General features: G+C 68.4%; 236 protein-coding genes, 1 tRNA gene, 1 pseudogene and 2 riboswitches (1 of these 240 cut by a window edge). Of the genes and pseudogenes, 147 read left to right on the forward strand and 91 right to left on the reverse strand.

The features are described from left to right. Nucleotides 1-222: 222 nt before the first annotated feature. Nucleotides 223-984 (forward strand): adenylate/guanylate cyclase domain-containing protein, encoded by a 762-nt coding sequence (locus tag ACWF9G_RS04740; protein WP_379304532.1) that lies wholly within the window; start codon nt 223-225, stop codon nt 982-984. A gap of 129 nt (nt 985-1113) precedes the next feature. Here ACWF9G_RS04740 and ACWF9G_RS04745 read toward each other — a convergent pair whose 3' ends face one another. Beyond that, nucleotides 1114-1257, reverse strand: coding sequence for a hypothetical protein (locus ACWF9G_RS04745; protein WP_189027590.1), 144 nt, complete (start codon nt 1255-1257; stop codon nt 1114-1116). Nucleotides 1258-1342: 85 nt separating this feature from the next. On the opposite strand from ACWF9G_RS04745, the gene ACWF9G_RS04750 reads away from it, so the two are divergent. From ACWF9G_RS04750 to ACWF9G_RS04795, 10 genes are all read left to right on the forward strand, one after another. Continuing rightward, nucleotides 1343-3058 carry an acyclic terpene utilization AtuA family protein gene (locus ACWF9G_RS04750; protein WP_452513698.1) on the forward strand — a complete coding sequence of 572 codons (1716 nt, stop codon included), beginning with the start codon at nt 1343-1345 and terminating at the stop codon, nt 3056-3058. Between the two features lie 73 nt (nt 3059-3131). Beyond that, entirely contained in the window at nt 3132-4283 is a 1152-nt protein-coding gene (locus ACWF9G_RS04755) for an acyl-CoA dehydrogenase family protein (protein WP_452513700.1), read from the forward strand. Further along, on the forward strand, nt 4280-5878 hold the full coding sequence (locus tag ACWF9G_RS04760; RefSeq protein ID WP_452513702.1) for an acyl-CoA carboxylase subunit beta: 1599 nt from the start codon (nt 4280-4282) through the stop codon (nt 5876-5878). Before ACWF9G_RS04755 ends, ACWF9G_RS04760 begins: the two co-directional genes overlap by 4 nt. Nucleotides 5879-5886: 8 nt before the next feature. Beyond that, nucleotides 5887-7887 carry an acetyl/propionyl/methylcrotonyl-CoA carboxylase subunit alpha gene (locus tag ACWF9G_RS04765; RefSeq protein ID WP_452513704.1) on the forward strand — a complete coding sequence of 667 codons (2001 nt, stop codon included), beginning with the start codon at nt 5887-5889 and terminating at the stop codon, nt 7885-7887. Beyond that, on the forward strand, nt 7884-9044 hold the full coding sequence (locus ACWF9G_RS04770; RefSeq protein WP_379304240.1) for an acyl-CoA dehydrogenase family protein: 1161 nt from the start codon (nt 7884-7886) through the stop codon (nt 9042-9044). The genes ACWF9G_RS04765 and ACWF9G_RS04770 overlap by 4 nt, the downstream gene beginning before the upstream one ends. A 65-nt stretch (nt 9045-9109) precedes the next feature. After that, nucleotides 9110-9892, forward strand: coding sequence for an enoyl-CoA hydratase family protein (locus ACWF9G_RS04775; RefSeq protein ID WP_452513705.1), 783 nt, complete (start codon nt 9110-9112; stop codon nt 9890-9892). Nucleotides 9893-9896: 4 nt separating this feature from the next. Further along, complete coding sequence (locus tag ACWF9G_RS04780) at nt 9897-10505, forward strand: TetR/AcrR family transcriptional regulator (RefSeq protein ID WP_379304244.1); 609 nt, start codon at nt 9897-9899, stop codon at nt 10503-10505. A 75-nt stretch (nt 10506-10580) separates the two neighbouring features. Beyond that, nucleotides 10581-10787, forward strand: a complete 207-nt coding sequence (locus tag ACWF9G_RS04785; RefSeq protein WP_378845476.1) for a DUF2191 domain-containing protein — start codon at nt 10581-10583, stop codon at nt 10785-10787. After that, nucleotides 10778-11209, forward strand: coding sequence for a PIN domain-containing protein (locus tag ACWF9G_RS04790; protein ID WP_379304246.1), 432 nt, complete (start codon nt 10778-10780; stop codon nt 11207-11209). The genes ACWF9G_RS04785 and ACWF9G_RS04790 overlap by 10 nt, the downstream gene beginning before the upstream one ends. A gap of 66 nt (nt 11210-11275) precedes the next feature. Further along, nucleotides 11276-12055, forward strand: coding sequence for an SDR family oxidoreductase (locus ACWF9G_RS04795; protein ID WP_452513708.1), 780 nt, complete (start codon nt 11276-11278; stop codon nt 12053-12055). Nucleotides 12056-12203: 148 nt separating this feature from the next. Here ACWF9G_RS04795 and ACWF9G_RS04800 read toward each other — a convergent pair whose 3' ends face one another. Together ACWF9G_RS04800 and ACWF9G_RS04805 are read right to left on the reverse strand one after the other, a co-directional pair. Beyond that, nucleotides 12204-14360, reverse strand: coding sequence for a glycosyltransferase family 39 protein (locus ACWF9G_RS04800; RefSeq protein ID WP_452513709.1), 2157 nt, complete (start codon nt 14358-14360; stop codon nt 12204-12206). After that, nucleotides 14357-15727, reverse strand: a complete 1371-nt coding sequence (locus ACWF9G_RS04805; protein ID WP_452513711.1) for a glycosyltransferase — start codon at nt 15725-15727, stop codon at nt 14357-14359. The genes ACWF9G_RS04800 and ACWF9G_RS04805 overlap by 4 nt, the downstream gene beginning before the upstream one ends. Nucleotides 15728-15876: 149 nt before the next feature. On the opposite strand from ACWF9G_RS04805, the gene ACWF9G_RS04810 reads away from it, so the two are divergent. Continuing rightward, nucleotides 15877-16383 carry a DUF6790 family protein gene (locus ACWF9G_RS04810; protein ID WP_452513713.1) on the forward strand — a complete coding sequence of 169 codons (507 nt, stop codon included), beginning with the start codon at nt 15877-15879 and terminating at the stop codon, nt 16381-16383. A 9-nt stretch (nt 16384-16392) separates the two neighbouring features. Here the strand turns inward: ACWF9G_RS04810 and ACWF9G_RS04815 are convergent, their stop codons facing one another. After that, nucleotides 16393-17019 (reverse strand): class I SAM-dependent methyltransferase, encoded by a 627-nt coding sequence (locus ACWF9G_RS04815; RefSeq protein WP_452513715.1) that lies wholly within the window; start codon nt 17017-17019, stop codon nt 16393-16395. Between the two features lie 139 nt (nt 17020-17158). Between ACWF9G_RS04815 and ACWF9G_RS04820 the strand changes: the two genes are divergently transcribed. Further along, nucleotides 17159-17881, forward strand: coding sequence for a TetR/AcrR family transcriptional regulator (locus tag ACWF9G_RS04820; protein WP_379304258.1), 723 nt, complete (start codon nt 17159-17161; stop codon nt 17879-17881). Between the two features lie 120 nt (nt 17882-18001). On the opposite strand, the gene thiD is transcribed toward ACWF9G_RS04820, so the two are convergent. Continuing rightward, nucleotides 18002-18850 carry a bifunctional hydroxymethylpyrimidine kinase/phosphomethylpyrimidine kinase gene (thiD, locus tag ACWF9G_RS04825; protein WP_379304260.1) on the reverse strand — a complete coding sequence of 283 codons (849 nt, stop codon included), beginning with the start codon at nt 18848-18850 and terminating at the stop codon, nt 18002-18004. Nucleotides 18851-18927: 77 nt separating this feature from the next. Between thiD and ACWF9G_RS04830 the strand changes: the two genes are divergently transcribed. Continuing rightward, the gene (locus ACWF9G_RS04830; protein WP_452513718.1) at nt 18928-20076 is read left to right on the forward strand and encodes a GTP-binding protein; all 1149 of its coding nucleotides are present in this window, start codon (nt 18928-18930) and stop codon (nt 20074-20076) included. Nucleotides 20077-20180: 104 nt separating this feature from the next. Here the strand turns inward: ACWF9G_RS04830 and ACWF9G_RS04835 are convergent, their stop codons facing one another. Further along, nucleotides 20181-21326 carry an epoxide hydrolase family protein gene (locus tag ACWF9G_RS04835; RefSeq protein ID WP_452513720.1) on the reverse strand — a complete coding sequence of 382 codons (1146 nt, stop codon included), beginning with the start codon at nt 21324-21326 and terminating at the stop codon, nt 20181-20183. A gap of 89 nt (nt 21327-21415) precedes the next feature. Here ACWF9G_RS04835 and ACWF9G_RS04840 point away from each other — a divergent pair, with 89 nt between their 5' ends. The 10 genes from ACWF9G_RS04840 to ACWF9G_RS04885 all read left to right on the forward strand — a co-directional run bounded on the left by ACWF9G_RS04840 (nt 21416) and on the right by ACWF9G_RS04885 (nt 29272). After that, entirely contained in the window at nt 21416-22063 is a 648-nt protein-coding gene (locus ACWF9G_RS04840) for a TetR/AcrR family transcriptional regulator (RefSeq protein ID WP_379304266.1), read from the forward strand. Nucleotides 22064-22212: 149 nt separating this feature from the next. Continuing rightward, nucleotides 22213-22623 carry a VOC family protein gene (locus ACWF9G_RS04845; protein ID WP_379029497.1) on the forward strand — a complete coding sequence of 137 codons (411 nt, stop codon included), beginning with the start codon at nt 22213-22215 and terminating at the stop codon, nt 22621-22623. A gap of 57 nt (nt 22624-22680) precedes the next feature. Then, a complete protein-coding gene (locus tag ACWF9G_RS04850) occupies nt 22681-23487 on the forward strand; it encodes an ABC transporter permease (protein WP_452513723.1) in 807 nt (268 codons plus the stop codon). Between the two features lie 189 nt (nt 23488-23676). After that, complete coding sequence (locus ACWF9G_RS04855) at nt 23677-24429, forward strand: ABC transporter ATP-binding protein (protein ID WP_452513725.1); 753 nt, start codon at nt 23677-23679, stop codon at nt 24427-24429. A gap of 26 nt (nt 24430-24455) precedes the next feature. Continuing rightward, nucleotides 24456-25451, forward strand: coding sequence for an ABC transporter substrate-binding protein (locus ACWF9G_RS04860; protein ID WP_452513727.1), 996 nt, complete (start codon nt 24456-24458; stop codon nt 25449-25451). Nucleotides 25452-25607: 156 nt separating this feature from the next. After that, a complete protein-coding gene (locus ACWF9G_RS04865) occupies nt 25608-27128 on the forward strand; it encodes an MFS transporter (protein ID WP_379304276.1) in 1521 nt (506 codons plus the stop codon). A 158-nt stretch (nt 27129-27286) separates the two neighbouring features. Then, nucleotides 27287-27952, forward strand: coding sequence for an endonuclease domain-containing protein (locus ACWF9G_RS04870; protein ID WP_452513729.1), 666 nt, complete (start codon nt 27287-27289; stop codon nt 27950-27952). Between the two features lie 40 nt (nt 27953-27992). Then, nucleotides 27993-28424 carry an SRPBCC domain-containing protein gene (locus ACWF9G_RS04875; RefSeq protein ID WP_379304280.1) on the forward strand — a complete coding sequence of 144 codons (432 nt, stop codon included), beginning with the start codon at nt 27993-27995 and terminating at the stop codon, nt 28422-28424. Further along, a complete protein-coding gene (locus tag ACWF9G_RS04880; protein ID WP_379304282.1) occupies nt 28414-28743 on the forward strand; it encodes an ArsR/SmtB family transcription factor in 330 nt (109 codons plus the stop codon). The genes ACWF9G_RS04875 and ACWF9G_RS04880 overlap by 11 nt, the downstream gene beginning before the upstream one ends. Before the next feature lie 16 nt (nt 28744-28759). Continuing rightward, nucleotides 28760-29272 carry an SRPBCC family protein gene (locus ACWF9G_RS04885; protein WP_452513732.1) on the forward strand — a complete coding sequence of 171 codons (513 nt, stop codon included), beginning with the start codon at nt 28760-28762 and terminating at the stop codon, nt 29270-29272. On the opposite strand, the gene ACWF9G_RS04890 is transcribed toward ACWF9G_RS04885, so the two are convergent. The 11 genes from ACWF9G_RS04890 to ACWF9G_RS04940 all read right to left on the reverse strand — a co-directional run bounded on the left by ACWF9G_RS04890 (nt 29273) and on the right by ACWF9G_RS04940 (nt 40396). Then, a complete protein-coding gene (locus ACWF9G_RS04890) occupies nt 29273-30067 on the reverse strand; it encodes a thioesterase family protein (RefSeq protein ID WP_452513733.1) in 795 nt (264 codons plus the stop codon). 30 nt (nt 30068-30097) lie between these two features. Then, entirely contained in the window at nt 30098-30316 is a 219-nt protein-coding gene (locus ACWF9G_RS04895; RefSeq protein WP_452513735.1) for a hypothetical protein, read from the reverse strand. A 382-nt stretch (nt 30317-30698) separates the two neighbouring features. Further along, nucleotides 30699-30914, reverse strand: coding sequence for a hypothetical protein (locus tag ACWF9G_RS04900; protein WP_452513737.1), 216 nt, complete (start codon nt 30912-30914; stop codon nt 30699-30701). Between the two features lie 123 nt (nt 30915-31037). Continuing rightward, on the reverse strand, nt 31038-32687 hold the full coding sequence (gene thiC, locus ACWF9G_RS04905) for a phosphomethylpyrimidine synthase ThiC (protein WP_452513739.1): 1650 nt from the start codon (nt 32685-32687) through the stop codon (nt 31038-31040). A gap of 195 nt (nt 32688-32882) precedes the next feature. Beyond that, the gene (locus tag ACWF9G_RS04910) at nt 32883-35147 is read right to left on the reverse strand and encodes an MMPL family transporter (RefSeq protein ID WP_452513741.1); all 2265 of its coding nucleotides are present in this window, start codon (nt 35145-35147) and stop codon (nt 32883-32885) included. 138 nt (nt 35148-35285) lie between these two features. Next, nucleotides 35286-35477: a hypothetical protein gene (locus ACWF9G_RS04915; protein WP_379304294.1), complete on the reverse strand. Its 192-nt coding sequence runs from the start codon at nt 35475-35477 to the stop codon at nt 35286-35288. An 84-nt stretch (nt 35478-35561) separates the two neighbouring features. Continuing rightward, nucleotides 35562-36749: a fumarylacetoacetase gene (gene fahA, locus ACWF9G_RS04920; RefSeq protein ID WP_452513743.1), complete on the reverse strand. Its 1188-nt coding sequence runs from the start codon at nt 36747-36749 to the stop codon at nt 35562-35564. Then, entirely contained in the window at nt 36746-37948 is a 1203-nt protein-coding gene (locus ACWF9G_RS04925) for a cupin domain-containing protein (protein ID WP_452513745.1), read from the reverse strand. Before ACWF9G_RS04925 ends, fahA begins: the two co-directional genes overlap by 4 nt. A gap of 74 nt (nt 37949-38022) precedes the next feature. Then, nucleotides 38023-38838 (reverse strand): exodeoxyribonuclease III, encoded by an 816-nt coding sequence (locus tag ACWF9G_RS04930; protein WP_379304300.1) that lies wholly within the window; start codon nt 38836-38838, stop codon nt 38023-38025. 15 nt (nt 38839-38853) lie between these two features. Then, nucleotides 38854-39816, reverse strand: coding sequence for an N-acetylglutamate synthase, CG3035 family (locus ACWF9G_RS04935; protein WP_452513747.1), 963 nt, complete (start codon nt 39814-39816; stop codon nt 38854-38856). Beyond that, entirely contained in the window at nt 39806-40396 is a 591-nt protein-coding gene (locus tag ACWF9G_RS04940) for a peptide deformylase (protein ID WP_452513749.1), read from the reverse strand. Before ACWF9G_RS04940 ends, ACWF9G_RS04935 begins: the two co-directional genes overlap by 11 nt. Nucleotides 40397-40595: 199 nt before the next feature. Here ACWF9G_RS04940 and ACWF9G_RS04945 point away from each other — a divergent pair, with 199 nt between their 5' ends. From ACWF9G_RS04945 to ACWF9G_RS04965, 5 genes are all read left to right on the forward strand, one after another. Beyond that, nucleotides 40596-40886, forward strand: coding sequence for a DUF3263 domain-containing protein (locus tag ACWF9G_RS04945; RefSeq protein ID WP_452504981.1), 291 nt, complete (start codon nt 40596-40598; stop codon nt 40884-40886). A 42-nt stretch (nt 40887-40928) separates the two neighbouring features. Beyond that, entirely contained in the window at nt 40929-41531 is a 603-nt protein-coding gene (locus tag ACWF9G_RS04950) for a LytR C-terminal domain-containing protein (protein ID WP_452513751.1), read from the forward strand. 118 nt (nt 41532-41649) lie between these two features. Beyond that, on the forward strand, nt 41650-42345 hold the full coding sequence (gene sodC, locus ACWF9G_RS04955) for a superoxide dismutase[Cu-Zn] (protein WP_379304310.1): 696 nt from the start codon (nt 41650-41652) through the stop codon (nt 42343-42345). 10 nt (nt 42346-42355) lie between these two features. Then, a complete protein-coding gene (locus ACWF9G_RS04960) occupies nt 42356-43498 on the forward strand; it encodes a glutamate--cysteine ligase (protein WP_379304312.1) in 1143 nt (380 codons plus the stop codon). Between the two features lie 137 nt (nt 43499-43635). Further along, entirely contained in the window at nt 43636-44898 is a 1263-nt protein-coding gene (locus tag ACWF9G_RS04965; protein ID WP_379304534.1) for a phosphatase PAP2 family protein, read from the forward strand. On the opposite strand, the gene mnhG is transcribed toward ACWF9G_RS04965, so the two are convergent. From mnhG to ACWF9G_RS05010, 9 genes are all read right to left on the reverse strand, one after another. Further along, nucleotides 44895-45230, reverse strand: coding sequence for a monovalent cation/H(+) antiporter subunit G (gene mnhG, locus ACWF9G_RS04970; protein ID WP_379304314.1), 336 nt, complete (start codon nt 45228-45230; stop codon nt 44895-44897). The two genes, ACWF9G_RS04965 and mnhG, sit on opposite strands and share 4 nt — an antisense overlap. Continuing rightward, on the reverse strand, nt 45227-45487 hold the full coding sequence (locus ACWF9G_RS04975) for a monovalent cation/H+ antiporter complex subunit F (protein ID WP_379304316.1): 261 nt from the start codon (nt 45485-45487) through the stop codon (nt 45227-45229). The genes mnhG and ACWF9G_RS04975 overlap by 4 nt, the downstream gene beginning before the upstream one ends. Then, nucleotides 45484-46041: a Na+/H+ antiporter subunit E gene (locus ACWF9G_RS04980; protein WP_379304318.1), complete on the reverse strand. Its 558-nt coding sequence runs from the start codon at nt 46039-46041 to the stop codon at nt 45484-45486. Before ACWF9G_RS04980 ends, ACWF9G_RS04975 begins: the two co-directional genes overlap by 4 nt. Further along, a complete protein-coding gene (locus ACWF9G_RS04985; RefSeq protein WP_452513755.1) occupies nt 46038-47633 on the reverse strand; it encodes a Na+/H+ antiporter subunit D in 1596 nt (531 codons plus the stop codon). The genes ACWF9G_RS04980 and ACWF9G_RS04985 overlap by 4 nt, the downstream gene beginning before the upstream one ends. Then, on the reverse strand, nt 47630-48013 hold the full coding sequence (locus tag ACWF9G_RS04990; RefSeq protein ID WP_379304322.1) for a Na(+)/H(+) antiporter subunit C: 384 nt from the start codon (nt 48011-48013) through the stop codon (nt 47630-47632). Before ACWF9G_RS04990 ends, ACWF9G_RS04985 begins: the two co-directional genes overlap by 4 nt. Further along, nucleotides 48010-50796, reverse strand: a complete 2787-nt coding sequence (locus tag ACWF9G_RS04995) for a Na+/H+ antiporter subunit A (RefSeq protein WP_452513757.1) — start codon at nt 50794-50796, stop codon at nt 48010-48012. The genes ACWF9G_RS04990 and ACWF9G_RS04995 overlap by 4 nt, the downstream gene beginning before the upstream one ends. 113 nt (nt 50797-50909) lie before the next feature. Then, nucleotides 50910-52187: a hypothetical protein gene (locus ACWF9G_RS05000; protein WP_452513759.1), complete on the reverse strand. Its 1278-nt coding sequence runs from the start codon at nt 52185-52187 to the stop codon at nt 50910-50912. Between the two features lie 101 nt (nt 52188-52288). Continuing rightward, nucleotides 52289-53554, reverse strand: a complete 1266-nt coding sequence (locus ACWF9G_RS05005) for a hypothetical protein (RefSeq protein ID WP_452513760.1) — start codon at nt 53552-53554, stop codon at nt 52289-52291. Nucleotides 53555-53618: 64 nt separating this feature from the next. Continuing rightward, nucleotides 53619-55823, reverse strand: coding sequence for an AAA family ATPase (locus ACWF9G_RS05010; protein ID WP_452513762.1), 2205 nt, complete (start codon nt 55821-55823; stop codon nt 53619-53621). A 173-nt stretch (nt 55824-55996) separates the two neighbouring features. Here ACWF9G_RS05010 and ACWF9G_RS05015 point away from each other — a divergent pair, with 173 nt between their 5' ends. Next, nucleotides 55997-56371, forward strand: coding sequence for a hypothetical protein (locus ACWF9G_RS05015; protein ID WP_379304332.1), 375 nt, complete (start codon nt 55997-55999; stop codon nt 56369-56371). 69 nt (nt 56372-56440) lie between these two features. Here ACWF9G_RS05015 and ACWF9G_RS05020 read toward each other — a convergent pair whose 3' ends face one another. The 5 genes from ACWF9G_RS05020 to ACWF9G_RS05040 form a co-directional block, all read right to left on the reverse strand. After that, nucleotides 56441-56794, reverse strand: a complete 354-nt coding sequence (locus tag ACWF9G_RS05020; protein ID WP_452513764.1) for a UBP-type zinc finger domain-containing protein — start codon at nt 56792-56794, stop codon at nt 56441-56443. Beyond that, nucleotides 56794-58254 (reverse strand): ATP-binding protein, encoded by a 1461-nt coding sequence (locus tag ACWF9G_RS05025; RefSeq protein WP_379304336.1) that lies wholly within the window; start codon nt 58252-58254, stop codon nt 56794-56796. The genes ACWF9G_RS05020 and ACWF9G_RS05025 overlap by 1 nt, the downstream gene beginning before the upstream one ends. Before the next feature lie 8 nt (nt 58255-58262). Then, nucleotides 58263-59930: an FAD-dependent oxidoreductase gene (locus tag ACWF9G_RS05030; protein WP_452513767.1), complete on the reverse strand. Its 1668-nt coding sequence runs from the start codon at nt 59928-59930 to the stop codon at nt 58263-58265. 38 nt (nt 59931-59968) lie between these two features. After that, nucleotides 59969-60148 carry a hypothetical protein gene (locus ACWF9G_RS05035; RefSeq protein WP_379304340.1) on the reverse strand — a complete coding sequence of 60 codons (180 nt, stop codon included), beginning with the start codon at nt 60146-60148 and terminating at the stop codon, nt 59969-59971. 189 nt (nt 60149-60337) lie between these two features. Next, nucleotides 60338-61366 carry a beta-ketoacyl-ACP synthase III gene (locus ACWF9G_RS05040; protein ID WP_379304342.1) on the reverse strand — a complete coding sequence of 343 codons (1029 nt, stop codon included), beginning with the start codon at nt 61364-61366 and terminating at the stop codon, nt 60338-60340. A 236-nt stretch (nt 61367-61602) separates the two neighbouring features. On the opposite strand from ACWF9G_RS05040, the gene ACWF9G_RS05045 reads away from it, so the two are divergent. The 3 genes from ACWF9G_RS05045 (at nt 61603) to ACWF9G_RS05055 (ending at nt 63530) form a co-directional block, all read left to right on the forward strand. Then, the gene (locus tag ACWF9G_RS05045) at nt 61603-61875 is read left to right on the forward strand and encodes a GlsB/YeaQ/YmgE family stress response membrane protein (protein ID WP_379304344.1); all 273 of its coding nucleotides are present in this window, start codon (nt 61603-61605) and stop codon (nt 61873-61875) included. Nucleotides 61876-61950: 75 nt separating this feature from the next. Next, complete coding sequence (locus ACWF9G_RS05050) at nt 61951-62664, forward strand: phosphatidylserine decarboxylase (protein WP_189025222.1); 714 nt, start codon at nt 61951-61953, stop codon at nt 62662-62664. Then, nucleotides 62661-63530 (forward strand): CDP-alcohol phosphatidyltransferase family protein, encoded by an 870-nt coding sequence (locus ACWF9G_RS05055; protein WP_452513770.1) that lies wholly within the window; start codon nt 62661-62663, stop codon nt 63528-63530. The genes ACWF9G_RS05050 and ACWF9G_RS05055 overlap by 4 nt, the downstream gene beginning before the upstream one ends. Nucleotides 63531-63623: 93 nt before the next feature. Here the strand turns inward: ACWF9G_RS05055 and ACWF9G_RS05060 are convergent, their stop codons facing one another. Beyond that, nucleotides 63624-64811 carry a hypothetical protein gene (locus tag ACWF9G_RS05060; RefSeq protein WP_452513771.1) on the reverse strand — a complete coding sequence of 396 codons (1188 nt, stop codon included), beginning with the start codon at nt 64809-64811 and terminating at the stop codon, nt 63624-63626. A 123-nt stretch (nt 64812-64934) separates the two neighbouring features. Here ACWF9G_RS05060 and ACWF9G_RS05065 point away from each other — a divergent pair, with 123 nt between their 5' ends. Continuing rightward, entirely contained in the window at nt 64935-65666 is a 732-nt protein-coding gene (locus ACWF9G_RS05065; RefSeq protein ID WP_452513773.1) for a Clp protease N-terminal domain-containing protein, read from the forward strand. Between the two features lie 241 nt (nt 65667-65907). Next, a complete protein-coding gene (groL, locus tag ACWF9G_RS05070; RefSeq protein WP_379304354.1) occupies nt 65908-67533 on the forward strand; it encodes a chaperonin GroEL in 1626 nt (541 codons plus the stop codon). 156 nt (nt 67534-67689) lie between these two features. On the opposite strand, the gene ACWF9G_RS05075 is transcribed toward groL, so the two are convergent. Further along, nucleotides 67690-68490, reverse strand: a complete 801-nt coding sequence (locus ACWF9G_RS05075) for a DUF6585 family protein (protein ID WP_452513776.1) — start codon at nt 68488-68490, stop codon at nt 67690-67692. 108 nt (nt 68491-68598) lie between these two features. Beyond that, nucleotides 68599-69180, reverse strand: a complete 582-nt coding sequence (locus ACWF9G_RS05080; protein WP_452513778.1) for a TetR/AcrR family transcriptional regulator — start codon at nt 69178-69180, stop codon at nt 68599-68601. A gap of 87 nt (nt 69181-69267) precedes the next feature. Here ACWF9G_RS05080 and ACWF9G_RS05085 point away from each other — a divergent pair, with 87 nt between their 5' ends. After that, a complete protein-coding gene (locus ACWF9G_RS05085; protein ID WP_452513779.1) occupies nt 69268-70047 on the forward strand; it encodes an alpha/beta fold hydrolase in 780 nt (259 codons plus the stop codon). 1 nt (nt 70048) lies between these two features. On the opposite strand, the gene ACWF9G_RS05090 is transcribed toward ACWF9G_RS05085, so the two are convergent. Then, nucleotides 70049-71008 carry an SMP-30/gluconolactonase/LRE family protein gene (locus ACWF9G_RS05090; protein WP_452513780.1) on the reverse strand — a complete coding sequence of 320 codons (960 nt, stop codon included), beginning with the start codon at nt 71006-71008 and terminating at the stop codon, nt 70049-70051. Nucleotides 71009-71122: 114 nt separating this feature from the next. On the opposite strand from ACWF9G_RS05090, the gene ACWF9G_RS05095 reads away from it, so the two are divergent. Then, complete coding sequence (locus ACWF9G_RS05095) at nt 71123-71572, forward strand: MarR family winged helix-turn-helix transcriptional regulator (RefSeq protein WP_379304364.1); 450 nt, start codon at nt 71123-71125, stop codon at nt 71570-71572. Between the two features lie 57 nt (nt 71573-71629). Here ACWF9G_RS05095 and ACWF9G_RS05100 read toward each other — a convergent pair whose 3' ends face one another. Beyond that, complete coding sequence (locus ACWF9G_RS05100; RefSeq protein ID WP_379304366.1) at nt 71630-72085, reverse strand: SRPBCC family protein; 456 nt, start codon at nt 72083-72085, stop codon at nt 71630-71632. Nucleotides 72086-72229: 144 nt separating this feature from the next. Beyond that, a riboswitch (SAM riboswitch) is annotated at nt 72230-72347 on the forward strand. 14 nt (nt 72348-72361) lie between these two features. Here ACWF9G_RS05100 and ACWF9G_RS05105 point away from each other — a divergent pair. From ACWF9G_RS05105 to ACWF9G_RS05115, 3 genes are read left to right on the forward strand one after another with little or no spacing between them, the layout of a single operon-like run. Further along, on the forward strand, nt 72362-73138 hold the full coding sequence (locus ACWF9G_RS05105) for an AfsA-related hotdog domain-containing protein (protein WP_379304368.1): 777 nt from the start codon (nt 72362-72364) through the stop codon (nt 73136-73138). Further along, a complete protein-coding gene (locus ACWF9G_RS05110; protein ID WP_452513783.1) occupies nt 73135-73866 on the forward strand; it encodes an HAD family hydrolase in 732 nt (243 codons plus the stop codon). Before ACWF9G_RS05105 ends, ACWF9G_RS05110 begins: the two co-directional genes overlap by 4 nt. Then, entirely contained in the window at nt 73860-74702 is an 843-nt protein-coding gene (locus ACWF9G_RS05115) for a hypothetical protein (protein ID WP_452513785.1), read from the forward strand. Before ACWF9G_RS05110 ends, ACWF9G_RS05115 begins: the two co-directional genes overlap by 7 nt. A 24-nt stretch (nt 74703-74726) precedes the next feature. Here ACWF9G_RS05115 and ACWF9G_RS05120 read toward each other — a convergent pair whose 3' ends face one another. Continuing rightward, on the reverse strand, nt 74727-75629 hold the full coding sequence (locus ACWF9G_RS05120; RefSeq protein ID WP_452513787.1) for an ADP-ribosylglycohydrolase family protein: 903 nt from the start codon (nt 75627-75629) through the stop codon (nt 74727-74729). Nucleotides 75630-75688: 59 nt separating this feature from the next. Between ACWF9G_RS05120 and ACWF9G_RS05125 the strand changes: the two genes are divergently transcribed. After that, a tRNA-Glu gene (locus ACWF9G_RS05125) sits at nt 75689-75748 on the forward strand. 12 nt (nt 75749-75760) lie between these two features. On the opposite strand, the gene ACWF9G_RS05130 is transcribed toward ACWF9G_RS05125, so the two are convergent. The 5 genes from ACWF9G_RS05130 to ACWF9G_RS05150 all read right to left on the reverse strand — a co-directional run bounded on the left by ACWF9G_RS05130 (nt 75761) and on the right by ACWF9G_RS05150 (nt 79195). After that, nucleotides 75761-76600: a DUF4265 domain-containing protein gene (locus ACWF9G_RS05130; RefSeq protein WP_452513789.1), complete on the reverse strand. Its 840-nt coding sequence runs from the start codon at nt 76598-76600 to the stop codon at nt 75761-75763. 34 nt (nt 76601-76634) lie between these two features. Further along, nucleotides 76635-76967 (reverse strand): helix-turn-helix domain-containing protein, encoded by a 333-nt coding sequence (locus ACWF9G_RS05135; protein WP_452513791.1) that lies wholly within the window; start codon nt 76965-76967, stop codon nt 76635-76637. Then, nucleotides 76964-77335 (reverse strand): type II toxin-antitoxin system RelE/ParE family toxin, encoded by a 372-nt coding sequence (locus ACWF9G_RS05140; protein ID WP_379078057.1) that lies wholly within the window; start codon nt 77333-77335, stop codon nt 76964-76966. The genes ACWF9G_RS05135 and ACWF9G_RS05140 overlap by 4 nt, the downstream gene beginning before the upstream one ends. A gap of 80 nt (nt 77336-77415) precedes the next feature. Further along, nucleotides 77416-78591 carry an MFS transporter gene (locus tag ACWF9G_RS05145; protein WP_452513793.1) on the reverse strand — a complete coding sequence of 392 codons (1176 nt, stop codon included), beginning with the start codon at nt 78589-78591 and terminating at the stop codon, nt 77416-77418. Further along, nucleotides 78569-79195, reverse strand: coding sequence for an FMN-dependent NADH-azoreductase (locus ACWF9G_RS05150; RefSeq protein WP_452513795.1), 627 nt, complete (start codon nt 79193-79195; stop codon nt 78569-78571). Before ACWF9G_RS05150 ends, ACWF9G_RS05145 begins: the two co-directional genes overlap by 23 nt. A gap of 218 nt (nt 79196-79413) precedes the next feature. Further along, nucleotides 79414-79530, forward strand: a riboswitch (SAM riboswitch). A 41-nt stretch (nt 79531-79571) separates the two neighbouring features. Between ACWF9G_RS05150 and ACWF9G_RS05155 the strand changes: the two genes are divergently transcribed. From ACWF9G_RS05155 to ACWF9G_RS05195, 9 genes are all read left to right on the forward strand, one after another. Next, entirely contained in the window at nt 79572-80735 is a 1164-nt protein-coding gene (locus tag ACWF9G_RS05155; protein ID WP_379304387.1) for an ABC transporter substrate-binding protein, read from the forward strand. Then, nucleotides 80735-82570: an ABC transporter permease gene (locus ACWF9G_RS05160; protein WP_452513797.1), complete on the forward strand. Its 1836-nt coding sequence runs from the start codon at nt 80735-80737 to the stop codon at nt 82568-82570. The genes ACWF9G_RS05155 and ACWF9G_RS05160 overlap by 1 nt, the downstream gene beginning before the upstream one ends. Continuing rightward, nucleotides 82551-83453, forward strand: coding sequence for an ABC transporter ATP-binding protein (locus tag ACWF9G_RS05165; protein ID WP_452513798.1), 903 nt, complete (start codon nt 82551-82553; stop codon nt 83451-83453). Before ACWF9G_RS05160 ends, ACWF9G_RS05165 begins: the two co-directional genes overlap by 20 nt. Next, nucleotides 83443-84189 (forward strand): ABC transporter ATP-binding protein, encoded by a 747-nt coding sequence (locus tag ACWF9G_RS05170; RefSeq protein ID WP_379304393.1) that lies wholly within the window; start codon nt 83443-83445, stop codon nt 84187-84189. Before ACWF9G_RS05165 ends, ACWF9G_RS05170 begins: the two co-directional genes overlap by 11 nt. Further along, on the forward strand, nt 84186-85196 hold the full coding sequence (locus tag ACWF9G_RS05175) for an LLM class flavin-dependent oxidoreductase (protein ID WP_452513800.1): 1011 nt from the start codon (nt 84186-84188) through the stop codon (nt 85194-85196). Before ACWF9G_RS05170 ends, ACWF9G_RS05175 begins: the two co-directional genes overlap by 4 nt. Beyond that, nucleotides 85193-85663 (forward strand): hypothetical protein, encoded by a 471-nt coding sequence (locus ACWF9G_RS05180; protein WP_452513801.1) that lies wholly within the window; start codon nt 85193-85195, stop codon nt 85661-85663. Before ACWF9G_RS05175 ends, ACWF9G_RS05180 begins: the two co-directional genes overlap by 4 nt. Continuing rightward, on the forward strand, nt 85660-86265 hold the full coding sequence (locus ACWF9G_RS05185) for an alkylhydroperoxidase domain protein (RefSeq protein ID WP_452513803.1): 606 nt from the start codon (nt 85660-85662) through the stop codon (nt 86263-86265). Before ACWF9G_RS05180 ends, ACWF9G_RS05185 begins: the two co-directional genes overlap by 4 nt. A 333-nt stretch (nt 86266-86598) precedes the next feature. Further along, a complete protein-coding gene (locus ACWF9G_RS05190) occupies nt 86599-87231 on the forward strand; it encodes a TetR/AcrR family transcriptional regulator (RefSeq protein ID WP_229739626.1) in 633 nt (210 codons plus the stop codon). Next, nucleotides 87231-88100 carry an alpha/beta hydrolase family protein gene (locus ACWF9G_RS05195; protein WP_452513805.1) on the forward strand — a complete coding sequence of 290 codons (870 nt, stop codon included), beginning with the start codon at nt 87231-87233 and terminating at the stop codon, nt 88098-88100. The genes ACWF9G_RS05190 and ACWF9G_RS05195 overlap by 1 nt, the downstream gene beginning before the upstream one ends. 3 nt (nt 88101-88103) lie before the next feature. Here ACWF9G_RS05195 and ACWF9G_RS05200 read toward each other — a convergent pair whose 3' ends face one another. Further along, a complete protein-coding gene (locus ACWF9G_RS05200) occupies nt 88104-90164 on the reverse strand; it encodes a prolyl oligopeptidase family serine peptidase (RefSeq protein WP_452513807.1) in 2061 nt (686 codons plus the stop codon). A 52-nt stretch (nt 90165-90216) separates the two neighbouring features. After that, on the reverse strand, nt 90217-90747 hold the full coding sequence (locus ACWF9G_RS05205; RefSeq protein ID WP_452513809.1) for an AMIN-like domain-containing (lipo)protein: 531 nt from the start codon (nt 90745-90747) through the stop codon (nt 90217-90219). Nucleotides 90748-90885: 138 nt separating this feature from the next. Here ACWF9G_RS05205 and ACWF9G_RS05210 point away from each other — a divergent pair, with 138 nt between their 5' ends. Next, nucleotides 90886-91857, forward strand: coding sequence for a dipeptidase (locus ACWF9G_RS05210; protein WP_452513811.1), 972 nt, complete (start codon nt 90886-90888; stop codon nt 91855-91857). A 58-nt stretch (nt 91858-91915) separates the two neighbouring features. Here the strand turns inward: ACWF9G_RS05210 and ACWF9G_RS05215 are convergent, their stop codons facing one another. The 3 genes from ACWF9G_RS05215 to ACWF9G_RS05225 form a co-directional block, all read right to left on the reverse strand. Next, the gene (locus ACWF9G_RS05215; RefSeq protein WP_452513813.1) at nt 91916-92944 is read right to left on the reverse strand and encodes an NADP-dependent oxidoreductase; all 1029 of its coding nucleotides are present in this window, start codon (nt 92942-92944) and stop codon (nt 91916-91918) included. Between the two features lie 187 nt (nt 92945-93131). Beyond that, nucleotides 93132-94169, reverse strand: coding sequence for an AraC family transcriptional regulator (locus ACWF9G_RS05220; protein WP_379304411.1), 1038 nt, complete (start codon nt 94167-94169; stop codon nt 93132-93134). Between the two features lie 92 nt (nt 94170-94261). Then, on the reverse strand, nt 94262-94591 hold the full coding sequence (locus ACWF9G_RS05225; RefSeq protein ID WP_452513816.1) for a rhodanese-like domain-containing protein: 330 nt from the start codon (nt 94589-94591) through the stop codon (nt 94262-94264). Nucleotides 94592-94680: 89 nt separating this feature from the next. Between ACWF9G_RS05225 and ACWF9G_RS05230 the strand changes: the two genes are divergently transcribed. The 4 genes from ACWF9G_RS05230 (at nt 94681) to ACWF9G_RS05245 (ending at nt 98271) form a co-directional block, all read left to right on the forward strand. Further along, a complete protein-coding gene (locus ACWF9G_RS05230; protein WP_452513818.1) occupies nt 94681-95154 on the forward strand; it encodes a MarR family winged helix-turn-helix transcriptional regulator in 474 nt (157 codons plus the stop codon). Nucleotides 95155-95235: 81 nt separating this feature from the next. Further along, nucleotides 95236-96636, forward strand: coding sequence for a dihydrolipoyl dehydrogenase (gene lpdA, locus ACWF9G_RS05235; protein ID WP_379304417.1), 1401 nt, complete (start codon nt 95236-95238; stop codon nt 96634-96636). A gap of 244 nt (nt 96637-96880) precedes the next feature. Then, a complete protein-coding gene (locus ACWF9G_RS05240; RefSeq protein WP_452513820.1) occupies nt 96881-97435 on the forward strand; it encodes a L,D-transpeptidase in 555 nt (184 codons plus the stop codon). Between the two features lie 140 nt (nt 97436-97575). Continuing rightward, nucleotides 97576-98271, forward strand: a complete 696-nt coding sequence (locus ACWF9G_RS05245; RefSeq protein ID WP_452513821.1) for a polysaccharide deacetylase family protein — start codon at nt 97576-97578, stop codon at nt 98269-98271. A 1-nt stretch (nt 98272) separates the two neighbouring features. Here ACWF9G_RS05245 and ACWF9G_RS05250 read toward each other — a convergent pair whose 3' ends face one another. Continuing rightward, nucleotides 98273-98662 (reverse strand): winged helix-turn-helix transcriptional regulator, encoded by a 390-nt coding sequence (locus ACWF9G_RS05250; protein WP_452513823.1) that lies wholly within the window; start codon nt 98660-98662, stop codon nt 98273-98275. 98 nt (nt 98663-98760) lie between these two features. Here ACWF9G_RS05250 and ACWF9G_RS05255 point away from each other — a divergent pair, with 98 nt between their 5' ends. Both ACWF9G_RS05255 and ACWF9G_RS05260 read left to right on the forward strand, forming a co-directional pair. Next, nucleotides 98761-99609 (forward strand): NmrA family NAD(P)-binding protein, encoded by an 849-nt coding sequence (locus tag ACWF9G_RS05255; RefSeq protein ID WP_452513826.1) that lies wholly within the window; start codon nt 98761-98763, stop codon nt 99607-99609. Between the two features lie 104 nt (nt 99610-99713). Beyond that, nucleotides 99714-100037, forward strand: coding sequence for a DoxX family protein (locus tag ACWF9G_RS05260; RefSeq protein ID WP_452514018.1), 324 nt, complete (start codon nt 99714-99716; stop codon nt 100035-100037). On the opposite strand, the gene ACWF9G_RS05265 is transcribed toward ACWF9G_RS05260, so the two are convergent. Further along, on the reverse strand, nt 100038-100415 hold the full coding sequence (locus ACWF9G_RS05265; RefSeq protein ID WP_452513828.1) for a VOC family protein: 378 nt from the start codon (nt 100413-100415) through the stop codon (nt 100038-100040). 93 nt (nt 100416-100508) lie between these two features. Then, entirely contained in the window at nt 100509-101054 is a 546-nt protein-coding gene (locus ACWF9G_RS05270; protein WP_379304431.1) for a carboxymuconolactone decarboxylase family protein, read from the reverse strand. A 200-nt stretch (nt 101055-101254) separates the two neighbouring features. Here ACWF9G_RS05270 and ACWF9G_RS05275 point away from each other — a divergent pair, with 200 nt between their 5' ends. Then, nucleotides 101255-102145 carry an NERD domain-containing protein gene (locus ACWF9G_RS05275; RefSeq protein WP_452513830.1) on the forward strand — a complete coding sequence of 297 codons (891 nt, stop codon included), beginning with the start codon at nt 101255-101257 and terminating at the stop codon, nt 102143-102145. Nucleotides 102146-102148: 3 nt separating this feature from the next. Here the strand turns inward: ACWF9G_RS05275 and ACWF9G_RS05280 are convergent, their stop codons facing one another. The 6 genes from ACWF9G_RS05280 to urtA all read right to left on the reverse strand — a co-directional run bounded on the left by ACWF9G_RS05280 (nt 102149) and on the right by urtA (nt 107798). Next, the gene (locus ACWF9G_RS05280; protein WP_452513832.1) at nt 102149-102877 is read right to left on the reverse strand and encodes a GntR family transcriptional regulator; all 729 of its coding nucleotides are present in this window, start codon (nt 102875-102877) and stop codon (nt 102149-102151) included. Between the two features lie 14 nt (nt 102878-102891). Then, the gene (gene urtE / locus ACWF9G_RS05285) at nt 102892-103584 is read right to left on the reverse strand and encodes an urea ABC transporter ATP-binding subunit UrtE (RefSeq protein WP_379304437.1); all 693 of its coding nucleotides are present in this window, start codon (nt 103582-103584) and stop codon (nt 102892-102894) included. Next, nucleotides 103577-104389, reverse strand: a complete 813-nt coding sequence (urtD, locus tag ACWF9G_RS05290; RefSeq protein ID WP_452513834.1) for an urea ABC transporter ATP-binding protein UrtD — start codon at nt 104387-104389, stop codon at nt 103577-103579. Before urtD ends, urtE begins: the two co-directional genes overlap by 8 nt. Further along, nucleotides 104386-105519, reverse strand: a complete 1134-nt coding sequence (urtC, locus tag ACWF9G_RS05295; protein WP_452513836.1) for an urea ABC transporter permease subunit UrtC — start codon at nt 105517-105519, stop codon at nt 104386-104388. The genes urtD and urtC overlap by 4 nt, the downstream gene beginning before the upstream one ends. Nucleotides 105520-105592: 73 nt before the next feature. Further along, nucleotides 105593-106477 carry an urea ABC transporter permease subunit UrtB gene (urtB, locus tag ACWF9G_RS05300; protein ID WP_189025298.1) on the reverse strand — a complete coding sequence of 295 codons (885 nt, stop codon included), beginning with the start codon at nt 106475-106477 and terminating at the stop codon, nt 105593-105595. A gap of 70 nt (nt 106478-106547) precedes the next feature. Beyond that, on the reverse strand, nt 106548-107798 hold the full coding sequence (urtA, locus tag ACWF9G_RS05305) for an urea ABC transporter substrate-binding protein (RefSeq protein ID WP_379304445.1): 1251 nt from the start codon (nt 107796-107798) through the stop codon (nt 106548-106550). A gap of 286 nt (nt 107799-108084) precedes the next feature. On the opposite strand from urtA, the gene ACWF9G_RS05310 reads away from it, so the two are divergent. Beyond that, entirely contained in the window at nt 108085-109914 is a 1830-nt protein-coding gene (locus ACWF9G_RS05310) for an acyl-CoA dehydrogenase (RefSeq protein ID WP_452513839.1), read from the forward strand. 25 nt (nt 109915-109939) lie between these two features. Here the strand turns inward: ACWF9G_RS05310 and ACWF9G_RS05315 are convergent, their stop codons facing one another. Further along, a complete protein-coding gene (locus ACWF9G_RS05315) occupies nt 109940-110311 on the reverse strand; it encodes a hypothetical protein (protein WP_452513841.1) in 372 nt (123 codons plus the stop codon). Between the two features lie 237 nt (nt 110312-110548). On the opposite strand from ACWF9G_RS05315, the gene ACWF9G_RS05320 reads away from it, so the two are divergent. Together ACWF9G_RS05320 and ACWF9G_RS05325 are read left to right on the forward strand one after the other, a co-directional pair. Then, nucleotides 110549-110893: a hypothetical protein gene (locus tag ACWF9G_RS05320; protein WP_379304451.1), complete on the forward strand. Its 345-nt coding sequence runs from the start codon at nt 110549-110551 to the stop codon at nt 110891-110893. A gap of 19 nt (nt 110894-110912) precedes the next feature. Next, entirely contained in the window at nt 110913-111158 is a 246-nt protein-coding gene (locus ACWF9G_RS05325; protein WP_379304453.1) for a ribbon-helix-helix protein, CopG family, read from the forward strand. Nucleotides 111159-111173: 15 nt separating this feature from the next. Here the strand turns inward: ACWF9G_RS05325 and ramB are convergent, their stop codons facing one another. Further along, entirely contained in the window at nt 111174-112580 is a 1407-nt protein-coding gene (gene ramB / locus ACWF9G_RS05330) for an acetate metabolism transcriptional regulator RamB (protein WP_379304455.1), read from the reverse strand. Nucleotides 112581-112674: 94 nt separating this feature from the next. On the opposite strand from ramB, the gene ACWF9G_RS05335 reads away from it, so the two are divergent. The 5 genes from ACWF9G_RS05335 (at nt 112675) to ACWF9G_RS05355 (ending at nt 116836) form a co-directional block, all read left to right on the forward strand. Continuing rightward, nucleotides 112675-114192: an ATP-dependent DNA ligase gene (locus ACWF9G_RS05335; RefSeq protein WP_452513843.1), complete on the forward strand. Its 1518-nt coding sequence runs from the start codon at nt 112675-112677 to the stop codon at nt 114190-114192. Nucleotides 114193-114256: 64 nt separating this feature from the next. Then, on the forward strand, nt 114257-115432 hold the full coding sequence (locus ACWF9G_RS05340) for an inorganic phosphate transporter (protein ID WP_379304459.1): 1176 nt from the start codon (nt 114257-114259) through the stop codon (nt 115430-115432). 12 nt (nt 115433-115444) lie between these two features. Beyond that, nucleotides 115445-115726, forward strand: a complete 282-nt coding sequence (locus ACWF9G_RS05345; protein ID WP_379304461.1) for a hypothetical protein — start codon at nt 115445-115447, stop codon at nt 115724-115726. Between the two features lie 11 nt (nt 115727-115737). After that, complete coding sequence (locus ACWF9G_RS05350) at nt 115738-116079, forward strand: DUF3349 domain-containing protein (protein ID WP_379304463.1); 342 nt, start codon at nt 115738-115740, stop codon at nt 116077-116079. A 97-nt stretch (nt 116080-116176) separates the two neighbouring features. Next, the gene (locus ACWF9G_RS05355; RefSeq protein ID WP_379304465.1) at nt 116177-116836 is read left to right on the forward strand and encodes a TetR/AcrR family transcriptional regulator; all 660 of its coding nucleotides are present in this window, start codon (nt 116177-116179) and stop codon (nt 116834-116836) included. 58 nt (nt 116837-116894) lie between these two features. On the opposite strand, the gene ACWF9G_RS05360 is transcribed toward ACWF9G_RS05355, so the two are convergent. Beyond that, nucleotides 116895-117914, reverse strand: coding sequence for an alpha/beta hydrolase (locus tag ACWF9G_RS05360; RefSeq protein WP_379304467.1), 1020 nt, complete (start codon nt 117912-117914; stop codon nt 116895-116897). Between the two features lie 246 nt (nt 117915-118160). On the opposite strand from ACWF9G_RS05360, the gene ACWF9G_RS05365 reads away from it, so the two are divergent. The 4 genes from ACWF9G_RS05365 to ACWF9G_RS05380 all read left to right on the forward strand — a co-directional run bounded on the left by ACWF9G_RS05365 (nt 118161) and on the right by ACWF9G_RS05380 (nt 121646). Then, nucleotides 118161-118955, forward strand: a complete 795-nt coding sequence (locus ACWF9G_RS05365; RefSeq protein ID WP_452513846.1) for an ABC transporter ATP-binding protein — start codon at nt 118161-118163, stop codon at nt 118953-118955. Further along, complete coding sequence (locus tag ACWF9G_RS05370) at nt 118952-119713, forward strand: ABC transporter permease (RefSeq protein WP_452513848.1); 762 nt, start codon at nt 118952-118954, stop codon at nt 119711-119713. Before ACWF9G_RS05365 ends, ACWF9G_RS05370 begins: the two co-directional genes overlap by 4 nt. Continuing rightward, a complete protein-coding gene (locus ACWF9G_RS05375) occupies nt 119710-120513 on the forward strand; it encodes an ABC transporter permease (RefSeq protein WP_452513849.1) in 804 nt (267 codons plus the stop codon). Before ACWF9G_RS05370 ends, ACWF9G_RS05375 begins: the two co-directional genes overlap by 4 nt. 68 nt (nt 120514-120581) lie before the next feature. Continuing rightward, nucleotides 120582-121646 (forward strand): ABC transporter substrate-binding protein, encoded by a 1065-nt coding sequence (locus tag ACWF9G_RS05380; RefSeq protein ID WP_379304473.1) that lies wholly within the window; start codon nt 120582-120584, stop codon nt 121644-121646. Nucleotides 121647-121649: 3 nt separating this feature from the next. Here the strand turns inward: ACWF9G_RS05380 and ACWF9G_RS05385 are convergent, their stop codons facing one another. After that, nucleotides 121650-122666, reverse strand: a complete 1017-nt coding sequence (locus ACWF9G_RS05385; RefSeq protein WP_379304475.1) for an XdhC family protein — start codon at nt 122664-122666, stop codon at nt 121650-121652. Nucleotides 122667-122680: 14 nt separating this feature from the next. After that, complete coding sequence (locus ACWF9G_RS05390; protein WP_452513851.1) at nt 122681-123268, reverse strand: nucleotidyltransferase family protein; 588 nt, start codon at nt 123266-123268, stop codon at nt 122681-122683. A gap of 126 nt (nt 123269-123394) precedes the next feature. On the opposite strand from ACWF9G_RS05390, the gene uraD reads away from it, so the two are divergent. The 12 genes from uraD to ACWF9G_RS05450 all read left to right on the forward strand — a co-directional run bounded on the left by uraD (nt 123395) and on the right by ACWF9G_RS05450 (nt 136250). Further along, nucleotides 123395-123889: a 2-oxo-4-hydroxy-4-carboxy-5-ureidoimidazoline decarboxylase gene (uraD, locus tag ACWF9G_RS05395; protein ID WP_452513853.1), complete on the forward strand. Its 495-nt coding sequence runs from the start codon at nt 123395-123397 to the stop codon at nt 123887-123889. Next, nucleotides 123886-124203 carry a hydroxyisourate hydrolase gene (gene uraH / locus ACWF9G_RS05400; protein WP_189025351.1) on the forward strand — a complete coding sequence of 106 codons (318 nt, stop codon included), beginning with the start codon at nt 123886-123888 and terminating at the stop codon, nt 124201-124203. The genes uraD and uraH overlap by 4 nt, the downstream gene beginning before the upstream one ends. 7 nt (nt 124204-124210) lie before the next feature. Further along, a complete protein-coding gene (gene pucL, locus ACWF9G_RS05405) occupies nt 124211-125116 on the forward strand; it encodes a factor-independent urate hydroxylase (protein ID WP_452513855.1) in 906 nt (301 codons plus the stop codon). Continuing rightward, nucleotides 125104-126465: an 8-oxoguanine deaminase gene (locus ACWF9G_RS05410; RefSeq protein WP_379304485.1), complete on the forward strand. Its 1362-nt coding sequence runs from the start codon at nt 125104-125106 to the stop codon at nt 126463-126465. Before pucL ends, ACWF9G_RS05410 begins: the two co-directional genes overlap by 13 nt. Before the next feature lie 130 nt (nt 126466-126595). Further along, nucleotides 126596-127447, forward strand: a complete 852-nt coding sequence (locus ACWF9G_RS05415) for an FAD binding domain-containing protein (protein ID WP_452513857.1) — start codon at nt 126596-126598, stop codon at nt 127445-127447. 16 nt (nt 127448-127463) lie between these two features. Beyond that, nucleotides 127464-130628, forward strand: coding sequence for a molybdopterin-dependent oxidoreductase (locus ACWF9G_RS05420; RefSeq protein ID WP_452513859.1), 3165 nt, complete (start codon nt 127464-127466; stop codon nt 130626-130628). Beyond that, nucleotides 130625-131854: a DUF6986 family protein gene (locus tag ACWF9G_RS05425; RefSeq protein ID WP_452513861.1), complete on the forward strand. Its 1230-nt coding sequence runs from the start codon at nt 130625-130627 to the stop codon at nt 131852-131854. Before ACWF9G_RS05420 ends, ACWF9G_RS05425 begins: the two co-directional genes overlap by 4 nt. Before the next feature lie 55 nt (nt 131855-131909). After that, nucleotides 131910-132887 (forward strand): allantoicase, encoded by a 978-nt coding sequence (alc, locus tag ACWF9G_RS05430; protein ID WP_452513862.1) that lies wholly within the window; start codon nt 131910-131912, stop codon nt 132885-132887. After that, nucleotides 132884-133789, forward strand: a complete 906-nt coding sequence (puuE, locus tag ACWF9G_RS05435) for an allantoinase PuuE (RefSeq protein WP_452513864.1) — start codon at nt 132884-132886, stop codon at nt 133787-133789. Before alc ends, puuE begins: the two co-directional genes overlap by 4 nt. Nucleotides 133790-133985: 196 nt before the next feature. After that, nucleotides 133986-134855, forward strand: a complete 870-nt coding sequence (locus tag ACWF9G_RS05440; RefSeq protein WP_452513866.1) for an NAD(P)H-binding protein — start codon at nt 133986-133988, stop codon at nt 134853-134855. A 54-nt stretch (nt 134856-134909) separates the two neighbouring features. Continuing rightward, on the forward strand, nt 134910-135344 hold the full coding sequence (locus ACWF9G_RS05445) for a winged helix-turn-helix transcriptional regulator (protein ID WP_452513868.1): 435 nt from the start codon (nt 134910-134912) through the stop codon (nt 135342-135344). Nucleotides 135345-135434: 90 nt separating this feature from the next. Further along, nucleotides 135435-136250: an MBL fold metallo-hydrolase gene (locus ACWF9G_RS05450; RefSeq protein ID WP_452513869.1), complete on the forward strand. Its 816-nt coding sequence runs from the start codon at nt 135435-135437 to the stop codon at nt 136248-136250. Nucleotides 136251-136289: 39 nt separating this feature from the next. On the opposite strand, the gene ACWF9G_RS05455 is transcribed toward ACWF9G_RS05450, so the two are convergent. Further along, on the reverse strand, nt 136290-137438 hold the full coding sequence (locus ACWF9G_RS05455; protein WP_452513870.1) for an alpha/beta hydrolase: 1149 nt from the start codon (nt 137436-137438) through the stop codon (nt 136290-136292). Between the two features lie 475 nt (nt 137439-137913). On the opposite strand from ACWF9G_RS05455, the gene aceA reads away from it, so the two are divergent. The 3 genes from aceA (at nt 137914) to metE (ending at nt 142815) form a co-directional block, all read left to right on the forward strand. Continuing rightward, entirely contained in the window at nt 137914-139203 is a 1290-nt protein-coding gene (aceA, locus tag ACWF9G_RS05460) for an isocitrate lyase (RefSeq protein ID WP_379029185.1), read from the forward strand. 181 nt (nt 139204-139384) lie between these two features. Then, nucleotides 139385-140257, forward strand: coding sequence for a 3-hydroxybutyryl-CoA dehydrogenase (locus tag ACWF9G_RS05465; RefSeq protein ID WP_379029182.1), 873 nt, complete (start codon nt 139385-139387; stop codon nt 140255-140257). Between the two features lie 227 nt (nt 140258-140484). Further along, the gene (gene metE / locus ACWF9G_RS05470; RefSeq protein ID WP_452513873.1) at nt 140485-142815 is read left to right on the forward strand and encodes a 5-methyltetrahydropteroyltriglutamate--homocysteine S-methyltransferase; all 2331 of its coding nucleotides are present in this window, start codon (nt 140485-140487) and stop codon (nt 142813-142815) included. A 42-nt stretch (nt 142816-142857) separates the two neighbouring features. On the opposite strand, the gene ACWF9G_RS05475 is transcribed toward metE, so the two are convergent. Genes ACWF9G_RS05475 through ACWF9G_RS05485 form a run of 3 tightly spaced genes read right to left on the reverse strand, consistent with a single transcriptional unit; the run spans nt 142858 to nt 145891 of the window. After that, entirely contained in the window at nt 142858-143589 is a 732-nt protein-coding gene (locus ACWF9G_RS05475) for a ZIP family metal transporter (RefSeq protein WP_379304506.1), read from the reverse strand. Between the two features lie 8 nt (nt 143590-143597). Then, the gene (locus tag ACWF9G_RS05480; RefSeq protein ID WP_452513875.1) at nt 143598-144788 is read right to left on the reverse strand and encodes an AI-2E family transporter; all 1191 of its coding nucleotides are present in this window, start codon (nt 144786-144788) and stop codon (nt 143598-143600) included. Nucleotides 144789-144838: 50 nt separating this feature from the next. Beyond that, entirely contained in the window at nt 144839-145891 is a 1053-nt protein-coding gene (locus ACWF9G_RS05485) for an NAD(P)-dependent alcohol dehydrogenase (RefSeq protein WP_379304510.1), read from the reverse strand. A 111-nt stretch (nt 145892-146002) separates the two neighbouring features. On the opposite strand from ACWF9G_RS05485, the gene ACWF9G_RS05490 reads away from it, so the two are divergent. Then, nucleotides 146003-147094 carry a S1C family serine protease gene (locus ACWF9G_RS05490; protein WP_452513878.1) on the forward strand — a complete coding sequence of 364 codons (1092 nt, stop codon included), beginning with the start codon at nt 146003-146005 and terminating at the stop codon, nt 147092-147094. On the opposite strand, the gene ACWF9G_RS05495 is transcribed toward ACWF9G_RS05490, so the two are convergent. The 6 genes from ACWF9G_RS05495 to ACWF9G_RS05520 form a co-directional block, all read right to left on the reverse strand. After that, a complete protein-coding gene (locus ACWF9G_RS05495; protein WP_452513880.1) occupies nt 147095-147661 on the reverse strand; it encodes a vitamin K epoxide reductase family protein in 567 nt (188 codons plus the stop codon). Then, entirely contained in the window at nt 147658-148416 is a 759-nt protein-coding gene (locus tag ACWF9G_RS05500) for a DsbA family protein (protein ID WP_379304516.1), read from the reverse strand. Before ACWF9G_RS05500 ends, ACWF9G_RS05495 begins: the two co-directional genes overlap by 4 nt. 74 nt (nt 148417-148490) lie before the next feature. Continuing rightward, nucleotides 148491-149336 (reverse strand): PPK2 family polyphosphate kinase, encoded by an 846-nt coding sequence (locus tag ACWF9G_RS05505; RefSeq protein ID WP_452513882.1) that lies wholly within the window; start codon nt 149334-149336, stop codon nt 148491-148493. Between the two features lie 73 nt (nt 149337-149409). Further along, the gene (locus tag ACWF9G_RS05510; RefSeq protein ID WP_379304520.1) at nt 149410-150042 is read right to left on the reverse strand and encodes a class I SAM-dependent methyltransferase; all 633 of its coding nucleotides are present in this window, start codon (nt 150040-150042) and stop codon (nt 149410-149412) included. Next, nucleotides 150039-151283 carry a saccharopine dehydrogenase family protein gene (locus tag ACWF9G_RS05515; protein WP_452513885.1) on the reverse strand — a complete coding sequence of 415 codons (1245 nt, stop codon included), beginning with the start codon at nt 151281-151283 and terminating at the stop codon, nt 150039-150041. The genes ACWF9G_RS05510 and ACWF9G_RS05515 overlap by 4 nt, the downstream gene beginning before the upstream one ends. Nucleotides 151284-151293: 10 nt before the next feature. After that, a complete protein-coding gene (locus tag ACWF9G_RS05520) occupies nt 151294-152613 on the reverse strand; it encodes an ABC1 kinase family protein (RefSeq protein WP_379304524.1) in 1320 nt (439 codons plus the stop codon). On the opposite strand from ACWF9G_RS05520, the gene ACWF9G_RS05525 reads away from it, so the two are divergent. Next, complete coding sequence (locus tag ACWF9G_RS05525; RefSeq protein ID WP_379304526.1) at nt 152612-152761, forward strand: hypothetical protein; 150 nt, start codon at nt 152612-152614, stop codon at nt 152759-152761. The two genes, ACWF9G_RS05520 and ACWF9G_RS05525, sit on opposite strands and share 2 nt — an antisense overlap. Before the next feature lie 111 nt (nt 152762-152872). Here the strand turns inward: ACWF9G_RS05525 and ACWF9G_RS05530 are convergent, their stop codons facing one another. Then, nucleotides 152873-153559, reverse strand: a complete 687-nt coding sequence (locus tag ACWF9G_RS05530) for a TetR/AcrR family transcriptional regulator (RefSeq protein WP_379304538.1) — start codon at nt 153557-153559, stop codon at nt 152873-152875. 260 nt (nt 153560-153819) lie between these two features. Between ACWF9G_RS05530 and ACWF9G_RS05535 the strand changes: the two genes are divergently transcribed. From ACWF9G_RS05535 to purU, 6 genes are all read left to right on the forward strand, one after another. Next, nucleotides 153820-155151: a DUF445 domain-containing protein gene (locus ACWF9G_RS05535; protein ID WP_379304528.1), complete on the forward strand. Its 1332-nt coding sequence runs from the start codon at nt 153820-153822 to the stop codon at nt 155149-155151. A gap of 94 nt (nt 155152-155245) precedes the next feature. Then, entirely contained in the window at nt 155246-155692 is a 447-nt protein-coding gene (locus tag ACWF9G_RS05540; RefSeq protein WP_189025424.1) for a helix-turn-helix domain-containing protein, read from the forward strand. Beyond that, entirely contained in the window at nt 155692-156345 is a 654-nt protein-coding gene (locus tag ACWF9G_RS05545) for a heparin-binding hemagglutinin (protein WP_379304530.1), read from the forward strand. The genes ACWF9G_RS05540 and ACWF9G_RS05545 overlap by 1 nt, the downstream gene beginning before the upstream one ends. Nucleotides 156346-156478: 133 nt before the next feature. Next, nucleotides 156479-156772 carry a DUF2516 family protein gene (locus tag ACWF9G_RS05550; protein WP_378851759.1) on the forward strand — a complete coding sequence of 98 codons (294 nt, stop codon included), beginning with the start codon at nt 156479-156481 and terminating at the stop codon, nt 156770-156772. 90 nt (nt 156773-156862) lie between these two features. After that, complete coding sequence (locus tag ACWF9G_RS05555; RefSeq protein WP_379310237.1) at nt 156863-157915, forward strand: alpha/beta fold hydrolase; 1053 nt, start codon at nt 156863-156865, stop codon at nt 157913-157915. Between the two features lie 20 nt (nt 157916-157935). Beyond that, nucleotides 157936-158826: a formyltetrahydrofolate deformylase gene (purU, locus tag ACWF9G_RS05560; protein ID WP_379310236.1), complete on the forward strand. Its 891-nt coding sequence runs from the start codon at nt 157936-157938 to the stop codon at nt 158824-158826. A gap of 5 nt (nt 158827-158831) precedes the next feature. Here purU and ACWF9G_RS05565 read toward each other — a convergent pair whose 3' ends face one another. After that, nucleotides 158832-159359, reverse strand: coding sequence for a GNAT family N-acetyltransferase (locus ACWF9G_RS05565; protein WP_452513889.1), 528 nt, complete (start codon nt 159357-159359; stop codon nt 158832-158834). Nucleotides 159360-159481: 122 nt separating this feature from the next. On the opposite strand from ACWF9G_RS05565, the gene deoC reads away from it, so the two are divergent. Continuing rightward, nucleotides 159482-160153, forward strand: a complete 672-nt coding sequence (gene deoC / locus ACWF9G_RS05570) for a deoxyribose-phosphate aldolase (RefSeq protein WP_452513891.1) — start codon at nt 159482-159484, stop codon at nt 160151-160153. A gap of 1 nt (nt 160154) precedes the next feature. Here the strand turns inward: deoC and ACWF9G_RS05575 are convergent, their stop codons facing one another. Further along, nucleotides 160155-160889 carry an LmeA family phospholipid-binding protein gene (locus tag ACWF9G_RS05575; protein WP_379310233.1) on the reverse strand — a complete coding sequence of 245 codons (735 nt, stop codon included), beginning with the start codon at nt 160887-160889 and terminating at the stop codon, nt 160155-160157. 106 nt (nt 160890-160995) lie between these two features. On the opposite strand from ACWF9G_RS05575, the gene ACWF9G_RS05580 reads away from it, so the two are divergent. Further along, nucleotides 160996-161604 (forward strand): hypothetical protein, encoded by a 609-nt coding sequence (locus ACWF9G_RS05580; protein WP_379310232.1) that lies wholly within the window; start codon nt 160996-160998, stop codon nt 161602-161604. On the opposite strand, the gene ACWF9G_RS05585 is transcribed toward ACWF9G_RS05580, so the two are convergent. The 3 genes from ACWF9G_RS05585 to ACWF9G_RS05595 are packed head-to-tail and all read right to left on the reverse strand — an operon-like array spanning nt 161590 to nt 163449. Then, entirely contained in the window at nt 161590-162384 is a 795-nt protein-coding gene (locus ACWF9G_RS05585) for a class I SAM-dependent methyltransferase (protein WP_452514021.1), read from the reverse strand. The genes ACWF9G_RS05580 and ACWF9G_RS05585 overlap by 15 nt on opposite strands. A 2-nt stretch (nt 162385-162386) precedes the next feature. After that, nucleotides 162387-162911 carry a DUF2505 domain-containing protein gene (locus ACWF9G_RS05590; RefSeq protein ID WP_379310231.1) on the reverse strand — a complete coding sequence of 175 codons (525 nt, stop codon included), beginning with the start codon at nt 162909-162911 and terminating at the stop codon, nt 162387-162389. A gap of 52 nt (nt 162912-162963) precedes the next feature. Beyond that, a complete protein-coding gene (locus ACWF9G_RS05595; RefSeq protein ID WP_379310230.1) occupies nt 162964-163449 on the reverse strand; it encodes a DUF2505 domain-containing protein in 486 nt (161 codons plus the stop codon). 121 nt (nt 163450-163570) lie between these two features. On the opposite strand from ACWF9G_RS05595, the gene ACWF9G_RS05600 reads away from it, so the two are divergent. Both ACWF9G_RS05600 and ACWF9G_RS05605 read left to right on the forward strand, forming a co-directional pair. Further along, nucleotides 163571-164689 (forward strand): UDP-N-acetylmuramate dehydrogenase, encoded by a 1119-nt coding sequence (locus tag ACWF9G_RS05600; protein WP_452513894.1) that lies wholly within the window; start codon nt 163571-163573, stop codon nt 164687-164689. A 127-nt stretch (nt 164690-164816) separates the two neighbouring features. Further along, complete coding sequence (locus ACWF9G_RS05605; protein ID WP_452514023.1) at nt 164817-166016, forward strand: L,D-transpeptidase; 1200 nt, start codon at nt 164817-164819, stop codon at nt 166014-166016. Nucleotides 166017-166154: 138 nt separating this feature from the next. Here the strand turns inward: ACWF9G_RS05605 and ACWF9G_RS05610 are convergent, their stop codons facing one another. Next, nucleotides 166155-167513 (reverse strand): MFS transporter, encoded by a 1359-nt coding sequence (locus ACWF9G_RS05610; protein WP_452513895.1) that lies wholly within the window; start codon nt 167511-167513, stop codon nt 166155-166157. A 179-nt stretch (nt 167514-167692) separates the two neighbouring features. Between ACWF9G_RS05610 and ACWF9G_RS05615 the strand changes: the two genes are divergently transcribed. Both ACWF9G_RS05615 and ACWF9G_RS05620 read left to right on the forward strand, forming a co-directional pair. Continuing rightward, the gene (locus tag ACWF9G_RS05615; RefSeq protein ID WP_452513896.1) at nt 167693-168295 is read left to right on the forward strand and encodes an NADPH-dependent FMN reductase; all 603 of its coding nucleotides are present in this window, start codon (nt 167693-167695) and stop codon (nt 168293-168295) included. Beyond that, a complete protein-coding gene (locus ACWF9G_RS05620; protein ID WP_452513898.1) occupies nt 168292-169752 on the forward strand; it encodes a DHA2 family efflux MFS transporter permease subunit in 1461 nt (486 codons plus the stop codon). The genes ACWF9G_RS05615 and ACWF9G_RS05620 overlap by 4 nt, the downstream gene beginning before the upstream one ends. A gap of 7 nt (nt 169753-169759) precedes the next feature. Here the strand turns inward: ACWF9G_RS05620 and mscL are convergent, their stop codons facing one another. Both mscL and ACWF9G_RS05630 read right to left on the reverse strand, forming a co-directional pair. After that, complete coding sequence (mscL, locus tag ACWF9G_RS05625; RefSeq protein ID WP_379310224.1) at nt 169760-170218, reverse strand: large conductance mechanosensitive channel protein MscL; 459 nt, start codon at nt 170216-170218, stop codon at nt 169760-169762. A 198-nt stretch (nt 170219-170416) separates the two neighbouring features. Next, entirely contained in the window at nt 170417-171151 is a 735-nt protein-coding gene (locus ACWF9G_RS05630) for an SDR family NAD(P)-dependent oxidoreductase (RefSeq protein ID WP_452513900.1), read from the reverse strand. Between the two features lie 81 nt (nt 171152-171232). Between ACWF9G_RS05630 and ACWF9G_RS05635 the strand changes: the two genes are divergently transcribed. The 5 genes from ACWF9G_RS05635 (at nt 171233) to ACWF9G_RS05655 (ending at nt 176613) form a co-directional block, all read left to right on the forward strand. Next, nucleotides 171233-172057: an alpha/beta fold hydrolase gene (locus ACWF9G_RS05635; protein ID WP_452513901.1), complete on the forward strand. Its 825-nt coding sequence runs from the start codon at nt 171233-171235 to the stop codon at nt 172055-172057. A 115-nt stretch (nt 172058-172172) separates the two neighbouring features. Then, a complete protein-coding gene (locus ACWF9G_RS05640; protein ID WP_452513903.1) occupies nt 172173-173189 on the forward strand; it encodes an alpha/beta hydrolase in 1017 nt (338 codons plus the stop codon). 457 nt (nt 173190-173646) lie between these two features. Then, nucleotides 173647-174624 (forward strand): alpha/beta hydrolase, encoded by a 978-nt coding sequence (locus ACWF9G_RS05645; RefSeq protein ID WP_379310239.1) that lies wholly within the window; start codon nt 173647-173649, stop codon nt 174622-174624. A gap of 139 nt (nt 174625-174763) precedes the next feature. Further along, nucleotides 174764-176122 carry a D-inositol-3-phosphate glycosyltransferase gene (gene mshA / locus ACWF9G_RS05650; RefSeq protein ID WP_379310238.1) on the forward strand — a complete coding sequence of 453 codons (1359 nt, stop codon included), beginning with the start codon at nt 174764-174766 and terminating at the stop codon, nt 176120-176122. Beyond that, a complete protein-coding gene (locus ACWF9G_RS05655) occupies nt 176119-176613 on the forward strand; it encodes a type III secretion system chaperone family protein (protein ID WP_189025463.1) in 495 nt (164 codons plus the stop codon). The genes mshA and ACWF9G_RS05655 overlap by 4 nt, the downstream gene beginning before the upstream one ends. A gap of 39 nt (nt 176614-176652) precedes the next feature. Here the strand turns inward: ACWF9G_RS05655 and ACWF9G_RS05660 are convergent, their stop codons facing one another. Then, on the reverse strand, nt 176653-177828 hold the full coding sequence (locus ACWF9G_RS05660) for a lipase family protein (protein ID WP_379310220.1): 1176 nt from the start codon (nt 177826-177828) through the stop codon (nt 176653-176655). A 203-nt stretch (nt 177829-178031) separates the two neighbouring features. Between ACWF9G_RS05660 and ACWF9G_RS05665 the strand changes: the two genes are divergently transcribed. From ACWF9G_RS05665 to ACWF9G_RS05710, 10 genes are all read left to right on the forward strand, one after another. Next, nucleotides 178032-178922: an ROK family protein gene (locus ACWF9G_RS05665; RefSeq protein ID WP_452513905.1), complete on the forward strand. Its 891-nt coding sequence runs from the start codon at nt 178032-178034 to the stop codon at nt 178920-178922. Between the two features lie 70 nt (nt 178923-178992). Beyond that, nucleotides 178993-179730 carry a phosphoglyceromutase gene (locus tag ACWF9G_RS05670; protein WP_379029073.1) on the forward strand — a complete coding sequence of 246 codons (738 nt, stop codon included), beginning with the start codon at nt 178993-178995 and terminating at the stop codon, nt 179728-179730. Nucleotides 179731-179872: 142 nt separating this feature from the next. Beyond that, nucleotides 179873-180220, forward strand: a complete 348-nt coding sequence (locus ACWF9G_RS05675) for a DoxX family protein (RefSeq protein ID WP_452513907.1) — start codon at nt 179873-179875, stop codon at nt 180218-180220. A 156-nt stretch (nt 180221-180376) separates the two neighbouring features. Further along, the gene (locus ACWF9G_RS05680; RefSeq protein ID WP_452513908.1) at nt 180377-180688 is read left to right on the forward strand and encodes a hypothetical protein; all 312 of its coding nucleotides are present in this window, start codon (nt 180377-180379) and stop codon (nt 180686-180688) included. After that, a complete protein-coding gene (locus tag ACWF9G_RS05685) occupies nt 180688-182007 on the forward strand; it encodes a polymorphic toxin type 44 domain-containing protein (RefSeq protein ID WP_452513910.1) in 1320 nt (439 codons plus the stop codon). The genes ACWF9G_RS05680 and ACWF9G_RS05685 overlap by 1 nt, the downstream gene beginning before the upstream one ends. A 613-nt stretch (nt 182008-182620) precedes the next feature. After that, nucleotides 182621-182983 carry a hypothetical protein gene (locus tag ACWF9G_RS05690; RefSeq protein WP_452513912.1) on the forward strand — a complete coding sequence of 121 codons (363 nt, stop codon included), beginning with the start codon at nt 182621-182623 and terminating at the stop codon, nt 182981-182983. 1 nt (nt 182984) lies between these two features. Next, nucleotides 182985-183620: a DUF3558 domain-containing protein gene (locus ACWF9G_RS05695; RefSeq protein ID WP_452513914.1), complete on the forward strand. Its 636-nt coding sequence runs from the start codon at nt 182985-182987 to the stop codon at nt 183618-183620. A 2-nt stretch (nt 183621-183622) separates the two neighbouring features. Further along, entirely contained in the window at nt 183623-184984 is a 1362-nt protein-coding gene (locus ACWF9G_RS05700; protein WP_452513916.1) for a hypothetical protein, read from the forward strand. After that, entirely contained in the window at nt 184981-185685 is a 705-nt protein-coding gene (locus ACWF9G_RS05705; protein WP_452513918.1) for a hypothetical protein, read from the forward strand. Before ACWF9G_RS05700 ends, ACWF9G_RS05705 begins: the two co-directional genes overlap by 4 nt. A 158-nt stretch (nt 185686-185843) precedes the next feature. Next, a complete protein-coding gene (locus tag ACWF9G_RS05710) occupies nt 185844-186746 on the forward strand; it encodes a hypothetical protein (protein WP_452513920.1) in 903 nt (300 codons plus the stop codon). Between the two features lie 50 nt (nt 186747-186796). On the opposite strand, the gene ACWF9G_RS05715 is transcribed toward ACWF9G_RS05710, so the two are convergent. Continuing rightward, entirely contained in the window at nt 186797-187558 is a 762-nt protein-coding gene (locus ACWF9G_RS05715) for an NADPH-dependent F420 reductase (protein WP_452513922.1), read from the reverse strand. Between the two features lie 110 nt (nt 187559-187668). Between ACWF9G_RS05715 and ACWF9G_RS05720 the strand changes: the two genes are divergently transcribed. The 3 genes from ACWF9G_RS05720 to ACWF9G_RS05730 all read left to right on the forward strand — a co-directional run bounded on the left by ACWF9G_RS05720 (nt 187669) and on the right by ACWF9G_RS05730 (nt 190109). Beyond that, nucleotides 187669-188055, forward strand: a complete 387-nt coding sequence (locus ACWF9G_RS05720) for a winged helix-turn-helix transcriptional regulator (RefSeq protein WP_452513924.1) — start codon at nt 187669-187671, stop codon at nt 188053-188055. Nucleotides 188056-188184: 129 nt separating this feature from the next. Beyond that, complete coding sequence (locus ACWF9G_RS05725) at nt 188185-189423, forward strand: sensor histidine kinase (protein WP_452513926.1); 1239 nt, start codon at nt 188185-188187, stop codon at nt 189421-189423. Further along, nucleotides 189420-190109: a response regulator transcription factor gene (locus ACWF9G_RS05730; protein WP_019049472.1), complete on the forward strand. Its 690-nt coding sequence runs from the start codon at nt 189420-189422 to the stop codon at nt 190107-190109. Before ACWF9G_RS05725 ends, ACWF9G_RS05730 begins: the two co-directional genes overlap by 4 nt. A gap of 64 nt (nt 190110-190173) precedes the next feature. On the opposite strand, the gene ACWF9G_RS05735 is transcribed toward ACWF9G_RS05730, so the two are convergent. Beyond that, on the reverse strand, nt 190174-190503 hold the full coding sequence (locus ACWF9G_RS05735) for a hypothetical protein (RefSeq protein WP_452513927.1): 330 nt from the start codon (nt 190501-190503) through the stop codon (nt 190174-190176). A 70-nt stretch (nt 190504-190573) separates the two neighbouring features. After that, complete coding sequence (locus tag ACWF9G_RS05740) at nt 190574-191452, reverse strand: hypothetical protein (protein WP_379308989.1); 879 nt, start codon at nt 191450-191452, stop codon at nt 190574-190576. A 65-nt stretch (nt 191453-191517) separates the two neighbouring features. On the opposite strand from ACWF9G_RS05740, the gene ACWF9G_RS05745 reads away from it, so the two are divergent. The 9 genes and pseudogenes from ACWF9G_RS05745 to ACWF9G_RS05785 all read left to right on the forward strand — a co-directional run bounded on the left by ACWF9G_RS05745 (nt 191518) and on the right by ACWF9G_RS05785 (nt 200017). After that, complete coding sequence (locus tag ACWF9G_RS05745; RefSeq protein ID WP_379308988.1) at nt 191518-192501, forward strand: Ppx/GppA phosphatase family protein; 984 nt, start codon at nt 191518-191520, stop codon at nt 192499-192501. Nucleotides 192502-194114: 1613 nt separating this feature from the next. Beyond that, a pseudogene (locus ACWF9G_RS05750) lies at nt 194115-194363 on the forward strand (hypothetical protein); the annotation flags it as partial. Between the two features lie 15 nt (nt 194364-194378). Further along, complete coding sequence (locus tag ACWF9G_RS05755) at nt 194379-195245, forward strand: sugar phosphate isomerase/epimerase family protein (protein WP_452513928.1); 867 nt, start codon at nt 194379-194381, stop codon at nt 195243-195245. An 85-nt stretch (nt 195246-195330) separates the two neighbouring features. Beyond that, entirely contained in the window at nt 195331-196197 is an 867-nt protein-coding gene (locus tag ACWF9G_RS05760; protein WP_452513930.1) for a thioesterase family protein, read from the forward strand. A 28-nt stretch (nt 196198-196225) separates the two neighbouring features. After that, complete coding sequence (proC, locus tag ACWF9G_RS05765; RefSeq protein WP_452513932.1) at nt 196226-197044, forward strand: pyrroline-5-carboxylate reductase; 819 nt, start codon at nt 196226-196228, stop codon at nt 197042-197044. A 162-nt stretch (nt 197045-197206) separates the two neighbouring features. Beyond that, nucleotides 197207-197476, forward strand: a complete 270-nt coding sequence (locus tag ACWF9G_RS05770) for a helix-turn-helix domain-containing protein (RefSeq protein ID WP_229739639.1) — start codon at nt 197207-197209, stop codon at nt 197474-197476. Nucleotides 197477-197663: 187 nt separating this feature from the next. Continuing rightward, nucleotides 197664-197765, forward strand: coding sequence for a 30S ribosomal protein bS22 (locus ACWF9G_RS05775; protein WP_003402602.1), 102 nt, complete (start codon nt 197664-197666; stop codon nt 197763-197765). Between the two features lie 204 nt (nt 197766-197969). Next, on the forward strand, nt 197970-199004 hold the full coding sequence (locus ACWF9G_RS05780) for an NAD-dependent epimerase/dehydratase family protein (protein ID WP_452513934.1): 1035 nt from the start codon (nt 197970-197972) through the stop codon (nt 199002-199004). Then, the gene (locus ACWF9G_RS05785) at nt 199001-200017 is read left to right on the forward strand and encodes a lysophospholipid acyltransferase family protein (protein ID WP_452513936.1); all 1017 of its coding nucleotides are present in this window, start codon (nt 199001-199003) and stop codon (nt 200015-200017) included. The genes ACWF9G_RS05780 and ACWF9G_RS05785 overlap by 4 nt, the downstream gene beginning before the upstream one ends. Nucleotides 200018-200161: 144 nt before the next feature. Here ACWF9G_RS05785 and ACWF9G_RS05790 read toward each other — a convergent pair whose 3' ends face one another. Beyond that, complete coding sequence (locus ACWF9G_RS05790) at nt 200162-201169, reverse strand: HAD family hydrolase (protein WP_452513938.1); 1008 nt, start codon at nt 201167-201169, stop codon at nt 200162-200164. 106 nt (nt 201170-201275) lie between these two features. Here ACWF9G_RS05790 and ACWF9G_RS05795 point away from each other — a divergent pair, with 106 nt between their 5' ends. From ACWF9G_RS05795 to ACWF9G_RS05815, 5 genes are all read left to right on the forward strand, one after another. Beyond that, nucleotides 201276-201557 (forward strand): glutaredoxin family protein, encoded by a 282-nt coding sequence (locus tag ACWF9G_RS05795; protein WP_379029014.1) that lies wholly within the window; start codon nt 201276-201278, stop codon nt 201555-201557. Between the two features lie 204 nt (nt 201558-201761). Further along, complete coding sequence (locus ACWF9G_RS05800) at nt 201762-202631, forward strand: redox-sensing transcriptional repressor Rex (protein WP_379308981.1); 870 nt, start codon at nt 201762-201764, stop codon at nt 202629-202631. 76 nt (nt 202632-202707) lie between these two features. Continuing rightward, a complete protein-coding gene (locus ACWF9G_RS05805; protein ID WP_379308980.1) occupies nt 202708-204102 on the forward strand; it encodes a glutamyl-tRNA reductase in 1395 nt (464 codons plus the stop codon). Beyond that, complete coding sequence (gene hemC / locus ACWF9G_RS05810; RefSeq protein ID WP_379308979.1) at nt 204099-205169, forward strand: hydroxymethylbilane synthase; 1071 nt, start codon at nt 204099-204101, stop codon at nt 205167-205169. The genes ACWF9G_RS05805 and hemC overlap by 4 nt, the downstream gene beginning before the upstream one ends. Beyond that, entirely contained in the window at nt 205166-206737 is a 1572-nt protein-coding gene (locus tag ACWF9G_RS05815) for a bifunctional uroporphyrinogen-III C-methyltransferase/uroporphyrinogen-III synthase (protein ID WP_379308978.1), read from the forward strand. The genes hemC and ACWF9G_RS05815 overlap by 4 nt, the downstream gene beginning before the upstream one ends. 56 nt (nt 206738-206793) lie before the next feature. Here the strand turns inward: ACWF9G_RS05815 and ACWF9G_RS05820 are convergent, their stop codons facing one another. After that, nucleotides 206794-207075, reverse strand: coding sequence for a hypothetical protein (locus ACWF9G_RS05820; RefSeq protein ID WP_379308977.1), 282 nt, complete (start codon nt 207073-207075; stop codon nt 206794-206796). A gap of 223 nt (nt 207076-207298) precedes the next feature. Between ACWF9G_RS05820 and ACWF9G_RS05825 the strand changes: the two genes are divergently transcribed. From ACWF9G_RS05825 to ACWF9G_RS05850, 6 genes are all read left to right on the forward strand, one after another. Beyond that, complete coding sequence (locus tag ACWF9G_RS05825; protein ID WP_452513941.1) at nt 207299-208477, forward strand: serine hydrolase domain-containing protein; 1179 nt, start codon at nt 207299-207301, stop codon at nt 208475-208477. Between the two features lie 42 nt (nt 208478-208519). Continuing rightward, a complete protein-coding gene (gene hemB, locus ACWF9G_RS05830) occupies nt 208520-209497 on the forward strand; it encodes a porphobilinogen synthase (RefSeq protein WP_378847921.1) in 978 nt (325 codons plus the stop codon). Continuing rightward, nucleotides 209494-210006, forward strand: a complete 513-nt coding sequence (locus ACWF9G_RS05835) for a hypothetical protein (protein WP_452513943.1) — start codon at nt 209494-209496, stop codon at nt 210004-210006. The genes hemB and ACWF9G_RS05835 overlap by 4 nt, the downstream gene beginning before the upstream one ends. A gap of 265 nt (nt 210007-210271) precedes the next feature. Then, on the forward strand, nt 210272-210712 hold the full coding sequence (locus ACWF9G_RS05840) for a hypothetical protein (RefSeq protein WP_452513945.1): 441 nt from the start codon (nt 210272-210274) through the stop codon (nt 210710-210712). Next, a complete protein-coding gene (locus ACWF9G_RS05845) occupies nt 210709-210978 on the forward strand; it encodes a hypothetical protein (RefSeq protein ID WP_452513947.1) in 270 nt (89 codons plus the stop codon). Before ACWF9G_RS05840 ends, ACWF9G_RS05845 begins: the two co-directional genes overlap by 4 nt. A gap of 83 nt (nt 210979-211061) precedes the next feature. Continuing rightward, nucleotides 211062-211283 carry a hypothetical protein gene (locus ACWF9G_RS05850; protein WP_189025524.1) on the forward strand — a complete coding sequence of 74 codons (222 nt, stop codon included), beginning with the start codon at nt 211062-211064 and terminating at the stop codon, nt 211281-211283. Here the strand turns inward: ACWF9G_RS05850 and ACWF9G_RS05855 are convergent. Beyond that, nucleotides 211280-211666: a hypothetical protein gene (locus ACWF9G_RS05855; protein WP_452513949.1), complete on the reverse strand. Its 387-nt coding sequence runs from the start codon at nt 211664-211666 to the stop codon at nt 211280-211282. The two genes, ACWF9G_RS05850 and ACWF9G_RS05855, sit on opposite strands and share 4 nt — an antisense overlap. A 205-nt stretch (nt 211667-211871) precedes the next feature. Between ACWF9G_RS05855 and hemL the strand changes: the two genes are divergently transcribed. From hemL to ACWF9G_RS05895, 8 genes are all read left to right on the forward strand, one after another. After that, a complete protein-coding gene (hemL, locus tag ACWF9G_RS05860) occupies nt 211872-213209 on the forward strand; it encodes a glutamate-1-semialdehyde 2,1-aminomutase (RefSeq protein WP_452513951.1) in 1338 nt (445 codons plus the stop codon). A 116-nt stretch (nt 213210-213325) separates the two neighbouring features. Continuing rightward, nucleotides 213326-213943: a histidine phosphatase family protein gene (locus ACWF9G_RS05865; protein ID WP_378847931.1), complete on the forward strand. Its 618-nt coding sequence runs from the start codon at nt 213326-213328 to the stop codon at nt 213941-213943. Then, complete coding sequence (locus ACWF9G_RS05870; protein WP_379308970.1) at nt 213940-214581, forward strand: TlpA disulfide reductase family protein; 642 nt, start codon at nt 213940-213942, stop codon at nt 214579-214581. The genes ACWF9G_RS05865 and ACWF9G_RS05870 overlap by 4 nt, the downstream gene beginning before the upstream one ends. Nucleotides 214582-214637: 56 nt before the next feature. Then, a complete protein-coding gene (locus ACWF9G_RS05875; RefSeq protein ID WP_379308969.1) occupies nt 214638-214805 on the forward strand; it encodes a hypothetical protein in 168 nt (55 codons plus the stop codon). Next, a complete protein-coding gene (locus ACWF9G_RS05880) occupies nt 214805-215617 on the forward strand; it encodes a cytochrome c biogenesis CcdA family protein (protein ID WP_189025531.1) in 813 nt (270 codons plus the stop codon). The genes ACWF9G_RS05875 and ACWF9G_RS05880 overlap by 1 nt, the downstream gene beginning before the upstream one ends. Further along, on the forward strand, nt 215617-217251 hold the full coding sequence (gene resB, locus ACWF9G_RS05885; protein WP_452513954.1) for a cytochrome c biogenesis protein ResB: 1635 nt from the start codon (nt 215617-215619) through the stop codon (nt 217249-217251). Before ACWF9G_RS05880 ends, resB begins: the two co-directional genes overlap by 1 nt. Next, complete coding sequence (gene ccsB, locus ACWF9G_RS05890) at nt 217251-218216, forward strand: c-type cytochrome biogenesis protein CcsB (protein WP_452513956.1); 966 nt, start codon at nt 217251-217253, stop codon at nt 218214-218216. The genes resB and ccsB overlap by 1 nt, the downstream gene beginning before the upstream one ends. Nucleotides 218217-218261: 45 nt before the next feature. Then, nucleotides 218262-218669, forward strand: coding sequence for a hypothetical protein (locus tag ACWF9G_RS05895; RefSeq protein WP_452513958.1), 408 nt, complete (start codon nt 218262-218264; stop codon nt 218667-218669). Nucleotides 218670-219023: 354 nt separating this feature from the next. Here ACWF9G_RS05895 and ACWF9G_RS05900 read toward each other — a convergent pair whose 3' ends face one another. The 4 genes from ACWF9G_RS05900 to ACWF9G_RS05915 form a co-directional block, all read right to left on the reverse strand. Continuing rightward, on the reverse strand, nt 219024-219791 hold the full coding sequence (locus tag ACWF9G_RS05900) for a Clp protease N-terminal domain-containing protein (protein WP_452513960.1): 768 nt from the start codon (nt 219789-219791) through the stop codon (nt 219024-219026). A 99-nt stretch (nt 219792-219890) separates the two neighbouring features. Continuing rightward, entirely contained in the window at nt 219891-220547 is a 657-nt protein-coding gene (locus ACWF9G_RS05905; RefSeq protein ID WP_379308964.1) for a hypothetical protein, read from the reverse strand. 71 nt (nt 220548-220618) lie between these two features. Continuing rightward, a complete protein-coding gene (locus ACWF9G_RS05910; RefSeq protein ID WP_379308963.1) occupies nt 220619-220801 on the reverse strand; it encodes a hypothetical protein in 183 nt (60 codons plus the stop codon). Nucleotides 220802-220916: 115 nt separating this feature from the next. Then, nucleotides 220917-221126, reverse strand: coding sequence for a BldC family transcriptional regulator (locus tag ACWF9G_RS05915; RefSeq protein ID WP_019049435.1), 210 nt, complete (start codon nt 221124-221126; stop codon nt 220917-220919). Between the two features lie 164 nt (nt 221127-221290). Here ACWF9G_RS05915 and ACWF9G_RS05920 point away from each other — a divergent pair, with 164 nt between their 5' ends. Continuing rightward, complete coding sequence (locus tag ACWF9G_RS05920; protein ID WP_379308962.1) at nt 221291-221617, forward strand: DUF4229 domain-containing protein; 327 nt, start codon at nt 221291-221293, stop codon at nt 221615-221617. Then, on the forward strand, nt 221614-222037 hold the start of the coding sequence (locus tag ACWF9G_RS05925) for a PLP-dependent cysteine synthase family protein (RefSeq protein WP_452513962.1). It continues 662 nt past the right edge of the window; the window shows 424 of its 1086 coding nt (coding positions 1-424); its start codon is at nt 221614-221616; its stop codon lies beyond the right edge, outside the window. The genes ACWF9G_RS05920 and ACWF9G_RS05925 overlap by 4 nt, the downstream gene beginning before the upstream one ends.

The following is a 222037-nucleotide window of genomic DNA, read 5'->3' on the forward strand; positions in this document are numbered from 1 at the left end:
GCTGCACACAAGCAGCGGACCGGCGGTCGTCGTTCGGTGATATACCCTCGAGGCGTGAGTGAAACGCCTTCTGGCGGGGTGGATCCGCGGCAGCGCGACGCTGCTGCGGAGGTGGTGATCCCGTTGGAGCCCACCGGGAGTGGGCAGTCCGATGCGTCGCAGGCGGAAGCCGACGACGCCGGGGCGCGATCCGGTCGGCGGCGCGCCCAGATCTCGTCGAAATTGCAGGCCGCCAACCGTCGTGCCGATGTGATCGGCGCGGTGCGCAAGGCCCGCCATCAGCTCCCCGGTGACCCGGCGTTCGGCGATCCGCTGTCGGTGTCAGGCCCCGGTGGCGCTCGCGCGGTGGCCAGGGCGGCGGACAGGTTCGTCGGCGGCAGCCCGAGCGTGGGCAGGGAGATCGGGTTCGGCGCGCTGCAGGTCTGGCAGGCCGCGCTGGAGCGGATCGGTCGTGGCCGTGGCACCGAGGAGGTGACCATCGTGTTCACCGACCTGGTGTCGTTCTCGAGCTGGTCGCTCGCCGCGGGTGACGAACGCACTCTGGAACTGCTGCGCAAGGTCGCCAAGGCCATCGAGCCGCCGATCGCCGAGCGTGGCGGTCAGGTGGTCAAACGCATGGGGGACGGCCTGATGGCGGTGTTCTCGTCCCCCGACCGCGCGGTCCGCGCCGCGATCGCCGCCCGCCGCAATCTGGCCGGGGTCGAGATCGACGGCTACAAGCCCCGCATGCGCGTCGGCCTGCACACCGGCTCCCCCCGCGAGATCGGCGGCGACTGGCTGGGCGTCGACGTCAATATCGCCGCCCGCATGATGGAGGCAGGCGGCAACGGCAACATGATGCTCTCCAGCACCACCCTGGCCGCCCTGCGCCCGGAAACCCTCGCCGAACTGGGCGCCACCGTCAAGCCCTACAAACGCAATTTCTGGGCCGCCCCGCTCAACGGCGTCCCCGAGGATGTCCGGATCTTCAAACTCAGCGTGTAGCCTGCCTCAGCCCCGCTGCTGTTCGCGCTGGTAGGCGCGCCAGGCCTGCTGGGTGGGGGTGGGCCTGGCTGTCAGCGCGGTCCCAGAGCTAACTGCGCTCGCCTTGCCCGGGGCTTTCGAAAACCTTGGCTACTGCAACCAGAGCACCGCGCCGACCGCGGCGAGCACGGCGGCGGCGATCAGCGCGATCGACATCGCGCGGTTGTTCTTCCAGGTCGTGTAGGCGCCGCCGAGCAGGAATCCGGCCAGGGCGAAGAGGAGGACCGATGACATGGGTTCCATCTTGCCTGGTCGATTGCCCGCAATTAACAAGCACGCATGCTTGCTTTTTTTCTGAACCGGTGTGATCCTGGGGTTCATGAGTGCACTCTCGGCGGACCCGGACCTGATCCGGATCGGCAACTGTTCCGGCTTCTACGGCGACCGGCTCAGCGCGATGCGCGAGATGCTGGAGGGCGGGCAGCTCGACGTGCTGACCGGCGACTACCTCGCCGAGCTCACCATGCTGATCCTCGGCCGCGACCGGATGAAGGATCCCAGCCTCGGCTACGCCAAGACGTTCGTGAAGCAGATCGAGGACTGTCTTGCCCTCGCGCTGGAGAAGAACGTCCAGATCGTCACCAACGCGGGCGGCCTGAACCCGGCCGGGCTGGCCGAGCGGCTGCGCAAGGTCGCCGCCGACCTCGGCCTCGACGCCAAGATCGCGCACGTCGAGGGTGACGACCTGGTCGCTCGCGCCGGCGAGCTCGGCCTCGGCCAGCCGCTCACCGCCAACGCCTACCTCGGCGCGTGGGGCATCGTCGAATGCCTGAACTCCGGCGCCGACATCGTCGTCACCGGCCGGGTCACCGACGCCTCGGTGATCGTCGGTCCCGCCGCCGCCCACTTCGGTTGGGGCCGAACCGATTACGACGCGCTGGCGGGCGCCGTCGTCGCGGGTCACGTGATCGAGTGCAGCACCCAGGCCACCGGCGGCAACTTCGCCTTCTTCACCGAACTCGGTGACATCGGCCGCCCCGGCTTCCCGATCGCCGAGATCCGCCGCGACGGGTCGAGCGTCATCACCAAGCACGACGGCACCGGCGGCGCGGTCACCGTCGACACCGTCGAAGCCCAGCTCATGTACGAGATCCAGAGCGCGCGCTACGCGGGCCCCGACGTCACCACCCGCCTGGACAGCATCACCCTCAGCCAGGAGGGCAAGGACCGGGTGCTGATCAGCGGTGTCACCGGTGAGGCGCCGCCGCCGCAGCTCAAGGTCTCGCTCAACACCCTCGGCGGCTTCCGCAACGAGATGGAGTTCATCCTCACCGGACTCGACATCGAGGCCAAAGCCGCACTGGCGCGACGACAGCTGGAAGCCTGGCTGCCCGCCAAGCCCGCCGAGCTGTCCTGGACACTGGCCCGGCTCGACCGTCCCGACGCCGACACCGAGGAGCAGGCCAGCGCGCTGCTGCGCTGTGTGGTGCGCGATCCCGATCCGAACAAGGTCGGACGCGGATTCTCCAGTGTCGCCGTGGAATTGGCGCTGGCCAGCTACCCGGGCGCGACCTTCACCACACTGCCAGGCAACGGCGCGCCCTACGGCGTCTTCACGCCGGGCTTCGTCGACGCGCACGAGGTGCCGCACACCGCGGTCCTGGCCGACGGCACCCGCGTCGCCATCGAGCCAGCGGCGGAAACCGCTGTGCTCGAACCGGTCTCCGAGCCGGAACTGCCCGTCGACCTGCCGCCGTCGGAAACCACCCGCGTCCCGCTCGGCACCATCGCTCTCGCCCGCAGCGGCGACAAGGGTGGCGACGCCAATATCGGCGTCTGGGTGCGCACCGACGAGCAGTGGCGCTGGCTGGTGCACACGCTCACGGTCGAGAAGCTGCGGGAACTGCTGCCCGAGACGGCCGAACTGACCGTCACCCGGCACGTGCTGCCGAACCTGCGGGCCGTCAACTTCATCATTTCCGGCCTGCTCGGCAAGGGCGTCGCCTACCAGGCGCGTTTCGACCCGCAGGCCAAGGGGCTCGGCGAATGGCTGCGCTCCCGCCACATCGATATGCCGACGGAGCTGCTCGCATGATCGGTCAGCGCCCGGAGGCGGCAGCGGAGCGTAACCACGGAGGGCGCCCGATCATGCGACAGGAGACAGCAGCATGACGTCTGTTTGGGACACGCCGGAACGAAAAGAGCTGCGCGCCAGCGTGCGTGGGTTCGTCGAGCGGGAGATCCTGCCCGACCTCGACACCTGGGAACGCGAGGGGTCGCTGCCCCGCGAGCTGCACAAGAAGGCCGGTGAACTCGGCCTGCTCGGCATCGAGTACCCGGAATCGGCGGGCGGCGAGGGCGGCAGCATCATCGACACCGTCATCGTCGGCGAGGAGATCCACCTCGCCGGCGCCTCCGGTGGGCTGTGGGCGTCGCTGTTCACCTGCGGAATCGCGTTGCCGCACATCATCGCCTCGGGCAACCAGGACCAGATCGAGAAGTGGGCCAAGCCGACGCTGCGCGGTGACCTGATCGGCTCGCTGGCCATCACCGAGCCCGGCGGCGGCTCCGATGTCGGCCACCTCACCACCACGGCGGTGCGCGATGGCGACGACTTCATCATCAACGGCGCCAAGACCTTCATCACCTCGGGCTGCCGCGCCGACTTCGTCGTCACCGCGGTGCGGACCGGTGGCGCCGGCGCGGCGGGCGTCTCGCTGATCATCGTGCCGACCGATACGCCGGGCTTCACCGTCAGCCGCAAGCTGGAGAAGATGGGCTGGCTGGCCTCCGACACCGCGGAGCTGTCCTACGTCGACGTGCGGGTGCCCGCGGCGAACCTGGTCGGTGGCGAGAACACCGGTTTCGCGCAGATCGCCAACGCGTTCGTCAGCGAGCGGGTCGGCCTCGCGGTGCAGGCGTACGCGCTGGCCCAGCGCGCCCTCGACCTCACCGTGCAGTGGTGCCGCGACCGGGAGACCTTCGGCCGCCCGCTGATCAGCCGCCAGAAGGTGCAGATGACGCTGACCGAGATGGCCCAGCGGGTCGACGTGTCGCGCACCTACACCCGGGCCCTGGTCGAACGCTTCGTCGCCGGTGATCAGAACCTGATCGCCCAGGTGTGCTTCGCCAAGAACAATGCCGTCGAGACCGCCGAATGGGTCGCCAACCAGGCGGTCCAGCTGCACGGCGGCATGGGCTACATGCGCGAGTCCGAGGTGGAGCGCATCTACCGCGATGTGCGCATCATCGGCATCGGCGGCGGCACCAACGAGATCCTGACCATGCTGGCGTCGAAAGTATTGGGGTACCAGTCGTGACGACCTTCCGTTCCATCATCGACACCGCGTCGCCGGAGTACACCGCGGCCGCCGAGGCGATGGTCACCAAGCTCACCGAGGTCGAGGCCGAGTTCGCCAAGGCGATCGCCGGTGGCGGCCCCGAGAAGGTGGCCCGGCACCACAAGCGCGGCAAGCTCACCGCTCGTGAGCGCATCGAACTGCTGCTCGACGAGGACTCGCCGTTCCTCGAGCTGTGCCCGCTGGCGGCCTGGGGCAGCGACTTCCATGTCGGCGCGTCCACGATCGCCGGTATCGGCATCGTGGAGGGTGTCGAGTGCATGATCGTCGCGCCCGATCCGACCGTGCGCGGTGGCACGTCCAACCCGTGGACGCTGCGCAAGACCCTGCGTATCAACGAGATCGTCAAGCAGAACCGCCTTCCGGTGATCTCGCTGGTCGAGTCCGGCGGCGCGGATCTGCCGACGCAGAAGGAAGTCTTCATCCCGGGTGGCGCGATGTTCCGCGACCTCACCCAGGCCTCGGCGGCCGGAATCCCCACCATCTCCCTGGTTTTCGGCAACTCGACGGCCGGTGGCGCCTATATCCCCGGCATGTCCGACTACGTGGTGATGGTCAAGGAGGGCGCGAAGGTCTTCCTGGCCGGCCCGCCGCTGGTGAAGATGGCCACCGGTGAGGACTCCGACGACGAGACCCTCGGTGGCGCCGAGATGCACGCCCGCACTTCGGGTCTGGCCGACTACATGGCCGCCGACGAGCAGGACGCGATCCGCATCGGCCGCAATATCGTGCGCAGGCTGAACTGGAAGAAGCAGGGGCCCGAGCCGCGCGCGGAGGTCATCTCGCCGCTCTACGATCCCGAGGAACTGCTCGGCATCGTGCCCTCGGATCTGAAGATCCCGTTCGACCCGCGCGAGGTCATCGCCCGCGTCGTCGACGGTTCCGATTTCGACGAGTTCAAGCCGCTCTACGGCTCGAGCCTGGTCACCGGCTGGGCCGAGATCAACGGCTTCCCGATCGGCATCCTGGCCAACGCGCGCGGTGTGCTGTTCTCCGAGGAGTCGCAGAAGGCCACCCAGTTCATCCAGCTGGCGAACAAGAAGAACACGCCACTGTTGTTCCTGCACAACACCACCGGCTACATGGTCGGCAAGGAGTACGAGCACGGCGGCATCATCAAGCACGGCGCGATGATGATCAACGCGGTCGCCAACTCCACGGTGCCGCACATCTCGCTGCTGGTCGGCGCCTCCTACGGCGCCGGGCACTACGGCATGTGCGGGCGCGCGTTCAACCCGCGCTTCCTGTTCGCCTGGCCGAGCGCGAAGTCCGCCGTGATGGGCGGCGCGCAGCTGGGCGGCGTGCTCACCATCGTGCAGCGCGGCGCGGCCGAGGCCAAGGGCATGCCCTTCGACGAGGAGGCCGCCGCCGGTCTCGCCGCGATGGTCGAGGCGCAGATCGAAGCCGAGGCGATGCCGATGTTCCTGTCGGGCAGGCTTTTCGACGACGGCATCATCGACCCTCGTGACACCCGCACCGTGCTGGGAATGGCCCTGTCGGCCATTCATTCGGCACCGATCCAAGGCGCCGAGGGCTTCGGCGTCTTCCGAATGTGAGGCGCGACATGGCAATTACGAACGTTCTCGTTGCCAACCGTGGTGAGATCGCGCGCCGCGTGTTCGCCACCTGCCGCCGGATGGGCATCGGCACCACCGCGGTGTACTCCGACGCGGATGCCGCGGCACCGCACGTGTCCGAGGCCGACGCCGCCATCCGACTGCCCGGCAACACCCCCGCCGAGACCTACCTGCGCGGCGAGCTGATCATCGAGGCCGCGCTGTCGGCCGGTGCCGACGCCATCCACCCGGGCTATGGATTCCTCTCGGAGAACGCCGAATTCGCGCGATCCGTGCTCGACGCGGGCCTGGTGTGGATCGGCCCGCCGGTCGCTGCCATCGAGCAGATGGGCTCGAAGGTCGAGTCGAAGAAGATGATGGACGCCGCCGGTGTCCCCGTCCTCGCCGAGCTCGACCCGGCCGAGGTCACCGAGGCGCACCTGCCGGTGCTGATCAAGGCCTCCGCCGGTGGCGGTGGTCGCGGCATGCGCGTGGTGCGCGAGCTGAGCGAGCTCCAGGATCAGATCGCCGGCGCCCGGCGCGAGGCCGAGTCGGCCTTCGGCGATCCGACCGTGTTCTGCGAGCGCTACCTCGAGACCGGCCGCCACATCGAAGTGCAGGTCATGTCCGATACTTTCGGCAAGACCTGGGCCGTCGGCGAGCGTGAGTGCTCGATCCAGCGGCGTCACCAGAAGGTCGTCGAGGAAGCGCCCTCGCCGCTGGTCGAGAAGATCGGCGGCATGCGGGACCGGCTGTTCGAGGCGGCCCGGCTGGCCGCCGAGGCGATCGGTTACGAGGGTGCGGGCACCGTCGAGTTCCTGGCCGACGAGAAGGGTGACTTCTTCTTCCTGGAGATGAATACCCGTCTGCAGGTGGAACATCCGGTCACCGAGCAGACCACCGGCCTCGACCTGGTCCGCCTGCAATTGCAGGTGGCCTCGGGCATGCCGCTGCCCGCCGCCCAGCCCGCCCAGCGCGGTCACTCGATCGAGGTCCGCCTCTACGCCGAGGATCCGGCCCACGATTGGCAGCCGCAGAGCGGTCCGGTCCACAAGATCGAGATCCCGTTCACCACCGGCGAATTCACCGTGCTCGACCAGCCCGGGGTTCGCCTGGACACCGGTGTCGTCGACGATTCCGTGGTCGGCGTGCACTACGACCCGATGCTGGCCAAGGTGATCTCCTACGCCGAAACCCGCGCCGAGGCGGCGCATCTGCTGGCTACGGCGTTGCAGCGGGCCAAGATCCACGGTCTGGTCACCAATCGCGACCTGCTCGTGCGGGTGCTGCGGCACCCGGCGTTCCTGGCCGGTGACACCGACACCGCCTTCTTCGCCACCCACGACCTGGCCGCGCTGTCGGCGCCGCTGGCCTCCGAAGCCGACGAAGCGCTGTCCATCGTGGCCGCGGCCCTCGCCGATTCGGCCGCCAACCACGCCGCGAGCCGCTACACCCGGCTGGCGCCGAGCGGCTGGCGCAACCTGGCCTCGCTGCCGCAGACCAAGTCCTACGAGAGCCGCACCTCCGGCACGCACGAGGTGCGCTACCGCATCACCCGGACCGGCGTCGCGGTGGAGGGCCACGATGGCCTGGAGCTGATCTCGGCGACGCCGCAGCGCGTCGTGCTGGCGGTGCCGGGCGAACGTGGTCCGGTGCGCAGGCAATTCGAGATCGCCCGCTACGGCGACCTCGTCGCGGTGGATTCCCCGCTCGGCCCGGTGGCCGTGCGCAGGCTGCCGCGCTTCACCGATCCTTCCGAGCAGGTCGCGGCCGGTTCGCTGCTCGCGCCGATGCCGGGCAGCGTGATCCGCCTCGGTGCCGCCGAAGGCGATCAGGTGCAGCAGGGTCAGCCCATTCTGTGGCTCGAGGCGATGAAGATGGAACACACCATCGCCGCGCCGGCCACCGGCATTCTCAGTGCACTCAATGTGACCGTCGGCCAGCAGGTCGAGGTCGGAACCGTCCTCGCCGTCGTCGAGGAACAAGAGCAGGAGCAGGAGCAGGCATGAGCTTCATCGAAACCGAAGAGCAGAAGGCGCTGCGCGCGGCGGTCGCCGCGCTGGCGTCGAAGTACAACTACCGCGACTACGTGCTGCCGCTCTCGCGCAAGAACGAGCCGCTCACCGAACTGTGGGACGAGGCGGGCAAGCTCGGCTTCCTCGGCGTGAACCTGCCCGAGGAGTTCGGCGGCGGTGGCGCGGGCATGTACGAGCTGGCGCTGGTGCAGGAGGAGCTGGCGGCGCAGGGCGCCGGGCTGCTGCTGATGGTCGTCTCCCCGGCGATCTGCGGCACCATCATCACCAAGTACGGCACCGACGCGCAGAAGCAGACCTGGCTGACCAAGCTGGCCGACGGCTCGTCGAAGATGGTCTTCGCGATCACCGAGCCCGACGCGGGCTCCAACTCGCACCAGATCACCACCACCGCCCGCCGCGACGGCGGCGACTGGATCCTCAACGGCCGCAAGATCTTCATCTCCGGTGTCGACCAGGCCGAGGCGATCCTGGTGGTCTCGCGCACCGAGGATCACAAGACCGGCAAGCTCAAGCCCGCGCTGTTCATCGTGCCGGTCGACGCGCCCGGCCTGGTGAAGAACGTCCAGGAGATGGACATCGTCGAGCCGGACAACCAGTTCACGCTGTTCTTCGACGATGTGCGCCTGCCCGCCGATGCCCTCGTCGGCTCCGAGGACGCCGCCATCGCGCAGCTGTTCGCCGGCCTGAACCCCGAGCGCATCATGGGCGCGGCCATGGCGGTCGGCCTCGGCCGATACGCCATCGACCGGGCCGTGGAATACGCCAAGGAGCGCACGGTCTGGAAGTCGGCGATCGGCGCGCACCAGGGCATTTCGCATCCGCTGGCGCAGGTCAAGATCGAGCTGGAACTGGCCAAGCTGATGATGCAGAAGGCCGCGACGCTCTACGACGCCGGTGACGAGTTCGGCGCCGCCGAGGCGGCCAATATGGCCAAGTACGCCGCCGCGGAAGCCAGCATCAAGGCGCTCGACCAGTCGATCCAGACCCACGGCGGTTCGGGTCTGACCCGCGAGGTCGGCCTCGCGGCCATGCTGCAGGCCGCGCGCATCTCGCGCATCGCGCCGGTCAGCCGCGAGATGGTGCTGAACTTCGTGGCCCAGCACTCGCTCGGTCTGCCGCGCTCGTACTAGGCACAGCGGTGGTCGCCCCGGTGATGGGGCGACCACCGACCCCTCCCGGATGAACAGGAGTCCCGATGAGTGACGTGACGGAAGCACCGTTCGTCCGCTACGAGGTCGTCGACGGGTTCGCGACGCTGACCTTCGATTCCCCACACAACCGCAATGCGTTGTCGTCCAAGCTCGTTCGTGAGCTGCTGGCTGGACTGGACGCGGCGAACGCCGACCCCGCCGTGCGCGGCATCGTGCTCGCGCACACCGGCGACACCTTCTGCGCGGGCGCCGACCTGAAAGAGGCGAGCACCGCCGATCCGGCGACCGCGGCCGATCAGCGCACCCGCGTGATGATCGACGTGCTGCGCGGCATCCTCGCCTCACCCAAGCCTGTCGTCGCGCAGATCGAGGGCAATGTGCGCGCCGGTGGCATGGGCATCATCGGCGCCTGCGATCTCGTCGTCGCCGGACCCGGCAGCAGTTTCGCGCTCACCGAGGTGCGCATCGGGATGGCGCCGTTCATGATCTCGCTCACGCTGGTGCCGCGGCTGGACCAGCGCTCGGCGAGCCGCTACTTCCTCACCGGCGAGAAGTTCGACGCCGCGACCGCGCGGGAGATCGGGCTTGTCACCGTCGCGGCCGCCGATGCCGCCGCCGAGGTGAAACGCCTGTGTGGCGAGCTGCGCAAGGGTTCGCCGCAGGGTCTGGCGGAGTCCAAGAAGCTGGTCAACGCGGTCCTGCTCGCGCGCTTCGACGCCGAGGCCGAGGAGCTCGCGCAGCGCTCGGCAGGCTTCTTCGGCACCCCCGAGGTGATCGAGGGCATGACCGCCTTCTTCCAGAAGCGCCCGCCCAGCTGGGCAGAATAGTCCGATGGCGACACCCCACGAACCCAAGCAGGATCGCAGCCGGGCCACCCGGCAGCGGCTGCTCGAGGCGACCATCGACTGCCTTGCCGAGACCGGCTGGGCAGCCGCCACCGTGTCGGTGGTCGCCGAACGGGCCGGGGTGTCGCGCGGTGCCGCCCAGCACCATTTCCCCACCAGGGAAGACCTGATCACCGGCGCGCTCGAGTACATGTTCGACACCAGGATGGATCAGTCGGCCGCCGAGGCCGCCGCCATCAGCGCGGTCGCCGAGGGCGTCGGCCGCACCCGCGCGGTCGTCTCGGGCCTGGTCGAGTCCTACACCTCGCCGCTGTTCAAAGCGGCGCTACAGGTGTGGACCCATGCCGCCGCCGACCCGGCCCTGCGCGAGCGGATCGTCCCGCTCGAGGCCCGGTTCGGCCGGATCGCGCACCGTCGCGCGGTCGAGGCGCTCGGGGTCGACGACTCCGATCCGGTCAACCATCACCTGGTTCAGGCGACCCTCGACCTTGCCCGTGGACTCGGCCTCGCCGATGTCCTCACCGACGACTCCGCACGCCGCAAACTGATCGTCGAACAGTGGGCCGCCACCCTCCACGCGGCTCTCAACGCCTAATTTCAGCACTTGTGACCTGCATGTTCTCGGGTATATAGTCCCCGCATGGGGGAATATATATCGAGGGATTGCGGCATGACCAAACGACTGATCGAGATCGACGACGAACTACTCGAGTCGGCGCAGGACGCCCTCGGGACTTCGGGTGTCTCCGACACGGTTCGGGCGGCGCTGCGGTCGGCGACGGTCGCGGCTGCCCGCGCACGCCACGTCGAATGGTTGATCAACGGCGGCATGGCAGAGATGGCCGACAAGGATCGGCGCAACGAAGTATGGCGATAACGGCGCGGTACCTCGTCGATACCAGCGCGCTTGCGCGGATGCGTCACTCCGAAGTCGCCGCCCAACTCATCCCGCTGATCGAGGCGGGTGTGGTTGCGACCTGCGCCGCCATCGACTCGGAGGTGCTCTACAGTGCACGAAATCCGGTCGAGTACGAACAAGTCAGGGCGGACCGACGGGCGTTGTTCGAGTACCTGCCCACCAACGACGAACATTGGCAGAGTGCCTTCGCCATCCAGCGTGAACTCGCCCGATCGGGTCGCCATCGCGCGGTCGGCATCCACGACCTGCTCGCGTCGGTCCTTGCGATAGAACACCGCGTCGTTCTCTTCCACTACGACGCGGACTTCGAAACTGTCGCTTCGGTCGTCGACCTCAATCACCGCTGGGTAGCGCCACGGGGAAGCCTCGAACAATCCTGATGTCACACTCCGCCACGCCGCTTCGTCGTCTCTGTGAACGCGAAAGAAGCGACGAAGGAGCAGATCATGGGTGAGCAGAAGAAGATCGCGGTGGCGGGTGCGACCGGTCGGCTGGGCAAGCACGTCGTGGACGTGCTGACCGAGCGCGGCCACGAGGTCGTGGCGTTCTCCCGCGCGAACGGCGTCGATATCGAGACCGGTGCGGGCCTCGACGCGGCGCTGACCGGCGTGGACATCGTGATCGACGCCTCCAGCACCCCCTCGGCGGACCAGCAGGTGGCGACGGAGTTCTTCACCGCCTCCGCCCGCAACCTGCACGCCGCCGGCGAGCGGGCGGGAGTGGAGCGCCTGGTCGTGGTCTCCATCATCGGCATCGACGGTTCCCTCGCCGGCTACAACGCCGCCAAGCTCGCCCACGAGCAGGAACTGCTGAAAGGCTCTGTGCCGGTGCAGATTCTGCGCGCCGCCCAGTTCCACGAACTCGTCGAGGTGATGGTGGGGTGGGGAACCCAGGGCGAGGTCGCCTACCTGCAAGGGATGCGCACCCAGCTGGTCGCCGCCCGCACGGTCGCCGAGGCACTGGTGGATCTCGCGACGAATCCGATTCCGGCCGAGGACGTTCCGTTCCCCGAGATCGCCGGTCCGCAGCCGGAGACCATGGCCACCGCTGCCACCACCCTGCTCGCGGCCCGCGGCGACGCCCTCCAGGTCGTCGAGGTCTCCGACAACGCCAACCCCGACCGCGAGCAGTTCGAGAACGGCACCCTCCTGCCCTCCCCGCACGCCACCCTGGCAGGCCCGACCTTCGCCGAATGGGTCGCCGCGACCGTTCCGTCCGGTCGGTGACTGCACCCCTCTGCGTGAGATGCGCTGCGCCGCACAGCTGAATGGATCAATGGGTACGCCGCCTCGGCGACGCGAACAGGCCTGGTGGATCGGCGTGATCCACCAGGCCTGTTCGGTAGGGCCGGGCCGCTCCAGAGCTTCGTGGCGACTACGACTTCGGTTGGGTCAGGTCGTAGAGCGTCACTCCGTCGACCGTGGTGGCGGTGTAGTTCGCCGTCACCCAGGCGGTGATCGCCGAGCTGGTCGACTCGCTGGTCCCGCCGGGTCCGCCCCTGCCGCCCGCAACGAAGTAGTGGATCTTGCCATCGGCGACGTAGCGCTGGAACTGTTCGAGGGTGGGGGACGGGTCGCTGCCGTTGAAGCCGCCGATCGGCATCACGGGCAGTTCGGTGGCCAGCTGGTATCCGGCGGCGCTGTTGGAGCCGACTGTCGCGGCGACCCAGGTGTAGTCGCCTCCGTTCTGTTCGAGCAGCGTGACGATCTGCTCGCTCGGACGTGAGCCGCCGAGCAAACCACCCGCACCGCCCATGCGACCACCCTGCACGGCATCGTCCTGCTGCGCCGCGCCTCGCTGACTCGCAGAACCGCCCGACGGCATGCTGCCGCCCGGCGCGGCAGCGCCGTCCGAGGGCGTACTGCCGCCTTGCGCGGTGGAACCGTCCGGCGCGGTGGAGTTGCCACCCGGGGTAGTCGAGCCGTCCGGTGGCATAGCGCCACCCTGCCCGGCGGAGCCGTCCGGGGGCATAGTGCCGGTTCCGGCGTTGCCAGGCGCGGCACCCATCCGACCGCCGCCCCCGTCGGGACGCATTCCGGGTCCACCCATTCCGCCCATGCCACTGGCATTCGGCCCGGCGGACGGAATCGCGCCGGAGTGCGCGGTGGCGAGGGTGTCGACGGAGTAGGCGACCGGACCGGCGAGGCCGATGAAGGCCGCGGCGATCGCGGCGATCACGGACTGTCTGCGCGCCAGCGGGAAGGCTGCCACGATGGTCGCGAGGACGCCGACCACCAGGATCGTCCAGCGCAGCCACGGCTGGAAGGAAGCGCTGCGCGACAACAGCACCCACGCGGTCGCCGTGGTGAGGCCGATGGCGAGCGCGCAGGTGAGGCGCACCCACAGGCGGTCCCGGGCGCCCCACAGTTGCACGGCGCCGATGCCGATCAGCGCGGCGACGGCGGGGGCGAGGGCCACCGTGTAGTACTGGTGGAAGATCCCCGCCATGTAGCTGAACACCAGGCCGGTGACGAGTAGCCAACCGCCCCAGAGGATCAGCGCGGCGCGGCGGCGGTCGGTGCGCGGGGCCCGTCCGCGCAGGACGAGTCCCGCGACCAGGGCGACCAGCGCGGCCGGGATCAGCCAGGCGATCTGACCGCCCTGCGCCGGCTCGAACAGCCGGGTGATCCCGGTGCTGCCCCACATCCCGTTGCCGCCCGCCGGCAGTTCTCCGCCGGGTCCGACGCTGCCGCGCTCGTTGCCGTTCAACCGGCCGAGCCCGTTGTAGCCGAGGGTGAGTTCGATGATCGAATTCTCCTGCGACCCACCGATCCACGGCCGCCGATCGGCAGGCCAGAGTTCCACCGTCAGCAGCCACCAGCCCGCCGCGACGACCATCGCCGCACCGGCGGCGAACAGCTGCGCGATGCGCTTGCCCAGCTTGGGCGGGCCCGCGATCAGATAGGTGAGCGCCAGCGCGGGCACCACCAGCAGCACCTGCAACTGCTTGGCGAGGAAGCCGAAGCCGATCAGCCCGCCGGTGAGCAGCAGCCAGCGCCACCGGCCGTCGGCTACGGCGCGGGTCATCGCCCAGGCCGCCGCGGTCATCAGCAGCACCAGCAGGGCGTCGGGGTTGTTGAACCGGAACATCAGCACCGCGACGGGAGTCACCGCGAGCACGGTGCCCGCGATCAATCCCGCGGCGGGTCCGAACGTCCGCCGTACCGCCGCCCACAGCGCCGCGACCGATGCGACGCCGAGCAGCACCTGCGGTACGAGCATGCTCCAGCTGTTGAGCCCGAACAGCCGCACCGACAGCTCCATCACCCACAGCGAGGCGGGCGGTTTGTCCACGGTGATCGAGTTCGCTGCATCGGAGGAGCCGAAGAAGAACGCCTCCCACGATTGCGAACCCGCTTGCACGGCAGCGGCGTAGAAGTCGTTGCCCCACCCGTTGGCGCTCAGATTGATCAGATAGGCGATGGTGGTGACGACCAGCAGCACCGCCAATCCCGGTAATTCCCAGCGTGTTCGAGCCACATCGGTGGCCACAGCGCCGCTGGATACCGGTCGCGCGATCGTGGCAGTCATCGACGTACCTCCAGGTCCGGGCGGTGTGTCGAATCCACGCCAATGGTGGTGGTCGCTGGGCGGTCGGCGGCCGGATTGCCGGTGGTGGTGACACATGCAGCGGGCTCAGTGGCCGAGTGTCGGCAGACCGAGCCGTCAGCGGTGCTCACGGCGCGGTCGGAGCCCGCGTGCCGGAAGACCCAGCGCAGGCCGACGAAACGGGCGAGTGTCGCAACGAGATTGGCGGTGACGAGGACGCCGAGTTCCACCGCGACGGGTGCCTCGGGTGCCCAGCGGTGCAGGGCGAACAGCGAACCGCTGGTGATCGCCAGCCCGAACCCGAAGATCGCCAGGCCCTGGAACTGGTGTGACACCGCGTCCCTGCGGCCACGCACGCCGAACGTGAACGTCCGGTTGGCCGCGGTATTGCCCACCGCGGTCACCAGCAGCGCCACCAGATTCGCGCCCTGCCCGCCGAACAGCGGTTGCAGCAGCAGGTACAGCACGATGTAGGCCAGTGTCGAGCTCACGCCGACGATCGCGAATCGCACCAGCTGGCCGACCATCCCGAGCGGCACCCCGGCCACGAGCGGTTCCCGGCCGACGGCGGCGCGCAGTTCGTCCAGCGGCAGCGCGCCGGTGGCCAGCGCCCTGGTCAGCCGCCAGATTCCGCGCAGGTCCTTGCGGGCGGTGTCGATGATGTCGACCCGGCTGTCGGGGTCGTCGATCCAGTCGACGGGTACCTCGTGGATGCGCAGCCCGGCGCGCTCGGCCAGGACCAGCAGTTCGGTGTCGAAGAACCATTCGCCGTCGCGCACCAGCGGCAGCAGCTCACGGGCGACCTCGGTGCGCACGGCTTTGAAACCGCACTGGGCGTCGGAGAAGTGCGCGCGCAGTGTGGTTTTCAGCAGCAGGTTGTAGCAGCGGGAGATGATCTCGCGCTTGGGTCCGCGCACCACCCTGGCCGCCGCGTCGAGCCGGGTGCCGATCGCCAGATCGGAATGTCCGGACACCAGCGGCGCGACCAGCGGCAGCAACGCGTCCAGATCGGTCGACAGGTCGACGTCCATGTACGCCACCACCGCCGCGTCCGATCCGGTCCACGCGGTGCGCAGCGCTCGCCCGCGGCCCTTGGCGTCCAGGTGCAGAACCCGGATGCCGTCGAGTTCGGTCGCCAGCAGCTGCGCCACGGCCAGGGTGGCATCGGTGCTGGCGTTGTCGGCGATCGTGATCCGGGCGGTGAACGGGAATCCCGCGCGCAGGTAGGCGTGCAGCCTGCGCACGCACACCCCTAGATCGGTTTCTTCGTTGTAGACGGGAATCACCACGTCGAGCACCGGCGCGCGGGTGCTCTGCGTGGGCTGTGGCTCGGCCTCGGTCTGGGTCATGGCACCACCCTCGGCGGCGGCGCTGCCACCGAGCTGGGACCGAGCTGGGAGGTTGCTGGGGATCGGCGGCAGCCGCCGAGCTGGCTAAGCTGGGAGAGTTCGACGACATGCTGGAACAGTGATCGCCTGGAAGCATGGAGGCATTTTCGATGCCAACGATCATCGCGGTGCTGGTCGCCCTCATCGGCGCGTTCGTGCAGATCCGACGCAGGCCGGGCCGCCCGGCGGCCGACGTCCACATGGTGTGGTGGATGGTGGCTGTTGTCGGCGTCGCGTCCGTTCTCGGCGCGGCCGCGCACATCTTCGACGGCGCGAATGTCGCCGAACAGATCGGCTACACCCGCGGCGACGGCGGCTTCCAATGGGAGAACGCGATGGGCGACCTGGCCATCGGCGTGGTCGGCATCATGGCCTATTGGTTCCGAGGCCACTTCTGGTTGTGCGTGATCGTCGTCTTGACCATTCAGTACTGGGGCGACGCGGCCGGGCACATCTACTACTGGGTGGCCGAGGACAACACCAAGCCCTACAACATCGGGATCCCGCTGTGGACCGACATCCTGCTGCCGATCGTCATGTGGGTGCTCTACGTGCTGTCTCGACGCAGCAACGGCGACGCGGTGCCGAAAGCCGCGGCGGGCGCCCAGGGTAGCTGACCACCCCCGCTAGCCGCGACGAATGCGCAGCACGCTGTCGGCGCGTTCGCCCTCGACGTCGTCGGGGCTCTTCGACGGGCTGGTGATCAGTCCCGCGGCCTCCACCTCCCACTCGGGGCCGAGGTCGAGCTGCGCGAGCATCTGCTCGATGGTCGGGAAGGAGACGTCGTGCGGCGGGGTGGTCACCCAGGTCGGCCAGTGCGCGTGGCTGCCGATCACCAGCACGCCACCAGGCGCGACGGCGGCCGCGGCCTTGCGCAGGATGGTCGGGCGCTCGTCGGGGCGTTCCACCGGTGAGTGCAGGAACTGCGCGGAGACCAGGTCGAAGGTGCCCGCCGGGAAGCTCGTCTGGAGGTCGTGGCGCTCCCAGGTGATCCGCACGCCCGCGTCGGCCGCGTGCCGGGCGCCGCGTTCCAGCGCCGTCGCGGAGACGTCGACCGCGGTGACCTGCCAGCCCTGCTGAGCCAGCCAGATCGCGTCGCCGCCCTCGCCGCAGCCGAGGTCGAGCGCGGTGCCCGCCGGCAGCCCGGTGACCTCGCTGACCAGGGTCTTGTTGGCGTTGCCGGTCCAGATCTGGTCCCGCTCGCGGTAGAAGTCTTCCCAGAACTGTTCGGGGGTCGGTGCGGTCTCGGTCATCGGGGCTCCTGTCGGTTGGCGGACGCGTAGACGATTCGATGGTGCGGGAGCTCGCGGAAATTCCGCAAGAAAGCTTGCCGGTCCGGCAAATGTTGCCCCGCGCAGCGCACGGGCCGACCGCGCCAATAAGCTGCTGACCGTGACGCGCGGTTACCGGAAGGCAGACGAGCCGGTCCGTCGTGTCGATGCGCGGACCGAGCGGTGGCGCGAACACCGGGTTCAGGTGCGCATCGAATTCGTCGACGCCGCTTTCCGTGCCCTGGATCGGGTCGGCCCAGATGTGAGCATGGGCGATATCGCCAAGGAAGCGGGCGCGGCCAAGCCGAAGCTCTACCGGCATTTCGAGGACAAGACCGACCTCTACAACGCGATCGTCGACCGGGTCCGCGACATGCTGTGGGAGCGCATGCTCAGCGGGGTGAATCTCACCGACGATTCCGTCGCTGACCTGGTCCGTCGCGCCGCCGCCGAATACGTCGCGGTGGTCTCGGAACACCCGAATGTCTTCCGGTTCATGCTGCACAGTCATTTCAGCCAGCAGGCCAAGGAAACGGAACGGGCGTTGGTCGCCGCCAGGCAGTCCGCGCGGCGCGCTGCCGAATTCTTCGCCGGTCTGCTGCCGACCGAATCGGTCGACGTGGCCGGGATCGAACTGGTGAACTATTCGATTTTCGGTGCGGTGGCCTCGGCAACGGACTGGTGGCTCGGCGCGAATCAGCGCGAAGTCTCGGCAATGCCGGTCGAGCGATTCGTCGAGTATCTGGCCGAGAGCATCTCGGCGCTGGCACAGGCGCACGCGCGCTTCAACGGAGTCAGGATCGACCCGTCCAAGCCGCTGCGCGACGCGTTCGTCGTCGACTGAACGCTTCTGCTGCCGCGCCCGGCACGAACTCCGTTGTTCTCGCCGGCTACGTCGTTGGAGCCGGTGGGGGTGCGGCGAATTCAGTATGAACCCGCCCACCGACAAGTTCGCGACGCCACGCTAGGCGTCAGTGTGCAACCGCCACAGCGGCGAAACAGGCCCGTGGCCTGCGCCGAGATCGTAGGAAGCGGCCAGGCAGCGATAGGTCCACTCCTTGGCGAAGGCGACCGCGTCGGGCACCGAGTACCCGTTGGCGAGTGCGCTGGCGATGGCCGCGGCGAGGGTGTCGCCGCCGCCGTGATCGTTGCCGGTGGCGATGCGCGGCGCGCTGAACTCGCGGAAGGTGTCGCCGTCGTAGAGCAGGTCGGTGCTGTACTCCGAGGCGCGCAGGTGGCCGCCCTTCACGATCGCCCACTGCGCGCCCAGCGCGTGCAGCGCCTCGGCGGCCTTGCGGGCGGTGGCGTCGTCGACGACCTCGACGCCGGTGATCAAGCGGACCTCGTCGAGATTCGGGGTGACCACCGTCGCCAGCGGGATGAGCGTGTTGCGCACCGCGTCGAGTGCCTCGGCGTGCAGCAGCGGATCGCCGTGCATCGACGCGGCGACCGGGTCGACGACGAGCGGAACAGCGGCCTCGCGCCCGATCCCGACCTCACGGCACACCTCGGCGACGGCCTCGATGATCGCGGTGGAAGCCAGCATGCCGGTCTTGGCCGCGCCGATCCCGATATCGCGGACGACCACCCGCACCTGATCGGCCACGATCTGTGGCGGGATCTCGTGAAATCCGCTGACGCCCACCGTGTTCTGCACGGTCACCGCCGCCACCGCGACGCAGGCGTGCACACCGCACAGCGCCATGGTCCGCGAATCGGCCTGGATGCCCGCGCCGCCACCGGAATCGGTGCCCGCGATGGTGAGCGCGCGGACGGGGGTCTGGCCATCGGGGGTCAGCGGCAACATCTTCACGCCCCAACCCTACGACCGGCCGTCCGGTTCCGAGACCCCACCTAGGAACAGCAAATGAAAACCATTATCATTAACTGGTGACCAACTCCGCCGCCACCGCACCCCTGCCCGTCACCGTCCTGTCCGGCTTTCTCGGCGCGGGCAAGACCACCCTGCTCAACCACATCCTCGCCAACCGGGACGGTCGCCGGGTCGCGGTCATCGTCAACGACATGAGCGAGGTCAATATCGACGCCGCGCTCGTCGCAGGCCAGGGTCATCTCGACCGCACCGAGGAGAAACTGGTCGAGCTGACCAACGGCTGCATCTGCTGCACGCTGCGCGAGGACCTGATCGAGGCGGTCGCCCGGCTCGCCCGCGACGGCCGGTTCGACCAGCTGGTGATCGAGTCGACCGGCATCTCCGAGCCGATGCCGGTGGCCGCGACCTTCGACTGGGAATTCGAGGACGGCTTCCGCCTCGGCGACCTCGCCCGCCTCGACACCATGGTGACCGTCGTCGACGCCTCGACCTTCCTGGCCGAACTGGTCAAGGGCCAAGCGCTGGCCGAGCGGGCACTCGAAGCGGGCGAGGGTGATTCGCGCACCATCGCGGATCTGCTGGTGGACCAGGTGGAGTTCGCCGACGTCCTGCTGATCAACAAGGCCGATCTGGTGAGCGCGAACGCCGCGGCCACCGTGGAGGCGACGGTGCGGCGGCTCAATCCGCGTGCGCATGTCCTGCGCACCGAGAAGGGCGTCGTCGCGCTGGACGAGGTGCTCGGCACCGGCCGCTACAACCCGGTCGTGGCCGCCGAGGCCGAGGGCTGGGCGGAGGAACTGGCGGGCGGCCACATTCCCGAAACCGAGGAGTACGGGATCAGCAGCCTCACCTATACCGCCGACCGTCCGTTCCATCCGGAGCGGCTCGGTGCCGCGCTGTCCGGATTGCGGGGGATGTTGCGCAGCAAGGGATTCTGCTGGATCGCGAGTCGTCCTGAGCTCGCCGCGATCTGGTCGCAGGCCGGTCCGAATCTGACCTTCGAGCCGGGGGCGTGGTGGTCTTCGCTCGAGGTGCCCGCGGGGCAGGAGATCGTCTTCATCGGGGTGCGTCTCGACAAGGCCGGGGTCCGGCGCGAACTCGATGCCGCGCTGCTCACCGATGCGGAGTTCGCGGCGGGGCCGGCCGCCTGGACCGGCTACGGCGATCCCTTCCCGGCCTGGGGTGACCTGCACGAGCACCACTGATTGCCGCCTTTGGGGCGCGTATCACACTGTGCTGGTGCATGATTCGAATGGGTCGCGACCCACGCACCGATGAGGGGAGCGTGGGCCGCGGCACCGAAGCCGAATCAGGCGAGGCCGGCGAAGAACCGGCGGATATCGCCGACAAGCACCTCGGGCGCCTCGTGCGCGGCATAGTGCCCGGCCGCGTCGTTCGCGCCGCCGGATGCCGCGGCGGTGTCGTAGGAATTCCAGCTCACGATGTTGCTATGGTCGCGCTCGGCGAACCGGCGGATCGACTGGAAATCGCCGGCGAACATCGCCAGCCCGGTCGGCACGACGGTCGGCTCGGCCGGGTGCTCGGTGGCGTGCGCGTCCTCGTAGTAGAACCGCAGCGAGGAACCCGCGGTCCCGGTGAGCCAGTACAGCGCCACATTCGCGACGATGAACTGCGCGTCGAGCGATTCGCCGAACAGCTGGGAGTTCCAGCCGAGCAGGCCGATCGGGGAGTCGGCGAGGGCGTAGGCCAGGGTCTGCGGCTGCTGGCTGTGCAGGGTGTTGAAGGCCATCTTGTTCTCGTGGAACCACTGAAGGTGCTGCAGCGCGGCCATATCCGCCTCCGAGAGACCCTCGAACTCCGCCGGGTCGCCGGACGGGAACGAGAACAGCTGGGTGACGTGCACGCCGACCACCTTCTCCGGCGCGATCCGGCCGAGCTCGGGCGAGACCATCGAGCCGCCGTCGTTGCCGATGGCGCCGTAGCGCTCGTAGCCGAGGCGCGCCATCAACTCCGCCCAGGCGCGGGCGGTGCGGTAACGGTTCCAGCCGGTGCTGCGGGTCGGGCCGGAGAACCCGAAGCCGGGCAGCGACGGGATGACCAGGTGGAAGGCGGGATCCTCGGCCGATTCCGGCTCGGTGAGCGGCGCGATGACGTCGACGTATTCCAGGATCGAGCCGGGCCAGCCGTGGGTCAGGATCACCGGCGTCGCGTCCGGGCGCGAGGAGCGGATGTGCAGGAAGTGGATGTCCTCGCCCTCGATCTCGGTGGTGAACTGCGGGTACGCGTTCAGCTCGGATTCCAGTGCGCGCCAGTCGAACTGCTCGAGCCAGTACTGGGCGAGGCTGCGGACGCGCTCGGCCGGGACGCCGTAGGAATCGCCGACGCCGGGCAGCTCGTCCGGGTACAGCGCGCCGCGCAGGCGGGCGGCGAGGTCGTCGAGACGGGCCTGGGGGACATCGATGCGGAAGGGGGTGATGGTGGCCGTGGTGGTCATGACGACTCCTTCTATTGAAACGGAATGTTTCGTTCTGTTCCAAATGTAGCAGAACGGATCATTCCGTTTCAAGTGGTAGGCTGATATTCATGCCGAAGCAGACCGAAGCCGCAGCTCAGCCCCGCTTACCCGGCCGCAAGGCGCAAGCCGCGCGCAACGACGGGCTGATCCTCGACGCCGCCCGCGCCGTGTTCCTCGACGATCCGAGCGCGCCGATCGCGGCCGTCGCGGAGCGGGCCGGCGTCGGGATCAGCGCGCTCTACCGGCGTTATCCGAGCAAGGAGGTGCTGCTGCGCACGCTGTGTCACGAGGGGCTGCGCCGGTTCAATGCCGAAGCCGATGCCGCACTGGAGGATTCGGACGGCTGGCGCGGATTCGTCGGGTTCCTGGAACGGGTGGTCGATGCCGACGTGCACTCGCTGACGGTGAAGCTCGCCGGCACATTCACCCCCGACGAGTCGATGCTGCCCGACGTGACCCATTCGGGCGAGGCGGCCACGGAGCTGGTGCGCCGGGCCCACGCGAGTGGACGGCTGCGGGCCGATTTCGACGCGCAGGACGTCGGACTGCTGCTGGAAGCCTGCGCCGCCGTCACGATGCCCGATCCGGTGCGGACCTCCGAGCTGCGGCAGCGGGTGCTGGCCCTGCTGATCGACGGCATGACGGCCGAGGGTGACTTGCCAGGCCCACCCCCAGCCGTCGGCGAGTACGCCTGGCGCTGGGAACGCAGGCCGTGAGCAGTCCGTTCGGCCCGCCGAACTGCCGCTGCCCACAAGCTGGACTCGACGGCGCTGCCGCCGGAATCGGTGAGCGGGTCGTTCGGCCGCGACGAGGCGGGGCTGGTGGCAGACTTGGCGCGACCATCCGACACCGCAGGAGGCACGTCGTGAACTGGACCCTGGAAGTGGTGATCGTCCCGGTGTCCGATATCGATCGGGCCAAGGATTTCTACGCGAATCAGCTCGGCTTCGTCGTCGACCACGACACCGTGATCTCCGACGACGTGCGTATCGTGCAACTCACCCCGCCCGGCTCCGGCTGCTCGATCGTCATCGGCAAGGGCGCGGTACCCGAGATGCCGCCCGGCTCGCTGAAGGGGTTGCAGCTGGTGGTGCCCGATATCGAGCAGGCGCACGCCGAATTGGTGGCGCGCGGCGTCGAGGTCACCGACGTGCAGTCGCTCGGGCAGAACCCGTCGCCGACACCGCATCCGCTCGACAATGTCGGCTTCGTCTTCTTCAGCGATCCCGACGGCAACGGCTGGGCCGTCCAGCAGATCTCCAGCCGGGCCGGGTAATCCTCGAGCTGATTCGAACCCTGTCGGGGGACCTGTCCGGGCGGGCACCATGCACGAATGCTGTTGGCGAGCCCCATCGAAACCGACGAGCGACGGATTCCGCTGTACCGTCGCCCTGGCTTCCTGCGCGCGCTCTCGCCGATCGTGCTGCTGCTCGTCTGGCAGATCGGCAGCACCAGCGGCTGGATCCCGGCCAAGAAGCTGCCCGCGCCGTCGGTCGTCTTCGACGCGGGACTGGAGACCTTCCGATCCGGCCAGCTCGGTGAAGCGCTGCTGGTCTCCGGCCAGCGCGCCCTGTACGGCTTCGCGCTCGGCGCGGTGCTCGCGCTGGTGCTCGGAGTCCTGGCCGGGCTGAGCAAGCTCGGCGAATACGCGGTCGACCCGCCGCTGCAGATGATCCGCACCATCCCGCTGTTCGGCCTGATCCCGCTGTTCATCATCTGGTTCGGCATCGGTGAGGAACCGAAGGTCTATCTGATCGCGCTCGGCGTGTTCTTCCCGCTGTACCTCAACACCTTCGCCGGCATCCGCCAGCTCGATCCCACACTGCTCGAGCTCGGCAGCGCCCTGCAACTGGGCCTCGGTGAGCGGCTGCGGCTGCTGATCCTGCCCGGCGCGCTGCCGCAGATCCTGGTCGGTGTCCGGCAGAGTCTCGGCATCGCCTGGCTCTCGCTCATCGTGGCCGAACAGATCAACGCCAGTGCGGGTCTCGGCTTCGTCGTCAACAACGCCCGTGAATTCCTGCGCACCGACATCGTCGTGTTCGGCCTGGTGATCTACAGCCTGCTCGGCCTGCTCACCGACTCCATCGTGCGTCTCCTCGAACGCCGCGCCCTGCGCTGGCGCCCGGCGGTGCACCGTTGATGTCTGTCTTCGTCGCCTCAGCCAACCCGGGGACCTACTCCGTCCTGGTTGTCGGCCGACCCCGCCACAAGCCGCCGTTCGATCGCGAGGATCTCGTCATGACCCCGCCACCGCCGATCTCCGGACCCACCCTGTCCCGGCTATCGGCAGGCCTGCCACCCGCCGCCGCTCGACCGTGAGGATCCCGTCATGACCGCCGCTACCGTCACATCCCTTTCCGCGAGACCCGCCGTCAGCCCAACCGCCGCGCGAATCGCCGGTCTGGGCAAGCGATTCGGTAGCCGCACAGTGCTCGACGGCATCGATCTCGAGATCGGTGCGGGCGAGATCGTCGCGCTGGTCGGGCGCAGCGGATCGGGCAAGTCCACCTTGTTGCGGATCATCGGCGGGCTCGATACCGCCAGTCGCGGTGAGGTTTCCGTCGACGGCAGGCCGACAATCGTGTTCCAGGAACCCCGGCTCATTCCGTGGCAGCCGGTGGTACGCAATGTCGCCCTCGGCAGGCCCAAGCCGCGCAATCGCCGCGCCGGCGAGCAGGCCGCCCGCGACCTGCTCGCCGAGGTCGGCCTCGCCGGTCGCGCGGACGCGTGGCCGCTGACGCTGTCCGGTGGTGAGGCGCAACGCGCGGCACTGGCACGCGCGCTGGTGGCCGAGCCGACGCTGCTGCTGCTCGACGAGCCCTTCGGCGCCCTGGACGCGCTGACCCGCCTGACCATGCACGAACTGCTGCTCGGCCTGCACGCCCAGCGCGCGTTCGGCGTGCTGCTGGTGACCCACGATGTGCTCGAGGCGATCACCCTGGCCGACCGCGTCCTCGTCCTGGACGAGGGGCGAATCGCCGCCGACGTGCCCATCGACCTGCCGCGTCCGCGCACCGCGGGCGCCCCGGAAATCGCCGACTACGCCACGCGGCTGCTCACGCTGCTCGGCGTCACCCACTGACCATCCCCAGCGCGAAAGTTGTTCCTGTGAAACGCACTCCGAAGACCCGCCTGGCCGGGCTCGCCCTCGCCGTCGTCGCCGCGCTCTCGCTGAGCGCCTGCGGTGACGACGCGGCAACCGACGCGGTGGCATCGGGGCCCGTCGATCTGAGCACCGTGACGCTGAAAGTCGGGGACCAGAAGGCGATCTCGATCGAGGTGCTGCTCAAGGCATCGGGCCAGCTGGAGAACCTGCCCTACAAGATCGAGTTCTCCACCTTCACCGCGGGCCTGCCACTGGTCGAGGCGGCCAGCGCCGGTGGCATCGACATCGCCCAGACCGGCAACACCCCGGTCATCTTCGGGGCGGCGTCCAACGCCGACATCAAGATCGTCGGTGCGCTCTCGGCCACCGGCAAGGGTGACGCGATCCTGGTCGGCAAGGACTCCTCGATCAGCTCCGTCGCTGCGCTGAAGGGCAAGAAGGTCGCCGTCTACAAGGGCAGCTCGGCCAACGCCAATCTGCTGTTGCAGCTGCAGAAGTCGGGCCTGTCGCTCGGCGATGTCGAGCCGGTCTACCTGGCTCCCGCCGACGGCTACACCGCGCTCACCCGCGGTGACGTCGACGCCTGGGCGACCTGGGACCCCTACACCGCCATCGCCGAGAAGGAGATCGGCGCGAAGTCGATCGCCACCGCCGACCAGGCCGCCAACGGCTTCAACTTCTGGGTCGCGGGCAACAAGGCCGTCGGCGACGCGGGCAAGTCCGCCGCCATCGCCGACTTCTTCCAGCGCTACGCCGCCGCCACCAAGTGGTCGTCGGACAATCTCGACACCTGGTCGACCAAGTACGCCGAACTCACCCAGATCAGCGTCGACGCCTCCCGCACCACCTGGACCCGCTCGATCAAGGAACCGATCAAGCTCACCGACCAGGTGATCGCCTCCGAACAGGAGATCGCCGACGCCTTCACCAAGGCCAAGGCCATCCCGGGCAAGGTCGACTTCGAGTCCTTCGTCGACACCAGATTCGACAAGGCCTAGTACCTTCTCGCTCCCACGGCCGGTCCGGTGCTTCGTCACCGCACCGGCCGTCGGTCATGCCGGACCTGCCGCAGCCATTACCGGGAGGGCCCGGTCGCACTCGGTAGCTTGTCGACAACGGACGTCGACGGCCTCGCGGCCGGTGAGGTGGCCAGCGTGAGCGACACACAGGAGAAGACCTACGGTGCCATCCGGTGGGTGATGCTCGGTGTGCTGTGCGCCAGCCTGTTGCTGGTCGCGATGGATGCCACGATTCTCAATATCGCGCTGCCCTCGCTCATCGACGACCTCCAGGTCGGTCCGCTCGAGCAGCTGTGGATCATCGACATCTACGGCCTGGTGCTCGGCGGTCTGCTCATCACCACGGGCGCGCTCGGTGACCGGGTGGGCCGAAAGCTGTTGTTCATTGTCGGTTTCGTGCTGTTCGGCATCGCCTCGGTGATCGCGGCGACCGCCGGGAGCGCGGCCCAGCTGATCGGCGGCCGCGTGCTGCTCGGCATCGGTGGCGCGATGGTGATGCCGTCGACCCTCTCGCTGATCCGCAATATCTTCACCGATGTGCGCGAGCGCACCATGGCCATCGGGATCTGGGCGGCGGTGGCAGGCGTCGGCGCCACGGTGGGGCCGATCGTCGGCGGGTTTCTGGTCGAGCACTTCGGGTGGTCGTCGGCGTTCTGGCTGAATGTGCCGGTGGTGCTGGTGACGGTGGTGGTCGGGCTGTGGGTGCTGCCGGAATATCGTGCGCCGCAGGCGGGCGGCCTCGACTGGTTCGCCGCGGCGCTCTCGATCGCGGGCATCGTGTGCCTGGCCTGGGGGATCAAGCATCTCGCGAAAGGTGAAGCGAGCGTTGTCGACTGGGCGATCCTGCTGGTCGGTATCGGCGCGCTGGCGTGGTTCACCCGGCGTCAGCTCACCGCCACCGACCCGCTGCTGGACGTGCGGTTGTTCCGCAACGGCGCGTTCACCGCGGCCGCCGTCGCGACCCTGCTGGCCATGATGGCCATCGGCGCGGCGATGTTCCTGATCTCGCTGTGGTTGCAGTACGTCCACGGCTACAGCCCGTCGCAGGCCGGCATCCGGATGCTGCCCGCCGCCCTCACCCTGCTCACCGCCTCGCTGCTGACCCCGATGCTGATGGAGAAGTTCGGTGTCCGCACCGTTCTCGGGGTCGGCCTCGGCGCGGTGTCGCTGGGCTTCCTGTTGTTGGCGGTGAGCCCAGAACCCACGACCTACCCGGTGGTCGCGCTGGTCCTGGTGTCGTTCGGGCTCGGCGACGGTATGGCGGTGACCGCGGCCGCGGCTGTCCTCGTCGGCGCCGTGCCCGCCGATCGCGCGGGCCAGGCGGGGGCGGTCGAGGAGACCAACTACGAGGTCGGTGTGGGTTTCGGTGTCGCGCTGCTCGGCAGTCTGCACGCCAGGATCTTCAGCCAGCACATGGCCAACCTGCCGGTTCCCGCCGACAAGGTGGACCAGGCGAGCGGCTCGGTGGGCGGTGCGGCCGAGGTGGCGACGGAGCTCCCCGAACCAGCCCGCACCCAGCTGGTAGCCGCCGCGAGCCACGCCTTCGACACCGCCCTCACCACCACCGCCTACCTCTCCGCCGCGGTGGTGGGGATCGTCACCGTCGTCACGGTCTGGCTGGTGCCCAGAGGCTTTCGCGTCACCGGTGGCCACTGATTCCGGCGTGACCGTGCAATCCGCCGCCGCTCAGTCAGAAAATTGACTCCCGAGCGTCGTTTTGCACGCTTACGCCGGTTGATCCACAGGCCGCAAACTATCCACAGGGCCCACCTTTTGCGGGGGTTCCCCACCCGCCGGGCACGCAGAATTCCCCCATGGACAGAGTCGTCACCCGGGCGCAGTTGGCCGCGGAGGGTGTTGCTTCGAGCACGATCGGTGACCGGTGCAGGCGAAGTGTCTATCTCAGGTTGCTGCCGGGGGTCTTCTGCGTGGGTGAGCCGACGGCGTTCGCGCGATGTGCCGCGATCATCGAATGGCTGCCCGACGCGTGCCTCAGTCACCGAACCGCGGCGTGGTTGCGGGCGATGCTGCCCGAGCCGGAGTTGTTCGAAGCGACCGTGCCCTCTTCGCGTTACCGCAAGACGCCGCCGTGGCTACGCTTGTATCGACGCGACCTGCCCGAAGACGCGGTCGACCACACTGCCGAGCTGCCGATGACAACAGCGGCGCACACGGTGCTCGACTGCCTGACCGTCCTGCCTGCAGCACAAGCTGACCGCCTGATCGATGACCAACTGCTCCGCACGGTCGATCCGCACGAGTTGTCGAGCCTGTGCGATACCGGTCGGCACGGCGTGGTGGCGCTGCGAAAACAGCTGCGGCAGGCGGCGCTACGGCCGATGTCGGAGCCGGAGCGGTTGTTCGCCCGCGCACTCGCCCGCCGGAACCTGCACCTGCTGGCGAACGAGCCTGTCGGTCCGTTCTTCGGCGACTTCGTCGATGTCCGGAACACCCTTGACGCAACCAGTAAGTTGCAATAACCTAGGTTGCAACCAATCGGTTGCAATAGATGGAGGCGTCATGGGATTCCCTGATCAGATCGTGCGGACAGTCGAGCTCGCGCATCCGCCCGCCACGGTGTGGGCGGCGATCACCACCGCCGAAGGGCTGGCGAGCTGGTTCGGCAATACCGCGGAGATCGACCTGCGGCCCGGTGGGGATATGCGGATGACCTGGAACGAGGGGTTCGCGGCGGATATGCGGGTGGAGCGGGTCGAGGAGCCGACCGTGTTCGGCTACACCTGGCCGATCAACGGCCTGCCCGACGACGATCCGCGGCGCACCTATGTCGAGTTCACCCTCGAGCCGGTCGGGGCGGGCACCCGGCTGACCGTCGTCGAGACCGGGTTCGCCCAGCTGCCCGACGACCTCCACAAGGAGGCGTTCGAGGGCAATGTCGGTGGCTGGAAGAGCGAGCTGGGTGAGCTCGTCGAGTACCTCGATGCGGCCTGAGCTGGAGGCCACCGCCGAACGGGTCTTCGTCGCGCTGGCCGATCCGAGCAGGCGGTCCGTGCTGGCCGCACTTGCCGCACATGGACCGTCCACCGCGACCGACCTCGCCGATCGCCTGCCCATCACGCGTCAGGCGATCGCGAAACACCTTGCCCTGCTGACTGATGCGGGCTTGGTGATCCCGGAACCGGGCGAGCGGCGTCGCGTGCGCTATCGCCTCGACTCCGCGCCGATGCAAGTGGCACAACAATTCCTGGCTGCCCTCTCGCGCGACTGGGACGGCCCCCTCGACGCGCTCCGCCGACATCTGGACGGCTGAGCCGGAAGGAAAAGCAATGAGCGACAACGATTTCACCGCCACTATCACCGTGGGCAAGTCACCCGACGAGGTGTTCGCTGCCATCAACAATGTCTGGGGCTGGTGGTCGGAGACCATCGAGGGCACCAGCGGTTCCGTCGGCGACAGCTACCTCTTCGAGGTGCCCGGCATCCATCGCTGCACGATGACGACCACCGAATCCATCCCCGGCCGCCGCCTGGTCTGGCACGTGAGCGACTCGCACCTCACGTTCGTCGAGGACACCACCGAATGGGAGGACACCGACGTCGTCTTCGACATCACCGAAACCGCGGACGGCACCCAAGTCCGTTTCACCCATGAGGGTTTGGTGCCGGCGGGTGAATGCTACGAGGTGTGCTCCAACGCGTGGGGCGCCTACATCACGACGAGCCTGCGCGGCCTTCTCACCACCGGGGAGGGTGACCCGTTCCGGCGCACCAGCACCGGCGAGTCGGAGCTGCGCAAGCACGGCAATACCGACCTCGTGAACCTGGACGCGCTGCGCTGATCAGCCGCGCGGCGCGATGAGCAGTGTCTGGGTGCTGCGGCCGATCGGCCCGGTCTCGTCGAACAACGCGGACTCGGCGAGGCCGATGCCGTGCGGCTGCGGATGGGTCACCGCGTCCAGGCACACCCATTCGCCGACCGGCTGCCGGTGCAGGGTGACGGTCAGGTCGGTATTGATGAACAGGTACTTCGACCAGTCGAGCACCGAACTCACCCCGTTGCCCGAGTCGGCGGCGGCCAGCGTCCGCTCGAGGGGACTCGGGGTGGTGCCCGCGACGATCGGATACTTCAACCGGATCCAGCAGATCGCGGGCCCCGGCCGTCCGAAAGAGCCGGAGGCGAAACGGTATTCGATACCGGTGTGGAAACCGATCCGCTGATCGGAGGGGAACACCTCGGGTTCCGTCGCCGTCGGCAGCGGACGTGTACCACTGGGCAGGAACTCGACCGGCAAATCGAGCGCAGGCTCACTGAGCTTGAGCCGCCACGCATTGGCCTGCATCACCGGCCCACGCTCCGACGACAACGTCGCCTGGATCAGCTCCACGCTCCGCCCCGACCGCACCACCTCGGCGGTCGCCGTCAACGGCGCCAGCGGCACGGGCCCGAGGATCTCCACCGCGACCCGCCCGACCTGGAACCCCGCCCGCGGCGCACACCGCTCGATCACATGTCCGAGCAGCGCCGAGGGCGGCCCCGCGTGCTGCGCGTCCGGCGACCACGGCCCACGAGTGAGCTCGGTCGACTCGAACCGGTTCTGATCCGCCGGGTCGGGGCGATAGAAGGCTTCGGCCATATCGCCGACGCTACCGCAGGGGACGCCCGGCTACTGCCCGCCTCCGGCGGAGCCGCTGGTCAGAGCGGTGAGGAGGTCGAGGAGGGGGCGGATAGGGCAGGGGTTGATGTCGGTCGACGTGCAGCCGAGGGATGCGGAGCCGGAGTCCGCGATGGGGGCGCCCGCCTGGGCAGTGCCGAGCGGAGCGGCGAGGGACAGGGCGGCGGCCACGGCGGCACCGGCGACGAAGCGTTTCGTGCGAGCTTGCATGTCAGCACCCTACTGACCGGGGCGTGTGGGGAAAGCCCCCGAAATCCTGGGCTCGCTCAGTGCCCCGCCTCGTGGGCGAGGGTGGCGGCCTGCACCCGATTGGTCAGGCCGAGTCGTGGCAGGATGCCGCTGGCGTGCGGTTACGCCGAAACCACCTTGAGCTGGGAGAGGACCCCGTTCGGGTCGCTGAGATAGCGATATCCCTCCACCGGGGGTGAAGCGGTGGTCCGACTCGATGACCACCTCGACGACTACGTCACGCGCGGTCGGCCGGTCCGGATCGCCCAGCGTGTCCAGCAGCACCGTGGTGAGAACGGCGCCAGCCAACCCGGGATCCGTACGCCCGTGACCGAAGAACATCTGTGGACGGAGCCGAATGGTGTCATCGAACGAGCGCACCTCGATCTGCGCGGACGAGTAGCGGTTCGGTTGTGCTGCCACGTCCTCGATCTTCCCAGATCGAGACCGGGACGAGGTCGGTCAGGACGACGGGGTCACGTCGACGAACCAGGTCGAGCCGGTGTCGATACAGCGCGCCGAAATACAGACCGGCCTCGTTCACACCGTCGAGCAGGCAGTCGCGGTCCAGCAGATTCATGCCGACGGTGCCGTAGGACCCGCGCCAGGAATAGCCGGGGGCGTCAGGGGCGGGACAATGCTAGCCCCGGAAACAGTTGGGACCGGCGCGGCAGAGCCGTGCCGGTCCCGGGGATCTGTCGGGTCAGACGACCGGCAGGTACACCTGGCTGCCGTGGTCGGCGAACTCGGCCGACTTCTCGGCCATGCCCGCTTCGATGGCGGCGACGTCGGTGAGCCCCTGCTTCTCGGCGTATTCGCGCACGTCGGCGGAGATGCGCATGGAGCAGAACTTGGGACCGCACATGGAGCAGAAGTGGGCGGTCTTGGCGGGTTCGGCGGGCAGGGTCTCGTCGTGGTATTCGCGGGCGGTGTCCGGGTCGAGCGAAAGCGCGAACTGGTCGTGCCAGCGGAATTCGAAACGCGCCTTGGACAATTCGTTGTCGCGGTCCTGGGCGTGCGGGTGGCCCTTGGCGAGGTCGGCGGCGTGGGCGGCGATCTTGTAGGTGATCACGCCGACCTTGACGTCGTCGCGGTTGGGCAGGCCCAGGTGTTCCTTGGGGGTGACATAGCAGAGCATCGCGGTGCCCGCCTGGGCGATGATCGCGGCGCCGATGGCCGAGGTGATGTGGTCGTAGGCGGGTGCGATATCGGTGGCGAGCGGGCCCAGGGTGTAGAACGGCGCCTCTTCGCAGAGCTCTTCCTCCAGGCGAACGTTCTCGACGATCTTGTGCATCGGCACGTGGCCGGGGCCCTCGATCATCACCTGCACGCCATAGGATTTCGCGATCTTGGTGAGCTCACCGAGGGTGCGCAGTTCGGCGAACTGGGCCTCGTCGTTGGCGTCGGCGATCGAGCCGGGACGCAGGCCGTCGCCAAGCGAGAAGGTGACGTCGTACTCGGCGAGGATCTCGCAGAGCTCACGGAAGTGCGTGTACAGGAACGATTCCTGGTGATGGGCCAGACACCACGCGGCCATGATCGAACCACCGCGCGAGACGATGCCGGTGACGCGCTTGGCGGTCAGCGGGATGTAGCGCAGCAGCACGCCCGCGTGCACGGTCATGTAGTCCACACCCTGCTCGCACTGCTCGATCACGGTGTCGCGGTACATCTCCCAGGTGAGCTTGGTCGGATCACCGTTCACCTTCTCCAGCGCCTGGTAGATCGGCACGGTGCCGATCGGGACGGGGGAGTTGCGCAGGATCCACTCGCGGGTCTCGTGGATGTTCTTGCCGGTCGACAGGTCCATGATGGTGTCGGCGCCCCAGCGCGAGGCCCACACCATCTTCTCGACCTCTTCGGCGATCGACGACGACACCGCCGAGTTGCCGATATTCGCGTTGATCTTGACCAGGAACTTCTTGCCGATGATGGTCGGCTCCAGCTCCGGGTGCTTGTGGTTGGCCGGGATCACCGCGCGACCGGCGGCGACCTCGTCACGCACCAGCTCCGGCGAGACGCCCTCGCGAGCGGCGATGAAGCGCATTTCCGAGGTGATGATGCCCTGGCGCGCCCAGGCGAGCTGGGTGGGCGGCCCGTCGACGCCTGGCTTGTCCCACTCGTCGCGCAGCTTCGGCAGACCGGCCTCGAGGTCGATCACCGCGTTGTCGTCGGTGTACGGGCCGGAGGTGTCGAAGACGTCGAAATGGTCGCCGTTGGTGAGGTTGATCCGGCGCACCGGAATGCGCAGGCCGTCGACCTCCTGGTAGTGCTTGACGCTGCCCTGGATCGGCCCGGTGGTGACGGTGTCGACCGGAGCGGTGCTCCCGTTCGAAGGCGTGGCTGTGCCCATGATGTTCCTCCCTACGCCGGCATTACCCGGTCAGGTTCATACGGTCGACGGCCCTGAGCGCCCTGTGCGAATGGGCTAGCCGTCCTCTCAGCCCGCTGGTGCGAGCCCCCGTTGGCGTGTGAAATTTTTCGAGGCCGACCATACCTGCCGTGGTTCGCGACCCGCCCGGGAAGTCCGGGGCGGGCCGCGAACAGCTCAGACCGAGACCGGTGCCGGCACGGGCTGCTCGACCTTGCCGGTCTCCGGCTCGTCCGCTTCGTGCAGCCCGAACCTGTTGTGCAGCTTGACCAGTGGCTTGGGCGACCACCAGTTCCAGGTGCCCATCATCCGCATCAGCGCGGGCGCGAGCAGCCCGCGGATGACGGTGGCGTCGCTGATCACGGCCAGCGCGCAGCCGAGGCCGAACAGCTTCATCATCGACACGCCGGAGGTCGCCACGCCGAGGAACACGATGCTCATCAGCAGCGCGGCGGCGGTGAAGATGCGGCCGGTGCGGGCCACGCCCATGGCGACGGCCTCGGTATTGCCCTCGGTGGTCTTGGGCCCGGCCAGCCATTCCTCGCGGATCCGGGAGAGCAGGAACACCTCGTAGTCCATGGAGGCGCCGAAGGCCAGGCTGAACATGAGGATGGGCATGGCCAGGTTGAGCGTGCCGGTGGAGGTGAAGCCGAGCAGCCCCGACAGGTTCCCCTCCTGGAAGATCCACACCATCGCGCCGAACGTCGCGGCCAGCGACAGGATGTTCAGCGCCAGCGCCTTCACCGGCAGCACCACACTGCCGGTGAACAGGAACAGCAGCACCAGCGTGGTGATCGCGATCAGCGCGCCCGCCAGCGGGAGCTTGCCGGTGATCGCGGTGACCGAGTCCTGATTGAGGGCGGCCGGGCCGGTGACCAGCGCATCGGACGGAGCCGGGACGGCGCGCATCGCGTCGAGCTGGGTGCGGCCCGCCTCGGAGTACGGGTCGAGCGTGGTCGCGACCGACAGGTACGCGCCCGCCGACGGGTCCGACATCTCCGGCACGCCGGCGGCCACCCGCAAACCGTTGCGGTAGACGGCGGAGCTGCTGAGCACGGCAGGCACATCGGGCACCGTGGACAGCTCGCGGGCGTAGGCGTCCAGGTCGGCGGGGGTGCCCCGGAACTCGGGCAGCACGATGGTCGCGCTCGACGCCATGTCGGCGTCGAACTCGGTGCGCAGCACGTCACCGACCTCGCGACTGGCCACGCCGGTGGGCAGCGAGCGGTCGTCGGGGTAGCCGAACTGGACCCCGAGGAACGGCGAGCCGAGCAGCAGCAGGAACGCGGTGGTCGCCAGCGCGATCGGCAGCGGCCGCTTCATCACGGCGGTGACCAGGCGGTACCAGAACGTCTGCTGCGGCTGCTTCTCCGCGCGCGGCGCCAGCCGGAACAGCTTGCGCAGCGGTGTGCGCAGATCGATCGCATCGATCCGGTGTCCGACCAGGATGAGCAGCGCGGGCAGCACGATCACGGCCGCGGCGGTGGCGGCCGCGACGACCGCGATGCCCGCGTAGGCGAACGACTTGAAGAAGTACTGCGGGAACACCAGCAGCGCCGACAGCGACAGCGCGACGACCAGCGCCGAGTAGACCACCGTCCGGCCCGCGGTGCGGATCGACCGGATCACCGCGTCGGTGGGGGTGGCGCCGGCGGTCAGTTCCTCGCGATACCGGCTGACGATGAACAGGCTGTAGTCGATCGCCAGCGCGAGGCCGAGCGCTGTAGTCATGTTCAGCGCGAAGATCGACACATCGGTGACCGCGGTCAGCACCCGCAGGATGCCCAGCGCCGCCGCGATCGCGAACAGGCCGATCGCGATGGGCAGCGCCGCGGCCACGACACTGCCGAACACCAGCGCCAGCAGCAGACCGGTCACCGGGATGGCGACGGCCTCGGCGATCACCAGATCCTTGCTGATCTGGGTGTTGATATCGGAGAACGACGCGGCGAGACCGCCCGCCTCGATCGTCACCGGGCCGCCCGCGACCCGCACTTGTTCGCTGAGCTCGGCCGCGCGCAGCGGCAGCTCCGCGTCGTCGCCCTCGATGGTGGCCAGGATGAGCGCTCGCTTGCCGTCCTTGCTGCGCAGGGCCTGCTTCAGATCGGGGCGCGAGGTCCAGTACGACTGCACACCGCTGACGATCTCGGGATCTTTCCGCAGCTGGGCGATCGCGGTATCGGCGGCGGCGCGCGCCGCGGGCGAATCGGCGCCGTCCTCGGCGGTCACGAGCAGGACGTAGTTCGGCTCTGAGCCGGGGAAGTGCTCGCTCAGGTACTGGCTCGCCTGCACCGAATCAAGATCCTCGGTGACGAATCCGCCCGATTTCATATGCGAGTGCACGGTGGCGCCGATCGCGCCACACAGGATCATCAGCAACAGTGCGACCGTGACCACCAGTCGTGGTCGGCCCACGGCGGCGCGGGCGATTCTCGTCAACATCGTCGGGGGGCTCTCTGCTAGGGATCGTCGAAAGTCACCGTATCCCGCAATGAATTTTGCCCGATACCACCCCAAGGTGGAGGATGGACCACTACCATCTCCGCCCCTGGGCGGTTGCCGAGTGGATTCCGCTGCTCGCTACGGCGTGGACGAACCGCCGAACAGGGCCTGCCGCAGCAGGGCGAAGACGTCCGAGATCTGCTCCGAGGAACTGGGTGCGCAGGGCACGGGATAGGGACCGCATGTTGCCGCTGCCGCCGGCGCCGCCAACGGCAGCTGAACGAGGCCGATGAGGGCGAGACCTGCCACGGCGGTGATGGTGGATTTCATGGATGTACCTCCGGATGCGTTGTTCGGACGCGGTCACGGTATCGATAGGTGCGGTGGCCGCGGCAGACCCGAGTTCCGGTGGCATCAAGTGTTGCGGGCGGGCAGGATTCGTCCACTGACGTGGCCGAGGCCGATGCGGCGGCCCGCCGTGCCGGGGGCGGTGGCGGTGATCGTCACCTCGTCACCGTCGGCCAGGAAGGTACGGGATTCGCCGCGCACGGTGACGGGTTGCGTTCCGCCCCAGGACAGTTCGATGAACGAACCGCGCTGGGTGGGTTCGGGTCCGGAGATGGTGCCGGAGGCGTAGAGATCGCCGGGGCGGATCGAGGCCCCGTTGGCGGTGAGGTGGGCGAGCATCTGCGCGGGGGACCAGTACATGCGCGAATAGGGCGGGTGCGCAACGACTTCGCCGTTCCAGCTGACGGTCAGATTGATGTCGAGGCCGTGGTCTTCGGTGCCGCGCAGGTAGGGGAGTGGTTCCGGCGACTGCGCGGGCAGGGGAATCCGGGCGTCGGCCAGCGCGGCGAGCGGGGTGATCCAGGCGGAGATCGAGGTGCTGAACGACTTGCCGAGGAACGGGCCGAGCGGCTGGTACTCCCAGGCCTGGATGTCGCGGGCCGACCAGTCGTTGACCAGGGCGACACCGAAGACGTGCTCGGCGAACTCGTCGACACCCACCGGAACACCGAGCGGCGAGCCGGTGCCGACCACGAAACCCAGCTCGGCTTCGATATCGAGCCGTTGCGACGGCCCGAATTCCGGTGCGCCGGAATCGGTGCGGCGCTGTCCCCGGGGCCGGATCACCGGCGTCTCCGACACGACGACCGTCCCCGCGCGGCCGTGATATCCCACGGGCAGATGCCGCCAATTAGGCAGCAGCGGTTCACTATCCGGCCGGAAGAGTCTGCCCAGGTTCGTGGCGTGGTCGATGCTGGCGTAGAAGTCGACGTAGTCGCCGATCCGTACCGGCAGCGCCAGGTCGACCGCGTCGACGGGATGTAGCGCGTCGACCGGCAGTTCGGTCTCGGCGAGCTCGCGCAAGCGGTCACGCACCGTGCGCCAGCGGGCGGGCCCGGCGGCGAGGAAGGCATTGAGATCCGGTCGGGCGAAGATCGGATCACCGAGCAGCACAACCAGATCCAGCACGGTATTGCCCAGTCTGACCCCGACCCGGAACTCACCTTCCGGCGGCGCGAAGACCCCGTACGGCATGTTCTCCGGCCCGAACAGCGAGTCCGGGTGCACGTCGACGCGCAGCAGCCGGGCGCTCATCGCAGCCCCGGCCCTCGCCCGGACCAGGTCCAGGCATACGCGGGATCCTCGCAGGCCAGCGCGCCCTCCCCGAGTTGCAGCGGCCGGAAGGTATCGACCATCACCGCCAGCTCGTCGAAGAATTCCGCGCCGATACTGCGCTCGTAGGCGCCCGGCTGCGGGCCGTGCGCATAGCCGCCCGGATGCACCGACACCGAACCCTGGGTGATCCCGGAACCCCTGCGCGCCTCGTAGTTTCCGCCGCAATAGAACATGATCTCGTCGGAATCCACATTGGAGTGGTAGTACGGCACCGGAATCGACAGCGGGTGGTAGTCCACCTTGCGCGGCACGAAATTGCAGACGACGAAGTTGATGCCCTCGAACGCCTGATGCGCCGGCGGCGGCTGATGGACCCGGCCGGTGATCGGTTCGAAGTCGGCGATATCGAAGGTGTACGGGTACAGGCAGCCGTCCCAGCCGACCACATCGAACGGGTGCGTGGCATAGGTCAGCCTGGTGCCGACCACTTCGGTTCCAGGCCGGTGCTTGACCAGCACCTCCACCTCGGTGCCCTCGGCGAGCAGTGGTTCGGACGGGCCGTGCAGGTCCCGCTCGCAGTACGGCGAATTCTCCAGCAGCTGACCGAATTTCGAGAGATACCGCTTGGGCGGCGTGATGTGGCTCGACGCCTCGATCACATACGCGCGCAACGGTTCCTCACCCGTCGGCAGCCAGCGATGGGTGGTCGCGCGCGGCATGATCACCTGATCGCCTTGCTTGACCGGCACAGCGCCGAACACGCTCTCCACTACGGCCGCACCGGATTCCACATACACCAGCTCGTCGCCGATGGCATTGCGGTACAGCGGGGACGCCCCCTTGGCGACCACATACGAGATCCGCACATCGGCATTGCCGAGCAGCAGCCTGCGGCCGGTCACCGGGTCGGTCGTGGCGGGCGTATCACCGGGGAAGAGATCGGGAAGACGCAGGTGCCGATGGTGCAGTGGATGATTCGGCGTCAGTGACTGATCGGGCAGTTCCCACACGGTCGCATCGACGATCGCGGGTGGCAGGCCACGGTGGTAGAGCAGCGAGGAGTCACCGGAGAACCCCTCCTCGCCCATCAGCTCCTCGTAATAGAGGTTGCCGCGCTCGTCCCGATGCTGCGTATGCCGCTTCGGTGGCACCGCGCCGATCTGCCGATAAAACGCCACAAGCACACCTCCCGCTACGTCGCAGGCCGGATGGTCCTGTCATCCACGGTACCGCTCACGGCGCGGGAGCCGGGTCAGTCGGTGAACTCCGCGATGACCGGGGCGTGGTCGCTGGCGCCCTTGCCCTTGCGCTCGTCCCGGTCGACCGAGGCGTCCTTGACCGTGTCGGCGAGGGCGGGGGAGGCGAGGATGAAGTCGATGCGCATGCCCTCCTTGCGGGGGAAACGCAGCTGGGTGTAGTCCCAGTAGGTGTAGACGCCGGGTCCCGGGGCGAACGGGCGCATCACATCGCGGAAGCCGGTGTCGAGCATGCTCTGGAACGCGGCGCGCTCTGGCTCCGAGGTGTGGGTCTTGCCTTCGAAGAACTCCGGCGACCACACGTCGTCGTCGGTCGGCGCGATATTCCAGTCGCCGACCAGGGCGATCTTCGCCGCCGGATCGTCGGCCAGCCAGCCGGTCGCCTGCTCACGCAAGGTCGACAGCCAGTTCAGTTTGTAGGCGTAGTGCGGGTCGGCGAGCGCGCGGCCGTTGGGCACGTACAGGCTCCACACCCGCACTCCGCCGCAGGTCGCGCCGATCGCCCTCGCCTCAACCACCGGCGACTCGATCAGCGAGTCGCCCGCGTTCTTGTCGAAACCGGGCTGGTGCGGGAACGCTACCTCGACGTCGGTGAGGCCGACCCTGGACACGATGGCGACACCGTTCCACTGATTGAGCCCGACGTGGGCGACCTCGTAGCCCGCCGCGTCGAACTGCTCGTAGGGGAACTGGTCGTCGCGGCACTTGGTTTCCTGGATCGCCAGCACGTCGATGTCGTTGCGGTCGAGGAAGGCGGTCACCCGATCGACGCGGGAGCGGACCGAGTTGACGTTCCAGGTGGCGAGACGCACTGTCGCGTTCCTTTCCTACGTGGCGCTGGGCGGCGCGGCGTAGCGGTAGCTGTGGTGTTCGAGGAAGCCGAGCTCGCGGTAGAGCGCGAGTCCGGCAGAATTACCCATTTCGACCTGCACGTAAGCGTGGGTGGCACCGTGCTCGGCGCCCCAGCGGATCAGTTCGGCGCACAGCAGCGCGGCGAGTCCGTTGCGGCGGTGCGCGGTCGCGACGGCGACACAGGTCATGCCGACCCAGCGCCTGCCGTCGGGTGCGGTGGTCACCGCGCCGCGGCCGATGGCCAGCGGCTCCGGCATGCCGAGCGAGGCGAAGCCGAGCACGCCGTCGAGGACCGAGGTGAGCACGGTCCGGTCCGGTGCGCGCACGGCGGGATCGAGCGGGATCTCGCCGCGGTAGCGGTGCACCGCCAGCCAGCCGTCGTCGGGTTCGGCGGCGATCCGCACCATCGACGGGCCTTGCGGCAGGACGAAATTCGCGATGTCGAGACCGAGGACGACGGTCTCGCTCCAGGTGTTCCACCCCGGCGGAACCGGGGCCAGCCGATCGGGCAGCTGCAACAGCAGCGGCAGCCCGTTGGCGGTGTACCAGTCCGCGATCCGGTGCATGGTGTCGATCGACAGCACCGCCGGAATGCCGGATTCACCGAGCGGCACAGCGGAATTCGCGCGCCCGGTGTAGCCGTTGCCTGCGCGGACGAGCCAGCCGTCGATCCACAGGTGACTGTTGCCTGGCCACGCCGCGGCCGCGGCGGTCTCCAGCGACCGGATCTCCTTGGTGCGAATCGGCCTGGGCCCCAGGGCTTTCAGCGCGACGACCCGATCGGCCGCGACGGAGACCAGCTCACCCTCGGCGGTGCGTACCGACGGCGGATTCAGCGACACCAGTTCGCCGATCACGTCGGTGAGCGGCTGTGGATAGCCCTCCGGCAGCTGGTACCGCATCACCACGCGGCGGCCGAGGGGGATCTCAGTCGTCATGACCGAACGGGTCGGGCACCGTGCCGGGGATCCAGCTCAGACCCGGTGTGCCCCAGCCGTTGCGCTTGATGGCCTTCTTCGCCGCGCGGGCGTTGCGGCCGATCAGCACGTCGACGTAGAGGAAGCCGTCGAGATGGCCCACCTCGTGCTGGAGCATCCTGGCGAAGAAGCCGGTGCCCTCGATGTCGACCGGCTCGCCCTTCTCGTCGGTGCCGGTGACCCTGGCCCAGTCGGCGCGACCGGTCGGGAACTGCTCGCCCGGCACGGACAGGCAGCCCTCTTCGTCGTCGTCGGGATCGGGCATGGTCTCCGGGATCGCGGAGGTCTCCAGTACCGGGTTGATCACCACGCCCTTGCGGCGGATCGGCTGGCCCGCCGCGTCGAAGTCGGGGCAGTCGTAGACGAACAGCCGCTTGCCGACGCCGACCTGGTTGGCCGCCAGGCCGACACCCTTGGATTCCTCCAGGGTGTCGTACATGTCCGCGATCAGGTCGGCCAGCTCGGCCGGCGTCTCCGTCACCGGTGCGGTGGGGTTGTGGAGGACGGGGTCACCGACGATCACGATCGGGAGAATTGCCATGGCCGCCATTATCGCCGTTCGCGCGGCTCGCCGAGCGGCGACCCCTGTGGCTTGCGCCACCACGCGAAGCGCGCACACCCCTACTGGCCCGTAGTCAACACGCCGGGACATCGCTCGGACGATCCGGCCGCTACATGGTTGAATGATCCGCGACGTGCAAGCGTCATTTTCATCTCGTGATACTCGGCGAGGGAGCAAGATGGACGGCGCAGCGGCTCGCAACATCATCGACGAAGGCAGTGGTCTGAGTCGCCGTGAGCTCGACATCCTCGATTTCGAACGCAAATGGTGGAAGTACGCCGGCGCCAAGGAAGACGCGATCCGCGAACTGTTCTCCATGTCGGCGACCAGGTATTACCAGGTCCTCAACGCCGTCGTCGACAAGGAAGAAGCGCTGGCGGCCGACCCGATGCTGGTCAAGCGTCTGCGCAGGCTGCGGGCGAGCAGGCAGAAAGCGCGTGCAGCGCGCCGACTCGGTTTCCAGGTCTGACATGAGGGCCACAAAGCCGTCGTTGCGACTAGGGTTGCGCGGGTGAGCAACCCTACTCCCACCCCCGGCGGCCCACCGCTGCGCGCGCTGGCGATGGTGTTGATCGCGCTGGCCATCGTCTTCGCCGGTCTGGGTGCGATGTCGTTGTCGAACTCCGGTGCCGAGGTATCCGATTCGGCCGAGCAGACCGAGACGACGACCTCCAGCGTGGTCGCGCAGGCGCCCGCGACCACGGCCGCCGCGACGACCACCAGTGCGACCGCCGCCCCGACCACGACGGCTGTCGCGCCGACGACCACCACGGCACCCACCACCACGGCACCAACCACCACGGCACCCACCACAACGGCGCCCGCCGCGCCCGCGGCCACCGTCGATCAGAGTGTGCCGGTCCGGGTGCTGAACAACAGCCTGGTCGCCGGTCTGGCCGCCCGGACCGCGAGCGAACTGACCTCGGCGGGCTGGAGCAATGTCAGCACCGGCAACTACAACGGCGAGAACCTGACCACCACGACGGTGTTCTACGGCAGCGGCGCGGGTGACAAGGCCGCGGCCACCGAGATCGCCGCGGAGATCGGCGGAACGGTCGCGGCGAAGTCCGGTGACACCTCGCCGGGCGTCGTGGTCGTGCTGACCGGTCGCTGAACGAGGCACGGCACGCGGTGCCGGGGGCTGTGCCTGCGCTGTGGCATCATCTTGAGCGGTACAGCCCTGTCCACCCAGCTTTACTCGTTAAACTCGGTACTCGTAAAGGAGTTCCCTGATGGCCACGTCGACAACTCGTCGCCCGTCCTGGCGCATTGTGACCCCGGTGCTGGCGGTTGCCGTGTTCGGTCTCACTGCTTGCACCAACAGCCAAGAGTCGAGTGACGTCAAGGGAACCACGCCGCCGGTGTGGACCAGCTCGCCCGCGCCCGCGGGTACCGGCGATGCGCACGGCGGCGGCCACGCCGCGCCGACCACCGCCGACAGCCACGGCGGCGGAGATCACGGCGCCCCGGCGGCCGGTGGTCTGAAGGCCGACCTGAAGAACAGCTCCGGCGCGAACGTCGGCACCGCGACCATCGTCGCCGAGGGCAACCACCTGGTCGTCACCGTCGAGGCGCAGGGCCTGACCCCCGGCTTCCACGGCCTGCACTTCCACCAGAACGGCACCTGTGAGGGTGACTTCGCCTCCGCGGGCGGTCATCTTCAGGTCGGCGCGGCCAACGCGCACCCGGCCAGCGGCGATCTGACCTCGCTGCAGGTCAACGCCGACGGCACCGCGAAGCTGGTCACCCGGACCGACACGGTCACCCTGGACAACGTCAAGGGCAAGGCCCTGATCGTGCACTCCGGCGCCGACAACTTCGGCAACATCCCGACCCGGTACTCCCGCGAGGGTGGCACCGGTCCCGACGAGACCACGCTGTCCACGGGTGACGCTGGAACCCGGGTCGCCTGCGGCGTGGTCGGTTAGCGAGACGCACATGGCCGGGGCAATCCAGTCGGTACCGTTCCCTGGTTCGCCCCGGCCGACCATCGGCATCGAGTGGGAGATCGCGCTCGTCGACAAGGTGACGCGTGATCTGTCCAACACCGCTTCGGCGGTGTTCGACGCCGTCGGCGATCTGCGCGCCTATGACGGCACGCCGCAGGTCACCAAGGAATTGCTGCGCAACACGGTCGAATTGGTGACCGGCGTGCACGACACGGTCGGCGGCGCGGTCGACGATCTGCGCGGCACCATGGACGCGGTGCGCCGCGCGGCCGATCCACTCGGTGTCGACCTGTTCTGCGCGGGTACCCATCCGTTCGCGCAGTGGTCGGCCCAGCAGCTCACCCGCTCACCGCATTACGACGAGCTGATCGAGCGTACCCAGTGGTGGGGCCGCCAGATGCTGATCTGGGGCGTGCACGTGCACGTGGGAGTCTCGCACCGGGACAAGGTCTTTCCGATCCTGAACTCGCTGCTGCTGTCGTATCCGCATCTGCTCGCGCTCTCGGCGTCCTCGCCGATGTGGTCCGGCGACGACACCGGCTACGCCAGCAATCGCGCGCTGATGTTCCAGCAGCTGCCGACCGCCGGTCTGCCGTTCCAGTTCGAGAACTGGCCGCAGTTCGAGGGTTTCGTGCACGACCAGCTCAAAACCGGTGTGTTCGAACAGCTCGGCGGTATGCACTGGGACATCCGGCCCGCGCCCAAGTGGGGCACGATCGAGATCCGGGTCTGCGACGGGCTGTCCAGCCGGGCCGAGCTGGCCTCGGTGGCCGCGCTGATCCACTGCCTGGTAGTCGATCTGGAGCGCAGGCTCGACGCGGGCGAGGACCTGCCGACGCTGCCGCCGTGGCATGTGCAGGAGAACAAGTGGCGGGCCGCGCGGTACGGGCTCGACGCGATCGTGATCGTCGACGACGCCAGTAATGAGCGTTTGGTCACAGACGATCTGATGGATCTGCTGAACAAATTGGAGCCGACCGCGAAGCGGCTCGGCTGCGCCGACGAGCTGGCCGCCGTCGCCGACATTCCCCGCCACGGTGCCTCCTACCAGCGGCAACGTCGCGTCGCCGCGCAATCGCAGGGTGATCTTGTCGCGGTCGTCGATTCGCTGGTGCGCGAGCTGGATCAGTAGCGTTCAGCTTCTCGGCGGGGTGGTGTTAACCCGCCGTTTACGATGTCGGAATGCTTGTCGAACATCCGCGTGGCGCTGCGGGGGGTGCCGTCCTCTGGAACCGTCTCCGTGAGCCACGCACACTCGCCGTCGTCGGGATGTCGTCGGTGCTCGTACTTCTCGTCGGATTGCAGATCGCCGCGTTCGTCAACGGTTTCGACGGACCGCTGGCGAGTCTGGCCCGTGACTACATCGGCACACCGAAATCGATGTCGGTGCCGTGGGCCGGGCTGGTGCTCGCGCTGGTCGGGGTCAACGCGCGCAGGCGGGTGTTCGCGGTGTTCGCTGCGGTCGGGATCGACGCGGTGTGCGCCGCGCTGCGTCTGCTCGACGGCAAGCCGTTCACGGTCGGCAACGGGCCGACGATCGTCTTGACCGTGCTCGCGATCGTCGCGGCGGTGAGCTGGAGCGGTCGCGAACGCACGGACGCGTTGAAGGCGGCGACACTGGGTGCGCTGCTCGTGCTCGCCACCAAGGTCGGTGACGTGTGGTTGCACGTCACCTCGGCGGTGCGGCCCGCGGTGCTCGACGAATACCTCCTGCTCGCCGATCACGCGCTCGGTGATCCGTCGTGGGTCCTCGGCCGGGTACTGGATGTGCTCGGGCCCGAGGTGTACGCGGTGCTGCACTGGGTGTACATCGAGCTGCCGGTGGCGGCGATCGTGGTCGCGGTGTGGCAGTTGCGCAAGGTCGTCCCGACCGGGGAATGGCCGTCGCACTACCTGGTTCGGACGTTCCTGGTGCTCGGGCTGGTCGGGCCGCTGTTCTATGTGCTGTTTCCCGTCGTCGGGCCGATGTTCGCGTTCGGCGCGGACGGGCACGGTTTCCAGGTGGGCAATTTCTGGCCGACGGCGCTGCCGCCGATCGACCGCAGCCCGGCGGCGTTGCCGTTCGACGCGTTCACCCCGCGCAACTGCATGCCGTCGATGCACACCGCGTGGGCGCTGTCGCTGTTCATCCACACCCGTCGTGATGTCGACGGGTCACGCGCGCCCGCCTGGCTGCGCTGGGGTGGAGCGTTCTGGCTGGGCGCGACCGTGGCCGCGACGCTCGGATTCGGTTACCACTACGGCGTCGACCTGGTGGCGGGCGCGGTGCTGTGCCTGACCGTCGAGTCGGCATTGCGGGCGCCCGAACGTGGCTGGGGTGCGTTCCGGGTGCGGATGGTCGGCTTCGGCGCTGCGGTGTTCGCCGGGCTGCTGCTGTCCTACCGGTACCTGGCGGTGCCGATGGCGGAGCACCCGGTGCTCGCGGGCGCGATCGTCATCGGATCGCTGGCCGCGGTGGCCGCCGCGTTCCATGCCACCTGGTTCGCCACGGCGCCCCAACCTGCGATGGAGCCGGTGCGGGTGGGCGGTTAGTCGTCGGCCGCGTTGCCCAGTTCGTTGATCCGCAGCAGGCCGTCGCGGTGGCGCTGTTCGCGGTAGGCGGTGCGGCCGATGAGGTGGGCGATGACGGGTGCGGTGATGATGGTGAACAGGCCGGTCAGCACCAGCATCCACACATTGACGTCGTTCCTGATGTCGATCCCGGTGCCGACGAGGACCAGGACCAAGCCGACCACCTGGGGCTTGGTCGCGGCGTGCATGCGGGTGAGGGTGTCGGGGAACCGCACGATGCCGATGGACGCGGTGAACGCGAGCGCGCAGCCGGTCAGGATCAGCACGGCCGAGACCCATTCCCAAGCCGTCATCGGTCGTCCCTGACGCGGAAGCGCGACACCGCGGCCGAGCCGAGGAATCCGACCAGGGCCAGCGCGACGATCGCCGGGATCACCGTGGTGTCGTTGCTGTAGGCGGCCCAGACCGCGAGTCCGGCGGCGGCGATGGCCATCAGCGAGTCGATCCCGACGACCCGGTCGAGGGTGCTCGGGCCCGCCAGCACGCGGTAGCTGGTGATCACCGCCGCCGCGGTGAGCAGGATGCCTGCGATGACGGCGACGACGGTCACGGGCGCTCCTCCGGATCGAGGCGCAGGCGTTCGCTCGGCCGTTCGAAGGCGTTGATCAGCAGATGCTCCAATCGCCGTGTGGTGCTGTAGAACTTCACCACCGACTTCTCACTGCCCACGTCGAGCACGTGGACATAGACCACACACCGCGCCCGGTCCAGCTCGAGCACCATGGTGCCGGGGATCAGGTTGAGCAGGTCGGTCGCCATCACCAGGACCAGATCGGACTGGATGCCCAGGTGCACCCGCAGCACGCCGGATACGGGCGGCCCGGCGGGCCGGATCGCGAACCAGGCCACTTGCAGGCTCGATTCGAGCGCGTAATAGACGCTCACCACGATCAATTCGAGGAACGACAGCGGGTGAAAGCGCCCGGTCACCGGTACGAGCGGCAGCGGCAGCGCGAAGACTACGATCAGCGCGACCACGAAACCGGCGATGACATTGGCCGCGCTGAGGTCACCCCACAGCGCGACCCACACCCAGGTCAACCACGCGAGCACGCCGACCCGCAGCACGTTGTCGCGGTTGATCAACATCCCGAGCGTATTCATCGCGCCTCCGGCCCGAGCACCGAGTCGATGTAGACCGACGGGTCGTTCAGGTCGGCGGCCGCGCGTTCGGCGATGCCGAGAATCGGCCCAGCGAGCACCGTCAGCGCGAGTCCGGCGGTGATGAGACCGGCGGTCGCGAGCACCATGAGCACCGGCATCCGGCCGGGGTCGGTGCGGTCCTCGTAGTGCACGTCGGTCGTATCCTCCACCAGGGTCGGTGGTTTCGCGGCGGTGAGATGGCCCTCCGGCGCTTCCTCGCGCGGCCGCCAGAAGGCCTTGCTCCACACCCTGGCCACCGCGTACAGCGTCAGCAGGCTGGTGACGACCGAGCCCGCGACGAGCACCCAGGCCAGCGCACTGCCGTCGGCGGCGCCCGCCTCCAACAGGGCGACCTTGCCGATGAACCCCGAGAACGGCGGAATACCACCGAGATTCAGCGCGGGCACCAGGAAGAGAACGGCCAGCAGCGGACTCGCGGTGGCCAGCCCGCCGAGCCTCCGCAGCGACACCGAGCCCGCCTGGCGCTCGATGAGGCCGACCGCGAGGAACAGTCCGGTCTGCACCAGGATGTGGTGGGCGACGTAGAAGACCGCGCCGGTCAGGCCCGCCGTGGTGGCGAGCCCGATCCCGAAGATCATGTAGCCGATGTGACTGACCAGGGTGAACGAGAGCAGTCGCCGGATGTCGGTCTGCGCGATCGCGCCGAGGACGCCGACCAGCATCGTCGCCAGCCCGCACACCAGCAGGATGTCGTCGAACGCGCCGTCGGGGAACCACAGGGTGTGGGTGCGGATGATCGCGTACACACCGACTTTGGTGAGCAGACCGGCGAAGACAGCGGTCACGGGCGCCGGGGCGGTGGGGTAGGAGTCGGGCAGCCAGCTCGACAGCGGGAACACCGCCGCCTTGATCCCGAACGACACCAGCAGCACCGCGTAGCAGGCGGTGCGCACACCGCTCGGCGTCGCTTCCAGCCGAACGGCCAGCTGCGCGAGATTCAGTGTCCCCGTGGCGGCGTAGGTGATGCCGATGCCGATCAGGAAGATCAGCGACGACACCATCGACACCATCACATAGGCGATGCCGGTGCGGATGCGCGCCTCGGTGGCGCCGACGGTCAGCAGCACGAACGATGCCGCGAGCAGGATCTCGAAGCCGACGAACAGGTTGAACAGGTCGCCGGCCAGGAACGCCGTCGACACCCCCGCGGTCAGCACCAGGTAGGTGGGCCGGTAGATCGAGGTCGGCTGATTTTCGTCGCCGTCGGAGATGTTCTGTCCCGCACCGTAGATCGACACCGCCAGCAGCACGAACGCCGACACCAGGAGCATCGCGGCAGAGAGCCGGTCGACCACCAGGGTGATGCCGATCGGGGTCGGCCAGCCGCCCACCTGGACCGCGGTGGTGCCGTCGCGGTCGGCCAGGTACAGCAGCAGCGCGCTGACCACCAGCACGCACGACAGCGCGCTCAGCGAGATCATCGCCTGCAGCCGGGGGCGGCGGCCGAACACCAGCGTCGCCGCGGCGCCGAGCAGCGGGATCAGCACCGGCAGTGCGGCGATGGCGGGCAGCAGCTCCGGGGACAGGGTCACTGTTCGGGATCCTCCTGTTCCCGCCGGGCGGCGATCTGGGCGTCCTCGGGGTCGTTGCGCACGTCCTCGGTGGTGGTCAGCGTGTAGGAGCGGTAGGCGAGGGCTAGCACGAACGCGGCCAGCCCCATGGTGATCACGATCGAGGTGAGCACCATCGCCTGGGCCAGCGGGTCGGCCATGCCGTCGTGCGCGGTGTCGGCGCTGCCGAGGATCGGCGGTTTCCCGTCCGGGCCACCCATGGTGAGGATCAGCAGGTTGACCGCGTTGCCGAGCAGGATCATGCCGAGCAGCATCTTCGAGACGATCCGCTCGAGCAGCAGGTAGACACCGCACGCGGTGAGCGCGCCGATGGTGATCAGCAGAATCAGGTTGGCGCTCATATTAGTTCCTTGTCCAGGCGGGCGCCGAGGCTGCGCAGCACGTCGAGTGCCAGCCCGACAACGACCAGGTAGACGCCGAGGTCGAAGAACAGCGCGGTGACCAGCTTGATGTGGCCGAGCACCGGCAAGGTCACCTCGACGATCGCCGAGGACAACGGTGGCGCGCCGAGCAGCAGCGACGCGGTCGCGGTGCCCGCGGCCAGGGTGAGACCGGCGCCGAGCAGGTGCCCGGCGTCCACCGGCAGCGCCTCGCCGAGTTCGTAGCGTCCGCCCGCCAGATAACGCAGCGTCAGGGCGAGTCCGGCGATCAGGCCGCCGGCGAAGCCGCCGCCGGGGGCGTTGTGGCCGGAGAAGAAGAAGTACACCGACAGCACCATGATGGTGGGGAAGATCAGGCGGGTGGTGATCTGCAGGACCATCGAACGTTCGCGCCGGTCGACCAGCCGGGCCGCGGGCAGCCAGCTCACCGCGTCGGGGTCGTAGTGGGGTGAGTCGGCGGCGCGCGGCGCGCTGCCGAAGCGGCGGCTGCGGAACACCAGCGAGGCGACGCCGGTCGCGGCGACGACGAGCACCGAGATCTCGCCGAGGGTGTCCCAGGCGCGGATGTCGACCAGCAGCACATTGACCGCGTTCTTGCCGCCACCGATCCGGTAGGCCGCGTCGGGAATGGCCTGCCAGATCGGTTCGCTGCGCCGGGCCGCGGTGGCGAAGGCGGCCAGGACCGCGACGGTGACCCCGACGCCGATCGCCAGCAGTGCCCGCCTGACCTTGAACGCGGTGGCCTGGTCTTCGGCGATCTCGGCGGGAAACGCCCGCAGTACCAGCACGAAGATCACCAAAGTCAGTGTCTCGACCAGGAATTGGGTCAGCGCCAGATCGGGTGCGCCGTGCAGGGCGAAGATGACGCCGCAGCCGTAGCCGGTGACCCCGACGACGAGCACGCTGGCCAAACGGTTGCGCAGCACCGTCGCCGCCAGCGCCATCGCGATCATGATCGCCCCGATCGCCGCCTGCAACGGCGAATCCCACAGGCGCAGTTGCACTCCCGTGCGGGTGCCGAGGGCGAGCAGGATCGTCGGCAACACGATCAGGGTGCCGAGGATGGCGGCCTGGCTGGCTGGCAGCGAACCGGACTGCACGGTACCGGTGATGCGCAGCGAGAGCCGGTCCATCGCGCGCAGGGCCGCGTCGTAGTTGCGGTCGGCATTGCCCAGCCGTGGGTGCGCCGGTTCGCCGATCCGGCCCCGGATCAGGAACAGCGCGAGACCGGCCGCGACGATCAGCACCGTCAGCGCGAGCGGTCCGGTGAAGTCGTGCCACAGCGCGAGGTGGGTGTCCAGGACACCGGGCAGTGACGTGGCGTAGGGACTCAGCCAGCGGTCGACGGCCGGGGTGTCGAGACCGCCCGCGAGCCCGGCCACCGCGAGCACCGCCGGCGGGCCGAGCAGCAGCGGACCCGGCGCGTGCCAGGTCACCACGCGCTCGGGATTGGCGGTGACACCGAAAGCGCCCCACACGAATCGGATGCTGTAGGCCACCGTGAACGCCGACCCGACGGCAACGCCGGCCAGCAGTGCCACCCTCGCCGGTGCGCTCAGCACCTCGGTCGACCACAGCGCGCTCAGCGCCGACTCCTTGCCGACGAACCCGAGCATCGGCGGCAGCCCCGCCATGCTTAACGCCGCGATCACCGCCACCGCGCACAGCCACGGCGCCCGCCTGCCGAGCCCGGACAACCGGCGCAGGTCCCGCGTGCCTGCGCCGTGGTCGATGATGCCGACCACCATGAACAGGCTCGCCTTGAACAGGGCGTGCGCCACCAGCAGCGTGATGGCGGCCAGCGCCGCGTCCGGCGTGCCGATCGCCGTCATCGTGATCAGCAGACCCAGCTGGCTGACGGTGCCGAACGCCAGCACCAGCTTCAGATCGTGCACCTGGATCGCCCGCCAGCCCGCCAGCAACATCGTGGCGACGCCGAGCGGCAGGAGCAGCACATGCCACGGCGCCGTCTGCGCGAACGCGGGCGCTAGCCGGGCCACCAGATAGACGCCCGCCTTCACCATCGCGGCGGCGTGCAGATAGGCGCTCACCGGGGTCGGCGCCGCCATCGCGCCGGGGAGCCAGAAGTGCAGCGGCACGATCGCCGATTTACTGATCGCGCCGATCAACACGAGCGCGATCCCCACCGAGACCGCGGTCCCGGCGGGCGGTGCGGTCGCGAGCAGATCGGAGAGCAGGAAGCTGCCGTAGCGCGTCCCGAGGATGACGATCCCGACCAGCATCGCCAGCCCGCCCGCACCGGTCACCAGCAGCGCCTGGATCGCCGCCCGCCGGCTGACAGCGCGTTCGGCGTAATGCCCGACGAGCAGGAACGACAGCACCGTCGTGATTTCCCAGAACACGTAGAGCAGCAGCATGTTGTCGCTGGTGACCAGGCCGAACATGGCGCCGGCGAAACCGATGAGCTCGGCGGCGAATACGCCGAGCCTGGCTTCGTCGCGCTCGAAATAGCGGCCACAGTAGGCCAGGATCAGCGCGCCGATGCCGAGCACGAGCACACACATCACCGCGGCGAGCGAGTCGAAGCGCAGGTCGATGTCCATCGAGATCTGCGGCGCCCATTGGGTATGCGTGCGCACCGTCGTTCCCCAGTGCGCGATCACCCAGCCGAGGCTGCCGAGCGGGACAAGGGCCAGCGGGTAGAAAGCGTTGCGGCCCAGCACTCGTACGCACAGCGGTGCCACCAGTGCGGCCAGCGCGTGGACGAGCAGTACGGCGAGCAACTCTCCTCCGTCGGGTCGGTAGCGGTCGAGTAGCTCGCTCCGATCCTACGGGCGATGCCGGGATGTGCGCCGGTACCGCGGATGTCGCGTCGGCCATGTCGGGTGGGGCTCGGCTATGGCACGGCCGCTTCTTCCGATGCGGCGGGACGGATCCGGTACAGCAGGGCCAAGCTCGCCGCGGCGCCGACGGTGATGGCGAGCGCGACCCTGGCCGGCGTGCTCTCGTCGGCGACAGTCGTGCTGGTCGGCCACTGCCGTTCCCCGGTGGGAATGGACCACAGGATCGACGGCAGGTACAGCGCGCCGAGTCCGAGCACGGCGCTCGGCAGGTAGCTGACCCGGATCGAGCCGACCGCGAAACCGGCGACGCAGGTCAGCAGGACGGTCCCGGCCGTCCAGGTGTGCGACCACGGGATCCGTTGTGCCACCGAGGCGAACACGCAGATCACGGCGGCGCCGAGCAGGACACCCCACGATGTCCCCCAGCGCAGACCGGCCAGGACGGCGGCCGTGCCGATCACAAGGACGAGCACGAGATGCCAGCCGAGACGGCTGCCGTCACCGAGCGCGTCGGCCGCCGCGGCCACGCTGACCGCGATCAGGACACCGGCGCCGTCGCGGCCGGGCAGCAGGGTCGCCGTGACGAACGCGGCCACGATGGTGATCGCCACGGCGGTGGCGATCTGCCAGAAGTTCCCGCGGCGACCGTCGAACTCACGGCCGAGCCATTCGGTGGCGACCAGCAGCGACAACGACAGGATGGTGGCGGCCACGATCGGGCTGATCGGCAGATCGGCGGCAATGCGCGGCACCGCGGGCAGCATGACGCCGTGCCGATGGCGCACGGTGTTCACCGCGAGCAGCACGACCGCGGCGCCGATCAGCCAGGCCTGGATGCCCACCGACTTGTCCACCGTCGCCGCGGAGTTCGCGGTGAACAGGGCGACGACCTCGCCGTAGATGAACACCACCACCACGCCGAGCGCGAAACCGGTCGCGGGCCAGCGCATCCGCCACGCGCAGATGCCCAGCGCGCCGAACAACACGCCGCCGCACAGCGAGTCGATGTAGTTCTGGGTGGTGAGCACGTCGGCCGAGACCATCGTCCGCCCGACGAAGTAGTTGACCGCCAGCGCCGCCGCCCCGGCCGTCGCGGTGAGCCAGATCAGCCCGGGCCGGTTGATCGGCCTGGCCAGCACGGCGACGACGACGGCCACGATGAGCCCGAGCGCGGCCGCGCGCGGCACGCTGTTGATCAGGCTGGTGACGTGGTAGGGCGAATTGTCCTCGGCGCCTGACCCGAAGGTGAACGGCAGGAACAGCGACATTCCGGCCGCCGCGGACCCGGCGAAGGCCGTGACCGCGTCCAGACCATCCCCGATCTTGGGCACCGTTCGACGATACCGGCGCGCACCCCGCTCACCTGGGATGTCGCGATCAGCGGGCGGCGCGCCCCGGGAGCCGGGATCACGCCCTGTCCCGCCGGGTACGGCTATGGCGTGACCGCGGGCGTCGGCTCGGCGGATCGGATCCGGTACAGGAGCAGCAGCGCGGCCGCGCCGCCGATCGTGATGGCCAGCGCGGCCCGGCCTGCCGTGGCTTCGGGCATCGGATCCGCGCCGGTCGGCCAGTTCCGCAGACCGGTGGGAATCGACCACAGGATCGACGGCAGGTACACCGCGCCGAGTCCGAGCACGGCGCTTGGCCCGTAGCCGACCCGGATCGAGCCGAACGCATACCCGGCGACCACGGCCAGAACCAGCGTGCCGACCGTCCAGACGAAGGTCCACGGCAGGCGTTCGGAGAACGTGACGAACACGCAGATCGCGGCGGCGCCGCACAGGACGGCCCACGGCGAGGCCCAGCGCATGCCTGCCAGGATGCCGACGGCCGCCGCGCCGAGCACGAGCACGATCCGCCAGCCCAGGCTCGGGCCATCGATGACCGAGTCGCCCGCGGCGGCCAGGCTGACGGCGACCAGCACAGCCGTCCCGTCGCGGCCGGGCAGCAGGGTGGCCGCGACGAACGCGGCGACGACCGTGACCGCCACCGCGAGCGCGATGGGCCAGAAGCCCCGATGGAGCTCGGCGAACTCACGCTGGAGCCATTCGGTGGCCAGCAGCACCGACAGCGCGAGGACCGTCGCGGACACGATCGGGACCATCGGCAGATCGGCGGTGAGCGGCGGCCCGGCGGGCGGCTTGATGGTGTGCCGGTGCCGGACAGAGTTCACGGCGAGCAGCACGACAGCGGCGATGATCAGCCCCGAGGGACTGTGCACGGCCTGGTCCGTCGTGGTCAACATGTTGTCGGCGACCAGCGCGATCACTTCGCCGTACACGAACACCGCCACCGAGCCGAGTGCGAAACCGGCTGCGGCCCAGCGCAGCTGCAGCGAACAGAGGCACAGGGCGCCGAAGATCACGCCGCCGAACAGCGCGTTCACATAGTTCTGGGTGGTGAGCACCTCGGCCGAGTCCATGGTGTGGCCGACAAAATAGTTGAGCCCCAGCGCCGCGGCGGCACCGGCGGCGACGAGCCAGTCGAGTCCCTGCCGGATCAGCACGGCCACGACGACGGCGACGATCAGTCCGAGGGTCGTCGCGCGAGGAATGCTGTTCGCCCAGCTGGCCATCTGATAGGGGGTGTCGATCACCGAGCTGGAGCGGGAGGTGACCGGCACGAACAGTGCGATTCCCGCGATCGCGGCGCCCGCGAACGCCGAGACCGCATCCACACCGTCCCCGAACGTGGCCACAGCTCGACGATACTCGCCGAAACACCCTTCTAGCTGCGACGTCGTCGATGACGCTGGGTGGTCGTCAAGCCCGGCTCTCGGCGTACCGGCGCAGCGACTCGACCTGATCGGGATCCAGCGACGGCCGGACGGTGCGGCGCGCGGTGGCCACGTCGTCGGCGGTGACGTCGGCGGCCGCCATATCGCGGCGCAGGGCCGACAGCGCGGCCTCGCGCAGCAGGGCGGCGCAGTCGGCGGCGGAGTAGCCGTCGAGGTCGGCGGCGAGGGCGGACAGATCCACATCGTCGGCCAGCGGCACGGACCGGCCCGCGGTGCGCAGGATGTCGAACCGGGCGGCCGCGTCCGGCGGCGGCACGAACACCAGCCGGTCCAGCCTGCCGGGGCGCAGCAGCGCCGGGTCGATCAGCTCGGGCCGGTTCGTCGCGGCGACGACCACCACGTCACGCAGCGGTTCGACGCCGTCGAGCTCGGTGAGCAGTGCGGCGACCACCCGGTCCGAGACACCGGAGTCGCTGCTCTGGCCACGGCGCGCGGCGAGCGCGTCGACTTCGTCGAGGAAGATCAGCGACGGCGCGGAATCGCGGGCGCGCTGGAACAATTCGCGGACAGCACGCTCGGAGGAGCCGACCCACTTGTCCATCAGCTCCGCGCCCTTCACCACGTGCACGCTCAGCTGACCGGTGCCTGCCAGCGCGCGCACCAGGAATGTCTTGCCGCAGCCGGGCGGGCCGTAGAGCAGCACACCACGCGGCGGGTCGATGCCGAGCCGGGCGAACGAATCGGGGTGGCGCAGCGGCCACAGCACCGCCTCGGTGAGCGCCTGCTTGGTCTCCACCATGTCGCCGACGTCGTCGAGGTTGAGCGAGCCGATCGCCAATTCCTCTGTCCCCGAACGCGACAGCGGCCGGATGACATCCAGCGCGCCGACCAGATCGTCCTGGGTGAGCTCCGGCTCGGCCTGGTCGCGGCTGGCCCGCCCCGCCGCCCTGACCGCCGCTTCCCGGCACAGTGCCGCCAGATCGGCGACCACGAAACCCGGTGTCCGCGAAGCGATCATGTCGTAGTCGAGTGTCTCGGCAGGCACCTTGCGCAACAGCTGCTCCAGCAGTGCGCGCCGGACCACCGCGGTCGGCAGCGGCAGTGCCAGTTCGCGATCGCACAGATCCGGCGCGCGCAACCGCGAATCCACCTGTGCGGGATGGGCGGTCGTGGCCAGCAGGGCGACGCACGGCGCGCGCATCGCGGCCCGCAGCTGGTCGAGGATGAGGGTGGCGACCGGTTCGGCGTCGGCGGGCAGCAGCGCGTCGATATCGGTGACGAGCAGGATCCCGCCCCGCCCTGCGGCGACGTCGCCGACGGCCTCGGCGACCTCGCGCAACCGGGTGCCGCTCTCCATCGCGCCGACACTTGGCCCGTCGAGCTCGACGAGGCGGCGCGGCGCCGCGACCGCTCTGGCCAGCGTCGCCTTGCCGACCCCGGCCGGGCCGGTGACCAGCACGCCGAGATGAGCGGGTGCGCCGAGTGTCTTCAGCAGTTCGGGTTCGTCGAGCGCCAGGCTCAGCCACTCGGCCAGCTTGGCCGCCTGCCCCTGCACCCCCGCCAGATCCTCGACCTGGATCGGCGCGCTCCCCGAACTCACCGACACCATATCGGCCGGTATCCCGTTCTGGTCGGCGTCGGAGTCGCGCTCCATCGCGTGCATGATCGCGGCCGCGCCGCGACCCCAGCCGACGGCCGAATTGGGTTGCACGCTCACCGGTCCCGGCATCGGCTCGATCGCGGTGACGGTGAGCAGTTCGGTGGTCCAGGCGATGCCGAACGCGCGCGAGAGCGCCTGCGTGGCCGCCGCCGAGCTGATATCGGGCCCGAGATCGCGCGGCAGCAGCGACACCGTGTCGCCGACCGTCACCACCTTGCCGAGCAGCGCCTGCCGCAGGGTGGCCGCCGGAATACTGGCCGTCGCGTGCGTCGACCCGCTCAGCGAGATCTGCTTGGCGCCGTAGACCATCACCGGCGCGACGATGACCGCCGCGTTCTCCCGCAGCCCCACATTCGACAGCGTCACGTCGTCGAGCAGCGCCACCCCCGGCGGGGTGCCCGCCGGGGCCTTGGCGACCACCGCCGCGGTCCGGCGCGCGCCGGTCAGCGCGATGCCGTCCCATTCGCGCAGGCCGAGTGCGGTGAGCGTCTCGGGATGCAGACGCACCACGCCGCGCCTTGCGTCGGCTGCCGAGGGGTTGAGCCGGGCGGTGAGCGATAGTTCAGCCACTGCCCCATTCTGCCGCGTTCCGGCGATTCCGCCCGGACGATCAGGGATCGTTTGGCAGACCGCAAGGTCGAGGGCCGAAAGTGGCTGACATGACGAACCACCGCAACCAGCCGGTACGCTGCACCGGACGCGCCGGAGGTGCCGGCGCAACGACCCACCGGGGAAAGCTGCAGATGAATCGAATCTCCCTCGTCGTCCTGGCTGCTGGGGCGCTGTGCCTGACGGTGGCCGGATGCGGTTCCGACGACGCCGCCGACGCGAACGGGCTGCGCAAGGGCACGCCGACCTCCAGCGCGAGTGCCACCACCACCAAGCCCGCCTCCGCGACGGGCGCGCCCGCCGCGGGTGCCGCCGTCACCTGCGCGCAGTTCAACGAGCTCGACAGCGACGGCGAGAAGCAGGCGATCGAGCAGATCCTGGCCGCCCACCCCGGCGGCCCCTTCGAGGGCAGCCCGAATGTGGCGCTCGGTACCGCGAAGCTGGTTTGCCTCGCGCCGGGCAACGCCGACAAGACCGTCGCCGAGGCCGCCGGGATCAAGCTCAGCTAGCGCAGCGGGCGCAGCCGGCGCCAGACCTGCGCACGGCCGGAGCGAAGGCGGAGATACGCCTGAGCGCTCTCAGTGGACCAGTGACTGCCAGTTCGCGGGCACCCGGTCGGCCGGTCCCGGCGCGGGCTGATCGACCGGGTGACTGGTCGGTTCCGTGAGCTTGGGCCCGCGGCTGTACATCTCGCTGGTGGTGAAGTTGTAGAACCAGTCCTCGCCGGGCTCGTAGCTCTGCATGAACGAGTGCCCGGTCGAGGCGAAATGCTTCGACGCGTGCTGACTCGGCGAGCTGTCACAGCAGCCGACGTGCCCGCATTTCGCGCAGCGCCGCAGATGCACCCACCAGCCGCCCGCGGCGTCGCACTCCGCGCAACCGGCCCCGCTGGGCGGCACGTTCGGGTCGATTCCTTCGAACTCTTCAGACATCACTGATCTCCTGTGTTCGACGGTGTGCTGTCGTTGTCCGCCTGCGGATCGAGCGGCAGGCGGACGATGAAACGGGTGCTGCCCGGTTCGGATTCGACCCGGATATCGCCATTGTGCTTGTTGACCACGATCCGGAACGAGATGTCGAGGCCGAGTCCGGTGCCGTCGCCGACGGGTTTGGTGGTGAAGAACGGCTCGAAGATCCGGCTCCTGACCTCGGGCGCGATGCCAGGCCCGGTGTCGCCGATCTCGACGGCGGCGCAGTCGTTCTCCTTGTAGGTGCGCACGGTCAGCGTGCCGGTGCCGCCCATCGCGTAGACCGCGTTGTCGATGAGGTTGGTCCACACCTGGTTGAGTTCGGCCGCGAAGCAGGGGATCGGCGGCAGCGCCCGGTCGTAGTCCTTGACCACCCGCACGCCGTCGCCGAGTTTGCGGTTGAGCATCACCAGCGTGGAGTCGAGCAGCTCGTGCAGGTCGACCACCTGGTAGGGCGCGCGGTCCATCTGCGAGTACTGCTTGGCCGCGCCGACCAGGGTGGAGATGCGGGTCGTCGAGTCGGCGATCTCGTTCATCAGCAGTTCGGTCTCGATCGTGTAGTTCAGCCAGCGGATCGCGCCCTCGAACACCTGCGCCTGGCAGGCCTCGAGGGTCGCGTGCACGCCTTCGAGCCAGTCGATGTCGAGACCGGCTTGCACGAAGGTCGGCGCGAGGTTCCAGCCGTCGGCGATGCCGTGCTCGTCGAACCAGTCGGCCAGGCCGTCCTCGCGGTCGGCCGCCTCCAGCGGGGCCAGCTCGGGCGCCTTGGCGACCTGCTCGGCGGCCTGCTCCTGCAGTTCGACCAGCTTCACGAACGCCTCGGGCGTGAACTTGCCCTCGGCCATCATCTTGAGCTTGTGTCGCATGCCCGCGACGCGTTCGCGCAGCCCGGCGGTGGCGCGCACGGCGGCGGCGGCCGGATTGTTGAGCTCGTGAGTCAGCCCGGCCGACAGCGAACCCAGCGCCAGCAGCCGCTCCCGTTCCGCGATCCGCTGACCCGTCTTCTGCCCGCCGAAGAACGCGCCCTCGAGCAGGTGCACCGCCATCGGGAACCAGTCGGTGACCATGCGCGCGAAGTCGGCGGCGTCCAGCACGAGGAACCGGGAGCTCCGCAGGACGTACATCGAGCCCGCGTAGTCCTGGCTCACCTTGTCGCCGAGGTAGGCCATCCACGCGCCCGCGTACACGCCGCGGTGGTCGGTGCGGTTGATCTCGATCTCGGTGCCGCCGGACAGCTTCGTCAGCCGCACCTCGCCGTCGATCAGCACGTAGAAGCAGGTGGCGGGCTCGCCCTCGCGGTACACCGGTCCCGGGTCGATGTACTCGATCCGGCCTGCGGCGCACAGCTGCGCCAGCTGGTCGTCGTCGAGCTTCTCGAACAGGAACAGCGTGCGCAGTTCGTTCGGATCGCAGATCAAGGTCATTCCCGCTCCTAAGCCAGGTACCGATGCACGAGCATGACCGCCATCGCGCCCTCGCCGACCGCGGAGGCCACCCGCTTGGCGGATTCGGCGTGCACGTCGCCTGCGACGAACACGCCGGGCACGCTGGTCTCGAGGTGGTGCGGTGGCCGTGGCAGCTCCCAGCCCGGCGGGCGGGCGCCGTCGATCATCAGGTCGGGGCCTGCGAGCACGTAGCCCGTCTCGTCCCTGGTGACGACGCCGTCGAGCCAGCCGGTCTGCGGCGCGGCGCCGATGAACAGGAACAACCGCTGCGCGTCGACCTTGTCCTCGGTGCCGGTCCGGTTGTCGCGCAGGATGATCCGCTCGAGGTGATCGTCACCGTCGACGCCGACCACCTCGGTCTCGGTGTGCACCACGATGTTCGGGATCTGCGCGATCTGCTGGATCAGATAGTGCGACATCGACTTCTCCAGCGCGTCGCCACGGACCACGATGTGCACGCGACGGGCGTTGCGGGACAGGAACACCGCCGCCTGCCCGGCCGAGTTGGCACCGCCGACGATGTAGACGTCCTGTTCGGCGCATTCGGCGGCTTCGGTCATCGCCGAGCCGTAATACACACCGCGCCCGGTGAATTCGTCCACACCGGGCGCCGGGTGCCGCCGGTAGTCGACGCCGGTCGCGATGAGTACCGTGTGCGCGCACAGCTTGCCGCCGTCGGCGAAGCGCACCGTGCGCGCCGATCCGTTGACCTCGAGCCCGACGACATCGCGGGTGGTGATGACCTCCGCGCCGAACTTGGCCGCCTGCCTGCGCGCCCGGTCGGCCAGCTGCGCACCGGACAAGCCGTCGGGGAAGCCGAGGTAGTTCTCGATCCGCGAACTCTGCCCGGCCTGCCCACCGGTCGCGGTGCGCTCGACCAGCACCGTGCGCAGACCCTCCGACGCGCCGTACACGGCGGCGCCGAGCCCGGCCGGTCCGCCGCCGACGACGATCAGGTCGTAGAAATCGCCGCTGGGTTCGACGGTGAGCCCGACGTTTTCGGCGAGCTCGCTGTCACTGGGCTGGATCAGCGCCGTGCCGCCCGCGGTGATCACCACCGGACAGGTCAGCGGATCGGCGCCCGCCGCCTCGAGCAGCCGGGCGCCCTCCGGCTCGTCAAGGGGGTACCAGCGGTACGGCAACTGATTGCGCGCCAAGAACTCTCGCACCTGCGAGGACCGCGGTGACCACCGATCGCCGACGACTTTCGTCTCGTGCACCGGCCGCTGTTCGGCGCTGCGCCAGGCATCGAGCAGTCCGTCGAGGACCGGGTAGAGCTTCTCCTCCGGCGGGTCCCACGGCTTGAGCAGGTAGTGGTCGAGATCGATGACATTGATCGCGTCGATCGCGGCATTGGTGTCGGCGTAGGCGGTCAGCAGGACCCGGCGGGCATAGGGATGCAGGTCCATCGCCTGCTCCAGGAATTCGATGCCGTCCATGCCGGGCATCCGGTAGTCGGCGATCAGCACCGCGACCGGCTGGCCGCGCAGTTTCATCTCCCGCAGCGCCTCGAGCGCCTGCGGTCCCGATTCGGCCCGCAGAATCCGGTAGTCCGCGCCGTAGCGGCGGCGCAGATCGCGCACCACCGCCCGGGAGACACCGGGGTCGTCGTCAACGCTCAGAATGGCCGGTTTGGTTACCGCTGGAGTGCTCACCCGTAGAAGTATCCTCCTCGCCCGCGGTGCCGCGGTGGTCAGAGCTGGTGATGCAGCACCAGCTCGAGTTCGCTGGGGGTGAGCAGGCGTTCGAGGCGTTCGTCGCGTTTACGTCGGGTGAACGCGGCGCGCAGCGCGAAGCTGTCGTCCGGCTCGATGGTCGGCAGCAGGGGGACGTCGTTGGTGTGCCTGCGTGGCAGGAATGAGCGCAGTTTCACGGCCGATCACCTCGGGTTGACGACGGGAACGCTGGGAGCTGAGCATCGTCGATCAGCAGCGGTGGTAGCGAAAAGTTTGCCAGCATGTCCGGGTTGGTGCAAGTGGGACGGGGTGGACATGGCGAGCCCACCGCTCGGTGGCCTGCGGGAAGGCAGACCACCGCGGCGGTGGGCGTAGTTGCTGGTCGGTTATTGCCAGACAGGCAGCGTGACAACCTGTGCGGCGTAGGACAGTCCGGCGCCGAAGGCGATCAGCAGGGCCGTATCGCCCGGCTTCGACTCGCCCTTGCGTAGTAGGGCCTCCATGGCCAGCGGGATCGATGCTGCCGAGGTGTTGCCGGATTCCTCGATGTCGTTGGCCAGCGCGCAGTCCTCGGGCAGCTTGAGCACCCTGGCCATGATCTCGATGATCCGGCCGTTGGCCTGGTGCGGGATCATCGCGTCGAGCTGGTCGGTGGTCAGGCCCGCGCGGTCGATCGCGTCGCGGCAGACCTTCTCCAGCGAGTGCGCCGCCCAGCGGAACACCGCGGTGCCCTCCATCGCGAGGTAGGGACGCACCGCGTCGGTGCCCTTCTCCTCGATCTCGGCGAAGAACTCCATCCAGTCCTTGTTCTGGCGGATGGCGTGATGCTGGGTGCCGTCCGAGCCCCAGACGGTCGGGCCGATGCCCTGCTCCTCGGCCGGGCCGACGATGACGGCACCCGCGCCGTCGGCGAACAGGAACGCCGTCGCGCGGTCGGTGAAATCGACGGTGTTGGTGAGCTTCTCGACCCCGATCACCAGCACGTTCTTCGCCGTGCCTGCGCGCACGAGATCCGAGGCCATCGCCAGGGCGTGACAGAAGCCGGCGCAGCCGGCGGAGATGTCGAACGCGGCCGCGCCGGTCATGCCTAGATCGGTGGCGATCTGCGGCCCGATGGCTGGGGTGAGTAGGAGATGGGTCGAGGTCGCGACCATGACGCAGTCGACCTGATCGGCGGCCACACAGGATGAAGCCAACGCGTCCTTCGCGGCGGCGACACTCATGCTCTGGATGGTTTCCTCGGCGGAGGCGAAACGCCTGGTTCTGATTCCCGATCTGGTGCGGATCCACTCGTCACTCGAGTCGATCGGGCCCGCGACCTCGTCGTTTGTGACCACCCGGACGGGGCGATAGACGCCCAAACCGAGAATCGCGGTGTGCTCAGCTCCAGTCGTCTGGGCGATTCGAGCAGCCATTATGCGTCTCCTCTGTACCTGTCAACCTGCGGTTGCACCGCTGGGTGTACCCGAAGCATCGAAATCCGTCGCTCATCGCCCATGACCCGCGCATGGACAACATGTGAACGTGCAGACATGAGGCGTCCTCATATTAACGGCTTCGGTCCGCGAAGTCGTGTCATATGTCACAACCGTTACAGGTACCTTGGAGGCAAGGCGATTGCTCGCCGACCCATCGAGGGAACGAGGACACCATGCTCGGACTCGGGATTATCAGCTGGATCATCATCGGCGGCCTCGCCGGTTGGATTGCGAGCAAGTTCATGAAGACCGACGCGCAGCAGGGGATCCTGCTCAATATCGTCGTCGGAATCGTCGGTGGCCTGCTCGGCGGTTTCGTGCTCAGCCTCTTCGGCGTCGACGTCGAGGGCGCTGGCTGGATCTTCAGTTTCTTCACCTGTCTGGCGGGCGCCTGCGTCCTGCTGTTCCTGGTGAAGCTGTTCACAGGACGTAGAGCGGCACACTGACCACGGGTGGAAGCGGTGGGGTTCCCGTAAGGTGTGAACGCTTGCGTTGTCGTCACATCACGAAAGAGGGAGCCCGTGGCACGCCGCCCCACCCCGCCCGGCACGCCCGACACCACCGCCGTCGGCCACATGGTCGACCTGGTGCGGGCCGCTGTACCTCCACTGCACCCCGCCGGCCTGCCGTTTGTCGCGGTGCCGCTGGCGGTCGCGGTCGTCGGCGGACGGAACAAATGGGTGCGCCGGGCAGGTCTGTCCGCCGCTGCCGCCTGTGCCGCCTTCTTCCGGCACCCGCACCGGGTGCCGCCGAACCGGCCGGGCATCGTCGTCGCGCCCGCCGACGGTGAGGTCGCGCTCGTCGATACCGCGGTGCCGCCCGCCGAGCTCGGACTCGGCGATCAGCCGCTGCCGCGCGTCAGCATCTTCCTGTCCGTGCTCGATGTGCACGTGCAGCGCGTTCCTGTGTCCGGGACCGTGCGCGAGGTGCTGCATCAGCCGGGCAAGTTCCTCTCGGCCGATCTGCCCGAGGCCAGCGACGCCAACGAGCGCAACAGCATGCTCATCGACACCGCCGACGGCAAGCAGGTCGTCGTCGTGCAGATCGCCGGTCTGCTGGCGCGCCGCATCGTCTGTGACGCGCGCGTCGGCGATGTGCTCACCATCGGCGACACCTACGGCTTGATCCGGTTCGGCTCCCGCGTCGACACCTATTTCCCGGTCGGCACCGAACTGCTGGTCGCCCCCGGCCAGCGCACGATCGGGGCCGAAACCGTCCTGGCTGTGCTGGGATGATCGAACAGGCCGCACGCCGAAAGCACCGGCGCTCGGTGCGGTTGCTGCCGAGTGTCGTCACCATCCTCGCGCTGTGTGCGGGCCTGTCCGCGGTGAAGTTCGGGCTCGACGGCGAGCTGGACGTGGCGCTGGCCATGGTCGGCGCCGCCGCCGTGCTCGACACCCTCGACGGCCGCCTGGCCAGGATGCTCGACGCCACGAGCAAGATGGGCGCCGAACTGGACTCGCTCTCGGACGCGATCTCCTTCGGCGTCGCGCCCGCGCTCGTCCTCTACGTCACCCTGCTCGACGGCTACAGCGCGGGCTGGATCGTCGCCCTGCTGTACGCGGTGAGCCTGGTGCTGCGCCTGGCTCGCTTCAACACCCTGCTCGACGACGATTCCCGCCCGAACTGGGCGCGGGAGTACTTCGTCGGCGTGCCCGCCCCGGCGGGCGCGTTGATCGCGCTGGTCCCGATCGCGCTGAAGGTGCAGTTCGGCGACGGCTGGTGGGACGGCTTCGCCTTCGTCGCCGCCTGGACGATCTTCGCCGCGCTGCTGTGCGTGAGCACCATCCCGACCCTGGCGATGAAGTCGGTATCGGTCGCGCCCCAGGCGGCCGCGGGCCTGCTGGTGCTGACGGCTCTGGCCGCCGCCCTGCTGGTGACCTACCCGATCGTCCTGCTGCTCATCCTGGTCGCCCTCTACCTGGCGCACATCCCGTTCGCCTGGCGCTCGGCGCGCTGGGTGGCGGCGCGGCCGGAGACCTGGCAGCACAAACCGGCCGAGCGCCGGGCCCAGCGGCGCGCCCAGAGCCGGATCCCGCAGATCCGCCGCCCGGCGATCCGTGGGTCCGCCCGGCTGCGGCTGCGTCGTCCGCGGGACTGAGTTTCGGCGGCCGACGGGCCGCGGGATTCGACTGTCGGCCCGGTATCCGGGAAGCGGGATATCCGGCCGACAGCGTCGCGCCGAACGGGCGGGTCAGGGTGTAGATCGGTTTCGCCGTAACGCCGCGGCGAGTCTCCCTGTCCAGGGGGCGATGGCGATCAGCACCATCACGATCGACCACGGCACCCGCCACCACCAGCGCAGGCCGTCCTCGCCGGTCGGCGGTTCCCCGGTAAGCAGCCGAGCCGTCGACGACCACACCACAAACGCGTCCCCGATCGGCACCACCCCGAACGCATACCGCTTGGACCCGGGCAGACTGACCGGCAGACCGAGCAGCTCACCTTCGGCGCCGATCGCGGCGGCCAGCTCGCTGTCGCCGTTCACCCGGGCAGCCCCGAGCCCGACCACGGTGGCGGACAAGCTGATTCCGGCTACCAGCGGCCCCGAATCCACGTCGCCGACACCGTCGACACCCTTGGGGTATTCGCGCAGAGCAGGCCCGAAACCGCCTGGATAGGACAGGTACTGCTCGCGATACAGGGCGTACTGACTGCGCGCGAAGGCCGGATCGATCTCCGGCAGGAACCGGTGGATCACCGATTGCGAGGTCGCCCGCGCACCGTCGAGCTGTGACCCGTCCGGCGACACCTCGTGCGGCATCAGCCCGGTGGCGGGATCGAGCCGGCTCTGCACCGCCCCGAGCCACCGTGCCGTCACCGCCCCGAACTTGTCGTCGAACAATTGATCGTGCAATCGCATCGAGGCCACAGCCACGGTGGAATCGACCGGCCAGGCTTGTCCACGATAGGCCTGCAAGAACGGCGTCTCCGATGCGGCGAAAGCCTGCGCGATCTCCGCACTGTGCGCGGAAAACCGCTGCACCTCAGCGGAATCAGACGCATCGAGCGACAGGATCGCCCCACGCAACCAGTTGGTCCACCCGGCCCAGAACACCCCATACGCCGGCTGCAACGTCGGGCTGAACACGGCCCGACCCTCCTCGGACTCCAATCGATCCAGCGCCCACCGGGATTCGCGCAGCGCGTCCTCGCGAAGACCCGGATCGGTGTGCGCCGCCTGCACCCACGAGAGGCCGTAGAGCGCGTTCAGAAAGAAGTGCCCCTCCGGAAACTGCGCCTGCGCAGCGACATCCGCCCCATCGTCGAGCGCGTCCCGGACGAACGCCAGCTGCCGCTCGGTCGACTCGGGCTGGTCATCGATTCCCGGCTGCGGCCACAGGAACCTGCCCATGCCGACCACGCAGGCTAGCGTCACCACAATCCCCACGATGCGCAGTCCCCACCGGGCCGAACGCCGAAATCTCCCCATGTCGACACTCTGCCACCGATTGATCGTCAACTAATGATTGACGATCGGGAATCGTCAACCTACAGTTGACGCATGAGCACACCGAACTTCCGCCTCGACGATCTGATCGACGGCATCAAGAAGGCCCGCCCCGACAACGTCCTCGACCAGCTCACCGACGCCGTGGTGGTCGCAGGCAACCTCGGCGAGACCGCCGATCACCTGATCGGCCACTTCGTCGACCAGGCCCGCCGCTCCGGCGCCTCCTGGACCGATATCGGCGCGAGCATGGGTGTCAGCAAGCAGGCCGCGCAGAAGCGCTTCGTCCCCAAACAGCCCGGCGACGCCGCGGCCATGGACCCGCAGGCCGGGTTCGCCAAGTTCACCGAACGCGCCCGGCAGGTGGTCGTCGGCTCCCAGGAAGCTGCCCGCGAGGCGGGCAACGGTCAGATCGTGATCGGGCATCTGATCCTCGGCCTGATCCGCCAGTCCGAGGGATTGGCCGCCAAGGAGATCATCGCCCGTGGCGTCACCCTGGAGTCGGTCCAGGCGGCGGCCACCGCGTCGCTGCCGCCGGCGGGCGGGGAGATCCCCGCGCTCATCCCGTTCGACGGTGAGACGAAGAAGGTCCTCGAACTCACCTTTCGCGAGGCGCTGCGCCTCGGTCACAACTACATCGGCACCGAACACATCCTGCTCGCGCTGCTCGAACAGGAGAACGGCACGGGCGTGCTCAGCGACCTCGGCCTGGACAAGGCTGTTGTAGAAGCCGAACTCGTCGAGCTGCTGAATCAGTTCCTGGCGGCGTCACAGGACGAGTCCTGACGCGGGGCGCGCCCGGTGTGTTCCTCCGCGCCGGGCGCGACCTTGCACTCTCACCACCCGAGTGCTAAAAATGCTTTGGCACTCGCGTCTGTTGAGTGCCAGGTCGGGACGGTGAGGCCGGGTTCCATCGACACCCTCGGTCGTCCGTCGCGGGCACCGCACCTGGCCAGCGTACTTTGGGGCGATCCAACCTGTGGTCGTCTCGTGTGTCAGCCATAGACATGTGGAGGATCTCAACGCAATGGCCAAGACAATTGCGTACGACGAAGAGGCCCGTCGCGGTCTCGAGCGGGGTCTGAACGCCCTCGCCGACGCTGTCAAGGTGACGCTGGGCCCGAAGGGTCGCAACGTCGTGCTCGAGAAGAAGTGGGGCGCCCCCACGATCACCAACGATGGTGTGTCCATCGCCAAGGAGATCGACCTCGAGGACCCGTACGAGAAGATCGGCGCCGAGCTGGTCAAGGAAGTCGCCAAGAAGACGGACGACGTCGCGGGCGACGGCACCACCACCGCCACCGTGCTCGCCCAGGCGCTCGTGCGTGAGGGCCTGCGCAACGTCGCGGCCGGCGCCAACCCGCTGGGCCTGAAGCGCGGCATCGAGAAGGCCGTCGAGGCCGTCACCGCCAAGCTGCTCGACACCGCCAAGGAGGTCGAGACCAAGGAGCAGATCGCTGCCACCGCCGGTATCTCGGCAGGCGACTCGTCCATCGGTGAGCTCATCGCCGAGGCCATGGACAAGGTCGGCAAGGAAGGCGTCATCACCGTCGAGGAGAGCAACACCTTCGGTCTCCAGCTGGAGCTCACCGAGGGCATGCGCTTCGACAAGGGCTACATCTCCGGTTACTTCGTGACCGACCCCGAGCGTCAGGAAGCGGTCCTCGAGGACCCGTACATCCTGCTGGTGTCGGCCAAGATCTCGACCGTCAAGGACCTGCTGCCGCTGCTGGAGAAGGTCATCCAGGCCGGCAAGCCGCTGCTGATCATCGCCGAGGACGTCGAGGGCGAGGCCCTGTCGACCCTGGTCGTGAACAAGATCCGTGGCACCTTCAAGTCCGTCGCCGTCAAGGCGCCCGGCTTCGGTGACCGCCGCAAGGCGCAGCTCGCCGACATCGCCATCCTCACCGGTGGCGAGGTCATCAGCGAAGAGGTCGGCCTCTCCCTGGAGACCGCCGGTCTGGAGCTGCTCGGCCAGGCTCGCAAGGTCGTCGTGACCAAGGACGAGACCACCATCGTCGAGGGTGCCGGCGACGCGGAGGCCATCAAGGGCCGCGTTGCGCAGATCCGCACCGAGATCGAGAACTCGGACTCGGACTACGACCGTGAGAAGCTGCAGGAGCGCCTGGCCAAGCTGGCCGGCGGTGTCGCGGTGATCAAGGCCGGTGCCGCCACCGAGGTCGAGCTCAAGGAGCGCAAGCACCGCATCGAAGATGCCGTGCGCAACGCCAAGGCTGCCGTCGAAGAGGGCATCGTCGCCGGTGGTGGCGTGGCCCTGCTCCAGGCCGCCCCCGCGCTGGACGGCTTCAGCGGCCTGTCGGCCGACGAGGCCACCGGTGTCAACATCGTGCGCGTCGCGCTGTCGGCCCCGCTGAAGCAGATCGCCTTCAACGCCGGCCTCGAGCCCGGCGTCGTCGCCGAGAAGGTCTCCAACCTCCCCGAGGGCGAAGGCCTGAACGCCGACTCCGGCGTCTACGAGAACCTGCTGGCCGCCGGCGTTGCCGACCCGGTCAAGGTCACCCGTTCGGCCCTGCAGAACGCGGCCTCCATCGCGGCCCTGTTCCTCACCACCGAGGCCGTCGTCGCCGACAAGCCGGAGAAGGCCGCCCCCGCGGGCGACCCCACCGGCGGCATGGGCGGCATGGACTTCTGATCCCCCCGGATCACTAGTTCTCGCGAAGTCACGAAGGCCGGTCCACTCCCGAGTGGACCGGCCTTCGGTCTGTCCGGCGAAGAAGGAACTCGCGCCGCCATCCGGCGAGTAGACCGTTCGCTGTCGCCGGCGTAACCCGGTGTCGCGGAAGCTGTCTCACCCCACCGGCGTCAGCCGCAACCTCTCCGCCAGTTCGTTGAAGATGTAGAAGTTGGGGATGGTGCCGACCGGGGTCAGGGAGCGCCAGGTGCCGGTGAGCTTGAGGCGGATGTGGCCGCTGCGGGCGTCGATGAGCTGGATGTTCTCCCAGGAAAAGGATTCGCCCTGGAAGTGGAGGGCGTCGAGGGAGAGGCCGATGTCGCCGAAGGACACGGTGTCGCCGTTGTCGATGGCGTCGACGGCGGCGGGGAGTTGCGTTGCGGTGACCGCGGATTGGATGGCGCGGGCCCAGTCGCGGGCGCGGGCGAAGCCTTCTTCGTCGATGCTGGCTTCGACACCGCCGGGACCGGTGAGCGCGAGGTAATAGGACACCGCCGTGGTGTCGTGGAAGGGGATCATCTGCTGGCGCACTTCGGTACTGTCCCAGCGGAATCCGGCGACGCGCTGGCCCGAACGGTAGACGGTGACGCCGTGGTCGAAAAGGTCGATGCGCGCGGCGCGGTTCTGCCGGTTGAGGATTCCGCGACGGAATGCCAAGAGGACAGGGAGCGCGGCGATCACGAGTAGCGCGACGCCACCCTGCCAGGCGCCGACGGCGGCGCAGATGACGCCTATGGTGGCTGTGGTGCCCGCCACGATGCCGCAGCCACGGACGAATGTGTCGTCGGCGGGGGTCGCGAGGTAGGTATCACGGTGCGCGCCGAGCTGCTGATACTCCGCCATCAGGTGTATCAGCTGGGTCAACGGCGCCCTGTGCCGGACTTCGGCTACGTCCTCCGGCCTGTTCGGAGTGATCAATCGTCCCTCCATGAGGCGTTTTCATCCGCGGCGAAGCGTATTCGACGAGGCCGATTACCGCCACTGGTGGGCCGACAATGCGGTAAACCCAGCTGGACATGCGACTGTTCAGCGCTGCGGATCGAGCAGCCGGGAGACCACCGCGTCCACCAGTTCGTCGGTGGCGGGCAGGGTCTGCGGCGCGATCCTGGCCAGCTGATTGAACCCGTGATAGATGCTGACGGCCACGCTCGCGCGGGTGTAGGCCTGCGGATCGGGCACCCCGAGCAGCCGCAATTGCGCGGCGACATAGTCGATCCGGCGTTCGGCGACCCGGCTCATCGCGGCGGCGACGGCGGGCTGATCCACCGAGGCGAGCAGCGCGAGATCCTCCCTGCCGTGCGCGGCGTACTCGATGACGTGGGTGAACAGTTGCCGCAATCGTTGTGCGGGCCCTGGCAATTGATCGAGCTCATCGATGACGTCCTGCGTGCCGCGCTGCTCCCACCGCGCGAGCACGGCCTCGACCAGTGCGGCGCGATCCTTGAAATGCCAGTAGAAGCTGCCCTTGGTCGCGCCGAGTCGTTTGGCCAGCGGTTCGACCGCCACCGCGGCCAGCCCGCCTTCGCCGAGGGCGTCCAAGGCGGCCTGCGCCCAGTCGTCGGCGGTCAACCTGCGCCCGGCCGACCTCACGTTCTCCTCTTGCGGCATCCCCATACGCTACCGTATGGTTGGTCGCCACCGCGCTGACCAGGCCGGGAAACCCGGTCGCCGGTGCGTCCTCGATAGTCTGGACAGGTGCTGTTTCTGGACGAAGGCTCGCGCACCGGCCCGGTGATCGTGTTCGTGCACGGCATCCCCGGCTCGGTCGACTGGTTCGCGGCGGTCGCCGAACGGCTGGCCGGCGACTACCGGGTGATCAGGGTGGATGTCCGCGATCAAGGCGCGGAATCCGGTGATTTCACGGCCGCGGCCCGGACCGCCCCGATCCTCGCACTGCTCGGCGAGCTCGACCTGTCGCAGGTCACGGTGGTCGGACATTCGTTCGGCGCCGAGATCGCCCTCGAGCTGGCTGCGGTGTCGCCGCGGGTGGCCCGCGTGGTGGTGATCGGCCAGGCGCCGGACTACCACGCCGCCAGCATCCCGACCGCCGCCAAATGGGTGGTCCGCCCGTGGACGGTGCGGCTGGCGCAGCGCTGGACACCAAGCCTGGTGATCCGCCTGGCCAACCGGACCGTGTTCGCGCCTCGCTTCCGCTACGACTCCGCGCCCGGCCTTGCCGACGCGATGGTCCGCGATTTCCGCGCCGCAGTCCCCGCCGGCCTCGCCTACGCCGTCGGTGCGCGGGCCGACGACTTCGCCGCGCGCCCGCTCGACGAGCGGGTGGCCACACTCGACCTGCCGGTCCTGGCCGTCCACGGCAGACACGACCTCCTCTACGACAGCGCGGCCACCCTGGACAGATACGCCGCGGCGGGCGCCCGCACCCACCTCGTCGAGCACGCAGGCCACTCGCCGCAGGTCGAGCAGCCGGACGAATTCGTCGCCGTCCTCAGGGAATTCGTCGGCGAGGCCTGACTCAGAACCCGTCGACCGCCGACACCACGAACGTTCCCGGCGCGCCCGCATCGCCCATCGGCCCGCCCTTGTCGAACTGTGACGACACGATCAGCGCCCGATCGCCCGAGTGCACCATCGTCGTGGGGATATTCAGTGCGGGATCATGGAATTCGCGATCACGCGTCGCCGCGGCACCGCGGTCGCTGACGGTCCAGCGGCTGATGGTGTTCTCGGTGTTGTGGACCACCCACAGGGTGTTGTCGCGCAGTTCCATGCCGTCGCCGTGGCGCACGTCGCCGCCGGTCAGCGCGACCTTGCGGATCGGCTCGGCGCCGGTCAGGTCGATCCGGTACAGCTCGCCCGCCGACATCGCGACGACGAGCAGATACGTCCCTGCCGGATCGGCGACGATGCCGTTCAGTTCGAAGGTCTTCGCGTCGCGCGGTCCGAGCACCGGACCCAGGTCGTAAGCGACCCCCAATTCGCCACGGCCCGTGGCCACTTGGTCCGGGGTGACCCGATAGACGACATTGCGGACACTGTCGGTCAGATAGGCGCTCCCGTCGGCCCCGAAGTCGAGATCGTTGACGAAACGCGGAGCGGCGCCCGCCACCTCGAACCGGGCCAGCAGCGCGCGGGAGCCGATGTCGTACACCGCGACTCCCACACCCGAATCGATCACCCACAGCCTGCCGTCCCGGTCGACCCGCACGCCGTTGGTGGTCTTACGGCCGTCCGCGCCGGCGGGCAGGAACACTTCCGCGCGCTTGGCTCCCGCGGCCGCCCGATAGACCGTGCCGTCGGCGAACGAGCCGATATAGCTGTCACCGGAGCGGGCATCAAGCGCAATGCCCTCGGGATACACAGCGTTGCCGGGCAGCTCGAAGGCGGTGCGCAACGTGGGCGCGGAGTCGGTTCCGCACGCCGTCGCGGACAGACAGGCGACGGCCAGGGCGATGGTGGCGCTGGACCTGATCATGATGAAGCCTCTCAGTGATGTAATGCCAAACATCAAGCAATGGGCAGAAATGTAGATTAGAGTTCTAATGATCGTCAAGGGCATTACGTGATGACGGGCGGATACCATGCACGCATGACGTCCATGCCCGCCGCCGAGAGGCTCGGCACGTATATCAAGCGCGCCGAGCAGGCCCTGATCGCGGCGAAGACCGCCGCGCTGAAGCCGGCCGGGCTGACGGTCCCGCAGTACAGCGCCCTGCTGCACCTCGCGGAGAACCCCGGCATCTCCGCCGCGGCGCTGGCCAGACTGGCGGGGGTGACGCCGCCGACCATGAACACCGTCCTGACCAACCTCCAGGACCGTGGCCTGGTCGAGCGCACGCCGCACGAGTGGCACAAGAACGTGCTGGAGACCCGGCTGACCGAGGCAGGCCGGGAGGTGACCGCCGCGGGGGACGTGAACGCGGTCGCGGTGGAGCGTGACCTCGCGGCCCGGTTCACCGCCGAGGAGCTCGCGACGGTGACGGCTCTGCTCACGCGCACGGCGGAGGCTCTGGAGGAGATCAGGCAAGACCTGCCGTGACCCCGAAACGACGAGAGCCCGCCGGAAGATCCGGCGGGCTCTCGAGGTGTGTGCGGGTCAGCGCTCCGCGACAGCCTTGACCTTGCTGAGGGTTTCGTGCATGCCCGCGACCAGGTCGGCCTCGAACTTCTCCTCGCCGCCGAGGGCGACCTTGATCGTCCCGCGCAGCCACGCGGGCACGCCCTTGACGGGGTCGACGGTGCGGGTCTCGACAACGCGGGTGCCGGTAGCGGTCGGTTCGAGCTCGTAGCGCCACACCGTGCGGTTCTCGTTCATCCGGAACGCGATGGACTTGTTGGGCTCGTAGCTCACGATGCGCGAAGTGGTCGGGTACACCTTCCAGCCGACCTTGTTCAGATTGACGGTGTAGGCGCCGTCGCGGACCCCACCGACGGCGATCATCTTCAGCGTGGTCGGGCTGAGCTCGGGCATGCGGCGCAGGTCGGCCAGGATCGACCACACCTTCTCCGGCGCTGCGGCGATGTCGATGCTGGCTTCGAGATTGTTCGGCAACGGTGCCTCCGGGATGGGTGTGACGGACTGTCACGCACAGCATAGGCATCGTCGACCAGGGGATCTTCCGCCTGTGGTCGGATTTTTCGCAGCGTGGTCGCAACACTGTTCAAAAGGTTTGCGGCCGAATAATTTTCGTTCGACGGTCACGAGTTCCAGCTTCGAGCCCCGGCTTGCTGGGCGGCAACCCTCCATCGGCGGCGGGGTGCTCCGGGTGACGACCGGATGGCGGGGGAGTTCCCACCCGCCATAAGCGTCCTTCTGAAGGGTTCATCCATGTCTGTTGTCCAACTCGACTCCACCACCCGTGCCCCGGAAACGGTGGCGACCACGTTCGTCGTGGTGGCCGACCGGTTTCTCGGTATCTCCGCGGACGACCGGGTGCACACCGTGTCGGGCCTCGTCGCCCTGTTGCGTAGCGGCCGCCTGGCCGATCGGGAGTTGACGGTGCACTTGGGGCAGGGCATCACCCGGCACGATCTCGACTACCTCGACCATGTCGCGCAGACCGCGGGGGCCGGGTTGCGGGTGGTCGGGGAGATCGCCGAGCCCGCCCGCCGCCATCACGTGCACAAGTACCAGCACTCCAATGTGCTGCTGGCCGGGCTGACCAGGGAAGCCGAGAACCTCTTCCGCGCCGATCTGCGCCTCGACAGCGACAACGAACTGCTGCTCGACCATCAGACCGGCGAGCACGTGCAGGGCATCGTGGTGATCGAGGCGGTGCGCCAGCTGTTCCTGGCCGCGTTCGAACTCGAGTACGGCGTGCGCAGGCCGCAGGAGCACTTCTACATCGTGTGGAACAACGTGGACCTGCGGTTCACCTCGTTCCTGTTCCCGCTGCCCGCGACCCTGCACGCCCGGCTCACACCGGTCTCGGTGGACGACCCTGGCAAGCTGCAGTTCGTCATCGAGACCGAGGTGCGCCAATTCGGCAAGACCGTGGCCGACTCGCGCGTCGAGTTCACCGCGCTGCCCAACGAGCGCATCGCGCAGATCGAGCGGGCCAAGGCGGCCAAGGCTGTCACCGCGCACCTGGCGGAGTCGGCATGAGCGAGCGGCGAGTAGGCGCCGGCGCGGCGTTCTTCGATGTCGACGAAACGCTGATCACCGTCAAGAGCATGTTCGCGTTCCTGCGGCACTGGCTCGCCGAGAACGGTGACGACGGCGGCGAGTACGCGCGCATCACCGGCGAGATCAAGGAGCGCGCGGCGGCAGGAACCCCGCGCGAGGAGATCAACCGCCACTACTACCGGGTCTATCGCGGAGTCGAGTACGCCGCGCTCGCGGAATCGGGGAAGCGCTGGTTCGGCGCCTTCGCCGCCGACGGTTCGCCGTTCTATCTCGACACCCTGGAAGCTCTGCGCGCACATCATGATTCGGGTGTGCGCACGGTGCTGCTCTCCGGGTCGTTCGCGCCGGCGATCGCCCCGGTGGCCGGCGCGGTAGGCGCCGATCACATCATCGCCACCGAACCGGTGCTCGACGAACACGGCGTGCTGACCGGCGAGGTGCACCGCCCGATGATCGGCGAGGCCAAAGGCGAAGCGGTGGTGGCCTACCTCCGCGAACACGGCATCAGCCCCGACGACACCTGGGGTTACGGCGATCACAGCACGGACCTGCCGTTTCTGTGGATCGTCGCGCATCCCTTCCACCGCGGCGACGACCCGCACCTGCTTGCCGCCGCGACCGCGGCGTGGCGCAGGCTCGGTGACCGGGTCGGCGACGTGAACGGCATCGAACTCGCCGACGATCGAAAGGTGTTGTCCGCATGGTGAAACGGCTCTACGATCTGACGCCGACCACGCAGGGCCCGCTGTATCCGCCCAGTGAAATCGTGGACGCCGATGGCAATTTCCTCGTCGTCGGTTTCCTCAACGAAGCGGGCCCAGACGGCACGGTGACGCGTCGATGGGGACGTGCCGTCGTCGCGGCCGACACCCCACTGCCCGCGTTCGGCGAGAACCTGCCGTACCGGGTGATTCGTGAACTGCCCGAGCAGCTTTCAGCGGACGACGCGAATCTGGTTCTGCACACGCTTCCGTTGCCACTGCCCGCGCACAACTACCCGATGGTCTTCGCTCCCGACCAGCTCCCGAACGCAGGGGAGGTGGTGCGACCCAGCTACCCCTTCCATGAGGTGCCGATCCCTGATCTGCGCCCCGAGGACGGTCGCAAACTCACCGAGCCGGTCACGCTCGGCCGCTGGCTGGAAGCACGTGGCACGGTAGAGGTCTCCGTCAGCGACGACGAACGGCACGGCGAATTCCGTTTCGAGCTCAGTGGATTGATCCCCGATTCGCTCTACACGATCATGTCCCTGCGCTCGGGCGACCTGAATCCGGCCGCACCCACCCGCCCCGGCCCACTCGGTGTCCCCAATGTCTTCATCACGGCCGCCGATGGCACCGCCACCTACCGGGCCACCCTCCCCAACCCGTTCCCCGACCCGACTACCCCCGGCGCGAACCGCATCATCAGCGTGGTCGTCCTCTGGCAGAGCTATCAGCAGAACTACGGCGGCGCGATCGGCCACTTCGGCCTCGGCGGCGACATCCACGCCCAGCTCAAACTCCCCACCCCGACCTTCGAGGAGTTCCACACCCGCCCCTGACCGAACGCGTCGGCCCCGGCGCCCTCACCCTCGCTCTGTCACCCAGGCCGGCAGCGCTTCCCGCGCTGCCAGCCATTCCTCCGGCACACCGCCCGGCGTCCCGATTCCCGTGCGCGCGGCCACGATTCCGCCGACTATCGCCGCGGTGGTGTCCGCATCCCCACCAGCCTCGACACACGCGGTGATCGCGGCGGGATAGTCGTCGAGGAAGCTCGCCGCCGCCCACAGCGTGAATGGCACCGTGTCCTGCGCGCTGACCTGCGCACCATTACCCAGTTCATAGGAAGCTTCGGCCACCGATCGCCCGAGGAGCTTCTTGGCGCGCCGCACCCCACTCGCCGTCCGCCCGTCGATCAGATACGGCTCCACCACGTCCAGTAGTTCCTGTGGCGCACAGTCCTTTCCACGGCTGATGGCCGCCCAGCTAGCAGCCACCGCGACAATCATCGCCCCTACGATCGCCTCCGGATGCCGATGTGTCACCTCGGCAGCCGACGCCGCCTCCGCCGCGGCCCGATCGAACTCCCCGGCGAAATACGCCCCGAGCGGCGCCACCCGCATCGCCGCACCGTTCCCCCACGAGCCCTGGCCGTCGAACAAGGCCCCGGCAGCCTCAGCCCACGGCCGCCCATCCCGAATCTGGTGCAGCACGACAACGGTCCCACCGCTGTACCCGCGATACGGCTCGCACCGATCGGCAAAGGTGGCCGCCAGCGCATCCCGCTCGATACGCCCTCGTTCCCGCACCTCGGTGAACACCGAACACGCCATCTCGGTGTCATCGGTCCACTCCCACGGACCCGCGGGCGGCCGCCCGGCGACAAGTTCGGCCACAGACCGCCCAGGAACAAAGAACTGAGCCCCCAACGCATCACCCACCGACAACCCATCCAAGCTGTCGCGAGCGCTTTCGATCTCTTTCACCATGTGCCGGCCATCCTGCCAACTAATAGTGGTCGCCGCAACCAGAACTTATGTCGGCGGGCAGCTCGCGGTGGTAGAGCGCCCGGCTCTCAACCGGGTGGACGCCGGTTCGAGCCCGGTCGACCAGGCATCCCTCACTCCACCGATCCGTCGGACTCGTCGGGGTAGGCGAAGTCTTCGATGGTCCACGGGTCGGTGGGTTGATCGCGCCAGGCCAGTTTGCCGGGTGGCAGGGCTGCCAGTTCGGTGACGGCGGAGTCGACGTCCACCACGTGCTGGATGTGGAGGAGGGTCGCGGTGTCGGGGTCGAGCGGGTCGTCTGAGCCGTCGCCGATGATCCAGTCACCCTCGGGGTCGTGGACCACGACCAGCGCGGGGCGTTCGCCGGACGCGACGGTGTTGTAGACGCAGGCCGCGAGATCGTCGGGGAAGGCGAGACCGTAGGACTCGGGCGGCGGGTCGCTGGGATTGCGATCGGGAAGCGCGGGGGTGGCGGTGCGCCACTGCTCGGTCACCGAACCGAGGTCGTAGAACCACAGCCCGTCGGCATGTCCCTGCGCGAGAGTGGCTTTGGTTTCCTCGATGTCGCTGCTCGCCGGGACATTCAGCGCGACAAGGCCGGTGCGGCTGCCCTCCCCGTCGACCCCGAGCGGTTCGAAGGCGTCGAGTACCGCCTGGCGAACTTCCGCACGCAGACATCCGTCGGCCGGGATGACCCGGATCGTGCAGTTCCCGGACGATTCGAGCACCTCTCCCGCCCACAGCACGCCGTCGTCGCCGGCCTCGACCGCGATGACATCGCCGCACGCGACATCGCGTGCGTGAAAAGGGATGTTGTCCAGCCGAACCCGAGTTTCGTCGACCCGCACCGCCCACATCCGCTCCGTGGCGAACGAATGCCACCCCGCCGGATCGTCCGGCAGCCGAAACACCACCCGGACATAGTCGACCCCGTCACCCGCACCCACCGTCATACCGGAGAGCATGCCAGGGGATACGGCCGACGAATCAGGCGACATTCCACGTTCGGTCGCCCAGCCGGACGACGACGTCCACTGATCCGCCGAGCGCGGCGACATACGAGCGGATGGCATCGATCCCGGAGATCTCGCCCCGCTCGATCTTCGACACCCTGGCTTGGGTGACGCCCAAGGTATCGGCGAGTGCGACCTGAGTGATCCCCATCGCCTTTCTGATCTCGGCCAGCTGATGCCCGCGAAGGTACGACTCGTGACGTTCGTCTGCTTTGCGCGAACCTGCCGCACGCTCGGCAGACGACCGCGGATCCTGCTGCCGCGCCTTTGTTTTGACGTCTTTCCACTTGCTGAATTCCGTACTCATGGCTGCCGCTCCTTCAACGCTTCCAAGTGCTCGGCGAAGCGCTTGTCGGCCAGCGGTATCGCCCCGCTGTACCAACCCTGCCAGTTATTGGATTTGTCGCCGGCCACCAACATCACCGCTTCGCGGGCCGGGTCGAAGGCGAACAGTATCCGCACCTCTGTAGTGCCGGTCGAGGCAGGCCGTAGCTCCTTCATATTGTGATACCGGCTGCCCTTGATGCGATCAACCAGCGGCCGGCCCACACACGGGCCCTCTGACATCAGGTGATCGATTGCCCGCTCGATCAGGTCACCCGTTTCCGGGTCTCCATCGCAGATTGCCAAGAACCATGACTCCACCTCCGGATGCAGGACAATCTCCCAGGTCACCAGCCTCAGTATAACCAAATTGTCATATCCGGTCCATGGCTGACAGCCGGGCGTGATCCATTAGGGCTCGAGCGGCCCGATCACCTGGTACGCAGTTTGGTTGATGCGAAAGCCAGGGTGGACCCGGTGAATCCGAGGGCGGCGATGACCAGTGCCACGGCGGTGAAACCGTTGCCTGCGACCAGGTTGGTCAGCTGGGGGCCTGTGGCGGCGCCGAGGAACAGGGCGAAGGTGTAGAGGGCGGTGGCCGCGCCTCTGGCTTCGCCTGCCCGGGCGGCGATCGCCTGGACGGCTGCGGGAGCGGCGATGGCGACCGAGGCGACAAAGACGAAAAGCCAGGCGGCGACCCAGAGGCCGCCCAAGGGGACGGCAGTGATGCCTGCGGCCGCGCCTGCCGCGGCGAGTGCGCTGATCAGGCGCAGTTCCGGATTGATCGCCGCCAATCTGGTGGCCAGCAGGGGGATCGCGATCATGGCCGGGATCGCGCTGGCTCGCAGTGCGAGCAACGCGGCACCGCCGACGCCGGCAGGCGGCGCCAGCTGGACGCCGGTGTAGATGCCGACGAAGGAGCCGAGAACGGCGAGGCAGCTCAGGTAGAGCAGGGTCAGGCGCGGGGTGCGCAGCAGGGTGGCGAACGCGGTGAACACCGTGCCAGCCGATGCCGCGGCCGGGCGCTTGCCCGGCTCGAGGACGGCGTGCAGCACCACAGCCGACACCGCGAAACTCAGTGCACCGGTGACGAATACAACTCGCCACCCGAACACGTCGTCGATGACCTGGGCCAGCACCTGCGCGATCACGCCCGCACCGAGGAACGAGCTGGTCAGGCAGGTCAGGGCGAAGACGCGTCGGGCGGGAGCGATGCGCTCGGCGAGGTAGGCGAAGGCCGCGGGGGCGAAGAAGGACGCGGTGAGTCCTTGCAGAATCCGGGCGGCGAGTCCGGCGCCGAGGTTCGGTGCGGCGATCACCACCAGCGTGGACACCGCGGTCGCGGCGAGGCCGGTCACGATCACGGGCCTGCGCCCCCACCGGTCCGACAGCGGCCCGGTCACCAGGAATCCGGCGCCGTAGGCCAGCCCGAACGCGGTGCTCGTCCAGGTCGCCGCGGCGCGGGAGGTGCCCCACGCCGCGGCCAGATCGCCCAGAATCGGGAGCACCACGTACAACTGCCCGACGACGAGAATGCCGACGGCGCAGATCGTCGCGACGGTGCGCCCGGTCGGCGCCCACGTCTCAGTAGTCGCCGGCGAGCTCACGCGCACGTTCCTGCGCCGCGGCGAAGCCGACCTGCGGGTCCTCGGTGAGCACGGTCGGGGCGAAGCGGATCTCGGCGACGTCCTTCACGCCGATGAATCGCAGCCAGTCCTGCACGAACGGGGTGGCGAAGTCGTTGCCGAACTGGATCGGCACGCCCGGCTGGTGCACACCGCTGGTGTACACGGTGACGGCCCGCTTGCCGTCGAGCAGGCCGCTGTAGCCGACCTCGGGATCGAAGCCGAACGCCCACCCGGGCTGGGTGACGATGTCGACGTACTGCTTGAGGATGTAGGGCACCCCGTGGTTCCAGATCGGGATGTTGACGACATACAGATCGGCGGCGGCGAACCGGTCGAACACGGCGCGTGCCTGCTCCCAGGCGGCGACCTGTTCCGGCGTCTGCTCCGACCCGGTGAACACGGCCAGTTTGGCCGCGGCCGCATCGGTGCCGAATTCGGGCAGTCCCGCGTCGAACAGGTCGAGCGTGTCGACCTGCAAGCCGGAATCCTTCGCGGCGAGCGTTTCGATGAAAGTCTGCGCAATGGAGCGGGATTGACTGAATTCGCCGCGTGCGGAGGCATTGATGTGCAGCAGAGTGGTCATGGGGAATAGCAGTACCGAGCCCGCGGACCCGCGACAATGATTTGTCGCACGCTGCGCTGATCCCGCCGCGATTCCCGACCGCCCGGCGCGGCCTTTTGTCTCGAGCTGATCGCAAACCCGCGGCGCGCCGATGCCGCAGCTAGAGCCGTATCCGGCTGTCCCGGAACGGTATCGAACACGATCGTGGCGCCCGGACCTGCTGCTACATTTCCTCCCACGGTCACGAGTATCAGCAATTTCGAGCCCCGGCTCGCTGATCGGCAACCCTCGCTTGGCGGTGGGGTGCCCCGGGTGACGACCAGGCGCTCTCGAAAAAGAGAGCGCAAGCGCTGAATGCCCGGGGTTCCCTGGCGTCCGAATTCGAAGGAAATCATCAATGAGCAAGTTCTCGATCGGCTCGCGCCGTCGTTTCAAGATTGTGGCGGGTGCGCTGGCCGCGGTGAGTGTGGCGGCCGCGGTGGTCGGTTGCAGCGACGCGGGCGGCGGTGGTTCCGCGGACGGCCCGGTGTATTTCGGCGTCTCCGGTCCGCGCACCGGTCCGTCCGCCGAGTACGGCCGGTTGTGGCAGCAGGGCTTCGACCTCGCCCTCGACGAGATCAACGCCGCGGGCGGCATCAACGGCCGCAAGGTCGAATTGAAGTGGGAGGACTCGCAATCCGACCCCAAGCAGACGGTGCCGATCGCCACCAAGTTCGTCGACGACTCCTCGATCATCGCCGAGCTGGGCGACTTCTCCTCCCCGGCGTCGATCGCCGCGTCGCCGATCTACAACCGCGGCAAGCTCGTCCAGTACGGCTTCACCAACTCCGCGGTGGACTTCACCAAGGCCGGTGCCTACTCGTGGAGCCCGTCGATCACCCTCGACGTGTTCCAGGAGCGCAATGCCGAGTGGGTGAGCAAGAAGGCCAAGAAGGTCTCGGTGGTCTACCTCGAAACCGACTGGGGCAAGCAGGCATTCCAGTTCTTCGAGAAGTTCGCCAAGCAGAAGGGCGTGGAGATCGTCTACTCCTCGCCGATCCTGCCCGACTCCACCGATGTGAAGCCGATCCTGATCAAGGGCCGCGAGGCGAACCCGGAGGCGTTCGTGCACCTGGGCTACGGACCCGACGGCGCGCTGGTGGTCAAGCAGCTGCGTGACGTCGGCTTCACCGGTCAGTTCTTCGGTGGTCAGAACACCCCGCAGTTCATCTCGCTGGCGGGCGCGGCGGCCGAGGGCGACATCGTCAACGGCATCTTCAGCCCCGCCGACCCCGACCCGAAGGTGCAGGACTTCGTCACCAAGTTCCGCGCGAAGTTCAACACCGACCCCGGCGACTTCAACGTCTACGCCTACGACGCCCTGAATGTGGTGGTGCAGGCGGCCAAGAAGGGCGGGGCCACTCGCGAAGGCGTCCTGGACGGCCTGAAGACCGAAACCCGATTCACCGGAATCGGTCTCGGCACCTTCGCGTTCGATCAGGAGACCCGCCGCCCGAAGGGCGTGAGCCCGCGCGAACTGGTGCTGACGGGCGGTAAGTTCGTCCCGACCGGCAATCGCTGATGTTCGACACCCTCGTCGCCGGTGTGGTCCACGGCAACGCGTACGCGCTGCTCGCCGTGGGCATCACCCTCATCTTCGGCGTCACCAATGTCATCAATTTCGCGCACGGCGCCGTCTTCGCGCTCGGGTCGATCCTTGGCTGGTGGCTGATCGCCGAACAGGGCTTCCCCCTGTGGCTGACCATCGTGTCGGTGGTCGCGATCACCGCGGTGGTCGGCATCCTCATCGACGTCCTGGCCGTGCACCCGCTGCGCAAGGCGCCCGCCATCGCGGCATTGCTGGCGACGGTCGCGGCCGGGTTGATCATCGAGAACCTGACCCAGATCGTGTTCGGCCCGGACACGCGCCCGTTCCCACAGGTGCTGCCAACCAACAACTTCCAGCTCGGCGGTGTCCGCTTCGGCACCTCCGATCTGGTGATGTTCGCGATCACCCTGGCGGTCATGGCCGGGCTGGCCGGCTTCCTGCGGTTCAGCCGGTACGGCCTGGCCATCCGCGCCACCGCCCAGGACCCGGACGCGGCGGCCCAGATGGGCATCGGGGTGTCGCGCATCCAGGTGCTCGCCTTCGCGATCGCCTCCGGGCTCGGTGGGCTCGCGGGAATCTTCGTCGGCCTGTACAACTCGAACATCTCGCCGACCAGCGGCACTCTCGCCGGGCTCACCGGCTTCGTCGCCGCCACCATCGGCGGGCTCGGCTCGATTCCCGGAGCGGTGATCGGCGGCTTCGCGCTCGGCATTCTCGAGGCGTTCGGGATCTATGTCTTCGGCGACGGCTACCGCGATCTGATCACCTTCGGCGTCCTCGTGGCGTTCCTGGTCCTGCGGCCAGGTGGGTTGCTGGCGAAGGCGCCCGCCATCAGCGCCGAACCGCTCACCGGCACGTTCCTCGGTGTCGGCAGGCAGCTCAGGGTGCGATGGTGGCACGCGGTCGGGGCGTTCGCGGTGGCGGCGCTGATCGTGCCGCTGGTCGCGAACAACTACGCCATCGTGGTGGGCACCCAGATCCTGGCCTACGCCATCATCGCGGTCTCGATGACGCTGGTGGCGGGCTCGGCAGGGCAACTGGTGATCGGACAGGCCGGGCCGATCGCGATCGGCGCGTACACCTCGGCCATCCTGACGGTGAACCACGACTGGCCGTTCCTCGCCGCGGCGCTGGCAGGCGGTGTGCTTGCCGCGGTGATCTCCTCGATCCTGGCCGCGCCGCTGTGGAATCTGAACGGGCACTACGTCGCGATCGCCACCCTCGGGATCGGCATCGTGATCGTCGCGGTGATCCGTAACTGGGAGTCGCTGACGAGGGGCAGCTACGGCATCTTCGGCATTCCGGTGCCGAGCATCCTCGGCCACGAGTTCACCGAGAACACCGAGGTGTTCTGGCTGGAGCTGGTGTTCCTGGCGATCACCCTCGCGGTGGTCGTCGGTGTGCAGCGGTCCCGGCTCGGTACCGCCTTGCGGGCGGTGGGCGCCGACGAGGTCGCGGCCAGGTCATCGGGTATCCCGGTGCGCGACTACAAGGCGCTCGCCTTCGCGATCAGCGCCCTGTTCTCCGGGATCGCGGGCGCGCTGCTCGCCCATCAGTACAGCTACATCGACCCGACCGTGTTCAACCTGCCCATGTCCCTGCTGATCGTCACCGTGCTCGTGCTCGGCGGCACCGGATCGCCGTACGGCGCGGTGCTCGGCGCCGCGGTGCTGATCGGTGTCCCCGAGGCGCTGCGGCTGGCGCCGGAGGCACGCATCCTGCTCTACGGCGTGGTGCTGCTGCTGATCATCCGGTTCCGTCCGCAGGGTGTTCTGGTGAGGAGTGAACGTGTCCCCGTCCCCGCATGAGCCCGTGCTCGCGGTCACCGGCCTGCGCAAGTCCTTCGGCGGCGTCCGCGCGGTCGACGGCATCGAATTGACCGTCGCCCCCGGTGAATTCGTGTCGATCATCGGACCCAACGGCTCCGGCAAGACGACCACGGTCAATCTCATCTCGGGCCTGCTGCGCCCGGACGAGGGTCGCGTCGAGGTGGCAGGCACTCGGCTGCGGGCCGGCTCGCAGGAGGCCGCGGCGCGGGCAGGCATCGCCAGGACCTTCCAGAACGGCAGGGTGTTCGGCAACCTGACCGTGCGCGAGAACGTCGAGATCGGCCTGCATACGACGGTCACCGCGGCCAGGCCGTGGCAGTCGCTGGCCCGGATCCCGGTGCTGCGCTGGATTCCGCTGCTGGCCGAGACGGTGCTGTCCCTGGTGCCGACCCCGGCGGTCCGCGCGGAACGCCGCGCGACGACCGCCCTCGTCGACACCCAGCTGGCCCGGTTCGCCGAACGGCTCGAACCCCGCGCCGAGCACAACGCCTACACCCTGTCCTACGCCAATCGCCGCCGCACCGAGATCGCCAGGGCACTGGCGCTGCGGCCCACGGTGCTGCTGCTCGACGAGCCAGCGGCGGGCATGAACCAGACCGAGACCGCCGAGGTCGGGCAGCAACTCGCCGAGCTGAAAGCCGCAGGCCAGACCATCGTGCTCGTCGAGCACAAACTGGAACTGGTGAACGCCCTGTCGGACCGGGTGATCGTGCTCGACGAAGGCCGGATCATCGCCGAGGGCAGCCCGGAACAGATCCAGCGGGACGAACGGGTGATCGAGGCCTACCTGGGGCGGCGCAGGGCGCGTGCCTCCGCCGCGAACGAGACAGCAGCAGAGAAGGTGACTGTCGGTGCCGAATGACGAGAACACCACGCCGATCCTGGAATTCGACGAGGTCACCGTGCACTACGGACCATCGCGCGCCCTGGACAAGGTATCGCTGACGGTGCGTGCGGGCGAGATCGTCTCGCTGCTCGGCGGCAATGCCTCCGGCAAGTCGACGACGATGAAGACCGCGCTCGGCCTGCTACGCCCGAGTTCCGGCACCGTGCGCATCGACGGTGTCGACGTGAGCACCAGCTCGCCCGCGACCCGTATCGAAGCCGGTCTCGCCTCGGTACCGGAGGCCAGGCGCGTGTTCCCGGCGATGACGGTGGAGGAGAACCTCTACGTCGGCGGCTACATCCGCAAGGAGCGGCGCTCGGTGCTGGCCGCCAGGGCCACCGAACTGTACGAGCACTTCCCGCGCCTGCGCGAGCGTCGCGCCCAGCAGGCGGGCACGCTGTCCGGTGGCGAACAGCAGATGCTCGCCTTCGCCAGGGCGCTGATGAGCAAACCCAGACTGATCTGCATGGACGAGCCGACCATGGGCCTGTCGCCGCTGTTCGTCGACCGGGTACTCGACGAGATCGCCCGCCTCAATACCGAATTGGGACTGGCCATCTTGATCGTGGAACAGCAGGCCGAACTCGCGCTGTCGATCGCGCACACCGGCAATGTGCTCAGCGGCGGCCGGATCGTCCTGCGTGGCACCGCGACCGAACTGCTCGACGATCCGGCGATCCGCGACGCCTACCTGGGGAAGGTGCCTGCATGACCGAAGGTAAGCGGCTGGGGCTGTTCACCCGGCTGGTTCGCTACGACGATGAGCAGAGCGCGTCCCAGGTCTATGCCGACGCGCTCGAGCAGATCGGCCTGGCCGAACGGCTCGGCTACGACACGGCCTGGGTCGCACAGCATCACGTCGACCCGGCCGAGGGCGGGCTGCCTTCGCCCCTGGTGTTCCTCGCCAACGCCGCTGCCCGCTTCGACCGGATCAGGCTCGGCACCGCCATCGTGACTCTCGGCCTCGAGGACCCGATCCGGGTGGCCGAGGACGCGGCGGTGCTCGACACCCTGTCCGGCGGACGGCTCGAATTGGGTTTCGGCAGTGGCGGTTCCAAGAGCTCCTTCGCGCTGTTCGATATCGCGCCCGACGACAAGCAGCGCGTGTACGCCGAGAAGCTGGCGGCGATCACCGCGGCGCTCGACGGCGCGGACCTGGTGCCGGGCAGGCCGTTGCACCCGCCGGTGACGACCTTGCGCGACCGCGTGTGGCACGCCAGTTTCTCCGTGGCCGGTGCCGCGCGCGCCGGTGCGACGGGTGCCGGGCTGTTGCTCTCGCGCACCCAGCCGCGCGACGAAGGTGTCCGGCTCGACAAGCTCCAAGACCAGCTGATCAGCGCTTACCGGCAGGCTCTGCCCGACGGCGCGACACCCCGAATAGGCGCCTCCCGCAGCATTTTCGTCGCCGACGACCGCGAAGACGCCCAGCGGTGGGCCCGGCGCGGGGCCCTGCGTTTCCTGGATCACCTGCGCACAGCGGGCATTTCGGAGATGGCGTCCACCGTCGAGGAGGTGCTGCGCGATTCCTACATCGGCACACCCGCCGACATCGCCGCGCGACTGGCCGCCGACACCGCGGTCGTCGCGGCCACCGATCTCATCGTCCAGATCCATCCGATCGATCCCGACCAGCGCGCCGCGCTGCGATCGATCGAACTCCTCGCCACCGAAGTCGCCCCGCGACTCGGCAGACCGGTCAGTAAAGGGGGTTCGGCATGAGCGCCGAAACCGATGTCATCGATGCGGTGCTCGGCGCCGAGGCGGCGGCGCGGGTCGCCGTCGTGCGCAGAAGCAGGCCTGCCGTGGTCGAACACACTCAGGGCGTGCATGATTCGCTGTTCGCCGGTCCCGGTGGTGTCGCCTTCGGCCCTGAGCGGCTGGCTCTCATCGCGACGCACGTCGCCGCGCTCGGCGAGGCGGCCGAGCTCGCGGCGCACTACGCTCGTCGCGCGGGAAACACTGGCACCGAACAGGATTCGGCGCACGATGCCAAGCTGACGGCTGCGCTGCATCACGCGACCAGGCTCACCACCGCCCCGTCTACCAGTACCCGCGCCCACATCGACGCGCTGCTGGCCGCCGGACTGACCGAGACCGACATCGTCACCGTCTCCCAGCTGGTCGGCTTCGTGAACTACCAGGTCCGCCTGCTGGCCGGCCTCGCACTGATCGGAGCGATCCGATGACCGAGGTTCGTACCGTCGAGACAGCCCATCGCCCACCAGGTTTCACCCAGGACCAGCTCGACTGGGTGCCCTGGGTGGAACCGATCGCGCTGGCCGACGCCGACGAACGGCAGCGGCCACTGCTGGAGGGTCAACGCGGCGAGAGCCCGTACTTCCGGCTGCTGGCCCGAAACGCCGAGGTGCTGGCCCATCGCAGCGCCAACGACAAGGACATCTTCTACAGCAGGGAAGGCCTGACCCGGGCCGAACGAGAACTCGCCGCGACGGTTACTTCGCGGTACAACGGCTGCGAGTACTGCACTTCGGTACACTCTCGTTTCACATCTCAGTTGTCCAAGCGCGCAGAGGATGTGCAGCGGCTGCTGGACGACGGGGTGACGGTACGGATCGACGAACGATGGGACGCGATCATCGATTTCACCGCCGCGCTGGCCGCGCAACCGCCACGGCCCGCGCACGCGGAACTGGCACGCCTGCGGCTGCTGGGTTTCGATGACGCCGACATTCACGATCTGGTGCTGTCGACCGCCTCGTTCTCGTGGGCGAATCGGCTCATGTTGAGCCTTGGCGAGCCGGAAGTTCTTGGGGCTTGTGCGGAGTGACAAAAAAGTTCTAGAAAATTCCTCTAAAACACTCCCTGTTCAGATTTGGCTCGGTATCGTCCGAGACGGCAAATGGCCAGTGACAACGTAGTCACAAAGCATCAACTTGGAGTGACACATGCTTTACAACATCACCGATGACAGCTCTGACGGCAACATTCTGACCCTCCTGCTCGGCCTGCTCACCAGCTCGCTCAGCAGTGGTTCTGCGCAGGCCTCGGGCAACTGAGCGGACTATAGCCAACTTTCGGCTAACGCGCGGTAAGCCGGAAGGGCGGCCGAAGGGCCCGATCCATGACGAGGGGATCGGGCCCTTCGGTATTGTCAGCGACAATGTCACAGGATGCGAATACGGGACGAATGTATGCCGGGCAACCCGTAGAGGACCGGCAACGCCAGCGGCGTGCGCGTTTTCTGGAGTCAGGCCTGACGGTCTTCGCGCGCGACGGGTACGCCAACAGTTCGGTCGGTGCCATCTGTAAGGACGCGGGACTCTCGTCCCGTCAGTTCTACGAGGAGTTCACCGGCCGCGAGTCGCTGCTGTTGGAACTGTACGAGCAGATCGATCGGCAATCGCGCGAAGCGGTCGCCGTCGCTCTCGAAGCGAAGACCGACGCACCGGTGCTCGAGCAGATCGAGACCGCCGTTCGCGCCTATGTCGAGGCGATCGGGGCCGATCCGCGCAAGGCGCGGGTGGCGCTGGTCGAAGTGGTCGGCGCGGGGCCCAAGGTCGAGAAGTTCCGGCTGGAGCTGCGGCGGGTGTGGGGGTCGCTGCTGGCCAGCGCCGCCGAGGACGCCGCCATGCACGGCGAGATCCCGCCCGGCGACTACGAGTTGCGCGTGCTGGCGATCATCGGCGCGGTCAACTACGTCGTCGACGGTTGGAGCGGCTCGGATCCCAGGCCGCCGCTGGACGACGTGATCCAGGTGCTGAGTCGGGTGATTCTCGGTGCGGTAGGGGCCTGATGCCCCGGGTCGAGGTCGTCCCGATCCAGGTTCCCGACGGAACCACACTGCCCGTGCGGCTCATTCCGGCGCGCGGCTCGCACCGGCATCCGGTCACGCCGGACGCGCCGCGGCCCGTTGTCGTCATCGTGCCCGGCCTCGCCGTGCCGGGAGAGTTCTACGAGTACTTCGGCGACCGCCTGGCCCAGCGCGGTTTCGACGTGGCCATCGGCGAGTTGCGCGGCAACGGCGACAGCACCCACCGGCCCGATGCCGACAGTGCCTACGGCTACCACGAATTGGCCTCGGTCGACTTCCCGGCGATGCTGCAGGCGGTGCGCGGCCGATTCCCCGACAGCACCCCGTACCTGCTCGGGCACAGCATGGGCGGGCAGCTCTCCGTCATGTACGCGGCCAGGGCGCGTGGCCGGATCGCGGGGCTGATCCTGGTCGCCTCGGGCACACCGTATTTCCGCGGGTATCGCGGCGTGCTCGGGCCCGGGATGCTGGTCGGCACGGCCGCGGTGGCGGTCGCGTCGAATCTGGCCGGGTTCTGGCCGGGCGACATGCTCGGCCGCCGTGCCTACGGCAGGCAGTCCAAGGTGCTCATGTCGGATTGGGCCCGGCTGGCCCGCACCGGACGGTTCGTGCCCGTCGGCGCCGATATCGACTACGAGGAACGGATCTCGCGGTTGAAGTTCCCCGTCCTGTCGATCACCATCGCCGATGACGACCTGGCGCCGCAGACCTCCGCCGACCACCTGCTGAGCAAACTGCCCGCCGCGCAGGTCACCCGGTGGTTCCAGCCGGAGGCGCTGGGGCACAACGGCTGGATCACCAATCCGGACTCCACCGTCGACGTCGTCGAGAAGTGGCTGCGCGACCGCTGAGGCCTACGCCGAGCGACGGTCCTCGATCAGCATCTGCGTGAAGAACTCGTAGACCAGGGTGGACAGGAACGCCGCCTGCTTGTTGTCGGCCGCGCCGCCGTGCCCGCCCTCGATGTTCTCGTAGTACCAGACGGTGCGGTCCTGGGATTCCAGCAGCGCCGCCATCTTTCGCGCGTGTCCGGGGTGCACGCGGTCGTCGCGGGTGGAGGTGGCGAGCAGGATCGGCGGGTACTGCTTGTCGGTGTCGGTGTTCTGATACGGCGAGTACTCGCTGATGTAGGCCCATTCCTCCGGCTTGTCCGGGTCGCCGTACTCGGCCACCCAGGACGCGCCGGCCAGCAGCAGGTGATAGCGCCGCATGTCCAGCAGTGGCACCTGGCAGACGATCGCGCCGAACAGTTCCGGGTAGCGGGTGAGCATGACGCCCATCAGCAGGCCGCCGTTGCTGCCGCCGATCGCGCCGAGCCGGTCGGGGGTGGTGATGCCACGGGTCACCAGGTCGCGGGCGACCGCGGCGAAGTCCTCGAAGGCGCGGTGCCGGTGCTCTTTCAGCGCCGCGGTATGCCATTCGGGGCCGTATTCGCCGCCACCGCGGATATTGGCCATCACATAGGTGCCGCCGCGCTCCAGCCACCCCATACCGGCGGAGCCGAGATACACCGGGGTCCTGGAGACCTCGAATCCGCCGTAGCCGTTCATGATGGTCGGGCCCGGTGTTCCGCGACGGTCACGGTGACGAATCACGAAGTAGGGCACGGCGGTTCCGTCGTCGGAGGTCGCGAAGAACTGCTCGGTCTCGATGCCGGTGGCGTCGAAATAGGCGGGCGCCTGCTTGAGCACGGTGGCTGACTCGCCGACGGCGCTGCCGAGCAGCGTGGTCGGCGTGGTGAATCCGGTGGTGGTGAGCATGAATTCGTCGCCGCCGTCGAGCGGGTCGAGGTTGTTCACCGAGGTGCTGGACATCGCGGGTGAATCGGCGAGTTCGGCCTCGGTCCAGCCGTCGGGTCCGGGAGTGAGCACGCGTAGCCCGGTCTGCACATCGCGCAGGGTCGTGAGGATCAGGTGGTTCTCGGTCCAGCCGAACGATTCCAGCGAGGTGTGCGGGTCGGGGGTGAACAACACCTCGAATTCGCGTGCGCCGGCGAGGAAGTCGTTCAGATTCGTGACCAGGAGGCTGCCGGGAAGGTAGGTGGTCTCGCCCGGCGTCCACGCGGTCTTCAGGCGCACCAGCAGCCAGTCGCGGTACCAGTCGACATCGGCGTCGGTCGGCGTTTCGATCAGGCGCCACGCGCCGTCGTCGAGCAGGGATACCTCGCTGTTGAAGAAGTCCGTCGACCGGTGCAGATAGTGCCGCTCGTAGCCGGGGTGGCGATCGTAGCCCGCGCCGATCGAGACATCGCCCGGCTTTCCCTCGTACACCGTTTCCGCGAGGGCCAACTCGGTGCCGCGCCGCCAGCGCTTGGCGATGCGCGGGTATCCGGAATCGGTGAGCGAGCCGGGGCCGAAATCGGTTCCGACATAGACGGTATCGGCATCGATCCAGCCGATCCGGGACTTGGCCTCCGGCAGGGAGAACCCGCCGTCCTCCGGGGCGATGAATGCCCTTGTGGTCAGGTCGAATTCACGCTCGACGGTCGCATCGGCGCCACCTCTGGACAGATGGATGATGGCGCGCTCCTGGCTGGGCCGCAGGACCGCCGCACCCGACCACACCCAGTTCTCCCCGTCGGCCTCGGCGAGGGCGTCGACGTCGATCAGCACATCCCACTCGGGGTCGTCGGTGGCGTAGGACTCGAAGGTGGTCCGCCGCCACAGCCCGCGCTGGTGCTCGGCGTCGCGCCAGAAGTTGTAGAGCCACGGCCCGCGCCGGCCGGGGTAGGCGATCTTGGTGTCGTCGTCGAGCATGGCGAGCACGCGCCGCTCCAGCTCGGCGAACCGATCCGTCGCCGCGAACCGCTGCTGCACCACCTCGTTGCGGGCGCGCGCCCAGTCCAGCGCGGCCTCGTCGGTCACTTCCTCGAGCCAGAGATAGGGATCTGTCACGTCCTGCTCAACGCCACTCATCCCCACATTGTTGCCGATGTGGCCGATCACATCCCGGGGCGGCCGGTGAGCGTCACCAGTAGTGGGCGACGTCGATCACCACGCGCGCCGGGTTCTCGAGGGTGAGGACCCGGAACGGGAGGCGGGCGCGTACGCCGAGGCCGAGGGTGGTCTGGCCCTCGAACGACCCGGCCCAGGACGCCTGGCGGAAGGACGGGTAGCCGCGCACGTCGACGAGTTCGGTGCGGTCGGCGGGGCGGTAGGTGCTGGTGCCCGCGGAGTCGTAAGCGGGGGCCTGAACCACCACCTGGAGGAACGCGCCGCCGCGCAGCGGGACCGTCGCCCCGGAGCCGTCCATGGTGACGGTGTCGACGTAGCCGGCGCGGTAGCCGGCGAGCGGGCCGGACAGGTCGACCACGAGGCGGTCGAAGCATTCGTGGCGGCCTGCCCTGACATCGGCGACGGCGGCCGTCGAATAGTTCGAGCTCGACTTGTCGAGTGAGCCCCAGGTCAGTCCGCAGTAGGACGGGGTGGCCGCGGCCGGAATGGTCCATAGGCCCGCGCAGGACGCGAGCGTGGCGAGGAATACGAGGAAGCGACGCATGTCGCACCGCCTTCGGGGCAGTGGGAGGAAAGTACTGATTAATCGGACTAATCAGACATAGCGTTAGCGTCGGTCCGGTTCCGGGTGTGTTGCGAAACGTAGGATCGCAGGTCACGACTCATGAACCGGAGGTAAAGCGTGCCGCCCTTCCTGTGGGAGCAGCATTGCTGTCTGCCGTTGCATCACACGGCGCGGATCGGCGAACTCGCCCGGTATCCGCTCGGGTCGTATCTGTCGGTCAATGTGGGCTATTCGCCGCAGACCACCGAGGATTCGCTGGTACTGCTGCATCGGTTCCGGGAACAGGCGGCGGCCGATCCACGGTTTCGGCTGGTGGCGAGCCTGGACGATATCGTCGACGACGCGATCGCCCTCGCCTTCGACCTGGAGGACTCCGGCCCGCTCGGCGGCGATCTGGACAACGTCGAGATGTTCTACCGGCTCGGGGTGCGCTCGCTGCTGCCCACCTACAACCATGCCAACGCGGCGGGCTGTGGGTGTCTCGACACCGAGGACACCGGCCTCACCGGCTATGGAAAAGACTTGGTGCGCAAGCTCAACGAGGTCGGCATGTTCGCCGACGGTTCACACTGTTCGCGGCGCACCGGTCTCGACATCGCCACGCACACGGCCGCGCCGATGATCTACAGCCACTCCAATTTCGCCGCGCTGTGGGAACACCCGCGCAATATCACCGACGAGCAGGCTCGCGCGTGCGCCGCTACCGGTGGGGTGATCGGCATCAACGGTGTGGGAATCTTCCTGGGGCACAACGAGCCTGATGCGCGGGCCGAACGGGTGGCGGCGATGGCGGATCAGATTCGCTACGGTGTCGACCTGCTCGGGATCGAGCACATCGGGGTCAGCTCGGACTATTCGTTCGACGGCCAGGAATTCAACGACGAGATCCGCGACAACCCCGGCGCGTTCTCGGAGTCCTACACCGCGTGGGGTCCGCTGCAATGGACACCGCCCGAGGATCTGCTCGGCGAATCCGAGGTGCCAGGCCTGGACGATCTCCTCGCCGACCGTGGGTTCAACGCCGGCGAGCGCGCGGCCATCTTCGGTGGCAATTTCGCGCGCGTCGCGGGTCAGGTCTGGCGGGACTGACGTCGGACGGCCTTCGGCCCCGCCGGACCGAGGTGTTCGGTGTGGCGGGGCCTTCGGGTCAGCCCAGGTGGACGAGCATCTTGCCGGTGTTGGCGCCGGTGAGGACGCCGAGGAAGGCGGCGGGGGCCTGGTCGAGGCCTTCGTAGACGGTTTCGGTGGTGCGCAGGGTGCCGTCGGCGAGCCAGCCCGCCGCCTTGGCGATGTACTCGCCGAAGATCGGGAAGTAGCTGGTCACCAGCATGCCGCGCAGGGTGGCTTCCTTCGTCGCCGCGAGGTAGAGGTCCGGTGTCTGCTCCGCGGTGGCGCCGTTGTAGCCGCTGATCGCGCCGACCAGGGCGATCCGGCCGTGCTGCTCGAGTGCCTCGATGGCGACCTTCAGGTGTTCGCCGCCGACACTGTCGAGGTAGACGTCGACGCCGTCGGGAGCGGCGGCCGCGAGCTGTCCGGCGAGATCGCCGGCGCGGTAGTCGATGGCGGCGTCGAAGCCGAACTCCTCGAGCAGCTTTCGGGTCTTGGCGGGTCCGCCCGCCGAGCCGATCACGCGCTTCGCGCCGAGCGCCTTGGCGATCTGGCCCGCCACGCTGCCGACCGCGCCGGCGGCGGCCGAGATGAACACGGTGTCGCCGGGCTTGACCTGGGCGACGTCGGTCAGTGCGGCGTAGGCGGTGAGGCCGGTGGTGCCGAGCACACTCAGGAAGTGCTGCGGCGCCGCCAGTTCCGGGTCGATCGGGGTCGCGGTGGCGGCGTCGACGACGGCGTGTTCGCGCCAGCCCGCGAAGTGCGAGACCGTGGTGCCGACCGCGATATCGGCGGCGCGGGAGGCGATCACCTCGCCGATGGCCGAACCATCGAGTGCCGCACCGAGTTCGAACGGCGGGATGTAGGACTCTTTGTCGTCCATCCGGCCGCGCATGTACGGGTCGACCGACATCCAGGTGTTGCGGACCAGGATCTGACCGTCGGCGAGCTCGGGCAGATCCCGCTCGACCAGGGCGAAATCGGTCGCGACCGGAGCGCCGTCCGGGCGGGCGGCCAGGTGGATCTCGCGGGTGTGGGTGGGCAGCGCGGCGATGGTCGAGTTCGACATGATCGAGCCTTCTTTCGAGGTCAGCCGGTGTTTTTCTCCGGTGCTGACTACGTTATGGCGGCCGGGTCCGCGCTCCCAGGTCCGCAGACGCCACCACCCGGTCCGTTCACGACACGGTCGCCGCGTGCCGGACGCTCGCCATGTCAGCGGCGCCCCGGCGCGCGGACGTACCGTCGGCCGTGTGGGCTCACCGCGCGCGTGCTGCGGTCGGCGCGGCGCCGGTCCATCGGTGGAACGCCTTGCGCAGGGCGCGGTCATCGGTGAAGGCGAGTCGCTGCGCCACCGTCGAGGTGCTGTGACCCTGGCGCAGAAGGTCTTTCGCGCGCTCGTGACGGAGCAGGTCGAGTTCGTCGCGCCAGGAGGTCCCGTGTTCGGCCAGGTGGCGTTGCAGGGTGCGCTCGCTCATGGCGAGACTCTTCGCGACGCGAGGTAGGGCCGGGTCGCCCGCGTCCAGGGCTGCGCCGAGGGCGATGCGGAAGGCGTCGAGGGGGTCGGCGATCGGGCGGGCGGAGGCCAGGACCAGGTCGGCGTGGCTGCGCATCAGGTCGGACAGCATCGGGTCGGCGCGGGCGAGTGGTGCGGTGGCGTCGTCGGCGTGGAAGGTGATCGCATCCGCCTCGGCGTCGAATTCGATGTCGGCGGTGCCGAATACGGCGATCAGCCCGGTGCGGTCGGCGGGCGCGGAGTGGCCGAAGCTCACCCGGGCAGGGACGAGCGGTCGGCCGATCGCTTCGCGCGCGCGGCGCAGGTAGTAGGCGAGCACGTACTCGTTGACCACCGAGGCCACCGCCGGATCGCCGGCCGAGGTCCGGTAGCCGATGGTGAGGTCGCCGTCGCCGGACAGATCGAAGCCCTCGGTGGCCGCGGTGACCAGGCGGTGATACGGCTGGGCCGCGCGCAGCGAATCCGCCAGTGTCGCACCGGTGGTCACCAGATAGTCCCAGGTGTTGAGTGAGCCGAGCGGTGCGGCGGCGGCGATCGCGGCCCCCGATCCGGCGCCGGGTCGCGCGTGCGCGATCAACTCCCACAACCGCAGCAATGAACTCATCGGGATCCGGTTGAGCTCCCCGCGCAGGGTCACCTCGTCGGTGCCGGGGACGCGTGCCAGCTGGTCCTGCGCCGCGCCCGCCGCCCTCGCGGCCTGGACGAGCAGTCGGACGAGATGGGTGGACGCTGTGCCGTCGAGACGGCTACCGATCCCGTCCGCCGACGTAGCACCACTCACCTCCTCGACCCTAGTGCGTCGGCCCCGAGAGCCCGGCGCGCGGCGACCGGCCACCGTGGCGATGCCAGGTGGCCGGGGCGGCGGCCGTGTGGTCAGGCCGAGGTTTCGATCGTCAGGCCGGCGTCGGCCCAGTCCTGGATGCCCTCGCGGTACTTGCGGACGTTGGTATAGCCGAGCGCTTCCAGCTTGCTCGCTACGGCCTGGCTGTTGCCGCAGGCCGCGTTCGAGCAGTAGGTCACGATGGCCGCGTCGCGGTCGGGGAGCAGGTCGGGGGCGCGGTCGGTGACCTCGTCCTCGATCAGGTTGAGGGCGCCGGGCAGGTGTGCCTTGGCGTAGTACTCGGGGCCGAGGGCATCGAGCACGGTCACGGTGTTCGCCGCGATTTCCTTCGCCAGTTCGTCGCGGGTGATGAGTGCGGTCATGGGGTCCACCTCAGTCGTCGAAAGAATTTATGTGCGTGCACACGCTACTATTTGTGTGCGCACGCACGCAAGTGGTTTATGGTGGTGTGGTGCTGAACGAACAGCCGTCCCGTCGTCCCGCGGTCGCCGCGTGGGCCGCGTTGCTGCAGGTGCACGCCGCCCTCGTCCCCGAGCTCGACGCCGAACTGCGCAAAGCCTGTGGACTACCGCTGACCTGGTACGACGTTCTCCTCGAGCTCGATGCCGCCGGGCCGATGCGGATGAGCGACCTCGGCGAGAAGGTCGTCCTGAGTCGTACCCGGGTGAGTCGCCTTGTCGCGGAACTGGAATCGAACGGCCTGCTGTCTCGCGAGACCAACCCCGACGACGGCAGATCCGCGCTCGTTGCCATCTCCGACCTCGGACGGCAGCGGTTCCGCGAGGCCGCCCCGCACTACCTCGACGGCATCGAACGCCGCCTCGGCGCCCAGGTGGAACCCGGCGAACTCGAGGCCATGGCCGCCACGCTGCGCAAGGTGCTCGGCGCGACCGATCTGGCCCCGCCACGGACGCGCCGACGGTGACCAGCCGCCGGTCACGCGCACATCTCACCTATGTGGGGGACGGGTGGGTGAACTCCCCGAAACAGAGTTAGGCTCGGGGTCGTGACTTCCCACTACGATGTCGTCGTTCTCGGCGCTGGTCCCGGCGGATACGTCGCCGCGATCCGTGCCGCTCAACTCGGCCTGCGAACAGCGATTGTCGAGCAGAAATACTGGGGTGGCGTGTGCCTGAACGTGGGCTGCATCCCGTCCAAGGCACTGCTGCGCAACGCCGAACTGGCCCATATCTTCCACAAGGAAGCCAAGACCTTCGGCATCTCCGGTGAGGTCAGCTTCGACTTCGGCGCCGCCTTCGATCGCAGCCGCAAGGTGGCGGACGGGCGCGTCAAGGGCGTGCACTTCCTGATGAAGAAGAACAAGATCGACGAGTTCGACGGCCTCGGTTCCTTCACCGGCCCGAACTCGCTCGATGTCGCCCTCACCAAGGGCGGCACCGAGTCGATCACGTTCGACAACGTCATCATCGCCACCGGCACCACCACCAAGCTGCTGCCGGGCACCCAGCTCTCCGAGAACGTGGTCACCTACGAGGAGCAGATCCTCACCCGCGACCTGCCCGGCTCGATCCTGATCGTCGGCGCGGGCGCGATCGGCATGGAGTTCGCCTACGTCCTGAAGAACTACGGCGTCGACGTGCGGATCGTGGAGTTCCTCGATCGCGCGCTGCCGAACGAGGACGAAGACGTCTCCAAGGAGATCACCAAGCAGTACAAGAAGCTCGGCATCACCATCACCACCGGTGCGGCCGTGCAGACGATCGACGACGACGGCTCCAAGGTCACCGTCCAGATCAAGGACAACAAGTCCGGCGCGGTCGAGACCGTCACCGTCGACAAGGTGCTGCAGGCCGTCGGCTTCGCGCCGCGGGTCGACGGCTACGGCCTGGAGACCACCGGTGTCGCCCTCGAACGCGGCGCCATCGCGATCGACGACAACATGCGCACCAACGTGCCGCACATCTACGCGATCGGTGACGTCACCGCCAAGCTGCAGCTCGCGCACGTCGCCGAGGCGCAGGGTGTGGTCGCCGCCGAGACCATCGCGGGCGCCGAGACCATGACCCTCGGCGACTACCGGATGATGCCGCGCGCCACCTTCTGTCAGCCGCAGGTCGCCAGCTTCGGTCTCACCGAGGCCCAGGCCCGCGACGAGGGCTACGACGTGAAGGTCGCGACCTTCCCGTTCACCGCCAACGGCAAGGCGCACGGTCTGGCCGACCCGACCGGTTTCGTGAAGCTCATCGCCGACAAGACCCACGGCGAACTCATCGGCGGCCACCTCATCGGCCCCGACGTCTCCGAGCTGCTGCCCGAGCTGACCCTGGCCCAGAAGTGGGACCTCACCGTCAACGAGCTCGCGCGCAACGTGCACACCCACCCGACGCTCAGCGAAGCGCTGCAGGAAGCGATCCACGGCCTCGCCGGCCACATGATCAACTTCTGATAGGTCGAAGACACGAGGGGCGGTCGCCGAGCGGCCGCCCCTCACTCATGTCCGCGACACGAATCGCGTGTATTTCTTTTCGGCAAATATCCGGGCGGCGATTTGGCGGATTCGGGTGCCGTCCACGATGATCCGTGTAGTTCTTCGTTCGCTTGTTAGTCGCTACACCTGATCTCGTGAGTACATGGGTAACTCGCCGGGCACGCCCACAAGCTGACTTCCTCGTGACCGCCAGCCCGGCACCGTGCTGTTGGCGTCCCCTACGACCGGCAGAAGGCGCGGGGAGGCGGGCAGAGAGGCAACGGATGTGAAGCGAATTCTCGGTTGGGTAGCACGTTCTGCAGCGTTGCTGGCAGTGGCCGGATTCGGCACGATGGCACCCGCGATGGCCGAACCACTGTTTCCCGGTGGCCCCGATATTCCCGGTGTTCCGTCGATCATTCCGACCGCGTCGCCGTGCCCGGTGGTCGAGGCAAGGGCGTGCATGCGGCTGTCGACGAATGAGGCGTGGCTGGTCGACAACGGCCGCGTCATCTTCGGCCCGACACCGATTTCGCACGGCATGGCCGGATACGAAACTCCGCCAGCGGTGACCAGGATTTCCTTCAAGCGGGAATTCCACTGGAGCACGATGCACAATGCGCCGATGCGCTGGGCCACCTTCTTCAACGGTGACATGGCATTCCATGTCGGCCCGGTCAATTCGCAGTCGCACGGATGTGTGCGCATGACCGAGGACGGCGCCCACCGTTTCTTCGACTACTTGAACCCAGGCGACATCACCCAGGTCATCGTGTAAGCGACGCCCGAAGAACGGACGAACATGGGTAACTCACCGGGCACGGGCTGACCCGACCCGGTGAGTTTCCACCGCCCGCCAACGCTGACGCAGCCCCGCGCATTAGTCTGGCTTGAATACTCGGGGAGGCGGAACAGACAGTGCGTCGGTGGTTGGTGGGTGGGGCTGCGGGGGTTGTTGTAGTGCTGGCTGTTGTCGCCGGGCTGTATGTGTTGATGAACTCGCGGACCTATCAGCTGACGGGCACCCTGGTCGATCGCGTCGACACCGACGAGAAGCTGGTCGCGCTGACCTTCGACGACGGGCCGACCGATCGCACGCCCGAGATTCTCCGCATGCTCGCCGAACTGCGGGTTCCCGCCACCTTCTATCTGGTCGGCGACGATCTGGCCGCCCACCCCGAATACGGTGCGGCGATCGCGGCCGCGGGGCACGAGATCGGCAACCACTCGTACTCCCACCGCCGGATGGTCCTGATCTCCGGCGATACCGTGCGCGACGAGATCGAACGCACCGACGCCGAGATCCGCCGCACCGGTTACCAGGGCCCGATCACCTTCCGTCCGCCCTACGGCAAGAAACTCTGGTCTCTCCCGAACTATCTCGCCGACCACGACCGCACCACGGTGACCTGGGATGTCGAACCCGACTCCGCGGGCGGCGCCACCCGCGAAGCGATCGTCACCGACACCCTGGCGCAGACCGAGCCGGGCTCGATCGTGCTGCTGCACGTCATGCACGGCGGCGAATCGGCCACCGCGGTCCCCGATATCGTCACCGGCCTGCGCGCGCAGGGCTACCGGTTCGTCACCGTCTCGGACCTGCTCGCGCGCTGACTCAGCGGTGATAATTTTCCTGGGCTTCGCGGATGGTGTCCATATTGGTCTCGAGGACCACGACCAGTGACTCCAACCGCTCGGCCACCTGCGCGCCGAGTTCGGTGAGCGTGTACTCCACCCGCGGTGGAATGGCTTCGAGCACTTCGCGATGAACCATGCCGTCGCGTTCGAGTGTTTGCAGGGTCTGCGACAGCATTCGTTCGCTCACGCCGTCGACCCGTCGGCGCAGCGCGCTGAACCGGTACGGGCCCTCGCGTAGGGCCACCAGTGCCAGCACACCCCACCGGCTGGCGACATTCTGCAGTACGGGCCGCGACGTGCAGTTACGGGCGAAGACGTCGGCTTCCAGCGCCTGATCGTCGTCGGTCGACGTGGGCTGCGTGCTCATGGGGCGATCGTACCGCCCTTGACCAGATCGCTTGCGGAATGGATAGTGCTTACGAATAGTTAGTACATGAAAATCGGTGCGAAACCTGGAGGAAGATCATGACCGTTGCGGTGACCGGAGCGAGTGGACAACTGGGCAGGCTTGTCGTCGAGGCCCTGCTGGCGGCGGGGGAGCAGCCGGTGGCGATCGTGCGCGATCCCGCCAAGGTGGCCGACCTCGCCGCGCGTGGCGCGCAGGTACGCCAGGCCGCCTACGACGACCCGGCCGCTCTCGACGCCGCGCTCGCGGGTGTCGACCGGGTGCTGCTGATCTCGGGCAACGAGTTCGGCGCCCGGGTCGCCCAGCACACCAATGTCATCCGGGCCGCCGAGCGCGCGGGCGTGCGGCTGCTCGCCTACACGAGCATCCCGGTCGCGCCGGACAACCGGATGATCCTCGCGCAGGAACATCGCGGCACCGAGGAAGTTCTCGCGACCGCGACGGTGCCGACGGTCTTGCTGCGCAACAGCTGGTACTGGGAGAACTACGCCGCCGGCGCCGCGCACGCCGCCCAGACCGGCGTGCTCGCGGGCGCATCGGGTGACGGCAAGGTCTCCGGCGCCGCGCGCGCCGACTACGCCGAGGCGGCGGCGGCCGTGCTCACCACCGACGGCCACGAGGGCCGCGTCTACGAACTCGGCGGCGACACCGCGCTGACCGGCGCGGACATCGCCGCCGCGATCACCGAGGTCATCGGCACGCCGGTGCGCTACGAGAATCTGGCCGAAGCCGACTATGCCGCGGTCCTCGGCCAGGCGGGTCTGCCCGAGCCGGTGGCGGCGGCATTGGCCGATGCCGACGCCGGTATCGCCGAAGGACTGCTCGAGGTCCGCACCGGTGATCTGGCCAAGCTCCTCGGCCGCCCGGTGACCCCGCCTGCCGAGGCGTTCCGGGCGATTCTGGGCTGAGATCAGGGGTGGGCCGACGGGGAGCCGTGTGGCAGAGTTCGGGTGTGGCTACCGAAACTCCCCGTCGACGCACGCACTCCTATCTGAGCGGGCTGCTGTTCGCGATGGGTGTTCTGCACTTCGTCGCGCCGAAGCCCTTCGACGGCATCGTGCCGCCGAAGCTGCCCGGCAACCCGCGGAACTACACCTACGCGTCCGGGGTCGCCGAGCTCGGCGTGGCGACGGCACTCGCGGTGCCGCGCACTCGTCGCCTCGGCGGCTGGCTGGCCGCGGCGCTGTTCGTCGGCGTCTTCCCGGCCAACGTCCAGATGGCCGTCGACGTGGTCGGCAACCCGAAGGCGTCCGGCGTGTTCAAGGCCGGTGTGCTGGCGCGCCTGCCGCTGCAGATCCCGATGATCGTGGCCGCGCTGCGGGTCGCGCGCCGCTGATCACACCCACTGCACGAGCTGGATGACGATCCCGTTCGGGTCGGTCATCTGGAAGTAGCGCTCGCCCCACTCCTCGGTCTCGATGGGCGTCTCGATCGGGACGCCCTCGCCGCGCAGGCGTTCGTACTCGGTGTCGATGTCGTCGACGACGAACACCACGAGGGTGCCGTCGCCCGCGCTGCCCGCGATCCGCGCCGGCTTGAACGTGCTCAGCCCGGTGCGCAGGTAGATGACGTTCATTCCGGCGTCGGCGCGTTGCAGGGAGGCGAACCCGTCCGTGGCCATCTGCTCGGTGAAACCGAGGTGGTCGATCAGGAACCGCGCCGATGCTTGCGGGTCGGCGACATTGAGCGAGATGGCTGAGCCGGTGATCTGCATGCGGTTCTCCTTGGTGCGATGAACTCCGTACTTTGTACGCCTTAACGATGGCGAGAAGAGTGCGGGTCCCGCTCTATGACCTGGGTCACAGTTCTAGAAGGTGTCGCGATCGATTCGCAGCGTGGTGATGGTGGCGGCGAGGCCCTCGTACTGGTTGATCAGCAGCACGATCTCGATCAGCAGCCGTTCGTCGTAGTGCGCGGCGAGCTCCGCCCAGGCCGCGTCGTCCACATTCCGGGTGGTCACCAGCTGATCGGTGACGGTGAGCAGGGCCCGCTGGCGCGGTGTCCAGCCCTCGGCATCGGCGCCGGTGCCGACCCGGTCGATCTCGACGGCGGTCAGGCCCGCTTTGCGGCCGAGGCGGCGATGGTGGTCGGTCTCGTAGGCGCACTCGCGCAGATGCGCGACGCGCAGGATGACCAGCTCGGCCTCGGCGCGGGGCAGCCGCCCGCCCGGCATGAGCTTGCCGGAGAAGTGCAGCCAGCCGCGGAACAATCCACCCGTGCGCCCGAGTGTGCTGAAAAGATGCGCGTCGTCGGTACCCGAGGCGCGGGAAAGCACTTGCCAGACAACCCAGTTGATCGGTCCGAGCTCGCCGAATCGTCCCGGCGAAACCCGAGGTCGGGGTGCTGCGGCCATCTGGTGTCCACCTGCCTTCTCGACGTCGCCTGGTCGAGTCGGAGCGTACTCGCCGGTATCGAATTTCGGTGCCGACTGTGCGAGAGTCCCGGTTTTCTTTGGTTTCCAGTGGTTTTCGCAACAGTTGCGCGTCATGATCGGTGGGTACCGCAGCGCCCAGCGGCGGTGTGAGGTCGCAGCACTGGTAGGGGAACATCGGAATGCTGGTTCGGATCAGACCGGGTGCGGAGCTATCCGGTGCCGAGCGGGAGTTCGTCGAATGCCTGCGCGCCTATCCGAGCACGGGGCTCGCGCTGGTCGATTGCCAGGTGGGCGATCGCAGGCTGGGCGCGGTGATCGTGACGCCGCGGGGGATCACGGTCGTCGAGGTGAAGGGGTTCCGGCGACGGCAGAGCGGCCTGCTCGCGGTGTCGGCGGGCACCTGGACGATCAGTGACAGTCCGCTGGATCTGGATACCGAGCAGTCGGCGGGCCTGACCGATCGGGTCGAGCACGGCGTGCACGCGGTACGGGTGGCGCTGGAGCAGGCGTTGCAGGACAGCAGGCACGTGTCCGGCGCGGTGGTGATGGTGCCCTATCGGGGCGTGGTGGTGCGACCGGCGCGCACCGCGCTGCGACCAGGACTGGATGTGCTCGTCGCGAACACCATCGATGCCCATGAGCTGCGGGTCTACTTGGAGGGGTTCTCCGCGGGACCTCGCGAATGGACCATCGACCGGGTACTCACCACGTGCACCGCGCTGGGCGTCGGTGACCTGGCACCCTCGCGTGCCGACCTCGCCGCCGACGGTTTCGACGGCACCCGTCCGACGCAGCAGCCGATCCCGCCGCAGCCACGCAGATTCACCGAACCGGTCCAGGCGCCGCCACCGGCGGACCCGACCCGGCGGGGAAAACTGGCGGGGCTGATCGTGTTCGCGGCCGCCCTGATCGGCGTATTCGTCGTGTTCCTTGTGGTCGGGTCAGCCCTGCTGAACGATCCGCCGAACCCACGGACGACCTCGGACACCACCCAGACCACGACCAGGACGCCCAGCACGCCCGCCGGCAGGGAGTCGACGGTGTGCTGGCCCTTCCAGAACGACTGCTGAGTCTCAATCCCGCACGGCACGACCGAGTTTGGTGAAGGCGATCGCCTGCTCGGCGCGCACCCGGACATGGGCGCGGGAGGAAGAGATATGGGTGGTGAGGGTGTGCAGGGCCTGGTCCAGCTCGCCCGCCAGCACCTGCTCGGCGATGGTGATGTGGTCGGCGGTCATCGCCGCGACCCGTTCGGCGTTCGGCACATCCATGGTGCGGACCGGGCGCACTCGCAAGTACACCGCTGTCAGTGCCTCGGCGAGCGCCGAATTGCCCGCTGCCCGAAGCAGTTCGGTGTGGAATCGCTCGTCCGCCGCCACCAGCTCGGGCCCCGGTTCCGGTGGGGTGTCCCGGTATTCACGCCAGCGATCCAGTTCGGCGCGCACGGCTGGCAGGTCGTGCGCGCCGGGACTGTGCGGCTGGACCGAGTCGGTGGCGTCGATCCGCTGAAAACCGCGCGCTTCCAGCACGATCCGCAGCTCATAGAGCTCGTCCAGCTCCGCCAGGCGCAGGCGGTACGGATAGAGGCCGTCGGTGTGGCGCTGCACCAGCCCGTCGGCCTGCAGCCTGGCCAGCGCCTCGCGCACCGGGGTGCGCGAGACGCCGTACCGCTGGGCCAGCCGTTCGGCGCGGAGTCGTTCGGTGGGCTGGAGCGCGCCGGTCGCGAGGTCGTCCCGCAGCGCCACATAGACGCGCTCGGCCAGCGGCACCCGGATGCCCTCGCCTGAGCCGCTGCGTCCCATGCGCGGGCCTGCGTTCAGATCGCCATCGCCGCGCGGACCGCGGATTCCGCACCGGCCCCACCCTCGCCCGACGAGCCGAGATGGCCCGAATGCAGCACGTAATAGTGCTGGGCGGCTTGCAGAGCGAAGCCGATGTGCTGCTCGACCAGCAGCACACTGAGCCCACCGCGCTGGGTGAGGTCGATGATGGTGCGCTCGATCTCGGCGACCACCGACGGCTGGATACCCTCGGTCGGCTCGTCGAGGATGAGCAGCCTGGGCTCGGTGATCAGGGCCCGCGCGATGGCCAGCTGCTGCCGCTGACCGCCGGAGAGCAGCCCGGCCTTGCGGGTCAGTAGCTCACGCAGCGCGGGGAACAGCGCGAGCGATTCCTCGATCAGCGCCTTGCCGCGCTTGCGCCCGTCCGCGACGACCTGCAGGTTCTCGGCGGTGGTCAGCTGGGGAAAACTCTGCTGCCCCTGCGGCACGTAGGCGATGCCACGCTTGACCCGTTGTGACGGGGAGAGCTTGGTGATCTTCTCGCCGTCGAAGGTGATCGTTCCCGACTTGGTCGGCAGCAGGCCGACGGCCGTGCGCAGCAGGGTGGTCTTGCCTGCGCCGTTGTGGCCCATGATGGCGACCACGCTGTCGTCGGGCACCGTCAGGCTGACGCCATGGATCACCTCGGTGCGCCCGTATCCCGAGTGGATGTCGTGTAGTTCAAGCATCGGCCGACTCCTTGTTCGTCTCGTCCTCGGCGAGTGATGCGGTGCCGAGGTAGACCTCCTGCACCTTCGGATCGGCCTGCACCTCTTCGACGCTGCCCTCGCTGAGCACCTTGCCGCCCGCGAGGACGGTGACCGAGGTGGCGAAGGACCGCATGAAGTCCATGTCGTGCTCGACGACGACGACCACGCGGTCACCGCCGATGCGGCGCAACAGGTTTCCGGTCTCCTCGCGCTCCTCGGCGCTCATGCCTGCCACCGGCTCGTCGAGCAGCAGCACCGAGGCGTTCTGCACCAGCAGCATGCCGATCTCGAGCCACTGCTTCTGGCCGTGCGCGAGCACACCGGCGGGCTTGTCCCGCAGCGCGGTGAGACCCGTTGTCTCCAAGGCCTCTTCGATGCTGGGCAGCACCGATGTGCGCGCGCGCAGCAGCGACAGCGGCGAACGGCCTGCGCCCGCCGCGATGTCGAGGTTCTGCAGCACGCTGAGCTGTTCGAACACGCTCGCCGTCTGGAAGGTACGGCCGACGCCGAGGCGGGCGATCTGGTGCACCTTCTTGCCGAGCAGTTCGGTGCCCGACTTCTGCGCCGAGCCGGTCGCCGGGACCAGGCCGGTGATGGCGTCGATGAGGGTGGTCTTGCCCGCGCCGTTGGGGCCGATCAGGAACCGCAGGTCGCCTTGCAGCACCGTCAGGTCGACATCGGTGACCGCCTTGAAGCCGTCGAAGCTCACCGAGAGACCGCGGATTTCGAGATAGTCGCTGTGCATGCCCGCGTTGCCGCCCGCTTTGGGCTCGTGTGTGGTCATCGCGCTTGCACCTTCTCCTCGGTGACGACGGCGGCGGGCTCGGCGGGCACCGGGGTCGGCTCCGGTTTCCGGCTCTGCCACCAGCCCTTGAACAGTGGCCACAGCCCGGCCAGACCGGCGGGGATGAATCCGACGACCACGATGAACAGCACGCCCTGCAGGTAGGTCCAGCCGGACGGGAACGACTCCGACAGCGAGGTCTGCGCCCAGGCGACGCCGATCGCGCCGAGGACCGGGCCGAGCAGCGTGGTGCGGCCACCGATCGCGACACCGATGAGGAAGGCGATCGACGGGACGACACCGATGTCGGCGGGGGAGATGATGCCGACGATCGGGGTGAACAGCGCACCCGCGATGCCTGCCAGGAACGCCGCCACCACATAGGCGACGATCTTGATGTTGGCGGGGTCGTAGCCGAGGAAGCGCACCCGCTCCTCCGCGTCACGCACCGCGACCAGCAGTTCGCCGTAGCGGCTGCGGTTGAGCTGGCGGATCAGCGCGACGACCAGCAGCAGCGTGCCGGCGGCGATGAAGAACAGCATCTGGCGGTTGACGGGGTCGGAGAGCCGGAATCCGAAGAAGGAGCGGAAGTCCGACAGGCCGGTGAAGCCGCCGATGGCCTGCTGGCCGGTGAGCAGGATCGCCAGCGCCGCGGCCAGCGCCTGGCTCAGGATGGCGAAGTACGCGCCACGCACCCGGCGCTTGAACACGCCGTAGCCGAGCACGGCGGCCACCAGCGCGGGCAGCACCAGGATGGCGAGGATGGCCATCGGCGCTGAGGCGAACGGCTGCCAGAACCCGGGCAGTTCGCTGATGCCGGAGATCTCCATGAACTCCGGGACGTCGTTGCCGAGGCGAGCGGCGTCGGCGAGCTGCATGTGCATGGCCATGATGTAGGCGCCGATGCCGAAGAACACGCCCTGGCCCAGGGTGAGCATTCCGCCACGGCCCCAAGCCAATCCGATGCCCGCCGCCACGATGGCGAAGCAGAGGAACTTGGCGAGCAGGTTCAGCCGGAAGTCGCTCAGGACCGCCGGGGCCACCGCGAACAGCAGGAAGGCGGCGATGGCGAAGCCGGCGAGCGGGGTCAGCCGGGGGTACGCCCTGAGGCGTTCGGTGAGTGCGGTCATGACTGCGTCCTTTCTGGCATGACCGGGCGGCCTGCGTGGTTACACTGCGCTGCCGCCTCCGGCCGCTGACCGTTCATGCCAGGCTCCTCGTCCGCACGGTGAACAGACCCTGCGGGCGGACCTGCAGGAAGATGACGATCAGCACGAACACGATCACCTTCGCGATGGACGCGGTGGTCGAGTATTCGATGAACGAGTTGAGCAGGCCGAGCGCGAACGCCGCGATCACCGTGCCCTTGATCTGACCGAGGCCACCGATCACGACCACCAGGAACGCGTCGATCAGATAGCTCTGACCGATGGTCGGGCTCGTCGAGCCGATCAGGGTGAGCGCCACACCGGCGACGCCGGCGAGCCCGGAGCCGATGAAGAACGTGCTGATATCGGTGAATCTGCTGGATATACCGCTGGTTTCGGCCAGTCCACGGTTCTGCACGACGGCGCGAATACGCCTGCCCATCGGGGTGGCCTTGAGGACGGCGGCCAGCGCGGTCACCGCGACGATCGCCAGTACCAGGATGAAGATGCGGGTCTTGGGCACCACGGCACCGGCGATAGTGATTCCGCCGCTGAGCCATTCGGGCACGAGCACGTTCTTGGCGGGTGCGCCGAAGATGTCCCGCGCGGCCTGCTGGAGTACCAGCCCGACACCGAAGGTGACCAGCAGCGTGTCCAGCGGACGGTCGTACATGTAGCGGATCAGGCCCATTTCCAGCGCGGCGCCGAGCAGGCCGCCGATGAGGAAGCCGAGCAACAGCGACACGACCAGCGAGACGCCCGCCGACGAGAAGACCTGCTGCACAACGTAGGTGGTGTAGCAGCCGGCCATGATGAACTCGCCGTGCGCCATATTGATGACGCCCATCTGACCGAAGGTCAGCGCGAGGCCGAGTGCGGCGAGCAGAAGAATGGATCCCAGGCTCAACCCCGTGAAGAGCTGGCCGATCAGCACGTCCATTGCAGCGGACTCCTTGGAAAGACGGGCGGTGTGGGACGCGCCGGAAGCACGTCCCACACCTTCGGGCTGCTTACTTGAGGCCCTTGGCCCAGTCGTAGGAATTCAGGTACGGGTCCGGGGTGATCGCCTTGCCGGAATCCCACACCGTGTAGATCAGGCCGTCAGGGCGGATCTCGCCGATCCGGGCGGTCTTGGTGATGTGGTGGTTGGAGCCGTCGATGGTGACGGTGCCCTCCGGCGCTTCGAAGCTGACGCCGTCGGCGGCGGCCTGCACGTCGGCCACGCCGAACGACTTGGCCTTCTCGACGGTGTTCTTCCACAGGAAGACCGAGGCGTAGGCGGCCTCCATCGGGTCCGAGGTGGGCTTGTCGGCGCCGAAGGCGGCCTTGTAGTCGGCGACGAACTTCTTGTTCACCGGGGAGTCGACGGTCTGGTAATAGTTCCAGGCGGTCAGCTGGCCCGCGATGTTCTGCGCGCCGATACCGGCGACCTCTTCCTCGGCGATCGACACCGAAACCACCGGCATCTCAGCGGCTTTCAGGCCCGCGTTCGTGTACTCCCGGAAGAACGCGACATTGGAGTCGCCGTTGAGGGTGTTGAACACCGCGCCCGCCTTGGCGCTGCGGACCTTGTTGACGATGGTGGAGAAGTCGGTCGAGCCGAGCGGGGTGTAGTCCTCGCCCTTGATCTCGATGCCGTTGGCCGCGGCGTAGGCCTTGATCTCGCGGTTGGCGGTCTGCGGGAAGACGTAGTCCGAGCCGACCAGGTAGAGGGACTTGATGCCCTTCTGCTTCAGGTAGTCCAGCGCGGGGATGATCTGCTGGTTGGTGGTGGCGCCGGTGTAGAAGATGTTCTTGCTGTCTTCCAGGCCCTCGTACTGCACGGGGTAGTAGAGCAGCGAGTTCAGGTTCTCGAACTTGGGCTTCATGGCCTTGCGGCTCGACGAGGTCCAGCCGCCGAACACCGCCGCGACACAGTCGGAGCTGATCAGCTTCTCGGCCTTCTCGGCGAAGGTCTTCGGGTCCGATGCGCCGTCTTCGAGGACGATCTCGATCTTCTTGCCGAGCACGCCGCCTGCGGCGTTGATCTGGTCGATCGCCAGCTTGGTCGAATTGGCCACGGTGACTTCGGAAATGGCCATGGTGCCCGACAGTGAGTGCAGCGAACCGACCTTGATCGTGTCCTTGGTGGTGTCGACGCAGGACACGGCGTTCGAGCCGGTGGACGCGTCGTCACGCGCACCGCAGCCGGTGAGCAACAGGCCTGCGACGGCCACCGCGGCGGGCACCGTGAGTGCCTTGACCAAACGGGAATCAGACATGGGCGGTTCTCCTCATCGCCACCGCTGCCCCGGATAACGGATGTACACCGAGTTGTATACAGCGGCTGTATTCGTGAGCGGAACGGTAGATGGAACATGTTGCACCGGAATATCTCTCGGTCACGTGTCCGTTTCGTCTGTTTCATCCGTGTGAACAAATCATCAGGGCGGTGGCGTGCCTACGGTTGCGTAGGGATGCCACGGTGCGGCACGCTTCGAATTCGTAGACGTCGAACAGCCGAATCACGCGGCTATCGGGCCGTGTGTGGTCAGTCGAGGAGGCTCGATGGGGCACTACAAGGCGAACCTACGTGATATCGAGTTCAACCTCTTCGAGGTGCTGAATCTCGACAAACTCCTCGATACCGGCGCCTACGGCGACCTGGACTCCGATACGGTGCGGCAGATCCTCGACGAGGTGAAGCGCCTGGCCGAGGGCCCGATCGCGGATTCGTTCGCCGATGCCGACCGGCATCCGGTGGTCTATCACCCCGAGACCTTCGAGATCACGGTGCCCGAGTCGCTGCGCAAGACGGTCGACGCGGTGCACGAAGCGGGCTGGTACCGGCTCGGCATGCCGGAGGGCATGGACGGCACGCCCGCGCCGAGCGTGCTGATGTGGGCCATCAACGAGCTCGTCATCTGCGCCAATCCCTCGGCCAGCTTCTTCAACATGGGTCCGCTGATGGGCTCGGTGCTCTACGGGATCGGCACCGAGCAGCAGAAACGCTGGGCGCGTGGTGGTTTCGAGCGCGGCTGGCAGGGGACCATGGTGCTCACCGAGCCCGATGCCGGGTCCGATGTGGGCGCGGGCCGCGCCAAGGCCGTGCCGCAGCCCGACGGGTCGTGGCATATCGAGGGGGTGAAGCGGTTCATCTCCGGTGGTGACGTCGGTGACGTGGCCGAGAATATGTTCCACCTCGTGCTCGCCAGGCCCGAAGGCGCCGGATCGGGCACCAAGGGGCTGTCGCTGTTCTATGTGCCGAAGTTCCTCTTCGATCCCGAGACGCTGGAACTCGGCGAGCGCAACGGTGTGTATGTGACCGGCATCGAGCACAAGATGGGGATCAAGTCCTCGCCGACCTGCGAGCTCACCTTCGGTGGCACCTCGGTGCCCGCCAAGGGCTGGCTGGTCGGTGACGTGCACAACGGCATCGCGCAGATGTTCAAGGTGATCGAGAACGCGCGGATGACGGTGGGCGTGAAGTCGTCGGGGACGCTGTCGACCGGGTATCTGAACGCGCTCGAGTACGCCAAGACCCGGGTGCAGGGCGCGGATCTGACGCAGATGTCGGACAAGGCCGCGCCGCGGGTGACCATCACCCATCACCCCGATGTGCGGCGGTCGCTGGCCATGCAGAAGGCGTACGCGGAGGGATTGCGCGCGGTGTATCTGTATACCGCCGCGCATCAGAACGAGGATGTGGCGCAGCTGGTCTCGGGCGCCGAGCCGGAGCTCGCGCATCGCGTCGACGATCTGCTGCTGCCGATCGTCAAGGGCGTCGGTTCCGAGCGTGCCTACCAATTGCTCACCGAGTCACTGCAAACCCTCGGCGGCTCCGGTTATCTGCAGGACTATCCGATCGAGCAGTACATCCGCGACGCCAAGATCGACTCCCTCTACGAGGGCACCACCGCGATCCAGGCCCAGGACTTCTTCTTCCGCAAGATCATTCGCGATCGTGGCGCCGCTCTGGCCCACGTGAACGCCAAGATCACCGCCTACCTGGACAACGACTCCGGCCGCTTCGGCACCGAACGCGCCCTGCTGCGCACCGCCCAGGCCGACATCGCCGCCATGGGCGCCACCCTCACCGGCTACGCCATGGCGGGCCAGACCGACCCCACCGAGCTCTACAAGGTAGGCCTCGGCTCGGTCCGCTTCCTGATGTCGGTCGGCGACCTCCTCATCGCCTGGCGCCTGCTCGTCCAGGCCGACATCGCCGCCGCCGCCCTCGCCGCCGAGGCCACCCCCAAAGACCGCCCCTTCTACCAGGGCAAAATCGCCGCCGCGAGCTTCTTCGCCAAGAACGTCCTCCCCGAACTCACCGCGACCAAGAACATCCTCGCCACCCTCGACAACGACATCATGGCCGTCCCGGAGGAAGCCTTCTGACCTCACCTGGAGTCGGGGCCCGCGGTCAGGAGACCGAGATGCTGGAGCGCATTCCGAGCGAATGGTGTTTGCCGACGGAACACCAGAGCGCATAGGTGCCCGACCGCAAGGTGACCTTCAGTTCGCTGCTGGTGCCTGCCTCGAGCGCCGGGGTGCGGGAATCGACGCCGGGGCCCGCGATGACCAGGTCGTGGCGGGTTCCGCCGTTGTTCCGCACATCGAGGGTGTAGTTACCTGCCCGCACATTGGCCCTGGACACGGTGATCGAGTACTCGGTCTCGATCACGGTGATCCGGCTCGAATCCTGTGCGTGCGCATCCACGCCGGACAGCGAGACAGCCAGCGCGAAGGGGACGCCGACAGCGATTCGGGCTACTCGTCGCGATGGGATCTGCATCGACGCCTCCTGACTTTCGGCGTCCGAGAGGTTGTTGCTATTCCTGCGCAATCTATGATTCCGCGTTTACGCGGCGGACGGTAGCCCCCTTGTCCGGCCGTTCGATCCGATAGCGGTGCCGCGACGGCCCACCTGAGGCGAGCAGAGGTGATTTCGGCCATCCCGGAGGAGATGCCTTCTTGGTCGGCCCTTGCCCCGGTGATGGCACTCGGCGGGTAAGTGTCATACACTTAAACAGTGCGGATCCACGTCAACCAATCTGCGTTGAAGCACGGCATCCTGGAAGACGAGATTCGCGCAATCATCTCGTATCCGGCCCTGCGATACGCGGTGAAATCGAGGACGGCCCCGGAAGCATTCGTGTTCGTTTTCGTCGGGCGGCTGGAGAACGAGCCGTGGCTCGAGGTTGTAGCCGAGAACGTCGAGGACGTCAGTTGGGAGGTGTTTCACGCGATGAGACTCACCGCGAGGGTGGCTGCGGAGGTGTGCGCGCTTTCCGGTCTCGAGCTGCCGACAAATGTCCGGCAGCGGCCGCAACGGGCGCATGAAGCGGAACGGAGATCCAGTGATGGCAAGGCGTAGCCCTGAAGAGTATGAAGCGATGGCGGCCGAGTTCGAGAACGGCGACTACGCGGTGGTCGGCCCGATCGAAGTGGGGCCCGAGCTGGTGATGGGCCGCCCGGTGGGGGGCACGCGTGGTGGAAACAGTCCGGTGCGGACCGTGCGACTTCCCGCAGAGTTGGATGCGCGCCTGGCCGCCTATGCCGATGCGGCGGAAACAACGCCGAGTGACATACTGCGCCGGGCGGTGGCCGAATATCTGGCGAGTCACCCGCTCAGTGCGTGAGTCGCCTGGTGCGGGCTATTTGATCAGGTAGGGGGAGACCGAGCTGCGGTGTTCGCTGATGTCGAGGGCCTTGCCCAGGGGTGGGAAGGCTCGTTGGGGGCAGTTGGAGCGGACGCAGACCCGGCAGCCCGCGCCGATGGGGGTGGCGGTGGCCTCGCCCAGGTCGATGCCGTCGGCGTAGACGACGCGGCCCGCGTGGCGGAGTTCGCAGCCGAGGCCGATGGCGAAGGTTTTACTGGGCTGGCCGTAGCGGGTGGCGCGGCGTTCGACCGTGCGGGCGACCCAGAGGTATTTGCGGCCGTCGGGCATCTGGGCGATCTGGGTCATGATCTTGCCGGGGTAGGCGAAGGTCTCGTAGACGTTCCACAGCGGGCAGGTGCCGCCGCTGGCGGAGAAGTGGAAACCGGTGGCGGACTGGCGTTTCGACATGTTGCCCGCGCGGTCGACGCGGACGAAGGAGAACGGGACGCCGCGCAGGCTCGGCCGCTGCAGGGTCGAAAGCCGGTGGCAGATGGTCTCGTAACTCTGCGAGAAGAAGGCCGACAGGCGCTCGATGTCGTAGCGGAAGTCCTCGGCCACCTCGTGGAAGTGGGTGTAGGGCAACACCGTCGCCGCGGCGAAGTAGTTGGCCAGGCCGAGCATGGCCAGCTTGTGCGAGGCGTCGGAGGCGAAATTTCCCTCCTCGACCAGCTTGTCGAGCAGCGGCCCGCACTCGAGGTAGGCGAGCTCGGCGGCCAGCTTGAAGGTGCGCTGCCCGCCGGACAGGTGCGGGGAGATCTCGAGCTGCTTGGTCTCGGGGTCGAAATGGTGCAGCACGCCCTCGCCGAGGTCGATCCGCTCGACGATGCGCACGCCGTGCGAGCGCAGCAGCCGGACGATCTCGGTGCTCACCTCGCCGCCGTGGAAGCGGATGCGGGCGGTCAGGTCCTCGGCCGCGGTGTCGAGTTCGTGGATGTAGTTCTGGCGCTGATAGAAGTAGTCGCGCACTTCCTCGTGCGGCTTGCTGATCGCGGCGCTGCCGGAACCGTCGGAGAAGCGGTCCTCGGTGGCGGCGGCCAGCTGGGCGCTGGTGTTGCGGTACCGGTTGTGCATGGCGACCAGGGCCCGCGCCATGCTCGGATGCGCCGAGACCATGTCGGCGATCTCCTGGGTGTCGGCCTCGATGCCGAGCTCGGCGTCCATCACGACTTCCTGGAGTTCGGCGATGAGCCGGGTGTCGTCGTGGGCCGAGAAGAAGGCGGGGTCGACCCCGAAGACCTCGTTGATCCGCTTGAGCACCGGCACCGTGAGCGGGCGCACGTCGTGCTCGATCTGGTTGAGATAGCTGGCCGAGATCTCCAGCTTCTGGGCCAGTGAGACCTGGCTCAGCCCGCGCTCGGTGCGCAGCTGGCGCAGCCGCGCACCGACATAGGTCTTGGCCATATGTCCAGTTTATGGGCGGTTTCGCAGCCTTGCCAATGGATTCTTAACAGCGTGGGCTGAGCGATGTGTCACACCGCCGGGTTACGGTCGTCGAGTGCTGTTCAGCGATGTCGTCGCGGCCTCGGCGGCGGTGCGAGCGACCCGGTCGCGCAAGGCGAAGATCGCCGCGCTGGCCGAGCTCCTCGCTGCCGCGAGCCCGCAGGAAATCGGGACCGTGGTGGCCTGGCTCTCCGGTGAGCTGGTGCAGGGCCGGATCGGGGCGGGCTGGCGCACGGTGGCCGGGTTGGACACGCCGCCGAGCGCGGCGGCGCACCTCACCGTCGGCGCGGTCGACGATGTCTTCTCGCAGCTGACCGGGCTCAGCGGCACCGGCTCGACCCTGCGCAGGCGCGAACTGCTGACGTCGCTGTTCACGGCCGCGACAACGGACGAACAGTCCTTCCTGATCCGGCTGCTCACCGGCGAACTCCGCCAAGGCGCGCTGACCGCGGTCGTCGTCGAAGCGCTGGCCGAGTCCACCGGCATCCCGGTCGAGGTGGTGCGGCGCGCGCACATGCTGTCCGGGCAGCTGCCCGCGACCGCCGCCGCCGCGGTCACCGGCGGCGAGGCGGCGCTGAGCGCGTTCCGGCTCGAGGTCGGCAGGCCCGTCGCGCCGATGCTCGCGTCACCCGGCGGCTCGCTGGACGAGGCGCTGGCCGAACTCGGCACCCAGGTGAGCGTCGAACACAAACTCGACGGCGCCCGCATCCAGGTGCACCGCAGCGGCGAGCAGGTGTGGGTGTTCACCAGGGCCCTGCGCGACATCACCGCGGGCGTTCCCGAACTGGTCGAGCTGGTCGCGGGCCTCGACTGCACCAGCGTGGTTCTCGACGGGGAGACCTTGGCGCTGACCGACGCGGGCCGCCCGCGCCCGTTCCAGGAGACGATGAGCCGGTTCGCCACCGTCGGCGACACCAGGGAACTGCTGCTGCACCCCTACTTCTTCGACTGCCTGCACCTCGACGGCGTCGACCTGCTCGACGAGCCGCTGCGCGTGCGCCGCACCATGCTCGACCGGGTGGCGGGCGAGCACAGCATTCCCGCGCTCGTCGCGCCCGATGCCGAGGCCGCCGCCGAGTACTACGACGACGCGCTGGCGGTCGGCAACGAGGGCGTGATGGTCAAGTCGCTCGACGCGCCGTACGCGGCGGGCAGACGGGGCAAGTCCTGGCAGAAGATCAAACCGGCGCACACCCTCGACCTGCTGGTGATCGGCGCGGAGTGGGGGTACGGCAGGCGCACCGGATTCCTGTCGAACCTGCACCTGGCCGCCCTCGATCCGGAGACGGGCGAGCCGGTGATGGTCGGCAAGACGTTCAAGGGCCTCACCGACGAGCTGCTGCGCTGGCAGACCGAACAGTTCCCGCGCTACCAGACGCACACCGACGGTCACGCCGTGTTCCTGCGCCCCGAACTCGTCGTCGAGATCGCGCTCGACGGCGTCCAGACCAGCACCAGGTACCCCGGCGGCGTCGCCCTGCGGTTCGCCAGAGTGCTGCGATACCGGCCGGACAAGGAGCCCGCGCAGGCTGACACGATCGACGCGGTCCGCGCGCTGGGGGCGGCCGGCTGACCCGGCGGGGGATTTTCCCGCAACGGTTTGGCAATCCGGTGCGGGCATACGACACACTGTTCGGGTGAGCGCCGAACTAATGGTCCTGTTGATCGTCATCGCCACAGCTCTCGTATTCGACTTCACCAACGGATTCCACGACACGGCCAATGCCATGGCGACCTCGATCGCCACCGGTGCCTTGAAGCCGCGCGTGGCGGTGGCGCTCTCCGGCGTGCTGAATCTGATCGGCGCTTTCCTGTCGGTATCGGTGGCGGCGACTGTGGCCAAGGGCATCGTCCAATTGAACGAGGTGGGCGGACAAGATCTGCTGGTCATCGTGTTCGCCGGCCTGGTCGGCGGCATTCTGTGGAATCTGCTGACCTGGTTGCTCGGCTTGCCGTCGAGTTCCTCGCACGCCCTGTTCGGCGGGCTCATCGGCTCCACGATCGCCGCGCTCGGCTGGAGCGGCGTGATCTGGGTGTCGGGCTCCGAAGGTGTGCTGATCAAGATCGTGATCCCCGCGATTCTCGCCCCGGTGATCGCCGCGCTGGTCGCCGCCATCGCCACCTACCTGGTGTACCGGATCACCCGCGGCATCGACGAGGACAAGTCGAACGAGGGCTTCCGCTGGGGCCAGATCGGGTCGGCGTCGCTGGTCTCGCTCGCCCACGGCACCAACGACGCGCAGAAGACGATGGGCGTCATCTTCCTGGCGCTGGTCGCCTACGGCTCGCTCGACAAGGACGACCACATGCCGCTGTGGGTGATGTCGGCCTGTGCGGTCGCGATCGCCCTCGGCACCTACCTCGGCGGCTGGCGGATCATCCGGACGCTGGGCAAGGGCCTGGTCGAGATCGAGTCGCCGCAGGGTCTCGCGGCGGAGTCGACCTCGGCGGCGATCATCCTCACCTCCGCGCATTTCGGCCTGCCGCTGTCGACCACCCAGACCGCGACCGGCTCCATCCTCGGCACCGGCATCGGCAAGGGCGCCGAGGTGCGGTGGCGGGTGATGGGCCGGATGGCCGTTGCCTGGCTGCTGACGCTGCCGATGGCAGGCGTCGTCGGCGCGATCTGCTGGGCGATCGCGCACTTCATCGGTGGCCTGCCCGGTGTCCTCGTCGTCTTCGGGATCCTGATCTTCGGTGCGCTCGGCATCTACCTGCGGTCGCGGCGTGACCCGGTCGGCACCCACAATGTGAACGAGTGGCCCGACGGTGCGCCGCCGCAGTCGTCGATCGAACAGAACCACGCCGGGTAGAGGGGAGCGAACGTGCATACCGTGATCACGAATCTGAGTTCACTGTGGGAAGTGGTGCTGGCCGCGCTGGTCTTCGGCGCCGGCGTGCCCGCCGTATTCGCCTTCGCGGTGCGCTGGTGGGCCAATGCCGAGACGGTGGACCCGCAGGGCCGCGTGCGCCGGAACTACCCGGCACTGGCGGGCGCGCTGATCTGCCTGGTCATCATCGTCACCGTGGTGATCGCCGGAATCCTGTTCACCGCCAAGGCGTTCATCGCCCACCAGTTCGGTATTCATCTGTTCGGTCAAGCATGAGCGAGGACTCGATGACAGAGCCGTCCCCCCACCCCGCCGTCCGGCCGAACCTGCTCTCGCGCGTCCTCGGCTGGCTGCGCGCCGGATATCCGCAGGGTATCCCGCAATCGGACTATGTCGCGTTGTTCGCGGTGCTGCATCGGCACCTCACCGACTACGAGGTGGTGGTGGTCGGCGAGAAGCTGATCGAGGCCAACCCGAATCGGGAATCCATCAGTCAGGCCGAGATCGAAGCGGCGATCGCCGATTTCGCCAAAGAGCAGCCCGATCCCGACGACGTCTCCCGAGTGGCCTCGCATCTGGCGGCCGGTGGCTGGCCGCTGGCCGAGCCACTCGATGACAGCGAGGGCTGACAATTCCGCTGTGCCAGTGGAATTCATGACCTGGACAGTTTTCGATTCGCCCGGATGCCCGGCGGTTGCGCGCTAGCATTCACGGGTGGTTCGGCGTGTGAATGAAACCGATAGTGGTCGTAGTTACGGTGGATTGTCGCGTCAGCAGCGAGTAGCCATGCGCCGCAACCGGTTGACCGACGCGGCGCTGGAACTATTCGGTACCCAGGGTTATGCGTCGACATCGATCGAGCGCTTGTGCGCGACGGCGAATGTGTCGACCCGCAGTTTCTACGAGGACATCGGCAGTCGCGAAGCGCTGTTGATCGCGCTGGTCGACCGGCTGAACACCGCCGCGCTGCACCGCGTCGACGAGGCATTGGAACGGGCAAGCGAGCAGCCGCTGGTGGTGCGCGTGGTGGAGAGCTTCCGTGCTTTTCTCGCGGTGACCTGCCGCGACCGGCGCGCGGCCCGGGTGTTCTATGTCGAGGTGGTCGGCGTGAGCCCGGCGGTGGAGGAATGGCGGCGCATGCAACGGCGGTCGGTCTCCGGCCTGCTCACCAGGGAAGCGCAGCGCGCCGCCGCGCGCGGTGAAGCGGAATCGCGCAGTGTGCACCTGTTCACGCTCGCCCTGATCGGCGCGGTGAATTCCCTGGCCCAGGAGATGGTGCACGCGACCGTTCCCGGCGACGCGATTTCGGTCGACGAGATCTGCGACGAGATCGCCTATTTCATCCGGTCCGGGCTCTCGGTCCGGCCGTCGGCACTGCCGACCTGACCGAACGCGAAACGGGAGGCATCCGATCGGATGCCTCCCGTTTGCGGTGTTCGCTGAATCAGATACCCATGCCCTGGGCGAGCAGCGGCCACGACTCGTGCAGCGCCTGCTCCCAGTACGGCCAGTAGTGGGTGCCCATCGGGGTGAACTGGTAGGTCGCCGGGATACCCAGCGAGTCCAGCTTGGCCTTCAGGTTCTGGCTGCACGCGTTGGTCGCCGCTTCGATACCGATACCGAGGCCGAGGTTGACCACGCCCATCGGGCCGGGCGAGCCGTTGAGGTAGTACGCGACGTCGGCGTTGGTCGGCATGCCGCTACCGCTGGAGATGTAGAGGTTGGTGCCGCGCAGCTTCTCCGCGTTGACGACCGGGTCGTTGTCGACCCAGGCCGGGTCGTTGTCGGCGCCGTACATGTTCGCGGTCTTGCCGCCCGCCCAGGTCTCCACGGAGAACTTGACGGCCTGCTTGCCCATCGGGTCGGCGATCTGCGCGCAGCCGCTGTAGGCGGCGACGGACTTGAACAGCCCCGGCTTGGCCTCGGCCAGCTGCAGCACCGAGGTGCCGGAGGTGGACAGCCCGGCCAGCGCGTTGAGGCCGGTCGAGTTGAGGGTGGCGTCGAGCAGCGGCGGGAGCTCCTGGGTGAAGAAGGTGGTCCACTTGTTCAGACCCAGCCGCGGGTCTTCCTGCTTCCAGTCGGTGTAGTAGCTGCCGCGGCCACCGATCGGCTGGATGACATTGACCTGCTTGTCGGCGAGGAAGCCGAGCGCGTTGGTCTGCGCGGACCAGCTCGCGGAGCCCTCGCCGGCGTCGAGGCCGTTGAGCATGTAGAAGTTGGGCGCCGGCTTGGACTCGTCGACAGGCCGCTGCACGTCGATGGTGATGTCCTTCTTCATCGCCGCCGAGTACACCTTCAGATGCCAGGTGCGACCGTCCTTGACGACGGACGACACGGCAGAGGGCTTCTCGGGCTCGGCGGATGCGGCGCCGCCTGCGGCGATCACGGCCACCGACAGGGCGGCAGTCAGAGCCACGGCGGTGGTGCGCAGGGCGGCCACGTTACGTAGTGCAGAGAGCTTCATCGAACAGTCGGTTCCCAGTCCACGGGCCCTGTCGGCCCCGTCATCGCAGTGTTTCCCCCGTCGGCCGAGCGGTATGCGCTCGACGGCCGTTGGGCTGTCAGATCCTCCGACACTCTATGTCCTCCGCCGGGACATTTTCGTTACCGGTGCAGAATTGTCGGTGACCTCGAGCACGGTTAACGGCCGCGCAATACTGCCTGCGAATCGGAAATACCGCCGCAACCAGCCACTCTTATGGTGACGAGCATGGGTAAGGAAATCCCCGGCAGCGTTACAACCGGGATCGATATCACCGGGTTGAGCAAGACCTTCCGGGCAGGCCGCAATACCGTCGAGGCGCTGGACTCGGTCGATCTGCAGACCTCGACCGGGGCATTCCTGTCCCTGCTCGGCCCGTCGGGGTGCGGCAAATCGACGGTGCTGCGGATTCTGGCGGGCCTGGACGCGCCGAGCGCGGGCAACGCGCGGATCAACGGGCAGACGCCGGAACAATTGCGCGGCGGTCATCAGCTCGGGATCGCCTTCCAGGATTCGGCGCTGCTGCCGTGGCGCAGCGTCGAGTCGAATATCCGGCTGCCGTTGCAGGTGGCCGGGCTGCCCGTCGAACCGGAGCGGATCGCCGAGCTGATCGCGCTGGTCGGCCTGGAGGGGTTCGAGAAGGCCAAGCCCGCGCAGTTGTCCGGCGGAATGCGCCAACGGGTTTCGATCGCGCGGGCGCTGGTGGTGCAGCCGTCGGTGCTGCTGCTCGACGAACCCTTCGGCGCGCTCGACGACATGACCAGGCAGCGGCTGAACCTGGAACTGCTGCGCATCTGGACCGAGAAGCCCGCGACGACGCTGATGGTCACCCACGGCATCGGCGAGGCGGTGTTCCTCTCCGATGTCGTGGCTGTGATGAGCCCGCGCCCGGGGCGGGTGCTCGAGGTGGTCGAGATCGATCTGCCCCGGCCGCGCACGCCCGAGATGATGCGAACCCCGGAATTCCACAAGCTCTGCGACTACCTGTCCGAGCTGCTGTTCGGGCGCGGCGGCGTGGCATGAGTGGCGCGCAGCGGGTCGCCGGTGCGCTCGGCGTCGCGGCGCTGATCGCGCTGTGGTGGATCCTGGCTGCGGCCGGGGTGGCCGGGGGCACGATTCCCACGCCGTGGCGGGTGCTGTCGACCATGTGGTCGGACGGCTGGGGGCTGTACGGTCCGAACTTCCAGGTGACCGCGGCGGGCGCGCTCCAGGGTTTCCTCTGGGGCAACGCGCTCGCGATCGGGATCGCGGCGCTGATCATGCTGATCCCGCGGATCGAGCCGCTTGCCACCCAGCTGGCCATCCTGAGCTACTGCACGCCGCTGGTGGCGCTGGGCCCGATCATCCTGGTGGTTTTCGGCGGCCGCACGCCGACGGTGTTCCTTGCCGCCATGTACTGCTTCTTCACCACCATGGTCGGCGCGGTCACCGGCTTGCGCTCGGCCGATCCGGCGAGCCTCGACCTGGTGAGCGCCTACGGTGGCGGGCGCTGGCAGCAGCTGTACCGGGTGCAGGCGATCGCGGCGCTGCCGAATACGTTCGCCGCCTTGAAGATCGCCGCGCCGTCGGCGGTGCTCGGCGCGATCATCGGCGAGTATCTGGGCGGGGTCGACAGCGGGATCGGGGTCGCGCTGACGGCCGCGCAGACCGCCTACAACGTGCCGCGCACCTGGGGCATGGCGCTGGCCGCCGCCGCGCTGGCCGGGCTCGGCTATCTGCTGGTCGCGGTGGCCGCGCGACTGATCACGCCGTGGACGGCGACCGCGGAGGAGGGGCGATGACGGCCACCGTGCTGCGCCGGATCGGCCGGTTCCTGTTGCCGCTGGCGACCTCGCTGATCCTGCTGCTGATCATCTGGTCGCTGTTCCTGCGGGCGTTCCCGCAGATCGGGCCGAGGGTCGGCAAGACGCCCTCGGACATCTGGCGCTACCTGGTGACCGCGCCGGGTGCCGGGACCGCCCGGCAGGCGATTCTCGACGACCTCACGATCACCTTGCGCGACGCCGCGATCGGCTTCACAGTCGGCATGCTCGGCGCGCTGGGGGTGGCTGCGCTGTTCGTGCTGTATTCGGCTGTGCAGCAGACGTTCATGCCGGTGGCGATGCTGCTGCGATCGGTGCCGCTGGTGGCGTTGAGCCCGATCGTGGTGCTGGTCTTCGGCCGCGGCACGGCGGGGGTGGCGGTGCTGACCGCGATCGTGGTGTTCTTCCCGGCGCTGGTGATGATCATGACCGGTCTGCGCGCGGCGCCAAGGCAGGCAATGGAATTGGTGACCGCCTACGGTGGCTCGCGCTGGACCAGGCTGCGGATGGTCGCGGTCCCCGCCGCGCTGCCCTCGGTGTTCGCCGCGGCGCGCGTCTCGGTGCCCGGTGCGTTGATCGGCGCGTTGCTCGGTGAATGGCTCGGTAGTGGAACGGGTTTGGGCGCGAGTCTGGTGCGCGCCATTCCGATGTTCCAGTACAACCGGCTGTGGGCGTCGATCGTGGTGGTGACCGTGGTGTCGGTGCTGCTGTACGCGATCGTCGGCGTGATCGAGAATCTGGTGCTCGCGCGGTTCGGGCCGAGCGCGGGTAAGGCGTAGTCCGGGCGGGAATAGCGGCGGAACGCAGACGCAAAGAGAACGAAACGCACCGAAACTACATTCGGCGCATGAACAGTATCGACCGTCGTTCCTTTCTCCGCTATTCCGCGCTGACCGGCGCCGCGCTCGGTGGGGCAGGTCTGCTCGCCGCATGCGGTGGCGGTTCGGGCAGTTCTCCGAACGGTTCGACCGACGACGGTTCGAAATACGGCAAGGTCGCGGTGCAGTTGTCGTGGCTGAAGAACATCGAATTCGCGGGTGAGTATTTCGCCGATTCGAAGGGATACTTCAAGGATGCGGGATTCGGTGCGGTAGATCTCATCGCGGGTGGCGCGGCGAGTACCTCGGTGGAGGCAGGGCTCGACACCGGCAAGGTGTGGATCGGCCTGTCCGCGCCGCAGACCACCGCGCCCGCGATCCTGGAGGGGCTACCCGCCAAGATCGTCGGCGCGACCTATCAGAAGAATCCGTTCGCGATTGTCAGCTCGGCAGGCAAGCCGATCACATCACCCGCCGATATGAAGGGCCGCAAGATCGGCGTGCAGGACACCAACCAGCTGATCTTCAGCGCCCTGCTGGCCGCGAACGGCATCGCGCCGGGCGAGGTGACGGTGGTGCCCGCCCAGTACGATCCGACGCCCTTGGCCAACGGCGAGGTCGACGGCTGGGTCAGCTATGTGACCAACGAGCCGATCACCCTGGCGGCCAAGGGCTTCGCGAACGAGAACTTCCTGTTCGCCGATTTCGGCTTGCCGCTGGTCGCGGAGACGCTGACGGTCACCCAGTCGACCATCGACAACGAGCGCGACAAACTCAAGGCGTTCCTGATCGCCGAGATCAAGGGCTGGCGCGATGCCGTCGCCGATCCGGCCGAGTCGGCCAGGCTCGCCGTCGAGGTCTACGGCAAGGACCAGAAGCTCGAGCTCGGTGAGCAGACCAAGGAGGCCATCGCGCAGAACGACCTGGTCGTGTCGGCAACGACCAGGACCGACGGCCTGCTGTCGATGACCGACGCGCTGATCGAGCAGAACATCGCAGCCTTGCGCACCGCGAAGATCGACATCAAGGCCGAGCAGCTGTTCGACCTGTCGGTCCTGCGCGAGGTGTACGCGGAGAACCCGGGCTTGAAGTAGGCCCTAGATCGCCAGGCCGACCGCCGCCGACCCGTAGTCGCGGCGGGCGGCCAGGCGCAGGCCCGCGCGCGAGGCGAGGAAGTCGGCGGTGACGAAGACGGCGGTCTCGGCGGGCGTGCGCGGGCCGGACTCGAGCCCGGCCGGCACGTGTAGTCGAGCCAGGGTCGGCTCGTCGAAGCCGCCCGCGCGCAGGTCGTCGAGGCGGCGGGCCTGGTCGGCGGGGGTGCCGAGGGCGGCAAGATAGCCCAGCTCGGGCAGGCGAAGGGCGACGGTGAGCAGCGGGATCTCGAAGCGCGGTTCGTTGGCCAGCACGACAATGCCCGTGCTGCTGTCGATTTCGCCCGCGGCCGAGAGGGTGTTCAGGTAGCGGTGCGGCCAGTCCACGACGACCTCCGCGCCGGGGAACGAGGCCGGGTCGGCGAACTCGGGACGCGAATCGCAGATGCTGACCCGGTAGCCGATCATCCGTGCCTGGGCCGCCAGGGTGGCCGCGTAGGCGTTGGCGCCGAAGATGATCAGGCGCGGCGGCGGGCAGTAGGACGCGACGAACAGGTCCGACTCGGGCAGGGCGACGAGCTCGGTGGCGTGCTTGCGATCGGTGACCAGGTGCTGGCCGATGACATCGGGGTCCTGATTCCACACCACGGTGAAGACGGTGACCCGGCGATGGGCCTGGATGTCGGCGGCGATGGCGGGGAATTCGGGAAAGTCGCGGCAGGAGAATGGCTCGACGAAGATGTCGACCAGCTGGCCGTCGTCGGAGACCGATTCCATTCCGGTGATCAAACTGTAGCGACGTAGTTGCCGCACCCCGGTCTGCGCGGCTTCCAGTGCCGCGGCGTAGACGGTCTCTTCCAACCGCCCGGACGCGATGGATCCGAAGACTCCGCCATTGGGTGTGACGAGCATTCCCGACCCGATAGGCAGCGCGTTGGTGCCGATGGTACGGACCACGGTGGCGAGGCCACCGGTACGGCCCGAATGCCACACTCGCAGAAGGTCATCGACGATATCGCGCATATCTCAAACTCCGATCATCGTGCGCCGACTTCCGGGAAATCGCGATCGGCCCCTGTCGCCAAGTCGTCGCACGTGACGCACACCATATCCTGTCTACCGCCCAAATAGGAACCGGCGCCGATATCGCCTGCGGACCCTGCCGAAATGGCGTCCCAGTGCTTGTTCTCGATCACAACGGGGTGCCCAGGTGTGTCGGAGAACACACCACGGGCGAGCCCGCTCTCGCTCGCGCGGGCCGCGGCGAGCACCCGCGCGACGACATCGGCCCCGATATCGGGAATGTCGACGGGCAGGAAGGCCACATAGCGCGTGCCCGCCTCGGCGGCCGCGCGCAGGCCGGCGCGCACCGTCGCGGAGAGCCCGATGGCCCAGTCGTCGACCCATCGCCACGCGGTGTCCGGTGGCAGTCCGAGCCCGGCTGGATCGGGTCCGGTGGCGCCGAGCAGAACGACCACCGGCTCGCAGCCGCCCTCGTGCAGGGCGGTGATCGCCGAACGCAGCCAGGCACCGTTCTCGGCGAGTGCCTTGGGTTTGCCATAGCGGGTGCCCGCGCCCGCCGCGAGGACGATGCCGGTGCACGCCGCCGGGTCGATAGGGGGCATGGCGGTGAAATTAATAGGGCAATGTTGCCGGTCGATGACAGCAGGGGAGCACAAGGACGACGACACGCCGACGTGACCGAGTGCACAACGGTGGCGACTGCCGGGAGATCGGGCGATGCTGGATCGATGACGAGCGAAGCGATCGGCCTCGCGGGATTCAACGCATTACCCGCCCCGGCCGCCGAGGCGGCATTGCTTTCCTGTTGCTCCGCGCCACGCTGGGCGCGGGCGGTCGCCGCCGCCCGTCCCTATGCCACCGCGGAGTCGCTGTTCGACGCCGCCGACGCCGCGCTGGCCGCGCTCGACGACGCCGAGATCGACGAGGCGCTCGCCGGTCACCCGCGGATCGGCGAACGCCCGACCTCGGCGGCATCGGCCCGCGAACAGTCCGGGGTGTCCGGTGCCGTGGTCAAGGCGGAGCTCATCGCGGGCAACCGCGACTACGAGGCGAAGTTCGGCCATATCTACCTGGTCTGCGCGGCAGGGCGCAGCGGCGAGGAACTGCTCGCCGTCCTGCGGGCGCGGCTGGACAACGATCCGTCGACCGAAAGGCAGGTCATGCGTAGCGAATTGGCGAAGATCACCCGGCTGCGTCTCGCGCGAACGGTGGCAGACGCGTGACCGGCCTGAGCACGCACGTACTCGACGCCGTGCGCGGGGTGCCCGCCGAAGGCGTCGCGGTCTGGCTGATGCGCGGCGACCAGCGCCTGACCGAGGCGCTGACCGATGCCGACGGCCGGGTGAAAGAACTCGCGGCCGGGCTGAATCCGGGCGACTACCGGTTGTTCTTCGACACCGGCAGCTATTTTGCGGCGCAGGGTACCGAGACCTTCTATCCGGAGGTTTGTGTCGCGTTCACGGTGGGTGAGCAGCCGCATCTGCATGTGCCGCTGCTGTTGTCGCCGTTCGCCTATTCCACCTACCGAGGGAGCTGAGCAGCAGATGGCACTGAGTGGCCCGATCATGTTGACCGACAACAGTTATGGAAAGTCCGAGAACCGGGTTGTGCGGTTCTACAAGGAGAATGCGCGCCACGAGATCCGCGATGTGAATGTCTCGACCACCCTGCGTGGCGATTTCGCGGCGGCCTACATCGAGGGCGACCAGCGTCATGTCCTGCCCACCGATACCCAGAAACACACCGCCTTCGTGTACGCGAAGAAGCCGGGCCTGGACACCGTCGAGGAATATGCGATCGCGCTGGCGAAGCATTTCGTCGACACGGTCGAGCCGGTGTCGAGCGCGCGGATCGACGTGGATTCCTATGGCTGGCAGCGGGTCTCGGTGGACGGACGCGAGCACGACCACACCTGGGTGCGGCAGGGCCCTGAGGTGCGCACCGCCGCGGTGACCGTGGCGGGTAAGGGCGACGCGCGGCAGACGTGGGTGGTCGGCGGGATCAAGGACCTGGTGCTGCTCAAGTCCACCGGCTCGGAGTTCGCCGACTTCCTCACCGACGAGTACACGACGCTGGCCCCCACACACGATCGTGTGCTCGCCACCTCGCTGATCGTGCGGTGGCGCTTCGCCGAGATCGGCGGATTCGACTGGGACGAGGTGTACGAGGGCATCAGGGCCACGCTGCTCGAACTGTTCGCGACAACCTACTCCAAGGCATTGCAGCAGACGCTGTACGCGATGGGAAACGCGGTGCTGGAACGGTTCCCGGTACTCGCCGAGATCCGGCTGTCGGCGCCGAACAAACACCACTTCGAGTACGACCTGGCGCAGTTCGGGATCGAGAACAAGGGGGAGGTCTGCTGGGCGGCGGATCGTCCGTACGGCTCGATCCACGCGACATTGCAGCGCGCGGACGCTCCCGAAGCGGGGCTCGCATGGCTGCCGTGACCGATCTGGTGATCGACGGGTGCGCGGTGGTGACCGTCGACGCGGCGGGTACCGAATACCGCGACGGCTGGGTCACGGTGCGGGGCAATCGGATCGATGCTGTCGGCGCGGGCAAGCCGCCCGCGTTCGGGCCCGAGGTGACGCGGATCGACGGCCGCGGGTGCGTGCTCACGCCCGGTCTGGTGAACACCCATCACCACCTGTACCAGTGGATCACCCGCGGCCTGGCCGCCGACAACACCCTGTTCGAGTGGCTGACCACGCTGTACCCGGTATGGGCGCGGATCGACGAGAAGTCGGTGCGGGTGGCGGCGACCGGTGCGCTGGTCGCGCTGGCGCGCAGCGGCTGCACCACGTCGTCGGACCATCACTATGTCTTCCCGCGCGGTGGCGGCGATCTGCTCGCGGCCGAGATCGGTGCGGCGGCGGCGGTCGGGCTGCGGTTCCACCCGGCGCGGGGATCGATGGATCTGGGAGAGGGCAACGGTGGGCTGCCGCCCGACGCGGTGGTGGAGTCGATCGACGACATTCTCGCCGCGAGCGCCGCGGCGATCGAGCAGTGGCACGACCCGTCCTTCGACGCGATGGTGCGGATCGCGCTCGCGCCGTGCTCGCCGTTCTCGGTGACCGGTGATCTCATGCGGGAGTCCGCGGCGCTGGCCAGGTCGGCCGGGGTCCGCCTGCATACCCATCTGGCCGAGACCGACGACGAGCTGGACTTCTGCCTGGAGAACTTCGGGTGCACGCCCGCGCAGTACATGGAACAGCTGGGCTGGCTGGGTTCCGACGTCTGGTTCGCCCATGCCGTGCACCTCGACGATCCGGCGATCGCCGCGATGGCGCGGACGGGGACCGGCGTCGCGCACTGTCCCACGTCCAACGGCAGGCTCGGGGCGGGGATCGCGCGCACCGCGGATCTGGTGGCGGCCGGGGTACCGGTCGGCCTCGGTGTCGACGGAGCGGCCAGCAACGAGTCGAGCTCGATGATCGAGGAACCGCGCAACGCGCTGCTGTACGCGCGGGCGGTCGGCGGGCCGCGGGCGATGACCGTGCGTGCCGCGCTGGAACTGGCGACCATGGGTGGGGCGCGGGTGCTCGGGCGGGACGCCGAGATCGGGTCGATCGAGCCGGGCAAGCTGGCCGATCTGGCGCTGTGGCGGCTGGATACGCCCGCGCACGCGGGTATCGACGATCCGGTCGTCGCTCTGGTGCTCGGGTCAGCGCCACCCTTGGCCGCGCTGTTGGTGAACGGGCGTGAAGTCGTGCGTGACGGTGTTGTCACGACGGTGGACGAGGCCGCGGTCGGTGCCGATGCCGCCCAGGCACAGGCCACGCTGCTGGCGTTCTGAACTGCGGTTTCGTTCTGGTCGGCGCACACTGGATGGCGAACACCGGGTTAACCACCCCGCAATCCGGCGCGGGTGTCGCGCAACATCGTGGCAACTCCAGGCCCCTACTGTGGCTGGTGAGGCAAGCGAGGTGAACGTGGATCTGGACACTGTTCGGGCGGTGGTTCTCGCCCGCGACCGGGCCGACCTGGCACAGGTCGGCCCGGGTAGCGCGGTCCTGGCGGGCGGCACCTTCCTGTTCTCCGAACCGCACGACCACCTCGACCGGCTGATCGACATCACCACGCTCGGCTGGACGCCCCTGCTGGAGCGCGGCGACGGCCTCGAGATCGCCGCGACCTGCACGCTCGCGCAACTGGCTGGCGCCAGGCCTGGCCGGGAACTCGGGTCGGCGGTCCTGCGGCCGCAGTGGCCTGGCACCGCGCTGTTCGCGCAGGGCTGCCGGGCGCTGCTGGCCTCGCACAAGATCTGGCGCACGGCGACGGTCGGCGGGAACGTCTGCCTTTCGCTGCCCGCCGGCGCCGTCCTCGGTGCGCTGGTCGCGCTGGACGCGACGGTGGTCATCTGGCCGCGTGGTGGTGGTGAGCGGCTGATTCCGTTGCGCGACTTCGTCACCGGCGCTGGTGAGAATGTTCTTGCCGCCGGTGCGGTGGTGCGGTCCTTCCTGGTTCCCGCATCGAGCTTGTCGGCGCGCACCAGTTTTCGCAAGATCGCGCTGGCTCCACTCGGCCGTTCCGGTGCGGTGGTGATGGGCAGGCGTACCGCCGACGGCCGGTGCGCGATCACCGTGACCGCGGCGACGGTGCGCCCGATCGTCCTCGACTTCGACACTGTGCCAAGCGATGTCGACGTCGCCGAGGCGCTGGCCGAGATCGAGCCGGAGCTGTGGTTCGACGACCCGCACGGCGCGCCGGACTGGCGCGCGCACGTGACCGGGCTGCTGGCCTCCGAGGTGGCCGCCGAGCTCAGGGAGGCGGCGTGAACTCAGGTGGTGGTTCATGAGGCTGAACATCGACGGCCGCGCGGTCGAGGTGTCCGCGCGCCCCGGCCAATGCCTGCGTACCCTGCTCCGCGAACAGGGCGAACTCGCGGTCAAGAAAGGCTGTGACGCGGGCGATTGTGGGGCCTGCTCGGTCCTACTCGACGGCGATCCGGTCCACTCCTGCTTGATCCCCGCCTACCGCGCCGAGGGTCGCAATGTGACGACGGCTGCCGGGCTGAGTGGCGGCGACGGCCCGAACCCGGTGCAGCGCAGCTTCGTCGAGCATGCCGGGTTCCAATGTGGGTTCTGCACTGCGGGAATGGTTGTCACAGCGACGGGCCTGTCGGCCGGGCGGACTGTCGACGGCGACTCACCAGTGTCGGCATCCCCCGTCACAGATGCCGAGCGCGCCGAGCTGCTGAAGGGAAACCTGTGCCGCTGCACGGGCTACCGCGCCATCGCCGACGCCTTGGAGTCCTGTGCATCACTGTGCACAACTTCCCGGCAAGCTCTCGCGCCTACACCGGCACCTGTGCCCACACCGGCGGGTGATCTGCGGACGGGACGATCGACCGTCGGTGCGGAGGAGGTCGAGGCGGAGGGAGCTCCATCAGGGGCGGACAGGTCGGCTCGGGACGTGTCGGCCGTCGGAGCGCAAGAGCGTTCTTCCGCAACGCCTTCGGGTCCTGACGGGCGAGAGTCGTCGACCTCGGCCGGCTTTCCCGACGACGGCGAGGAGGTCGTCGCCGCAGGGCCTGCGGTCGGTTCGTATGTGAAGGGAGCTCACGAGCTCGGCGGCGAGCGCACCACTGTTTCGGCTGGTGAAGGACCGACGGTCGGGGATTCGGCGGTGCGGGCTGTCGAGGCGCGGATCGATGGGGCGACGCGGCAGAAGTACGGTGCCGGGCAGATCGGGGATGGGGTGGGGGCTCCGGCTGGGGTGCGGATCGTGCGTGGCGGGGAGGCGTTCACGTTCGACGTGGTGCCGGGAGCGGGGGAGCAGATGCCGCCGAGTGCGCCCTGGCATCTGGCTGTGCTCGCCAGTCCGCATCCGCACGCGCGCATCGTGTCCATCGATACCGCTGCGGCGCAGGAGGTTCCAGGGGTGCGGCTGGTGCTGACTCATGCGGACTCGCCCGCGACGGCGTTCTCGACGGCGCGGCACGAGCTGCGGGAGGACGATCCGGACGACACGTTCGTCCTTGATCGGACGGTGCGCTTCGCTGGACAGCGCGTGGCCGCGGTGGTGGGAGAGACGCTGGATGCCGCGCGGGCAGGCGTGCGCGCGCTGCGCGTCGAATATGACCTGCTGCCCGCGGTGTTCGAACCCGAAGCCGCAGTGGCCGACGACGCCCCGAAGCTGCACGCGGACAAGCCGGACTCGGCGCGCATCGCGGACAGCAGGCGCAATCTCGTTGCCGAGATCCACGGTGGGGTAGGTGACTTCGATGGCGGAATCGAGCAGGCGGCGAAAGTAGTTCGTGGGGTGTGGCATTCGCCGCGGGTGCAGCATGTCAATCTGGAGACCCACGGTGGCATCGGCTGGCTCGACGACGCGGGCAGGCTCGTCGTCCGGACGAGTTCACAGGTGCCGTTCCTGGTGCGCGACGAACTCTGTCATGTGTTCGGGCTCGATCGGGACCGCGTGCGGGTGTTCACGGCCAGGGTCGGCGGCGGGTTCGGGGCGAAGCAGGAGATGCTGGTCGAGGATCTGATCGCGCTGGCGGTGCTGCGGACCGGGCATCCGGTGCAGTACGAGTTCACTCGCACCGACGAATTCACCTCGGCTCCCTGCCGTCACCCGATGCGGGTCGCGGTGACCGCGGCCGCCGACGCGGCGGGCATCCTGACCGCGCTCGCGGTCGACGTTCTCGCCGACGCGGGCGCCTACGGCAATCACAGCGCGGGCGTGCTGTTCCATTCCGTCGGCGAATCGGTGGCGGTGTACCGCTGCCCGAACAAGCGGGTCGACGCACAAGCGGTGTACACCAACAACGTTCCCTCCGGCGCGTTCCGCGGCTACGGGCTGGGGCAGGTGATCTTCGCCGTCGAGTGCGCGATCGATGAGCTGGCCCGCGAACTCGGGGTCGATCCGTTCGAATTCCGCCGCCGCAATGTGGTGGTCCCCGGCGACCGGTTCACCGGCGCCGAAGTCGACGAGGGCGACCTGACCTTCGGCAGCTACGGCCTCGACCAGTGCCTCGACACCGCCCAGCGGGCGCTGCGCCGCGGCAACGGCGTCACCGCGCCGAGCCCGGACTGGCTGGTCGGCGAGGGCATGGCCGTCGCGATGATCGCCACCGTGCCACCACGCGGCCACCGCGCCGACGCCACCGCGCGCCTGCTCGCCGACGGTTCCTATGAGATCGGGGTAGGCACAGCGGAATTCGGCAACGGCACCACCACCGTGCACGCCCAGCTGACCGCGACCGCACTCGCCACCACCGCCGACCGGATCAGGATCCGCCAGTCCGACACCGACGTCGTCGGTCACGACACCGGCGCCTTCGGTTCCACCGGCATCGTGGTCGCGGGCAAGGCCTCCTACGCGGCGGCGCTGGAACTGCACGCGATGCTGCTGGCCAGGGCCGCCGAGATCAGCGGGCACCCCGAACGCGAATGCCTGCTGGAAGGGGGTGGCGTGCGCTGCGGCGGGGAGCTGATCACCGCAACCCAGCTGCTCGCCGGCGGTGACCTCCTCGCGCACGGCACGCACGCGGGGACGCCACGCTCGGTGAGTTTCAATGTGCACGCCTTCCGGGTCGCGGTCCGGCCGAGCACCGGTGAGGTGCGGATTCTGCAATCGGTCCAGGTGGCGGACGCGGGCACGGTGCTCAACCCGGTGCAGCTGCGCGGGCAGGTGGAGGGCGGGGTCGCCCAGGCGCTGGGCACCGCGCTCTACGAGGACATGCGCACCGACCACGGCGTGGTGACCACCAGGACGCTGCGCCACTATCACATTCCGCAGTTCGCGGATCTGCCCCGCACCGAGGTCTATTTCGCCGAAACCAGTGACGAACTCGGCCCGCTGGGTGCCAAATCGATGAGTGAGTCCCCCTACAACCCGGTGGCACCGGCCCTGGCGAACGCGATCCGCGACGCCGTCGGCGCCCGACCGGACCGACTACCGATGACCGCCGACCGGGTGTGGCGGACCATCAAGGAAGGAGCCGCCGGGTGAACGCCCATCTCCCCGAGCACATCCGCGCCCGCATCGAGGCCAGGCTCGACGCCGTCGACGCCGAGCTGCGGACGCGCTACCCGGGAGCGGGTGACCGGGTCCAGCCGGTACACACCGCCTATGTGGGCGCCGACCGCGCCACCGCCGACACACCGGCCGACTGGGGCGCCGCCGCGCTCGACCTGCTGCACCGGCACGCCGACTTCCTCGTCGGCCTCGATGTCACCAACGCACTGCCCGCCGTCCGGCGCAGGCTCACCGAGCGGCCGGTGCAGGACCTGCGGATCGACTTCGAGGACGGCTACGGCTTTCGCGCCGACGACGAGGAGGACGCGGCGGCGACCGCCGCTGGCAAGACGCTGGCGGGTTGGGCCGGAAAGCCAGGAGCCCCTGACTCATTCGGCATCCGCACCAAGGGGCTGGCCGCGAACGAGCGCAGACGCGCACTGCGCACGCTCGAGCTCGTGCTCGACGGAGCAGGCGGAGTGTTGCCGGGCTTCGTGTTCACGGTTCCGAAAATCAGAGCGGCCGATCAGGTCTCGGCGATCGTCGACCTGTGCTCCGGTATCGAGCGTGGCAATGGTCTGGCCGATCGGACCCTGCGCTTCGAACTGCAGATCGAGAGCCCGCAGGCGATCATCGCCCCCGACGGCAGCGCGCCGATCGCCCGCATGATCGCTCTCGCCGACGGACGATGCAGCGCGCTGCATTTCGGCACCTACGACTACACCGCGGCCTGCGGCATCGCCGCGACCGATCAGGCGCTCGACCACCCGGCGGCCGACTACGCCAAAGCGGTGATGCAGGTGGCCGCGGCGCAGACCGGGGTGTGGATCTGCGACGGGTCCACCCAGATCGTCCCCGACGACGACCCCGAAGGCGCGTTCCGCAATCACCACCGCCTGGTCGAGCGGGCGCTGCGCCGCGGCTACTACCAGGGCTGGGACATGCACCCCGGTCACCTCGTCACCCGCTGGCTGGCGACCTACGACTTCTTCCGCACCGCCACCGACGTCGCCCTTCCGCGCCTGCAGGCCTACCTGGACCGGCGTTCCGGTGGTGTCGTCGACGAACCGGCGACGGCGGAGGCGTTGTCGACGACAGTGCTGCGTGGGCTGCGCTGCGGCGCGATCACCGAGGAGCAATTGCGCGCCCGCGCACCGGAACTCACGGTGCCGTCGCTCGAGGCGTTGGCCGCGCGCCGCATGCCACCGCAGGATCAGTGATGGCGGGCACCGTGATTCGCGGCCCGATGCGGCACCAGAGGAAACAGGAGGCACGGTGAGCGAACACCAGGGCAGCGAAGACTTCACGCTCCTACCCGATCTGGCGGTGCGGCCGCTCGGCGGGTCGGTGATCTGGGCGAACGACGAGTTCTTCGCGGAGAAGGAGAACCTGGTCAACCCGGGTCCGGCCGAGTACCAGCCGTCGACGTTCGGGCACAAAGGCCAGGTCTACGACGGGTGGGAAACCCGCAGGCACCGTGGCAAACCCGGTGACGACAGCGCGATCGTGCGGCTCGGTGTACCCGGGGTGATCCGCGGTGTCGTGGTGGATACCGCCTGGTTCAAGGGCAACTATCCGCCGGAGGTGTCGCTGTCGGCACTGGCGGTCGACGGCTATCCGCCCGCCGGCGAGATCGCCGCGCGCACCGACTGGGTGACCCTGCTCGACCGGGTGAAGGTGGGCGGTGACAGCCGCAACCCGTTCACCGTCGACGACGAAAACCGCTGGACCCACGTGAAACTCACCATGCATCCCGACGGTGGCGTCGCCCGCCTGCGGGTGCACGGCGAGGGCAGGCCCGACCCGGCGCTGCTCGGTCTCGGCCCGCTCGACCTGGCCGCGCTGGACAACGGCGCGCTGGTACTCGACTGCTCGAATCGCTTCTACAGCTCGCCCAACCAGCTGCTCTACCCCGGCCTCGCCCGCGTCATGGGCGACGGCTGGGAGACGGCCCGCCGCCGCGACGACGGAAACGACTGGGTGCGTATCAAATTGGCGGGGCCCGGTGCGATCCGGCTCGCCGAGATCGACACCTCCTGCTTCCTCGGCAACAGTCCCGGCGCCGCCTCGCTCACCGGATTCACCACCGACGGAACCGAAGTCGAGCTGCTGCCGCGCACGGACCTGCTGCCCGACACCAGGCACCGGTTCGCCCTCACGCCCGCGGCCGCCTCCGTCGAGGAGGTGCGGCTCGATATCTACCCCGACGGCGGGCTCGCCCGGCTCCGTCTGTACGGCGAGCTGGGCGGATGAGCGAGGTCCGCGACTTCGTCGGCTACGGGCCGACACCGCCGGACCCGCGGTGGCCCGGCGACGCGCGCATCGCGGTGCAGTTCGTGCTGAATTACGAAGAGGGCGGGGAGAACAATGTCCTCGACGGTTCGCCGCACTCGGAGACGTTCCTGTCCGAGATGACTCCGGCCGAGGCCTTCCCGAACCGGCACATGAGCATGGAATCGGTGTACGAATACGGCTCGAGGGCAGGCCTGTGGCGGGTCCTGCGTGCCTTCGAACGGCGTGACCTCCCGCTCACCGTCTTCGCGGTGGCGCGCGCGATGCAGCGCAATCCCGAAGCGGTGGCGGCCTTTCGGGCACTGGGCCACGAGATCGCCTGCCATGGGTTGCGGTGGACGTCGTATCAGCTCGTCGACCGCGACACCGAACGCGCCGACATGGCCGAAGCGGTGCGCATCCTCACCGAGCTGACCGGCGCCGCCCCGCTCGGCTGGTACACCGGCCGCGACTCGCCGAACACCCGCGAGCTGGTAGTCGAGCACGGCGGCTTCGTCTACGACTCCGACTCCTACGCCGACGACCTCCCGTACTGGACCGAGGTCGACGGCCACGATCACCTGGTCGTCCCCTACACCCTCGACACCAACGACATGCGCTTCGCCTCCCCGGCCGGCTTCCCCAGCGGCGAGCAGTTCTTCGCCCACCTGCGCGACGCCTTCGACGTGCTGTATCGCGAAGGGGCCGAGGGCAGTCCGAAGATGCTGTCGATCGGTCTGCACTGCCGCCTCGCGGGTCGTCCGGCCCGTACCGCGGCCCTGGAACGCTTCCTCGATCACGTGCAGACGCACGACGGGGTATGGGTTGCCCGGCGCATCGACATCGCCGAGCACTGGCGGGAGGTGCACCCGCGGAAGGCGTGAGTGAGCTGCGTCACCATGCCGGTTGCTCGCGGTGCGGGGACGTCGTCGGATACATCGGTGTGCGTGGGGATCACGAATGTGCCTTCTGGTGCGGTGGTCGGCGGTGCGGCCAAGATCGAGGCGTCCTGAACAGCCGGTTCCCCGGCGGGATGGGCGCTCGAACGGCCTAGGCGGCCGGCTGGATGAGGAGGCAGTTTTGATCTTGGTTACCGGGGTGGGCGGTCAGCTCGGAAGGCTGATCTTCGACGGACTGGTCGCGACGGGGGCGGAGGTCACGGCGGGGTCGCGTGCGCCCGAGTCGTTGACGGTTCCGGCGCGGCGCGTCGATTTCGATGATCCGTCGAGTCTGGTGGGAGGATTCGACGGGGTTCGGACGCTGGTGCTGGTCTCGGCCGGGTTCGGTGAGGACGATGTCGTCATGGCGCGGCATCGGGCCGCGATCGAGGCGGCCGGGCGCAGCGGTGTGGCACACGTGATCTACACCAGCCTGTTCGGCGGCGGTGATCACCTGAGCCTGGCCACCGCGCATCGCTATACCGAACATCTGTTGAGTACAGCGCAATTCGGGTACACCATCCTGCGGAACGGCCTGTACGCCGAGCTGTTCGCCCTCGAAGTGATGCGCGCCGCGACGCAGGGGGTCGTGGCGAGCGCTTGGGGCGAAGGCAGAGTGCGGCCGGTCGCGCGGGCCGACCTCGCCGCCGCGGCGGTTGTCGTGGCCGATGAGGTGGAACGCGCCGCGCGACGGGGGGTTCCGAGCAGGCACCGGAATCGCAGCTACGACCTGGGCGGGGTCGAGCCGGTCGGGGCTGTCGAGATAGCCATTATGGTCGCCGGTGCCACCGGTCGGGAGATCGAGCGCCGGGACGTGTCGCTGGCCGATGTGCGGGCCGAACTGGCCGAGCTGGGATTACCCGCCTATCAGGTCGGGCACGTGCTCTCGATCGTGTCCGGTATCCGGGCCGGGCACCTGGACAACGACACCTCCGATCTGGCGGATCTGATCGGCCGCGCACCCTTCTCGGTGGAACATGCGCTACTCGGTGCCGCAGGGGTGCCGGCCTGATCGGCGGTGAATCGACTGTCTGCGAAAGCTATTCGGTGCGGGCATGATGGAAGGATGCAGAACGAGATCGCCCTGGCGCGTGCCTCGGTGCACGACGCCGAGATGGCGCAGCAGGGTCCCTGCGGTGACGACGACTGTGGTGTCCGCGAACTACTGGATCGCCTCGGCGACAAATGGACCATCCTGATCCTGGTCGAATTGTCCAAGGGCACCCGGCGTTTCGGCGAACTCCAGCGCGCGATCCCCGGCATCTCCCAGCGCATGCTCACCTTCACCACCAAACGCCTGTGCCGCGACGGCTTCGTCGAACGCACCGCACACCCGACCATCCCACCCCAGGTGGACTACACGATCACCGACCTCGGCCGCGGACTGGTCGAGATGGGAACCCGGGTGATCGACTGGACCAGGGAAAACGCCGACACCATCGCGTCTGCCAGGCGGGAATGGGATACGGACAACCCGGCACCGACGACCGCGCGCCGCTGAGTCGGGGCCATCTGGTGATCCGCCGGATAGGCGGCGGAAATACCAGGTTTGTGGGATGCCGGGCACGCCGGGAAAGTCCTAGCGTCGTGTATGCGAATCAATCGAATCGAGCGCGACATCACCGCTCTTGCCGACGAGCTGGAAGTTCCGGGTATCGGCCACCTGCCGGTGAACGCCTACGTTCTGCATGCGGCGGAGCCGGTCGTCGTCGATACCGGGCTCAGCCTGCCCGGTCGCGGATTCATCGAGGCGCTGTCCTCGGTGGTCGACCCCGCGGACGTGAAATGGATTTGGCTCACGCACCCCGATCGTGACCACACCGGATCGCTGTTCGACCTGCTCGACACCGCGCCGAACGCGCGGCTGGTCACGACCTTCCTCGCGGTCGGCATCATGTCGTGCGCGCGGCCGGTCCCGCTCAACCGCGTGTTCCTGCTGAACCCGGGGCAATCCCTCGACGTCGGCGATCGGCGTCTCACCGCGTTTCGCCCACCGCTGTTCGACAATCCGAGCACGGTCGGGTTCTACGACGAGGTCAGTGACTCGTGCTTCTCCTCGGACTGTTTCGGCGCGCCGATGCCCAGCGCCGAACTCGCGACCGCCGACGACGTCGGCTACGCACCGGGCGCTGCGGTGCGCGCGGCGCAGCACCTCTGGGCGGCGGTGGACAGCCCGTGGGTGCGCATCGTGGACGAGGGCAAATTCCTCGCCACCGTCTCGGAGTTCCGCGCCATGGACCCGCAGCGGATCCTCAGCACCCACCTCCCGCCTGCCGAGGGACGTACGCCGGAGTATGTGGAGATGCTGGCCACGGCGCCGTCCACCGATCCGTTCGTCGGGCCCGATCAGGCCGCGCTCGAACAGATGCTGGCGAGCTTCGAGCCGCCGACGAGTTCGGAAGTCTGATCACAGATTCGTGGAAGGGCGCTCTGCCGGTCCGGAGGATCAGGCGAACAGTTCGGCGACGAAGGGGAGGGAGTCGGTGAGGGAGGCGTTGACGGTGCCGTCGTGGTCTGTGGGGTAGGTGCGGAGGGTGGCCGGCTGGCGGTTGGCCTCGAGGACGGCGGCGAAGCGGAGGGTTGCGGGGGTGACGACATCGGTGTCGCGGAGGCCCTGGCCGAGGAACAGGGGGCGGTCGTAGCCGGATTCCGGCAGGCCCATGTAGCGCGCGAGCAGGCCGTGCAGGTCGGGGATCGAGGACAGGGGGCGGGTGAACATGCTGCCGAGGCTGGGCTTGGCGGCGGCTAGTTCGTCGCCGAGCGGGCCGATGCAGGCGGTCTTGGCGCGCTCGACCCAGTCGCGGCCCGAGTCGGTGAGCAGGCCGTCGATGTCGAGGTCGGGGAAGGTGGTGCGCAGGCCGTTGAGGATGTAGAGCACGTAGGCCGACAGGTGGGAGCTCAGTGCGATCGGTGGCATGCCGGGGCCGAGTAGCTGGATGACGTCCTCGATGTAGGCGGGGACGCCGGTGCCGACGGCGCCGCGGTAGTCGAGGGTGGGGCCGCCGAATTCGGTGGCGTAGCGGGCGGTGAACACCGCGGCGCCGCCGCCCTGGGACTGGCCGACCACGGCCCACTTGTTCGACAGGTCCGGGTACTGCGCGGTGGCCGCATGGACGGCGTCGACCACGTTGTGCGCTTCCACGATGCCGTTCAGGTACGGATGCTCGCCAGGGCCGCCGAGGCCCGCGTAATCGGCGGCGACGACCGCGTAGCCCTGGTTCAGCCAGGTGCCGAGGTAGGCCCGGTCGCGCTCGACCGCGGCGGGTCCGGCCACGCTGTACGCGCAGTCGTCGCCGAGGCCGACCGTGCCGTGTGCCCACGCGATCACCGGCCAGCCGCCCGCCGGGGCCGTGCCTGCCGGGAAGTACACGGCGGCGCTCGTGGTGGTCAGCTGGTCGCCCGTGGAGGTCGACCGGTAGATCAGTCGCTCGGCGCGCGCCGAGGCGGGCAGTGTCGCCGCGGCGGACAGCGCCTCGACGCCGACGACCGTGCCCGCCGCGCCGGGCTGCGCGCCCGCGGCCGCCGGAACCAGACTCACCGCGGCCGTCGCCGCGACCACTGCCAGCGATGTCGCCGCGATCTTGGAAATCCTCATGGGGTCACCTTGTCGTCTTCGCGGACGAGTGTCCAGGACGCGATCCGAGGTGCCGGGCCAGTGACGACACGCACACCATTCCCGCCCGGCGTGGTGTGTGAAACAGGTCACAGGGTGGCAGGCTTGGGCGTGTCGGGTCGCACCCGGCGGGCGAGCGCTAACAGTACGGGCGTTATGCTAAAACTCCTGGTCAGCGCTACCCGTCGGTAGGCTCGGTGCTTGCAATCAACCCGCAAATTTCGCAAAGTTAGCAAACGCGGCGGCAAACCTAGCTGAGATTCACATAAGCAACAGGTAGACGGCTATTTCCTGGTGTGCCATCGTGTGGAAGTACACCCCTTGGGCCCTAGCTAGTCCTAGCAAGCCTGCAAATTGCTCCAGCAGTACGAACCGTGCAACCGAAAGCGTTCAGCCGCCGGTTGTTTCAGGATCGGATCGCCGGAGCACCGACCACACCGAGGAAGTGGAGTCAGAGATGTCGACTGTCGGCACCCCGAAGACCGCTGCGGAGATCCAGCAGGATTGGGACACCAACCCGCGCTGGAAGGGCATCACCCGCAACTACACCGCCGAGCAGGTCGTCGCCCTGCAGGGCAACGTTGTCGAGGAGCACACCCTCGCCCGCCGCGGTGCGGAGATCCTGTGGGACCTCGTGAACAACGAGGACTACATCAACTCCCTCGGCGCCCTCACCGGCAACCAGGCCGTGCAGCAGGTTCGCGCCGGCCTGAAGGCCATCTACCTGTCGGGTTGGCAGGTCGCCGGTGACGCGAACCTGTCCGGCCACACCTACCCCGACCAGTCGCTGTACCCGGCGAACTCGGTCCCGTCGGTGGTCCGTCGCATCAACAACGCGCTGCTGCGCGCCGACGAGATCGCCAAGGTCGAGGGTGACACCTCGGTCGCCAACTGGCTGGCCCCGATCGTGGCCGACGCCGAGGCCGGCTTCGGTGGCGCGCTGAACGCCTACGAGCTGCAGAAGGCGATGATCGCCGCCGGTGCCGCCGGTGTCCACTGGGAGGACCAGCTGGCCTCGGAGAAGAAGTGCGGCCACCTCGGTGGCAAGGTGCTGATCCCGACCCAGCAGCACATCCGCACCCTGACCTCCGCGCGTCTCGCGGCCGACGTCGCCGACGTGCCGTCGGTGATCATCGCCCGCACCGACGCCGAGGCCGCCACCCTGCTCACCACCGACGTGGACGAGCGCGACCGTGAGTTCCTGGACGGCACCCGTACCGCCGAGGGCTTCTTCGGTGTGAAGAACGGCATCGAGCCCTGCATCGCGCGTGCCAAGGCCTACGCCCCCTACGCCGACCTCATCTGGATGGAGACCGGCGTCCCGGACCTCGAGGTCGCGCGCAAGTTCGCCGAGGCCGTCAAGTCGGAGTTCCCGGACCAGCTGCTGTCCTACAACTGCTCGCCTTCGTTCAACTGGAAGGCGCACCTGGACGACGCGACCATCGCGAAGTTCCAGCGTGAGCTCGGCGCGATGGGCTTCAAGTTCCAGTTCATCACCCTGGCCGGCTTCCACTCGCTGAACTACGGCATGTTCGACCTGGCGCACGGCTACGCCCGCAACGGCATGACCTCGTTCGTCGACCTGCAGGAGCGCGAGTTCCAGGCTGCCGCCGAGCGTGGCTTCACCGCCGTGAAGCACCAGCGTGAGGTCGGTGCCGGCTACTTCGACACCATCGCCACCACCGTGGACCCGAACACCTCGACGGCTGCCCTGAAGGGCTCCACCGAAGAGGGTCAGTTCCACTGATCCGCACGGGGTTGCTTTAAGTAGCAACACCATTCCTCTACTCCGGTAGGGGTGTACGGACGCTCCGCGTCCAGCACGCCCTCCCACGCCGAACAGCCCCGGCGTGGGAGGGCATCCCTATAGCTTGGTCGACATGACCACCCCAGCCACCCCACAGCCAGACACACAGCAGGAGCGGGACGTGAGCAGCAGCGAGAAGATTCAGCGCGTCGGGATTATCGGCGCGGGACAGATGGGCGCTGGCATCGCCGAGGTGTGCGCACGCGCGCACGTCGACGTCCTCGTCTACGAGACCAGTCGCGAACTCGCCGCCGCGGGCCGCGCTCGGATCCTGCGCTCGCTGGACCGTGGCGTGAGCAGCGGCAAGATCACCGAGCGCGAGCGGGAGCAGGCGGCCTGGCGGCTGCGCTTCACCTCCGATCTCGGCGACTTCGCCGACCGTCAGCTGGTCGTGGAGGCCGTTGTCGAGAACGAAGAGGTCAAGACGGCCATCTTCAGCGAGCTGGACAAGGTCGTCACCGACCCCGACGCCGTGCTCGCCTCCAACACCTCCTCCATCCCGATCATGAAGATCGCGGTCGCCACGGCGAACCCCGAGCGCGTGGTCGGTCTGCACTTCTTCAACCCGGTGCCGGTGCTGCCGTTGGTCGAGCTGGTCACCACGCTCAAGACCAGCGAGCCGGTCGCCAAGCGCGCCGAGCAGTTCGCCGCCGACATCCTGGGCAAGCAGGTCGTGCGTTCGGCCGACCGCTCCGGCTTCGTCGTCAACGCGCTGCTGGTGCCGTACCTGCTCTCGGCCATCCGGATGGTCGAGTCGGGCTTCGCCACCAAGGACGACGTCGACAAGGCGATGGTGCTCGGCTGTGCCCACCCGATGGGCCCGCTGGCGCTGACCGACCTCGTCGGCCTCGACACCGTCAAGTCGATCGCGGACTCGATGTACGCCGAGTTCAAGGAGCCGCTGTACTCGGCTCCGCCGCTGCTGATGCGCATGGTCGAGGCGGGCCTGCTTGGTAAGAAGACCGGCGCCGGCTTCTACCAGTACGGCAAGTAGGGGTTTGCTCCCCGGAGGCCACCGTCATCACCCACTGAGCGATGACGGTGGCCTTCGGCCATTTCGGGGGTGTTTGCAGGGGGAACGGCGAAGGGCCGCGTTCGCGGCCTAAGCTGCTGTAGCCGGACGCGCTCGCGCGGCCCGGTGATATGTCGAGCGCAGCAATGCGCGGGAGCCGGCGTCGCCCGGGGAGACCGCGCAGGTGATCGAAAGGGAGTATCCCGGTCATGGTCAACGTCACCGATGGATTCGGGTCGAGCGTTCTCGGATATCCGAGGATCGGTCCGCACCGCGAGCTCAAGCGTGCGCTCGAGTCGTATTGGCGCGGATCGCTGGAGCGCGACGAACTGCTCGCGGTAGGCCGCGACATCCAGGAGCGCCAGTTCAACGAGCTGGCCGCGACCGGACTCACGCAGGTGCCGGGCAACACCTTCTCCTTCTACGACCACATCCTCGACAACGCGCTGCTGTTCGGCGCGGTGCCGTCGCGGTTCTCCGAGTACCAGGAGGGCATGCACCCCCTGGACTTCTACTTCCTGATGGCGCGCGGCAATCCCGACCTGCCGCCGCTCGAGCTGGTGCGCCTGTTCGGCTCCAACTACCACTACCGCCAGCCCGAACTCGACGCCGACACCACGTTCTCGCTGCATCCCGAGGCCCTGCTCGACGAGTGGGACCGGGCGATCGAGCGCGGGATCGAACTGCGCCCTGTCGTGCTCGGCCCGGTGTCGTTGCTGCTGCTGTCGAAGGCGGGGCACGTGCCCGGCGAGGCGGAGTTCGACACGCTGAGCCTGCTCGACAAGCTGCTGCCGTTCTATGAGGAGCTGTTCGAGATCCTCGCCAAGCGCGGCTCGACCTGCGTGCAGCTCGACGAGCCGTGCTTCACCGGTGAGCGCTCGCCCGCCGAGCTGGCCGCGTTCGAGAAGGCCTACCAGCGGCTGTCCAAGGCGCCGCTGCGCCCGCGCATCCTGGTCACCGGTCAGTACGGCGATTTCGGTGAGGCGCTGCGCATCCTGGCCGCGACCAATGTCGAGGCCATCGGGCTCGACCTGTCCGCCTACCGGATGACGCCGGAGGAGCTGGCCGCGATCCCCGGGATCAAGCGCAAGCGGATCTACGCCGGTGTCATCAGCGGCACCAATGTCTGGCGGGCCGATCGTTTCGTCACGTTGAACTACCTGAACTCGATCGCCGAGGTCTGCCCCGACCTGGTCGTGTCCACCGGCACCACGCTGCTGCACGTGCCCTACGACGTGCTCGCCGAGTACGACATCGACGGCAATGTGGCCGACCGGCTCGCCTTCGCGAAGCAGAAGGTGGGCGAGGTGGTCTCGCTGGCCAAGGCGCTCACCGAGGGCCCGTCGGATCACTGGCGCAAGCGGCCCACCGAGGTGCACTTCAAGCAGAAGCACGCGGTGCGCCAGCGGGTGTACGCGGTGACCGCGGACATGCGCGAGCGCGAACCCTACGTGGAGCGCCGTGCCGCCCAGCAGGAACGGCTGAACCTGCCGGTGGTGCCCGCGACGACGCTCGGCTCGTTCCCGCAGAGCGTGCGGCTGCGCCAGGCCCGCCACGAGGTGGCCCAGGGCAGGCTGTCCGAGCAGGACTACCGCAAGCAGGTCGAGGCCGAGATCGAGGCGACGATCCGGCTGCAGGAGGACATCGGTCTCGACGTCTTCGTGCACGGCGAGCACGAGCGCAACGACATGATCCAGTTCTTCGCCGAGCAGCTCGACGGTTTCGCCACCACCCGCTTCGGCTGGGTGCAGGTCTACGGGTCGCGGTGTGTGCGTCCGCCGATCATCTACGGCGACGTGTCGCGGCCAGCGCCGATGTCGGTCGACTGGACCACCTACGCGCAGTCGCTGACCGACAAGCCGGTCAAGGGCATGGTCACCGGACCGGTCACCATGCTGGCCCGCTCGTTCGTGCGCCAGGACCAGCCGCTCTACGAGACCGCCGACCAGGTGGCGCTGGCCATCCGCGACGAGGTCGTCGACCTGGAGAAGGCGGGCATCGCGATCATCCAGGTCGACGAGCCCGCCATCCGCGAGCTGCTGCCCGCGCGTCCGGTGGGGCGCGAGGAGTACCTGCGCTGGGCGGTCGGCGCGTTCAAGCTGGCCACCTCCGGCGTGCGGGCCGACACCCAGATCCACACCCACATCGGCTATTCCGGCCGCACCGAGGTGGTCGACGCGATCGAGCAGCTCGACGCCGACGTCACCGCGATCGTGGCGACCCGCTCGATCGAATGGGTCATGCAGGCGCTGACCGAGGACGTCGCCACCGGCCACGGCCTCAGCCACGGCGTCGGCCCCGGCGTGTACGAGAGCCGCTCGGCGCGGATCCCGGACATCGACGAGCTCGACGAGCTGCTCACCCAGGCCGCGGAAGCCGTGACGCCGCAACGGCTCTGGGCCAACCCGGACGGCGGTCTCAAGACCCGCCACTACTGGCAGCTCGAGCCGTCGCTGCGCAATATGGTCGCGGCCGCGCGTCGCGTGCGTCGCCGGACACTGGCCGCCGAAGCCGAGGCAGCGGCTGTCGCGGCGGAGTAGGCGAGCCGGCCAACGGGCGCACCGGAAATCCGGTGCGCCCGCTCAGTGGCTGAGGGCGGCGACGCCGAACATCGCGCCGACGCCGGTGACCGTGCACAGCAGGGTGAGGCGGGAGGGGTGTTCGGCGTGGGCTTCGGGGAGGATGTCGGCGGTGGCGAGGTAGAGCAGGAAGCCGGCGAAGTAGCCGAGGTAGAGGCCGATCCACTGTTCGGGGACGTGGATGAGGGTGCCGAGGATGGCGCCGAAGACGGGGGCGATGGCGTCAAGGCCGAGGAGGGTGAGGGCGCGTTTGCGGGCGTTGCCGTAGAGGGTGGGGATGGTGAAGGTGTTGAAGCCGTCGGCGAAGTCGTGGCAGATCACCGCGATCGCGACCGAAAGGCCGACCGCGGCGCCCGCCTGGTAGCCCAGGCCGATACCGAAACCGTCCAGGGTGCTGTGGAAGATGAGGCCGGCCGCGGCGAGCAGCCCGACCGACTCGAATCCGTGGTGGTGGGCGCCGAATTCGGACTCGTGGCCGGTGTGGATGGCGACGGCGCGTTCGATGATGTGGATGCTCAGGAACCCGATCACGGCGGCGATCAGCACCACCGGCACGCCGTACACCTCGCCGGTCGACTGCTCCAGCGCCTCGGGAATCAAGTCGAAGGCGACCAGTCCGAGCAGGACACCCGCGGCCAGGCCGAGCACCAGGTGCTTGCGGTCGCCGATCCGCATGGCGACGAATCCGCCGAACAGGGTCGACAGCATGGACACGAGCGACAGCAGGATGGCCATCGCGCCGCCTACTCGTTCGACGGTTCGGCGGGCGGCTGCTTGGGCTTCTTCTTCCCCGTCGGCGCCTCGGCCTCCTCGGTGACCTCGTAGCGCCGGACATAGGCGCCTGCGAAGCCCTGCAGGGTGGCGGTGACCGGGATGGCCAGCAGCGCACCCGTCGGCCCGAGCAGCGCCGCGCCCGCGATCACCGCGCCGAAGGCCACCGCCGGATGCATGTCCAGGGTGGTCGCGGTGATCCGCGGCTGCAGCACGTAGTTCTCGAACTGCTGGTAGGCGACGATGAACAGCAGGATCCACAACGCCGAGATCGGGTCGTGCACCAGCGCGACCAGCACCGGCAGCGCACCGGCCAGATAGGTGCCGACGGTCGGGATGAACTGCGAGACCACGCCGACCCACAGCGCCAGCGCGAACGCCGATGGCACGTCGAACAGCCGCAGCGCGACATAGTGGGCGAGCGCGGAACACAGCGCGAGCAGCGCGCGCGAATAGATGTAGCCGCCGGTCTTCTCGACCGCGATGTCCCACGCCCGCAGCACGTGCTTCTGCTGTTTGGGCGGCAGAAACGAGCACACCCAGGTGCGGAAGCGCGGTCCGTCGGCGGCGAAATAGTACGTGAACAGCAGCACGCCGAGCAGCTGGAACAGCGCGCCGATCGCGACAGTGCCGATGCCCCAGACGTTTCCGGCCAGGCCGACCAGATAGCCCTCGATCGTCGAGCTCCACTCCGAGGCGTACTTGGTGAGGTCGTCGCCGGACAGGTCCTGGTCGAAGGTCGAGTTGATCCAGTCGACCACGTCCTGGATGTAGTCCGGCGCGTTGCTCACCAGCATGGTCACCTGGTTGACCAGCAGCGCGCCCAGCGTCCACACGAACGCGACGACCACGAGCAGCAGCCCGCCGAACACCACACCGGTGCCCGCCCCGCGCCGAACACCGCGCGCGGCAAGCCAGTTCACGGCGGGTTCGATCGCGAAGGCCAGGAACAGCGAGACCATCAGAATGGTCAGCAGGCCTTGCAGCTTGCCGAGCACCCAGAACGCCGCGATCAGCCCGGCGACGGCCAGCGTCGCGTAGAGCAGCGACCGCGGCAGCCAGCGCGGTGGGGTGCGCACCGACCAGCCGACCGGCAGTGTGTCCGCCGCGGCGACCGGTGCCGCCGCGGCGGGGCCAGAGGTCGATTCGTCATCGGCAGCCACCTGGCCCACGGTACCGAGGACGGCGGGATTCGCGCGCGCTGGCGCGCGGCTCAGATCGTCGCGGTGTCGATGACGAAGCGGTACTGCACGTCGCTGGCCATGACCCGCTCGTAGGCGGAATCGATCTCGTCGGCCGAGATCAGCTCGATCTCCGCGCCGATGCCGTGCGCCGCGCAGAAGTTGAGCATCTCCTGGGTCTGCGCGACGCCGCCGATCATCGAACCGGCCAGCGAGCGGCGGAACGCGGCGAGGTTGCGGCCGGTGACGCTCATCGGCTGATCGGGCAGGCCGAGGATGACCAGGGTGCCGTCGAGGGCGAGCAGGCGCAGGTAGTTGTCGATCGGCAGGTTCGCGGAGACGGTGTTGATGATCAGGTCGAACGAGCCGCGCAGCTGCCGGAAGGTCTCCTTGTCGCTGGTGGCGTAGTAGTGGTCGGCGCCCATCCGCAGGCCGTCGTCGCGCTTGCGCAGCGACTGGCTGAGCACGGTCACCTCCGCGCCGAGGGCGGCCGCGATCTTCACCCCGACGTGCCCGAGTCCGCCCATGCCGATGATCGCGACCTTCTTGCCGGGCCCGGTGTTCCAGTGCCGCAGCGGCGAGTACAGGGTGATGCCCGCGCACAGCAGCGGCGCGGCGACATCGAGGCCGATGCCGTCGGGAATGGCGACGACGAAGCTCTCGGTCACCACGATCTGGGTGGCGTAACCACCCATGGTGTAGCCACCCGGCTGCGCGGTTTCGGGGACCGGGTTGTTGTAGGTCCAGGTGGCGCCCTTGGCGCAGTACTGCTCCTCGCCCGCCAGACACGGCACGCACTTGCCGCAGGAGTTCACCAGGCAGCCGACGCCGACCCGATCGCCCACCTTGTACTTGCGCACCGCCGAGCCGGTGGCCGCGACGATGCCCGCGATCTCGTGACCGGGCACGCAGGGGTACTTGGTGCCGCCCCATTCGTCGCGGGCGGTGTGGATGTCGGAATGGCAGATGCCCGCGTATTTGATGTCGATCAGGACGTCGTCGGGGCCGAGTTCACGGCGCTCGATCGTGACCTTCTCGAAGGACCCGTCGGGGGCGGGGACGGCGTAGGCGGCTGCGGTGCTCATGGACTTATGCCTACCGTCGCATGCGGCGTTTGCCAACCGGCGCGTTCGGATCGATACCCGGTCTGGCTCGAATCCGGGTCACAATGGAGTAGTCGGCTCGCGAGAGAGGACATGCGCGTGCACGCTCTTGGCCGGGTGTTTGCGACGCTGGTCGTCGCGCTGATCGGCGTGTGCGCATTCCTCGGATATCGCGGTGAGCTGGCGTTTCCCTGGGAGCCACCGGCGGGCGAGATCGTCGCTGTCGCGGAGCAACCGCCGCCGATCCCGCTCGACCCGGTCCTGGTCGCCGCGCAGGTGGAGCCCGCGCTGGTCAATATCGCGGTCGACGCGACGCGGTTCGGCAGCAGCGCCGCCGGGTCGGGCATCGTCCTCACCGAAGACGGGCAGATCCTCACCAGTCATCACGTGATCAAAGGCGCCGACGAGCTGAAGGTCACCGATATCGGGAACGGGCTGGTCTACCCGGCCACCGTGCTCGGCTACGACTCGACCGCCGATATCGCGCTGCTGTCGCTGGCCGGGGCATCGGGGCTGCCGACGGCGCGCCTCGGCTCCTCCGCGGAGCTGCGGATCCGCCAGGACGTGCTCGCCATCGGCGACGCGGGCGGCGACGGCGGCGAAGCGACCGCGGTCGCCGGGCCGATCACCGATCTCGACGCGAGCATCGTCGCGATGAACTCCGCCGACCTGACCCGCAAGTCGTTGCGTGGCATGGTGCAGATCGCCGCGCCCGTCGTCGGCGGGCAGTCCGGGGGCGCGCTGGCCGACAGCACCGGCGCTGTCGTCGGGGTGATCACGGCGGCCTCGGGGGAGCGGCCCGGCACCGAATACCAGCCGAAACAGGCCAACGGCTACGCGGTGCCGATCGATACCGCCCTGCGGATCGTGGCGCAGATCCGCTCGGGGACGCCGACCGAGACCGTGCACATCGGGCCGACGGCCACGCTCGGGGTGCAGATCGTCGACGCGAAACCGTCCGGCGCCCAGGTGAACTGGGCTTTCTACGGGCAGCCTGCGCGCTCCGCCGGGATCACCACCGGTGATGTCATCACCGCCGTCGACGGGCAGCCGATCACCACCGCCCGCGCGCTGAGCGCCGCCGTGAATGCGCGCAAACCCGCCGATCTGATCCGGCTCGACGTCACCGCGCCCGACGGAACGACCCGCACGGTCGAGGTGGTGCTGGCGAGGGGAACGCCCTAGCTAGACCAGGCTGAGCCAGTAGTCCTGGAACTTCAGGAAGACCAGCAGCAGCACCACCGCGTAGAAGACCACGACCAGCGTCCACCGCCATTCGGCGAGGATCCCCATCGGACCGCGTGACCCGCCCCAGGTCTCCTGCGTGGTGACCGCGAACAGCACCGGCACCACGACCCACACCACCATGCAGTACGGGCACAGCGCGTTGATCCGGTACAGACTCTGGAAGATCAGCCAGCAGATCGCGGCGACACCGAGGACGGTGCCGAGCCACAGCCCGCCCCAGATCCAGCGCGGGAAGCCGACGCCGACCACGGAGAGCACAGCGAGCGTGACGACCACCGGGAACCCGACGATGCCGAACAGCGGATTCGGGAAGCCGAACACCGAGGCCTGATCGGTCTGCATGATCGACCCGCACGACAGCACCGAGTTGATGCTGCAGGAGGTGACGTAGTCCGGGTCGACGAACAGCTTGAACCGTTCGACGGTGAGCGTGAACGACGCCAGCCAGCCCGCCAGCCCGGCGATCAGCAGCAGCCACGCCGAGCGGGCGGGCGTGGTGATCACTTGGCCGCGTCGGCGATCACGGACGCCAGGCCGTTCTCGGCGTACAGGACATCCTTCGACTGCTGCGGCTGACCGTTGACGTACACCGACGGGGTCCCCTTCACACCCGAGGCGAACGCGGCTTCGGTGAGCTGGTTGATGGCGTCGTTGTAGGGCTTGTCGTTGATGCAGGTGGCCACCGCCGGGTCGGTGTAGCCGGCGTCGACGGCGATCTGGACGAGCTCGGCGTTGCTCAGGCCGGCGCCGCCCTCGGCGGGCTGCTTCTCGAACATCGTCTGCAGCCAGCCCTGGTACTTGCTCGTGTCCGACTTCGCGACACAGAACGAGGCGTTGGCCGCGCGCGAGGAGTACTGGTTGGTGGAGGCCTTGTCCAGGAACGAGATGATCTGGTACTCGATGACAGCCGTTCCGTCGGCCGCCGCGTCGGCCAGCGCCGCGGCATTGGCGGCCTCGAACTGCTGGCACGCCGGGCACTGCAGGTCGGCGACCACGCGGACCTTCACCTTCGCGTCCGGGTTGCCGATCACCACCGAGCCGTTCTCCGAGATCGAACCCCCGACCGCGGGCAGCTGTGCGGCGGTGGCGGAGGAGTCGGTGTCGGAGTCCGACCGATTCACGGCGATGCTGATGCCGATCGCCGCGATCAGGGCGACCAGGACGCCGGCGACACCGATCTGGATCGCTAGCTTGCGCCGCTTGTCGGCCGCCTCTGCCGCCGCCAGCGGATTCTGCTTGCCCGTGCTCACCGTCGTCACACGCCTTTCGTTGGTTGTCTCCCCACGGAGCACATCATTGCGGCCGAACCTGAGAGTTTGTTCAACGATCGATGTCAGGACGCGTCGAGCCGGCGCAGTTGCTCGGCGATGTCGAAATCAGCGGGCGGCCAATCCAGCCCGAGCCCGGTCAGGGCGTCGATCAGCAGTTCGGTGACAGCCAGGCGCGCATACCACTTGTTGTCGGCGGGCAGGATGTACCAGGGCGCGTAGTCGGTGTTGGTGCGTTCGAGAACAGCCTGGTAAGCCTTCTGATATTCGGGCCAGTAGCCGCGTTCGGTGATGTCGGCGGGGCTGAATTTCCAGTACTTGTCGGCACGCTCGAGGCGTTCGCGCAGCCTGCGCTTCTGCTCGTCGAGGGAGATGAACATGGCCACCTTCACGATCGTGGTGCCCGCGTCGGCGACCTCAAGTTCGAAGGCGTTGATCTGGCCGTAGCGCTGCTCCCACTCCGCGCGCGGCACGAGTTCGTGGACCCTGGCCACCAGCACGTCCTCGTAGTGGGAGCGGTCGAAGACACCGAGCTGGCCGGGGACGGGCAGCCGCTTGCGGATGCGCCAGAGGAAGTCGTGCCGCTTCTCCTCCTCGGTCGGCACGCCGAAGGAGGCGTGGTCGACGCCCTGTGGGTCGACCGAACCGATGACGTGGCGCACGATACCGCCCTTGCCCGCGGTGTCCATGCCCTGCAACACCAGCAGCACGCTGCGCTTGTCACCGGTGCGGCCGTTGGCGAACAACCGCTCCTGCAGGTTCGACAGGACGACGCCACGCTCGCTCAGCAGCGTCTTGCCCTGCTGCTTGTCACCGGCGAAACCGGGTGTACTCGACGTGTCGAGCCCGGCGATGCGCTGACCATCGGCGCGCAGCGCGGTGGTGACGGGTTGTGCCCAGTTCTTCGCCATTTCCCATGCCTACCACTAGTGCGTGCGATCGACCGGCAAGCTCGACGCAATCGGGCCTGCGCGCCCTGACCGATCAGGCGGGGCGGGTGGCGTCGACGTACTGCATGAAACGGCGCACCCGCTGGTCGATTTCGACCAGCCCCGCCTCGGCGAACAGTGTCGGGAAGGTGTCGCGGTCGAACAGCCGCAGCCCGCTCAAGCCCGCGGCCATGGTGCTGGCCCGGCCGAACAGGTTGTCCTCGCGGTAGCTGGTGGTGATCGCGATGCGGCCGCCCGGCGCGAGTACCCGGATCATCTCGCGGGTGGCCGCGATCGGATCGGGGATCAGGTACAGCGCGCCGAAACAGCAGACGGCGTCGAAGGTTCCGTCGGCGAACGGCAGCGTGCGCGCGTCGCCGCGGACATAGCCGACCCGCGGGCCCGCGTTGTCGGCCGCGGCCCTGGCCAGCATCGGCTCGGAGTAGTCCAGGCCGGTGACGAAGCCGTCGCCGGCGAGGAACTCGCTCAGATACTTGGTGAAATTGCCTGGGCCGCAGGCGAGATCGAGCACCTTCTTGCTGCCGCTGAGCCGCAGGGTGTCGACGGCTTCGCGGCGGTCGCTGCCGGTGGTGCGTCCGCTGGCCAGATAGAACAGCGTCGGCCGCCACGCGTGCTCGTACACCGCGGCCAAGGCAGGCGCGTTCATGGTCTTGCGGGCTAGGTTCACCGCCGTGCGACCTCGATCGTCATGCCCGCGTCGCGCAGCCGGGCGGTGAGCGCTTCGCCCATGGCCGAGGCGGGGGTGAGAATGCCTGCGCGCTGGGGGAGTTCGTCGAAGGCCAGGCACAGGCCGCTCTGGCCGAGCAGTACTGCGGTGGCCTGGTAGCCGGGGTCGCCGGTGCCGGAGAAGGTGGCCTGGTACTTGGCGCCGGAGCTGGTGTGGGCGAAGGTCCGCATGGTGAACCAGCCGCTGCGGCGCGCTTTTTCGCTGGGGCCGGTGCCGGGCTTGGGCAGGATCCGGTCGAGCAGCTTGCGGCCCAACGAGACGCGCGAGAGCACGGCGCCCGAGACCATACCGACGACGAGGCCGCCCGCGACACCGGCCGCGACCAGCGGTGCGGCGGCCGACTTACCCGCGTTCATCACCTCGCGGTAGCGGAACTGCTTGCCGTAGGCCCAGCCGAGCAGGCCGTTGGTGCGACGCACGACTTTGGTGTTGTGCGAGGCCATGACGAAGGTGGTGACCCAGCCGTCGAGGCTGGGATCGATGCTGTCGGCGCGGCCCAGTGCCTGATCGGACTGGCGGCCCACATCGGGCTCCATCGTGCGGTCCGGGCTCAGCGAGTACGGGTGGGCCAGGATCTTGCCGCGGGTGGAATCGGCGGCAACGTCCTCCCACATGGCTCGGCCCGAATCGATGGTGCCGCCGCTCGCGCCGCCCTTGAGGTAGGCCACCAGGGTGGTGTCCTCGAGCTCGCCGGTGTTGTCGGCGACGGTGGCGCGGTAGAGCTCGTAGACGCTCAGGTCCGACGGAATCGAGTCGTAGCCACAGGAATTGACGATCTTGGCGCCGGAATCGACGGCGATCTGCTCGAACTGCTCGATGGCGTCGTGGATGAACAGCGGCTCACCGGTGAGGTCGGCGTAGTGGGTGCCCGCGGCGGCGCACGCGCCGAGCAGCGGCATGCCGTAACGCAGGTACGGGCCGACCGTGGTGACCACGACCTTGGTCCGCTCGGCCATCGCGGCGAGCGAGGCGGGGTCGGTCGAATCGGCCACCACCAGTTCCCACTTCGCCGCGGCGGGACCCAGCTCGGCGCGCACAGCGGCCAGCTTGTCGGCCGACCGGCCCGCCAGGGCGATCTTGGCGCCCTCGGGCGCGGCGGTGAGCAGGTATTCGGCGGTGAGTTTGCCGACGAAACCCGTCGCGCCGAACAGGATCAGGTCGAACTCACGGTGCTGCGGCATGACGCGCCTTTCATCGAGTGCCTGCCTTGCGGGCACGCGGCTTCTTCGCCGGTTTCGGCGGATGGGTGGTGAGCCACTCACGGTGGGCCAGACCGAGTTCGGTGACCGGCGGCTCGTCGTAGAGCCATTCCCGGGCGATCAGATGCCAGTTGTTGGTGCTGTCGAGCTGGCCGAGCATACCGAAGGTGAGGAAGTCGGCGCGGCGGGAGAACAGGTGCTCCGGCGGCAGGTTCTGCTGCTTCATCCCGGTGAACTCGCTGGCCCGCGGGTCGACGGCCAGCAGGAACGCGCCGCTGGCCAGTTCGGGGGTGATGGTCAGTTCCTCGTCGACCAGGCACCACTCCGAGGCGGAGAGCACGTACTCGAGACACTCCTCGGCGCCGATCTCCTCCGGGGAATCGATCACGCCGCGTTCGATCATCAACTGCCGCAGGTCTTCGGCGCGGTCCTCCGCGGCGGCGCGCAGGCACAGGATCTCGAAGTGCACCAGCTTGGGGTCCATGCGGTTGAACAGGCCGAAGTCGAGGAAGGCCACCCGGCCGTCGCGGGCGAGCAGCACATTGCCAGGGTGCGGATCGCCGCAGAACTCGTTGAAGGTGAACAGTGAGCCGACGTAGAAGCGGTAGATGATCTCGCCGACCCGGTCGCGCTGGGCGTCGGGAAGGTTGCGGATCTCGTCGAACCCGGTGCCCTCGATGAACTCGCTGACCAGCACCCGGGTGGTCGAGAGCTCCTGCACCGCGGCGGGCACCACGATGTACGGGTGATCCCGGTAGAGGTGCGCGATCTCGGTCTGGGTCGCGGCCTCGGCGACGTAGTCGAGTTCGGCCTCCATGTTCAGCTTCAGCTCGTCGAGCACGGCCGGGGTGATCCACGGCATCGCCGAGGCCAGCACCCGGCGGAACATGGTGAGGTTCTTCAGGTCGGCGCGCACCGCGATGTCGACGCCGGGGTACTGGACCTTCACCGCGACGGCCCTGCCGTCGTGCAGCGTGGCCCGGTAGACCTGGCCGATCGAGGCTGCCGCGATCGGCTCCGGGTCGAATTCGGCGAACGCCTCGGCCAGCGGGCGACCGAAATCCTCCTCGATCACCGCGCGCATGGCCTCGAACGACACCGTCGGTGCGGCATTGCGCAGCACGGCGAGCCGCTGCTGGAACCGGTCGCGATGGTCCGGCGGCACCAGGTCCAGGTCGAGCACCGACATCATCTGGCCCAGCTTCATCGCCACGCCCTTCATGGTGCCGAGCACCATGACCACCTGCTCGGTGGTGCGGATCATCGACTCCTCGGCCATCTTGGCGCGCACGGCCTCGGACCGTCCGCGCATGGAGAGTCTGGTCTTCTTCGAACGGATGACCGAGCTCGCCGCTACCGCCCCCAGTTTCGTCCCGCGGGCAAGCCGGGATGTCGGCACGTTCTTCGCCATCGAGGTACCTCCATTGGTGCCGACGCGCAGGGCGGCCGTAGACGCGTAGCGTCACACGACCGCCGGCGGTGACGCAAGCCACAGCGCCCCGCTCGGTTCAGCGTAACCAACCGCGCCGCGATGTCGAGCCCGGCTCCGGCGATAGTGAGGAAACCCCAGTTCAGGAAGGCTGTGCGGGGATCTCGGGCAGCTCGTGGGTCTGTGCGGTGAAGATCTCGGGCGAACCGCCCGCCCTGGCGACGCCCTCGATCGCCGACCACGCCATCATCGTCAGGTAGTCGATGACGTCCTGGCGTGGCATGGCCTTGTCGGTGGTCGTCCACCAGTGCGTGGCCAGCTGGATGCCGCCGACCAGCACGTACGACCACAACAGCGCGCCGTCGGTGCGCACGCCCTTGGCGCCTGCCCGGTCGACAAGCACGGCCGTGACCACCTCGGCGAAGAGCCGTTCGAACTCGGCGAGCGAGGACTTGTCGCCCGCGGAGTTGCTCATGATGAACCGGTAGACCTCGGGGTCGTCGTCGACGGTGCCGACGTACTCGGTCATCGCGGCGCGCACCAGCTGGTACTCGTCGGCGTCGAGGCTGATCGCGCCGTACACGCGGGGCAGCAGCGTGGTCTCGATGAACCGCTGCATGGTGGCGTGCACCAAGTCGTTCTTGTCGGCGAAGTAGCGGTACAGGACGGTCTTGGACACGCCGATCTCGGTGGCGATCTCGTCCATGCCCGCCTGGCTGCCGCGCGCGCGGATGGCATTGAGTGTGCCGTCGACCAGCTCTTCGCGCCGGTCGATCTTGTGCTGCCGCCACCGCCGTTTGCGGCCGTCGACAGGACCCCCGCCGCGCACGGTCGCGCGCCCGGTCTGCTCGCCGATCTCGACAAGGTCTTCGGTGGACAGAACAGCCCCCTTGTGGTCGATGTGGCGTGTCTCGTTGTACAGCTTAGGCGCGCCGGTGTGGGGTGGCGCTCGTTTGGCCGACGTTGCGGCATTTACCACACCCAGGTGTTTACCCGCGCGTACGGAAAACCGGCTGGTTTGGTGTGTCGCGGGCGACGCGGCGGGGTTCACGGCGGCGCCGTTACGGCGCGCACAGCAGAATGGGGGCTATGGAGAAAGCTCCCGGCAATACGGCGGTTCTCGCGCCGCGCACCGAACCCGCTGCGCAACCCGCGGGTTTCGCGGTCATGACCGACGAGGCTGGTAAACGACGTGACCTCTTCAAGATGAAAGCACTGGCCACCGGATTCCTGCTGGTGGCCAGCGTGGTGTACCTGCTGTGCCGCTGGCTCGAATCGCGCGGCGGCGGCGGCGAGTGGGTCGGCTATGTGCGCGCCGCCTCCGAGGCGGGCATGGTCGGCGCGCTCGCCGACTGGTTCGCGGTCACCGCGCTGTTCAAGCATCCGCTCGGCCTGCCCATCCCGCACACCGCGATCATCCGCAAGAAGAAGGACCAGCTCGGCGAGAGCCTCGGCGCCTTCGTCGGCACGAACTTCCTCGCTCCCGATGTGGTGTCGGCGCGGCTGGACTCCGCGCAGATCTCGCTGCGGGTCGGCCGGTGGATGGCCGATCCCGGCCACGCGGCCCGGGTCGCGCAGGAGAGCTCGACGATCCTGACCGCGGTGGTCGGCGTGCTGCGCGACGAGGACGTCGAGCAGATCATCGACAACACCATCGTCAAGCGGATCGCCGAACCGCTGTGGGGTCCGCCGATCGGGCGGGTGCTCTCGGAATTGATCGCCGACAATCGGCAGCTGCCGCTGATCGATCTGCTGGCCGAACGCGCGCATCAATGGGCGCTCGGTTCGCAGGAGACGATCGATCGCATTGTCATGCGGGACGCGCCGCAATGGGCGCCGAAATTCGTCAACACGTTGCTTTCCGAGCGAATCTATCGGGAATTGGTCGAATTCACCTGGAAGGTGCGCTCGAATCCCGATCACGAACTGCGTCAGGCCGCCGATCGTTTTCTGCAGGATTTCGCCGACGATCTCCAGCACGACGAGGCGATGATCGCCAAGGCCGAGAAGGTCAAGGCCGAGATCATGGGCCGCGAGCAGATCACCGGAATGGCCGAGGCGACGTGGCGCGCGGCCAAGCGGTTGATTCTCGAGTCGGCCGAGGACCCCGATTCCACCCTGCGCCGCAAGGTGGCCGAGAATGTGCAGCAGCTCGGTGAGCGCTTGCGCGACGACCCGGCCACGCGCGGCAAGGTGGACGGCTGGATCGACCGCGGCGCGCGCTATCTGGTCGGTAACTACTCGGCCGAGATCTCTACCCTGGTAACCGACACCGTCGCCCGCTGGGACGCGGACGAGGCGAGCCGGAAGATCGAGCTGCAGGTCGGCCGGGATCTGCAGTTCATCAGGATCAACGGCACGGTCGTCGGTTCGCTCGCGGGCCTGGCCATCTACACGATCTCGCAGCTGCTGTTCCACTGAGCCCGGCCGTTAGCCGACCCTGTGCTAACAGAAGTGCTTGCAATAGCTAGCACCCTGATTTAGTATTGACCGTACAACCGCCAGAAGGTGAGTGATGGCAGACCAGCCCGAGGGACGTGTAGCGCACGCGGCACAAGACATCGGAGGGTTCATCAGGTCCCAGCGCGAAGCTGCGCAGGTGTCCTTACGTCAACTCGCCGCGCTGGCGGGGGTGAGCAATCCGTACCTGAGCCAGATCGAACGCGGATTGCGTAACCCCTCCGCCGAAGTACTCGCGCAGATCGCCAAGGCGCTGCGCGTTTCCTCGGAGGTGTTGTATGTGCGGGCCGGATATCTCGAACAGCGTCCGCACAGCCCGGTCCGGGACGCCCTGCTAGCGGACACTTCGGTGACCGAGCGGCAGAAACAGGTGTTGCTGGAAATCTATGAGTCGTTTCGCCGGGAAAACGGGGAAGAAGCCGGCTCAGGGGGGATCGAACGGGACAGCGACGTTTCGTTCACGACAATTGACACTCCGCCACGCCAGGAGAGCGAAGACTGATGACCGAGAAGACCGCTACCGTGACCAAGCCGCTGTTCGCCACCGTCGGTGCCGGTGACGCCATCTACACCGCCGTGAACGAGGTCGTCGCCGACGTCCGCGAGCGCGTCGTCGCCACCGATGCCAAGGCCCGCGTCGACGAGGCCCGTGAGCGCATCGCCAACGTCCCCGCCGACGTGCAGGCCCAGTTCGACACCCTGCGCGAGCGCATCGCCGGCCTGCCGTCGGAGCTGCCGGAGGACCTCGCCGAGCTGCGCGAGAAGTTCACCTCGGAGGAGCTGCGCAAGCTGGCCGAGCAGTACTACCGCCAGGCGCTCGACATCTACGCCGACCTCGCCGTCCGCGGTGAGGAGACCGTCGACCGGCTGCGCGCCAACCAGGCCGTCGACGAGCAGATCGGTCGCGTCGAGAACCTGTACAAGGATGCCTCCGCGCGTGCCGAGGACGCCCTCGCCAAGGTCACCGACCTGCTGGGCCGTGGCAAGGCCGAGGCCGAGAAGGTCGCCGACGAGGTTGTCGATGCCGAGGTCGTCGCCGTGAGCACCGAGCCCGCCCCGGCCGAGGCTCCGGCCGCCAAGGCGCCCGCCGCCAAGAAGGCCGCCCCGGCCAAGAAGGCGCCCGCCAAGAAGGCAGCGCCGAAGAAGGCCGAATAAAGGTCTGCCTTCCGGGCCCGGCATTCGATCCAGCGCCGAAGAAGGCCGAGTAAGGCTGACGTAGCACCGCCGACAGCGGCCCCGCGCATCCGATGATGCGCGGGGCCGCTGTTCGTATGATGGGGGTGTGAACCTGGTAAACGGTGTGACGTCGCTGATCCTGCTGGTCCTGTGGGTGGTGGCATTCGGCGCGACGGTCTTCGCGCTCATCCACGCCGTGCGCCAGCGCGCCGAGGCCTTCACGGCCGTCGACAAGATGACCAAACCCATCTGGCTGGCGATTCTCGCCGGCGCGATGGTCTTCCTGCTGCTCGGCGTCGCGGGCTTCGGCATGCTCACGTCGTTCATCGCCATCATCGCGACCGGTGTCTACCTCGCCGACGTGCGCCCGAAGATCGACGAGGTGCAGCGCGGGCCGCGCTGGTAACCCGCCGCGGCGAAATAACGCCGCGCACCTCTCGCGGTTCAGTGGTACACGGTGTTACTGTATCTGGCAGTAACACAAAGGAGTGTGCCGATGCGTGCAAAGCTGCCGACGGCTCTGCTGAACCTGGTCGATTCCGCGTCCCTCGTGGTCAAGACCACCCTGGCGGCCCACCGGGCCGATCTCAGGACGCGGACCCACGGGCTCGCGGCCTTCGATCCGCCGACCGTCCCGCACGAGGTGATCCCGGTGGTCACCGCAGACGGCGCCCGCCTGCGGGTCCACGCCTACGGCCCGGTCGACGCGCCCGTCATCGTGTTCGCGCACGGCTGGACCTGTTCCATCGAATACTGGAACGCCCAGATCAACGCCTTCGCCGGCGAGTACCGCGTGATCGCCTACGACCAGCGCGGCCACGGCGAGTCGACCAACGGCTACGCCCGCCCCAGCACCGACCTGCTCGCCGACGACCTGTGCGATGTGCTCGACGCGGCCCTGCTGCCCGGTCAGCGCGCGGTCCTGGTCGGCCACAGCATGGGCGGGATGACGCTCATCGCCTGGGCGGGCCGCTACCCCGAACGGGTCGCCGAACAGGCCGAGGCCGTGGTGCTCACCAACACCGGCGCGCACTCGCTGGTCGAGGTCTCGACCATGGTCCCCGGCCTGAACAAGCCGCTGCGCCTGCTGCGCGGCCGTGCGATGCCGACCCCGGACTGGCTCGGCAAGCTCATCCTCGGCACACCGGTCGTCTTCCCGCCGATCGCGCCCGTGCGCTGGATCTTCGCCCGCCAGGTGATGACGCTGGACACCACGCCGGAGAAGCTGAGCTACGCGCTGTCGGTGGTGCGCGGCTGTCCGATGATGACCCGCTCCCGCTACGGCCTGCTGCTGGCCGGGCTGCACCTCGGCGACGCAGCGAGCAATTTCTGTGTGCCGACCACCGTGCTGGCCGGCGACCGCGACGATATGACCCCGGTCGTGCACGCCGAACGCCTCGCCGAACTGCTGCGCAAGGCGGGCACCCTGGCCAAGTTCAAGGTCCAGCCGACCGGGCATCTGGGCAATGTCGAGCGCTACGACCTGTTCAACGCCGAACTGCGCGAAGTGCTCGCCGCCGTCCGCGAGCCTGTGCGCGCGCTGGCCTGAGCGCCTGCGAGGATGGGCGGATGAGCCCTGCCCCCGTGACCTCGGATGACCGCCGGTTCGTGCTGACCCTTGGCTGCCCGGACCGGCCGGGCATCATCGCCCGGATCTCCTCGTTCATCGCCGAATTCGGCGGCTCGATCGTGGAGGCCGGCTACCACTCCGACGGTGACATCGGCTGGTTCTTCACCCGGCAGGCGGTCAAGGCCTCGACGGTGCCGTTCGGCATCGACGAACTGCGCACCCGCTTCGCCGAGGTCGCGGCCGAGTTCGGTCCCGAGACCGACTGGCAGCTGCACGACTCCGGCGCGCCGCGCAGGGCGGTGCTGCTGGTCAGCAAGGACTGGCACTGCCTGCATGACCTGCTCGGCCGGGCGCAGGCGGGTGAACTGCCCGCGACCATCGAGGCCGTCATCGGCAATCACCCCGACCTGGCCGGGATGACCGAGGCGCACGGCGTGAAGTTCCACCACGTGCCGTTCCCGAAGGACCCCGCCGAGCGCGGGCCCGCCTTTCAGCAGGTGCGCGACCTCGTCGACGCCCACGACCCGCACGCGGTGGTGCTGGCCCGCTTCATGCAGGTGCTGCCCGCCGAACTGTGCGAGCACTGGGCGGGCCGGGCGATCAACATCCACCACAGCTTCCTGCCCTCGTTCGTCGGCGCGCGGCCGTATCACCAGGCCTATGACCGCGGCGTGAAGCTGATCGGCGCGACCTGCCACTACGTCACCGCCGAGCTGGACGCGGGCCCGATCATCGAACAGGACGTCATCCGGGTCGACCACGCCGACGACGTTCGCGACATGGTGCGTCAGGGCCGCGATATCGAGCGGGTCGTGCTGGCGCGCGGGCTGCGCTGGCACCTGGAAGGCCGGGTGCTCGTGCACGGCCGCCGCACGGTCGTCTTCGAGTAAGAACGTCAGAGCTCGTAGAACGGGGCCGGGTAGCGGAATTCGCCGGTGACCGCCGGATCGTAGGCCGTCAGCGGCCGCACCTGGAAGTACTCGGCCCAGTCCGCCTGGTCCGGCACGACGCCGAGCCGGGCGCCGGGGACGAAGCCGAAGCGGGTGTAGTACTCGGGATTGCCGACCAGGCCGACGACCGACTCGTCCAGCGCGTCCGCCGCGCCGAGCGCCGCGTGCATCAGGGCCGAGCCGACGCCGGTCTTCTGATGATCGGGGTCGACGCCGAGTGGGCCGAGTGCCAGCACCGGGAACGGGCCGATGCCCGCCCTGGTGAGGCAGATGTGCCCGACGACGGTGTCGTACTCGAGCGCGACCAGCGACAGCGTCGGCATCCACGACTCGTCGGTGCGTAGCGTGTCGACCAGCGCGACCTCGGGAGGTTCGGTGATCGACGGGTCCTCCGCGTAGTGCGGAGCGAAGGCGGCTTTATGGATGGCGGCGATCGCCGCGGCATCCGCAGGGGTCTCGCGACGGATCAGCACAATCGTCTCCGTGTCTGTGGCGGCTGGATTAAGTCTCCCGGATATGGGTACGAGCGCGCAACGCTGTTTCCCGGACCGGCTGTGCAAGGGCGCTGGACTGGTCGTGTGTCATGCTCGGGAGCATGACCGTCTCGACGCCGCTGACCCGGGCCGATGTGGCCGCCATGATCGATCACACCCTGCTGGCACCGGAGGCCACTCCCGCCGAGGTCGAGGCGCTGATCGCCGAGGCGCGCAAGCTCGGGGTGTACGCGATCTGTGTGTCGCCGTCGATGCTGCCGTTGCGGGCGCCGGGGCTGGTCGTCGCGACCGTGGCCGGGTTCCCGTCCGGGAAGCATCACTCGCTGGTCAAGGGCGCCGAGGCGCGGCTGGCGGTGGACCAGGGCGCCGCCGAGATCGACATGGTGATCGACGTGGGCGCCGCGCTGGCCGGTGACTTCAACGCGGTGCTGTCCGATGTCATCACGGTGCGCGAGGCGACGACGGATCGGGGCGTCGTGCTCAAGGTGATCATCGAGTCGGCCGCGCTGACCGACGAGGCGATCGTCGGCGCGTGCCGGGCCGCCGAACAGGGTGGCGCCGACTTCGTGAAGACCTCCACCGGGTTCCATCCGGCGGGCGGGGCGAGCTCGCACGCGGTGCGGTTGATGGCCGAGACCGTCGGCGGGCGACTCGGGGTCAAGGCCAGCGGCGGCATCCGCACCGCCGAGGACGCGGCGGCGATGATCGCGGCCGGTGCGACACGGCTCGGGCTGTCGAAGTCGGCCGCCGTGCTGGACGGGTTCGCCGAGTAGCTCAGCAGGTGAACTCGGCCTGCTGATCGTTGGGGGCAGTCTCGAGCTGGGTCTTGCCGCCCGAAAGCTGAACGACCACACCGTCATCGGTGACCTTCACTTCCTGCGCGCGCAGACCCAGCGGGTAGCTCTGCAAGCTCTGGGTGAACACCTCGACGATGCCCTGCACCAGATCGGTGGGCAGGCCGATGCCGAGCAGCTGCGCGGACTTCGTCTCCACCTCGACATTGCCGTTGCGCACCATCGGCTGCACCTCCAGTTGGGCCAGGCCGCCGAGCACGTCGAGGGTGATCAGGCCGGTGCTCGCCGAGGACCGCACGCCGCTGACCATGCCGCCCAGCGTCTGCGCGATGCCGTCGTTGTTCCAGGTCACCTCGGCCGACGAGCTGCCGATGGTGCCGCCGCCGCGGCCCCGGTCGACCAGTTCGATGTCCTCGAACGTCGCGTGCACCACCATGCCGACCGCCGGACCGAACTTGTTGTCCTCGCTGTCGATGGTCACCGAGCCGACCTTGCCGTCGAGGTAGGTGATCAGCATCGGCTTCGGGCCGAAGCTCACGTCGATGCTCGAGCCCATCTCCTGCTCGAACGAACTGCTGATGCAGCGCGAGATCTGGTGGCGGGCATAGGCTTCGGTGCCCGCGATCGCCGCGACGAGTAGCACGGCGACCACGACCAAGGCGATCACCAGCGGGCGCCGACCGACCTTCGGGCGTTGGGGTGTCTGCGTGCTCATGGGATCGAATTCTTCCCGAACTTTCTGTGTCCGCTCTGAGGACGCGGTGAAAGCCTTCGTAGCAAAGTGTGAGCTGGCGCACTTTCGGCGGCGTAGCCTGAAACCCATGACTGGCGAGGGTGCGCGCCGGGTGCAGGGGACGGCGGACCATCGGTGGCGGGTGCTGCGGCGGCTCGCGGGCCGCCACGCGGGCTTCTTCACGACCCGGCAGGTGCTGCGGACCGGCTGTGAGCTGCAGGTCAGGGCCGCGCTCGGCGACGGGACGGTGACCAGGGCCGGGGTCGGGATGATGCGGCTGGCGCAGTGGCGGGCCGGTCCGCTCGACGAGTACGCGATGTGGGCTGCCTGGTTCGACGGGGCGGCGGCGGTGTCGTATCAGAGCGCGGCGGAGCTGCACGGGATCGGCAGATTGCAGCCGCGGTTCCTGCATCTGTCGGTGTCGGCGGGCAGGCCACCGGTGACGCCGCGGCTGGTGCTGACCCGGCGCAAGCTGGGTGGTCCCGATGTCGAGTCGGCCGGTCCGTTCCTGGTGACCACGCCCGTGCGCACCGTGCTCGATCTGGCCGAGACCGAGATCTCGCAGTCGGCGCTGGACGAGGTGGTGGCCGACGCGATCGCCATCCATCGGTGCGACACCGACGAGATCTGGTGGGGCGGACAGCAACTCGCGCCCAGGGCGGCCGCGCGGGTCCGGCGGGCGTTAACCGGCGTCTGACCAGCCGTTCGGCGCGACCGTCCGCCACGGCACCGACAGCACGCAGTCACGCATCCGGCGGCGATAGGCGCGCACCGGAAAGCCGTCGGCGCGCAGCAGTTCCGCCGCGCCACGCCAGCGGATACGCGGACCGAACGGCGCCAGCGCCGCCGATCTGTCCCACGCGCGATCGGCCGCCGTCAGCAAGGCGTGCACGCGTTCGCCCGGAATGTTGCGGTGGATCAGTACTTTCGGCAGTCGCTCGGCGATATCGGACGGGCGCTCCACGGTGAAGGGGTCCCAGGCCAGGGTCAGCGACAGCGGGCGGTGCCGGTCGAGCAGTACCCAGGCGGACCGGCGGCCGAGCTCGTCGCAGGTGCCGTCGACCAGCAGGCCGCCGGGCGCGAGGTTCGACTGGATGCGGGCCCAGGCGTCGGGGACCGCTTCCTCGGGATATTGGCGCAGCACGTTGAACGCGCGGACCAGCACCGGGTTCAGACCGGCCAGTTCGAAACCGCCGCGGGCGAAACGCACGCCGTCGCGGCCATCGACGACCCGGGCCGGATCGATCTCGAGCCCGACCACCTGGAGGTCGGGGCGGACGGTGCGCAGGCGGGCGGCCAGCTCGAAGGTCGTCCATGGCGCGGCGCCGTAGCCGAGGTCGACCACCAGCGGGTCGGCGGCCGTGCGCAGGCGCGCGGTCACCAGGTCGTCGTGCACCAGCCAGCGGTCGCTGCGGCGCAGGCGGTTGACGCCGGTCGTGCCGCGGGTGATCGTGCCGACCGGTGCGAGTCCCTTGATCGTCAGACCGTCTTCTTCGCGTCCTCGGCGAGCCAGCGCGAGGTCTCCTCCTGCTCGGCCCGGAACAGGTCGACCAGGTTCACCAGCATCAGCTGTTCCAGGCGCGGGCCGACCATCGGGATGAACACCTTGGCGGTGGGGGAGAAACGCATGGTGGCGCCGGTCTCGGTGGGGAACAGGCGGATGGTGCCGTTGAGGCTGCCCGGTCCGGCGGGGATGGAGGCGGAGAAGGTGCCCTCGGTCTCGTCGTGGGCGAACGGGCCCCAGCTCTCCTTGCGGGTGATGACCATGTCCTTGCGCATCACCGTCTGGGCGATCTCGGGGAGCATCTCGCGCGGCAGCGTGTGGGCGAGCACCACATCGATGCCGGAGTCGCTCACCTCGTGGCTGATCACCTCGTTGTGCGGGGAGTACTTCCGCATCTCGGCGACGCGCGCTTCCCAGTAATCCCTGCTCTGCAGCGCCGCGTAGAGCTCTTCGGTGGTGTGCAGCGGGTAGCGGGCGGAGTAGTCAAGTCGACGTGCCATGAGCGGACACGTTACCGGGGCGCTCGAGTCCGGCGCCCCGGACCTCCGCACGTCAGTGGGTGGCGAGCCACTGTTCGGTGAAGGTGGCCTCGTTGCCGAGGAGCTCGAGCAGGTGCTCGGAGATCGCGGCCTCGATCTTGCTGCCGAACAGCGGGATCTTCACCTCGATGGTGCCGTTGACGGTGGCGGTCGAGCCGGAGCCGTCGGCGGTGAGGGTGACGGTGGCGTTCACCTTGGCCGGTGCGCCGTCCACGTGGGCCTCGACGGTGCCGGTGGTGCCGCTGTAGGTCTCGGTGCGGGGAATCACCAGGTCACCGGGGCGAACCGCGGTGATGGCGGGCGGGAGCTGGTCGGCGGGGATGGACTGGACCAGCTGAGCCCTGACCGTGGTGCCGTCGCTGGAGTAGGAATCGAGCCGGGCGCCGGGGCCGCCGACCTCTTCGAGACGAGCCTTCCAATACTGCTCGTCGGAGAACGCCGCGCGCACGGCCTCGACCGAATAGGTGTAGCGAGCCGTGAACGCCAGAGGTGTAGCCATGCGCGACACGCTACCGGGTGTCCATCGGTGCTCGCCCTGCTAGGGCGCGGGATCGGCGACTCACCGGTGCCGGTGAGCGGGGGAATGGACCTGCGGCCGCGATGTGGTCCATGATCGGCATGTGAACGCGGCGATCAACAAGGAATCCACCGGAAGCGCGGCGCAGGTGCGTGACCTCCTCGCCGATACCGGCGCGGTGGTGCGCGAATCGGTGCGGTTGTCCGAACTGACGACCTTGCGGGTCGGTGGGCCCGCGCTGGTCGCCGAATGCGGCACCACCGACGCGCTGATCGCCACGGTACGGGCGCTGGACGCGGCCGGTGTCCGGGTGTTGCTGCTCGCCGGTGGATCGAACCTGCTCATCGACGACGCCGGCTTCGACGGTGTCGTGGTCCGGGTGGGGAACACCGGAGTGCGGATCGGTGTCGACAGCGTCGTCGCCGAGGCGGGCGCCAACTGGGACGAGGTCGTCGCGGCGACCGTCGCGGCCGGTCTTGGCGGGCTGGAATGCCTGTCCGGTATCCCCGGCTCGGCCGGTGCGACGCCGGTGCAGAACGTCGGCGCGTACGGCGTCGAGGTGGCCACGCTGCTGCGGCGGGTGCGGCTGCTCGACCGCGAGACCGGCGAGGTGCGCTGGGTCGAGCCTGCCGCGCTCGGCTTCGGGTACCGGACCAGCGTGCTCAAGCACAGCGACGACGCGGTGGTGCTCGCGGTCGAGTTCGCGCTCGATCCGTCGGGCATGAGCGCGCCGCTGCGCTACGGCGAGCTGGCCAAGGTTCTGCGCGCGGGCGACGGCGAGACCCGCCCGGCCGCCGACGTGCGTGCGGAAGTACTGCGGCTGCGGGCCGGCAAGGGCATGGTCCTCGATCCGGCCGATCACGACACCTGGAGCGCCGGCTCGTTCTTCACCAATCCCGTCGTCGGCGCGGACCGGCTGCCGCAGGTGCTCGCGGCGATCACCGCGCACCTCGGCGACGTGCCGGTGCCGACCTACCCCGCGCCCGACGGCACGAAGCTCTCGGCGGGCTGGCTGATCGAGCGGGCCGGGTTCGCCAAGGGTTTCCCCGGTGAGCAGGCCGCGGCGCGGTTGTCGACCAAGCACACGCTCGCGCTGACCAACCGCGGCACCGCGAGCGCGGCGGACATCGTCGAGCTGGCCCGCACGGTGCGCGCGGGCGTCCAGGAACGTTTCGGGGTGACGCTGGAACCGGAGCCGGTGCCGGTCGGCCTCACCCTGTGAGCCGGGCAGGTCGGTAGCTCGGCGTACATTCGATGCCGTGAGCAAACCCTCGGTAACCGCCTCGTTGCGTGCGCACGGGACGGCAGTTCAGCGTGTGCGCGGCACAAGGGTCGCCGATGGCCGTGGCATGGGCGTTCGACGCGGCCGGTCGCTGGTTGCGGTGATCTTGCTGGCCGTGCTCGTCGTGCTGACCGGATGCGCGATCGACCGCCCCGGCGGCGACGCGGCGGCGGGACCGGTCGCGCAGGTCGCCGTCACGCCGTCGGCCGGAGCGACCGACGTCGACCCCGTCGCGCCCGTATCGGTCACCGTCTCCGACGGCCGGATCGACCAGATCGCGCTCACCAATGCCAACGGCAAGCAGGTCGAGGGCAGGCTCACCCCCGATCGCGCGACGTACCAGATCACCGAGCCGCTCGGCTACAACGCCACCTACACCTGGACCGGCACCGCGATCGGCACCGACGACAAGCCGGTCCCGATCGACGGCACCTTCACCACCGTCAGCCCCACCTCGACGATCCCGGCGACGATCAATATCGGCGACGGCCAGGAGGTCGGGATCGCCGCCCCGATCATCCTGAAGTTCACCGGGCCGGTGACGAACAAGGCGGCCGTGGAGAAGGCGCTCACCGTCACCACCGATCCGGGCACCGAGGGCTCGTGGGCCTGGCTGCCCGACGACGGCGGTTCCCGGGTGCACTGGCGGCCAAGGAACTACTGGACCCCCGGCACGACCGTGCACGTGGCGGCCAAGCTCTACGGCGTCGACTTCGGCGGCGGTGCCTACGGTGACGCGGACCTCACCTCCGACTTCACCGTCGGCCGCAGCCAGATCGTGATCGCCAATGCCCCGAGCCACCGCATGCAGGTGGTCCGCGACGGCGTCACCGTCTTCGACTTCGCCGTCTCCTACGGCGAGGGCAACGAGCCGCGCAATGTCACCCGCTCGGGCACCCACGTGGTCACCGAGAAGTACGAGGACTTCATGATGTCGAATCCGCCGTACTACACCAATGTTCGCGAGCGCTGGGCCGTGCGCATCTCCAACAACGGCGAATTCATCCACGCCAACCCGGAATCCCTGTCCGCCCAGGGCTCCTCCAACGTCACCAACGGCTGCATCAACCTCTCGCCCGCCGATGCCCAGGCCTACTTCCCGACCGCCCGCTACGGCGACCCGGTCGAGGTCACCGGCACCTCCATCGAGCTCTCCCAGGCCGACGGCGACATCTACGACTGGGCCATCGATTGGCCGACCTGGCAGTCCATGTCCGCGCTGCCCGCCGGTTCCACGCCGGGCGGATCGGCCGCTGGGCCACGCTAGGGCGATCCCGTCGGCCACCGCGCCGAATGTTCACCATCTCGTCGGCGGGCTTCGAAACAGGCCATCGTCCGGATGCCGACGCACCCCGCACGCTGAATGTGTGCGGGGTGCGCGCTTCGCGGGCTGATCTGCCGGTGCTCAGACCAGGGCCGGGGTTCGGCTGGGCCAGCGGGGGTGGTTTCGGTCGATGACGTAGGAGTGGGTGTGCTGGTAGTGGCGGGGGCCTACCTGGATCGCATCGGTGAGGATCGCCGGGTCGACGGTGCCGATCTCGTGGATGTGGGTGATCTCGGTGGGATCCTGGCGGGGCCACAGGCGGACCGCCGCGGCGACGCCGAGGGCGGCGATGACGGCCAGGGTGACCCAGGTGGTGGTGAACCCGGCCGTGGTGGCCAGCCAGCCGGTAATCGGGTAGGTGATCAGCCAGGCCAGGTGCGACAGCGAGAACTGGGCGGCGAAGAGGGCGGGGCGGTCCTCGGCGCGGGCCGAGCGGCGTAGGACGCGACCGGTGGGGGTGAGGACAAGGCCGGTGCCGGCGCCGATGATCGCCCAGGTGGCCAGGGCGGCGGCCCAGCTCCAGTCGCCGATGCTCGCGGTCGACAGGGTGATCGCGGCGGCCAGACCGGTGACGAGGACGGCCGCGCCGGTGAGCATCACCGGACGTTCGCCGCGCCGGTCCAGAATCTTGGGCAGCGTCAGGGCGACGAGCATCGTGCCGAAGCCGTTGGCCGCCAGCAGCAGCGCGACGCCGGACTGGTCGCCGCCGAGCACGTCGCGGGCGTAGTTCACGGTGTTGACCATGACCACCGAGCCCGCCGCCGCGACCACCAGGTTCAGCCCGAGCAGTCCGCGCAGCCGCGGGGTGGCCGCGAACAGGCGCAGGCCCGCGGCGAGGCGCCTGCCGATCGCGCCGTCGCCAACGACCGCGTTCGGGATGCGCGCCGCCATGACCAGGGCGACCGAGACCGCGAAGCCGATACCGGTGCCGACGAAGAGCCAGTGGAAGCTGATCAGGCTCAACGCCAGGGCCGCCAGCATCGGGCTGAGCAGGGTTTCCATGGTCGCGGCCAGCTGGGCGGCCGACAATGCCTGCGTGTAGTTCCGTTCGTCGGGCAGGATGTCCGGTAGAACGGCCTGGTAGGTGGGGGTATAGGCGGCCGACGCGATTTGCAGCAGGGTGATCAGCACGTAGATCTGCCAGATCTGGTCGACGAACGGCAAGGCGAGCACGATCGCGCCGCGAATGCCGTTGAGCGCCATCAGGAATTGCCTGCGGGGCAGCAGGCCCGCGTAAGCGCCCGCGATCGGGGCGACGGTGACGTAGGCGACCATCTTCAGCGTCAGCGCGGTGCCGAGCACGATCGCGGCGTTCCCGCCGGCCAGCTCGTAGGCGAGCAGGCCGAGGGCGACGGTGGTGAGACCGGTGCCGAACAGGGCGGCGACCTGCGCGGTGAACAGCAGGCGATAGTCCCGGTGGGCGAACAGTGAGGTGGTCATGATGGTCGGCCCTCCTGGGTCATGCATCGTCGCTTATCTGCGTATAGATGCAACTATATACCCACTGGGGGTATTCCGGTCAAGGGGTGAATTGCTTCCGCTTGACCTGAAGAAAGGTTGAGGTAGCACCGTTGTGCGCAGCGGCGGCCGAGCGGCCGCCACCGAGCTGGAGGAACCACATGAGTGCCACGGTTGAGCACGCCCGCACCGCGATTCGCCCGCTGCGGGTCGTCGTCGTCATCGGCAGCACCAGGGAGGGACGCTTCGGTCCCACCGTCGCCGACTGGTTCGTCCGGCAGGCGTCGCTGCGCGACACGATCGACGTCGACGTGGTCGACGCCGGGCAGGTCGAACTGCCCGCAGCCTTCGGCGCCGCCGCCGAACACCCGTCCCTGGCCGAGGCCACCGACAAGCTCGCCCGCGCCGACGCCTTCGTCGTGGTGACGCCCGAGTACAACCACAGCTACCCGGGCACCCTCAAGAACCTGATCGACACCCACCACATCGAATGGCAGGCCAAACCGGTCGGCTTTGTCTCCTACGGGGGCATATCCGGTGGCCTGCGGGCCGTGGAACACCTGCGCCCGGTCTTCGCCGAACTGCACGCGGTCACCGTCCGGGACTCGGTCGCCCTCCCCCATCCGTGGGGCAGATTCGACGACGCCGGCGCGCTGGCCGACCCGGACGCCGCCGAAGCCGCCGCCGCGGTCCTGCTCGACCAGCTGACCTGGTGGGGCGAAGCCCTGCGCACCGCCCGCGCCGTCCGCCCGTACGGGAAGTGATCGCCGTGCTGACCCGGACCACGACCGCCCCCGCCACCCGCGATCCGATGCGCATCGCGCTGGTGCTGGTGGTCGGCATGATCATGGCGACGCTCGATCAGACGATCGTCAATGTCGCCATCAACAAACTCTCCGTCGAATTCGACGCGGGACTGAGCACGATCCAGTGGGTGGCCACCGGCTACTCGCTCGCCCTCGGCGCCGTGGTGCCGACCTCGGCCTGGCTGGTCGGCCGCTTCGGCGCCAAACGGCTGTATCTGACGGCGATCACCGCCTTCGCCTTCGGCTCGGTACTGGCCGGGCTGGCCTGGAACATCGAGTCGCTCATCGCCTTCCGGGTGGTGCAGGGCGCGAGCGGCGGCCTGCTGATGCCGGTCGCGATGACCATCCTGCTGCGCGCGGCCGGGCCGGAGCGGCTGGGACGCTTGATGAGCACCCTTGGCCTGGCAATCCTGGTCGGCCCGCTGCTGGGGCCGGTGATCGGCGGCTATCTCATCGACGAGGTGTCCTGGCGCTGGATGTTCTTCCTGAACCTGCCGCTGGGCGCGCTGGTGCTGGTGCTGGCGGCCAGGGTGGTGCCCGACGACGCGCCGGAGCCGCCGCGTCCGCTCGACGTGGTGGGTCTGCTGCTGATGTCGCCGGGCCTGGCGCTGGTGATCTACGGCGTGACCGCGGCGGGGGAGAGCGCCGGCTTCGCCTCGGCGTCGGTGCTGGTGCCGTTGCTGGCGGGCGCTGGGCTCATCGTCGCCTTCGTGCTGCGCTCGCTGAGCATTCCTGTTCCGCTGCTGGATCTGCGGGTTCTCGGCAACCGTACGACCGGGATCTCCGCGGCCTTGCTCGCGCTGTTCGCGAGCGGCTACTTCGGCTCGATGCTGTTGCTGCCGTTGTACTTCCAGGTGGTACGCGGTGAATCCGCCCTGGTGGCAGGCGCTCTCGGTATTCCGTTCGCGCTGGCGTCGGGCGCGACCATGCAGGTCGCCGGCCGGTTGATCGACCGGATTCCGCCCGGCCGCTACCTACCGGTGTCGATCACGGTGGCGCTCACCGGTTTCGTGCTGTTCGTGCTCCAGCTCGGCGCGGACGCGCCGTACTGGGCGCTGGGCCTGACCATGCTGCTGATGGGTGCCGGTGGCGGCGGCACCATGATGCCGGTGATCACCACCGCGACCCGGCCGCTGAGCCGGGAGCAGCAACCGGCCGGGTCGACGGTGCTGAACATGATCAGCACCACCGCCATGGCGGTCGGCACCGCGGTGAGCTCGGTGACGCTGGGAGCCCTGCTCCCGGTGACCGGCGGGCTCCAGGCCCTGCACGGCATGGATCCCGCGCAGCGCACCGACCTGGCCCCGGCGCTGGCCGAGGCCTTCCAGCACACCTATTGGATCGCCCCGGTCATGATCGCGCTGGCGATGATTCCCGCGCTGATGCTGCCGAGGCGGCGACCCGGGACGGTGTGAGTCCTGGTCAGGCCGACTCGCTGGCGCGTTCCTTGCTCAGCGACTCGGCCTGCTCGGTGCTCAGCCCCTGCTGCTTGGCCAGCAGGTCGCGGATCTCGATGAGCAGCTCGGTCTCGGTGGGCTCGGCGGCCTTGGTGGTGCCGAACTTGTTCTTCAGCGACTTCATCGGCAGCATCAGCACGAAGTACAGGACCGCGGCGACCATGAAGAAGTCGATGAACGCGGTGATGATCGGGCCGAGCGCGATGAAGGTCGCCGGCTTGTCGGCGATCAGCTGGACGCCGAGGCCCAGCTCGTTGGTCGAGCCGAACACCGCGAGCAGCGGGTTGACGAGGCCCTTGGTGAACGAGGTGACCACGGCGGTGAACGCGGTGCCCATGACCACCGCGACCGCGAGGTCGATGACGTTCCCGCGCATCAGGAAGTCTTTGAACCCGTCGAACACGGACTTGATACTGCTGCGCATCGGTGAAGTACTCCTCAGACTGGCTATCGGCAAACGTGGTGATGTTAGCGGCCGTGCCGGTCGGTAGCGAATTCACAGCTACGCCACCGACCTACTCGGCGCGACCACGCGCAGTATCGAGTCCAGGCCCGGCGGACGCCACTCGACAGCCGTGATCCCCGGATTCGGTTGCCCGATCCGGGGATTGAACGCCGCAGGTCAGGAGCGTCGCGCGAAGCTGCCGGGGCCTGCCTGGTCACGGGGCTTGACGACGATCGTGTCGAGGTTCACGTGCGGCGGCCGGTTGGCGACGAAGCCGACGATCTCGGCGATGTCCTGGGCGTAGAGCGGGTCGATGCCCTCGTAGACCTTGGCGGCGCGCTCGGTGTCGCCGTCGAAGCGGACCAGGGAGAACTCGGTCTCCACCGCGCCCGGCGCGATCTCGGTCAGGCGGACCGGCTGACCGAGCAGCTCGTCGCGCAGGGTGCGGTGCAGCACGGCCTGGGCGTGCTTGGCGGAGGTGTAGCCCGAGCCGTTCGGGTAGGCGTGGAAGGCGGCGATCGAGGTGATGGTGACGATCAGGCCGTCGCCGGAGGCGATCAGCTTCGGCAGCAGGGCTTTGGTCAGGCGCAGGGTGCCAAGGACGTTGGTCTCCCACATCCAGCGCCAGTCGTCGAGGTCGGCCTCGGCGACCGAGGCAAGGCCCTTGGCGCCGCCCGCGTTGTTGACCAGCACGTCGACCCGGTCGATCGCGTCGGTGAACGCGCGCACCGACTCCTCGGAGGTGACGTCGAGTTCGACGGCGGTGCCGCCGATCTCCTCGGCCAGCCGCTGCACCCGGTCGAACCGGCGGGCGCCCACGTAGACGTGGTACCCCTGCTTCGCGAGTTCCCGGGCGGTGGCCTCACCGATTCCCGAGCTGGCTCCGGTGACGACGGCGGTGCGAGTGCTCATGGGTAGTGATCCTATTCGCCGCGGATTCGCTGTCACCATGGCTCGGATCACCGTGATGTGGACCGGCGTTAGCCTGTCGGCATGGCTATTCGCGATGCTGTCAGTGCCGATGGAACCAGGATCGTCTACCGGGTGAGCGGCCCGGAGACCGGCAGGCCCCTGGTGCTCCTGCACGGCTGGTCGGGCAATCTGCGCTGCTGGGGCGCGGCGGCCGACGATCTGGCGCAGCGGTATCGCGTGCTCGCCGTCGACCTGCGCGGGCACGGTTACTCCGACGATCCCGGCGCGGGCTACGACGATCCGAAGGCGTGGGGTGCCGATGTCGCCGCGGTGCTGGCGGCCGAGGGCATCGAGTCGGGGGCGGTGCTGCTCGGCTGGTCCTACGGCGGCATCGTGGCCACCGACTATCTGGCCACGCACGGTAGCTCGGCCGTCGCCGCCGCCGTCTACTGCGGCGCGCCCGCCAATATCGGCCCGAACGTGCCGGGTGCGGCGCCGGGTCCGGCCATGGAGAAGGCGATTCCCGGCGTCTTCGACGAGGCCGCCGGTCGGGCGGTGCGCGGATTCTCCGTGTTCGGCAATGCCAATACCGGTCCCGGCGAGGACAAGGGCGTCGATGCTCAGCGCCTGTTCGGCACGAGCCTCGCCACCACGCCGTCGGTGCGCAAGGCGCTGTTCTACCGGACCATCGACAACACCGAAACCCTGCGCGCGCTCGACATTCCGGTCCTGGTGCTGCACGGCACGGAGGATCCGGTCGTGCCAGCCGCCAATGGTCGGTACATCGCCGACAATGCCCCTGACGCCCGCATCTCGCTGTGGGAGGGCGCGCAGCACGGGCTGTTCATCGAGGATCGGCCGCGCTTCTTCGCCGAGGTCAGCGCGTTCATCGACGCGCTGGACTGACGTTCGCTCCCGGCTTCTGTGAACTATCGATGTTTCAGAAACTGGGGTGAGTTCGCGGCGTGATGCCTACCCTCTATCAAACGGTCTTTCTTCCGGCCGGGCATGGAGGTGACGCATGGGCGTCGTGGCGCGTTGTTGGCTTCTTCTGGCGGCGTGCCTCGTCGGTGCGCAGGCGGTGGCGGGCGCGGCGCCGCCCGATCCGCGGGGGACCGACGCCGCCCGGCTGGTCTCGGCGACGCCGGGACAGGGCCGGGTCGTCGACCTGGTCGTGCATTCGGCGGCGATGGGCCGATCGGTGCACGTCGCGGTCCTGCCCGCACCCGACCGCGCGGCGGCAGCGCCGGTGCTCTACCTGCTCAACGGTGTCGACGGCGGCAGCACGACCGGTGACTGGCGCGACGGCGGAAACTGGCTGACCCGCACCGATTCCGCGCGGTTCTTCGCGGACAAGCAGGTCACCGTGGTGATGCCGATCGGCGGCGCCGGCAGCTACTACGCCGACTGGCGAGCCGACGACCCGGTCCTCGGCCGCCAACGCTGGACGACCTTCCTCACCCGCGAACTACCTCGCCTGATCGACACCGAATTCCACGGCACCGGCGCCAATGCCGTCGCGGGCGTCTCCATGGCAGGCACCGCCGCCTTCCAGCTCGCGCTCGCCGCGCCGCAGCTCTACCGCGCCGTCGGCAGCTACAGCGGCTGCGTCTCGACCAGCGGTCCCCAGGGGCATGCCATCGTCAACACCGTCGTCTCGGGCCAGAACGGTGACCCTGTGAACATGTGGGGACAACCCGGCGACCCGCTCTGGGCGGCCAACGACCCCTTCCTGCACGCCGACCGCCTCCGTGGCCTGGCCATCTACGTGGCCTCCGGCACCGGCCTGCCCGGCCCGCTGGACACCATCGAAGGCCCCGGCATCGGCGGCGACACCGCGAAACTGCTCGACCAGCTCCTCGTCGGTGGCGCGCTCGACGCCGTCACCGGCCTGTGCACCAGGCAACTGGCCGTCCGCCTCGGCGAGTTGGGCATCCCGGCCACCGTCGACCTGCGCCCCGATGGAACACACTCCTGGGGCTACTGGAACGACGACCTGCGTCGTTCGTGGCCGCTGTTCGCCGAGGCATTGCGGTGAGCTGACAGCGGGGATGTTCCTGGTCCCCCGACGGTGTGCCGCAGTGTGACGGCGGCGGCAATGCGCGGCGACCGGTCGGATTAATTGTGATCTTCGGGGTGGCTCGAGCGCTGTTCGACCGCATTATCTGCGGGCTATTTCAGCGTCGAAGCGTTCGCAATTCCGACCGTTTGGTGTTCGTCATGAGCGTGCGACTCCGGGTAATCGAGGGTAGCTGAGGTCGGCTTTCGTGCAGGTAAAGGCCCCTTCCCCTGCTTCTCTGACCAGCTGATCTGCTCGTCGCGTACGCTGATGTGATACGACTGTGATTGTGATCTAGAACTACGAAGTTTGTTCGCACAGGACGGTGGAAAATCTTCTGGTAATCGTCACAATGTTTTCCCGAATCCATGTGTAGCGTTCGGGAATGCCGTTTGATCGCGGCAGAAGGGTTCGGCGTCGAGATCGGAGTTCGATGATGTTTGGTCGGGCAGTGGGCGCTCGGATCGTTGTGGTGGTGCTGGCCGTGCTGGTCGGCGTGGGGATGGCGTCGCCCGCGGTGGGGGCCGAGCAGGCGCGGATCGAGGATCAGCGAACGGAGCCCGATCACACGATCGATGTCGGTGTGTACTCGCCGGCGATGGACACCGTCACCCGGGTGCGCGTGCTGCGCGCCGCCGACCCGGAAAAGCCGGCGCCGACGCTGTATCTGCTCAACGGAGTCGGCGGCGGCAGCGACGGCAACTGGCTCGATCGCACCGATGTGGTCGAGTTCTTCAAGGACAAGCAGGTCAATGTGGTGATCCCGTTCGGCGGGGCGGGCAGCTACTTCGCCGACTGGCGGGCCGACGATCCCGTGCTCGGCAAGCCGCGCTGGACCACCTTCCTCACCAAGGAACTGCCGCCGGTGATCGACGCCGAGTTCGGCGGCACCGGCGCCAACGCCATCGCGGGACTGTCGATGGCGGGGACCTCGGTGTTCCAGCTCGCGCTCGCCGCACCGGGGCTGTACCAGGCCATCGGGTCCTACAGCGGCTGCGTGCGCACCAGCGATGCCAGGGGACAGGCGATCGTGCGCACGGTGGTCGGCAGCAGGCTCGGCAATGCGGCCAATATGTGGGGCCCGCCCACCGATCCCGAGTGGTCGGCCAACGACCCCTACCTGCACGCGGAAGCGTTGCGCGGCACCGACGTCTACATCTCCTCCGGCACCGGGGTTCCCGGCCCGTCCGACACGATCGCCGCCCAGGCCGACCCGCTCCAGCTGATCTTCGGCGCCACGCTGGAAGCCGTCACCAACCTGTGTACCCAGCAGCTGCGGGACCGGCTCCAGTCGCTCGGCATCCCCGCGACCGTGGATCTGCGGCCCAACGGCACCCACTCGTGGGGCTACTGGGAGCAGGACCTGCACAAGTCGTGGCCGGTCTTCGAGGCGGCGCTGGCGCGGAGAACGTGACGGCGAAAAACCGCTCGCGGTGGCGGCGCCGATCGGGCAGTCTCGGTATCGATTACCGCGTGAACTCACTCACGAATACCCTGTGACGACCGTCACCGATCCCGGTAGGGATGTCGGTGGCGGCGTCGCGGCGTGCACACTGGAGGGTGTGAGTCAGCGTCGTCCGGATCTCTTGCCCCACCGCATCGCGGTGCTGTCGGTGCATACGTCACCGCTGGCGCAGCCCGGAACCGGCGACGCGGGCGGCATGAACGTCTACGTGCTGCAAACCGCGCTCGAGCTCGCCAAACGCGGCACCGAGGTGGAGATCTTCACCAGGGCGACGTCGTCGGATCTGCCGCCGGTGGCCGAGGCGGGGCCGGGCGTGCTGGTCCGCCACGTCGTCGCCGGACCGTTCGAGGGCCTGGACAAGAACGAGCTGCCCACCCAGCTGTGTCCGTTCACCGCCGAGGTGCTGCGCCAGGAGGCGCGTCACCTGCCCGGCCACTATGACCTCGTGCACTCGCACTACTGGCTCTCCGGCCAGGTCGGCTGGCTGGCCCGCGACCGCTGGCGGGTGCCGCTGGTGCACACCGCGCACACGCTGGCCGCGGTCAAGAACGCCGCGCTCGCCGAGGGCGACGCCCCCGAACCCGAGACCAGGGTGATCGGGGAGAAGCAGGTGATCGCCGAGGCGGATCGGCTCGTCGGCAATACCGGGGACGAAGCCCGTCAGCTCGTCGACCTGTACGGCGCCTCGCTCGATCGCATCGATGTGGTGCCGCCCGGCGCCGACCTGTCCCGCTACCGTCCGGGCGACAAGCTCGCTGCCCGCGCCGAACTCGGCCTCCGCCCCGACGAGCAGGTCGTCGCCTTCGTCGGCCGCATCCAGCCGCTCAAGGCGCCCGACGTGCTGGTGCGCGCCGCCGCGGACCTGATCCACCGCGATCCCCGCCGCAAGCTGCGGGTGCTGATCGTCGGCGGACCGTCCGGCAGCGGCCTGGCCCGGCCCGACGCGCTCATCGAGCTGGCCGCCGACCTCGGCATCACCGACCGGGTCACCTTCCTGCCGCCGCAGCCCGCCGACCGGCTCGTCCAGGTGTATCGCGCGGCCGACGTCGTCGCCGTGCCCAGCTACAACGAATCCTTCGGGCTGGTCGCCATCGAGGCGCAGGCCAGCGGGACCCCGGTGCTCGCCGCCGACGTGGGCGGACTCGGCACCGCGGTCCGGCACCGCGAATCCGGCCTGCTGGTGCCGGGGCACCGCACCCCCGACTGGGCCGACGCCCTCGCCGCCCTGCTCGACGACCCCGACCGGCTGGCGCGGATGAGCGCCACCGCCGTCGACCACGCGAGCCGGTTCTCCTGGGCGCACACCGCCGATGGCCTGCTCGACAGTTACGCTGCCGCGATGGCCGGATTCCGCGCCGAACGCGGCCCGATCGCCCTGCACGCGGGCGAGACCAGCCAGGCCAGATCGCGGGCGCTGTGGCGGCGCCGGACGGGAGTACGCAGGTGAGCGCCGTATCGCAGGTGATCGACGAGACGCTGCGTGATCGCGAGATCGAATACACCCGCCACAGCGACGACACCTTCATCGTCGTCCTGCCCGGCGAACGCAAGCTCAAGACCACGGTGATGCTGACCGTCGGCAAGCACGGCGTTCGCATCGAATCGTTCGTCTGCCGCAAGCCCGACGAGAACTTCGAAGGCGTCTACAAATACCTGCTGCGCCGCAACCGCCGCCTCTTCGGCGTGTCCTACACCCTCGACAACGTCGGCGACATCTACCTCGTCGGCCGTATGTCCGCCGAGTCGGTCACCCCCGACGAACTCGACCGCGTCTTCGGCCAGATCCTCGAAGCCGTCGACACCGACTTCAACATGCTGCTCGAACTCGGCTTCGCCGAATCCATCCGCAAGGAATGGAAATGGCGCGTCGCCCGCGGCGAATCCCTCAAGAACCTCCGCGCCTTCGAACACCTCATCGACGAGTCCGACCAGGTCTGAACCGGTGCTGGGCGAGGGTCGCCCAGCACCGGTGTCATCTCAGCAGTTCGTCGGGACCGGTTCGTTGCGGAAGCGGGACTCGACGTAGTTCCAGGCGTCGACGAAGCCGGCGGCGGCCGCCGTCATGTGCTCGGAGATCTCGATCGTGGCGAGCTGGATCGGCGCGCCCTTGGCACAGAAGTGGGCGACCGACTCGGCCACCGGACCGTACGGGGTGAGGGTGTCGTATTTGCCCTGCCAGATGTAGGTGGGCGCGGTGGGCGCCCCGGTGAAGTGGACGAGGCTGTTCTCCCGCAGGACGCCGCGGGCGACCTGGCTGGACATCAGGTCCTTGGAGGCGGCCATCTGCTCGGCGTTGCGGAAGATGCCGTGGAAGAGCAGGAAGCGGCGGCACGCGTCCTTGGTGAATTCGCGGAACCACAGGCCTTGCTCGTTGAGCGAATCCGAGACCGGCACCTGCTCCGGGTACTCGCGCTCGATACCCATGGCGGCCGCGAAGGCCAGGCCGAAGCCGGGGTGCGGCGCGAAACCGAGGGCGTCGGCCATCAATTCGAGGTCGGCGGGGATACCACCGGCGACCACGGCCGCGAGCTTCAGCTCCGGCGCGTAGGTCGGCTGCAGCGCACCGGCCCATGCGGTCGCCATGCCGCCACCGGAGTACCCGGCCAGCGCGACCGGCGAGGTGCCGAGGCCCAGCTCGGCGACCTTCTGAACGGCCCGCACGCTGTCCAGGGTGACCATGCCGCTCATCTTCGCCGCACCGTAGGCGACGGTGGGGCCGAGGTAGTCGGGCACCGAGACCGCCCAGCCGCGCCCGATCGGCAGCATCGCGCCCGGCGCGTCCTGTAGCTCACCGTTGAACAGCGACTGCGACGGGTTGCAGCGCGTGCCGATCGAGTTGATGAGCGCCTGGTAGGACACCAGCGGCGGGTTCTTCACGCCGATCGGCATCAGCACGGTGGTGACGCCCATGATCGCGTTGCCGGCCGAGTTGGTGGAGCGGAAGGCGACCTGCCAGCCCTCGGTACCGGGGTAGAGCATGGTGTCGATACGCCGGGTACGCACGACATCGCCCGGCGCGAGCGCACCGATGTCACTCGGTGCCGTGAAGAACGGATCCGGATCCGGGGTCGGATACAACGGGTTCGCACCAGCCGGCGCGGCGAGCAAGCCCACGCACAGCAGGCTCAACACCAGTACAACGATTTTCGACACAGCTATCCTTCATCAGAGTAGTGCTGCCCAACTGACTAGACCCGACCCGCGTTGAAGTATCTAACGAATTGGGTTCTTTTGTACCGACCAGTAGTCAAAGTGTCGCGTGCCACATGCTGTGATCCTTCACATCGACCGGCCGGGGAAGCGCCTCGTCGTGCCGCGACGGCGATGTGGATACACACCAGGTGGACAGGAGGGCGATGACGGCACTGGCACTCGACATCGGAGCGACCAAATTCGCTGCGGGACTTGTCGATCCGGACTACACGTTGCGCGGGGTGCGCCGGGCAGCGACCGATGCCGACGATCCGTGGGTGGTCTGCCGCGAACTCCTGCTCGCTGTGGCGGGCGACATACCCGTGACCGCGGTCGGCATCGGCTCGGCGGGCCCGGTCGACGTGCCCGCCGGGGTGACCAGACCGCTGAATCTGCCGCGGTGGCGCGACGGGTTCGCGATCGTCGCGCACGTGCGGGCGCTGTTCCCCGGGGCGGCGGTGCGGTTCGCGATCGACGGCGCGTGCCTGGTGCTGGCCGAACATCGCGTCGGCGGGCTGCGCGGGGTGGACAACGGGCTGGCGCTGACGGTGTCGTCCGGGGTCGGCGGCGGGATCATCGCCGACGGGCGGGTGCTGACCGGTCGCACCGGCAATGGCGGGCACATCGGGCACATCGTCGTTCCGGGCGACGACACGCCGTGCAGTTGCGGAGGCTTCGGGTGTGTCGAGGCCGTCGCCGGTGGGATGTCATCGGTGCGCTGGGCGCGGGCGCAGGGGTGGACCGGCGAGACCGGCGCCGAGCTCGCCGCGGCGGCGCACCATGGTGACCCGGTGGCGACCGCCGCGATGGCACGTGCGGGAACCGCACTCGGACAGGCGATCTCCTCCGCGGCCGCCCTGCTCGATGTGAATCGCGTGGTGATCAGCGGCGGCTTCGCGCACTCGGGCGCACCGCTGTGGGAACCGTTGCGGGCCGCCGTCGCCCGGCACGCGCGGCTGGAATTCCTGCGCGAGCTCACGGTGGAGCTGTCGACCCTGGCCGACGGCGCGACCCTCGTCGGCGCGGGAGTACTCGCGGTGGAGGCGGCGCTCTGACGGGGTGTGCGAAACCGGGTTCGACGAGGTGGCGTGGGTCTGATCCAGGCCCTGATGCCAGAATGGCCCTATGACCTACACCCTCGTGCTACTGCGCCACGGCGAGAGCGAATGGAATGCCCTCAACTTGTTCACCGGCTGGGTGGATGTGCACCTGACCGACAAGGGCATCGCCGAGGGCAAGCGGGCAGGCGAGCTGCTCGCCGAGCACGACGTTCTCCCCGACATCGTCTACACCTCGCTGCTGCGTCGCGCGATCAGCACCGCCAACAACGCGCTCGACGCCGCCGACCGGCTGTGGATCCCGGTCATCCGCGACTGGCGCCTCAACGAGCGCCACTACGGCGACCTGCAGGGCAAGAACAAGGAGCAGGTCCGCGAGCAGTACGGCCAGGACCAGTTCATGCTGTGGCGTCGCAGCTACGACACCCCGCCGCCGCCGATCGCCGACGACAACGAGTACAGCCAGGAAGGCGACCCGCGCTACGCGGGCATCGAGGTCCCCAAGACCGAGTGCCTCAAGGACGTCGTCGCCCGGATGATCCCGTACTGGGAGAACACCATCTCCCAGGAGCTGCGCACCGGCAAGACCGTCCTGGTCGCCGCCCACGGCAACTCCCTGCGCGCGCTGGTCAAGCACCTCGACAACATCTCCGACGAGGACATCTCCAGCCTGAACATCCCCACCGGCATCCCGCTGCGCTACGAGCTCGACGAGAACCTGCGCCCGGTCAAGCCGGCCGAATACCTCGACCCGGAGGCCGCCGCTGCCGGCGCCGCCGCGGTCGCCAGCCAGGGCGGCAAGTAGTCGTATCACCGGAACCGGCCCCGCATCGTTGCCACGGTGCGGGGCCGTTCTGTTGTCACAGGCCGCGATGTCACACTCGGGAAGCCTGTGTCGTCACCTCGGTAGACGCCGCGAGAAGCGCGGCTGCCGAAGGAGGCTCACCATGAACACCGCCTATGTGATCGTCACCGTCATCGCCGCACTCTGGGTCGGCTTCTCGGCCTTCTCGCTGCTGCGCCGCGCGGCGTTCGTGGTCGACCCGCTGGTGGAATACGGTGTGCCGCAGACCTGGTGGACGCCGCTCGGCCTCGCCAAGGCCGCCGGCTCGATCGGGCTGATCGTCGGCCTGTGGATTCCCGCCATCGGCGTCGCGGCTGCCATCGGCCTGATCCTGTACTTCGCGGGTGCGGTGGTGACCGTCCTGCGGGCACGCTCGTACAAGACTGTGGCCTTCCCCCTGCTGTACCTGCTGCCGGTCGCGGTAGCACTCGGCCTCGGCGCCGCAGCCTAGGGCCGGCCATCGCCGAATGACCGTGAGTCCGCGGCTCCCGCCGCGGACTTTGAGGTCGACTGCCCAGCCAAATGCCTCCTCTAAGCCCGCGCTAGCACCTGGCGCGGCAGAGCGACTACCGTTCGAGATAGAACAACGCAGGGGGAGGCCTACATCATGCTCGACGCCGATATCGAACAGCTGCGCCAACTTTCGACCACGATCAAGGACGTGGGCACCAAGATTGATGAGATCGATGTCCGCACAACTGGAGACGCGATCGGTGCGGCACTGCCCGGGTGCGACATCGGTTCCCGGTGCGCGACAGCAGGGGAGTACATAGAAGGCGCCTGGCTACGAGTCGCGTGGCGCTTGGCTGGAATGTCCACCCTTATCACGTCGTGCGCAGACAACTACGCGATGACTGACGAACAGTTCAAGCAGAAACTTTCTGAGCTGACGTTCGATACGTCCGGAGATGGTCGCTGATGCCGACCCGCACCGAACTCGACAAGTGGGACATCAACAAACTGCGCGTGTGGGCCAACGAAATCCGTGGTGACAGTGCCTATTACGAGGCGCAGCTTCATCGCATGAACACGCACTTCGCCGATATCCAATGGTCCGGGAAAGCCAAGGATGCCGCCGGAGATCGTGTTGCCGAACACGTCGATGAAGGTCGCAAACTCGCCATCGAGAATAGCGAATTCGCTGATTCCCTCGATGCGGGGGCGTCACGGCTCGACAGCGAACGCAGTACTGTGCGCACCAAAGTTGACGATGCCGAAACCGATAAAACTACTGCCGCCACATTTAAGGTCAGCGACCAGTGGCTGGTCGAAATTGATACCCTTGAAGTGCCGGTCGACAATGAAAGTCCCCGCTACAAGGAGATTCCCACGCAGCAGCAAGCTCATCAGGACGCGATCAATGCGGCCGTGGCCAGCCTCCTCGCCGCGATCGGAGAATTCAATTCCACTATCACTACAAATGCGCAGGAGATTCGAACCCGCGGCAACCAGTTCGGTGACGGCGACTCCCGCGCATCGGCGGCTTCGCCGACCACTTCTCAACGCCTGCAAGATGCCAAGGCGGAGCTCGACCGACTCATCCAACTACAGTATATGGGCGTGCGCGAGGATCCAGTGACCGGCGCGTCGGTCGACACGGCGATCGACGCGGCGAAGAATGAGTACAACAAGTGGAAGCAACTCGCGGATACGCAAATGAACTTGGATGACTATTCTACTAGTGAGAGGCGCTTCAATGAGGCAGAGTCATTCATTTTCGATGAGATGAAAACGAATGTAAGTTCTGTTGATGTTGCCCGTATGGCTAAACTCAATGATGCTGCGTGGTGGGAATTCGCGTCGCCATCCACGAACGATCCGGCAGCGGCGCTACTTGCCTTCAAGGAAAAGGTCGAGGTGGGCGCCGAGTGGGATCATAAGCCACAGTTGGCGGAGCGTTTCAATCTCTCCGCTGAAGACGACTACTACTTCAAGGACCCGTCTCAGGATCGAGCGGTCTATTATGACATATACTCCAATATTCACTACGGATATGTCGGCCGTGCTGCTGGGTTTCCTGAAGACACCTTGATATTTGCTGCGAATCAGGGTGGTTCGACTGGTGCGAACGATGTAGGTGATGACATATCTATGCGAATCGGTTCTGAATTATTCGAAAAATATGGCAAGGATCTCACCCAGTCGCAACTTCATGAAGGAATTGAACAAGCGATGCGAGAAATGGATCAAGCGATGGGTGAAGGTGAGGGAGTTACTCAAATCAGGGTAACTCAATGATCTTTATTTGGATGGACTGCTCGGAGGTAACAGGTGGTGGATAGTTCCAACTCTACCGGCCGGCCGGTTCGGCCTACCGCACGCGTCATCGTGATATATGTCGTGATCAGCCTGGTAGCAGGTGTGATTACCGGCAGGGCGATTGATAGCGCTGTCAAGCGATCGTGGCGCGATTGCGGGGTTGCTGGAGCTGGTGAAGGTATCACCTTGCTCCTGCTCTTGGTGCCAAATATTATCGTGGTCGCTCTTTGGTGGGGCGCCACCTTGGCGATCAGTAGGCGCTTTCGGGGTAGGACGCCTGGAGCCCTCCGAGTTGCTTTGACATTCTTGGTTTGCTTGATCGGCTCCCTCGGGCTTCTATGGTTCATGATGTTCTGGTTGCATGATCCCGGTCAGTCTCCCCGGATTCCGATGTGCCCGCCGGGAAATATTCCGCCATGGTGGCCGACTTGGTTGCCAATCTGAGGCCCGGTCTGTCGGTGGAGGCCGGGGAGGCCTCGAGTTGCAGTGTCTCGCTCGTGGCACCGCAGGTCGCTACGGCCTCGGCTGTTGGGGTGAGGCGGGTAGTGTTTGGCGCTAGACTGCCTGGAGACATCGATTGGGAGGGGCCTCGGTGAGCGTGGGTGGGGATGCTGCGGCGCAGCTGTGGAATGCGGCGTCGTCGGGGCAGTTGACGATGGAGCCGGATGCTGCTCGGGAAGTGGCTCAGGCGTATCTGCGGTTCGCGGCGATGTGTGATGAGTGGGCCGCCGACGCAGTCGGGCTGAAGGCTGTTCATGGGTTCGGGTCACTGGTCTCTGCCGAGCAGTTGCAGCAAGGTTTCGCGGACAAGGCGGCAGCAGCGAAAGACGTGCTGGAGCAGTTGGGGGCGGCAGCGCGGGGCATGGCAGACGGGTACCTGCAGGCCGCAGGAATCCTTGCCGAGGCGGACCAGCTCAATGCAGGTGCGTTGAGCTCGATATCTGGGCAGGTGTGACATGAAGGCAGGAACATTTACCGGCTGCGTGCTCGTCGCCTTGGTTGCATCGGCCTGTGGCTCGTCGACGGGCTCCGGTGTGCCTGATTCGTCGGTCCAGGGGACTCCGGCTGGTTCGACGTCGACGCAGGCAGCGCGTCCGACGCTGACCGATCCGAAGCTGCAGCCACCTCCGCAGGACAATAAGTACACGCAGTCGACCGGGCGACAGCACGTAGTGTTCGATCCGTGTACATGGGTTAGTGACGCCGATGTCGAGTCTGTCGGTTTCCGGTCCGGGTCGCGGAAGCGCGGGGCAGACCTGGTCGCCGAATACACATTCTTGACCTGCGATTTCCGTACCCCGGACAGTGCAATGGCGCTGGGTCTGGACTCTGGCAACATCACCTGGGAAGAGAACCTGCAGAAGAACGGCCCCTGGTTGGAGCCGACGACAGTCAATGGTCGTCAAGCAGGGCTGGTGCGCGGTGAACCGGGCGGTGAGAACGAGTGCAAGGTACACCTGCGGACGCAGGTTGGCGTCGTCTTTGTGCGGACCTACAGCTTGAGTCTGGGCCAACGCCAGAACCTCGACCCCTGCGCCAACATTATGGAAATCGCTTCGGTAGTCGAGAAATCCATCGGTAGGGAGAACTGACCATGGCGGACGGGGGAGGGACGCAAGTACCGCTGACGGACATTCTGTCGACGACATTTGGACTACCACCACTCGCACCGACGGCTGACGGCCGTCAGCAGCAGACGGGTGCTGAGAAGCAGCAGGAGTCGCTCAGCCACGGGGGTACCGATCCGAAGTACATCGCTGATTTCGAAGTCTTCGAAGGTCTTTCGCACCAGGATATCTACAACGCGGTGCAGCAGATGCAGCCCGGTGTGATGCAGCAGTTCGGTGACAAGTGGGTCGAGATGTTCACGGAGATCTCGGGTGCGGTGACCGGGCTGATGATGCAGACCGCGCGGGCGGCATCGAGCCTGCAGGGCGAGTTCGCGTCGGCGGGAGAAGCTGCCGGGCGGCGGTTCGTCACCGAGGCGACGGATGTGTACACCGTTCTGTCTGCGGTCGGGCATCGGGTAAAGGCTGCGGCTTATGGTGCGGAGGCGGTGAAAGTGGCTGTGCCCGCGCCGGTCAACTCGGCCGAAGCGGTCGACGTCGGTACCTCGGTGCCGGCGACCCTGGCGGAACTGGTGGTTCCCGGCGATGCGGCGACTGTCGAGCGGGAGAAGGAAGACCGCCGTCTCCAGGCGGTCGCGGCGATGAATCTGACCTACAAGCCGACCTATGGTCCCGCCGGTGAGAATGTGCCGACTTTCGTGGCGCCCACCCAGCCGGGCACCGGCGGCGACACCGGCACAGGAACCGGCACGGGTGGCGGTGGTTCGAACAACGGTGGCACCACCGGTGGTGGTGCCGGAAACAATACCGACGCAGGGACTTCCGACGATCCAGGAACCACCGACGACACGGCGCAGCCGGAATCGACCGACGGCGACGACGACACCTCGTCGGGGGGTACGGATACCGGGGACGGCGACGACGACACCCAGGCGCAGAACAGCGCCGACCCGACGAGCACCAATCCCGCCGCGACGGCACCCGCTGCGGCAACGCCGGGCACCGGCACCAACCCGTCCGGTGGATCGCCAGGGAGCGGGTCGCCGGGTGGTGGCGCGGGCTCAGGCGGCGGTGGCACCCCCGGCCCGGGCGGTTCCGTCCCGGGGCGTTCGCCCGTCAGTGCCGGTCAAAACCTCGCTGCCGCAGGCCTTTCCGGTGCGGCGGGTGCGGCATCGGCCCGTGGCATGGGCTCGCCGGGCATGATGGGCGCGCCGGGCGCGCGCGGCGGTAGAGGCGACGACGATGATGAACATCAGGCGCCCGACTACCTTCGCGGAGTTCAGCCTGAGCTCCTTGGGCCGGAACAACCCACGGTCCCCGGAGCCATCGGGTCCGATGCACCCGCGACCCGCCTCGCGGAGGACCAGGGCGGCGCGGGGGCATCGTGAGTTGGACCTTCACCGCCGACGAATTCGCCTACGTCTGGCAGGCGGAAACCGGTGACGACCGGTACCCCTTCCCGCTCACCGTGTATTCGGCCGCCGACACCGAAGACCGGTACGTGGCACTCGCCCAGGACGCAGCGCAGCGCTGGCCCACCGGCGCCGACCCGGACCTGACCGCGGTGCTGCGGCACGCGGCCAGGCCCGACACCGCGCTGGCGGTATTCGACGACGCTGGACCCCGGCTGCGCGCCTACGGTGCCCGGTCCGGGGAGCGCGGTGTCGTGATCCGGCAGTACGACGACAACAGCGTCGAAGTGTTCTCCGGCAGTTCCGGGATGGTGGCCCGCGCCTTCGCCTCCTTCCTCGGCGAGCTGCAGGCTGGGCAGGCGGGCCATCTCGTCGAGGACATCGACCGGCTGGCCGCGCACTTCGAATCCTGGCAGCGCCCAGTCGATTCCGTCGCCGCCCGCATGCACCGCCTCGCCGAAATCCGCCGCACCGCCTCCGGACACATCGAGGCCAGAGTGAGGTTGCACGCCGAACGCTCAACACCCGCAAGGTATCTGACCTGGCTCGACGTGGCAGACGACGGCCGCTATCTCACCTACCGGCGATACCGGGATCTGCACATCGAACCTGCGGGCAAACAACGCCTGATCGACGCGATCGAAGCCATCGCAACAGCCGGTGCGCGCGAGGATTGAGTCCGGCGCCGTCGTGAGCTGCTCCGACGCCGTGCGTGATATCAAGCCGCACTTGACCTTCTGTCCCAGAACCCAGCCATCGTGCTGACTTCCGCGGCCCGCGAAAAGGGTGTTTTGTCTGATTCGAACAAAGTTTCGAATATTGATAGTCTTCCCGCATGATCAGCTCGTCGCATGAGGCGATGCACGGGATCTTCACCCATGATCCAGTCGCGTTCGCTCGTGCCTTCCACGTTCTCGATCTCCCGTTTCCCGATCCCATTGCTGTGGAACAGATTTCGGTGGATCTCACCGAGACGGCTCCGGTCGAACGGCGGGCCGACACTGTCCTGCGGATCACGACCGTGGAAGATACGTTCCTGCTCGTCGTAGAGGCGCAATCGAGCTGCGATGTCACGAGGATCGCGGCGTGGTCGTACTACGTCACCTTCCTGCACAACAAGTACGAGCTACCGGTCGTGTTGGTGGTCGTATGCCATGACAAGCAGACCGCCACCTGGGCGAGTAAGCCGATGACAGTCACGTATCGGCGCTGGACCAGCTTCACTTTGCAGCCGTTGGTCCTGGGCCCGCACAATGTGCCCGCGATCACCGATCCCGCCGAGGTTCTCGACGACCTGCCTCTGGCCGCACTTTCCGCGATCACGCATGCCCGGGAGCCGGAGATCGGTGCGATACTGGAGGCGATCATCGTGGCGTTCCGCAGGCGGGGATACGACGATGAGACCGCGTTCTATGCCGAACTCGTCGAACAGGGAATTTCACATACCGACGCCGCCCAGCTTTGGAGGGACCAAATGGCTACTGATCTGTCGTTCTTCCGTTCGGAATCGGCTCAGCGGCTGCGTGAGCAAGGGCGCGAGCAGGGTCTCGAGCAGGGCCTCGAGCAAGGGCGGGCTGAACAGGCGGCGCGGTCGGTGTTGACGGTGCTCACTGGAAGGGGCATCGAGCTCTCGGCTGCCCATAGGGCGCGACTGGCCGAGACCACCGACCTCGCTCAGCTCAACACCTGGCTGGTGCAGGCCTTGACCGCTACGCGCGCGAGCGAGCTCTTCGGCTGAGGCTCCTGCCTTGCCCGCCGCAAGAGCGGCGAGGCAAGGCACGTGGTTTATCAGGCGTCGGCCACTGCGAACGCGGCCGACAGTGGGGGCAGCATGGCGCGGGCGTCGGCGCCGCTGAACCAGAGGCCGACGGTGAAGACCGAAGTGGCTTCCAGATATCGGGCCTGGTGCAGGCCGCCAGCTGGGAATGGTTGCAGTGCAAGATCTTCGGTGAGAACGGCAACCGTCTCGACAGCCTCGTGGTTGTCGCCACAGATCGGGACGGCCAGGCGCACACCGTCGAAGATCCGGTCCGCACCCGCCCACACCTCGGCGGCGAGCAGGTTGAAAGCCTTGACCACGTGGGCTTTCGGTGCGCCCGCCGCGATCCGTTCGGCTACCGCGTCCTCGCTCAGGACGAAGGCGGTGACGCCCTCGGGTGCGGCCTCGTCGGGCAGGAAAGCATTCGTGCAGTCGATGACGACCTTCCCGGCCAGCGCACTGCCGTGTTCGTCGAGCAATTCGGCGAGCGCGCTCACCGGCACCGCCATCAGCACGATGTCGGCACCCGCGATCGCCGCGCCGATACCGGCGGCGTGTACCGCGATCAGTGACGCCTGCTCGGATTCCGCAGTACGCGGGATCTCGGTGATTTCCGAGATGCGCGTGCTTCGCCCAGGTGACGTATCGCCCAGCGTCGAAGTGATCCGGGCCGCGAGTTCGCGCGCGGCTTCCGCCGAGCGGGCGCCGATGACCACCTCGTGACCGGCCGCGGCCCATCCACCGCCCAGCGCGGCAGCCATCGCCCCCGCGCCGATGATCCCAATTCGCATGACAACTCCTGTGTTCCGGTGATGTCGCGCCCAGCGGCTACGACCACACCGACGCTAGGAATCCCGATAGGCACCCGCGGGTGCCTATCGACGGTGGCAGGCTGGTTCGCATGACCGCCGTACCGGCCGAACCGACGGAGTACCCGCCCTACGGGGACTTCGAGGCCGACTGTCCAGCCAGGATGGGTGTCGATCTGTTCGGGAATTCCTGGCTGCCCGTGATCGTGTACATGCTGCGCGATGGTCCGCTTCGTCACAGTGAGCTGCGTACCGCTGTCGGGGGGATCAGCCAGAAGATGCTCACCCAGACGTTGCGGCGGATGGAGCAGATGACGCTCGTACGCAGGCAGCGCTACGCCGAAGCGCCGCCGCGCGTCGAATACGAACTCACCGAGGCGGGCCGCGATCTGCTTCAGCCGATTTATGCGCTCGGCGCATGGGTCGACCGGCACGGTGCCGCGGTGACCCGGGCGATGTACGGCGAACCGCCGGACTGACACGCCCGGCGACGCTCCAGGTGCCCGCCGGGTGAACGGCACGAGAACACCACGCCAAGGGCCTGTGACCTGCGCGAAACTTCGACGACCCGCCACCGCTACGTCGGTCGGCACTCGTACGATCAAAGCGTGAGTGTTCCGCAGGCCGTGCTGTTGGCAGTCCTCGCGGCTGTCGTCGGGCTGGCAGTCGGGGGCCTGCTGATCCCGTATGTCAACGCCAGGCAGGCCGCCCGCACCCAGGAAGACACCGGGCTGACGATGTCGCAGGTGCTCGACCTGATCGTGCTCGCCTCCGAGAGCGGCATCGCCGTCGTCGACGAATACCGCGACGTGGTGCTGGTGAACCCGCGCGCCGAGGAACTCGGCCTGGTCCGCAACCGGCTGCTCGACGAACGCGCGTGGGCCGCGGTGGAGAAGGTGCTCGACACCGGGGAGTCCGCCGAATACGACCTCACCGCCAAGAACCCGCTGCCCGGCCGTGGCCGGATCGCCGTGCGCGGCGTCGCCCGCAAGCTGTCACGCGAGGAGACCAGCTTCGTCGTGCTGTTCGCCGACGACGACTCCGAGCAGGCGCGCATGGAAGCGACGAGGCGCGATTTCGTCGCCAATGTCAGCCACGAGCTCAAGACGCCCGTCGGCGCGATGAGCCTGCTGGCCGAGGCCATGCTGGAATCCGCCGACGATCCCGACGCGGTGCGCCACTTCGGCTCGCGCGTACTGGCCGAATCGCGGCGCCTCGGCAAGATGGTGACCGAGCTGATCGCGCTGTCGCGGCTGCAGGGCGCCGAGAAGCTGCCCGACCTGGCCGTCGTCGACGTCGACACCGTGGTGCAGCAGGCCGTCGACCGGTCGCGCACCGCCGCCGAGGCCGCGGGCATCACCGTCAGCACCGACCGGCCGAGCGGGCTGGAAGTGCTCGGCGACGAGACACTGCTGGTCACCGCGCTGTCGAACCTGGTCGAGAACGCCATCGCGTACTCGCCGCAGGGTTCGCACGTGTCGGTGAGCCGGTCGTTGCGCGGCGATCACGTCGCGATGGCCGTCACCGACCGCGGCATCGGCATCGCCAAGGAAGACCAGGAGCGGGTGTTCGAGCGGTTCTTCCGCTCCGACAAGGCCCGCTCGAGGTCGACCGGCGGCACCGGGCTCGGCCTGGCCATCGTCAAACACGTGGCGGCCAACCACAACGGTGAGATCACCCTGTGGAGCAAACTGGGCACCGGCTCGACGTTCACGCTGCGCATCCCCGCCCATCTGGAAACCGATGGGGACGAGGACGCGGAGCCGACGCCGGAGCTCGCCACGAGAGAAACCATCGTCCAGCGCACCCCTGCTGGACGAACGAACGGTGTGGAGGCACGCAGATGACGAGTGTGTTGATCGTCGAAGACGAGGAGTCGCTGGCCGATCCGCTGGCGTTCCTGCTGCGCAAGGAGGGCTTCGACGTCACCGTCGTCGGCGACGGTCCATCCGCGCTGGCCGAATTCGATCGCTCCGGCGCCGACATCGTGTTGCTCGACCTCATGCTGCCCGGCATGAGCGGCACCGATGTCTGCAAGCAACTGCGCACCCGCAGCGGTGTGCCGGTGATCATGGTGACGGCGCGCGACAGCGAGATCGACAAGGTCGTCGGCCTGGAACTGGGCGCCGACGACTACGTCACCAAGCCGTACTCGGCGCGTGAGCTGATCGCCCGCATCCGCGCCGTGCTGCGTCGTGGCGCGGGCGACGAGCTGGACTCCGGCAGCGAGAACGGCGTGCTCGAGGCCGGTCCGGTGCGGATGGATGTGGACCGGCACACGGTGCATGTCAACGGCGGGCAGGTCACCCTGCCGCTCAAGGAGTTCGACCTGCTCGAGTACCTGCTGCGCAACTCCGGCCGGGTACTCACCCGCGGCCAGCTGATCGACCGCGTCTGGGGCGCCGACTACGTCGGTGACACCAAGACCCTGGACGTGCACGTCAAGCGCCTGCGCTCCAAGATCGAGGCCGACCCGGCCAAGCCGGAGCACCTGGTCACCGTGCGCGGCCTGGGCTACAAGTTAGAGGCGTAAAACTGACAGAACCCGGCATCACTGCGGAAGTGGTGCCGGGTTCTTTCGTGTAGGTGCCTCGAGCTCAGAGCGCGCTCCAGGCTACTCCGATGGGGGTGTCGATCTTCTTGAGCGGGAGCCAGCCGAAGGCGTCTTCCTGCATGCAGTCGTAGATCGGGACGTCGACGGCGTTGCCGCGGCAGGCGATGGTGGTCGTGGTGCCCGTCGCGCTGATGATGATGAACTTGCCGTTTTTGGCGGCGTCGACCGCGGCCGGGTCGTTGAAGTTCACGAAGCTCGAGGTGAAGTCGGCGTACGCGGCCGGATCACCGTTCGGCGCGGCAGCGGCCAGGCCGGTCATGGAGAGGGTGGCGCCGATCACGAGGGTCGCCAGGGAAAGCGCTTTCTTCGACATGAACAGCGATCCAACCCCATGTCGATGAAGGACGCATGGCGGGAAGGTGAACCGGGCGGTTACGAGGACCTCACGCCGACTGATCCGAAATGTGATCCTCGGTTCGCATTCGCTCGGCTTCGACCGTCGCCGGATGCACCGCGATCAGGCCGAGACCCTCGCGCCTGCGGCAGAGCCGAGCCAGTTCCTCGTAGGCGGGCGCGCCGAGCAGTTCGCGCAGTTCCGGGCCGTAGGACTGCCACACCGGCTTGGCGCCGACGTGCGCGTCGGGGGAGCCGGTGCAGTACCAATCCAGGTCGAGGCCGCCGGGGCCCCAGCCGCGGCGGTCGTATTCGGTGACCACGGTGCGCAGGATCTGCTCGCCGTCGGGGCGCTCCACCCAGTCCTGGGTGCGGCGAATCGGCAGCTGCCAGCAGACGTCGGGCTTCACCTCGAGCGGTTCGATGCCCTTGCGCACCGCCATGATGTGCAGCGCGCAGCCGGGGCCCGCGGCGAAACCGGGGCGGTTGAGGAAGATGCAGGCGCCGTCGAAGCGGCGGGTGCGCAGGGCGGGTTCGTCCTCGAGCTCGTCGAGTTCGAGGTAACCCTTCTTGACCACCTTGCCCTTCTCGGTGGCCTCGCCCATCAGCTGCCAGTCCTCGGGTGTGAGCATCTTCACAGCACTCGCCAGGCGCTTGCGGTCGTCCTTGTCGGCGAGGAATGCGCCGTGCGAGCAACACCCGTCGTCGGGGCGGTCGGCGATGATCCCCTGACAGGCCGGTGTGCCGAATACACACGACCAGCGCGACAGCAGCCAGGTCAGGTCGGCGACGATCTGGTGCTCGTCGTTTGCTGGGTCGGTGAACTCGATCCATTCGCGCGGGAAGTCGAGCTCGACCTCGGGGCTCGGATTGATCTTTCGCCCAGGTCGGAGCCCGGTCTCCGCGGAACCAGATGCACCTTCGGTCACAACTTATGACGCTAACAGTTCAGTCGCCTGACCTGTAGGACGGGATCACCAAGTACCGTATTCCTGTGCGGCTTGGTGTTCTCGATGTCGGAAGCAATACCGTTCACCTGCTCGTGGTGGACGCGCATCGTGGTGGACACCCGATGCCGATGAGCTCGTCGAAGTCGGCGTTACGGCTGTCGGAGAACATGGACGGCGACGGGCGGATCACCGAGGCGGGCGAGGCGCGGCTGGTCGCGACCATCGCCGAGTTCGCCGATCTGGCCCGCAATTCCAAGTGCGTCGAGCTGATGCCGTTCGCGACCTCGGCGCTGCGTGAGGCGACCAATTCCGAGGAAGTGCTGGCCCGGGTGCGCGCCCTGACCGGTGTCGATCTGGAGGTGCTCTCCGGCGACGACGAGGCGAGGCTGACGTTCCTCGCGGTGCGCCGCTGGTTCGGCTGGAGCGCGGGCCGCATCATCAATCTCGACATCGGCGGCGGTTCGCTGGAGATGTCCAACGGCGGCGACGAGGAACCCGACGTCGCGCTGTCGCTGCAACTCGGCGCCGGCAGGCTCACCAGGGAGTGGCTGCGCGACGATCCACCGGGCAAGCGCAAGATCGCGGTCCTGCGTGACTGGCTCGACGCGGAGCTGGTCGCGCCGAGCAAGACCCTCATCGAACCGGGCAAGCCGGACCTGGCCGTCGGCACCTCGAAGACGTTCCGTTCGCTGGCCAGGCTGACCGGTGCGGCACCCTCGGCCGCCGGTCCACGGGTGCGCCGTACACTGACCAGCTCCGGTTTGCGCCAGCTGATCGCGTTCATCTCCCGGATGACCGCGGCCGACCGCGCCGAGCTGGAAGGTGTGAGTTCGGACCGGTCCCAGCAGTTGGTGGCCGGCGCACTGGTCGCGGAGGCGAGTATGCGGGCGTTGTCGCTCGACAGCATCGAGATCTGCCCATGGGCGCTGCGCGAAGGCCTGATCCTGCGCAAACTGGACAGCGAGCCCAATGGAGGGCCGGTCATCCTGCCGCCGGCCGAACCGGCGGCGAGAGCGGAGTCGGCATGAGTGGTGAGGATTCGAAACAGCTATCCGTCGCCGAACTACTCGCGCGCAATGCCGCGCAGGGCGCCTCGGCGCCGTCGGGTGGCGGTGGCCGCCGCAGACGCAGCGGGCGTGGGCTCTCGGTCAACGATCTGACCGGGGAGAACGCGGCCGTCAAGCCGAACTCGCACGCCGCGCCCGCGCCCGAACCGGCCGCCCCGACCTACCAGCCTGCGCCGGAACCGGCGAGTTACGAACCACCCGCGAGCTACGCACCGCCCGCGAGTTATGAGCCCGCGCCGTATCCGCCGCCGGGCCCGGCCGAGCCGGCGTTCTCGCCGATGTCAGGGCCGATCACCCGCTTCGACCCCCACTCGGGGTTCTCCGCTCCCGACCCGAACGATCCGCTCGGCGTGGCGGGGCCGCGTCCGTCGTCCGATCCGTTCGGTCCGTTCCGGGCGGAGGCGCGCGACACCTCGACACGTGCCACCGGGCGTGGTCCCGGCAGGCTCGGCGCGCCCGGCTCGGCGCAGCCTGTCGATCCCGGCATCGCCGAGATGTTCGGCTCCGGCGCGCTGCCCGCGGTGCCGGGAGCCGCTGGTGGCCGTCGTCGTAAGCCCGATCCGGAAGAGGTTCCCGAGCCGCCGCAGGCGCCCCCGGTCACCGGTGGCCGCGCCGCGCGCAGGCGGGCCGCCGAGGCCGCGGAGGAAGCCGCCGCCGCGCCTGTCGTGGAGCCGTCCGGTTATACGCCTGCCGGTTACGAACCTTATGAGGCTCCGCGTGGCTTCAACGGCCGCCAGGACGCGCCACCGTTCAACGGCTATCCGGGTGCTGAGGCACCGGGCTTCGGTGGCTACCCCGATGCGGGACCCGCCTTCGGGCCACGTCCGGATTCGGTCCCTGGCTTCGGCGGTTTCGCCGATGTCGATGCGGCGCTCGGCAGGCGCCAGGACGACGCCACCCAGGCCTTCAAGCCGGCTCCGGACGCACCGCAGGCGCGGGGGACCGGCTGGCCGCAGGCTCCCGAGGCCGATCAGCGCCCGTCGCTGGATCGCCGACGCTCCGCACCCGACGCAGAGAAGAAGGGCGGACTGCCGTCGTGGTCGGCGCGCAGGCATCGCCCCGACGCCGAGGGATCCGCACCCGACAGCGGTGGTTTCGCCACGGCCGCGTGGTCGCCGGTCAGCCAGGAACAACCCCTGATCGCCGGTCAGTCGGTGGCCGGTGACCTGCTGCGGCAGCGCGCCGACGACGCCGACGCGCGCACCGAGGTCTATCGTGTCGGCGCCGAGCAGCCGGGCGCCGACCCCGACACCGACGACTACGCCGAGTCCGACTACGTCGACCGCGACTACGCCGACAACGACTATTCCGACGCCGACTACGACGACGGCGAGTACGACGACGAGGACGACTACGACGACTACGAGCCCGAGCCGAAGCCGACCAGGGCGAGCAGGCGGGCCGCGACCAAGGCCGCCGCGTCCAAGGTGGCGCGCAGGGCCAAGTCGCGGGCCGCGAGCCGGATGGCCGCGAGCCGGGTCGGTGCGAGCCGGGTGGCGGCAGGCCGGATGGCGGCCGGCCGGGCCGGTGCCCGCTCCGCGCGCAGCGCCACCGACGACGCCAACCGCCGTCAGTGGCTGATCCTCGCCGGGCAGAGCGTCGGCGCTGCGGTCGCGGGCATGTTGCTGTTCAAGGGTTTCGAGACGATGTGGGAGACGCTGCCGTGGGTGGCGCTCGCCCTCGCGATGGTCGTGATCCTCGGACTCGTCGCCCTGGTCCGGGTGCTGCGCCGCACCGACGACATCTTCAGCACTGTGATCGCCGTCGTCGTAGGCGTCTTCGTGACGCTGGGACCGCTAGCCTTTCTCCTCAGTACCAGCTGAAGCAGGGAGTGGGCTGTGGGGAACGCGCGGGCGGACATCGGAATCGGGCTGTCGACGGCATCGGTGTATCCGGAGAACACGCAGGCGGCGTTCCGCTACGCGGCCGAATTGGGTTACGACGGTGTGGAATTGATGGTGTGGGCCGAGCCGGCCAGCCAGGACATCGCGACCGTGCAGTCCTACGTCAAGCGCTACGGCGTTCCGGTGCTCGCCGTGCACGCGCCGTGTCTGCTGATCTCCCAGCGGGTTTGGGGCGCCGACCCGGTGGCCAAGCTGGAACGCAGCGTGCGTACCGCGCAGGCGCTCGGCGCCGACACCGTGGTGGTGCATCCGCCGTTTCGCTGGCAGCGCCGCTACGCCAAGGGCTTCGCCGACCAGGTCGGTGAGCTCGAGGCGAGCTATCCGGTGAAGGTCGCGGTCGAGAACATGTTCCCGATGCGGGCCGACACCCTGTTCCGTGAGGGCGCGGTGCGCAGGCTGGAACGCCGATCGGGACCGGGCAGGGCGGTGAGCGCGTTCAGTCCGTCGTTCGATCCCACCGACATCGGCTTCGAGCACTACACCCTCGATCTGTCGCACACCGCGACCGCGGGCGCCGACGCGCTGGAACTGGCGCGGCGGATGGGCGAGGGTCTGGTGCATCTGCACCTGGCCGACGGTCGCGGCGCCGCGCACGACGAGCACCTGGTCCCCGGCGAGGGCACCCAGCCGTGCGCGCAGCTGTGCGAGTACCTGGTGCACACCGGTTTCACCGGGCACGCGGTGGCCGAGATCAACACCCAGACCGCGCGGACCACCGCCGAGCGCTCGGCGCTGCTCGGGCGCACCCTCGATTTCGCGCGCAGGCATCTCACCGGCGCGACCCACGCCGACCGCTCCTGACACATCACACCGCCGCGCCATGGTGGTCGCCGTTGCCTGCTTGTACGCTGTACGAATTGCCGTTGCACAGCGACCAGGAGTGACGATGACGCGAGAACTCGCGACCGACGCGCCGTTCGGTCAGGTGGTCGACCTGACCGAGCTCCCCACCACCGATGCCGACACCGGGCGCTACGTCGGCATCATCGCGCCCACCTGGACCATCGGTCCCAAGGTGCACGGCGGCACCATGGTCGCCGCCAGCGCCGCCGCGGCCACCCGCTGGCTCACCGAGGCCGACCCCGCGCTCGCGCAGATGGCGCCCATCGCGGCCAGCTCCGACTTCCTCGGCGCCCCCGAGCCCGGCGAGGTCGAGTACGCGGTCCACATCCGCAAGAAGGGCCGCCAGATCTGCCTCGCCGACGCGGAGCTGATCCAGGACGGGCGCACGCTGGTGCGCACCGCCTTCACCTTCGGCCACCTCGACACCGACGGCACCCGCTTCAGCGACACCGGCACCGACATGCCCGCCGAGCCGGACGCAGGCGCGCTCGAGTACACCCCCGATTCGCCGATGGGCAAGATCGTGCACGTCGGCGAGGTGTCGCGGGTCTTTCTAGACGCGACCTGGGCCGACTTCGCCCGCGGCGAGACCGGCCCGCCCCGGGCTCGGCTGTGGATCCGGCCGCTCGACGGCGACGAGGCCGACCCGCGCGTGCGCGCCGCCTTCGCCATGATGGCCGCCGACATGAGCCCGCCGGTGCCGATGAACCTCGGCCACTTCGGCTGGTCGCCGACCGTGCAGATGACCACCTACCTGCGCCGCATCCCCGCCCCGGGCTGGCTGCGGGTCATCGCGACCGCCCGTGAGGTCGGTGAGCGCATGTTCGACGAGGACCAGCTGGTCATCGACTCCACCGGCGCCGTCGTCGCCCAGAGCCGCCAATTGGCGTTGATCCCGGCGGCGCGCTGAGGGACACCGCACCACTAACCTTGTCTGTATGACGAGAATTGCGGTGGTCGGTGGCGGGCGGATCGGTGAGGCGCTGGTCGCCGGATTGCTGGAATCCGGCAGGGCGACCAAGGAACTGGTCGTCGTCGAGCCGGTCGCCGCGCGGGCGGCCCAGCTCGCCGAGCGGTTCAAGATCCGGGTGACCGGATCGGTCGCCGACGCGGTCGTCGGGGCCGACATCGTCGTCGTCGCGGTCAAGCCGGGCGATGTCGACTCGGTGCTCACCGACTTGTCCAAGGCCGACCTGGACACCGGCCGGGAGCAGGTGCTCGTCTCGCTGGCCGCCGGCGTCACCACCGCGCGGCTGGAGTCCAAGCTGCCCGCGGGCTTCGCCGTGGTCCGGGTCATGTCGAACACGCCGATGCTGGTCGGGCAGGGCATGAGCGTGCTCGCCGCCGGCCGCTACACCGACGCCGAGCAGCTGGAGATCGTCGGCGAGATGCTCGAAGCCGTCGGTCAGGTGGTGACGGTGCCCGAAGCCCAGATGGACGCGGTCACCGCGGTGTCGGGTTCGGGACCGGCGTATTTCTTCCTCGTCGTCGAGGCGATGATCGATGCGGGCGTGAGCCTGGGGCTGACCCGCGATGTGGCCAGCCAGCTGGTCGTCCAGACCATGATCGGCTCGGCCGCGCTGCTGGACGAGACCGGGCAGAGCGCGGTCGATCTGCGGGCCGCGGTCACCTCGCCCGCAGGCACGACGGCGGCGGCGCTGCGGGTGCTCGAGCGCGGCGCGTTGCGGTCGAGCTTCATCGAGGCGCTACACGCCTCCAAGCAACGTTCCGCGGAACAGGGCGCGTCGCACGAATGACGATCGGGTACCCGGGATGAAAACCGATTTCTCACACCCGTCGCAGTAATCCCACTGGTCCCGCTAAGCTCGTAGAAGCACGTGCGTGTCTGTTCCGCCGGTGGGGAAGCCGGTGGCGCGGACGTGCCGGAGGTCAATGGTGCCATGATGTCTGCGAACAGAATGTCTGCAAGCAATTCACCGGCGTCGGGCGGTGGATCGGGTTCTTCCGGTCCGCGGGTCGGCTCCACGCAGGGACAACCGGTGATCGGCGGTGGCACGCAGTTTCTCACCGTCGCCGAAGTCGCCGATCTCATGCGGGTGTCGAAGATGACGGTGTATCGGCTCGTGCACTCGGGTGAACTGCCCGCGGTGCGGGTCGGCCGCTCGTTCCGGGTGCACGCGAAGGCGGTGCACGACTACCTGGAGACGTCCTACTTCGACGCGGGCTGAACCAGCCCGCCAGGTACAAGGGCGGTTTCGTCGCTGCTCGGGTGTCCCGGTAGCATGAACCCTCGGTTCGTGTCCGCCTGCCGGTGGCACCGCTTCGTGGTGTCCGGTGCGCCCCGGCGGCGCGGGCACCAGACGACGCACGCGACACCGCGTGTGTATGCCGAGTAGAGAAACGCGAGGAAACCCTATGGGTTCTGTGATCAAGAAGCGCCGCAAGCGTATGTCGAAGAAGAAGCACCGCAAGCTGCTTCGCCGCACGCGTGTTCAGCGGCGCAAACTCGGCAAGTAAGCCTGCGTGCCTACGCGAGCCCGTCACCTTCGGAGGTGGCGGGCTTGTGTTTTCTTACAGCGTCATCGTTAAAAGCTTGTTGATCGTGTCGGTGGGTGGCGCGAATGCGGCTACTCTGGTACGCGGGAAAACACTAGAAGCAGGGGGCTTTGAGTGGGGCCAGGTCCGAGTTCTGATACACGGGAACGACACGTTCCGAAGGTAGTGCTGGTGACCGGTGCCAGCCGCTTCTTCGGTAGCAACGTCGCGTCCCGGCTCGCCGTGGAACCGGGTGTCGAGCGCGTGATCGCCGTCGACACGATGACCCCGAGCCGGGAGCTCCGCCGTCGCATGGGCAGCGCCGAGTTCGTGCGCGCCGACATCAGGAATCCGCTGATCCGCAAGGTCGTCGAGGGCAACGACGTCGATACCGTCGTGCACGCGGCCGTGCTCACCCGTCCGCCCGCCGGTGGCGGTCGCGCGGTGATGAAGGATCTCAACGTCCTCGGCACGATGCAGTTGCTCGCCGTGTGTCAGAAGGCGCCGTCGGTGCGGCGCGTTGTCGTCCGGTCGTCCTCGGCGGTGTACGGCTGCAGCGCCAAGGATCCGGTGAAATTCACCGAGGAAATGGGCGCGCGTACCCCACCGTCCGGTTGGTTTGCGCGCGACATGATCGATATCGAAGCGCTGGTGCGCGGAATGGCGCGGCGCAGGCCCGATATTTCCGCATCGATTCTGCGTTTCGCGCCGATCGTCGGTCCCCGGCTGGCCGATCGCGGCGTGCAATATCTGCGTTCGCCGATCACGCCGACCGTGCTCGGTCGCGAAGCCAGGCTGCAATTGCTGCACGAGGAAGATGCTGTCGCCGTACTGGTGCACGCCGCATTACGGGCGCACGGCGGTACCGTGAATATCGCGGGCGACGGCGCGCTGGCCATGTCGCAGGCGATCCGCCGGGCAGGGCGCATAGTCGCGCCGGTGCCGTTCTTCGTTTTCCGCACTGTCGGGCGCACGCTGATGGGCCCGGTCATGCGCGGATTCAGTGGCGAACAACCCGACTACTTCTACTTCGGTTGCGGGCTCGACACCACCCGCATGCGGACCGAACTCGGTTTCACCCCCCGCTGGACCACGGTCCAGGCATTCGACGATTTCATCGCGGGCGCAGCGTTGCGGCCCGTCTTCGATCCGGCATGGATCGACGCCGCAGAAACCAAACTGCTCGGCCTCATCGGGGCCGGTTCGGGAGCGCATACATGAACGAGGGAGCGAAAGTAATTCGTCTCGACGTGAATGTCGAGGCCCGACAAAGACCACCGGCGCGGCGTTGGCCCGACCAGCCGGTGCAGGCCACCCCGGTCACCTCGCTGAGCGAGCGCAGGCCCGGCATGCCGACCAGGCCGCCGAAGACCCTGTCCGAGATCGTCCGCGGCGCCCTCGGCGCGCAGATCGAGAACGCCGCGGAGTTCGCGCGGCGCAGGTTCACCGGCGACTACCAGGTCGACGAGTTCGGCTACGACGAGCACCTGCTCGAGTCGGTCATCCTGCCCGCGCTGCGGCCGCTGTCGGATTACTGGTTCCGGGTCGAGGTTGCTGGCATCGAGAACATCCCGGCCACCGGTGGCGCGCTGATCGTCGCCAACCACGCGGGCACCGTGCCGCTCGACGGGCTGATGCTGCAGCTGGCCATCCACGACAAGCATCCGAGTCGGCGCGCGCTACGGCTGCTGGCCGCCGACCTGATCTTCGAGCTGCCGATGCTCGGTGCGCTGGCCCGCAAGGCCGGGCACACGCTGGCCTGCCATCCCGATGCCGAGCGTCTGCTGCGTTCCGGCCAGATCGCGGGTGTGTTCCCCGAGGGCTTCAAGGGCGTTGGCAAGAACTACGCCGACCGCTACAAGCTGCAGCGCTTCGGCCGCGGCGGATTCGTCTCCGCGGCCGTGCGCACCGGGGTGCCGATCATCCCGTGCTCGATCGTCGGCTCCGAGGAGATCTACCCGAAGCTGGCCGACATCAAGCCGCTGGCCCGCCTGCTCGGCCTGCCGTACTTCCCGGTGACCCCGCTGTTCCCGCACCTTGGCCCACTGGGCGCGATTCCGCTGCCGTCGAAGTGGTACATCGAATTCGGCGAGCCGATCGCCACCACGGCCTACGAGCCGGAAGAGGCCGACGACCCGATGACGATGTTCGAGGTCACCGACCAGGTGCGGGAAACAATCCAGCAGACCCTGTACAAACTGCTCGCCAAGCGCAGAAACACCGTGATGGGCTAGAACGCGCAACCCACTGATCACGCGAGAACATGGGTAACTCCCCAACCACCTCCCAGCTGCCGCCCTCATAACGCAAGACCGAAGCCGACGGTCGAGCTTCCGGAAGGCCCGCTGAATACGCGGGGAGGCGGACAGTGAGGCGGGCTAGCCCGCCCGCTTTCGGGTGATCGCCGCCGCAACCGCGCCGCCCGCCGCACCCAGCGCGAGGGCGGTGGGGACGCCGATCTTGGCGGCCTTGCGGCCGGTGCGGAAGTCGCGGATCTCCCAGCCCCGGTTCTTGGCGACCTCGCGCAGGTCCGAGTCGGGGTTGATCGCGACCGCGGTGCCGACCAGCGACAGCATGGGCACGTCGTTGTGGCTGTCGGAGTAGGCCGTGCAGCGCTTGAGGTTGAGGCCCTCGCGGATGGCCAGGGTGCGCACCGCGTGCGCCTTGCCGAGGCCGTGCAGGATGTCACCGACCAGCCTGCCGGTGAACTTGCCGTCGACGCTCTCGGCGACCGTGCCGAGGGCGCCGGTCAGGCCGAGGCGCTTGGCGATGACATTGGCCAGCTCCACCGGCGTCGCGGTCACCAGCCAGACCTGCTGGCCGGCGTCGAGGTGCATCTGGGCGAGCGCGCGGGTGCCGGGCCAGATCTTGTCGGCGATGATCTCGTCGTAGATCTCCTCGCCGAGCGCGGCGAGTTCGGCGGTCGGGCGGCCCGCGATGAAGCTGAGCGCCTTCTCCCGGCCCGAGGCCATGTCGGAGGAGTTCTCCTTGCCGGTGACCCGGAATTTCACCTGCTTCCAGGCGACGTCGACCAGGTCGGAGGTCTTGAAGTATTTGCGCGCGGCCAGACCGCGGGCGAAGTGCACGATCGAGGCGCCCTGCACCAGGGTGTTGTCGACGTCGAAGAACGCCGCCGCCGTCAGATCGCGCGGGACCTCGGGGCCCGCGTCGTCGCCCTGTTCGGCGAGTTCGGCATCGTGCAGGGTGAGCGCGGCATCGGCGCTGGCCTCACCGGCCAGGTTGGCGCGCAGCTCCTCCTCGCTCGGCCCGAACGGGCTGCGCGGCAGCCGCGCGAACTGTTCCTGCAGTTCCTGGCCGAGGCGGCTTGGCTGCCACCGCGCAGGGAACTCCCCGAATCGTCCTGCGACGAATCCGGCCCTAGCCACCTTCGAACGTTCCGGCACCAGTACCCTCCGCTAGTCGCGCGAACCATGTCCACAGTAACCGGATTCACCGACAACCCGCGGCGGGCCCGAGGATTAAATAGAGCTCATGACTAATCCCACACCCACCGTGACCCTGTTGACGCGAGCCGGTTGCGGCCTGTGCAGCATCGCACTGGCGCAATTGGAGACGATCTGTGGTGATTTCGGTCTCCCGGTGCACACCGTAGACGTCGACGAAGCCGCGGTCAGCGACCCCGGACTGCGCGCCGAATACGGCGATCGGCTGCCCGTGGTCCTGTTGGACGGCCGTGAACACAGCTATTTCGACGTCGACGAGCCACGTTTGCGGGCCGACTTGAGCCGTTTCGCTGGTCGCGGCGGAAAATGAGGCCAATTTCACCGACTTTGTGAACGCCTGCACAAGCGGTTACGGTGGTGGCACGCAATCCGCACCGCCGCCCCAAGCAGCGGCGGTGGCCGGGTTTGCACAGCCCCCCATGGCACGCGTCGCGCTCGCGACACAGTGACCCACACCGGTGAACGAACGACAGGAACCGGACCGCGATCAGGCCCGGCACGAGGAGCCGACGACGTGACAGAGCAGCATGAGACGCCAGGTGGCGTCTCCGGCAAGGCTCTTCAGAGGGATATCCCCCAGGCCACGGTGACTCGTCTTGCTACCTATCTCCGGGTTCTCGCCGGGTTGGCCGACGAGGGTGTAGCCATCGTATCGAGTGAGGAACTTGCTGTCGCGGCGGGTGTCAATTCGGCCAAGCTGCGCAAGGATCTTTCCTTCCTCGGACCCAACGGCGTGCGGGGTGTCGGCTATGACGTAGCCAAGTTGCGCACCAGGATCGAAGATGTGCTCGGTCTGTCGCAGGGACATCGGGTGGTGCTGATCGGTGCGGGCAATCTGGGCCGCGCCCTGGTCGGCTACGGCGGTTTCGGGGTACGTGGCTTCACCGTGGTCGGGATCTTCGACAACGCCCCCGCGGTGATCGGTCAGACGTACGCCGGTCTCGTCGTGCGCGATGTCGAGCAGCTCACCGAGCAGATTCCGGCGCTCGCGCCGACCATCGCGGTACTCGCCGTGCCGGACGAGGCCGCCCAGGACGTGTGTGACCGGCTCGTCGCCGCCGGGCTCCCGTCGATCTTGAGCTTCGCCCCGTGTGCCCTGCTCACGCCGGCCCATGTGGAGGTTCGCCGCGTCGACCTGGCGATGGAGCTGCAGATGCTCTCCTTCGACGCCGCCCGCAACGACGCGCCCGCCCTGCCCGAGGTGGCCCAGGCCGGGTCCGGCCGGATCGCGCGCCGGGTGCCGACGCAGAACCATCCCGCCCTCACGCACCCCGCGCCGGTCGAACCGGCGCGCGGCAGGCCGCAGCGCCGCACCGCGCCGCACTCGGCCACCCCGCATTCGGCAACGGAGCCAAGCACCAAGGGATCGGTGATCACGCCATGAGCGAGCGCCAGCGAGCGAATCAGCAGTTCAGCGTGCGGACGCGCATGACGGAGCCGAGCGCCAGCGAGGCGCAGTCATGAGTGTCCTGCTCGTCGGAATTTCTCATCGGAGTGCGCCGGTCTCGGTGCTCGAGAAGGTCGCCATCAGTGAGGCCGACCGCCCGAAGCTGGTCGACCGGCTGCTCGAGTCGAGCCATGTGTCCGAGGCGATGATCGTCTCCACCTGCAACCGCGTCGAGGTCTACGCCGTGGTCGACGCCTTCCACGGCGGGCTCGGCGAGGTCAGCGAACTGCTGACCAAGCATTCCGGTCTGCCGCTCGGCGATCTGACCAGGCACGCCTACGTGCGCTACAGCGAGGCCGCGGCCGAGCACCTGTTCGCGGTCGCCAGCGGCCTCGACTCGATGGTCGTCGGCGAGCAGCAGGTGCTCAGCCAGATCCGCAGCGCCTACGCCAGCGCCGACGGGCAGCAGGCGGTCGGGCGCACCATGCACGAGCTGGCCCAGCACGCGCTGCGGGTCGGCAAGCGGGTGCACTCGGAGACCGGCATCGACCGGGCGGGCGCCTCGGTGGTGTCGGTGGCACTGGACCGGGCGCGTGGCGTCGTCGGCGATCTCGCGGGCCGCACCGCGGTGGTGCTCGGCGCCGGTGCGATGGGCGGGCTGGCCGTCGCGCATCTGTCGCGGGCCGGGATCGGCCGGATCATCGTCGTCAACCGCACGCTCGATCGTGCGCAGCGCCTGGCCGAGACCGGTCGCAGCATGCACGGCGTCGACGCCGAGGCCGTCGAGATGTCGCGCCTCACCGAGGCGATGGCGGCCGCGGACGTCGTCATCACCTGTACCGGCGCGGTCGGTGCGGTCGTCACACTGGCCGACACCCACCGCGCGCTCGCGGACCGGGCCCGCACCGACGCCGCCGAACATCCGCTGGTCTTCTGCGATCTCGGCCTGCCTCGCGATGTGGAGCACGCCGTGGCGGGTCTGCCCGGCGTCGCCGTCATCGACATCGAATCGCTGCAGCGCGATCCGGCCGCGGGCGCCGCGGCCGACGACACCGCCGCCGCGCGTCAGATCGTCGCCGACGAACTCGCGAAATATCTTGCCGGGCAACGCATGGCGGAGGTCACCCCAACCGTGGCCGCACTGCGTCAGCGCGCCGCCGAAGTGGTGGAAGCCGAACTGCTCCGCCTGGATTCGCGGCTACCCGACTTGGCCGATCCGGCTCGCGACGAGGTGGCGCGCACCGTGCGCCGCGTCGTCGACAAGCTGCTGCACGCGCCGACGGTGCGCGTCAAGCAGTTGGCATCGACGCCGGGTGGCGACAGCTACGCCGAGGCGTTGCGTGAGCTGTTCGAACTGAAACCCGGTGCGGTGCAAGCGGTTGCCGCTCCCATGGAGGTCGCTGCGGGCGAGTCCGCGCTGGCCGACGACTTCACCGCAGGACACCTCGGCGATGGGCAGGACTCATGATCACGACAGTGCAGGAAGAGGACACCGTGACCGCAGGCAGCAGCAGTGCGCCGTGGCGGATCGGCACGCGCGGCAGCCTGCTCGCGCTGACACAGGCGGGCACCATCCGTGATGCGCTGATCGCCGCGGGCCAGCCCGCCGAACTGGTCGTGATCAAGACGCCCGGTGATCTGTCGTCGGATCCGGTCCAGAAGATCGGCGTCGGCGTGTTCACCTCGGCGCTGCGCGACGAGCTCGCCGCCGGCGGCATCGACATCGCGGTGCACTCCTACAAGGACCTCCCCACCGCGCAGGACCCGCGCTTCACCATCGCCGCCATCCCGCCCCGCGAGGACCCGCGCGACGCGCTGGTCGCCCGCGACGGACTGGTCCTCGGTGAACTGCCCGCCGGCGCCAAGGTCGGCACCTCGGCGCCGCGTCGCGCCGCCCAGCTGCGGGCACTCGGCCTCGGCCTCGACATCGTCCCGCTGCGCGGCAATATCGACTCCCGGTTGCGCAAGGTGAGCGAGGGCGAACTCGACGCGATCGTCATCGCCCGCGCCGGTCTGGCCAGAATCGGGCGGACCGACGCGATCACCGAATCGCTCGAGCCGGTGCAGATGCTGCCCGCCCCTTCGCAGGGCGCCCTCGCGGTGGAATGCCGCAGTGACGACCCGCAGCTGATCGAGATCCTCGCCGGTCTGGACGACGCGCCGACCAGGGCCGCCGTGCTGGCCGAGCGTTCGCTGCTCGGTGAGCTCGAGGCGGGCTGCACCGCGCCGATCGGCGCCATCGCCGAGGTCGTCGAGTCGATCGACGAGGACGGCCGCATCTTCGAGGAACTGTCGCTGCGGGCCTGCGCGGCCGCGATCGACGGCTCCGACGTCCTGCGCGCCTCGATCGTCGGCGCGCCGCGCGACGCCGAGGAGCTCGGCCGCGCACTCGCGCGCGATCTGCTGGATCTGGGCGCTCGCGCATTGCTGAGCGTCGCGGACGAGCCGGAACCGGAGGTCGGTTCCCCCACACAGGCGGTGAACACCCCCGCCCCAGACTTCACCAATTCCAGCCCGATGGAGAACAACCGATGAGCAGCCGAGGCACCAAGAAGCAACCAGGGCGGATCCTTTTCGTCGGATCCGGCCCCGGCGACCCGGCCCTGCTGACCGTGCGCGCCCGTGAGGTGCTCGAGCGGGCGACGCTGGCGTTCACCGACCCCGATGTCGACAAGGGCGTGCTCGCGCTGATCGGCATCGCCGTCGAGGCGGGCGAGGACGGCGAGCGCCCGGTCGACGTGCGTCCGGCGCTCGGCGAACCCGCCGAGGTGGCCAAGACGCTGATCGCCGAGGCCCGCGGCGGACACGATGTGGTGCGCGTCGTCGCGGGCGATCCGCTGACCACCGATTCGGTGATCAACGAGGTCAACGCCGTCACCCGCTCGCACATGGTGTTCGAGGTGCTGCCCGGCCTGCCGAACGGCTCCGCGGTGCCCAGCTACGCGGGTATCGCCCTCGGTTCCGGGCACACCGAGGCGGACGTGCGCGGCGAGGTCGACTGGGCCGCGCTGGCCGCCGCCCCCGGTCCGCTGGTGCTGAGCGCCACCTCCGGGCACCTGGCCGAGACCGCGAGCGCGCTGGTCGAACACGGCCTTGCCCCGCAGACTCCGGTCGCGGTGACCGTGCGTGGCACCACCCGTCAGCAGCGCACCATCGAGGCGACGCTGGCCACCCTGAACAACGCCGCCTCCGAGCTGGTCGGCCCGCTGGTCGTGACGGTCGGCAAGGAAGTGGACAAGCGCTCGAAGATGTCGTGGTGGGAGTCGCGTGCCCTGTACGGCTGGACCGTGCTGGTGCCGCGCACCAAGGACCAGGCCGGCGAGATGAGCGAGCGGCTGGTGACCCACGGCGCCATCCCGATGGAGGTGCCGACCATCGCTGTCGAGCCGCCGCGCAGCCCCGCGCAGATGGAGCGGGCGGTGAAGGGCCTGGTCGACGGCCGCTACCAGTGGGTGGTGTTCACCTCCACCAACGCGGTGCGCGCGGTGTGGGAGAAGTTCGCCGAGTTCGGCCTCGACGCGCGGGCGTTCTCCGGTGTGAAGATCGCCTGCGTCGGCGAGGCCACCGCGGAGAAGGTGCGCTCGTTCGGCATCAACCCCGAGCTGGTGCCGAGCGGCGAACAGTCCTCCGAGGGCCTGCTCGCCGACTTCCCGCCCTACGACGACGTGTTCGACCCGGTCAACCGGGTGCTGCTGCCGCGCGCCGACATCGCCACCGAGACCCTCGCCGAGGGTCTGCGCGAGCGCGGCTGGGAGATCGACGACGTCACCGCCTACCGCACCGTGCGCGCTTCGCCGCCGCCGGCGGAGACCCGCGAGATGATCAAGACCGGCGGCTTCGACGCGGTCCTGTTCACCTCGTCCTCCACGGTCCGCAACCTGGTCGGTATCGCGGGCAAGCCGCACGCGCGCACCATCGTTGCCTGCATCGGCCCGAAGACGGCCGAGACCGCGATCGAGTTCGGTCTGCGCGTGGACGTGCAGCCCGAGACCGCGCAGGTTGGTCCGCTGGTGGAGGCGCTGGCCGAGCACGCCTCGCGCCTGCGCGCGGAGGGCCTGCTGCCACCGCCGCGGAAGAAGAGCCGCCGCAGCAGCAGCCGCTAGTCCGCGCAGATACCCCGAAGGCCCGCCCACCGTGGCGGGCCTTCGGCGTATCAGCGTCATCGGCTGTAGCGCAGCAGCGTGCGCACCAGCCGGCAGGTGGCGTCGGACGGCGGGCGTAGTTCGATCTGGTCGGCGGTGCGCCGGATCGTCTCGTTGGTGGCCTGGTTCGGCAGATACACCCCGGAATCCAGGAGCGCGATCGTCAATCGCATGGCCTTGAGCCTGCGGTTGTGCGCCACGTACCAGCGACGCGGCCTGCCGGCGGGCAGGCGCTTCTTCTCCAGCGGCACATACGGTGCGGTGATGAACCCGGACTTCGATGCGGCAATGGCGTTCATGGCGTCCTCCCGTCGCGAATGGGTCCCGCCCCCGATCGTCGGGAACCCTCGAACACGCTTTCGATTGTAGCGAGGGGGTCCGACAAGTTTCGTCGATCTCGCGCGGAAGCCATTGAGCTCCAGTGGGATTCGAGTTTATCCACAGGTGCGCCGCGGCTCGTCGCCGGGCGGCTGTCTGACCCGTGTGGTCTAGTGGGCCACAGATGTCACGGGAGGAGACACGATGACGGTGGACGAGATCGGCAAGCGCCTCGGCGCCCATGTCGAGGCGGACGAACTGCTCGGCCTGGCCTGGCTCGTCTCGACCGGCGACCAGGTGGTGACGGGAACGGCGGGTCATCTCGACGAGTCGCGCGCCGCGCCCGTGCGCACCGACACCATCTTCCGTATCTCCTCGATGACCAAACCGGTCACGGCGGTCGCGGCCTCGATCCTGATCGACGACGGCGTGCTCGACCCCGCCGAACCCGTCGATCGCCTGCTGCCCGAACTCGCAGGCCGCCGCGTGCTGACGCATCCGGCCGCCGAGATCACCGATACCGTCGCGGCGCAGCGCCCGATCACCGTCGACGACCTGCTCACCTTCCGGCTCGGCTGGGGCATGGACTTCGCCGACTTCTCGCCCAAGCCGCTCGACGCCGCCTGGAGCGAGCTCGGCCTGGGCTGGGGCCCGCCGACGCCCGCCCGGATGCCTGCGCCGGACACCTGGCTCGAACGGCTCGGCACGCTGCCGCTGCAGTACCAGCCGGGGGAGCGCTGGCTCTATCACGTCGGCGCGCCGATCCTGGGCTTCCTGGTGACCAGGGCCGCGGGCAAGCCCCTCTCGGAGTTCCTGGCCCAGCGCGTCTTCGGCCCACTCGGCATGGTCGACACCGGCTTCTCCGTTCCGGCGGACACGATCGACCGCTTCGGGCCGCACTACGCCGACCGGGACGGCACGCGCATCGTCTTCGACCCGGTCGACGGGCAGTGGAGCACACCACCCGCGTTCGAGGGCGGCGGCGACGGACTCGTCTCCACCCTCGCCGACTATCACCGGTTCGCCCGCATGTTGCGCGACGGCGGCGAACTCGACGGCACCCGGATCCTGTCCGAGGAGGCGGTGGCCGCGATGACGCGCGACCACCTCACCGCCGAACAGCTGGCCCGCGGCGGGCCGAACCCGGACGGCAGCGCGGGCTGGGGCTACGGGGTAGGTGTCCAGCTCAGCGACCTGGCGGACGGTCCGCGCGCCGGCTCGTACGGGTGGTCCGGCGGCCTCGGCTCCACGTGGTCCAACGACGGTGCGGTGACCGGCATCCTGCTCACCAACCAGACGTGGAGCTCGGCCGGTCCACTCCCGGTGTTTGCCACCTTCGAGTCGATCTTGGGCGAGGTGGCCCGTGCGAGGGAGGCCGCGTAGGCGCCGACGCGAGGCCGCGCGCGCAGGCGTATTCTGCGGTCTATGACCGCTTTCGACCGCCCGCGGCGGTTGCGCAGGACTCCCGCTATGCGTCGGCTCGTCGCCGAAACCACGCTCGAGCCGCGTCAGCTGGTGCTGCCGATGTTCGTCGCCGACGGTATCGATGAACCGCGCGAGATCAGCTCGATGCCCGGCGTGTATCAGCACTCGCTCGACTCGCTGCGCAAGGCGTCCGTCGAAGCGGTGACCGCCGGTGTCGGCGGCCTGATGCTGTTCGGCGTGCCCCGGCCCGAGGACAAGGACGCCACCGGCAGCCAGGCCAGCGACCCCAACGGCATCCTCAACCGCGGCCTGCGCGCGCTGTCCGAGGAGGTCGGCGACGCGACTGTCGTCATGGCCGACACCTGTCTGGACGAGTTCACCGATCACGGCCACTGCGGTGTCATCGGCACCGACGGCGCGGTCGACAACGACGCCACCCTGCACCGGTACGTGGAGATGGCGCTGGCCCAGGCCGAGGCAGGCGCCGATCTGCTCGGCACCAGCGGCATGATGGACGGCCAGGTCGGCGCGATCCGGCGCGGGCTGGACGCGGTCGGTCGCACCGACACCGCCATCCTGGCCTACGCGGCCAAGTACGCCTCCGCCTTCTACGGCCCGTTCCGCGAGGCCGTCGGCTCGTCGCTGGAGGGTGATCGCCGCACCTACCAGCAGGATCCGGCCAACCGCCGCGAATCGCTGCGCGAACTCGATCTCGACCTCGCCGAGGGCGCCGACATCGTGATGGTGAAGCCGGCGATGTCCTATCTCGACATCCTGCGCGACGTCGCCGATCGCTCGACGGTCCCGGTGGCCGCGTACCAGATCTCCGGCGAGTACGCGATGATCACCGCCGCCGCCGAGCGCGGCTGGATCGACCGCAGGGCCGCGATCCTGGAGTCGCTGATCGGCATCCGGCGGGCGGGCGCGGACATCGTGCTCACCTACTGGGCGACCGAGGCTGCACACTGGCTGTCGTGATCGTTCCACCACACAAACCCGAAACCCGCCCGATGCCCGAAGACGTCGGCACCGCACGCCAGTTGTGGTGGGCCGTCGCCGGGCTCGGTGTCGTGTACACCGGCGCCGGGATCGCCACCATGACCGGGCAGCGCGACGAGCTGAGCAAGCAGTTCCTCGACGAGATGCACAAGTCGGACCCGAACCTCCCGGCGTCGACCGTCGATGTGATGGTGCTGGTCGCGTTCGTGCTGACCGCGATCGTCGGGCTCGTGCTGGCCGGGGTGACCGTGCTGATCGCCCAGCAGCTCGCCCGCGGTAAATCGTGGGCGCGCACGGTGCTCACGGTCGTCGCGGTCTGGCTCGGCCTCGGCGCGGTCGCCACGATGTTCGCCTTCACCGGCGACACCTCGGTGGCCACGATGATCGCCGGTGGCACCGCGATCGTGCAGGGCGTACTCGCGGTCGGCGCCGCGTATCTGAGTTACCGGCCGGATTCCACCAAGTACTTCCAGCTGAACCGTCGGTGAACGCGAGGTAGACCCCCGCCGTCTCGTTGCGCCGGATCGCCGCAGTGTATGGTGAGCATGCTCACAGTGATTTGGGGTACTCACTGTGACATAGCCGGTAGGGAACCGGCGGAGCGGAGGCAATGATGCGCGTGGTGATCGAACAGCCACACAGCCTGCGACGCGATCTGTTGGTCATCGGATTGATGGTTCTGCTCGCCGTCGTCACCATCGCTCTCATTCTGTTGCCGAGCCTGGTCAGCTGATCCTTCGTCGCAGTACCCCCATGGTGTTGTTCTCCGAGCCCGGCGCGCGATGGCGCGCCGTCGCGTACGGTCCGTTGCTCTGCGCTGTCATCCTGCTGGTGGAATGGCTCGCGGGCGCCACCCTGCACGGGTTCGCCCTGGGTTTCTGCGCCGTCGCCATCGGCGGTTTCACCGTGCTCCAGGTGATCGCGGGACGCACCCATGGCCGGGTCGAACTGACCGACTCCACGCTGCACCAGGGCGTGGAATCGCTGGCACTGGCCGAGGTCGCCGCCGTGCTCCCCGCCGAGGACGACGACGCCGCGCAGGCCAGCCCGCTCGGCGCGCTGAGCGGCATCCCGCGCCGTCGCCGCGGCATCGGCTTGCGCCTGGTCGACGGCCGGATCGTGCAGGCGTGGGCGATCGACCACATCGGCCTGCGCGCCGCACTGCGCTCCGCCCTGGCAGGATCGCAAGGATGAGACGCTGGATCGCCGCCGCGCTGTTCGAGCTCGGCCTGGCCGTGCTCTGCCTGGCCGGCGCGGCGTACAGCTGGAGCCATGCCCGGCGCACGACCGAATACGTCACCGCCGACGATCATCCCGCGTTCGAGGCCGTCCGCTACGCGCCACCGCTGCTGATCCTGGCCACCGGGCTGGTGATCCTGGCCGGCGTTCTCGTCATCGATGCCGTCGCCAGGATCGTGACCGGAAATGTAGCGCCGCGCGTTACCGAAACGATGCACTGAACGAGGCCGAATTTCGATGTGCGCGTTGGGGTTCGGCGCGGATCTCGACGCTCGCGCAGCGGGCAGTGCACGGAGGAACACCGATGACCAAGCTCACCGCAGGATTCTGTACCGCGGCCGCGGCCGTGGCGGCGATCGCCCTGGCAGCGGCACCAGCCCAGGCCGCGGGCCTGCCCCTGACCCCCATGGTTGCCGAGCCGGCCGCCGGCGGCTTCGCCCCGGAGACCGGCTCGAGCGGTATCTACAACGGCATCATGTGCCAGCTGCACACGATCTCGGCTGAAGTTCCCTGCATGTACACCTAATCGGCCCAGTGCTGGTAGACGTCGACGACGCGGCCGCCGCGCGTGCCCGACGCGTTCAGGTACACGGTGACGGCGCCGTCGGGATGGCTCGCCGCCTCCGTCACCACCTGACGCAGGGTGGCGCGGATGCCGCCGTCGGCGTCGCGGTGCAGAGTCGTGTCGCGGTGCAGGCCGGCGCCGATCCGGTTGGGGGGCACGAACATCGCGATGAGCGCCGGAACCGGACCGGCGCCGAGCGCGACGGTCTCCTCGTGATCGAGCTGGGCGCCGATCCGATCCGGCTGGACCTGCGGCGCGAAGGCGGTGGCCGAGCCCGCGCCGAGGATCAGTGCGGCTGCGACGAACCCTGTACCCAGGGCAATGCTGGTGACGCCGAAACGCATGAAATACCCTTCCGCTATCGCTGAGTTCCCACCGCTCAGTGCCTGAGCAGCCCGCAGCGTAGCCGCAGGCCAACGTGCCTTGATCGAAATCATCAGCGCCTGGGGGCGGCGTGTCGGGCGTGTCGCCGGTGGGTCGCTGCGGTCTGGGTCACTGTGCTCCACCCTGTCGTCCGGCGCGCCGAGGCGAGCTGAGAGACTGGAATCCGTGAGTTCTTCTCCGCGCGCGACCAGGTCATCGGTGCCGGTTTCCGCCCAGCTCTTCGAGCGGGCTGCTTCGGTGATCCCGGGTGGTGTCAATTCCCCGGTCCGTGCGTTCAACTCGGTCGGCGGAACCCCACGGTTCATCGCCTCGGCCAACGGTTGCACCCTGATCGACGCCGACGGCAATTCCTATGTCGATCTGGTCTGTTCGTGGGGCCCGATGATCCTCGGCCACGCGCACCCGGCGGTCGTCGAAGCGGTGCAGCGGGCCGCGACGGGCGGACTGTCGTTCGGTGCGCCGACCGAGGCCGAGATCGAGCTGGCCGAGGCGATCGCCGCGCGGGTCGACCCGGTCGAGCGGGTGCGCCTGGTCAACTCCGGCACCGAGGCCACGATGAGCGCCGTGCGGCTGGCGCGCGGCTTCACCGGCCGGACCAAGATCATCAAGTTCGCCGGCTGCTACCACGGCCACGTCGACGCGCTGCTGGCCGACGCCGGCTCCGGCGTCGCGACGCTGGGTCTGCCCACGTCGCCCGGAGTCACCGGCGCGCAGGCCGCCGACACCATCGTGCTGCCCTACAACGACCTCGCCGCCGTCGTCGCCGCGTTCGAGGCCAACCCCGGCCAGATCGCGTGCGTCATCACCGAGGCCGCCGCGGGCAACATGGGCGCTGTCGCGCCGCTGCCCGGTTTCAACGAGGGCCTGCGCACGCTGGCCCACGACAACGGCGCACTGCTGATCATGGACGAAGTGATGACCGGTTTCCGGGTCAGCGCGTCGGGTTGGTACGGCCGCGAAGGCGTCGCCGGTGACCTCTATACCTTCGGCAAGGTGATGAGCGGTGGCCTGCCCGCCGCCGCGTTCGGCGGTCGCGCCGAGATCATGAACAACCTCGCCCCGCTCGGCCCCGTCTATCAGGCGGGCACCCTCTCCGGTAACCCCGTGGCGGTCGCGGCGGGCCTGGCGACGCTGCGCGCCGCCGACGCCGAGGTGTACGCGGCGCTGGACCGCAATGCCGATCGGCTCGGCTCGCTGTTCGCGAAAGCCCTGACAGAAGCCGGTGTCGAGCATCAGGTCCAGTTCGCAGGCAATATGGTGAGCGTGTTCTTCGCCGACCGCCCGGTGACCGACTATGCCGCCGCCAAGGCGAGCCAGACCTGGCGTTACCCAGCCTTCTTCCATGCCCTGCTCGACGCGGGTGTGTACGCGCCGCCGAGCGCGTTCGAGGCCTGGTTCGTCTCCGCGGCGCTCGACGAGGACGCGTTCGACCGTATCGCCGCCGCTCTGCCCGCCGCCGCCCTCGCGGCCGCGGCCGCAACCCCCGAAGGATCCCCAGCGTGAGCTCCGACCAGCCCGACGCAGAATTCGCCACCCCGGTCGACGGTGACGAGGCGCCGCATCCCGCGCCCGCCGCCGCGCCGCCCGGCCTCGACGACGACCCGTCGACCGTCGAGACCATCGTGCATGTGCTCCGCCACGGCGAGGTGCACAACCCGAACGGCATTCTCTACGGCCGCCTGCCCGGTTTCAGCCTCTCGGTGGCAGGCCGCTCGCAGGCCGGCGCCGTCGCCCGCTCGCTGGCCGACCACGACATCTCCCTGGTGATCGCCTCCCCGCTGCAGCGCGCCCAGGAAACCGCGGCCCCGATCGCCGCCGCCCACGACGTGATCGTGCGCACCGACGAGAACCTGATCGAAGCGGGCAACACCTTCGAGGGCCTGCGCGTGTCCGTCGGTGACGGCGCGCTGCGCAAGCCCCGGCACTGGTGGAAGCTGCGCGACCCGTTCACCCCGTCGTGGGGCGAGCCGTACCTGCAGATCGCGCATCGCATGCTGGCCGCGGTCAACAAGGCCCGTGTCGAGGGCGCCGGTCACGAGGTGGTGCTGGTCTCGCATCAGCTGCCCGTGTGGACGCTGCGCCGGTTCCTGCAGGGCCAGCGGCTGTGGCACGACCCGCGCAATCGCCAGTGCTCGCTCGCCTCGTTGACGTCGCTGGTCTACCACGGGGATACCCTGGTAGACATCGTGTACTCCGAACCAGCGGGCGCCTCCGACCCTTCGGTTCACGGCGCATGACACGCTCCACCACGTCGGTCTCCGCCCGCAGCCATCGGCTGCGGGCGATCACTGCCGTCCTGTCCGCGCTGCTGGTGATCGTCGCGGCCGCGGGCTGTTCGACAGGTACCGATGCGGTGGCTACCGGTGGCGGCACCTTCGAATTCGTCTCGCCCGGTGGTAAAACCGATATCTATTACGACCCGCCCGCCTCACGCGGCACGATCGGCAAGCTCTCGGGGCCCGATCTGATGAACGAGGGAAAGACCGTCTCGGTCGAGGATTTCCCGAACCAGATCGTGGTCGTCAATCTGTGGGGACAGTGGTGTGGCCCGTGCCGCGCCGAGTCGCCCGCACTCGAAAAGGTCTACGCGGCGACCAAAGACAAGGGCGTCGCGTTCCTGGGAATCAACGTCCGCGACCACCAGCGCGACAAAGCCCAGGACTTCGTAGTGGACAACAAGATCGAATACCCGTCCATCTACGACCCGTCGATGCGAACCTTGCTCGCTCTCGGCGGAAACTTTCCCACCAGTGTCATTCCGACCACGTTGATCCTGGATCGTCAGCACCGGGTCGCCGCGGTCTTCCTTCGCTCGCTATTGGCAGAAGATCTGCAGCCCGTGGTCGAGCGCATCGCCGCCGAGGAGAAGCAGTGAGCCGTCGTCGTCCCGGAAATCTGACCGCGTGTCGCCCCCGCCAGGGTGCCCGCCGCATGGGAGCGGGGTGGACCGTCGACGATCGCTGGGCGGGCATCGCGACCGTCCCGCGCAGCGTGGCCGGTGCGGGCCTGTTCGATTTCGGTCCGGCTGAGCCGGCCGAGACCGAGCGCACTCTGTCGTTGCCCCGCGACGAGCAGCATGACGAGGACAGCACCGAGTGATGGTGCTCGCCGCAGTCGGGGATTCCTTCCAGCAGACCGCGGCATCGGGTCCGTTGCTGTTGGCGCTGGGTGCCTGTCTGCTCGCGGGCCTGGTGTCGTTCGCTTCACCGTGTGTCGTGCCGTTGGTGCCGGGGTACCTGTCGTATCTGGCCGGGCTGGTCGGTGCCGAGGCGCCACCGGCCACGGCCGCGCAGGCAGGCGTCCTGACCGCGCAGCGCCGCAGCGCGAAGATGCGCGTCGCCGGCGCCGCCGGACTGTTCGTCGCCGGGTTCACGGTGGTGTTCGTGCTGGCCACGGCCACCGTGTTCGGCGTGATCCAGACCCTCAACGTCAACCGGGAACTGCTGCAGCGCATCGGCGGTGTGGTGACGATCCTGATGGGTCTGGTGTTCATCGGCCTGGTGCCCGCGCTGCAGCGTGACACCAGGATGGAGCCGCGCAGGTTCACCAGCATCGTCGGTGCGCCCCTGCTGGGCGGGGTGTTCGCGCTGGGCTGGACGCCGTGTCTCGGCCCGACGCTGTCCGGTGTGATGGCGGTGTCGGCCGGTACCGAGGGCACGACCGCGGCGCGCGGTGTCGTGCTGATCGTGGCGTACTGCCTCGGGCTCGGGCTGCCGTTCGTCGTGCTGGCGTTCGGGTCGGCCGGTGCGTTGCGCGGGGTCGGCTGGCTGCGGCGCAATTCGCGCACCATTCAGGTAATCGGGGGTGTTCTGCTCGTCGCCGTCGGCGTCGCGCTGGTCACGGGGGCATGGGATCAGTTCGTCGGCTGGGTGCGTGACGGGTTCGTCTCCGAGGTGACTCTCCCGATCTGATGACTGACACACTGACTACTCCGACCACCCCCACCCCGCCCGTCCGGCAGTCGCTGCCTGGCCGTGCCTGGGCCCTGGCCCGCAACACCTGGCGCGGCCTCACCAGCATGCGTACCGCCCTGGTGCTGCTGTTCCTGCTGGCGCTGGCGGCCATTCCCGGCGCCCTGCTGCCGCAGCGCAGCCTGAATGCGCAGAAGGTCGACCAGTACATCGCCGACCGCCCGACCCTTGGCCCGTGGATGGACCGGTTCGAACTGTTCGACGTGTTCGGCAGCTTCTGGTTCACCGCCATCTACGTGCTGCTGTTCATCTCGCTGGTCGGCTGCATCCTGCCGCGCTGCTGGGACCACTACAAGGCACTGCGCACCCCGCCGGTGGCCGCGCCGCGCAATCTCGGCAGGCTGCCGCACCACTTCAGCGAGACCGTCGACCGTGGCGCCGAGGACGTCGTCGAGCAGGCGCGCGGACAGCTGCGCGGGTGGCGCGTCGAGGTGCGGCCGGGCAAGCGCGACGGCGAGGTGACGCTGTCCGCGGAGAAGGGCTACCTGCGCGAGTTCGGCAACCTGGTGTTCCACCTGTCGCTGGTGGGGCTGCTGGTCGCGATCGCGCTGGGCAAGCTGTTCGGCTACGAGGGCAATGTCATCGTGATCGCCAACAACGGCCCCGGCTTCTGCACCACCTCGCCCGCGGTGTTCGACTCGTTCCGCGCAGGCAACACCAACGACGGCACCGGCATGACGCCGCTGTGCATCAAGGTGAAGGATTTCAAGGCCGACTACCTGCCCACCGGTCAGGCCGAGATGTTCCGCTCGAACATCGAGTACCAGGCGGGCCAGGACCTGAGCACCGATACCTGGCGCAGCACCGAGCTGCGGGTGAACCATCCGCTGCGTGTCGCCGGTGACCGCGTCTACCTGCAGGGCCACGGGTTCGCGCCGACGTTCACCGTCACCTTCCCGAACGGGCAGACCCGCACCGAGACCATCCAGTGGCGGCCCGACGACGCCCAGACATTCCTGTCCAGCGGTGTGCTGCGGATCGACCCGCCCGGTGGCATGTACGCCACCGACGAGGAGCGCCGTCAGAACCAGATCGCCATCGAGGGCCTGTTCGCGCCGACGGCGATGTTCCACGGCAGCCTGCTCACCTCGTCGTTCCCGACGATGGACGATCCGGCCGTCGCGGTCGACATCTACCGCGGCAACACCGGCCTCGACACCGGCCGCTCGCAGTCGCTGTTCTCGCTGGACCCGGAGATGATCAAGCAGGGCCGACTCACCAAGGAAGCGCGGGTCAACCTGCGTCCCGGCGAGTCGACCACGCTGCCCAGCGGCGCGAAGGTGACCTTCGACGGCGCGCAGGAGTTCGTGAACCTGCAGGTCTCGCACGATCCGGCGCAGCAGTGGGTGCTGGTGAGCGCGCTGACGATGATGGCCGGTCTGCTGGTGTCGCTGCTGGTGAAACGCCGCCGGATCTGGATCCGGGCGTACCCGGCCGAGGCCGCGGCAGGTACCGTGGATCAACGACGGACCGTAGTAGAAATGGGCGGTCTGGCCAGAAGCGATCAGGCGGGCTGGGGCGGCGAGTTCGACCGGCTGCGCGCGCGGGTACTGGACGCGGAAACGGAGAACTGATGCCGATCGACGAAACGCTGTCACGCTACAGCGACTTCGCCTTCATGTCGGCCATGGCGGTCTATGCCCTGGCGACGGTGCTGCTGCTCGTGCAGTACGCCTCGGCGCGGGCCAAGCAGGTCGCCGCGCGCGAACTGGTCACCGCGGGCGCGCCCGCCGACCCGTCGCTGCCGGGCCGCATCGAGACGCCGGTGGCGAAGCCGACCGCCGAGCGCCTCGGCAATATGGCGTTCGCGGTGCTGCTGGTCGGCGCGGTGCTGCACGTCGGCTCGATCGTGCTGCGCGGGTTCGCCACCCATCGCTTCCCGCTGGGCAACATGTACGAGTTCACCACCATGGCCACCGCGGCCGCCGTGGTGATCGGCCTGTACTTCCTGCGCGACCAGCGCTACCGGTCGATGTGGGTGTTCCTGCTTGTCCCGGTGCTGATCCTGATGTTCCTGGCAGGTACGGTCCTCTACGCCGACGCCGCGCCCGTCGTCCCCGCGCTGCGCTCGTTCTGGCTGCCCATCCACGTCACCATCGTCAGCATCGGCAGCGGCGTCTTCCTGGTCTCCGGCGTGGCCAGCCTGCTGTACCTGTACCGCATGCGCCAGCCCGCGGGCGAAGAGGCGAACAACGTCTTCGGCACCATCGCCCGCCGTCTCCCCGACGCCCGCACCCTCGACCAGCTCGCCTACAAAACCACCATCATCGGCTTCCCCCTCTTCGGCGCAGGTGTCATCCTCGGCGCCATCTGGGCCGAAGCCGCCTGGGGCCGTTTCTGGGGCTGGGACCCCAAGGAAACCTGCTCCTTCATCGCCTGGGTCCTCTACGCGGCGTATTTGCACGCCCGAGCCACCTCGGGCTGGCGCGACACCAAGGCCGCCTGGATCAACATCGCCGGCTTCGTCGCCATGCTCTTCAACCTGTTCATCATCAACATGGTGATCAGCGGTCTGCACAGCTACGCAGGCCTGAACTGACCTTCCGTACGCAGAGTTTCACGGCGTGCGAGCACGGTCGGACCTATGCGGACCAACAGGCTGGGTGCGTGGGCGGGCGATTTCCACGACGTGCCATGGGGCGAGGTATCTCGCTCCTTCAGGGCGATGTTTGATCGGCATGCCGAGTTCCAACACCTGACCGACATCGTGGACAGCGTCATCCGTTCCGGCCGTGACCAGGATCTGGCGGCGACGATGTCGATGCACGACCTGGTGGTCACGACTCGACCGGTGTCGAATGCGCCGATCGAGGAGATCGTCGTCCGTGCCCCCGGATCGCTGGCCACGGTGGCCGAAGGAACTGTGGTGGTCGAGTGCTTCTCGGATACTCACCCCGGCCGGATCGTGGCACCGGTGGAGGAAGCGGTCCCGGTGTTCTGGCAGTGTATAGCCTCGGTTTTCGGCATCACCCCGTCGTCCGAGGTCGGCTGAACCGAGCGCCCCACGGCCGCCGATGGGAGAATCCCTGGGTGCCAACACTGTGGGGGACGGCCGTTCGGTGGGTCGATGTCGATTGCACCGTCGGCGGAGTCATCGAAGTCCAGTTCACCGATGCGGATGGCATCGTGCATTCCGTGATCGACAAATTGCCGATCTTCTTCGCATCGGTCGATGACTACCTGAGCCCGTCGTCGCCCTACCCGGTCCCGTGTCCCCTCGAGGTAGTCATCAGCGAGCACCTCGAAGACAGCCACACCGCAGTAGATCTCCAATGGACGGAGTCAACTACCGACCAGATCCGTTTCATCGTCCGTACGGCCGACATCGAGACTGGATCCGAGCTTTTTACTCCGTCGTCGAGCCGGTTGTCCCGCCGACGGGGCGGGTGGCGGTGTGGCCGTCGTGGAGTTGGCCGGTGAGGTGATCGACCGCGGCGCGCAGTCGGAGGATTTCGTCGATCGCGCTGCCGAAATGTGCGATTAGCGTGGGCTCGTCCCAGGTGGTGACGGCTCTGCGCGCTGTCTTCTCCTGATCGCGCATATGTGCCGCGCGCTCGAAATCGTTCGCGTCGACCGCGTCTTCTTTCTCCTTCTGCCAGTGCTCGACGTCATGCAGGACGGCGGTGAGCTCGGTCGGTAGGTTCGGGCGGGCTATCGAGAATCTCGTCGGCCGTCCGTCGGCTTCGGTGCAGCCGTAGCACAGGGAATCGATAGCAGCCGCGCGTACGGCACGGACTGCGTGTGTCGTGATTCCGGACGCGGCGAGCAGATCGGCGGTGGCGTTGTCGGCTTCGAGTAGGGCTATCAGAAGGTGGTCTGTGCCGATCGGCCTGGTGGGGTTCTCCAGCATCGCGTAGTCCAGCACGAGATCGAGCGAAGAAGTGTTGGGAGCCGACAGCTGTCGGGCGACGGCGCGGAGGAGGTCGTTTCGCAGGACGCCCAGATCATCAGACTCCAGCACGACAGTGGCCATGCCGTTCGCATCGTCGTTGACCAGAGCACTCAGCAGGTCCATCGGCGTGGAGACCGGGCGGCCCCGGCTTGCTGCCTGCGCGGCTGCTCGTTTGATCGCTGCGTCGGCGGAGGCCGTATACAGGCGGTTGTCGACGGTCATCGCCCCAGTGTGCAGCGCCGGCAGCGAGCGCGCCGGTCGGAACGACAACGACAAGGCCCGGCGCTCGGGGAGCGGCCGGGCCTTCACCGGTGATCGGGATCAGCAGTAGTAGCAGATCTTGTTGGCCGGGAGTTCGACATGGCAGTTGAGGCAGACGGGCTTGCGGACCGGTTCCGGCTTGGGGACGGTGACGCTGCGGCTGGACGAGGCCGCGGTGCGCTTGGGCTTGGTGGCCGCTTCGGCCGCTTCGGCGGTGGCGAGGTCCTGGGAGGTCTGGTGGCGCAGGGCCGCGACCTTGGGGGGAAGGGTGGGGAGGCCGCCGTCGGCGGGGAGGTCGGTGGCGTAGTGCTGGTAGCACTGCCAGCGGGCGGCGGCGGCGTGCATTTCCAGGTCGTCGGGGATGGGCAGGCCCGCGAGTTCGAGGATGTAGCGGTAGCCGGTGCCCACCGTCTGGTTCTTGCGCACGCACAGCGCGCTCAGCGGCGGCTCGTTGTTCTTGTGACAGTGCTCGGCGACCTTGTCCAGCACGACCGGCAGCCAGTGCTGCCACTTCACCTGCGTGCGGATCCCGGATTCCTCCTGGACCAGCTCGGCCAACTCGGTGTTGACGATGAAGTTGTTGAACCTGGTCGCGGTGTCGGCGAGCACCTCGTGTGCCGCGCGAGTCCACGCCGACCTGGCCTCGGTGAACGTCACGGCGCTGCCGTCGGCCGCGCGCCAGGTGGTCGGGATGGAACTCTGCTGCACATCGATCACCGGAATACGTTATCTACCCGGGTTTTTCGCGGTGCATCGGGGGTATGTGGGTAAGCTCACGCGCGCGAGCTCTACGGCTCGGACGGGCCGGAGTCGTCGCGGTGCTGCTTGCCGAGGCGCCAGAGGAATTCCGGATCGTCGTCGGGGCCGAGGATCGGTCTGCGCGGAGATGGGCCGGGCCTCTGGGGTCCGAACGCCTTCCAGCACAACACCGCGACGGCCGCGATTGCGATGAGGGCCAACAGGTACGTCACGTCGCTCACCTCCTGCTATCGAGGGTAGCCGTGTACGCGCCGTGTGCACATCCGCAACGGAAGGGAAATTTCCGGCAAACGCGAGCCCGCTGCGGACTCGCGTCGGCCGGTCGGGTCAGCGGGGTGCTGCCTCGGTGGTGAGCGATTTGAGCAACTGCAGAACCTCGGACTCGCGGAATCGGCGATGTCCGCCCGGCGTGCGCAGCGAACCGAGCCTGCCCGCATGAGCCCACCGGGTGACGGTCTTGGGGTCTACGTGGAACATGGCGGCCACTTGGCCTGGTGTCAGCAGAGTGTCCTGGCCGCCGACGGTGATCGCAGTCATAGCTAACCTCTCCGTTCTCGACAGTTCCCTCATCAGATGGCGTCATCGTCGCACTGCGACCCCCACGTAGTCGAACCACCTACTTTTGGTAAAGGGGAAGTAATAGACAAAAGCCGCGAACGGGGCCGCATCGGCCCAGGCCGCGGCGGGGTTACGCTGTTGTCGTGAGTGAAGCAACTGGTCAGCAAGGTTCTGGCGCGGGGAAGCGGCTGGTCCGCAATCTGGCCCTCTACACGCTGGCCCGCCTCGGGCTCGTCGTGGTGATCGCCGCGGTGATCGTCGGTGTCGCCAAGCTCATCGGCGTCGAGGTACCGATCATCGTCGCGGCGCTGTTCGCGCTGATCGTCGCGATGCCGCTGTCGCTGACGCTGTTCAAGAAGCTGCGCACGAAGGTCAACGAGGACATCGCCGTCGTCGACGCGCGCCGCCGCCAGGACAAGGCGCAGCTGCGGGCCCGATTGCGGGGTGACGACGACGGGTCCGCCGCGTGAAATACCTCGACCGCAGCGCCCCGCGTGACTGGGTGGACAATGCCGTCCGGCTGATCGACGCCGACTCCCAGCGTTCCGCCGACACCCACCTCCTGCGGTATCCGCTGCCCGCCGACTGGCCGGTGCAGCTCTACCTCAAGGACGAGTCCACCCACATCACCGGCAGCCTCAAGCACCGGCTGGCACGCTCGCTGTTCCTGTACGCGATCTGCAACGGGTGGGTCACCGAGGGCACGACCGTGGTCGAGGCGTCGTCGGGGTCGACGGCGGTGAGCGAGGCCTATTTCGCGAAGCTGCTCGGCCTGGATTTCGTCGCGGTGATGCCGGCGAGCACGTCGCCGCAGAAGGTCGCGCTGATCGAAGCCCAGGGCGGCCGTTGTCATTTCGTGGAGCGGGCGCCGGAGATGTACACCGAGGCCA

Source organism: Nocardia sp. NPDC055029 (assembly GCF_053608525.1).

Excerpts from the sequence above, each read along its gene's own strand:
- ACWF9G_RS05315 (WP_452513841.1), bottom strand. The coding sequence starts at position 110,311 with ATGCAGATCCCATCGCGACGAGTAGCCCGAATCGCTGTCGGCGTCCCC.
- ACWF9G_RS04960 (WP_379304312.1), top strand. The coding sequence starts at position 42,356 with ATGGCCGGGGCAATCCAGTCGGTACCGTTCCCTGGTTCGCCCCGGCCG.
- ACWF9G_RS05490 (WP_452513878.1), top strand. The coding sequence starts at position 146,003 with ATGCGCGTGCACGCTCTTGGCCGGGTGTTTGCGACGCTGGTCGTCGCG.
- ACWF9G_RS05185 (WP_452513803.1), top strand. The coding sequence starts at position 85,660 with ATGACCGAGGTTCGTACCGTCGAGACAGCCCATCGCCCACCAGGTTTC.
- ACWF9G_RS05200 (WP_452513807.1), bottom strand. The coding sequence starts at position 90,164 with ATGAGTGGCGTTGAGCAGGACGTGACAGATCCCTATCTCTGGCTCGAG.
- ACWF9G_RS05450 (WP_452513869.1), top strand. The coding sequence starts at position 135,435 with ATGCGAATCAATCGAATCGAGCGCGACATCACCGCTCTTGCCGACGAG.
- ACWF9G_RS04980 (WP_379304318.1), bottom strand. The coding sequence starts at position 46,041 with ATGAATACGCTCGGGATGTTGATCAACCGCGACAACGTGCTGCGGGTC.
- deoC (WP_452513891.1), top strand. The coding sequence starts at position 159,482 with ATGACCGTCTCGACGCCGCTGACCCGGGCCGATGTGGCCGCCATGATC.
- ACWF9G_RS05895 (WP_452513958.1), top strand. The coding sequence starts at position 218,262 with ATGCGGACCAACAGGCTGGGTGCGTGGGCGGGCGATTTCCACGACGTG.
- ACWF9G_RS05840 (WP_452513945.1), top strand. The coding sequence starts at position 210,272 with ATGGTGTTGTTCTCCGAGCCCGGCGCGCGATGGCGCGCCGTCGCGTAC.
- ACWF9G_RS05410 (WP_379304485.1), top strand. The coding sequence starts at position 125,104 with ATGGCTGCCGTGACCGATCTGGTGATCGACGGGTGCGCGGTGGTGACC.
- ACWF9G_RS05390 (WP_452513851.1), bottom strand. The coding sequence starts at position 123,268 with ATGCCCCCTATCGACCCGGCGGCGTGCACCGGCATCGTCCTCGCGGCG.
- ACWF9G_RS05535 (WP_379304528.1), top strand. The coding sequence starts at position 153,820 with ATGGAGAAAGCTCCCGGCAATACGGCGGTTCTCGCGCCGCGCACCGAA.
- ACWF9G_RS05670 (WP_379029073.1), top strand. The coding sequence starts at position 178,993 with ATGACCTACACCCTCGTGCTACTGCGCCACGGCGAGAGCGAATGGAAT.
- urtD (WP_452513834.1), bottom strand. The coding sequence starts at position 104,389 with ATGACCACACACGAGCCCAAAGCGGGCGGCAACGCGGGCATGCACAGC.
- ACWF9G_RS05250 (WP_452513823.1), bottom strand. The coding sequence starts at position 98,662 with ATGAGCACGCAGCCCACGTCGACCGACGACGATCAGGCGCTGGAAGCC.
- purU (WP_379310236.1), top strand. The coding sequence starts at position 157,936 with ATGAGCCCTGCCCCCGTGACCTCGGATGACCGCCGGTTCGTGCTGACC.
- ACWF9G_RS04875 (WP_379304280.1), top strand. The coding sequence starts at position 27,993 with ATGGGATTCCCTGATCAGATCGTGCGGACAGTCGAGCTCGCGCATCCG.
- ACWF9G_RS05580 (WP_379310232.1), top strand. The coding sequence starts at position 160,996 with ATGACTGGCGAGGGTGCGCGCCGGGTGCAGGGGACGGCGGACCATCGG.
- ACWF9G_RS05350 (WP_379304463.1), top strand. The coding sequence starts at position 115,738 with ATGACAGAGCCGTCCCCCCACCCCGCCGTCCGGCCGAACCTGCTCTCG.
- mnhG (WP_379304314.1), bottom strand. The coding sequence starts at position 45,230 with ATGACGGCTTGGGAATGGGTCTCGGCCGTGCTGATCCTGACCGGCTGC.
- ACWF9G_RS05360 (WP_379304467.1), bottom strand. The coding sequence starts at position 117,914 with ATGAAGCTCTCTGCACTACGTAACGTGGCCGCCCTGCGCACCACCGCC.
- ACWF9G_RS04900 (WP_452513737.1), bottom strand. The coding sequence starts at position 30,914 with ATGAATCTGCTGGACCGCGACTGCCTGCTCGACGGTGTGAACGAGGCC.
- sodC (WP_379304310.1), top strand. The coding sequence starts at position 41,650 with ATGGCCACGTCGACAACTCGTCGCCCGTCCTGGCGCATTGTGACCCCG.
- ACWF9G_RS05380 (WP_379304473.1), top strand. The coding sequence starts at position 120,582 with ATGAACAGTATCGACCGTCGTTCCTTTCTCCGCTATTCCGCGCTGACC.
- ACWF9G_RS05645 (WP_379310239.1), top strand. The coding sequence starts at position 173,647 with ATGTTTGGTCGGGCAGTGGGCGCTCGGATCGTTGTGGTGGTGCTGGCC.
- ACWF9G_RS04940 (WP_452513749.1), bottom strand. The coding sequence starts at position 40,396 with ATGGCAATTCTCCCGATCGTGATCGTCGGTGACCCCGTCCTCCACAAC.
- ACWF9G_RS04785 (WP_378845476.1), top strand. The coding sequence starts at position 10,581 with ATGACCAAACGACTGATCGAGATCGACGACGAACTACTCGAGTCGGCG.
- ACWF9G_RS05205 (WP_452513809.1), bottom strand. The coding sequence starts at position 90,747 with ATGCGTCGCTTCCTCGTATTCCTCGCCACGCTCGCGTCCTGCGCGGGC.
- ACWF9G_RS04775 (WP_452513705.1), top strand. The coding sequence starts at position 9,110 with ATGAGTGACGTGACGGAAGCACCGTTCGTCCGCTACGAGGTCGTCGAC.
- urtB (WP_189025298.1), bottom strand. The coding sequence starts at position 106,477 with ATGGACGTGCTGATCGGCCAGCTCTTCACGGGGTTGAGCCTGGGATCC.
- ACWF9G_RS05090 (WP_452513780.1), bottom strand. The coding sequence starts at position 71,008 with ATGATCAGGTCCAGCGCCACCATCGCCCTGGCCGTCGCCTGTCTGTCC.
- ACWF9G_RS05385 (WP_379304475.1), bottom strand. The coding sequence starts at position 122,666 with ATGCGCGATATCGTCGATGACCTTCTGCGAGTGTGGCATTCGGGCCGT.
- fahA (WP_452513743.1), bottom strand. The coding sequence starts at position 36,749 with ATGAGCGCCCGGCTGCTGCGCGTCGACGTGCACCCGGACTCGCTGTTC.
- ACWF9G_RS05325 (WP_379304453.1), top strand. The coding sequence starts at position 110,913 with ATGGCGGCCGAGTTCGAGAACGGCGACTACGCGGTGGTCGGCCCGATC.
- ACWF9G_RS04765 (WP_452513704.1), top strand. The coding sequence starts at position 5,887 with ATGGCAATTACGAACGTTCTCGTTGCCAACCGTGGTGAGATCGCGCGC.
- ACWF9G_RS05015 (WP_379304332.1), top strand. The coding sequence starts at position 55,997 with ATGAATCGAATCTCCCTCGTCGTCCTGGCTGCTGGGGCGCTGTGCCTG.
- ACWF9G_RS05805 (WP_379308980.1), top strand. The coding sequence starts at position 202,708 with ATGAGTGTCCTGCTCGTCGGAATTTCTCATCGGAGTGCGCCGGTCTCG.
- ACWF9G_RS04810 (WP_452513713.1), top strand. The coding sequence starts at position 15,877 with ATGCCAACGATCATCGCGGTGCTGGTCGCCCTCATCGGCGCGTTCGTG.
- ACWF9G_RS05025 (WP_379304336.1), bottom strand. The coding sequence starts at position 58,254 with ATGACCTTGATCTGCGATCCGAACGAACTGCGCACGCTGTTCCTGTTC.
- ACWF9G_RS04780 (WP_379304244.1), top strand. The coding sequence starts at position 9,897 with ATGGCGACACCCCACGAACCCAAGCAGGATCGCAGCCGGGCCACCCGG.
- ACWF9G_RS05720 (WP_452513924.1), top strand. The coding sequence starts at position 187,669 with ATGACCGCCGTACCGGCCGAACCGACGGAGTACCCGCCCTACGGGGAC.
- ACWF9G_RS05095 (WP_379304364.1), top strand. The coding sequence starts at position 71,123 with ATGACGTCCATGCCCGCCGCCGAGAGGCTCGGCACGTATATCAAGCGC.
- hemC (WP_379308979.1), top strand. The coding sequence starts at position 204,099 with ATGATCACGACAGTGCAGGAAGAGGACACCGTGACCGCAGGCAGCAGC.
- ACWF9G_RS05270 (WP_379304431.1), bottom strand. The coding sequence starts at position 101,054 with ATGGCCGCAGCACCCCGACCTCGGGTTTCGCCGGGACGATTCGGCGAG.
- ACWF9G_RS04805 (WP_452513711.1), bottom strand. The coding sequence starts at position 15,727 with ATGACCCAGACCGAGGCCGAGCCACAGCCCACGCAGAGCACCCGCGCG.
- ACWF9G_RS05525 (WP_379304526.1), top strand. The coding sequence starts at position 152,612 with ATGGAGAGTCTGGTCTTCTTCGAACGGATGACCGAGCTCGCCGCTACC.
- ACWF9G_RS05485 (WP_379304510.1), bottom strand. The coding sequence starts at position 145,891 with ATGAGCACCGCAGCCGCCTACGCCGTCCCCGCCCCCGACGGGTCCTTC.
- ACWF9G_RS05685 (WP_452513910.1), top strand. The coding sequence starts at position 180,688 with ATGCCGACCCGCACCGAACTCGACAAGTGGGACATCAACAAACTGCGC.
- ACWF9G_RS05615 (WP_452513896.1), top strand. The coding sequence starts at position 167,693 with ATGAGTGCCACGGTTGAGCACGCCCGCACCGCGATTCGCCCGCTGCGG.
- ACWF9G_RS05880 (WP_189025531.1), top strand. The coding sequence starts at position 214,805 with ATGGTGCTCGCCGCAGTCGGGGATTCCTTCCAGCAGACCGCGGCATCG.
- ACWF9G_RS05640 (WP_452513903.1), top strand. The coding sequence starts at position 172,173 with ATGGGCGTCGTGGCGCGTTGTTGGCTTCTTCTGGCGGCGTGCCTCGTC.
- ACWF9G_RS04755 (WP_452513700.1), top strand. The coding sequence starts at position 3,132 with ATGACGTCTGTTTGGGACACGCCGGAACGAAAAGAGCTGCGCGCCAGC.
- ACWF9G_RS05475 (WP_379304506.1), bottom strand. The coding sequence starts at position 143,589 with ATGGCCATCCTGCTGTCGCTCGTGTCCATGCTGTCGACCCTGTTCGGC.
- urtC (WP_452513836.1), bottom strand. The coding sequence starts at position 105,519 with ATGACCGCACTCACCGAACGCCTCAGGGCGTACCCCCGGCTGACCCCG.
- ACWF9G_RS05555 (WP_379310237.1), top strand. The coding sequence starts at position 156,863 with ATGCGTGCAAAGCTGCCGACGGCTCTGCTGAACCTGGTCGATTCCGCG.
- ACWF9G_RS05280 (WP_452513832.1), bottom strand. The coding sequence starts at position 102,877 with ATGGGACGCAGCGGCTCAGGCGAGGGCATCCGGGTGCCGCTGGCCGAG.
- ACWF9G_RS04915 (WP_379304294.1), bottom strand. The coding sequence starts at position 35,477 with ATGAAATCCACCATCACCGCCGTGGCAGGTCTCGCCCTCATCGGCCTC.
- ACWF9G_RS05850 (WP_189025524.1), top strand. The coding sequence starts at position 211,062 with ATGACCAAGCTCACCGCAGGATTCTGTACCGCGGCCGCGGCCGTGGCG.
- ACWF9G_RS05080 (WP_452513778.1), bottom strand. The coding sequence starts at position 69,180 with ATGCCGCAAGAGGAGAACGTGAGGTCGGCCGGGCGCAGGTTGACCGCC.
- proC (WP_452513932.1), top strand. The coding sequence starts at position 196,226 with ATGACGAGAATTGCGGTGGTCGGTGGCGGGCGGATCGGTGAGGCGCTG.
- ACWF9G_RS05420 (WP_452513859.1), top strand. The coding sequence starts at position 127,464 with ATGAGGCTGAACATCGACGGCCGCGCGGTCGAGGTGTCCGCGCGCCCC.
- ACWF9G_RS05710 (WP_452513920.1), top strand. The coding sequence starts at position 185,844 with ATGATCAGCTCGTCGCATGAGGCGATGCACGGGATCTTCACCCATGAT.
- ACWF9G_RS04895 (WP_452513735.1), bottom strand. The coding sequence starts at position 30,316 with ATGCAAGCTCGCACGAAACGCTTCGTCGCCGGTGCCGCCGTGGCCGCC.
- aceA (WP_379029185.1), top strand. The coding sequence starts at position 137,914 with ATGTCGACTGTCGGCACCCCGAAGACCGCTGCGGAGATCCAGCAGGAT.
- ACWF9G_RS04835 (WP_452513720.1), bottom strand. The coding sequence starts at position 21,326 with ATGACCACCACGGCCACCATCACCCCCTTCCGCATCGATGTCCCCCAG.
- ACWF9G_RS05605 (WP_452514023.1), top strand. The coding sequence starts at position 164,817 with ATGGGCGTTCGACGCGGCCGGTCGCTGGTTGCGGTGATCTTGCTGGCC.
- ACWF9G_RS05275 (WP_452513830.1), top strand. The coding sequence starts at position 101,255 with ATGCTGGTTCGGATCAGACCGGGTGCGGAGCTATCCGGTGCCGAGCGG.
- ACWF9G_RS05735 (WP_452513927.1), bottom strand. The coding sequence starts at position 190,503 with ATGTCGAAGAAAGCGCTTTCCCTGGCGACCCTCGTGATCGGCGCCACC.
- metE (WP_452513873.1), top strand. The coding sequence starts at position 140,485 with ATGGTCAACGTCACCGATGGATTCGGGTCGAGCGTTCTCGGATATCCG.
- ACWF9G_RS05215 (WP_452513813.1), bottom strand. The coding sequence starts at position 92,944 with ATGTCGAACTCGACCATCGCCGCGCTGCCCACCCACACCCGCGAGATC.
- ACWF9G_RS05130 (WP_452513789.1), bottom strand. The coding sequence starts at position 76,600 with ATGACGGTGGGTGCGGGTGACGGGGTCGACTATGTCCGGGTGGTGTTT.
- ACWF9G_RS05845 (WP_452513947.1), top strand. The coding sequence starts at position 210,709 with ATGAGACGCTGGATCGCCGCCGCGCTGTTCGAGCTCGGCCTGGCCGTG.
- ACWF9G_RS05855 (WP_452513949.1), bottom strand. The coding sequence starts at position 211,666 with ATGCGTTTCGGCGTCACCAGCATTGCCCTGGGTACAGGGTTCGTCGCA.
- ACWF9G_RS05815 (WP_379308978.1), top strand. The coding sequence starts at position 205,166 with ATGAGCAGCCGAGGCACCAAGAAGCAACCAGGGCGGATCCTTTTCGTC.
- ACWF9G_RS05730 (WP_019049472.1), top strand. The coding sequence starts at position 189,420 with ATGACGAGTGTGTTGATCGTCGAAGACGAGGAGTCGCTGGCCGATCCG.
- ACWF9G_RS04885 (WP_452513732.1), top strand. The coding sequence starts at position 28,760 with ATGAGCGACAACGATTTCACCGCCACTATCACCGTGGGCAAGTCACCC.
- ACWF9G_RS04745 (WP_189027590.1), bottom strand. The coding sequence starts at position 1,257 with ATGTCATCGGTCCTCCTCTTCGCCCTGGCCGGATTCCTGCTCGGCGGC.
- ACWF9G_RS05875 (WP_379308969.1), top strand. The coding sequence starts at position 214,638 with ATGGGAGCGGGGTGGACCGTCGACGATCGCTGGGCGGGCATCGCGACC.
- ACWF9G_RS05370 (WP_452513848.1), top strand. The coding sequence starts at position 118,952 with ATGAGTGGCGCGCAGCGGGTCGCCGGTGCGCTCGGCGTCGCGGCGCTG.
- ACWF9G_RS05110 (WP_452513783.1), top strand. The coding sequence starts at position 73,135 with ATGAGCGAGCGGCGAGTAGGCGCCGGCGCGGCGTTCTTCGATGTCGAC.
- ACWF9G_RS04990 (WP_379304322.1), bottom strand. The coding sequence starts at position 48,013 with ATGAGCGCCAACCTGATTCTGCTGATCACCATCGGCGCGCTCACCGCG.
- puuE (WP_452513864.1), top strand. The coding sequence starts at position 132,884 with ATGAGCGAGGTCCGCGACTTCGTCGGCTACGGGCCGACACCGCCGGAC.
- ACWF9G_RS05595 (WP_379310230.1), bottom strand. The coding sequence starts at position 163,449 with ATGGCTACACCTCTGGCGTTCACGGCTCGCTACACCTATTCGGTCGAG.
- urtE (WP_379304437.1), bottom strand. The coding sequence starts at position 103,584 with ATGCTTGAACTACACGACATCCACTCGGGATACGGGCGCACCGAGGTG.
- ACWF9G_RS05680 (WP_452513908.1), top strand. The coding sequence starts at position 180,377 with ATGCTCGACGCCGATATCGAACAGCTGCGCCAACTTTCGACCACGATC.
- ramB (WP_379304455.1), bottom strand. The coding sequence starts at position 112,580 with ATGGCCAAGACCTATGTCGGTGCGCGGCTGCGCCAGCTGCGCACCGAG.
- ACWF9G_RS04750 (WP_452513698.1), top strand. The coding sequence starts at position 1,343 with ATGAGTGCACTCTCGGCGGACCCGGACCTGATCCGGATCGGCAACTGT.
- ACWF9G_RS04795 (WP_452513708.1), top strand. The coding sequence starts at position 11,276 with ATGGGTGAGCAGAAGAAGATCGCGGTGGCGGGTGCGACCGGTCGGCTG.
- ACWF9G_RS05065 (WP_452513773.1), top strand. The coding sequence starts at position 64,935 with ATGAGCACACCGAACTTCCGCCTCGACGATCTGATCGACGGCATCAAG.
- ACWF9G_RS05190 (WP_229739626.1), top strand. The coding sequence starts at position 86,599 with ATGTCACAGGATGCGAATACGGGACGAATGTATGCCGGGCAACCCGTA.
- thiC (WP_452513739.1), bottom strand. The coding sequence starts at position 32,687 with ATGGGCACAGCCACGCCTTCGAACGGGAGCACCGCTCCGGTCGACACC.
- ACWF9G_RS05665 (WP_452513905.1), top strand. The coding sequence starts at position 178,032 with ATGACGGCACTGGCACTCGACATCGGAGCGACCAAATTCGCTGCGGGA.
- ACWF9G_RS05120 (WP_452513787.1), bottom strand. The coding sequence starts at position 75,629 with ATGGTGAAAGAGATCGAAAGCGCTCGCGACAGCTTGGATGGGTTGTCG.
- ACWF9G_RS04945 (WP_452504981.1), top strand. The coding sequence starts at position 40,596 with ATGGACGGCGCAGCGGCTCGCAACATCATCGACGAAGGCAGTGGTCTG.
- ACWF9G_RS04790 (WP_379304246.1), top strand. The coding sequence starts at position 10,778 with ATGGCGATAACGGCGCGGTACCTCGTCGATACCAGCGCGCTTGCGCGG.
- ACWF9G_RS05915 (WP_019049435.1), bottom strand. The coding sequence starts at position 221,126 with ATGACTGCGATCACCGTCGGCGGCCAGGACACTCTGCTGACACCAGGC.
- ACWF9G_RS05610 (WP_452513895.1), bottom strand. The coding sequence starts at position 167,513 with ATGACCACCTCACTGTTCGCCCACCGGGACTATCGCCTGCTGTTCACC.
- ACWF9G_RS05515 (WP_452513885.1), bottom strand. The coding sequence starts at position 151,283 with ATGCCGCAGCACCGTGAGTTCGACCTGATCCTGTTCGGCGCGACGGGT.
- ACWF9G_RS05455 (WP_452513870.1), bottom strand. The coding sequence starts at position 137,438 with ATGAGGATTTCCAAGATCGCGGCGACATCGCTGGCAGTGGTCGCGGCG.
- ACWF9G_RS05445 (WP_452513868.1), top strand. The coding sequence starts at position 134,910 with ATGCAGAACGAGATCGCCCTGGCGCGTGCCTCGGTGCACGACGCCGAG.
- hemB (WP_378847921.1), top strand. The coding sequence starts at position 208,520 with ATGACCGCTTTCGACCGCCCGCGGCGGTTGCGCAGGACTCCCGCTATG.
- resB (WP_452513954.1), top strand. The coding sequence starts at position 215,617 with ATGACTGACACACTGACTACTCCGACCACCCCCACCCCGCCCGTCCGG.
- ACWF9G_RS05715 (WP_452513922.1), bottom strand. The coding sequence starts at position 187,558 with ATGCGAATTGGGATCATCGGCGCGGGGGCGATGGCTGCCGCGCTGGGC.
- ACWF9G_RS05135 (WP_452513791.1), bottom strand. The coding sequence starts at position 76,967 with ATGAGTACGGAATTCAGCAAGTGGAAAGACGTCAAAACAAAGGCGCGG.
- mscL (WP_379310224.1), bottom strand. The coding sequence starts at position 170,218 with ATGCGCAGCAGTATCAAGTCCGTGTTCGACGGGTTCAAAGACTTCCTG.
- ACWF9G_RS05175 (WP_452513800.1), top strand. The coding sequence starts at position 84,186 with ATGACCGAAGGTAAGCGGCTGGGGCTGTTCACCCGGCTGGTTCGCTAC.
- ACWF9G_RS05180 (WP_452513801.1), top strand. The coding sequence starts at position 85,193 with ATGAGCGCCGAAACCGATGTCATCGATGCGGTGCTCGGCGCCGAGGCG.
- ACWF9G_RS05545 (WP_379304530.1), top strand. The coding sequence starts at position 155,692 with ATGACCGAGAAGACCGCTACCGTGACCAAGCCGCTGTTCGCCACCGTC.
- ACWF9G_RS05265 (WP_452513828.1), bottom strand. The coding sequence starts at position 100,415 with ATGCAGATCACCGGCTCAGCCATCTCGCTCAATGTCGCCGACCCGCAA.
- ACWF9G_RS04840 (WP_379304266.1), top strand. The coding sequence starts at position 21,416 with ATGCCGAAGCAGACCGAAGCCGCAGCTCAGCCCCGCTTACCCGGCCGC.
- ACWF9G_RS05825 (WP_452513941.1), top strand. The coding sequence starts at position 207,299 with ATGACGGTGGACGAGATCGGCAAGCGCCTCGGCGCCCATGTCGAGGCG.
- groL (WP_379304354.1), top strand. The coding sequence starts at position 65,908 with ATGGCCAAGACAATTGCGTACGACGAAGAGGCCCGTCGCGGTCTCGAG.
- ACWF9G_RS05105 (WP_379304368.1), top strand. The coding sequence starts at position 72,362 with ATGTCTGTTGTCCAACTCGACTCCACCACCCGTGCCCCGGAAACGGTG.
- ACWF9G_RS05635 (WP_452513901.1), top strand. The coding sequence starts at position 171,233 with ATGGCTATTCGCGATGCTGTCAGTGCCGATGGAACCAGGATCGTCTAC.
- ACWF9G_RS04850 (WP_452513723.1), top strand. The coding sequence starts at position 22,681 with ATGCTGTTGGCGAGCCCCATCGAAACCGACGAGCGACGGATTCCGCTG.
- ACWF9G_RS05225 (WP_452513816.1), bottom strand. The coding sequence starts at position 94,591 with ATGACCGCACTCATCACCCGCGACGAACTGGCGAAGGAAATCGCGGCG.
- ACWF9G_RS05375 (WP_452513849.1), top strand. The coding sequence starts at position 119,710 with ATGACGGCCACCGTGCTGCGCCGGATCGGCCGGTTCCTGTTGCCGCTG.
- ACWF9G_RS05700 (WP_452513916.1), top strand. The coding sequence starts at position 183,623 with ATGGCGGACGGGGGAGGGACGCAAGTACCGCTGACGGACATTCTGTCG.
- ACWF9G_RS04880 (WP_379304282.1), top strand. The coding sequence starts at position 28,414 with ATGCGGCCTGAGCTGGAGGCCACCGCCGAACGGGTCTTCGTCGCGCTG.
- ACWF9G_RS05160 (WP_452513797.1), top strand. The coding sequence starts at position 80,735 with ATGTTCGACACCCTCGTCGCCGGTGTGGTCCACGGCAACGCGTACGCG.
- ACWF9G_RS05505 (WP_452513882.1), bottom strand. The coding sequence starts at position 149,336 with ATGGCGAAGAACTGGGCACAACCCGTCACCACCGCGCTGCGCGCCGAT.
- ACWF9G_RS05115 (WP_452513785.1), top strand. The coding sequence starts at position 73,860 with ATGGTGAAACGGCTCTACGATCTGACGCCGACCACGCAGGGCCCGCTG.
- ACWF9G_RS05195 (WP_452513805.1), top strand. The coding sequence starts at position 87,231 with ATGCCCCGGGTCGAGGTCGTCCCGATCCAGGTTCCCGACGGAACCACA.
- ACWF9G_RS05575 (WP_379310233.1), bottom strand. The coding sequence starts at position 160,889 with ATGAGCACGCAGACACCCCAACGCCCGAAGGTCGGTCGGCGCCCGCTG.
- ACWF9G_RS05900 (WP_452513960.1), bottom strand. The coding sequence starts at position 219,791 with ATGACCGTCGACAACCGCCTGTATACGGCCTCCGCCGACGCAGCGATC.
- ACWF9G_RS05820 (WP_379308977.1), bottom strand. The coding sequence starts at position 207,075 with ATGAACGCCATTGCCGCATCGAAGTCCGGGTTCATCACCGCACCGTAT.
- ACWF9G_RS04965 (WP_379304534.1), top strand. The coding sequence starts at position 43,636 with ATGTCGTCGGTGCTCGTACTTCTCGTCGGATTGCAGATCGCCGCGTTC.
- ACWF9G_RS05255 (WP_452513826.1), top strand. The coding sequence starts at position 98,761 with ATGACCGTTGCGGTGACCGGAGCGAGTGGACAACTGGGCAGGCTTGTC.
- ACWF9G_RS05150 (WP_452513795.1), bottom strand. The coding sequence starts at position 79,195 with ATGACCACTCTGCTGCACATCAATGCCTCCGCACGCGGCGAATTCAGT.
- ACWF9G_RS04770 (WP_379304240.1), top strand. The coding sequence starts at position 7,884 with ATGAGCTTCATCGAAACCGAAGAGCAGAAGGCGCTGCGCGCGGCGGTC.
- ACWF9G_RS05630 (WP_452513900.1), bottom strand. The coding sequence starts at position 171,151 with ATGAGCACTCGCACCGCCGTCGTCACCGGAGCCAGCTCGGGAATCGGT.
- ACWF9G_RS05695 (WP_452513914.1), top strand. The coding sequence starts at position 182,985 with ATGAAGGCAGGAACATTTACCGGCTGCGTGCTCGTCGCCTTGGTTGCA.
- ACWF9G_RS05785 (WP_452513936.1), top strand. The coding sequence starts at position 199,001 with ATGAACGAGGGAGCGAAAGTAATTCGTCTCGACGTGAATGTCGAGGCC.
- ACWF9G_RS05760 (WP_452513930.1), top strand. The coding sequence starts at position 195,331 with ATGACGCGAGAACTCGCGACCGACGCGCCGTTCGGTCAGGTGGTCGAC.
- ACWF9G_RS05770 (WP_229739639.1), top strand. The coding sequence starts at position 197,207 with ATGTCTGCAAGCAATTCACCGGCGTCGGGCGGTGGATCGGGTTCTTCC.
- ACWF9G_RS04890 (WP_452513733.1), bottom strand. The coding sequence starts at position 30,067 with ATGGCCGAAGCCTTCTATCGCCCCGACCCGGCGGATCAGAACCGGTTC.
- ACWF9G_RS05020 (WP_452513764.1), bottom strand. The coding sequence starts at position 56,794 with ATGTCTGAAGAGTTCGAAGGAATCGACCCGAACGTGCCGCCCAGCGGG.
- pucL (WP_452513855.1), top strand. The coding sequence starts at position 124,211 with ATGGCACTGAGTGGCCCGATCATGTTGACCGACAACAGTTATGGAAAG.
- ACWF9G_RS04870 (WP_452513729.1), top strand. The coding sequence starts at position 27,287 with ATGGACAGAGTCGTCACCCGGGCGCAGTTGGCCGCGGAGGGTGTTGCT.
- ACWF9G_RS05870 (WP_379308970.1), top strand. The coding sequence starts at position 213,940 with ATGACACGCTCCACCACGTCGGTCTCCGCCCGCAGCCATCGGCTGCGG.
- ACWF9G_RS04815 (WP_452513715.1), bottom strand. The coding sequence starts at position 17,019 with ATGACCGAGACCGCACCGACCCCCGAACAGTTCTGGGAAGACTTCTAC.
- ACWF9G_RS05260 (WP_452514018.1), top strand. The coding sequence starts at position 99,714 with ATGGGTGTTCTGCACTTCGTCGCGCCGAAGCCCTTCGACGGCATCGTG.
- ACWF9G_RS05155 (WP_379304387.1), top strand. The coding sequence starts at position 79,572 with ATGAGCAAGTTCTCGATCGGCTCGCGCCGTCGTTTCAAGATTGTGGCG.
- ACWF9G_RS04800 (WP_452513709.1), bottom strand. The coding sequence starts at position 14,360 with ATGACTGCCACGATCGCGCGACCGGTATCCAGCGGCGCTGTGGCCACC.
- ACWF9G_RS05795 (WP_379029014.1), top strand. The coding sequence starts at position 201,276 with ATGACTAATCCCACACCCACCGTGACCCTGTTGACGCGAGCCGGTTGC.
- ACWF9G_RS04935 (WP_452513747.1), bottom strand. The coding sequence starts at position 39,816 with ATGACGACTGAGATCCCCCTCGGCCGCCGCGTGGTGATGCGGTACCAG.
- urtA (WP_379304445.1), bottom strand. The coding sequence starts at position 107,798 with ATGTCTGATTCCCGTTTGGTCAAGGCACTCACGGTGCCCGCCGCGGTG.
- ACWF9G_RS05675 (WP_452513907.1), top strand. The coding sequence starts at position 179,873 with ATGAACACCGCCTATGTGATCGTCACCGTCATCGCCGCACTCTGGGTC.
- ACWF9G_RS05590 (WP_379310231.1), bottom strand. The coding sequence starts at position 162,911 with ATGGCACGTCGACTTGACTACTCCGCCCGCTACCCGCTGCACACCACC.
- ccsB (WP_452513956.1), top strand. The coding sequence starts at position 217,251 with ATGCCGATCGACGAAACGCTGTCACGCTACAGCGACTTCGCCTTCATG.
- ACWF9G_RS05520 (WP_379304524.1), bottom strand. The coding sequence starts at position 152,613 with ATGCGCGGACGGTCCGAGGCCGTGCGCGCCAAGATGGCCGAGGAGTCG.
- ACWF9G_RS04855 (WP_452513725.1), top strand. The coding sequence starts at position 23,677 with ATGACCGCCGCTACCGTCACATCCCTTTCCGCGAGACCCGCCGTCAGC.
- ACWF9G_RS04910 (WP_452513741.1), bottom strand. The coding sequence starts at position 35,147 with ATGTTGACGAGAATCGCCCGCGCCGCCGTGGGCCGACCACGACTGGTG.
- ACWF9G_RS05775 (WP_003402602.1), top strand. The coding sequence starts at position 197,664 with ATGGGTTCTGTGATCAAGAAGCGCCGCAAGCGTATGTCGAAGAAGAAG.
- ACWF9G_RS05040 (WP_379304342.1), bottom strand. The coding sequence starts at position 61,366 with ATGGCTGCTCGAATCGCCCAGACGACTGGAGCTGAGCACACCGCGATT.
- ACWF9G_RS05055 (WP_452513770.1), top strand. The coding sequence starts at position 62,661 with ATGATCGAACAGGCCGCACGCCGAAAGCACCGGCGCTCGGTGCGGTTG.
- ACWF9G_RS05540 (WP_189025424.1), top strand. The coding sequence starts at position 155,246 with ATGGCAGACCAGCCCGAGGGACGTGTAGCGCACGCGGCACAAGACATC.
- ACWF9G_RS05045 (WP_379304344.1), top strand. The coding sequence starts at position 61,603 with ATGCTCGGACTCGGGATTATCAGCTGGATCATCATCGGCGGCCTCGCC.
- ACWF9G_RS05365 (WP_452513846.1), top strand. The coding sequence starts at position 118,161 with ATGGGTAAGGAAATCCCCGGCAGCGTTACAACCGGGATCGATATCACC.
- uraD (WP_452513853.1), top strand. The coding sequence starts at position 123,395 with ATGACGAGCGAAGCGATCGGCCTCGCGGGATTCAACGCATTACCCGCC.
- ACWF9G_RS05310 (WP_452513839.1), top strand. The coding sequence starts at position 108,085 with ATGGGGCACTACAAGGCGAACCTACGTGATATCGAGTTCAACCTCTTC.